214 protein-coding genes, 1 other RNA gene and 3 pseudogenes (2 of these 218 only partly in view) are annotated in these 225766 nt (G+C 63.1%); 126 read left to right on the forward strand and 92 right to left on the reverse strand.

What is annotated here, in order from left to right; translation table 11 throughout:
* The 16 genes from mnmG to glmS all read left to right on the forward strand — a co-directional run.
* A protein-coding gene (gene mnmG, locus IFT76_RS16115) for a tRNA uridine-5-carboxymethylaminomethyl(34) synthesis enzyme MnmG (protein ID WP_192059279.1) crosses the window boundary here: on the forward strand, positions 1–1054 show its 3' portion. 845 nt of this gene lie to the left of the window's left edge; the window shows 1054 of its 1899 coding nt (coding positions 846–1899); its start codon lies off the left edge, out of view; its stop codon occupies positions 1052–1054.
* A 5-nt stretch (positions 1055–1059) separates the two neighbouring features.
* Positions 1060–1698, forward strand: coding sequence for a 16S rRNA (guanine(527)-N(7))-methyltransferase RsmG (gene rsmG / locus IFT76_RS16120; RefSeq protein ID WP_192059554.1), 639 nt, complete (start codon positions 1060–1062; stop codon positions 1696–1698).
* Between the two features lie 18 nt (positions 1699–1716).
* The gene (locus IFT76_RS16125) at positions 1717–2508 is read left to right on the forward strand and encodes a ParA family protein (protein WP_192059281.1); all 792 of its coding nucleotides are present in this window, start codon (positions 1717–1719) and stop codon (positions 2506–2508) included.
* Between the two features lie 8 nt (positions 2509–2516).
* Positions 2517–3389, forward strand: coding sequence for a ParB/RepB/Spo0J family partition protein (locus tag IFT76_RS16130; protein ID WP_122716089.1), 873 nt, complete (start codon positions 2517–2519; stop codon positions 3387–3389).
* 148 nt (positions 3390–3537) lie between these two features.
* Positions 3538–3945, forward strand: a complete 408-nt coding sequence (locus IFT76_RS16135; protein WP_192059283.1) for a F0F1 ATP synthase subunit I — start codon at positions 3538–3540, stop codon at positions 3943–3945.
* A 16-nt stretch (positions 3946–3961) separates the two neighbouring features.
* Positions 3962–4831, forward strand: a complete 870-nt coding sequence (gene atpB, locus IFT76_RS16140) for a F0F1 ATP synthase subunit A (protein WP_122480034.1) — start codon at positions 3962–3964, stop codon at positions 4829–4831.
* A gap of 134 nt (positions 4832–4965) precedes the next feature.
* Positions 4966–5223 carry a F0F1 ATP synthase subunit C gene (atpE, locus tag IFT76_RS16145; protein ID WP_002555987.1) on the forward strand — a complete coding sequence of 86 codons (258 nt, stop codon included), beginning with the start codon at positions 4966–4968 and terminating at the stop codon, positions 5221–5223.
* Positions 5224–5280: 57 nt separating this feature from the next.
* Entirely contained in the window at positions 5281–5751 is a 471-nt protein-coding gene (locus IFT76_RS16150; RefSeq protein ID WP_122480033.1) for a F0F1 ATP synthase subunit B, read from the forward strand.
* A 12-nt stretch (positions 5752–5763) separates the two neighbouring features.
* The gene (locus IFT76_RS16155) at positions 5764–6300 is read left to right on the forward strand and encodes a F0F1 ATP synthase subunit delta (RefSeq protein ID WP_043192047.1); all 537 of its coding nucleotides are present in this window, start codon (positions 5764–5766) and stop codon (positions 6298–6300) included.
* 21 nt (positions 6301–6321) lie between these two features.
* Positions 6322–7866 (forward strand): F0F1 ATP synthase subunit alpha, encoded by a 1545-nt coding sequence (atpA, locus tag IFT76_RS16160; RefSeq protein WP_122480032.1) that lies wholly within the window; start codon positions 6322–6324, stop codon positions 7864–7866.
* A gap of 50 nt (positions 7867–7916) precedes the next feature.
* Positions 7917–8777 (forward strand): F0F1 ATP synthase subunit gamma, encoded by an 861-nt coding sequence (gene atpG, locus IFT76_RS16165; RefSeq protein ID WP_043192052.1) that lies wholly within the window; start codon positions 7917–7919, stop codon positions 8775–8777.
* Between the two features lie 27 nt (positions 8778–8804).
* The gene (atpD, locus tag IFT76_RS16170) at positions 8805–10181 is read left to right on the forward strand and encodes a F0F1 ATP synthase subunit beta (RefSeq protein ID WP_122480031.1); all 1377 of its coding nucleotides are present in this window, start codon (positions 8805–8807) and stop codon (positions 10179–10181) included.
* Positions 10182–10223: 42 nt separating this feature from the next.
* The gene (locus IFT76_RS16175) at positions 10224–10649 is read left to right on the forward strand and encodes a F0F1 ATP synthase subunit epsilon (RefSeq protein WP_043192055.1); all 426 of its coding nucleotides are present in this window, start codon (positions 10224–10226) and stop codon (positions 10647–10649) included.
* A gap of 113 nt (positions 10650–10762) precedes the next feature.
* Entirely contained in the window at positions 10763–12130 is a 1368-nt protein-coding gene (gene glmU, locus IFT76_RS16180) for a bifunctional UDP-N-acetylglucosamine diphosphorylase/glucosamine-1-phosphate N-acetyltransferase GlmU (protein ID WP_192059285.1), read from the forward strand.
* A gap of 190 nt (positions 12131–12320) precedes the next feature.
* Positions 12321–13088 (forward strand): DeoR/GlpR family DNA-binding transcription regulator, encoded by a 768-nt coding sequence (locus IFT76_RS16185; protein WP_122480029.1) that lies wholly within the window; start codon positions 12321–12323, stop codon positions 13086–13088.
* A gap of 11 nt (positions 13089–13099) precedes the next feature.
* Positions 13100–14935 (forward strand): glutamine--fructose-6-phosphate transaminase (isomerizing), encoded by a 1836-nt coding sequence (gene glmS, locus IFT76_RS16190; protein ID WP_122480028.1) that lies wholly within the window; start codon positions 13100–13102, stop codon positions 14933–14935.
* 72 nt (positions 14936–15007) lie between these two features.
* Here the strand turns inward: glmS and IFT76_RS16195 are convergent, their stop codons facing one another.
* A complete protein-coding gene (locus IFT76_RS16195; RefSeq protein ID WP_192059287.1) occupies positions 15008–15538 on the reverse strand; it encodes a DUF1003 domain-containing protein in 531 nt (176 codons plus the stop codon).
* 206 nt (positions 15539–15744) lie between these two features.
* On the opposite strand from IFT76_RS16195, the gene IFT76_RS16200 reads away from it, so the two are divergent.
* From IFT76_RS16200 to IFT76_RS16230, 7 genes are all read left to right on the forward strand, one after another.
* Positions 15745–16482, forward strand: a complete 738-nt coding sequence (locus tag IFT76_RS16200; protein ID WP_192059289.1) for an IclR family transcriptional regulator — start codon at positions 15745–15747, stop codon at positions 16480–16482.
* Between the two features lie 60 nt (positions 16483–16542).
* The gene (locus IFT76_RS16205) at positions 16543–17298 is read left to right on the forward strand and encodes a transporter substrate-binding domain-containing protein (RefSeq protein WP_185794634.1); all 756 of its coding nucleotides are present in this window, start codon (positions 16543–16545) and stop codon (positions 17296–17298) included.
* Between the two features lie 81 nt (positions 17299–17379).
* Positions 17380–18045, forward strand: coding sequence for an amino acid ABC transporter permease (locus IFT76_RS16210; RefSeq protein WP_122796681.1), 666 nt, complete (start codon positions 17380–17382; stop codon positions 18043–18045).
* A gap of 11 nt (positions 18046–18056) precedes the next feature.
* Entirely contained in the window at positions 18057–18818 is a 762-nt protein-coding gene (locus IFT76_RS16215) for an amino acid ABC transporter ATP-binding protein (RefSeq protein WP_446730999.1), read from the forward strand.
* 34 nt (positions 18819–18852) lie between these two features.
* Positions 18853–20277 carry a formimidoylglutamate deiminase gene (locus IFT76_RS16220; RefSeq protein WP_342214345.1) on the forward strand — a complete coding sequence of 475 codons (1425 nt, stop codon included), beginning with the start codon at positions 18853–18855 and terminating at the stop codon, positions 20275–20277.
* Complete coding sequence (gene hutG / locus IFT76_RS16225; RefSeq protein WP_192059293.1) at positions 20274–21077, forward strand: N-formylglutamate deformylase; 804 nt, start codon at positions 20274–20276, stop codon at positions 21075–21077. The genes IFT76_RS16220 and hutG overlap by 4 nt, the downstream gene beginning before the upstream one ends.
* A 24-nt stretch (positions 21078–21101) precedes the next feature.
* Positions 21102–21701 carry a HutD/Ves family protein gene (locus IFT76_RS16230; protein ID WP_274603821.1) on the forward strand — a complete coding sequence of 200 codons (600 nt, stop codon included), beginning with the start codon at positions 21102–21104 and terminating at the stop codon, positions 21699–21701.
* Positions 21702–21862: 161 nt separating this feature from the next.
* Here IFT76_RS16230 and IFT76_RS16235 read toward each other — a convergent pair whose 3' ends face one another.
* Together IFT76_RS16235 and cls are read right to left on the reverse strand one after the other, a co-directional pair.
* A complete protein-coding gene (locus IFT76_RS16235; protein WP_192059296.1) occupies positions 21863–23149 on the reverse strand; it encodes an acyltransferase family protein in 1287 nt (428 codons plus the stop codon).
* Positions 23150–23274: 125 nt separating this feature from the next.
* Positions 23275–24714, reverse strand: coding sequence for a cardiolipin synthase (gene cls, locus IFT76_RS16240; RefSeq protein ID WP_122480019.1), 1440 nt, complete (start codon positions 24712–24714; stop codon positions 23275–23277).
* A gap of 165 nt (positions 24715–24879) precedes the next feature.
* Here cls and IFT76_RS16245 point away from each other — a divergent pair, with 165 nt between their 5' ends.
* Both IFT76_RS16245 and zigA read left to right on the forward strand, forming a co-directional pair.
* The gene (locus IFT76_RS16245) at positions 24880–25389 is read left to right on the forward strand and encodes a DUF3617 domain-containing protein (RefSeq protein WP_446730997.1); all 510 of its coding nucleotides are present in this window, start codon (positions 24880–24882) and stop codon (positions 25387–25389) included.
* A gap of 155 nt (positions 25390–25544) precedes the next feature.
* Positions 25545–26756 carry a zinc metallochaperone GTPase ZigA gene (gene zigA / locus IFT76_RS16250; RefSeq protein WP_192059298.1) on the forward strand — a complete coding sequence of 404 codons (1212 nt, stop codon included), beginning with the start codon at positions 25545–25547 and terminating at the stop codon, positions 26754–26756.
* A 10-nt stretch (positions 26757–26766) separates the two neighbouring features.
* On the opposite strand, the gene IFT76_RS16255 is transcribed toward zigA, so the two are convergent.
* The gene (locus IFT76_RS16255; RefSeq protein ID WP_192059300.1) at positions 26767–27117 is read right to left on the reverse strand and encodes an NADH:ubiquinone oxidoreductase; all 351 of its coding nucleotides are present in this window, start codon (positions 27115–27117) and stop codon (positions 26767–26769) included.
* Between the two features lie 26 nt (positions 27118–27143).
* Here IFT76_RS16255 and IFT76_RS16260 point away from each other — a divergent pair, with 26 nt between their 5' ends.
* Positions 27144–28109: a CobW family GTP-binding protein gene (locus IFT76_RS16260; RefSeq protein WP_192059302.1), complete on the forward strand. Its 966-nt coding sequence runs from the start codon at positions 27144–27146 to the stop codon at positions 28107–28109.
* A gap of 6 nt (positions 28110–28115) precedes the next feature.
* Here IFT76_RS16260 and IFT76_RS16265 read toward each other — a convergent pair whose 3' ends face one another.
* Positions 28116–28505 carry a DUF3301 domain-containing protein gene (locus IFT76_RS16265; protein ID WP_122716071.1) on the reverse strand — a complete coding sequence of 130 codons (390 nt, stop codon included), beginning with the start codon at positions 28503–28505 and terminating at the stop codon, positions 28116–28118.
* A 117-nt stretch (positions 28506–28622) separates the two neighbouring features.
* On the opposite strand from IFT76_RS16265, the gene pdxY reads away from it, so the two are divergent.
* A complete protein-coding gene (pdxY, locus tag IFT76_RS16270) occupies positions 28623–29489 on the forward strand; it encodes a pyridoxal kinase PdxY (protein WP_122480013.1) in 867 nt (288 codons plus the stop codon).
* Here pdxY and IFT76_RS16275 read toward each other — a convergent pair.
* The gene (locus IFT76_RS16275) at positions 29486–29971 is read right to left on the reverse strand and encodes an acyl-CoA thioesterase (protein ID WP_122480012.1); all 486 of its coding nucleotides are present in this window, start codon (positions 29969–29971) and stop codon (positions 29486–29488) included. The genes pdxY and IFT76_RS16275 overlap by 4 nt on opposite strands.
* 251 nt (positions 29972–30222) lie before the next feature.
* Here IFT76_RS16275 and IFT76_RS16280 point away from each other — a divergent pair, with 251 nt between their 5' ends.
* Positions 30223–31977, forward strand: coding sequence for a cation:proton antiporter domain-containing protein (locus tag IFT76_RS16280; protein ID WP_122716149.1), 1755 nt, complete (start codon positions 30223–30225; stop codon positions 31975–31977).
* A gap of 101 nt (positions 31978–32078) precedes the next feature.
* On the opposite strand, the gene IFT76_RS16285 is transcribed toward IFT76_RS16280, so the two are convergent.
* From IFT76_RS16285 to uvrD, 3 genes are all read right to left on the reverse strand, one after another.
* Positions 32079–32486, reverse strand: a complete 408-nt coding sequence (locus IFT76_RS16285) for an SMI1/KNR4 family protein (RefSeq protein WP_122480011.1) — start codon at positions 32484–32486, stop codon at positions 32079–32081.
* 117 nt (positions 32487–32603) lie between these two features.
* A complete protein-coding gene (locus tag IFT76_RS16290; protein ID WP_122480010.1) occupies positions 32604–33458 on the reverse strand; it encodes a Tim44 domain-containing protein in 855 nt (284 codons plus the stop codon).
* Between the two features lie 191 nt (positions 33459–33649).
* The gene (uvrD, locus tag IFT76_RS16295; protein WP_122480009.1) at positions 33650–35833 is read right to left on the reverse strand and encodes a DNA helicase II; all 2184 of its coding nucleotides are present in this window, start codon (positions 35831–35833) and stop codon (positions 33650–33652) included.
* 154 nt (positions 35834–35987) lie between these two features.
* Here uvrD and IFT76_RS16300 point away from each other — a divergent pair.
* From IFT76_RS16300 to IFT76_RS16310, 3 genes and pseudogenes are all read left to right on the forward strand, one after another.
* Positions 35988–37535 (forward strand): annotated as a pseudogene (locus IFT76_RS16300) (PAS domain-containing protein); the annotation flags it as partial.
* A 195-nt stretch (positions 37536–37730) separates the two neighbouring features.
* Positions 37731–38606, forward strand: coding sequence for a transcriptional regulator HexR (gene hexR / locus IFT76_RS16305; RefSeq protein WP_192059306.1), 876 nt, complete (start codon positions 37731–37733; stop codon positions 38604–38606).
* Between the two features lie 99 nt (positions 38607–38705).
* The gene (locus IFT76_RS16310) at positions 38706–38921 is read left to right on the forward strand and encodes a PA3496 family putative envelope integrity protein (protein WP_192059308.1); all 216 of its coding nucleotides are present in this window, start codon (positions 38706–38708) and stop codon (positions 38919–38921) included.
* On the opposite strand, the gene IFT76_RS16315 is transcribed toward IFT76_RS16310, so the two are convergent.
* Positions 38863–39825: a LysR family transcriptional regulator gene (locus IFT76_RS16315; protein WP_192059310.1), complete on the reverse strand. Its 963-nt coding sequence runs from the start codon at positions 39823–39825 to the stop codon at positions 38863–38865. The two genes, IFT76_RS16310 and IFT76_RS16315, sit on opposite strands and share 59 nt — an antisense overlap.
* A gap of 188 nt (positions 39826–40013) precedes the next feature.
* On the opposite strand from IFT76_RS16315, the gene IFT76_RS16320 reads away from it, so the two are divergent.
* A complete protein-coding gene (locus IFT76_RS16320) occupies positions 40014–41429 on the forward strand; it encodes an acetyl-CoA carboxylase biotin carboxylase subunit (protein ID WP_122480004.1) in 1416 nt (471 codons plus the stop codon).
* Between the two features lie 11 nt (positions 41430–41440).
* A complete protein-coding gene (gene oadA, locus IFT76_RS16325; RefSeq protein WP_185794645.1) occupies positions 41441–43264 on the forward strand; it encodes a sodium-extruding oxaloacetate decarboxylase subunit alpha in 1824 nt (607 codons plus the stop codon).
* A gap of 75 nt (positions 43265–43339) precedes the next feature.
* Here the strand turns inward: oadA and IFT76_RS16330 are convergent, their stop codons facing one another.
* The 3 genes from IFT76_RS16330 to IFT76_RS16340 form a co-directional block, all read right to left on the reverse strand.
* Positions 43340–46300: an autotransporter family protein gene (locus IFT76_RS16330; RefSeq protein ID WP_192059312.1), complete on the reverse strand. Its 2961-nt coding sequence runs from the start codon at positions 46298–46300 to the stop codon at positions 43340–43342.
* A gap of 61 nt (positions 46301–46361) precedes the next feature.
* On the reverse strand, positions 46362–47045 hold the full coding sequence (locus IFT76_RS16335) for a GNAT family N-acetyltransferase (protein ID WP_122480001.1): 684 nt from the start codon (positions 47043–47045) through the stop codon (positions 46362–46364).
* Positions 47046–47053: 8 nt separating this feature from the next.
* Positions 47054–47500: a GNAT family N-acetyltransferase gene (locus IFT76_RS16340; protein WP_192055147.1), complete on the reverse strand. Its 447-nt coding sequence runs from the start codon at positions 47498–47500 to the stop codon at positions 47054–47056.
* Between the two features lie 366 nt (positions 47501–47866).
* On the opposite strand from IFT76_RS16340, the gene IFT76_RS16345 reads away from it, so the two are divergent.
* Complete coding sequence (locus tag IFT76_RS16345; protein WP_192059314.1) at positions 47867–49078, forward strand: YeeE/YedE family protein; 1212 nt, start codon at positions 47867–47869, stop codon at positions 49076–49078.
* Between the two features lie 410 nt (positions 49079–49488).
* Here the strand turns inward: IFT76_RS16345 and IFT76_RS16350 are convergent, their stop codons facing one another.
* From IFT76_RS16350 to IFT76_RS16360, 3 genes are all read right to left on the reverse strand, one after another.
* Complete coding sequence (locus IFT76_RS16350) at positions 49489–50487, reverse strand: asparaginase (RefSeq protein ID WP_192059316.1); 999 nt, start codon at positions 50485–50487, stop codon at positions 49489–49491.
* Positions 50488–50499: 12 nt separating this feature from the next.
* Entirely contained in the window at positions 50500–51942 is a 1443-nt protein-coding gene (locus IFT76_RS16355; protein WP_192059318.1) for an alanine/glycine:cation symporter family protein, read from the reverse strand.
* Positions 51943–52155: 213 nt separating this feature from the next.
* A complete protein-coding gene (locus IFT76_RS16360; protein ID WP_122479996.1) occupies positions 52156–53580 on the reverse strand; it encodes an aspartate ammonia-lyase in 1425 nt (474 codons plus the stop codon).
* Positions 53581–53852: 272 nt separating this feature from the next.
* Here IFT76_RS16360 and IFT76_RS16365 point away from each other — a divergent pair, with 272 nt between their 5' ends.
* From IFT76_RS16365 to IFT76_RS16385, 5 genes are all read left to right on the forward strand, one after another.
* Positions 53853–54761, forward strand: a complete 909-nt coding sequence (locus tag IFT76_RS16365) for a LysR substrate-binding domain-containing protein (RefSeq protein ID WP_185794651.1) — start codon at positions 53853–53855, stop codon at positions 54759–54761.
* 338 nt (positions 54762–55099) lie between these two features.
* On the forward strand, positions 55100–55591 hold the full coding sequence (gene purE, locus IFT76_RS16370; protein WP_122479994.1) for a 5-(carboxyamino)imidazole ribonucleotide mutase: 492 nt from the start codon (positions 55100–55102) through the stop codon (positions 55589–55591).
* 11 nt (positions 55592–55602) lie between these two features.
* Complete coding sequence (locus tag IFT76_RS16375) at positions 55603–56685, forward strand: 5-(carboxyamino)imidazole ribonucleotide synthase (protein WP_192059319.1); 1083 nt, start codon at positions 55603–55605, stop codon at positions 56683–56685.
* Positions 56686–56778: 93 nt separating this feature from the next.
* The gene (locus tag IFT76_RS16380) at positions 56779–57027 is read left to right on the forward strand and encodes a GlsB/YeaQ/YmgE family stress response membrane protein (RefSeq protein ID WP_122479992.1); all 249 of its coding nucleotides are present in this window, start codon (positions 56779–56781) and stop codon (positions 57025–57027) included.
* 140 nt (positions 57028–57167) lie between these two features.
* Complete coding sequence (locus IFT76_RS16385; protein WP_192059321.1) at positions 57168–57701, forward strand: DUF3299 domain-containing protein; 534 nt, start codon at positions 57168–57170, stop codon at positions 57699–57701.
* A gap of 64 nt (positions 57702–57765) precedes the next feature.
* Here the strand turns inward: IFT76_RS16385 and IFT76_RS16390 are convergent, their stop codons facing one another.
* The gene (locus tag IFT76_RS16390; RefSeq protein ID WP_122479990.1) at positions 57766–58668 is read right to left on the reverse strand and encodes a D-hexose-6-phosphate mutarotase; all 903 of its coding nucleotides are present in this window, start codon (positions 58666–58668) and stop codon (positions 57766–57768) included.
* Positions 58669–58719: 51 nt separating this feature from the next.
* Positions 58720–59121: an acyl-CoA thioesterase gene (locus IFT76_RS16395; RefSeq protein ID WP_043192132.1), complete on the reverse strand. Its 402-nt coding sequence runs from the start codon at positions 59119–59121 to the stop codon at positions 58720–58722.
* 324 nt (positions 59122–59445) lie between these two features.
* On the opposite strand from IFT76_RS16395, the gene IFT76_RS16400 reads away from it, so the two are divergent.
* The 8 genes from IFT76_RS16400 to IFT76_RS16435 form a co-directional block, all read left to right on the forward strand.
* The coding region (locus IFT76_RS16400; RefSeq protein ID WP_192059559.1) for an MFS transporter at positions 59446–60728 on the forward strand (1283 nt) is incomplete at its 3' end.
* A 118-nt stretch (positions 60729–60846) separates the two neighbouring features.
* Complete coding sequence (locus IFT76_RS16405; RefSeq protein ID WP_192059323.1) at positions 60847–61845, forward strand: phosphate ABC transporter substrate-binding protein PstS; 999 nt, start codon at positions 60847–60849, stop codon at positions 61843–61845.
* Positions 61846–62050: 205 nt separating this feature from the next.
* The gene (locus IFT76_RS16410) at positions 62051–64336 is read left to right on the forward strand and encodes an ABC transporter permease subunit (protein ID WP_192059325.1); all 2286 of its coding nucleotides are present in this window, start codon (positions 62051–62053) and stop codon (positions 64334–64336) included.
* 16 nt (positions 64337–64352) lie between these two features.
* A complete protein-coding gene (gene pstA, locus IFT76_RS16415; RefSeq protein ID WP_192059326.1) occupies positions 64353–66023 on the forward strand; it encodes a phosphate ABC transporter permease PstA in 1671 nt (556 codons plus the stop codon).
* Between the two features lie 117 nt (positions 66024–66140).
* Positions 66141–66974, forward strand: a complete 834-nt coding sequence (gene pstB / locus IFT76_RS16420) for a phosphate ABC transporter ATP-binding protein PstB (protein WP_122479985.1) — start codon at positions 66141–66143, stop codon at positions 66972–66974.
* A gap of 55 nt (positions 66975–67029) precedes the next feature.
* The gene (phoU, locus tag IFT76_RS16425) at positions 67030–67788 is read left to right on the forward strand and encodes a phosphate signaling complex protein PhoU (RefSeq protein WP_043192144.1); all 759 of its coding nucleotides are present in this window, start codon (positions 67030–67032) and stop codon (positions 67786–67788) included.
* Positions 67789–67928: 140 nt separating this feature from the next.
* Positions 67929–68834 (forward strand): response regulator, encoded by a 906-nt coding sequence (locus IFT76_RS16430; protein ID WP_122479984.1) that lies wholly within the window; start codon positions 67929–67931, stop codon positions 68832–68834.
* A 70-nt stretch (positions 68835–68904) separates the two neighbouring features.
* Entirely contained in the window at positions 68905–69801 is an 897-nt protein-coding gene (locus IFT76_RS16435; protein ID WP_192059327.1) for a peptidoglycan DD-metalloendopeptidase family protein, read from the forward strand.
* A 9-nt stretch (positions 69802–69810) separates the two neighbouring features.
* Here IFT76_RS16435 and IFT76_RS16440 read toward each other — a convergent pair whose 3' ends face one another.
* The 3 genes from IFT76_RS16440 to phoB all read right to left on the reverse strand — a co-directional run bounded on the left by IFT76_RS16440 (position 69811) and on the right by phoB (position 73489).
* Positions 69811–71151, reverse strand: a complete 1341-nt coding sequence (locus IFT76_RS16440; RefSeq protein ID WP_043192150.1) for a hemolysin family protein — start codon at positions 71149–71151, stop codon at positions 69811–69813.
* 311 nt (positions 71152–71462) lie between these two features.
* Positions 71463–72728 (reverse strand): phosphate regulon sensor histidine kinase PhoR, encoded by a 1266-nt coding sequence (gene phoR / locus IFT76_RS16445; protein ID WP_197976972.1) that lies wholly within the window; start codon positions 72726–72728, stop codon positions 71463–71465.
* Positions 72729–72799: 71 nt separating this feature from the next.
* Complete coding sequence (phoB, locus tag IFT76_RS16450) at positions 72800–73489, reverse strand: phosphate regulon transcriptional regulator PhoB (RefSeq protein WP_122479981.1); 690 nt, start codon at positions 73487–73489, stop codon at positions 72800–72802.
* Positions 73490–73633: 144 nt separating this feature from the next.
* Between phoB and IFT76_RS16455 the strand changes: the two genes are divergently transcribed.
* Positions 73634–74029, forward strand: coding sequence for a COG4315 family predicted lipoprotein (locus IFT76_RS16455; protein WP_192059330.1), 396 nt, complete (start codon positions 73634–73636; stop codon positions 74027–74029).
* Positions 74030–74083: 54 nt separating this feature from the next.
* Here IFT76_RS16455 and ubiA read toward each other — a convergent pair whose 3' ends face one another.
* Both ubiA and IFT76_RS16465 read right to left on the reverse strand, forming a co-directional pair.
* Complete coding sequence (gene ubiA, locus IFT76_RS16460) at positions 74084–74974, reverse strand: 4-hydroxybenzoate octaprenyltransferase (RefSeq protein WP_122479979.1); 891 nt, start codon at positions 74972–74974, stop codon at positions 74084–74086.
* Positions 74974–75519, reverse strand: a complete 546-nt coding sequence (locus IFT76_RS16465) for a chorismate--pyruvate lyase family protein (protein ID WP_446731069.1) — start codon at positions 75517–75519, stop codon at positions 74974–74976. Before IFT76_RS16465 ends, ubiA begins: the two co-directional genes overlap by 1 nt.
* 180 nt (positions 75520–75699) lie before the next feature.
* Here IFT76_RS16465 and IFT76_RS16470 point away from each other — a divergent pair, with 180 nt between their 5' ends.
* The 3 genes from IFT76_RS16470 to IFT76_RS16480 all read left to right on the forward strand — a co-directional run bounded on the left by IFT76_RS16470 (position 75700) and on the right by IFT76_RS16480 (position 76922).
* Positions 75700–75867, forward strand: a complete 168-nt coding sequence (locus tag IFT76_RS16470) for a rubredoxin (protein ID WP_122479977.1) — start codon at positions 75700–75702, stop codon at positions 75865–75867.
* Between the two features lie 218 nt (positions 75868–76085).
* On the forward strand, positions 76086–76367 hold the full coding sequence (locus tag IFT76_RS16475) for an HU family DNA-binding protein (protein ID WP_122479976.1): 282 nt from the start codon (positions 76086–76088) through the stop codon (positions 76365–76367).
* 183 nt (positions 76368–76550) lie between these two features.
* Positions 76551–76922: a helicase gene (locus tag IFT76_RS16480; RefSeq protein WP_122479975.1), complete on the forward strand. Its 372-nt coding sequence runs from the start codon at positions 76551–76553 to the stop codon at positions 76920–76922.
* A gap of 16 nt (positions 76923–76938) precedes the next feature.
* Here the strand turns inward: IFT76_RS16480 and IFT76_RS16485 are convergent, their stop codons facing one another.
* The 6 genes from IFT76_RS16485 to exbB all read right to left on the reverse strand — a co-directional run bounded on the left by IFT76_RS16485 (position 76939) and on the right by exbB (position 83660).
* Positions 76939–78336: an aminoacyl-tRNA deacylase and HDOD domain-containing protein gene (locus IFT76_RS16485; protein ID WP_185794661.1), complete on the reverse strand. Its 1398-nt coding sequence runs from the start codon at positions 78334–78336 to the stop codon at positions 76939–76941.
* A gap of 88 nt (positions 78337–78424) precedes the next feature.
* Entirely contained in the window at positions 78425–80500 is a 2076-nt protein-coding gene (gene recG, locus IFT76_RS16490; protein WP_192059334.1) for an ATP-dependent DNA helicase RecG, read from the reverse strand.
* Positions 80497–81423 (reverse strand): hydrogen peroxide-inducible genes activator, encoded by a 927-nt coding sequence (locus IFT76_RS16495; protein WP_122479974.1) that lies wholly within the window; start codon positions 81421–81423, stop codon positions 80497–80499. The genes recG and IFT76_RS16495 overlap by 4 nt, the downstream gene beginning before the upstream one ends.
* A 93-nt stretch (positions 81424–81516) precedes the next feature.
* Complete coding sequence (locus tag IFT76_RS16500) at positions 81517–82260, reverse strand: energy transducer TonB (RefSeq protein WP_122479973.1); 744 nt, start codon at positions 82258–82260, stop codon at positions 81517–81519.
* Positions 82257–82682 (reverse strand): TonB system transport protein ExbD, encoded by a 426-nt coding sequence (exbD, locus tag IFT76_RS16505; RefSeq protein WP_122479972.1) that lies wholly within the window; start codon positions 82680–82682, stop codon positions 82257–82259. The genes IFT76_RS16500 and exbD overlap by 4 nt, the downstream gene beginning before the upstream one ends.
* Before the next feature lie 3 nt (positions 82683–82685).
* Entirely contained in the window at positions 82686–83660 is a 975-nt protein-coding gene (gene exbB, locus IFT76_RS16510) for a tonB-system energizer ExbB (RefSeq protein ID WP_192059336.1), read from the reverse strand.
* A 194-nt stretch (positions 83661–83854) separates the two neighbouring features.
* Here exbB and IFT76_RS16515 point away from each other — a divergent pair, with 194 nt between their 5' ends.
* A complete protein-coding gene (locus IFT76_RS16515; protein ID WP_192059338.1) occupies positions 83855–84706 on the forward strand; it encodes an SDR family oxidoreductase in 852 nt (283 codons plus the stop codon).
* Between the two features lie 18 nt (positions 84707–84724).
* Here IFT76_RS16515 and IFT76_RS16520 read toward each other — a convergent pair whose 3' ends face one another.
* The 6 genes from IFT76_RS16520 to IFT76_RS16545 form a co-directional block, all read right to left on the reverse strand.
* Positions 84725–85459, reverse strand: a complete 735-nt coding sequence (locus tag IFT76_RS16520) for a hypothetical protein (RefSeq protein ID WP_192059340.1) — start codon at positions 85457–85459, stop codon at positions 84725–84727.
* 59 nt (positions 85460–85518) lie between these two features.
* The gene (locus IFT76_RS16525; RefSeq protein WP_122716145.1) at positions 85519–85899 is read right to left on the reverse strand and encodes a RidA family protein; all 381 of its coding nucleotides are present in this window, start codon (positions 85897–85899) and stop codon (positions 85519–85521) included.
* Between the two features lie 31 nt (positions 85900–85930).
* On the reverse strand, positions 85931–88042 hold the full coding sequence (spoT, locus tag IFT76_RS16530) for a bifunctional GTP diphosphokinase/guanosine-3',5'-bis pyrophosphate 3'-pyrophosphohydrolase (RefSeq protein ID WP_122479968.1): 2112 nt from the start codon (positions 88040–88042) through the stop codon (positions 85931–85933).
* Positions 88043–88105: 63 nt separating this feature from the next.
* Entirely contained in the window at positions 88106–88369 is a 264-nt protein-coding gene (gene rpoZ, locus IFT76_RS16535; protein ID WP_043192179.1) for a DNA-directed RNA polymerase subunit omega, read from the reverse strand.
* A gap of 97 nt (positions 88370–88466) precedes the next feature.
* Complete coding sequence (gene gmk / locus IFT76_RS16540; RefSeq protein ID WP_122479967.1) at positions 88467–89087, reverse strand: guanylate kinase; 621 nt, start codon at positions 89085–89087, stop codon at positions 88467–88469.
* 12 nt (positions 89088–89099) lie between these two features.
* Entirely contained in the window at positions 89100–89963 is an 864-nt protein-coding gene (locus tag IFT76_RS16545) for a YicC/YloC family endoribonuclease (RefSeq protein WP_122479966.1), read from the reverse strand.
* 249 nt (positions 89964–90212) lie between these two features.
* Here IFT76_RS16545 and rph point away from each other — a divergent pair, with 249 nt between their 5' ends.
* Positions 90213–90935 carry a ribonuclease PH gene (gene rph, locus IFT76_RS16550; protein WP_122479965.1) on the forward strand — a complete coding sequence of 241 codons (723 nt, stop codon included), beginning with the start codon at positions 90213–90215 and terminating at the stop codon, positions 90933–90935.
* Between the two features lie 221 nt (positions 90936–91156).
* Here rph and IFT76_RS16555 read toward each other — a convergent pair whose 3' ends face one another.
* Positions 91157–91936 carry an exodeoxyribonuclease III gene (locus IFT76_RS16555; protein ID WP_043192186.1) on the reverse strand — a complete coding sequence of 260 codons (780 nt, stop codon included), beginning with the start codon at positions 91934–91936 and terminating at the stop codon, positions 91157–91159.
* 82 nt (positions 91937–92018) lie between these two features.
* Between IFT76_RS16555 and pyrE the strand changes: the two genes are divergently transcribed.
* Positions 92019–92660, forward strand: coding sequence for an orotate phosphoribosyltransferase (gene pyrE, locus IFT76_RS16560; protein ID WP_192059342.1), 642 nt, complete (start codon positions 92019–92021; stop codon positions 92658–92660).
* Between the two features lie 10 nt (positions 92661–92670).
* On the forward strand, positions 92671–93264 hold the full coding sequence (locus tag IFT76_RS16565) for a DUF4124 domain-containing protein (RefSeq protein WP_122480130.1): 594 nt from the start codon (positions 92671–92673) through the stop codon (positions 93262–93264).
* Positions 93265–93321: 57 nt separating this feature from the next.
* Here IFT76_RS16565 and argB read toward each other — a convergent pair whose 3' ends face one another.
* From argB to coaBC, 4 genes are all read right to left on the reverse strand, one after another.
* Positions 93322–94227 (reverse strand): acetylglutamate kinase, encoded by a 906-nt coding sequence (argB, locus tag IFT76_RS16570; RefSeq protein WP_043192190.1) that lies wholly within the window; start codon positions 94225–94227, stop codon positions 93322–93324.
* Positions 94228–94251: 24 nt separating this feature from the next.
* The gene (locus IFT76_RS20860; protein ID WP_244647059.1) at positions 94252–95676 is read right to left on the reverse strand and encodes a phosphomannomutase/phosphoglucomutase; all 1425 of its coding nucleotides are present in this window, start codon (positions 95674–95676) and stop codon (positions 94252–94254) included.
* A 1158-nt stretch (positions 95677–96834) separates the two neighbouring features.
* On the reverse strand, positions 96835–97290 hold the full coding sequence (gene dut / locus IFT76_RS16580; protein ID WP_192059346.1) for a dUTP diphosphatase: 456 nt from the start codon (positions 97288–97290) through the stop codon (positions 96835–96837).
* 8 nt (positions 97291–97298) lie between these two features.
* Positions 97299–98507, reverse strand: coding sequence for a bifunctional phosphopantothenoylcysteine decarboxylase/phosphopantothenate--cysteine ligase CoaBC (gene coaBC / locus IFT76_RS16585; protein ID WP_122479961.1), 1209 nt, complete (start codon positions 98505–98507; stop codon positions 97299–97301).
* A 134-nt stretch (positions 98508–98641) separates the two neighbouring features.
* Between coaBC and radC the strand changes: the two genes are divergently transcribed.
* Positions 98642–99316: a RadC family protein gene (gene radC, locus IFT76_RS16590; RefSeq protein WP_192059349.1), complete on the forward strand. Its 675-nt coding sequence runs from the start codon at positions 98642–98644 to the stop codon at positions 99314–99316.
* A gap of 16 nt (positions 99317–99332) precedes the next feature.
* On the opposite strand, the gene IFT76_RS16595 is transcribed toward radC, so the two are convergent.
* The gene (locus tag IFT76_RS16595) at positions 99333–100922 is read right to left on the reverse strand and encodes an ABC transporter substrate-binding protein (RefSeq protein WP_192059351.1); all 1590 of its coding nucleotides are present in this window, start codon (positions 100920–100922) and stop codon (positions 99333–99335) included.
* A gap of 372 nt (positions 100923–101294) precedes the next feature.
* On the opposite strand from IFT76_RS16595, the gene rpmB reads away from it, so the two are divergent.
* Together rpmB and rpmG are read left to right on the forward strand one after the other, a co-directional pair.
* Entirely contained in the window at positions 101295–101531 is a 237-nt protein-coding gene (gene rpmB, locus IFT76_RS16600) for a 50S ribosomal protein L28 (protein WP_122479958.1), read from the forward strand.
* Between the two features lie 12 nt (positions 101532–101543).
* The gene (gene rpmG / locus IFT76_RS16605; protein WP_022960960.1) at positions 101544–101699 is read left to right on the forward strand and encodes a 50S ribosomal protein L33; all 156 of its coding nucleotides are present in this window, start codon (positions 101544–101546) and stop codon (positions 101697–101699) included.
* Positions 101700–101843: 144 nt separating this feature from the next.
* Here rpmG and IFT76_RS16610 read toward each other — a convergent pair whose 3' ends face one another.
* Positions 101844–102206 (reverse strand): cupin domain-containing protein, encoded by a 363-nt coding sequence (locus tag IFT76_RS16610; RefSeq protein WP_122479957.1) that lies wholly within the window; start codon positions 102204–102206, stop codon positions 101844–101846.
* Between the two features lie 163 nt (positions 102207–102369).
* On the opposite strand from IFT76_RS16610, the gene IFT76_RS16615 reads away from it, so the two are divergent.
* On the forward strand, positions 102370–103863 hold the full coding sequence (locus IFT76_RS16615; protein WP_122479956.1) for an aldehyde dehydrogenase: 1494 nt from the start codon (positions 102370–102372) through the stop codon (positions 103861–103863).
* A 24-nt stretch (positions 103864–103887) separates the two neighbouring features.
* Here IFT76_RS16615 and IFT76_RS16620 read toward each other — a convergent pair whose 3' ends face one another.
* Both IFT76_RS16620 and IFT76_RS16625 read right to left on the reverse strand, forming a co-directional pair.
* On the reverse strand, positions 103888–105450 hold the full coding sequence (locus tag IFT76_RS16620) for a phospholipase D family protein (protein ID WP_122479955.1): 1563 nt from the start codon (positions 105448–105450) through the stop codon (positions 103888–103890).
* A gap of 43 nt (positions 105451–105493) precedes the next feature.
* Positions 105494–106933: an aminotransferase-like domain-containing protein gene (locus tag IFT76_RS16625; protein ID WP_192059353.1), complete on the reverse strand. Its 1440-nt coding sequence runs from the start codon at positions 106931–106933 to the stop codon at positions 105494–105496.
* A 165-nt stretch (positions 106934–107098) separates the two neighbouring features.
* On the opposite strand from IFT76_RS16625, the gene IFT76_RS16630 reads away from it, so the two are divergent.
* Complete coding sequence (locus IFT76_RS16630) at positions 107099–107335, forward strand: DUF1127 domain-containing protein (protein WP_192059355.1); 237 nt, start codon at positions 107099–107101, stop codon at positions 107333–107335.
* A 37-nt stretch (positions 107336–107372) separates the two neighbouring features.
* Here the strand turns inward: IFT76_RS16630 and IFT76_RS16635 are convergent, their stop codons facing one another.
* Positions 107373–108665, reverse strand: a complete 1293-nt coding sequence (locus IFT76_RS16635; protein WP_122479952.1) for an NAD(P)/FAD-dependent oxidoreductase — start codon at positions 108663–108665, stop codon at positions 107373–107375.
* Between the two features lie 110 nt (positions 108666–108775).
* Between IFT76_RS16635 and IFT76_RS16640 the strand changes: the two genes are divergently transcribed.
* Entirely contained in the window at positions 108776–109129 is a 354-nt protein-coding gene (locus tag IFT76_RS16640) for a YkgJ family cysteine cluster protein (RefSeq protein WP_122479951.1), read from the forward strand.
* A 12-nt stretch (positions 109130–109141) separates the two neighbouring features.
* Here IFT76_RS16640 and IFT76_RS16645 read toward each other — a convergent pair whose 3' ends face one another.
* On the reverse strand, positions 109142–109630 hold the full coding sequence (locus IFT76_RS16645; RefSeq protein ID WP_043192202.1) for an Lrp/AsnC ligand binding domain-containing protein: 489 nt from the start codon (positions 109628–109630) through the stop codon (positions 109142–109144).
* A 156-nt stretch (positions 109631–109786) separates the two neighbouring features.
* Here IFT76_RS16645 and dadA point away from each other — a divergent pair, with 156 nt between their 5' ends.
* From dadA to IFT76_RS16665, 4 genes are all read left to right on the forward strand, one after another.
* Entirely contained in the window at positions 109787–111088 is a 1302-nt protein-coding gene (gene dadA / locus IFT76_RS16650) for a D-amino acid dehydrogenase (RefSeq protein WP_192055116.1), read from the forward strand.
* Positions 111089–111162: 74 nt separating this feature from the next.
* Positions 111163–112230: an alanine racemase gene (gene alr / locus IFT76_RS16655; protein ID WP_192059357.1), complete on the forward strand. Its 1068-nt coding sequence runs from the start codon at positions 111163–111165 to the stop codon at positions 112228–112230.
* A gap of 138 nt (positions 112231–112368) precedes the next feature.
* Entirely contained in the window at positions 112369–112917 is a 549-nt protein-coding gene (locus tag IFT76_RS16660) for a cupin domain-containing protein (RefSeq protein WP_122479948.1), read from the forward strand.
* A gap of 11 nt (positions 112918–112928) precedes the next feature.
* Complete coding sequence (locus IFT76_RS16665; RefSeq protein ID WP_192059359.1) at positions 112929–114860, forward strand: acetyl-CoA hydrolase/transferase family protein; 1932 nt, start codon at positions 112929–112931, stop codon at positions 114858–114860.
* A gap of 155 nt (positions 114861–115015) precedes the next feature.
* Here the strand turns inward: IFT76_RS16665 and IFT76_RS16670 are convergent, their stop codons facing one another.
* Together IFT76_RS16670 and rep are read right to left on the reverse strand one after the other, a co-directional pair.
* On the reverse strand, positions 115016–115588 hold the full coding sequence (locus tag IFT76_RS16670) for a xanthine phosphoribosyltransferase (RefSeq protein ID WP_122716026.1): 573 nt from the start codon (positions 115586–115588) through the stop codon (positions 115016–115018).
* A gap of 58 nt (positions 115589–115646) precedes the next feature.
* Complete coding sequence (gene rep / locus IFT76_RS16675) at positions 115647–117656, reverse strand: DNA helicase Rep (RefSeq protein WP_122479945.1); 2010 nt, start codon at positions 117654–117656, stop codon at positions 115647–115649.
* A 214-nt stretch (positions 117657–117870) separates the two neighbouring features.
* Between rep and IFT76_RS16680 the strand changes: the two genes are divergently transcribed.
* Entirely contained in the window at positions 117871–119541 is a 1671-nt protein-coding gene (locus tag IFT76_RS16680; protein ID WP_122479944.1) for a putative bifunctional diguanylate cyclase/phosphodiesterase, read from the forward strand.
* On the opposite strand, the gene IFT76_RS16685 is transcribed toward IFT76_RS16680, so the two are convergent.
* Positions 119522–120901 (reverse strand): NorM family multidrug efflux MATE transporter, encoded by a 1380-nt coding sequence (locus IFT76_RS16685; RefSeq protein ID WP_192055108.1) that lies wholly within the window; start codon positions 120899–120901, stop codon positions 119522–119524. The genes IFT76_RS16680 and IFT76_RS16685 overlap by 20 nt on opposite strands.
* A 224-nt stretch (positions 120902–121125) precedes the next feature.
* Here IFT76_RS16685 and IFT76_RS16690 point away from each other — a divergent pair, with 224 nt between their 5' ends.
* Positions 121126–123117: a methyl-accepting chemotaxis protein gene (locus IFT76_RS16690; protein WP_192059360.1), complete on the forward strand. Its 1992-nt coding sequence runs from the start codon at positions 121126–121128 to the stop codon at positions 123115–123117.
* A 24-nt stretch (positions 123118–123141) separates the two neighbouring features.
* Here IFT76_RS16690 and hglS read toward each other — a convergent pair whose 3' ends face one another.
* Together hglS and IFT76_RS16700 are read right to left on the reverse strand one after the other, a co-directional pair.
* Positions 123142–124515: a 2-oxoadipate dioxygenase/decarboxylase HglS gene (gene hglS / locus IFT76_RS16695; RefSeq protein ID WP_192059362.1), complete on the reverse strand. Its 1374-nt coding sequence runs from the start codon at positions 124513–124515 to the stop codon at positions 123142–123144.
* Positions 124516–124636: 121 nt separating this feature from the next.
* A complete protein-coding gene (locus IFT76_RS16700) occupies positions 124637–125524 on the reverse strand; it encodes a LysR substrate-binding domain-containing protein (RefSeq protein ID WP_122479940.1) in 888 nt (295 codons plus the stop codon).
* 131 nt (positions 125525–125655) lie between these two features.
* On the opposite strand from IFT76_RS16700, the gene amaB reads away from it, so the two are divergent.
* Positions 125656–127146, forward strand: a complete 1491-nt coding sequence (amaB, locus tag IFT76_RS16705) for an L-piperidine-6-carboxylate dehydrogenase (protein ID WP_192059364.1) — start codon at positions 125656–125658, stop codon at positions 127144–127146.
* A 154-nt stretch (positions 127147–127300) separates the two neighbouring features.
* Positions 127301–128587 (forward strand): L-pipecolate oxidase, encoded by a 1287-nt coding sequence (amaA, locus tag IFT76_RS16710; RefSeq protein ID WP_192059366.1) that lies wholly within the window; start codon positions 127301–127303, stop codon positions 128585–128587.
* Between the two features lie 398 nt (positions 128588–128985).
* Here the strand turns inward: amaA and IFT76_RS16715 are convergent, their stop codons facing one another.
* The 3 genes from IFT76_RS16715 to IFT76_RS16725 form a co-directional block, all read right to left on the reverse strand.
* Positions 128986–130479 (reverse strand): YifB family Mg chelatase-like AAA ATPase, encoded by a 1494-nt coding sequence (locus IFT76_RS16715; RefSeq protein WP_192059368.1) that lies wholly within the window; start codon positions 130477–130479, stop codon positions 128986–128988.
* 203 nt (positions 130480–130682) lie between these two features.
* The gene (locus tag IFT76_RS16720) at positions 130683–131600 is read right to left on the reverse strand and encodes a LysR family transcriptional regulator (protein WP_192059370.1); all 918 of its coding nucleotides are present in this window, start codon (positions 131598–131600) and stop codon (positions 130683–130685) included.
* Between the two features lie 86 nt (positions 131601–131686).
* Positions 131687–131947, reverse strand: a complete 261-nt coding sequence (locus IFT76_RS16725) for an accessory factor UbiK family protein (RefSeq protein ID WP_122479935.1) — start codon at positions 131945–131947, stop codon at positions 131687–131689.
* A 413-nt stretch (positions 131948–132360) separates the two neighbouring features.
* Between IFT76_RS16725 and glnK the strand changes: the two genes are divergently transcribed.
* The 4 genes from glnK to sutA all read left to right on the forward strand — a co-directional run bounded on the left by glnK (position 132361) and on the right by sutA (position 135124).
* Complete coding sequence (gene glnK / locus IFT76_RS16730; RefSeq protein ID WP_002555808.1) at positions 132361–132699, forward strand: P-II family nitrogen regulator; 339 nt, start codon at positions 132361–132363, stop codon at positions 132697–132699.
* A 40-nt stretch (positions 132700–132739) separates the two neighbouring features.
* Positions 132740–134074: an ammonium transporter gene (locus IFT76_RS16735; protein ID WP_192059372.1), complete on the forward strand. Its 1335-nt coding sequence runs from the start codon at positions 132740–132742 to the stop codon at positions 134072–134074.
* 201 nt (positions 134075–134275) lie between these two features.
* Positions 134276–134701 (forward strand): secondary thiamine-phosphate synthase enzyme YjbQ, encoded by a 426-nt coding sequence (locus IFT76_RS16740; RefSeq protein ID WP_192059374.1) that lies wholly within the window; start codon positions 134276–134278, stop codon positions 134699–134701.
* A gap of 99 nt (positions 134702–134800) precedes the next feature.
* Positions 134801–135124 carry a transcriptional regulator SutA gene (gene sutA / locus IFT76_RS16745; protein WP_122479932.1) on the forward strand — a complete coding sequence of 108 codons (324 nt, stop codon included), beginning with the start codon at positions 134801–134803 and terminating at the stop codon, positions 135122–135124.
* Between the two features lie 115 nt (positions 135125–135239).
* Here sutA and IFT76_RS16750 read toward each other — a convergent pair whose 3' ends face one another.
* The 6 genes from IFT76_RS16750 to lptM are packed head-to-tail and all read right to left on the reverse strand — an operon-like array spanning position 135240 to position 139792.
* Positions 135240–135935, reverse strand: coding sequence for an HAD family hydrolase (locus IFT76_RS16750; RefSeq protein WP_192059376.1), 696 nt, complete (start codon positions 135933–135935; stop codon positions 135240–135242).
* Positions 135932–136828 carry a tyrosine recombinase XerC gene (gene xerC, locus IFT76_RS16755; RefSeq protein ID WP_122479930.1) on the reverse strand — a complete coding sequence of 299 codons (897 nt, stop codon included), beginning with the start codon at positions 136826–136828 and terminating at the stop codon, positions 135932–135934. Before xerC ends, IFT76_RS16750 begins: the two co-directional genes overlap by 4 nt.
* Before the next feature lies 1 nt (position 136829).
* Positions 136830–137537, reverse strand: coding sequence for a DUF484 family protein (locus IFT76_RS16760; RefSeq protein ID WP_185794683.1), 708 nt, complete (start codon positions 137535–137537; stop codon positions 136830–136832).
* Positions 137538–137550: 13 nt separating this feature from the next.
* Positions 137551–138381, reverse strand: a complete 831-nt coding sequence (gene dapF, locus IFT76_RS16765; protein WP_192059377.1) for a diaminopimelate epimerase — start codon at positions 138379–138381, stop codon at positions 137551–137553.
* 4 nt (positions 138382–138385) lie between these two features.
* Positions 138386–139633 (reverse strand): diaminopimelate decarboxylase, encoded by a 1248-nt coding sequence (lysA, locus tag IFT76_RS16770; protein ID WP_185794684.1) that lies wholly within the window; start codon positions 139631–139633, stop codon positions 138386–138388.
* Between the two features lie 9 nt (positions 139634–139642).
* The gene (gene lptM / locus IFT76_RS16775) at positions 139643–139792 is read right to left on the reverse strand and encodes an LPS translocon maturation chaperone LptM (protein ID WP_043192229.1); all 150 of its coding nucleotides are present in this window, start codon (positions 139790–139792) and stop codon (positions 139643–139645) included.
* A gap of 184 nt (positions 139793–139976) precedes the next feature.
* Between lptM and cyaY the strand changes: the two genes are divergently transcribed.
* Both cyaY and IFT76_RS16785 read left to right on the forward strand, forming a co-directional pair.
* Positions 139977–140303: an iron donor protein CyaY gene (gene cyaY, locus IFT76_RS16780; protein ID WP_122479926.1), complete on the forward strand. Its 327-nt coding sequence runs from the start codon at positions 139977–139979 to the stop codon at positions 140301–140303.
* Positions 140303–140539 (forward strand): DUF1289 domain-containing protein, encoded by a 237-nt coding sequence (locus tag IFT76_RS16785; protein WP_192055088.1) that lies wholly within the window; start codon positions 140303–140305, stop codon positions 140537–140539. Before cyaY ends, IFT76_RS16785 begins: the two co-directional genes overlap by 1 nt.
* Positions 140540–140568: 29 nt before the next feature.
* Here IFT76_RS16785 and IFT76_RS16790 read toward each other — a convergent pair whose 3' ends face one another.
* The 3 genes from IFT76_RS16790 to argH all read right to left on the reverse strand — a co-directional run bounded on the left by IFT76_RS16790 (position 140569) and on the right by argH (position 142745).
* Complete coding sequence (locus IFT76_RS16790) at positions 140569–140817, reverse strand: TIGR02647 family protein (protein ID WP_122479924.1); 249 nt, start codon at positions 140815–140817, stop codon at positions 140569–140571.
* A gap of 125 nt (positions 140818–140942) precedes the next feature.
* Positions 140943–141221, reverse strand: coding sequence for a hypothetical protein (locus tag IFT76_RS16795; protein ID WP_192059379.1), 279 nt, complete (start codon positions 141219–141221; stop codon positions 140943–140945).
* Between the two features lie 129 nt (positions 141222–141350).
* Complete coding sequence (gene argH, locus IFT76_RS16800; RefSeq protein ID WP_192059381.1) at positions 141351–142745, reverse strand: argininosuccinate lyase; 1395 nt, start codon at positions 142743–142745, stop codon at positions 141351–141353.
* A gap of 226 nt (positions 142746–142971) precedes the next feature.
* Here argH and IFT76_RS16805 point away from each other — a divergent pair, with 226 nt between their 5' ends.
* The 7 genes from IFT76_RS16805 to rsd all read left to right on the forward strand — a co-directional run bounded on the left by IFT76_RS16805 (position 142972) and on the right by rsd (position 149767).
* Positions 142972–144039, forward strand: coding sequence for a sensor histidine kinase (locus IFT76_RS16805; protein ID WP_192059383.1), 1068 nt, complete (start codon positions 142972–142974; stop codon positions 144037–144039).
* The gene (locus IFT76_RS16810; protein ID WP_122479920.1) at positions 144036–144782 is read left to right on the forward strand and encodes a LytR/AlgR family response regulator transcription factor; all 747 of its coding nucleotides are present in this window, start codon (positions 144036–144038) and stop codon (positions 144780–144782) included. The genes IFT76_RS16805 and IFT76_RS16810 overlap by 4 nt, the downstream gene beginning before the upstream one ends.
* 90 nt (positions 144783–144872) lie before the next feature.
* On the forward strand, positions 144873–145814 hold the full coding sequence (gene hemC / locus IFT76_RS16815; RefSeq protein ID WP_122479919.1) for a hydroxymethylbilane synthase: 942 nt from the start codon (positions 144873–144875) through the stop codon (positions 145812–145814).
* Entirely contained in the window at positions 145811–146569 is a 759-nt protein-coding gene (locus IFT76_RS16820; RefSeq protein ID WP_185794687.1) for a uroporphyrinogen-III synthase, read from the forward strand. Before hemC ends, IFT76_RS16820 begins: the two co-directional genes overlap by 4 nt.
* A gap of 49 nt (positions 146570–146618) precedes the next feature.
* Complete coding sequence (locus IFT76_RS16825; RefSeq protein ID WP_192059385.1) at positions 146619–147755, forward strand: uroporphyrinogen-III C-methyltransferase; 1137 nt, start codon at positions 146619–146621, stop codon at positions 147753–147755.
* Positions 147752–149008: a heme biosynthesis HemY N-terminal domain-containing protein gene (locus IFT76_RS16830; protein WP_192059388.1), complete on the forward strand. Its 1257-nt coding sequence runs from the start codon at positions 147752–147754 to the stop codon at positions 149006–149008. Before IFT76_RS16825 ends, IFT76_RS16830 begins: the two co-directional genes overlap by 4 nt.
* A 285-nt stretch (positions 149009–149293) precedes the next feature.
* Positions 149294–149767: a sigma D regulator gene (gene rsd, locus IFT76_RS16835; RefSeq protein ID WP_122479915.1), complete on the forward strand. Its 474-nt coding sequence runs from the start codon at positions 149294–149296 to the stop codon at positions 149765–149767.
* A gap of 18 nt (positions 149768–149785) precedes the next feature.
* Here the strand turns inward: rsd and IFT76_RS16840 are convergent, their stop codons facing one another.
* On the reverse strand, positions 149786–150469 hold the full coding sequence (locus IFT76_RS16840; protein WP_192055081.1) for an FKBP-type peptidyl-prolyl cis-trans isomerase: 684 nt from the start codon (positions 150467–150469) through the stop codon (positions 149786–149788).
* Positions 150470–150617: 148 nt separating this feature from the next.
* Between IFT76_RS16840 and IFT76_RS16845 the strand changes: the two are divergent.
* Positions 150618–151358 (forward strand): annotated as a pseudogene (locus IFT76_RS16845) (AlgP family protein); the annotation flags it as partial.
* A gap of 14 nt (positions 151359–151372) precedes the next feature.
* Here the strand turns inward: IFT76_RS16845 and IFT76_RS16850 are convergent.
* Entirely contained in the window at positions 151373–151873 is a 501-nt protein-coding gene (locus IFT76_RS16850) for a TIGR02444 family protein (RefSeq protein WP_192059391.1), read from the reverse strand.
* Positions 151874–151923: 50 nt separating this feature from the next.
* Between IFT76_RS16850 and IFT76_RS16855 the strand changes: the two genes are divergently transcribed.
* Entirely contained in the window at positions 151924–153834 is a 1911-nt protein-coding gene (locus tag IFT76_RS16855; protein WP_122796174.1) for an ATP-binding cassette domain-containing protein, read from the forward strand.
* A gap of 97 nt (positions 153835–153931) precedes the next feature.
* Positions 153932–154564, forward strand: a complete 633-nt coding sequence (locus tag IFT76_RS16860; protein ID WP_185794693.1) for a LysE family transporter — start codon at positions 153932–153934, stop codon at positions 154562–154564.
* 9 nt (positions 154565–154573) lie between these two features.
* Here IFT76_RS16860 and elbB read toward each other — a convergent pair whose 3' ends face one another.
* Complete coding sequence (gene elbB, locus IFT76_RS16865; RefSeq protein ID WP_192059393.1) at positions 154574–155233, reverse strand: isoprenoid biosynthesis glyoxalase ElbB; 660 nt, start codon at positions 155231–155233, stop codon at positions 154574–154576.
* 90 nt (positions 155234–155323) lie between these two features.
* Positions 155324–155938, reverse strand: a complete 615-nt coding sequence (locus IFT76_RS16870; protein ID WP_122479910.1) for a DedA family protein — start codon at positions 155936–155938, stop codon at positions 155324–155326.
* A gap of 270 nt (positions 155939–156208) precedes the next feature.
* On the opposite strand from IFT76_RS16870, the gene ppk1 reads away from it, so the two are divergent.
* Positions 156209–158434, forward strand: a complete 2226-nt coding sequence (gene ppk1 / locus IFT76_RS16875; RefSeq protein ID WP_122479909.1) for a polyphosphate kinase 1 — start codon at positions 156209–156211, stop codon at positions 158432–158434.
* Between the two features lie 338 nt (positions 158435–158772).
* Here the strand turns inward: ppk1 and ppx are convergent, their stop codons facing one another.
* From ppx to IFT76_RS16900, 5 genes are all read right to left on the reverse strand, one after another.
* Positions 158773–160275 carry an exopolyphosphatase gene (ppx, locus tag IFT76_RS16880; protein ID WP_192059396.1) on the reverse strand — a complete coding sequence of 501 codons (1503 nt, stop codon included), beginning with the start codon at positions 160273–160275 and terminating at the stop codon, positions 158773–158775.
* Between the two features lie 114 nt (positions 160276–160389).
* On the reverse strand, positions 160390–161121 hold the full coding sequence (locus IFT76_RS16885) for an amino acid ABC transporter ATP-binding protein (RefSeq protein WP_122479908.1): 732 nt from the start codon (positions 161119–161121) through the stop codon (positions 160390–160392).
* Positions 161108–161758, reverse strand: coding sequence for an amino acid ABC transporter permease (locus IFT76_RS16890; RefSeq protein WP_185794800.1), 651 nt, complete (start codon positions 161756–161758; stop codon positions 161108–161110). The genes IFT76_RS16885 and IFT76_RS16890 overlap by 14 nt, the downstream gene beginning before the upstream one ends.
* The gene (locus IFT76_RS16895; RefSeq protein ID WP_056844749.1) at positions 161755–162420 is read right to left on the reverse strand and encodes an amino acid ABC transporter permease; all 666 of its coding nucleotides are present in this window, start codon (positions 162418–162420) and stop codon (positions 161755–161757) included. The genes IFT76_RS16890 and IFT76_RS16895 overlap by 4 nt, the downstream gene beginning before the upstream one ends.
* A gap of 16 nt (positions 162421–162436) precedes the next feature.
* The gene (locus IFT76_RS16900) at positions 162437–163219 is read right to left on the reverse strand and encodes a transporter substrate-binding domain-containing protein (RefSeq protein ID WP_192059398.1); all 783 of its coding nucleotides are present in this window, start codon (positions 163217–163219) and stop codon (positions 162437–162439) included.
* Between the two features lie 318 nt (positions 163220–163537).
* Between IFT76_RS16900 and trxA the strand changes: the two genes are divergently transcribed.
* The 6 genes from trxA (at position 163538) to IFT76_RS16930 (ending at position 170868) form a co-directional block, all read left to right on the forward strand.
* Entirely contained in the window at positions 163538–163867 is a 330-nt protein-coding gene (trxA, locus tag IFT76_RS16905; RefSeq protein WP_043192254.1) for a thioredoxin TrxA, read from the forward strand.
* A gap of 232 nt (positions 163868–164099) precedes the next feature.
* Complete coding sequence (gene rho, locus IFT76_RS16910; protein WP_043192255.1) at positions 164100–165359, forward strand: transcription termination factor Rho; 1260 nt, start codon at positions 164100–164102, stop codon at positions 165357–165359.
* Positions 165360–165458: 99 nt separating this feature from the next.
* A complete protein-coding gene (locus IFT76_RS16915) occupies positions 165459–167423 on the forward strand; it encodes an acyltransferase family protein (RefSeq protein WP_192059400.1) in 1965 nt (654 codons plus the stop codon).
* A 72-nt stretch (positions 167424–167495) separates the two neighbouring features.
* Positions 167496–168962, forward strand: coding sequence for a 4-hydroxy-3-polyprenylbenzoate decarboxylase (gene ubiD, locus IFT76_RS16920; protein ID WP_122479904.1), 1467 nt, complete (start codon positions 167496–167498; stop codon positions 168960–168962).
* Entirely contained in the window at positions 168962–169933 is a 972-nt protein-coding gene (locus IFT76_RS16925; protein ID WP_192059402.1) for a CDP-6-deoxy-delta-3,4-glucoseen reductase, read from the forward strand. The genes ubiD and IFT76_RS16925 overlap by 1 nt, the downstream gene beginning before the upstream one ends.
* A 260-nt stretch (positions 169934–170193) precedes the next feature.
* Positions 170194–170868 carry a gamma-glutamylcyclotransferase gene (locus IFT76_RS16930; RefSeq protein WP_192059404.1) on the forward strand — a complete coding sequence of 225 codons (675 nt, stop codon included), beginning with the start codon at positions 170194–170196 and terminating at the stop codon, positions 170866–170868.
* A gap of 19 nt (positions 170869–170887) precedes the next feature.
* Here the strand turns inward: IFT76_RS16930 and glpT are convergent, their stop codons facing one another.
* Positions 170888–172234, reverse strand: coding sequence for a glycerol-3-phosphate transporter (glpT, locus tag IFT76_RS16935; RefSeq protein WP_122479901.1), 1347 nt, complete (start codon positions 172232–172234; stop codon positions 170888–170890).
* Between the two features lie 248 nt (positions 172235–172482).
* On the opposite strand from glpT, the gene IFT76_RS16940 reads away from it, so the two are divergent.
* A complete protein-coding gene (locus IFT76_RS16940; RefSeq protein WP_192059406.1) occupies positions 172483–172899 on the forward strand; it encodes a flagellar basal body-associated protein FliL in 417 nt (138 codons plus the stop codon).
* A gap of 80 nt (positions 172900–172979) precedes the next feature.
* Positions 172980–174320 carry a Fic family protein gene (locus IFT76_RS16945; protein ID WP_192059407.1) on the forward strand — a complete coding sequence of 447 codons (1341 nt, stop codon included), beginning with the start codon at positions 172980–172982 and terminating at the stop codon, positions 174318–174320.
* 117 nt (positions 174321–174437) lie between these two features.
* Here IFT76_RS16945 and IFT76_RS16950 read toward each other — a convergent pair whose 3' ends face one another.
* Positions 174438–174887, reverse strand: coding sequence for an EVE domain-containing protein (locus IFT76_RS16950; RefSeq protein WP_192059409.1), 450 nt, complete (start codon positions 174885–174887; stop codon positions 174438–174440).
* 196 nt (positions 174888–175083) lie between these two features.
* On the opposite strand from IFT76_RS16950, the gene IFT76_RS16955 reads away from it, so the two are divergent.
* Positions 175084–175266: a hypothetical protein gene (locus tag IFT76_RS16955; RefSeq protein ID WP_122479897.1), complete on the forward strand. Its 183-nt coding sequence runs from the start codon at positions 175084–175086 to the stop codon at positions 175264–175266.
* A 59-nt stretch (positions 175267–175325) separates the two neighbouring features.
* Here IFT76_RS16955 and IFT76_RS16960 read toward each other — a convergent pair whose 3' ends face one another.
* From IFT76_RS16960 to IFT76_RS16975, 4 genes are all read right to left on the reverse strand, one after another.
* Entirely contained in the window at positions 175326–175943 is a 618-nt protein-coding gene (locus tag IFT76_RS16960; RefSeq protein ID WP_122479896.1) for a 5-formyltetrahydrofolate cyclo-ligase, read from the reverse strand.
* Between the two features lie 101 nt (positions 175944–176044).
* Positions 176045–176222: non-coding RNA, 6S RNA (gene ssrS / locus IFT76_RS16965), on the reverse strand.
* 30 nt (positions 176223–176252) lie between these two features.
* Positions 176253–176570: a cell division protein ZapA gene (locus IFT76_RS16970; protein ID WP_122479895.1), complete on the reverse strand. Its 318-nt coding sequence runs from the start codon at positions 176568–176570 to the stop codon at positions 176253–176255.
* Entirely contained in the window at positions 176567–176776 is a 210-nt protein-coding gene (locus IFT76_RS16975) for a TIGR02449 family protein (RefSeq protein ID WP_122479894.1), read from the reverse strand. Before IFT76_RS16975 ends, IFT76_RS16970 begins: the two co-directional genes overlap by 4 nt.
* A gap of 163 nt (positions 176777–176939) precedes the next feature.
* Here IFT76_RS16975 and IFT76_RS16980 point away from each other — a divergent pair, with 163 nt between their 5' ends.
* The 8 genes from IFT76_RS16980 (at position 176940) to gcvH (ending at position 185899) form a co-directional block, all read left to right on the forward strand.
* Positions 176940–177497: a YecA/YgfB family protein gene (locus IFT76_RS16980; RefSeq protein WP_122479893.1), complete on the forward strand. Its 558-nt coding sequence runs from the start codon at positions 176940–176942 to the stop codon at positions 177495–177497.
* 19 nt (positions 177498–177516) lie between these two features.
* The gene (gene pepP, locus IFT76_RS16985; protein ID WP_185794702.1) at positions 177517–178848 is read left to right on the forward strand and encodes a Xaa-Pro aminopeptidase; all 1332 of its coding nucleotides are present in this window, start codon (positions 177517–177519) and stop codon (positions 178846–178848) included.
* Positions 178845–180041 carry a 2-octaprenyl-6-methoxyphenyl hydroxylase gene (ubiH, locus tag IFT76_RS16990; protein ID WP_122479891.1) on the forward strand — a complete coding sequence of 399 codons (1197 nt, stop codon included), beginning with the start codon at positions 178845–178847 and terminating at the stop codon, positions 180039–180041. The genes pepP and ubiH overlap by 4 nt, the downstream gene beginning before the upstream one ends.
* Positions 180042–180064: 23 nt before the next feature.
* The gene (locus IFT76_RS16995; RefSeq protein ID WP_192059560.1) at positions 180065–181282 is read left to right on the forward strand and encodes a 2-octaprenyl-3-methyl-6-methoxy-1,4-benzoquinol hydroxylase; all 1218 of its coding nucleotides are present in this window, start codon (positions 180065–180067) and stop codon (positions 181280–181282) included.
* A gap of 118 nt (positions 181283–181400) precedes the next feature.
* Positions 181401–182402 carry an extracellular solute-binding protein gene (locus tag IFT76_RS17000; RefSeq protein ID WP_185794704.1) on the forward strand — a complete coding sequence of 334 codons (1002 nt, stop codon included), beginning with the start codon at positions 181401–181403 and terminating at the stop codon, positions 182400–182402.
* A 206-nt stretch (positions 182403–182608) separates the two neighbouring features.
* Complete coding sequence (locus IFT76_RS17005; RefSeq protein WP_192059412.1) at positions 182609–184234, forward strand: ABC transporter permease; 1626 nt, start codon at positions 182609–182611, stop codon at positions 184232–184234.
* A 154-nt stretch (positions 184235–184388) separates the two neighbouring features.
* On the forward strand, positions 184389–185471 hold the full coding sequence (gene gcvT / locus IFT76_RS17010) for a glycine cleavage system aminomethyltransferase GcvT (RefSeq protein ID WP_192059414.1): 1083 nt from the start codon (positions 184389–184391) through the stop codon (positions 185469–185471).
* Between the two features lie 44 nt (positions 185472–185515).
* On the forward strand, positions 185516–185899 hold the full coding sequence (gcvH, locus tag IFT76_RS17015; RefSeq protein ID WP_122479886.1) for a glycine cleavage system protein GcvH: 384 nt from the start codon (positions 185516–185518) through the stop codon (positions 185897–185899).
* A gap of 37 nt (positions 185900–185936) precedes the next feature.
* On the opposite strand, the gene tauD is transcribed toward gcvH, so the two are convergent.
* From tauD to tauA, 4 genes and pseudogenes are all read right to left on the reverse strand, one after another.
* Positions 185937–186770 (reverse strand): taurine dioxygenase, encoded by an 834-nt coding sequence (tauD, locus tag IFT76_RS17020; protein ID WP_192059416.1) that lies wholly within the window; start codon positions 186768–186770, stop codon positions 185937–185939.
* Between the two features lie 31 nt (positions 186771–186801).
* Positions 186802–187569, reverse strand: a pseudogene (gene tauC / locus IFT76_RS17025) (taurine ABC transporter permease TauC); the annotation flags it as partial.
* A 59-nt stretch (positions 187570–187628) separates the two neighbouring features.
* Positions 187629–188435, reverse strand: coding sequence for a taurine ABC transporter ATP-binding subunit (tauB, locus tag IFT76_RS17030; protein WP_192059420.1), 807 nt, complete (start codon positions 188433–188435; stop codon positions 187629–187631).
* A gap of 28 nt (positions 188436–188463) precedes the next feature.
* On the reverse strand, positions 188464–189444 hold the full coding sequence (gene tauA, locus IFT76_RS17035) for a taurine ABC transporter substrate-binding protein (protein WP_192059422.1): 981 nt from the start codon (positions 189442–189444) through the stop codon (positions 188464–188466).
* A 416-nt stretch (positions 189445–189860) separates the two neighbouring features.
* Here tauA and IFT76_RS17040 point away from each other — a divergent pair, with 416 nt between their 5' ends.
* From IFT76_RS17040 to ssuB, 7 genes are all read left to right on the forward strand, one after another.
* Entirely contained in the window at positions 189861–191201 is a 1341-nt protein-coding gene (locus tag IFT76_RS17040; protein ID WP_122479881.1) for an OprD family porin, read from the forward strand.
* 152 nt (positions 191202–191353) lie between these two features.
* A complete protein-coding gene (locus tag IFT76_RS17045) occupies positions 191354–191992 on the forward strand; it encodes a peroxiredoxin (protein ID WP_122479880.1) in 639 nt (212 codons plus the stop codon).
* Positions 191993–192287: 295 nt separating this feature from the next.
* A complete protein-coding gene (gene ssuE, locus IFT76_RS17050; protein WP_122479879.1) occupies positions 192288–192881 on the forward strand; it encodes an NADPH-dependent FMN reductase in 594 nt (197 codons plus the stop codon).
* A gap of 106 nt (positions 192882–192987) precedes the next feature.
* The gene (locus tag IFT76_RS17055) at positions 192988–193953 is read left to right on the forward strand and encodes a sulfonate ABC transporter substrate-binding protein (protein WP_192059424.1); all 966 of its coding nucleotides are present in this window, start codon (positions 192988–192990) and stop codon (positions 193951–193953) included.
* 76 nt (positions 193954–194029) lie between these two features.
* The gene (ssuD, locus tag IFT76_RS17060) at positions 194030–195175 is read left to right on the forward strand and encodes an FMNH2-dependent alkanesulfonate monooxygenase (protein ID WP_185794713.1); all 1146 of its coding nucleotides are present in this window, start codon (positions 194030–194032) and stop codon (positions 195173–195175) included.
* 9 nt (positions 195176–195184) lie between these two features.
* Positions 195185–195973, forward strand: a complete 789-nt coding sequence (gene ssuC, locus IFT76_RS17065; RefSeq protein ID WP_192059426.1) for an aliphatic sulfonate ABC transporter permease SsuC — start codon at positions 195185–195187, stop codon at positions 195971–195973.
* Positions 195970–196782 carry an aliphatic sulfonates ABC transporter ATP-binding protein gene (ssuB, locus tag IFT76_RS17070; RefSeq protein ID WP_122479875.1) on the forward strand — a complete coding sequence of 271 codons (813 nt, stop codon included), beginning with the start codon at positions 195970–195972 and terminating at the stop codon, positions 196780–196782. The genes ssuC and ssuB overlap by 4 nt, the downstream gene beginning before the upstream one ends.
* Positions 196783–197069: 287 nt before the next feature.
* Here ssuB and IFT76_RS17075 read toward each other — a convergent pair whose 3' ends face one another.
* Positions 197070–198446 (reverse strand): glutamine synthetase family protein, encoded by a 1377-nt coding sequence (locus IFT76_RS17075; protein ID WP_122479874.1) that lies wholly within the window; start codon positions 198444–198446, stop codon positions 197070–197072.
* Positions 198447–199001: 555 nt separating this feature from the next.
* Between IFT76_RS17075 and IFT76_RS17080 the strand changes: the two genes are divergently transcribed.
* The 8 genes from IFT76_RS17080 (at position 199002) to IFT76_RS17115 (ending at position 208325) form a co-directional block, all read left to right on the forward strand.
* A complete protein-coding gene (locus tag IFT76_RS17080; RefSeq protein WP_043192284.1) occupies positions 199002–200360 on the forward strand; it encodes a glutamine synthetase family protein in 1359 nt (452 codons plus the stop codon).
* Between the two features lie 16 nt (positions 200361–200376).
* Positions 200377–201741, forward strand: coding sequence for an aspartate aminotransferase family protein (locus tag IFT76_RS17085; protein WP_192055043.1), 1365 nt, complete (start codon positions 200377–200379; stop codon positions 201739–201741).
* Positions 201742–201953: 212 nt separating this feature from the next.
* Complete coding sequence (locus tag IFT76_RS17090) at positions 201954–203051, forward strand: polyamine ABC transporter substrate-binding protein (protein ID WP_122479871.1); 1098 nt, start codon at positions 201954–201956, stop codon at positions 203049–203051.
* Positions 203052–203244: 193 nt separating this feature from the next.
* Positions 203245–204339, forward strand: coding sequence for a polyamine ABC transporter substrate-binding protein (locus IFT76_RS17095; protein WP_122479870.1), 1095 nt, complete (start codon positions 203245–203247; stop codon positions 204337–204339).
* Between the two features lie 56 nt (positions 204340–204395).
* Complete coding sequence (gene potA / locus IFT76_RS17100; protein WP_122479869.1) at positions 204396–205538, forward strand: polyamine ABC transporter ATP-binding protein; 1143 nt, start codon at positions 204396–204398, stop codon at positions 205536–205538.
* Positions 205539–205573: 35 nt separating this feature from the next.
* Complete coding sequence (locus tag IFT76_RS17105; RefSeq protein WP_163007645.1) at positions 205574–206455, forward strand: ABC transporter permease subunit; 882 nt, start codon at positions 205574–205576, stop codon at positions 206453–206455.
* Positions 206452–207336 (forward strand): ABC transporter permease subunit, encoded by an 885-nt coding sequence (locus tag IFT76_RS17110; protein WP_122479867.1) that lies wholly within the window; start codon positions 206452–206454, stop codon positions 207334–207336. Before IFT76_RS17105 ends, IFT76_RS17110 begins: the two co-directional genes overlap by 4 nt.
* Before the next feature lie 65 nt (positions 207337–207401).
* Positions 207402–208325 carry an alpha/beta hydrolase gene (locus tag IFT76_RS17115; RefSeq protein WP_192059428.1) on the forward strand — a complete coding sequence of 308 codons (924 nt, stop codon included), beginning with the start codon at positions 207402–207404 and terminating at the stop codon, positions 208323–208325.
* Positions 208326–208411: 86 nt separating this feature from the next.
* Here the strand turns inward: IFT76_RS17115 and IFT76_RS17120 are convergent, their stop codons facing one another.
* The gene (locus IFT76_RS17120) at positions 208412–209164 is read right to left on the reverse strand and encodes a hypothetical protein (RefSeq protein WP_192059430.1); all 753 of its coding nucleotides are present in this window, start codon (positions 209162–209164) and stop codon (positions 208412–208414) included.
* Between the two features lie 141 nt (positions 209165–209305).
* Between IFT76_RS17120 and IFT76_RS17125 the strand changes: the two genes are divergently transcribed.
* The gene (locus IFT76_RS17125) at positions 209306–209941 is read left to right on the forward strand and encodes a 2OG-Fe(II) oxygenase (RefSeq protein WP_192059432.1); all 636 of its coding nucleotides are present in this window, start codon (positions 209306–209308) and stop codon (positions 209939–209941) included.
* Between the two features lie 126 nt (positions 209942–210067).
* Here the strand turns inward: IFT76_RS17125 and serA are convergent, their stop codons facing one another.
* On the reverse strand, positions 210068–211297 hold the full coding sequence (gene serA, locus IFT76_RS17130; RefSeq protein ID WP_122479863.1) for a phosphoglycerate dehydrogenase: 1230 nt from the start codon (positions 211295–211297) through the stop codon (positions 210068–210070).
* A 214-nt stretch (positions 211298–211511) separates the two neighbouring features.
* Between serA and IFT76_RS17135 the strand changes: the two genes are divergently transcribed.
* From IFT76_RS17135 to IFT76_RS17150, 4 genes are all read left to right on the forward strand, one after another.
* Positions 211512–212906 carry an FAD-binding oxidoreductase gene (locus IFT76_RS17135; RefSeq protein ID WP_192059435.1) on the forward strand — a complete coding sequence of 465 codons (1395 nt, stop codon included), beginning with the start codon at positions 211512–211514 and terminating at the stop codon, positions 212904–212906.
* 28 nt (positions 212907–212934) lie between these two features.
* Positions 212935–213600, forward strand: a complete 666-nt coding sequence (locus IFT76_RS17140) for a fumarylacetoacetate hydrolase family protein (RefSeq protein ID WP_192059437.1) — start codon at positions 212935–212937, stop codon at positions 213598–213600.
* 110 nt (positions 213601–213710) lie between these two features.
* The gene (locus IFT76_RS17145; protein ID WP_192059439.1) at positions 213711–214622 is read left to right on the forward strand and encodes an SdiA-regulated domain-containing protein; all 912 of its coding nucleotides are present in this window, start codon (positions 213711–213713) and stop codon (positions 214620–214622) included.
* Between the two features lie 128 nt (positions 214623–214750).
* Positions 214751–215659 carry an SdiA-regulated domain-containing protein gene (locus IFT76_RS17150; protein WP_192059442.1) on the forward strand — a complete coding sequence of 303 codons (909 nt, stop codon included), beginning with the start codon at positions 214751–214753 and terminating at the stop codon, positions 215657–215659.
* A gap of 6 nt (positions 215660–215665) precedes the next feature.
* Here IFT76_RS17150 and tcyN read toward each other — a convergent pair whose 3' ends face one another.
* The 3 genes from tcyN to tcyJ are packed head-to-tail and all read right to left on the reverse strand — an operon-like array spanning position 215666 to position 217876.
* Positions 215666–216415 (reverse strand): L-cystine ABC transporter ATP-binding protein TcyN, encoded by a 750-nt coding sequence (gene tcyN, locus IFT76_RS17155; protein ID WP_192059444.1) that lies wholly within the window; start codon positions 216413–216415, stop codon positions 215666–215668.
* A gap of 4 nt (positions 216416–216419) precedes the next feature.
* A complete protein-coding gene (gene tcyL / locus IFT76_RS17160; RefSeq protein ID WP_122480127.1) occupies positions 216420–217085 on the reverse strand; it encodes a cystine ABC transporter permease in 666 nt (221 codons plus the stop codon).
* Positions 217085–217876 carry a cystine ABC transporter substrate-binding protein gene (tcyJ, locus tag IFT76_RS17165; RefSeq protein WP_122479857.1) on the reverse strand — a complete coding sequence of 264 codons (792 nt, stop codon included), beginning with the start codon at positions 217874–217876 and terminating at the stop codon, positions 217085–217087. The genes tcyL and tcyJ overlap by 1 nt, the downstream gene beginning before the upstream one ends.
* Before the next feature lie 274 nt (positions 217877–218150).
* On the opposite strand from tcyJ, the gene epsC reads away from it, so the two are divergent.
* Together epsC and betT are read left to right on the forward strand one after the other, a co-directional pair.
* Positions 218151–219089 (forward strand): serine O-acetyltransferase EpsC, encoded by a 939-nt coding sequence (gene epsC / locus IFT76_RS17170; RefSeq protein ID WP_185794723.1) that lies wholly within the window; start codon positions 218151–218153, stop codon positions 219087–219089.
* 234 nt (positions 219090–219323) lie between these two features.
* Positions 219324–221285: a choline transporter BetT gene (gene betT / locus IFT76_RS17175; RefSeq protein ID WP_185794803.1), complete on the forward strand. Its 1962-nt coding sequence runs from the start codon at positions 219324–219326 to the stop codon at positions 221283–221285.
* Between the two features lie 103 nt (positions 221286–221388).
* On the opposite strand, the gene IFT76_RS17180 is transcribed toward betT, so the two are convergent.
* From IFT76_RS17180 to IFT76_RS17190, 3 genes are all read right to left on the reverse strand, one after another.
* Positions 221389–221706, reverse strand: a complete 318-nt coding sequence (locus IFT76_RS17180; protein ID WP_122479854.1) for a DUF2388 domain-containing protein — start codon at positions 221704–221706, stop codon at positions 221389–221391.
* A gap of 122 nt (positions 221707–221828) precedes the next feature.
* Positions 221829–223619: a GspE/PulE family protein gene (locus IFT76_RS17185; RefSeq protein WP_122479853.1), complete on the reverse strand. Its 1791-nt coding sequence runs from the start codon at positions 223617–223619 to the stop codon at positions 221829–221831.
* A 101-nt stretch (positions 223620–223720) separates the two neighbouring features.
* Complete coding sequence (locus IFT76_RS17190) at positions 223721–224047, reverse strand: hypothetical protein (protein ID WP_244657671.1); 327 nt, start codon at positions 224045–224047, stop codon at positions 223721–223723.
* 127 nt (positions 224048–224174) lie between these two features.
* Here IFT76_RS17190 and IFT76_RS17195 point away from each other — a divergent pair, with 127 nt between their 5' ends.
* Positions 224175–224645, forward strand: coding sequence for an Lrp/AsnC family transcriptional regulator (locus IFT76_RS17195; RefSeq protein ID WP_122796211.1), 471 nt, complete (start codon positions 224175–224177; stop codon positions 224643–224645).
* 87 nt (positions 224646–224732) lie between these two features.
* Here the strand turns inward: IFT76_RS17195 and IFT76_RS17200 are convergent, their stop codons facing one another.
* Positions 224733–225766, reverse strand: partial view of a CYTH domain-containing protein gene (locus tag IFT76_RS17200; protein WP_185794726.1) — the 3' portion only. It continues 334 nt past the right edge of the window; only the last 1034 of its 1368 coding nucleotides appear in the window; its start codon lies off the right edge, out of view; the stop codon is at positions 224733–224735.

Genomic DNA, 225766 nt, shown 5'->3' on the forward strand with positions numbered 1-225766 from the left:
CGAAGACAAGATTCACCGCTTCGCCGACAAGCAGAGCCATCAGGTGTTCATCGAGCCGGAGGGGCTGACCACCCACGAGCTGTATCCCAACGGTATTTCCACGTCCCTGCCGTTCGATGTGCAGTTGCAGATCGTCCGTTCGATCCGTGGCATGGAAAACGCACACATCATGCGTCCCGGCTACGCCATCGAATACGACTACTTCGATCCGCGCGATCTCAAGTACAGCCTCGAAACCAAGGTGATCGCCGGTCTGTTCTTCGCCGGGCAGATCAACGGCACCACCGGCTACGAAGAGGCCGGCGCGCAGGGGTTGCTGGCCGGCGCCAACGCGGCGTTGCGTGCACAGGGCAAAGACGCCTGGTGCCCGCGCCGGGACGAAGCCTACATCGGCGTGCTGGTCGATGACCTGATCACCCTGGGCACCCAGGAACCGTACCGGATGTTCACCTCGCGGGCCGAGTATCGCCTGATCCTGCGCGAGGACAATGCAGACCTGCGCCTGACCGAAAAGGGTCGCGAGCTGGGCCTGGTCGACGACGCCCGTTGGGCAGCGTTCAGTGCCAAGCGCGAAGCCATCGAAATCGAGGAACAGCGGCTCAAGAGCAGCTGGGTCCGACCGAACACTGCCGTGGGCGATGCGCTTGCCGAGAAATTCGGTACGCCGTTGACCCATGAATACAACCTGCTTAACCTGCTCAGCCGTCCGGAAATCGACTATGTCGGTCTGGTCGAAGTCACCGGTGGCGGCGCGCAGGATCCACAGGTGGCCGAACAGGTCGAGATCAAGACCAAGTACGCCGGGTACATCGATCGTCAACAGGACGAGATCGCCCGGCTGCGTGCCAGCGAAGACACTCGTCTGCCTGCGGATATCGACTACGTCGGCATCTCCGGGTTGTCCAAGGAAATCCAGGGCAAGCTGGGTGCTACTCGTCCCGAGACCCTGGGTCAGGCATCGCGTATACCGGGTGTGACGCCCGCTGCCATTTCGCTGTTGATGATTCATCTGAAAAAACGCGGCGCAGGCCGTGAGTTGGAGCAAAGCGCTTGAGTTCCATGGTCACCGAACAGCACCGCGAAGAGTTGTCCACAGGCGCCCTGCAATTGGGCGTCGAACTGTCCGAAGGCCAGCGCGACCAGCTGTTGGCCTACCTGGCCCTGTTGATCAAATGGAACAAGGCGTACAACCTGACGGCGGTGCGCAATCCCGACGAGATGGTTTCCCGGCACCTGCTCGACAGCCTGAGCATCCTGCCGCACCTGGCAGCGGCCGACAGCTGGCTGGATGTCGGCAGCGGCGGCGGCATGCCAGGCATTCCGCTGGCGATCATGTTTCCTGAAAAACGGATCGCCACGCTCGACAGCAATGGCAAGAAAACCCGCTTCCAGACCCAAGTGAAACTGGAGCTGGGATTGGCCAACCTGCAAGTTATCCACAGCCGCGCCGAAACCTTCGTCCCCGAGCAACCTTTCGCCGGTATCGTTTCCCGCGCGTTCAGCAGCCTGCACGATTTTGCCCACTGGACACGTCACCTGGGCAACGTCGACACACGCTGGTTGGCGATGAAAGGGCTGCATCCAGCTGACGAACTGGTAGCATTGCCAGCGGACTTCCACCTCGATAGCGAACACGCCTTGGCCGTCCCCGGTTGCCAAGGCCAACGCCATCTGCTGATACTGCGCCGCACGGCATGATTGGGAACACGAGCAATAATGGCTAAGGTATTCGCGATAGCGAACCAGAAAGGTGGTGTGGGCAAGACCACCACCTGCATCAACCTCGCAGCATCGCTGGTCGCGACCAAGCGCCGCGTGCTGCTGATCGACCTCGATCCGCAGGGCAACGCCACCATGGGTAGCGGAGTGGACAAGCACGCACTTGAAAACTCCATCTACGACGTGCTGATCGGCGAGTGCGACCTGGCCCAGGCCATGCACTTTTCCGAGCACGGCGGGTATCAGTTGCTGCCGGCCAACCGCGACCTGACGGCGGCCGAGGTGGTCCTGCTGGAAATGCAGATGAAAGAGAGCCGGCTGCGCAGTGCGCTGGCGCCGGTGCGCAACAACTACGACTACATTCTGATCGACTGCCCGCCCTCGCTGTCGATGCTGACCCTCAATGCGCTGGTGGCGTCCGATGGCGTGATCATTCCGATGCAGTGCGAGTATTTCGCCCTGGAAGGGCTGAGCGACCTTGTGGACAACGTCAAGCGAATCGCCGAACTGCTGAATCCGGACCTCAAGGTCGAGGGTTTGCTGCGGACCATGTACGACCCTCGCCTGAGCCTGATGAACGATGTGTCGGCGCAGCTCAAGGAGCACTTCGGCGACCAGCTCTACGATACCGTCATCCCGCGCAACATTCGTCTGGCCGAAGCTCCCAGCTATGGGATGCCGGCGCTCACGTACGACAAATCCTCACGCGGCGCCCTGGCCTACCTGGCACTGGCTGGCGAGATGGTTCGTCGGCAGCGTCGCCAATCTCGCACCGCTGCAGTCATTTAAGGAATCCAATGGCCGTCAAGAAACGTGGTCTCGGGCGTGGGCTGGATGCGCTGCTCAGCGGTTCGACCGTCAGTGCGCTCGAAGAGCAGGCCGTCACGGTCGACCAGAACGAGTTGCAGCATTTGCCCCTGGACGTCATCCAGCGCGGTAAATACCAGCCACGTCGGGACATGGACCCGCAGGCGCTCGAAGAGTTGGCGCACTCGATCAAGACCCAGGGCGTGATGCAACCGATCGTGGTACGGCCGGTGGCCAACTCGCGGTTCGAGATCATCGCCGGGGAACGCCGCTGGCGCGCGGCGCAACAGGCCGGCCTGGAGACAATTCCGGCCATGGTTCGCGATGTGCCCGACGAAGCCGCGATCGCCATGGCATTGATCGAAAACATCCAACGCGAAGACCTCAACCCGGTGGAAGAGGCCATTGCCCTGCAACGCCTGCAGCACGAGTTCCAGTTGACCCAGCAGCAGGTGGCCGACGCAGTGGGCAAGTCGCGGGTCACCGTGGCCAACCTGCTGCGCCTGATTGCCCTGCCTGAAGTGATCAAGACCATGCTGTCCCACGGCGATCTGGAAATGGGGCATGCGCGCGCGTTGCTCGGTCTGCCGGACGAACAGCAGGTAGAAGGGGCGCGACACGTTGTCGCACGCGGTCTGACCGTGCGCCAGACCGAAGCCCTGGTCAGGCAGTGGCTCAGTGGCAAACCCGAGCCCGTGGAGCCGGCCAAGGCCGACCCGGACATCACCCGGCTGGAACAGCGCCTGGCCGAGCGCCTGGGCTCTGCGGTGCAGATTCGCCACGGACAGAAGGGCAAGGGCCAGTTGGTGATCCGCTATAACTCGCTGGACGAGTTGCAGGGTGTGCTCGCACACATTCGCTGAAACAATTCCCTATGTAGCGCGCAGTCGGAAATCACTACCCGGCAGTTGAATAGGGGCGGAAGCGCCCCTATACTCTGCGCGCATTTTGTCGGCACAATTTATGCCAAGTTAAGGCTTATGGCACGTCGACCATTGAGGAGTCGCCACGATGGAAACCCGCACGCCAAACCGCCTGCCGTTCCATGAATGGGTCGTTTTCCCGATGTTGTTGGCGCAAGGTGTCGTCGCGTTGCTGGCAGCTCTGGTGCTGTGGCAATGGCTCGGGGCGGTCAGCGGTTATTCGGGTCTCTGCGGAGGCCTGATTGCCTGGTTGCCCAATCTGTATTTCGCCTGGAAGGCATTCCGGTTCACCGGAGCCCGGGCCGCACAAGCCATCGTCCGGTCGTTCTACGCCGGCGAGGCTGGCAAGCTGATTTTGACGGCAGTGCTGTTCGCACTGACGTTCGCAGGAGTGAAACCACTGGCGCCGCTGGCTGTATTCGGCGTCTTCGGGTTGACCCAACTGGTCAGCTGGTTCGCACCCCTGCTCATGAAAACAAGACTTTCGAGACCTTAGGGCGTTTGAGGCAACCATGGCAGAAACAACCGCTTCGGGCTATATCCAGCACCACTTGCAGAACTTGACCTTCGGTCAGCTACCAGAAGGCGGCTGGGGCTTTGCCCACACCGCTGCAGAAGCCAAGGAAATGGGGTTTTGGGCGTTCCACGTCGATACCCTTGGCTGGTCGGTTGCCCTGGGCCTGATCTTCATCCTGATCTTCCGCATGGCGGCGAAGAAGGCAACGTCCGGTCAGCCGGGCGCCCTGCAGAACTTCGTCGAGGTGCTGGTCGAGTTCGTCGATGGCAGCGTGCGTGACAGCTTCCATGGCCGCAGTGCGGTGATCGCGCCGCTGGCGCTGACGATCTTCGTCTGGGTGTTCCTGATGAACGCCATCGACCTGGTTCCGGTCGACTGGATCCCGATGGCTGCGGCCTGGATCTCCGGCGACTCGCACATTCCGTTCCGCGCCGTGCCGACCACCGATCCGAACGCGACCCTGGGCATGGCCCTGTCGGTATTCGCGCTGATCATCTTCTACAGCATCAAGGTCAAGGGCCTGGGCGGCTTCATCGGCGAGCTGACCCTGCATCCGTTCGGCAGCAAGAACATCTTCGCCAAGATCCTGCTGATCCCGGTGAACTTCCTGCTCGAATTCGTCACCCTGATCGCCAAGCCGATCTCGCTGGCACTGCGACTGTTCGGCAACATGTACGCCGGCGAGCTGGTGTTCATCCTGATCGCCGTGATGTTCGGCAGCGGCCTGTTGTGGCTCAGCGGCCTGGGCGTCGTGCTGCAGTGGGCGTGGGCCGTGTTCCACATCCTGATCATCACGCTGCAGGCATTCATCTTCATGATGCTGACCATCGTCTACCTTTCGATGGCACACGAAGAAAATCATTGAGACCCGCCTGGCGAGTCTGATGCCCCTCGCGCCCTGGCGCGAGGGAGGCCCCTCCGGGCCGAAACACCGGTTTGTAACACCGCTTTAAAACCTAAAAACCAAGCAAAAGACGACGTAAAAAGTCGGGAGGAAAGATGGAAACTGTAGTTGGTCTAACCGCTATCGCTGTTGCTCTGCTGATCGGCCTGGGCGCACTGGGTACCGCTATCGGCTTCGGCCTGCTGGGCGGCAAGTTCCTGGAAGGCGCTGCTCGCCAGCCAGAAATGGTTCCGATGCTGCAAGTCAAAATGTTCATCGTCGCCGGTCTGCTCGACGCCGTGACCATGATCGGTGTTGGTATCGCTCTGTTCTTCACCTTCGCGAACCCCTTCGTTGGTCAACTCGCTGGCTGATCTCTCGAACCTTCGAGTGGATTGGTGTGATGGACAAAGAACGAGCGAGGTGTTGGCGTGAACATTAATGCAACCCTGATTGGCCAGACCGTTGCGTTCTTCATTTTTGTGCTGTTCTGCATGAAGTTCGTGTGGCCTCCGGTCATCGCGGCTTTGCACGAACGTCAGAAGAAGATCGCTGATGGTTTGGACGCTGCCAGCCGAGCAGCTCGCGACCTGGAGTTGGCCCAAGAGAAAGTGGGTCATCAACTGCGCGAAGCGAAAGCTCAGGCAGCCGAAATCATTGAGCAGGCAAAGAAACGCGGCAACCAGATCGTCGAAGAGGCCGTTGAAAAGGCCCGTATCGACGCTGACCGTGTGAAAGTGCAGGCTCAAGCCGAGATCGAGCAGGAACTGAACGGCGTCAAAGACGCGCTGCGTGCCCAACTGGGTATGCTGGCCGTGGGCGGTGCCGAGAAGATTCTGGGCGCCACAATCGATCAAAACGCGCACGCGGAGCTGGTTAACAAACTGGCTGCTGAAATCTAAGCGAGGGCGATCATGGCAGAACTGACCACGTTGGCCCGACCTTACGCTAAGGCGGCCTTCGAGCACGCTCAGGCCCACCAGCAGCTGGCCAATTGGTCAGCCATGCTCGGCCTGGCTGCAGCGGTGGCGCAAGACGCCACCATGCAGAGCCTGCTCAAGGCCCCGCGACTGACGAGCGCAGACAAGGCCGCCACGTTCATTGACGTGTGCGGCGACAAGTTCGATGCCAAGGCACAGAATTTCATTCACGTCGTTGCCGAAAACGACCGTCTCCTGCTGTTGCCGGAGATCGCCGAGCTGTTCGACCTGTACAAGGCCGAGCAGGAAAAATCGGTCGACGTGGAAGTCACCAGTGCCTTCGCATTGAACCAAGAACAGCAAGACAAACTCGCCAAGGTTCTCAGTGCACGACTCGACCGGGAAGTGCGCCTGCAAGTTGCGGAGGATGCCAGCCTGATAGGTGGCGTCGTCATCCGCGCCGGCGACCTGGTTATCGATGGCTCGATTCGCGGCAAACTCGCGAAACTGGCCGAAGCATTGAAATCTTGAGTTTGAAGGGGCAGCAGAGCAATGCAGCAACTCAATCCTTCCGAAATAAGTGAAATCATCAAGGGTCGCATCGACAAGCTCGATGTGACTTCCCAAGCCCGTAACGAAGGCACCGTCGTCAGCGTTTCCGACGGTATCGTACGGATCCACGGTCTGGCCGACGTCATGTACGGCGAAATGATCGAGTTTCCAGGCGGCGTCTTCGGCATGGCACTCAACCTGGAGCAGGACTCCGTAGGCGCCGTGGTACTGGGCGCGTACACCAGTCTGGCCGAAGGCATGAGCGCCAAGTGCACCGGCCGCATCCTGGAAGTTCCGGTTGGCAAGGAACTGCTGGGTCGCGTCGTCGACGCACTGGGCAACCCTGTCGATGGCAAGGGTCCGCTGGGCAACACCGAGACCGACGCGGTCGAAAAGGTTGCACCGGGCGTTATCTGGCGTAAGTCGGTAGACCAGCCTGTGCAGACTGGCTACAAGGCCGTCGACGCCATGATCCCTGTCGGCCGTGGCCAGCGCGAGCTGATCATCGGCGACCGTCAGATCGGCAAGACCGCTCTGGCGATCGACGCGATCATCAACCAGAAGAACTCCGGTATCTTCTGCGTCTACGTCGCCATCGGTCAGAAGCAGTCGACCATCGCCAACGTAGTACGCAAGCTGGAAGAAAACGGCGCCCTGGCCAACACCATCGTGGTGGCTGCCAGTGCCTCGGAATCTCCTGCGCTGCAGTTCCTCGCGCCGTACTCCGGCTGCACCATGGGCGAGTTCTTCCGTGACCGCGGTGAAGACGCACTGATCGTCTACGACGATCTGTCCAAGCAAGCAGTGGCCTACCGCCAGATTTCCCTGCTGCTGCGCCGTCCACCAGGTCGTGAAGCCTACCCAGGCGACGTGTTCTATCTCCACTCCCGCTTGCTGGAGCGTGCTTCGCGCGTTTCCGAAGAGTACGTCGAGAAGTTCACCAACGGCGCAGTGACCGGCAAGACCGGTTCCCTGACCGCGTTGCCGATCATCGAAACCCAGGCTGGCGACGTTTCCGCGTTCGTTCCGACCAACGTGATTTCCATCACCGACGGTCAGATCTTCCTGGAATCGGCCATGTTCAACTCGGGCATCCGCCCTGCAGTGAACGCCGGTGTTTCGGTATCCCGCGTAGGTGGTGCCGCTCAGACCAAGATCATCAAGAAGCTGTCCGGTGGTATCCGTACCGCTCTGGCTCAGTACCGTGAACTGGCGGCATTCGCCCAGTTCGCGTCTGACCTGGACGAAGCCACCCGCAAGCAGCTCGAACACGGCCAGCGCGTGACCGAGCTGATGAAGCAGAAGCAGTACTCGCCAATGTCGATCGCCGACATGGCGCTGTCGCTGTATGCCGCCGAGCGTGGTTTCCTGACTGACGTCGAGATCGCCAAGGTAGGTAGCTTCGAGCAGGCCCTGATTGCTTACTTCAACCGCGATCACGCCGACCTGTTGGCGAAGATCAACGTGAAGGGTGACTTCAATGACGAAATCGACGCGGGCCTCAAGGCCGGTATCGAGAAGTTCAAGGCCACCCAAACCTGGTAAGCCGCAGCAGGGGCCGCAAGGCCCCTGCTTGCTAACCTGATAGGTGTTACATGGCAGGCGCAAAAGAGATTCGCAGTAAGATTGCGAGCATCAAAAGCACGCAAAAAATTACCAGCGCCATGGAAAAAGTGGCGGTCAGCAAAATGCGCAAGGCACAAATGCGCATGGCAGCCAGCCGTCCCTACGCGGAACGTATCCGCCAGGTGATTGGACATCTGGCCAACGCCAACCCGGAATACCGCCACCCGTTCATGATCGAACGCGCCGTCAAGCGCGTCGGCTATATCGTGGTGAGCAGTGACCGTGGTCTGTGCGGCGGCTTGAACACCAACCTGTTCAAGGCCCTGGTCAAGGACATGGCGGCCAATCGCGAACGCGGCGTCGAAATCGACCTGTGCGTGATCGGCAGCAAGGGTGCAGCGTTCTTTCGCAACTTCGGCGGCAACGTCGTGGCAGCGATCAGCCATCTGGGCGAAGAGCCGTCGATCAATGATCTGATCGGCAGCGTCAAGGTGATGCTGGACGCGTACCTGGAAGGCCGTATCGATCGCCTGTCCGTGGTGTCCAACAAGTTCATCAATACCATGACGCAACAACCGACGGTGGAGCAGTTGATCCCGTTGGAGGCAACCCCGGATCAAGAACTCAAGCACCACTGGGATTACCTGTACGAACCCGACGCCAAAGAGCTGCTGGAAGGCCTGATGGTGCGTTACGTGGAGTCGCAGGTGTACCAGGCGGTGGTCGAGAACAACGCTGCTGAACAAGCGGCGCGGATGATCGCGATGAAGAATGCAACCGACAACGCCGGCGACCTGATCAGCGATTTGCAGCTGATCTACAACAAGGCGCGTCAGGCTGCGATCACCCAAGAGATCTCGGAAATCGTCGGCGGCGCTGCCGCGGTTTAACGGTTCAAATATTCAGAGGATCCAGCTATGAGTAGCGGACGTATCGTTCAAATCATCGGCGCCGTTATCGACGTGGAATTTCCACGCGACAGCGTACCGAGCATCTACAACGCGCTGAAGGTACAAGGCGCTGAAACCACCCTCGAAGTCCAGCAGCAGCTGGGCGACGGCGTGGTTCGTACCATTGCCATGGGTTCCACCGAAGGCCTCAAACGCGGCCTGAACGTACTCGACAGCGGCGCAGCCATTTCCGTACCCGTTGGCAAGGCCACCCTGGGCCGGATCATGGACGTACTGGGCAACCCGATCGACGAAGCGGGCCCGATCGATACCGAAGAGCGCTGGGGCATTCACCGTCCGGCACCTTCCTTCGCGGACCAGGCAGGCGGCAACGACCTGTTGGAAACCGGCATCAAGGTCATCGACCTGGTCTGCCCGTTCGCCAAGGGCGGTAAAGTCGGTCTGTTCGGTGGTGCCGGTGTCGGCAAGACCGTGAACATGATGGAGCTGATCCGTAACATCGCCATCGAGCACAGCGGTTATTCCGTGTTCGCCGGTGTGGGCGAGCGTACCCGTGAGGGTAACGACTTCTACCACGAGATGAAGGACTCCAACGTTCTGGACAAGGTAGCCCTTGTCTACGGACAGATGAACGAGCCGCCGGGCAACCGTCTGCGCGTCGCCCTGACCGGTCTGACCATGGCCGAGAAATTCCGTGACGAAGGTAACGACGTTCTGCTGTTCGTCGACAACATCTATCGTTACACCCTGGCCGGTACCGAAGTGTCCGCACTGCTGGGCCGTATGCCATCGGCAGTAGGCTACCAGCCGACCCTGGCCGAAGAGATGGGCGTTCTGCAGGAACGCATCACTTCGACCAAGGAAGGTTCGATCACCTCGATCCAGGCGGTATACGTACCTGCGGATGACTTGACCGACCCGTCGCCTGCGACCACCTTCGCCCACTTGGACGCCACCGTCGTACTGTCCCGTGACATCGCCTCCCTGGGTATCTACCCAGCGGTCGATCCACTGGACTCGACTTCGCGCCAGCTGGACCCGAACGTGATCGGCCAGGAGCACTACGACACCGCTCGCGGCGTTCAGTATGTGCTGCAGCGCTACAAAGAGCTGAAGGACATCATTGCGATCCTGGGTATGGACGAGCTGTCGGAAACCGACAAGCAGTTGGTATCCCGCGCTCGTAAGATCCAGCGCTTCCTGTCGCAGCCGTTCTTCGTGGCTGAAGTCTTCACCGGTGCCTCGGGTAAATACGTTTCCCTGAAAGACACCATCGCAGGCTTCAAAGGCATCCTCAACGGCGACTACGACCACCTGCCGGAACAAGCGTTCTACATGGTCGGCGGCATCGAAGAAGCGATCGAGAAAGCCAAGAAACTGTAATCCTGGCGCCCGGCGACGGGCGCTAATCAGGTTGAGGCAAGTATGGCTATGACAGTCCATTGCGATATTGTCAGCGCGGAAGGAGAAATCTTTTCCGGTCTGGTCGAGATGGTGATTGCGCACGGTAACCTGGGTGATATCGGTATCGCTCCAGGCCACGCCCCGCTGATCACCGATCTCAAGCCAGGTCCGATCCGCCTGATCAAGCAGGGTGGCGAAGCCGAGGTGTTCTACATCTCTGGTGGTTTCCTCGAGGTTCAGCCGAACATGGTCAAGGTTCTTGCCGACACCGTGCAGCGTGCTGCCGACCTGGATGAAGCTTCCGCTCAGGAAGCCGTCAAGGCTGCCGAGAAGGCCCTGAACGAAAAAGGCGCAGACTTCGACTACGGATCTGCCGCCGCACGCCTGGCCGAGGCTGCAGCTCAGCTGCGCACCGTCCAGCAGATCCGCAAGAAATTCGGCGGCTGATGCGTCGACTCACTTGCGATTGAGTAAAAGGGTAGCCTCGGCTACCCTTTTTCTTTTTCAGCACTTTCTCCCCCGGTCAGCCTGCTGGCCATTCTCCGGACTGGTAGCCGTTCATGTCTCTCGATATCGTCATTCTCGCCGCCGGCCAAGGCACGCGCATGCGCTCGGCCTTGCCCAAGGTGTTGCACCCGGTCGCCGGCAATTCAATGCTCGGCCATGTTATCCACAGCGCCCGCCAGCTCAAGCCGCAGAACATCCACGTGGTGATTGGCCATGGTGCGGATGCGGTACGTGAACGCCTGGCCGCTGACGACCTGAATTTCGTGCTGCAGGACAGGCAGCTGGGCACCGGCCATGCGGTCGCCCAGGCTGTGCCAGGCCTGACAGCCGACAATGTATTGATACTTTACGGCGACGTTCCGCTGATCGAAGTGGCGACGTTGCAGCGCCTGCTGCAGAAAGTCAGTGCCGACCAGCTAGGCCTGCTCACCGTCGAGCTTGCCGATCCCACGGGCTACGGCCGCATCGTGCGCGATGCGGATGGCAAGGTGCAGGCTATCGTCGAGCACAAGGACGCCAGCGATGCACAGAAAGCCATTCGAGAAGGCAACACCGGCATTCTCGCAGTGCCTGGCAAGCATCTGGCCGAGTGGCTGGCGCGCCTGTCCAACAATAACGCTCAAGGTGAGTATTACCTGACCGATGTGATCGCCATGGCTGTCAGCGATGGCTTGGTGGTGGCCACTGAAACCGCCCAGGATCCGATGGAGGTGCAGGGCGCCAATGACCGCCGTCAACTTGCGGAACTGGAGCGTCACTACCAGTTGCGCGAAGGGCGTCGGTTGATGGCCCAGGGCGTGACCTTGCGCGACCCGGCGCGCTTCGATGTGCGCGGTGAAGTCAGCGTGGGTCGGGACGTGTTGATCGATGTCAATGTGGTGCTCGAAGGGCGGGTGGTGATCGAAGACGATGTGGTCATCGGGCCCAACTGCTACATCAAGGACAGTACGCTAGGCAGAGGCGTGGTGGTCAAGGCCAACAGCCATCTCGACGGTGCAGTGCTGCACGAAGGCAGCGATGCTGGCCCGTTTGCGCGCCTGCGACCCGGCACGGTGCTGGAAGCCCGGGCGCATGTGGGTAACTTCGTTGAGCTGAAGAATGCCCGTATGGGCGAGGGCGCCAAGGCCGGTCACTTGAGTTATCTGGGCGATGCGGACATCGGTGCCAACAGCAACATCGGCGCCGGTACCATCACTTGCAACTACGACGGCGCGAACAAATGGAAAACCACCATTGGTGAGGACGTTTTCATCGGTTCCAACAATGCGCTGGTCGCACCTGTGGATATCTTGGCGGGATCGACGACTGCTGCAGGTTCGACCATCACCCAACAGGTGCCTGCAGGGCAATTGGGCGTGGCACGTGCGCGGCAGCGTAACATCGAAGGGTGGAAGCGGCCGGTGAAGGTCAAGAAGCCTTAGTTATCCACAGGTGTAGCTATTGTATAAGGCCATTCGCGGGCAGAGCCCGCTCCTACAAAATTTCAGGTAGGACCCTGTTGGAGCGGGCTCTGCCCGCGAAGAGGCCATGATAAATACGATGACACCATTGACGAACCTTTCAGTTTAGGTTTCTATTGCCTTCGTTATCTTTCGAATCGAAACTTAGGCCATGTCGAAGCGCAATACGCCCCAACGTCGTCACAGCATCCTTGCCCTGCTCAATGAACAGGGCGAAGTGACTGTGGATAACTTGGCGAGGCATTTCGCAACGTCCGAAGTCACCATCCGCAAGGACCTTGCCGCCCTGGAAAGCCACGGCCTGCTGCTGCGTCGCTATGGCGGCGCGGTGACCATGCCGCAGGAGCTGATCGGCGAACCGAGCCAGCGCGTCTCGGCCATCAAGCAATCCATCGCCCGAGCCGCCGTCATGCGCATCAAGGAGCACGCGCGCATCATCATCGACAGTGGCAGCACCACCGCTGCGATGATTCCCGAGCTGGGCAAACAGCCGGGCCTGGTGGTCATGACCAACTCGCTACACGTCGCCAATGCCCTGAGTGCATTGGAGCATGAGCCCGTCTTGCTGATGACCGGCGGCACTTGGGATCCGCACTCCGAATCGTTCCAGGGCCAGGTGGCCGAGCAAGTGCTGCGCTCCTATGACTTCGACCAGTTGTTCATCGGTGCCGACGGCATCGATCTGGAGCGCGGCACCACGACCTTCAATGAGTTGCTGGGCCTGAGCCGGGTGATGGCCGAAGTCGCTCGCGAAGTGATCGTCATGGTCGAGTCCGACAAGGTCGGACGCAGGATCCCCAATCTGGAGCTGCCCTGGGGCCGCATCAGCACCCTCATTACCGATGATCGCCTGCCCCTCGAAGCACGCGATCAGATTCAGGCGCGCGGGATAGATCTCGTGCTCGCCGCTACCAGCTAGGAGAAGCGAACATGTGTGGAATCGTCGGCGCCATCGCGGAGCGCAACATCACTGCCATTCTGGTCGAGGGCCTCAAGCGCCTGGAATATCGCGGTTACGACAGCGCAGGCGTAGCCGTGTTGAGCGAGGATGGCAGCGTGCAGCGCCGGCGTCGTGTCGGCAAGGTAGCCGAACTGCAGGCCGCGCTGGCGGATGAGCCTCTGCTCGGCAAGCTGGGCATCGCCCATACCCGTTGGGCCACCCATGGTGCGCCGACCGAACAGAACGCCCATCCGCACTTTTCCACTGCTGAAGTGGCAGTGGTGCATAACGGTATCATCGAGAATCACGAAGTCCTGCGCACCCAGCTCAAGGAGCTGGGCTACGTATTCACGTCGCAGACCGATACCGAAGTCATCGCGCATCTGTTGCATCACACCCTCAAGGCATTGCCCGACCTGGCCGACGCGCTCAAGGCGACGGTCAAGCAACTGCACGGCGCCTACGGCCTGGCGGCCATCAGCGTGCACCAACCCGACCGTCTGGTGGCCGCCCGCAGCGGCAGTCCACTGGTCATCGGCCTGGGCATGGGCGAGAACTTCCTCGCCTCAGACCAGTTGGCGCTGCGGCAGGTGACCGACCGTTTCATGTACCTGGAGGAAGGTGACATTGCCGAGATCCGCCGTGAAAGCGTGCAGATCTGGGATGCCGCCGGCATGCCTGTGCAACGTGAAAGCGTGCAGTATCACGAAGGCGCCGAGGCGGCCGACAAGGGCGAGTATCGCCACTTCATGATGAAAGAGATCCACGAGCAGCCCACCGTGGTACAGCGCACCCTGGAAGGTCGCCTGGGCCAGAACCAGGTGCTGGTGCAGGCCTTCGGTCCGCAGGCCGCCGAGCTGTTCGCCAAGGTGCGCAATGTGCAGATCGTGGCGTGCGGCACCAGCTATCACGCCGGTATGGTTGCGCGCTATTGGCTCGAGGGCCTGGCCGGCATCCCTTGCCAGGTCGAAGTGGCCAGCGAGTTCCGCTATCGCAAGGTCGTGGTGCAGCCCGACACGCTGTTCGTTTCCATTTCACAGTCCGGTGAAACGGCCGACACCCTGGCCGCGCTGCGCAATGGCAAGCAATTGGGGTTTCTCGGCAGCCTGGCGATCTGCAACGTCGGCATCAGCTCTTTGGTGCGCGAGTCCGACCTGACCTTGCTGACCCAGGCAGGTCCGGAAATCGGTGTCGCTTCGACCAAGGCCTTCACCACTCAACTGGTTGCGTTGATGCTGCTGACGCTGTCGCTTGGTCAAGTTCACGGGACGCTGGAAGAGGGCGTGGAAGCCGAGCTGGTGGCCGAACTGCGCCGCCTGCCGACACGCCTGGGCGAAGCCCTGGCCATGGACACCACCATCGAGCGCATCGCCGAGCTGTTCGCCGAGAAACATCACACGCTGTTCCTGGGCCGCGGTGCGCAATTCCCGGTGGCGATGGAAGGCGCGCTGAAGCTCAAGGAAATCTCCTACATTCATGCCGAAGCCTATCCGGCCGGTGAGCTGAAGCACGGGCCGCTGGCGCTGGTGGACAAGGACATGCCCGTGGTAACCGTGGCGCCGAACAACGAGCTGCTGGAAAAGCTCAAGTCCAACCTGCAGGAAGTCCGTGCCCGCGGCGGTGAGCTGGTGGTCTTCGCCGATGAGCAGGCGCAACTTAGCAATGGTCCCGGCACCCATGTGGTGGCCATGCCGCACATCATCGATGCACTGGCGCCGATCCTCTATACCATTCCTTTGCAGCTGCTTTCGTACTATGTGGCGGTGCTCAAGGGTACGGACGTGGATCAGCCGCGTAATTTGGCGAAGTCGGTGACGGTGGAGTGAGGGGGGTGTGAGGCGGTAAGTGCCGTCATCGCAGAAATCAGCCGATCCTACCCAGAACGCCCAAGCGCACCTTCACACGCTGCTCTTGGGCTCCACACTCGCCAGGATCCGATCCAGCCGCTCGACGATCTCCTTGTCGATCTTTTCATGCAGCCGCATGATTTCCAGCTCCGCGCGCAGGTTCACCTCGAAGTCCAGGCTCGCGGCCAGGCGGTCTTTGGCCGACTGGCGGTTCTGGCTCATCATGATCACCGGCGCCTGGATGGCCGCGACGGTAGAGAGCATCAGGTTGAGAAAGATGTACGGGTAGGGGTCGAAGGCCAGGCCGAAATGATCGAGCACATCGGTGTTTAGCAGCATCCAGCCCAGCAGAATGATGGTGAAGGCGATGATGAATGCCCATGAACCGCCGATGGCCGCCACCCGGTCGGACAGGCGTTCACCGAACGTTGCGACTTCATCCGAGGCGTCACTGGCATCGCGGCTGACCGGCAGCCGGTTTTTCATCTGCTCGAGAACGTGGAGCTCTTCCGGTTCGAGCTGATGCGGGTGTTTGCCGAGGAAGCGTCGAGCCAGCGGTTCAAGTGGGTGCTTGGTGGCCATGGGGCAGGGTCTTCAGATGGGGAGGAAGACGGACACTATCCCATGGAATTCGGCAGCGCTGAATGCTCGGATGTGCCTGTGGCACCGCGCGTTCGGTGGAATTTCACCAGTGGCCCATGCAGTGCCATGTCAGCGACATGGAGGTTTTTTTCCCACCCAATGAGAATCCCCCTTCAGAATCGAGAATTTGTTCTTATAGTGCAGTCATGAACGACCCACGAACCACCAGCATTGTCGACCGTGTGCTGCAGGTGCTGACCTGCGTGGCCAAGGCTGGGCAACCGATTGCGGCCAAGCGCATTGCCGCGCAGGTGCAGATGCCGTTGAGCACGGTCTATCGGCACCTGGCGTCGTTGAAGAAGTGGGGTCTGCTGCAAGAACACATGACCACGGGGCTGTACGAGCCAGGCGCGACCGGCGTGCAGTTGGCGTGGGGTTTCGATCAGACCTCCAACCTGATCAGCCAGAGCCGCGACGAGATCAGCGCCTTGGCTGAACGCACGGGCGAAAGCGTCGGCTTGTTGGTGTACAGCAACGGCCAGATGGTGTGCATCGCCATGGAGGAGAGCAGCAGCTCGCTGCGTTGCTCGTTCACCAAGGGCCGCGCCCACTCCATGATGCAGGGCGCCTCGGCCAAGAGCCTGTTGGCGTTTCTGCCCGAATCGGTGCAGCGCCAACTGCTGAAAACGCAATCGCAGGAGGGCGCCATGGACATCGCGGCGCTGGAAAAGGAGATCGCCCGAATTCGCAAGAATGGCTACGCCACCAGTGACAGTGAGGTCGATCTGGGTGTTTGGGGCGTGAGTGTCCCGCTGATTTCGGCGGACGGTGCCCTGGAAGGCACCATTACGTTGATGGCGCCGTCACTGCGCGTTGGCCCACGGGAGGCTGAATTGATCAGTCTCACCAGAAAAGCAGCCAGCCGCATCTGCAATCGCTTCTAACTGCCGCCCAATCCATGTTTCAGGTCCTGACCGGACCTACCCTTGCCGAAGGAATTCGTGATGAAAGCGTTGAAGTTATTCACCCCCCTGGCTGCCGCGCTGACGCTGATGGCTTCGCTGTGCACCTCGGCCCAGGCAGCCGATGAAGTGATGCGTGTCGGCACCGATGCGACCTTTCCACCCATGGAGTTCGTGCAGGATGGCAAGCGCACCGGCTTCGATATCGAATTGATCGAAGCCATCGGCAAGCAACTGAACAAGAAGGTCGAGTGGATCGACATCGGCTTCAAGGGGCTGATCCCTGGCTTGATTTCCAACCGCTTCGACGTGGCGGCGTCGGCCATCTACATGACCGAAGAACGGCAGAAGGTGGTCAACTTCACTGATTCCTACTATCGCGGCGGCCTCGCTGTGCTGGTCCTGAAGGATGACACCAGCATCGATAAACCCGGCGATCTGGTCGCGGGCAAGAAGGTTTCAGCCCAGGTAGGTACCAAGTCGATCGACTTTCTGAAAACCAACTACCCCGCAGTGAGCGTGGTGGAAGTGGAAAAGAACCAGGCCATGTTCGACCTGTTGGCCATTGGCCGGGTGAACGCTGCAGTGACCGGGCGCCCGGCGGCGGTGGAATATGCCAAGCGTCAGCCCAAGGTCCGCGTGCTGGACGAAGGCCTGACCACCGAACTGTACGGTTTTGCCGTTCGCAAGAATGACACCGCGCTGCAACAGCAGATGAACCAGGCGCTGAAAACCCTGCGCAGCAATGGCGAATACGCCGCACTGACCCAGAAGTGGTTCGGCACCACCAAAGAATAAGTCGCCGTTGCAGGTTCGGCCGATGCTGCGACGAGCCTGCACACTTTACGCCTTCAACCGTAAGCCTCTGCGGAGTACCTCATGGATCTCGACTTTTCCCCGGTCTGGGACGGCTGGCGCGCGCTCGCCTCCGGTACCCTGACCACCATCGAAATCACCGCTGCCGCGTTGGTGCTGGGCTGTGTCCTGGGCCTGTTGATCGGGCTGGGGCGGCTGAATCCCAAGCGCACGCTGATCTACGGGCTGTGTACCACTTACTTGACGCTGGTCCGCGGCACGCCGCTGCTGGTGCAGCTGTTCATTCTGTTCTTTGGCCTGCCGCACTTCGGCATTCAGTTACCCGCTTATGTGTGCGGAATTTTCGGCCTGGGCATCTACAGTGCGGCCTATGTCTCGGAGATTGTCAGGGGTTCGATCCAGTCGGTGGAAAAGGGCCAGATGGAAGCCGCCCGCTCGCTGGGCCTGCCGCACAAACTGGCGATGCGCAAGGTCATCCTGCCCCAAGCCTTCGTGCGCATGATCCCCGCCCTGGGCAACGAATTCATCGCCTTGATCAAGAACTCGGCGCTGGTGTCACTGCTCACCATTGCCGACGTGATGCACGAAGGCGAGAAGATCATCAGCGTGTCCTACCGTTCGCTCGAAGTGTACCTGGCCATTGCCGTCATCTACCTGATGCTGACCAGCATCACCACCTTGATCCTGCGCCGCACCGAGAAGGTGCTGCGCGCCGACGGGAGAGTGTGATGAGCACCGCCATTATCGATATTCAAAACCTGAGCAAATCGTTCGGCACTCATCAGGTGCTGCACAACATCGACTTCAGCGTACAGGCCAGCCAGGTCGTGGTGGTGATCGGTCCCAGCGGGTCGGGCAAGAGCACCTTCCTGCGTTGCATGAACGGCCTGGAAACCGCCGAAGGCGGAACGCTGCGCGCGTGTGGCCATACCGTGGTGGAGCAGGGCAGGATGATGTCGGAAAGCAAACTGGACGCCCTGCGCAGCGAAGTCGGCATGGTGTTCCAGTCGTTCAACCTGTTCCCGCACCTCAGCGTGCTGGACAACATCACCCTGGCGCCCATGGCCCTGCGCGGCAGATCGCGCCAAGCGGCCGAAGAGCAGGGGCTGCGCCTGTTGAACAAGGTTGGCCTGGAGCACAAGGCGCAGGTTTACCCCGGCACTTTGTCCGGTGGGCAGAAGCAGCGCGTTGCGATTGCCCGCGCGTTGGCCATGGAGCCCAAGGTCATGCTGTTCGACGAGCCTACCTCGGCGCTGGATCCGGAGCTGGTGGGCGAGGTATTGCAGGTCATGAAGACCCTGGCGAGCGAAGGCATGACCATGATCATCGTTACCCACGAAATGGGATTTGCCCGGGAAGTGGCTGACGTGGTGGTGGTCATGGATCAAGGCGCGATTGTCGAGGCCGCGCCACCGGCGCAGCTGTTCACCGCACCGCGTGAAGCGCGGACCCGCAGTTTCCTGCACAGCGTGCTGTCGCGAGACGCAGCGCCCGTTCTTTGATGGCTTGCGCTTGCGCCACTGCCCAGAGGTTTTTGTGGATATACCAATCGATTCAGTTGCCAGCCAAGCCCAGGGCAGTCTGTTTGCCCACAGCGCCTTGCTGCCTGGTGGCTGGCAGCGCAATGTACTGCTGAGCTGGAACGCCGCTGGCGATCTGACCACCGTGGCCTGCGATGCCGTGCCCTTGGCCGGCACGCCGGTGGCGCGTGGCCCGGTGATCAGTGGCATGCCCAACTTGCACTCCCACACGTTCCAGCGCGCCATGGCCGGCTTGACCGAAACCCTGGGCGACCCCGCCGATTCCTTCTGGAGCTGGCGTACCCTGATGTATCGATTTGCCCAGCGCTTGCAGCCTCGGCACTTGCAGGCCATCGGTCGGCACCTGTACATCGAAATGCTCAAGGCCGGGTACACCTCGGTGTGCGAGTTTCATTACGTGCACCACGGCGCTGACGGCCAGCCCTACGCGAACCCCGCCGAATTGTCCCTGCGCGTGGTGCGGGCGGCCGAAGAAGTAGGCATCGGCATGACCCTGCTTCCCGTGCTTTACCAATACGGTGGGCTAGGCCAGGCAGAACCCTTGCCGCACCAACGTCGTTTCATCAATTCACCGGAGTGGATTCTGGAGCTGCGTCAGCACCTGCAAAAAGCCATGCCGCAGAACGGCAATCGGCGTTATGGCGTGGCGCCGCATTCGTTACGTGCCGTGAGCGAAGCGTCCCTGTCGAGACTGATGGATGGCCTGGATGCCGACGATCCGCGCGCGCCCGTGCATATCCATATTGCCGAGCAGACCCGCGAGGTTGAGGAATGCGAGGCAATCCTCGGCCAGCGACCGGTGCAGTGGCTGTTGGACCGCCAACCCTTGGACCCGCGTTGGTGCCTGGTGCACGCCACCCACATGGACGACGCTGAATACGCAGCGTTGGCGCGCAGTGGTGCCACCGTAGGGCTATGCCCGAGCACCGAAGCCAATCTTGGCGATGGATTGTTCGACGCTCAGCGGTTTCTGGCAGACAAGGGCCGTTGGGGTATCGGTTCGGACAGCAACGTAGCCGTCAACCCCTGGGCCGAGCTACGCCTGCTGGAATACGGCCAGCGCCTGTTGCACCGTCGGCGCAATGTGCTGGCCAGCCCCGACGCGCCGGTGGTGGCGGATCGCCTGTTCGATCAGGCGGTCAAGGGCGGGGCCCAGGCGACCGGCCGCTCGGTAGCCGGGCTGATGGTGGGGCAGCGTGCCGACCTGGTCGTCATCGATTCCGACGCCGTCAATATCGCCCCGGCCCATCCAGCCCAGCTGTTGTCCTCGCTGGTGTTCTGCGAGCACGGCAACAATCTGGTACGCGACGTCTTCGTCGGCGGCAGGCAGGTCATCGATGACGGCCAGCACGCCCTGCAAGTGCAGGCTCTGCAAGGCTACCGCGCCACCCTGGCCGATTTACTGGAGCATACGCTATGAATCGGGAACCTACCTTCGAGCTGCATCAGGGCGTCGGCCCTCTGCTGATATCGATGCCTCACGTCGGCACCTTGCTGCCGGACGAGCTGAAAGCGCATTACAGCCTGGTCGGCCAGGCGGTGGATGACACCGACTGGCATATTCATGAGTTGTACGACTTCGCCGTCGCTCTGGGCGCGTCGACGTTGCGTCCACGTTTTTCGCGCTACGTGATCGACCTGAACCGGCCTGCCGATGGCGCCAGCCTGTATCCGGGCCAGAACACCACCGGGCTATGCCCGCTGACGACATTCGACGACGTGCCGCTGTACCAGCCGGGGCACGAACCAGACGATGCACAAATCGCACAGCGTTTGGAGCATTACTGGCAGCCGTACCATCGAGCGTTGCAGCAGCAATTGGAACGAATCAAGGCGATCCATGGCTACGCCCTGCTGTGGGACGCGCACTCGATCCGTTCGGTCATCCCGCACCTGTTCGAAGGCCAGTTACCAGTGTTCAACTTCGGCACCGCCAACGGCAGCGCCTGCGCACCCGGCATCGGGGAGCAGCTGCTCGCCGTGGCCGAGCGGTTGGCTCCGCAGTTGCCGGCGGTACTCAATGGCCGCTTCAAAGGCGGCTACATCACTCGCCAGTACGGCCACCCGGCCCAAGGGGTTCACGCCGTACAGCTGGAGCTGGCACAGCGAGCCTACATGCAGGAAACCGCCCCCTACGGGTTGCAAGCAGACAAGGTCGAGACTCTCCAGCCGGTACTGCGTGCACTGATCGAGCGATTCATGGCGTTCAAGCCTGCCTGACATTCCTTTGGTAGCCAGATTCCGATGACCGATGCGCACGTATACCGCCCCGAAGATTACGCGTCCATGCCGTGGAAGAACGGCGGCGGCAGTACCCTGGAAATTGTCCGGCAGCGCTCCGTCGATGACAGCGGGTATGACTGGCGCCTGTCGATTGCCCAGATCAGCGCCGACGGACCCTTCTCCGTGTTCGCCGGTTATAGCCGGATCATCACCGTGCTGCACGGCGATGGCATGGTGTTGGAAGTGAACGGGGTGGAGAGCAGGGCGCTGGGTCCCATCCAGCCTATGAGTTTCGACGGTGGGGCGAAGGTACGGTGTCGGTTGCTGGGTTCACCCATCGAGGACTTCAATCTGATCTACCGCCACGATCGGATCCAGGCATCGTTGCGCTGGGTGGATTGCCATCCGGTGGTGGTGTTGAGCTCGGTGGCGGCCGAGGTGATTTTCTTCAACGCCTCTTCAGATGCTGTCCAGGTGACCGACGCGAGTGATGGACGCAGACACGAGTTAATCTCGCGGGCAACGTTGCGCTGCACCAACGCAAGCGGCCGGCGCCAGCGTTACAGCCTGGAGGGTACGGCCGCGCAGGTGTGCGTGGTTGAGCTGGACAGGGTGGGCTGAACCGCAGCGGCTGAATGTCCACCTTGTCGGGCGAACCGTCCCGCGCCTGCAACATCAGCCTTTGCAGCTTGCCCTTTGGAAGTCTGTACAGGGCTAGGAACGGCGCGTGGGTCCCTTGCAGCTCAGGCAGCGCCTGAACTGCAAGGACAGTCACCCGATGTTCAGGCTGCGCGCAGGGCGTTGGTGTTGCCCGACGTCTCACGCTTGCTCTTCACCACCCAGCGACTCAACGGACCCTGCAACAGCCACTGCCGCGTGCGGTTGCCAATCTGCTCCTGAAAGATCACGCACAGAATGATGCACGCCAGCAGCAGCAGCGGGTAGTAAGTCAGCGACAATGGATGCCCCTTGGCCTCTGCCACGCACGCCGCCGCATTGGTGAAGCACAGGTTCACGTCGATGTTCGCCAGCATTTCCAAGCGACGGAAGACGATGAAGATCGGCGTGTGCAGGGCGAACATCGGCAGTGACGCGGCGCCCAGCCGGCGAGCCCATTTGATATGCCGCTCGCTTTGCGCACTCGAGGCCATGGCGCACAGGATGATGACGCTGAGCACCATCGGCAGCAGCAAGCCATTGTGCAGCAGCACATACCAATGGCTCTCGCCTCGCCAGTTGACCTCGGCGGCGATCGCCACACCGAAGCCCAGGGCAATCACCGCCATCAATTTGCGAGGCCCGCGCAGGCCGGTACCCATCAGCCGATAATCGCGAAACAGCAGGTAGGCGACGATGCCTGCTAAAAAGACCGGCAGCCGCAGCAACGGGAAGTGGTGCAGGAAGCCAATCCAGATCGAGCTGTAGTCTTCATTGAGGACCACCAGCAATGGAGGGATCAGGCAGGCGGCCCAGATGATCAGCAGCAACCCTACCTTATGTTTGGCGGCTGCCAGGCGTGGCGCAAACCAGGGGAATGTCAGGTAGAAGAAGAACAGCGCCGAGATCGACCACAGCGGGCCGTTGTAGGCCAGGTAAACCGGGTTCCAGGCCTGCAGCAGGGTAACCTGCAGCACAGCATTCACGGCTATCTGGAAATCGCTGAGTTTGTATTTGAGCAGCTCGGGCGCGGTACGCTTGAGCAGGTCATCGGAACGATACGCCACACTCAGGTCAGTGTTGCTGTCGAACAGGCCTGTCAGCGATATCAGAACCACGCAGCTGGCGAGGCCGAATATGTGGATCGGATAGAGGTTGGCAAATCGTTTGGTCATGAAGGAGACCGGCGGCTCCCGCAGTTTGTTACCGTCGAGGTAGACGTGCGCGAGGAGAAAACCGGACAACGCAAAAAAGCTGCTTGTGGCAAAGAAACCCAATTCGGTGAATTCCACCAACCCACTCAGCTGTGTGTATTCCTCGTAGAACGGCAGCGTGTGGAACATCACCAGATACACGCCCAGGAAAAACCGCAGCCATTCCAAACCGATGAATCTCTCTTTCTCTGCGTTCATGCAGGTCCACTTCCCTTTAGTAATATCGAAGCCCGCTCATGGTACACGAAGCGTTTCCAATGTTTCCTTATATGTCTAAAGGCAGGCTTCGTTGCCGATCAGCTGACAAATTCGCCTACTGCGCGCTACAGGATAGGCGAAATCAAGCGCGCCACTCGCATACCGAGCTTTTCCAAACGATGTGTCTCTTTGCTATCACGGACATCTATTTCTCGTGACTGGGCGAAATCATCGAGCAACATCTGTTCCACTTCGCTGGTGAATGCCTTATCGACGGTCAGCAACATGATTTCGAAGTTCAAACGAAACGAGCGGTTGTCCATATTGGCACTGCCGATTGCCGTAATTTCATCGTCGACCAGCACCACTTTCTGATGCAGAAAGCCTGGGCCATAGCGATACATTTTCACCCCGGCGCGCACTGCTTCGAACGCGAACAGGCTGGATGCGGCATACACCACTTTGTGATCCGGACGCGAGGGCAGCAGGATACGGACGTCCACCCCGCGCAGTACCGCCAACCGCAGTGCGGCAAAAACCGCTTCGTCCGGTATGAAATAAGGAGTGGTTATCCACACTCTGTCATTCGCAGCGTGGATCGATTCAACGAAAAACAGCGAGCAGGTTTCATAGGGGTCGGCCGGGCCACTGGCCAGCACTTGGCACAACACGCCGTCTTCCTCATACGCTTCGGGGAGGATCAAGGGTGGCAATTCCCGTGCTGCCCAGAACCAGTCTTCGGCAAACGACTCTTGCAGGCAGGCGATCACCGGCCCGCTGATGCTCACATGGGTATCGCGCCAAGGCGAGAGCTTGGGGTTGCCGCCCAGATATTCGTCGCCCACGTTATGGCCACCGATGAAGCCTTTTACTCCGTCCACCACGACGATCTTGCGATGGTTGCGGAAATTGACCTGGAACCTGTTCAACCAGCCGCTCTGGGTAGCGAATGCTTTCACATTGACGCCACCCTCGCGCAGCCGCTCGACGTATTCGCGGGGCAGGGCGTGGCTCCCCACTCGGTCGTAAAGCACGTAGACCTCGACCCCCTCGGAGGCCTTTTGCAGCAGCAAGCCTTGCAGCTGCCGGCCGATATGATCGTCGTGGATGATGAAGAACTGCACCAGTACCGCTCGCCGGGCTTCGCGGATGGCTGCAAAGATGGCATCGAAGGTGGCGTGTCCATTGATCAGCAGACCGACCCGGTTATTGGCCAGGCATGGCATCCGGCCAAGTTTGGGCATGGCCCTGAGTGACGCGTAAGACGTGGATTTGCGTGCGGCAAGTGCTTCCTCTATCCAGGGGCGCCAATCCATGTCGGCGATGGCGGTGTGCATCTCCTTGTTGGCATGCCGGCGGGCCTTGATGTATGCGTCGAACGTGCTGCGGCCAAACACCAGGTAGGGGATCAACGTGAGGTAGGGAATGAACAACAGCGATAAGGCCCAAGCAATCGAACCTTGCGCGGTGCGTACGGTAAGAACTGCATGAACGGCGGCAGCGATGCCCAACACGTGCAGCAGGCCAAATAGATACCCAAAAAAAATCGGACTGTGATAATCCATTGCACGGCGGCTCCTTGATGCGCTGTGCTAAACAGACCACGTTCAGTGGCGGTTGTCGCGTTTTTATTACCGCGCAACTCGGCACCCGTTTCGACGTCAAAGACCCATGCCCGCACTTTTCCCAACGTTCTTGAGGAGTGGAATCAGATGAGATTTAAATGGCCGATGGCTGCATTGGTAGTGGGCCTTTCGGCAACCGGGGCACAGGCGCAGATGCTCCAGCCGGGCCTATGGGAAATGACCACCAGTAACATGCAAGTCGATGGCAAGCCGCTGCCTGACATGCAGGTGATGCTGGGCCAGCTGAAGATGCTTCCACCCGAGCAAAGGGCAATGATGGAAGGCGTGCTTGCCAACCAGGGCATTACGGTGGGCGGCAATGGCATTCGCTCGTGCCTGACGCCTGAACAGGTGAAGACCAACGACATTCCGTTGCAAGATGCAAAGTCCGGCTGTACGCAGAAGATCACTGAGCGCAATGGCAATGTCTGGAAATTTCAGTTCAGTTGCCCCAAGGCTCAGGGTACCGGGCAAGCCCAGTTTCTCAGCGATAGAGAGTTTCTTACCACGGTTAACGGCACGTTCAATGCCTCCGGCGTCGCGCAGAAGGGCAGCATGAACACTCGCGCCGTTTGGTTGGGAAACAACTGTGGGTCAGTGAAGCCTCGCACCTGATGGCTGCAATGCGTGTTCCACGTGGAACACGCGTTTCTCGGCCATGCAATTGTTGCCTAAAGCACAATGAATCAAGTCAGTGAGGACTTATATGTTATGTTATAACAATATAAGCGATGCAGCGTTCGTTGCACCTGTCACCGATGAGGTCCGTCATGCCCAACCGTTTACCCGTCACCGTGCTGTCCGGCTTCCTGGGGGCCGGCAAGAGCACGTTGCTCAATCACATCCTGCGCAACCGGGAAGATCTGCGCGTTGCCGTGATCGTCAACGACATGAGTGAGATCAACATCGACGGCAGTGAAGTGCAGCGTAACGTCAGCCTCAACCGGGCCGAAGAAAGACTGGTCGAAATGAGCAATGGCTGCATCTGCTGCACGTTGCGCGAAGACCTGCTCGAAGAAGTGGCCAAGCTGGCTGCCGAGGGGCGTTTCGATTACCTGCTGATCGAATCGACGGGCATCTCCGAGCCGCTGCCGGTGGCCGAGACTTTTACCTTCCGCGACGAGCACGGCCAGAGCCTGGCCGATCTGGCCCGGCTCGACACCATGGTCACGGTGGTCGACGGGGTCAATTTCCTGCTCGACTATCAGGCAGCGGAAAGCCTGGCGACGCGCGGCGAAACCCTGGGAGAGGACGACGAGCGAGCCATCACTGATCTGTTGGTGGAGCAGGTGGAGTTTGCCGACGTCATCCTCATCAGCAAGATCGACCTGATCAGTCAGGCTGAACGCACCGAGCTGATGGCAGTACTGCACACACTCAACCCCGGCGCGCAGGTCATGCCCATGGTCATGGGCCAGGTGCCGCTGGCACGCATTCTGGACACCGGGCTGTTCGATTTCGAGCGCGCAGCGCAGGCGCCAGGCTGGCTGAAGGTGCTCAGGGGTGAGCATGTTGCGGAAACCGCAGAATACGGCATTGCATCCACGGCCTACCGCGCCCGGCGTCCGTTCCACCCGCAGCGCTTCCACGACTTCATCGACAAACCCTGGACCAATGGCCGCCTGCTGCGCTCCAAAGGCTTTTTCTGGCTCGCCAGCAAACCCCAGGAAGCAGGAAGCTGGTCCCAGGCGGGTGGGTTGATGCGTTATGGCTTCGCTGGCCTCTGGTGGCGTTTCGTGCCGCAAACGCAATGGCCGCAGGATGTCGAGAGCGTGGCTGCCATCCAGCAGACCTGGCAGGCCGACACCGGAGACTGCCGCCAAGAGCTGGTATTCATTGGGCAGAAAATGGATTTCGCAGCGTTGGGCCACGCCCTGGACCAGTGTCTGCTCGATGATGAGGAACTGGCCCAGGGTGCACAGGCCTGGGTGCACTGGCCGGATCCGTTCGGCGAGTGGCACGATCAAGGCCAGCAGGCGTGATCCGGATTATTCAGGGCAAGATCCATTGTCCCTGACTGTTTTGCTCGCAGAACGGCTTGAGGTAGGCGGCGTCGCTCGCCACACCGTAGTAGTGGATGTCCTGTTCATAGGGCATGCGCTCGACCCGAGCGCCGCGGCAGATGCCGTAGGCGCCTTTCGGGCACTGCGCCATGAATTGCACTTCGACCTGCTGCCCCGGCAGGTTGGGTCGACAAAAACCTTCCTTGAACAGCTTCGGCGGTATAGTGCGATTCTGCTGGCACACTTCGACGCTTACCCGTTCTGCCTGGCTATGCACCACGCAGGCCTCGGCCCACACCTGGGTACTGGCCAGCAGCCCCAGCAAACCCCACACACGCATCGCTCAACCTCCATAGATATCCGACCATGCTGCAGAACATCCCCACCCATGTCATCGCAGGCCCCTTGGGCGCCGGCAAGACCAGCCTGATTCGTCGTCTGCTGGCGTGCAAGCCGACAAACCAGCGTTGGGCCGTGCTGATCAACGAATTCGGCCTGGTGGGCATCGACGCCGCGCTGCTTGCCACCACCGATGATGGTATCGCAATCGGCGAAATCGCCGGAGGATGTCTGTGCTGCGTGAACGGTGCGCCGTTTCAGATCGGCTTGGGCCGTCTGCTGCGCAAAGCCCGGCCGGATCGCCTGTTCATTGAACCCTCGGGCCTGGGGCATCCGTTGCAGATCCTTTCGCAACTGAGCGAAGCGCCCTGGCGCGGCGTTCTGGCGGTGCAACCGCTGGTGATGGTGCTCGACGCGCTGACCCTTGCGAAAGGCGTCGCGCTGCCAGCTGCACAGCGCGAAGCGGCTGAAGTGGCAGGCTTGGTGATCATGAACAAGGCAACGGCGCCGCAGAGCTTGTGTATAACCTCAGGGTTACCCACAGAGCGAATGCTGTGGCTCGATATCGATCAGGTGCGGTTCGAGCAGTTACCCCTTGTGGATAATTCAGCGCCACTGGTTGTGGACAGGCTGAGGGAGCCCCCGCAAGCCATGGGTGAAATCTGGGTGGATAAGTCCCAGCCGCAATGCCAGGTGCAGGATCACCGCGATGGTTGGAGCATCGGCTGGCGATGGCAAGCCCGAACGCAGTTCGATTTGCCAGCAGTGGAGCGCGCATTGGCCCCTTGGTCTTGGCGACGGGCCAAGCTGGTTATCCACAGCCCGAATGGATGGTTTTCGAGCAACCTGCTGGCGGGGCAGTCGGTGCAGTGGAAAACCAGTGAATGGCGTCGTGATTCACGTTTGGAGCTGATATTCGATACGCCGCAGGACGCAGCCGCTCTTCAGGATAACTTGCAGCAGGCACGCGTGGACGACCCATCGCAGCGCTGACGTCGCTCAGGGACGCCAGCGCTTGTGTTCCTGACGCCACTGACTCATCTCGATGACTTCGGCACTGGTCGCGGTTTTCACTTCGAACGGGTAGGGCGCCAGCTCGATCTGCACCGCGTGTGGCCCGAATTGGGTGGCGATGCCTGCATGGCGCTGCTCGCCGGTCACCGTGAATTCGAAGTTGTACACACGCGCCAGACGCTTGCGGCCGTTGGCATCGGCCAGCCAGGCAAAACGCTTGAAGGCCACGTTGTCGTCGAGCAGTTCCAGATCGAGCTTGCTGCAATGCTGCTTGACCCGCGCCAGGGCCTTTTCACGCAGGCCATGGTTGTGCCACAGCCAAGCCGCACCTGCGGCCATCAACATCAGGATGAACATATTGCCAAGGGTCAACATCGAAGTGCGCTCCAACCGGTTGCTCGCAGCTTAACTGTGTCTCCGGTCTGTCGTACAGGCTGCATTTCGCGCGATACTGCGCGCCATGAAGTCCTGTCACCGGTCCGGAATCCTTGCATGAAACGTACACCACACCTGCTCGCCATCCAGTCCCATGTCGTGTTCGGCCACGCCGGCAACAGCGCGGCGGTTTTTCCGATGCAGCGGGTGGGGGTCAAGGTCTGGCCACTGAATACGGTGCAGTTTTCCAATCACACTCAGTATGGCCAGTGGACGGGAGAAGTGTTGGCGCCGCAACACATTCCCGCACTGGTCGAAGGGATTGCGACGATTGGCGAGTTGGGCAACTGCGATGCCGTGCTCAGTGGCTATCTGGGCAGCGCCGCGCAGGGGCGAGCGATCCTGGGCGTGGTACGTCGGGTCAAGGCGGCCAATCCCAAGGCCCTGTATCTGTGCGACCCGGTGATGGGGCATGCGGAAAAAGGCTGCGTGGTGCCGGCCGAGGTCAGCGACTTTCTGCTCGATGAAGCCGTTGCCGCTGCCGACGTGCTGTGTCCCAACCAGCTGGAGCTCGACAGCTTCAGCGGGCGCAAGGCCCAATCCCTGCCGGACTGCGTGGCCATGGCGCGGGCGTTGCTGGCGCGCGGGCCCAAGGCGGTGCTGGTCAAGCACCTGGCCTATCCGGGCAAATCGGCCGAAGACTTCGAAATGCTTCTGGTCACTGCCGCGGGCAGCTGGCACCTGCGTCGTCCGCTGCTGGCGTTTCCGCGCCAACCGGTCGGTGTGGGTGATTTGACCAGCGGCCTGTTCCTCGCCCGGCTGCTGCTGGGCGATGACTGGCTGGCGGCTTTCGAATTCACCGCGGCGGCGGTGCACGAAGTGCTGCTGGAAACCCAGGCCTGCGCCAGCTACGAGCTGGAGCTGGTGCGTGCCCAGGACCGCATCGTCCATCCGCGCCTGCGGTTCGAAGCCGTGGCGCTTTAAATCGGCTCGTCCTTGAGATCGCGGTAGCGCTTTTCCAGCTCCTGGCGAATCTGCCGACGTTGCTGCGCCTGGATGAAGCGCCGCGTGCCTTCGGCATCCTGCGGCTGCAGGGGCGGTACGCTGGCCGGCTTGCGCTGGTCATCCACTGCCACCATGGTGAAGAAACAGCTGTTGGTGTGGCGCACGGAGCGTTCGCGGATGTTCTCGGTGACCACCTTGATGCCCACTTCCATCGAAGTATTGCCGGTGTAATTGACCGAAGCCAGGAACGTCACCAGTTCGCCGACATGCACCGGCTCGCGGAAGATCACCTGATCCACCGACAAGGTCACCACATACCGGCCGGCATAGCGGCTGGCGCAGGCGTAAGCCACTTCGTCGAGGTATTTGAGCAGGGTTCCTCCGTGCACATTGCCGGAAAAATTGGCCATGTCGGGGGTCATCAGCACCGTCATCGACAGCTGGGCGTTTCCAGGTTCCATAGTGAACTCACGGTTGGTTGGCAGAAGTGCAGGGGCGTCGCCTATATTGGCGTTTGCCGCTTTCAAAGGCTTGCATCCAGAAGCGGACGCCGAACGGACGGGCGCCGTCACGTCTATCGTGCCATTACGCAGGGCATAGCGGCGATCTGTTTCCGCATATTGCACCGACGTTCGCCTGCAATGGCCGGTGTTAATCTGCCTTTCTGAAACAATTGGTACAGCAATTCTGAATAGCAATGGAGGCTATCACCGTGCATGCCATCAGTTTTATCCAGGACCTGGCGGTGATCATGCTGGTAGCCGGCGTGGTGACGATTCTGTTTCACCGGCTACGGCAACCCGTGGTGCTGGGCTACATCGTTGCCGGCTTCATCATCGGCCCCCATACGCCGCCGTTCGGCTTGATCCACGACGAAGACACCATCAAGACCCTGGCCGAACTGGGCGTGATCTTTCTGATGTTCAGCCTGGGCCTGGAATTCAGCCTGCGCAAACTGTTCAAGGTCGGTGCCACGGCCTTTATCGCTGCGTTCCTGGAAATCGTGCTGATGATCTGGATCGGCTACGAAATCGGCCGCTGGTTCGATTGGGGCACCATGGACTCGCTGTTCCTCGGGGCTATCCTGGCAATCTCCTCGACCACCATCATCGTCAAGGCGCTCAACGACCTGAAGATGAAGAACGAGCGCTTCGCCCAGTTGATCTTCGGCGTGCTGATCGTCGAGGATATTCTAGGTATCGGTATCATCGCCCTGCTGTCGGGGATCGCCGTCAGCGGCGCGGTCAGTTCGGGCGAGGTGTTCTCGACGGTCGGCAAGCTCTCGCTGTTCATGGTCATTGCCCTGGTCGTGGGCATCCTGGTGGTGCCCCGACTGCTGGCCTATGTGGCCACCTTCGAAAGCAACGAGATGCTGCTGGTGACCGTGCTGGGCCTGTGCTTCGGCTTTTGCCTGCTGGTGGTCAAGCTTGAATACAGCATGGTGCTCGGGGCTTTCCTGATCGGGGCGATCATGGCCGAGTCGCGGCAATTGCTGAAGATCGAGCGTCTGATCGAACCCATCCGCGACATGTTCAGCGCGATCTTCTTCGTCGCCATCGGCCTCATGCTCGACCCCGCCATCCTGCTCGACTATGCCTGGCCGATTGCAGTCATCACCGTGGCCGTGGTGCTCGGCAAGATCGTCTCTTGCGGGCTGGGTGCGTTCATTGCCGGCAACGATGGCAAGACATCGCTGCGGGTGGGCATGGGCTTGTCGCAGATCGGCGAGTTCTCGTTCATCATCGCCGCGCTGGGCATGACCCTGCAGGTCACCAGCGATTTTCTCTATCCCGTTGCCGTGGCCGTGTCGGTGCTGACGACGCTGTCCACGCCGTACCTGATCCGGGCAGCCGATCCCTTGTCGCATCGCCTCGGCGCTATCGTGCCGCAACGTGTCGCACGCGTGCTGGGCATGTACGGGGAATGGCTGCGCAGCATCCAGCCGCGCGGGCAGGGCGCCATGCTGGCATCGATGATCCGCAAGATCCTCCTGCAGGTGGGGGTCAACCTGGCGCTGGTGATCGGCATCTTTCTGGCCGGCGCCTATTTTGCCGAACGTATCGGCGGTTACCTGACCACCTGGGTGGCCGAGCCGGGCGGGCAGAAGGCGCTGATCTGGGGCGCAGCCTTGCTGCTGTCGCTGCCGTTTTTGATCGCCGCCTATCGCAAGCTCAAGGCACTGTCGATGCTGCTGGCGGAAATGGGGGTGAAGCCTGAAATGGCTGGCAGGCATACCCAGCGGGTGCGGCGCGTCATCGCCGAAGTCATTCCGCTGCTGTCGCTGCTGGTGATTTTCGTGCTGCTGGCGGCACTGTCGGCGAGCATATTGCCGACCATGGAATTACTGCTGTTGATTGCGGTGGTTGCAGCTGCAGTGGTGGCCGTGTTGTGGCGCTGGTTCATTCGCGTGCATACGCGGATGCAGGTGGCTTTGCTGGAAACCCTGGATAACAACGTCGAGCATTGAATTTGGGTAGGCAGGTTTGGCCTTTTCGCGGGTAGAACCCGCTCCCACAGGGTTGGCGGCGCGCCGTCGAGCTGTGAAAAGGTCACACCTGCCTCTACCGATCAGCTTTCCAGCCAGACGTCTCGTACCCAGTGCCAGACCGACTCCCAGCTTTCCTCGGTCACCAGCTCTTCCTCGCCCGACCACAGCACCACGGTGCCGTCTTCTTCGACACAGTAGTAGTCCTCGCCGTCCTGACAGATCGGGATCAGCTCGCGTGGCACGCCGATGTCCCAGGCGCTGGCGGCGACCTCTGGCAGATACGTATGCGATTGCGGGTCGGTCACGGTGACCGGTTCCAGGCTGCCATACACGACGTCGCTGACGGTGAGCAGATACTCCTTGAAGACGAACGGAATATTGATGAACAACTGCTCTTCGATCTCGACCAGCAGGTCTTCGTCTGGCAGTTCCAGGGGAACCGGTACCGGTTCATTGGCTTCTCGGAGCTGCTCGATCACTTCTTCCACGATGTTTTCCTCTGACCAGAATACGCGCTGCGGTTTATACCTTAGCTGGAAATGGATGCAACGTTCAAAATGCAAAAACCCCGACCAGGGCCGGGGCTTTGCAAAGCGTGACGTGTATCAGTTCTGGCGGATACCCGCGACCAGCCAAGGCTGATTTTCGCCCTGGGCGCGTTCCATGTTCCAGCTTTCGCTGAAGGGTTCGCCCTTGTCGAAGCGCGAGGTCTTCGATACGCCGACGAATGTCAGGGTAGCGATGGTTTTCTCGGCGCGGTCATCGACACCTTCCAGCTGCACTTGCAGATCGTCGATGTAGGTGGACTGGAAGCCATCACCCAGCTCGGCACGTTCCTGCTTCAACGATTGCAGCATCTGCGGGGTAACGAACTCGGCGATCTTGTCCATCTCGTTGGCGTCCCAGTGCTGCTGCAGCGACTGGAAGTGGCTGCGGGCTGCGTTCAGGAAGCTTTCTTCGTTGAACCAGGCCGGCGCGTTGATCACCGGACGGGCTGCGGAAGCACCACTGGCGCCACCGAAGATCGACGGTTGGGCAGGTGCCTGGTCGATCGCTTCACGCTGGTACGGAGCACCGGCGCCGGCCATTTGCGGGCCCTGCTGCTGCTTGCGACGGCGAGCGGCGATGAAGCGGAAGATCAGGAAGGCAATGACCGCCATGATCAGGAAGTCGAAGATCTGCATGCCCTGGAAGCCATCGCCCATGAACATGGACGCCAGCAGGCCACCGGCGGCGAGGCCGGCCAGAGGGCCCAACCAGCGTGAGGCACCGCTGGCGGCTGGGGCTGCACGGCCTGGGACGGCTGCTGCGGCACCTGGGGTGGTGGGCGCGGCCTGGCGAGTCTGGTGAGTCGGGGCTGCGCCCATGCTCTTGCCGCCGCCGAAGCGTTTGGCACTGGCATCGAGGCTCATGGTCAGGCCGATGCACAGGGCCAGGGCCATGCTGAGAAAACGTTGCATAGGTTCATTCCGTTAGGTGGATTGCACGCGAGTCATGTTGCACAGGTGTGCTGTACATAGCTAGTGACAACATGTTTCGAGCTTTTGCGTAAATGCGAAGCGCGGCGTAGGAAAATTCGTTGCTCCTTGGAAAGGCCGTGTCGGCTTTTTCGCGGCCGCCGGGCACCGCGACAAAACCCTGCAGCCAGTGGCTACACTGGCTCGAGCTTCGCGTACCCCAGCATCAACCACTTGCTGCCCTCGGCGAAGTTGACCTGCACTCGCGCCTGCGCGCCGGAGCCTTCGAAGTTGAGGATCACGCCTTCGCCAAACACAGAGTGCTGCACGCGCTGGCCCAGGTTGAACTGGGTTTCCGGAATGTTGGCCGCACCGAACAGGCTGCTCGAGTTCTGCGCCTGGCCACCGCCGAAAGGACGACTCACGCTGTTGGACAAGCGCACTTCCTGGATCAGCCCGGCGGGCACCTCGCGCACGAAGCGCGACACCTTGTTGTAGGTCTCGCTGCCGTAGAGGCGGCGCGTTTCGGCGTAGGTCATGACCAGCTGCTGCATGGCCCGGGTGATGCCGACATAGGCCAGGCGACGCTCTTCCTCGAGACGGCCAGGCTCTTCCAGGCTCATCTTGTGCGGGAACAGGCCTTCTTCCATGCCCACCAGGAACACGTAGGGAAACTCCAGGCCCTTGGCGCTGTGCAGGGTCATCAGCTGCACGCTGTCCTCGTGCTCCTCGGCCTGGGTGTCGCCGGCCTCGAGCGAGGCATGGCCCAGGAACGCCGCCAGCGGCGTCAGGTCGGCTTCTGCCTCGCCGTTTTCGAAGTTGCGCGCAGCGCTGACCAGTTCCTCGAGGTTTTCCACCCGTGCCTGGCCTTTTTCGCCCTTTTCTTCCTGGTGGTAGATGATCAGGCCGGACTGCTCGATGACCGTCTGGGTCATCAGGTGCAACGGCATCTGCATGACCTTGGCGGCGAGGTTCTCGATCAGCTCGATGAACGCGCCCAGGGCATTGGCGGCACGCCCGGTCAGGCCCTTGTTGGCCACCAGTTGGCGGCCGGCTTCCCACATCGACACTTCGGCATGACGGGCATGCTGACGGATGGCTTCGACGGTCTTCTCGCCCAGGCCGCGTGGCGGGACGTTGATCACCCGCTCCAGGGCGGCATCGTTGCCGCGCCCTTCGAGCAGGCGCAGGTACGCCATGGCGTTCTTGATTTCGGCGCGTTCGAAGAAGCGCTGCCCGCCATAGATGCGATAAGGGATACGCTCGCGCAACAGCGCCTCTTCCAGCACCCGCGACTGGGCGTTGGAACGGTAGAGAATGGCGATGTCGCTGCGCGCCAGGCCGGTCTTGAGCGCGCTCTCGATGGTTTCGACCACATAGCGCGCCTCGTCGTGTTCGTTGAACGCGGCGTACAGGCTGATCGGCTCGCCGTCGCCGCCATCGGTCCACAGCTCCTTGCCCAGACGCCCGCTGTTGTTGGCGATCAGGGCGTTGGCGGCCTTGAGGATGCCGGCGGTGGAGCGGTAGTTCTGTTCCAGACGAATCAGCTGCGAATCAGGGAAATCGGCGGAATACTGGTGAATGTTTTCGATCTTGGCGCCGCGCCAGCCGTAGATCGACTGGTCGTCGTCGCCTACCACCATCAGGCTGTCGCCACCTTGTGCCAGCAACCGCAGCCAGGCGTACTGCACGGCGTTGGTGTCCTGGAATTCGTCGACCAGCACATGGCGGAAACGGCGCTGATAGTGCGCCAGCAGGCCAGGGTTGTCGCGCCACAGGTCGAGGGCGCGCAGCAGCAGTTCGGAGAAGTCGATCACCCCCGCCCGCGCGCAGGCCGCCTCGTACGCTTCGTAGATCGAGCGCATGGTCGCCAGGAACAGGTCGCCACCGGGCTGGATGTGCTGCGGGCGCAGACCTTCGTCCTTCTGCCCGTTGATGAACCACTGCGCCTGGCGCACCGGCCACTTCTGCTCGTCCAGGCCCAGCTCGCGCATGACCCGCTTGACCAGGCGCTGCTGGTCGTCGCTGTCGAGGATCTGGAAGTTCTGGTTCAGGCCAGCTTCCTGCCAGTGCGCGCGCAGCAGGCGATGGGCCAGGCCGTGGAAGGTGCCGACCCACATGCCGGCCGGATTGATGCCCATCAGCTGCTCGATGCGCTGGCGCATCTCGGCGGCCGCCTTGTTGGTGAACGTCACCGACAGCAGCGAGTGCGGCGAGGCGTTTTCGACCTGGATCAGCCAGGCGATACGGTGCACCAGCACTCGGGTTTTACCGGAACCAGCACCGGCCAGGACCAACTGACGGCCGACGGAGGCCGCTACGGCCTGGCGTTGGGCATCGTTGAGGGAGTTCAGCAGAAGGGAGAGGTCATCGCGCATCCGGGCATTTTAGGGTGCGCGATGGAGTTGGGGCAAACAAGAGTTGCGCGTCTTTGGATAAATACCTGCAGAGTCGGACATAAGGTGCAAGTGCGCCGCCTGTGCTTGTGTATTCTGGCTCGACGGATGGCACCTCACGACAAGCACATTGCCCATGACGCCGAACCTCAACCCGCTGGACTCGCCCCTGGAGCAGCAGGCCCTGCAGGAGCGCTACGCCGCGCAACTGGCCGCCGAGCGCACGCGCCTGCTGTACCAGGGCTCATTGCTGCCGACCTTGCTGATGCTGCTCAACGGCGGCCTGTGTGCCTGGCTGCTATGGACTCCGCAGCATTACCTGGGGGTCAGCATCGGGTTGCTGTGGCTGTTGCTGCTGGTGGCCGGACGAGTCATCCAGGTGGCGGCGTTCGATGCGGCCATGCCGGACCGGCAGGCCCAGGCCCACTGGCGGCGCATGTTCATCCTCGGCTCGGCCGTCAGCGGCGCGACCCTGGCGGCGGCGGCCATCATGCTGGTGTCCGAAGACAACCTCATCCAACAGGCCTGGGTGTTCGGCCTGCTCGGCGCGGCGACGCTGTCGGCCAGCGTGGCCTACGCGGTCAGCCTGCCGGCCTTTCTTGCCTATACCTTGCCGTGCCTGCTGCCGCCCACCGCCTACCTGTTCGTATGGAACGACGGCGCCCAGCGCGGCTGGGGCTGGTTCGGGCTGATTTTCCTGGGGGCATTGCTGGTGGTCGCCTGGCAGGTCAATCGCCTGACCAACCGCAGCCTGTTGCGGCGCTTTCGCAACCAGGAGCTGATCGAGACCCTGCAGTTGGCGCAAAGCCGCAGCGAGCGCCTGAACCAGGCCCTGACCACCGAAGTTGGCCAGCGCCGCGAGGCCCAGCAGCAATTGGCTCAGGCCCATGCGGAGCTGGAAAATCGCGTGCAGCAGCGCAGTCGTGAACTGGATCAGGCCAACCAGGCGCTGGGCAAGAGCGAGCAGCGTCTGGCCCTGGCGTTGGAGGCGAGCGGTTTGGGCCTGTGGGACTGGAACCTGAGCACAGACGAGGTCTACCACACCCAACTCAAGGAGCTGTTCGGCCTGGAGCCGGAATTCATGCAGGCAATGCTCAAGCAACTGCGCCCGCGCATGCACCCGGAAGACGTGCCGCGGGTGAAGCGTGCCATGATCGACCACCTCAAGGGTCGCAGCGACGACTACCTGGTGCAGTACCGGATCCGCCACCATGAAGGCCACTGGTTGTGGATCGAAGACCACGGTCGGGCCGTGGAGCGTGCGGCGGATGGCAGTGTTCTGCGCATGGTCGGCACCCGCCGCGACGCCAGCCGCGACATCGTCCTGAGCGGCCAGTTGGAGCTGGCGGGGTTGGTGTTCGACCATTCCAGCGAGGGCATCCTGGTGCTCGATGCTCATTGCAAAGTACTGACGTCGAATCCGGCATTCAGCCGTATTACCGGGCTGGCTGCGGATCAGCTCTGCGGGCGATCCTGGTGGCAGCTGCCTTGCAGTCGCGATGTGCGCAGGTGCGAGGCGTCGATTCGGCATGCCATGGACGTCGAGGGTTCATGGCAGGGAGCGCTGACCGAGACGCGACTGAATGGGGAGCAGTATGGTCAATGGCTACAACTGATCGGCGTGCGAAATGCCCGAGGTGAAGTTCACCAGACCATCGTTCTGGTCACCGACGTGTCGGCGCGTACCGGTGACCACCGCTAGCCTGGGCCGGGGTACGCGCAGGTGAGACTCATGGGTACCGATGACATTCGCAAAGGGCCGGATTTGGCGGCCGATCATCCTTGCTGAGACGTTTAACTGGGCGATCACAGAGGCCTGTAGTATAACTGCAGACTAGCTACATCCCGGCCCTTCGACCCCTTTAGCGGAAGCTGTCCCTTGAACCTGCTGCAACACATCGACCAGTCTCGCCACCTGCTGCGCAAATCCGAACTCAAGGTTGCCGAGCATGTGCTGCTGGACCCTGCGGCGGTGATGCACAGCTCCATGGCCGACCTGGCGCACAGCGTGGGCATCAGCGAGCCGACCATCGTGCGTTTCTGCCGGGCGATCGGCTGCACCGGTTTCCAGGACCTCAAACTCAAGCTGGCGCAAAGCCTGGCGGCGGGGGCGAGTTTCGGTCAGTTCGCCATCCACGAAGACGACTCGGTGGCCGACTACAGCCTGAAGATCTTCGACACCACCCTGCATACCCTGATGGAGGTGCGCGAGAAGCTCGACCCCGAAGCCCTGCAGCGGGCGATCCGCGCCATGGTCACCGCACAGCGTGTCGAGTTCTATGGTTTCGGCGCATCCGGCGCAGTGGCCGCCGATGCACAGCACAAGTTCTTCCGTCTGCTGCTGACGGCGGCGGCGTACTCGGACCCGCACATGCAGGCCATGTCGGCAGTGACACTGAAGCCGACCGACGTGGCCGTGTGCATCTCCCAATCCGGGCGCTCGAAGGACCTGCTGATCACCGCCAACCTGGTGCGTGAAACCGGCGCCACCCTGATTTCGCTGTGCCCGGGGCAGACGCCGCTGGCGGAACTGGCGACGGTCAACCTGGCGGTCGACGTGCATGAAGACACCGAGATCTACACCCCGCTGGCCTCCCGCATCGCCCACCTGGTGGTGATCGACGTACTGGCCATGGGCGTGGCAATGGCCCGCGGCCCGGACCTGGTCAATCACCTGAAGAGCGTCAAGCGCAGTCTGCGCAGCCTGCGCCTGTCGCCCAAGTCGTTGAAGGCCCACGAGGCTCACGAGGACTGAGCGACCGCTGCGGTTTAACCCGATGTTCACCGCCTCGTCGCCAAACCTTCACATAGCCACGCCACCCTGTACTCCCGAACTCGAACTGGGAGACACGCAATGGCTCGTTACTTCGATGGCTCGCAACCGCAGGGCAACAGCGCGACCCGTACCAAACGTCAGCAGGAAGATCAGCGCCGCATGGAGTTTCGCCGCGCGATCGAGAGCTATTCCGAGCAGCGTCGTTTGCTCCAGGAAATCGGCGACGATGCCGAGCTCAATTACTGGCAGGCGGCATCGACGGGTTCCCGGCAAAGCGCTCGACCAGCGCCGTGATCTGTACACGTTCGGCGCGGATGAATGCGGTAAAGGCCAACGCCACCGGCGACTGACGCCGTGCCTTGGCCTGCACCACGCACCAACTGCGCTGCAACGGCAGCTCTTCCACACGCAATTCGCACAAGGTACCTGTGGATAACTCCCTGGCGACGGCGTGGCGTGTCAGCAGTGCCAGCCCCAGCCCCGCGATCACGCATTCGCGCTGAGCCTCGGCGGAAGACACTTCCAGCGTCTGCGCAAAATGCACGCGCTTCTCTTTGAAATATTCCTCGCACGCTCGTCGTGTGCCCGAACCCTGTTCGCGTACCAGCAAGGTATAGGCTTGCAGGTCCTGCAGGTTCACCCGTTCCTGCTGGCACAGCGGGTGCTCGGGCGGAGCCACCGCCACGATCGGGTTGTTGAGGAAGGGCATAAAGTCCAGCCCCATGTCCTGCGGCACCATCGACATGATGGTCACGTCGTCGCGGTTGTCACTCAAACGGCGAATGACCTGCGCACGGTTGACCACCGTGAGCTGCAGATTGACTTCCGGATGCAGCGTGCGGAAGGCGGCGAACAGGTGTGGCGTGAAATATTTGGCACTGGATTCGACCGCCAGCTTGAGTTGCCCCTGCAGCGAGCCCTGCAGGTCGGACAGCTGCATGTCGAGGTTTTCCAGACGGCCGAAGATATCCCGGCTGGCGGCCTGCAGCGCTTGCGCTGCCTCGGTCAGGTAGAGCTTCTTGCCCACATAGTCGAATAAGGGCTGGCCCACCAGCTCTTCCAGCTGACGAATCTGCAAGCTGACTGCCGGTTGAGTCAGCGACATTTCTTCTGCCGCGCGGCTGTAGGAGCGCAGGTCGCACACTTCGTTGAACACTTGCAGCTGACGCAACGTCAAGCGCATCAATGACTTACGCATTTATTAATCCGATGTGCGGTGGGTAGTTCCTCAAATATAAGCTTTTACTAATATGTAACCCAACAAAGATTTATTTTTATTAATCCTCATGCCGCGCTAGCTTGCAGGGGCGACCAGGAAACAACTGGTTACCCAAAGGGTCGGCCACGCACCGACCCGAATGGATTCATCGGTCGAGGAAATTCCAAGTGATAAAAAAGATCCTGATCGCCAACCGAGGTGAGATTGCCGTACGTATCGTACGAGCCTGCGCCGAAATGGGCATTCGTTCGGTCGCGATCTACTCCGAAGCCGATCGCCACGCGCTGCACGTCAAGCGCGCCGACGAAGCCCACAGCATCGGTGCCGAGCCCCTGGCCGGTTACCTGAACCCACGCAAGCTGGTGAACCTGGCGGTTGAGACCGGCTGTGATGCCCTGCATCCAGGCTATGGCTTCCTTTCCGAGAACGCCGAGCTGGCGGATATCTGCGCCGAGCGAGGGGTGAAGTTCATCGGCCCGTCTGCCGAGGTCATCCGCCGCATGGGTGACAAGACCGAAGCCCGGCGCAGCATGATCAAGGCGGGCGTGCCGGTCACGCCCGGCACCGAGGGCAACGTGGCCGACATCCGCGAAGCGCTGGAGGAGGGCGAACGCATCGGCTATCCGGTCATGCTCAAGGCCACTTCCGGTGGCGGCGGGCGCGGCATTCGTCGCTGCAACAGCCGCGAGGAGCTGGAGCAGGCGTTCCCGCGGGTGATTTCCGAAGCGACCAAGGCTTTCGGTTCGGCCGAAGTGTTCCTGGAAAAATGCATCGTCAATCCCAAGCACATCGAGGCACAGATTCTGGGTGACAGCTTCGGCAATGTGGTGCACCTGTTCGAGCGCGACTGCTCGATTCAGCGGCGCAACCAGAAGCTCATCGAGATCGCGCCCAGCCCGCAGCTGACCCCCGAGCAGCGCGCCTACATCGGCGACCTGTCGGTGCGAGCGGCCAAGGCGGTGGGTTACGAGAACGCCGGCACCGTGGAATTCCTGCTCGCCGAGGGCGAGGTGTATTTCATGGAGATGAACACCCGGGTGCAGGTCGAACACACCATCACCGAGGAAATCACCGGCATCGACATCGTCCGTGAGCAGATCCGCATCGCCTCGGGGCTGGCCCTTTCGGTAAAGCAGGAAGACATCGTGCACCGCGGCTTTGCCCTGCAGTTCCGCATCAATGCCGAGGATCCGAAGAACAATTTCCTGCCCAGCTTCGGCAAGATCACCCGCTACTACGCGCCTGGTGGGCCGGGCGTACGCACCGACACGGCGATCTATACCGGCTACACCATTCCGCCGTTCTACGATTCCATGTGCCTGAAGCTGGTGGTCTGGGCGCTGACCTGGGAGGAGGCCATGGACCGCGGCCTGCGTGCGCTGGATGACATGCGCCTGCAAGGCATCAAGACCACTGCGGCGTACTACCAGGAAATCCTGCGCAACCCCGAGTTTCGCAGTGGCCAGTTCAACACCAGTTTCGTCGACAGCCACCCCGAGCTGACCCAGTACTCGATCAAGCGCAAACCCGAAGAGCTGGCCCTGGCCATCGCCGCCGCCATCGCCGCCCACGCCGGCCTGTGAGGAACACAACAATGTCCAATACGCCTGTTTCCAAGCGAATATTCGTTACCGACACCATCCTGCGCGACGCCCACCAGTCCTTGCTGGCAACGCGCATGCGCACCGAGGACATGCTGCCTATCTGCGACAAGCTCGACCGGGTGGGCTACTGGTCGCTGGAAGTATGGGGCGGCGCCACCTTCGACGCCTGCGTGCGCTTTCTCAAGGAAGACCCGTGGGAACGCCTGCGCAAGCTGCGCGAGGCGCTGCCGAACACGCGTCTGCAGATGCTCCTGCGCGGGCAGAACCTGCTCGGCTACCGGCATTACAGCGATGACGTGGTGCGGGCCTTCGTGGCCAAGGCGGCCGACAACGGTATCGACGTGTTTCGCATCTTCGATGCCATGAACGACGTGCGGAACCTGCGCGTGGCCATCGAGGCCGTGAAGGCAGCCGGCAAACACGCCCAGGGCACCATCGCCTATACCACCAGCCCGGTGCATACCGTGGCCGCGTTCGTGGCCCAGGCCAAACAGATGGAAGCCATGGGCTGCGACTCGGTGGCGATCAAGGACATGGCCGGCTTGTTGACGCCTTATGCGACCGGCGAACTGGTCAGGGCGTTGAAGGCCGAGCAGTCGCTGCCGGTGTTCATCCACAGCCACGACACGGCAGGCCTGGCCGCGATGTGCCAGCTCAAGGCCGTGGAAAATGGCGCCGATCACATCGACACCGCCATCTCGAGCTTCGCCTGGGGCACCAGCCATCCGGGCACCGAGTCGATGGTCGCGGCGCTCAAGGGCAGCGAATTCGATACCGGCCTGAGCCTGGAACTGCTGCAGGAAATCGGCCTGTATTTCTACGCCGTGCGCAAGAAGTACCACCAGTTCGAAAGCGAATTCACCGCGGTCGATACCCGTGTGCAGGTCAACCAGGTGCCGGGCGGGATGATTTCCAATTTGGCCAACCAGCTCAAGGAGCAGGGCGCGCTGAACCGTATGAACGAGGTGCTGGCCGAGATCCCCAAGGTGCGCGAAGACCTCGGCTTCCCGCCACTGGTCACGCCCACCTCGCAGATCGTCGGTACCCAGGCATTCTTCAACGTGTTGGCCGGCGAGCGCTACAAGACCATCACCAACGAAGTGAAGTTGTACCTGCAAGGCGGCTATGGCCAGGCGCCGGGTAAGGTCAACGAACAACTGCGGCGCCAGGCGATCGGCAGCGAGGAGGTCATCGACGTACGTCCCGCCGACCTGCTCAAGCCGGAGATGGACAAGCTGCGCAAGGACATCGGCGAGCTGGCCCAGTCGGAGGAGGATGTACTGACGTTTGCGATGTTCCCCGACATCGGGCGCAAGTTCCTCGAAGAGCGTGCCGCCGGCACGCTGGTGCCCGAGGTGTTGCTGCCGATCCCCGAGGCCGGAGCGCAGGTTGCGCGCAGCGGTGAAGGGGTACCGACCGAATTCGTCATCGATGTGCACGGCGAGAGCTATCGAGTCGACATCACCGGTGTCGGGGTCAAGGCCGAAGGCAAGCGGCACTTCTACCTGTCCATCGACGGCATGCCTGAAGAGGTGGTGTTCGAGCCGTTGAACGAGTTCGTCGGCAGCGGTATCGGCAAACGCAAGCAGGCCAGCGAACCCGGCCATGTCAGCACCGCCATGCCCGGCAATATCGTCGATGTGCTGGTCAAGCTGGGTGACTCGGTCAAGGCCGGCCAGGCGCTGTTGATCACCGAGGCGATGAAGATGGAAACCGAGGTCCAGGCCGGTGTGGCAGGCAAGGTCACGGCGATCCACGTGGCCAAGGGCGACCGCGTGAACCCCGGCGAGATACTGATCGAGATCGAGGGCTGATCTCAGGTTTCAAGGTTTTCCTCTGGGGGCCGGGTGGCCCCCTTTTTTTTGTCCACCCGGCAGCCGCGAGACTGATCAGAAGCGCATCTGCCACTGGCCGACCACAGCATGGTTGCGACTGTTGCTACCCAGCTCGCCGGTGTAACCAATGCCGACGCTCTGCCGCGCACTGACACCCAGGTCCAGGCCGGCTTCGACCATCAGGCTGTCGCGGTCCAGGGCGCTGCCTTCGACACTGAACGCATTGCCACCACTGGCAAACGCCTGCCGGGTGCTGTTGTCGACGTCTCCATAGGCATGACGCCAGCCCAGGCTGCCACGCGGGGTCAGGCTCATGCCGTTGTCCAATTGGCTCAAGTGAGCCAGGCGCACGCCGAAGGTGCTGGTGAAGTTGTCCTGTGTCTGGGCGTCCACGGCAAGGGCGGCGGCTCCGCCTTTTTCGCGGTAGCCGTCGCGGCTGTAGCGCTGGTAGCCCAGGTTGGCGAAGGGTTCGGCGCTGAGCCGGCCGCTGCCCAGGTCGTATCCCAGTTCGGCGAAGGCTTGCTGGCTGTCGGCGTCGTAGTCGCCGCGCAAACGGTCACTGAAGCCGGCGAAGTCGACACTGCGCTTGCTGTTGCCATCATGCTGGCTGTAGGCCGCACCCAGGCGCAGGGCCAGCGGGCCGCTCTGGCGCAGGGCATAGATGCCTGCGTGCCAGCTGTCGATTTTGCCGTCCACGCCGGATGCGTCCAGGTCGGTACGTGAATAACCACCCAGCAGACCCACGCGCCAGTCCGGGGCCAGTGCCCAGTCGATGCCCAGCACGGCGCCCGAAGTCCGTTGTTCGAGGCCATCGCTGCCGTGTTCGCCATCGAGCTTGCCGTAGCTGCCCAGTGCCTGGACCCAGACACGGCCCTGTGCGTTGGGGTCGTTGAGGTTGCGGGCCTGGTCGGGTATGCCGCTGGCGGCCAGCACCGGCGTGTCTTGTGCGCCCAGACCCACCAGCAGGCCGCTGCCGCTGCCCATCTGGCGCATGGCCGAGAGCATGCTGCTGCCGACCTGGGTGGTACCGGCCAGGGTTGCGGCAGCCAGGTTGGCGTTGCTGCTGCCAGCCAGTTGCTCGATGGCCGCCCCTGCGCTGGCGGTACTGGTGCCGAGCAGGGCGTTGTACAAGGTGCCGCTGCTTGCGGCAGCCAGGCTGCGGGCCGCATTGCCGCCATCGGTGGTGCTGGCGAAGTCGGCGAAGGCGATGTCGTTGCGGGTGTAGTCGAGGTCGACCGCGGTCGCGCCGTAGCTCAGGGTCGGGGTCAGAAAGGCGTAGTCGCTCGTCACCGTACCGAAGCGACCGTTCACGCTGCCCGCCTGCAGCACGGTGTAGCGGCTTTGCCAGGGGTATTCGCCACTGCTCGGGACAACGGCCAGGGTGGCGCCGTCGAGATTGGCCGCGCCTGCGACCTGCAGCGGCGCACTGCTGCCATCGGCGTTCACCCCATACGCCAGGGTTGCGCCGCGTGCCAGTGTCAGGTCGCCGTTGACCAAGGCAGTGCCCAGCTGGCTGTTGCTCGACAAGGTGCCGTTGACGAGCAGGTTGCCCACTGCGCCACCGCCGGCGTAGACGCCGCCCGGATCAACGCTGAGGTTGCCGGCAATACTGCCCTGGTTGATCAGCGTGGCGCCGTTGGCAATGCGACTGTCGGCGCTGAAGTCGCCGATGCTGGTGAGGGTCCAGGTGCCGCTCTGCACTTCCAGGGTTTCGAAGTGGCGGCTGTTGCCGAAACTGCCGCCGGCATTGCCCTCCAGGATCACACGATCGCGGCCGCTGCCGCCGTCGACCACACCGTTGAAGCGACCACCGCTAAGTACGGTCAAACGGTCATCGCCTGCGCCCATTTGCAGGGCCTGTCCATTGCTGCCGCCAATGGAGCCGGCGTTTATGACGGTGTCGGCGAAGGCGCCATTGAGCTGCACGCCGAAGCCGTTGAGCCCGCTGATGCTGCCATGGTTCTCCAGATAGGTGGCGCCATGGGCCGAGCCATTGCTGCCATCGTCGATCAGGATGGCATTGTCGGCGCCGTTGATGGTGGCGCCTGCCGCATTGAAAATATAACCGCCGCCCATGGCGATGCCTTCGCTGGCATTGAGGGGATCGCCTGGCTTGGCACCGGATGCACCGGTGCCGCGAATGGTGCCGTAGTTCTCGATATGGCCGATGTAGTCGATGTCCACACCGTCGCCATCACCCACGGCCTGCAGGCCGGACACATCGCCGGAGATCAGGCCATGGTTGATGACCGTGCCATTGCCGTCCGAACCGTAGCCCGAGCCATTGCGGCCTATCAGCGTGCCTTCGTTGTACAGCAGCGCACCTTCGTCCGTGGTCAGGCCGTGGCGGCCGCCGCTGATCAAGCCATGGTTGTACACGGACACGCCAGTGGCCGCCGCCACGTCGATACCGTCGTACTTGTCGTCGAGGCTGACGGTGTCGCCTGTGGATATCTCGCCGTGGTTGATGATCGTGGCATTGATGCCGGTTTTCATCGCGTCGTTCTTTTCGCTGCGGATCAACCCGCCGGCGCGGTTGTCGAGGGTGGTGGCGATGCCAGCGCTTTCCAGGGCTTCCAGATCGATAGCGCGCTTGTTCAGCGAGCGCAGCGTGCCACTGTTGTCGATGGCGATGGCGCCACGGCTGAAATCGTCCTTGATGCGAAAGGCATCGGACGAGCCTTGAATCAGCGCACCCGCGCGATTGATCAGGGTGTAGTTGCGCATTGCGCCGCTACTGGAGCTGTCGATGGCTCGATCGGCAGTGGAGATCAGCCGGCCCGAGTTATCCACAACCACGCCAGTACCCGCTGCCGAACCCTTGAGCTTGATCGCCTCGGCACTGGCCGTGATGCTCCCAGCCTTGCTCACCGTCAGGCGATCGGTATCGCTCAGGCTTTGCGTCGCCTGGATGGCGGTATCGATCTGCAGGTCTTTGGCGAAGGCCGCCGACATCGGCGTGCCCGGGGCGAGCAGAGCGATGGCAAGGGCGAGGCGGTGCGGAGAGTACGGCATGAGCGGACGACCTGATTGCAGTGAGGTCGTCCTGTATAGCCCCTGGTCTTTACAGAATTATTTAAACGCCGACGCGAAACTGTTCCAAGGGTTTGCGCTGGCCGGAAGAAGGCTGGTTGTCTACCGCCAGCCAGCCCTCGAACGCTGCCTCGATTGCCGGCCACTCGCTGTGGGTGATGGAAAAGTACGCCGTGTCACGGTTGCGACCCTTGACTACCATGTGCTGGCGGAACACGCCTTCGAGGCTGAAACCGACGCGTTCGGCGGCGCGGCGCGAACGTTTGTTGGCGTTGTCGCACTTCCATTCGACCCGGCGATAGCCCTGACCGAATGCCAGCTTGAGCGCCAGGTAGATCGCCTCCGTGCCCTTGGGCGTGCGCTGCATGGAGGCGGCAAAGGCCACGTGGCCCACTTCCAGGCGTCCGTGCGCCGGCACGATGGACATCAGGCTGAGGATGCCTTCGGCTTTGCCGGTGTGCTGGTCGACCACGCAGAAGCCCAGCGGATCGTTGCTGATGGCATAGCCGTCGAGCCAGATGTAGAACAGCTCCAGGTCGTTGAAGGGACCGTAGGGCAGGTAGTCCCACAGCTGCGCGTCGGACTGCGGCCCCTGCAGGGCTTCCCAGAGGTCTTCACCATGGCGCTTGGGATCGAGTTTCTCCAGGCGGATGAAGCGACCGTTCATGGTGGTCGCCACGGGTGCCTTTACGGGCTTCCAGTCGGATGCGGAGGCGGATGTGGGCATGGCAGCTCCTAGAGTGGCTTGCGAAATTGGATGAAACCGGGCTGCTCGGCGATATTCCGGTACAGCCCGATGGCGGTGCTGTTGGTTTCATGGGTGAGCCAGTGGACCTTGGCGCAACCGGCGGTCTTGGCGGTTGCGTAGACGAACTCGATCAACTGGCGACCCACGCCCCCACCGCGTACCGAAGCATCCACCAGCAGATCCTGCAGGTAGCAGGAGTTTTCAATGGTCCAGCACGAGCGGTGATAGATGTAGTGAACCATGCCGATGGCCACGCCGTCGCGCCAGGCAAGCGCCGCGTGCATGGGTTCGGCGTCGTCGAGCATGCGCTGCCAGGTGACCTGGGTCACGGCGTCGGGAATCTCGGTCTGGTAGAAAAGCTGGTAGGCCCGCCAGAGGTTCAGCCAGGCAAGATGGTCGGCTGCGGTAACAGGACGAATGGCGAGGTCGGACATGGTCGTGCTCCGGTGGGTCGTGACGGTCATCTTGGCATCTTGTGCGAGCGAGTGCATCCAACAGCACTCGGAAGATTATCCACACAGGTATCCACAGGGTTATACCCCCGGTTATGCACAGGTTTATCCACAGATCGCCCTAAGCGTCTGGTATTACATACAGTGAAATGGCTTGCTCAGCCGCGGTTGGACAGTTTCTGACCGGCGCGTCGAGGGAACGTTGCAAGAAGGTTGTTCACAAAATCCTGCGGGTGCCTGGCACCGATCACCTGCGGCCTGAAGTCGCTCTGGTCGCAGAGACGCATCAACACCTGGCTTTAGGTTTTATACTGCTGCGCTGTCTTGTCTCTCTATTCGGATGCTGCCATGAGTTCGACCTTTTCTGTTGCCCCACGGCGTGCACTGGGTGCGCCGCTGGTGGCGATCTCTCTGCTGGTGCTCGGCGGGGTGTTTCTCGCCGCTGCGGTGGGTTCGCGCCAGGTGCTGTTGTGGGCGGTCGGTGCGGCCCTGGGTCTGACGCTTTATCACGCAGCCTTCGGCTTCACGTCTGCCTGGCGGGTGTTCATCCGTGATCGCCGAGGCGCAGGGCTGCGGGCGCAGATGGTCATGCTGACGCTGGCGGTGCTGCTGTTCTTTCCGGTTCTGGGTGCAGGCAGCCTGTTCGGCCAGCCGGTGGTGGGGCTGGTCGCGCCCGCCGGTTTGTCGGTGGTGTTCGGTGCCTTCATTTTCGGCATCGGCATGCAGTTGGGTGGCGGTTGCGCGTCGGGGACGCTGTTCACCGTCGGTGGTGGCAACGCACGCATGCTGGTGACCCTGCTGTTCTTCATCTGTGGCTCACTGATCGCGACCCACCATGTGGACTGGTGGTTTGCCTTGCCATCGTTGCCGGCGATCTCGATCGTCAAGAGCCTGGGCGTGGTGCCGGCGCTGTTGCTGAGCCTGGGCGTGTTCGCGCTGATCGCGTGGGTGACCGTGGGCCTGGAACGGCGTCGGCATGGTGCGCTGGAAACACCCGACGTGCGGGCGACGCCTGGTTCGAACAGGTTCCTGCGCGGGCCGTGGCCCCTGGTGTGGGGAGCAGTCGCGCTGGCGCTGCTGAACTTCGCCACGCTGGCGCTGGCCGGTCGGCCTTGGGGCATCACGTCGGCGTTCGCCCTGTGGGGGGCGAAAGTGGCCAGTGGGTTGGGCGTGGACGTGGGCAGTTGGGCGTTCTGGCAAACCGCATCCAACGCCAAGGCGCTGGCTGCGCCGGTGTGGGAGGACATCACCAGCGTCATGGACATCGGTATCGTGCTGGGTGCACTGCTGGCGGCGGGGTTGGCCGGGCATTTCGCGCCCAGCTTGAAGATCCCGCGCCGGTCACTGATCGCGGCCGTGATTGGCGGGTTGTTACTGGGCTATGGGTCGCGCCTGGCTTATGGCTGCAACATCGGTGCGTATTTCAGCGGCATTGCCTCTGGCAGCCTGCATGGCTGGCTGTGGCTGGTTGCCGCCTTCATCGGCAACAGCGTTGGCGTTCGCTTGCGTCCGTTGTTCTTTCCCAACGAAGCGCGCGTGGAACGCCTGACCGGCTGCTGAGTGACAGTGACACCGCGGCGCCTGCTTCGCGGCCGCTGACCGCTTCTACGGGATCATGCAAGCTTCGTAGGAGCGGTCCGTGGCCGCGAAGGGCGCGCCGCAGTCTGTCTGATGCACCGCAGCGCCTGTTTCGCGGCCGATGACCGCTCCTACGGGATCGTGCAAGCTTCGCAGGAGCGGCCCGTGGCCGCGAAGGGCGCGCCGCAGTCTGTCTGATGCACCGCAGCGCCTGTTTCGCGGCCGCTGACCGCTCCTACGGGATCATGCAAGCTTCGTAGGAGCGGTCCGTGGCCGCGAAGGGCGCGCCGCAGTCTGTCTGATGCACCGCAGCGCCTGTTTCGCGGCCGATGACCGCTCCTACGGATGTGCGCAACCCTTGGAGCAGCGCGAAGGGCGCGCCGCGGTTTCGATCAGGCCAGTTCGCCGCACAGGTCGAGTTCTACCAGGCGGCGGACTTCTTCCACCGGCAAGCCTGCACCCAGCAATGCGTGCAGCTTGCCCAGTGCCGTCTCGCGGGTCATGCCGCCGCCGGAGAGCACGCCTGCATCGCGCAGGCGGCTACCGGCTTCATACACATCCAGTTCGACGCCGCCTTCCTGGCATTGCGTCAGCGCTACGACCACGATGCCCCGCGCCTGAGCTGCCCGCAGCGCGTCGAGGAACGGCGCGTTGTCGGACGGCCCGGTGCCGCTGCCGTAGCATTCGAGCAGCAAGGCCTGCACCCCGCTGTCCACGACCGCCTGCAACAGCGGCACGCCGAGGCCGGGGTACAGCGGCAATACACCGATGCTGGCAGGCTGACGTGGCTGGCGATAATCCAGCGCCGCCGGCATCGGTGCGACCCTGGCGGCGCCACCTGTGCGCCGCAATGCGGCAAACGGATTGCGCCCCGAGCTGCGCACCTTGGCGCAGCGGGTCGGCGGCAGCAGCGCACCGTGGAAATGCAGGTGTACACCCGGCTCCAGGCCCCGGGCGAGATCTGCCAGGGCGCCGTTGACGTTTTCCCAGGCATCGCTGCCGGGCACCCCGGCAGGCAGCATGGAACCGGTGAACAGCACCGGTGCCTGGAGCCCCAGCAACTGGAAGCTCATGGCCGCCGCGCTGTACGCCAGCGTGTCGGTGCCATGCAGGATCAGTACGGCATCGCAACCCTGCTCATCCACCGCTCGAACCACGGCTTCGCGCAGACGCTGCCAGTAGGCCGGCGTCATGTTGGCGCTGTCGATCAGCGGCAGCAGCTCCTCGAAGCTGAATTGCGGCACCACCAGCTCAGGCTGGGCATCGAGTTGTTCGCGCATGCGCGCCTCGAAGCCCGAAGCCGGAGCCAGGCCATTGGCACTGGCCTGCATGCCGATGGTGCCGCCGGTGTACAGCACCCGCACATGACGGGCAGGGGATGCGATGCTCATGCAGAAGGCTCCTTAACGCTGGACGGGCAGGGATGCCTGGGCCTTTTCATCGGCTGCCGACGGATTTGGTACCGGCCAGGCCTTCAGATCCAGGTCGAGGTCGGCGAACTGCCGCGAATCGAACACCGGTACCTTGATCCCGGCACTGCGCTGCGCATCATAGTCGCGCAGCAGGCGCAGGCCGGTCTTGAACAGCATGGCCAAAGCGATCAGGTTGACGAAGGCCAGCAGGGTCATGGTGATGTCGGCGAAGGCAAACACCGTTTCCAGGTTTTCGATGGCGCCCCAGAAGATCAGCAACAGCACGATCGCGCGGTACACCAGCACCGCCTTGCGGTTGTCGCCAATGAGGAAGCGCAGGCTGTTCTCGCCCAGATAATAGTTGTAGAGGATCGAGGTGAACACGAACAGCGACAAGGCGACACTGATGAACACCCGGCCCCATTCACCCACCACGTTGGCCAGCGAGTTCTGCGTCAGGGCAATGCCATCGCCCTCGAAGCCCGGCGTGTAGAAGCCCGACAGCAGGATCACCAGTGCGGTACAGGTACAGATCACGAAGGTGTCGAGGAAGACGCTGAACGCCTGCACCACGCCCTGTGCAACCGGGTGTTCGACCTGCGCCACGGCGGCCACGTTGGGCGCACTGCCCAGGCCCGCTTCGTTGGCGAACACACCACGTTTCACGCCCATGACGATGGCGCTGCCGAGCAGACCGCCGAATACCGGGTCCAGGCCGAACGCGCTGCGCACGATGGTCGCCAGCATTTCCGGAACCTGATCGAACTGCAGCACGATCACATAGAGGCTGACGGCGATGTAGGCCAGGGTCTTGACCGGCACCAGCAGGTCGGCGACCGCCGCGATTCGCTTGATACCACCGAAGAACACCAGGCCCAGCAACGCGGCCAGGCCTACGCCGGTCCAGGTGGTGGACAGGCCGAAGGCATCGTTCAGCGAACTGGTGACCGCATGCGATTGCAGGCCGTTGAAGGCAAAGCCGAAGGTCAGCAGCAACAGCACCGCCATGACCATGCCCAGCCAGCGCTTGCCCAGGCCGTGCTGAATGTAGAACGAAGGACCGCCGCGGTATTGGCCGTCGGGGTCGCAGCGCTTGTAGGCCTGCGCCAGGGTACATTCGAAGAAGCTGCTGGCCATGCCCACCAGGGCGGTGACCCACATCCAGAACACCGCGCCCGGGCCACCCAGGGTCACGGCAATGCCGACGCCTGCGATGTTACCGGCGCCGACTCGCCCGGCCAGGCTGAGCATCAGTGCCTGAAACGAGCTGAGCTGGTCTGAACTGTTGCGCAGGCTGTCGCGGAACACACTGAACATGTGCAGGAAGTGGCGCAGTTGGACGAAGCGCGAGCGCACGGTGAAATAGCCACCGAGGCCGACGATAAGCACGATCAGGACTTTTCCCGAGAGGAAGTCGTTGATGACTTCAAGCATGGGGGTTACCTCGTCAAGTTCAAAAGGGCGGCACTATACCCATAGGTGTAAGGCCGCGCAGCTTTTTGGTGCATAGGACTGGGCATATTCATCTTGTGGGATGTTTGACCCAGGGCGTTACAGCGGCACAAAAAAAGGGCTCCGAAATTGCTCTCGGAGCCCTCAAAAGGTGAGAGGTGTCTAGTCCCTCGACCTGGTGAGCGTACGGCCGGCTCAGGCCTTGAGGGGCACGAGGCGCGGCGCGATCATGTTTTCCGGGCGCAGGATGTCGGCCAGCATGGCGTCGTCGAGCAGGCCTTCCTCACGTACCAGCTCCAGCACGCCGCGACCTGTCTGCAGGGCGATGCGAGCGATACGGGTGGCGTTTTCATAGCCAATGTAGGGGTTCAGCGCGGTGACCAGGCCGATGGAGTGCTCCACCAGCTCGCGGCAGCGCTGTTCGTTGGCGGTGATGCCGACGATGCAGTGTTCACGCAGCATGTCCATGGCGCGCTGCAGCAGGCGGATGGAGTCGAAGATCTTGTAGGCGATCAGCGGTTCCATGACGTTGAGCTGCAACTGCCCGCCCTCGGCGGCGATGGTCAGGGCCAGGTCGTTGCCCATGATCTCGAAGGCGCACATGTTGACCGCTTCGGGAATCACCGGATTGACCTTGCCCGGCATGATCGAGCTGCCCGGCTGGCGCGCCGGCAGGTTGATTTCGTTGATGCCGGTACGCGGGCCGCTGGACAGCAGGCGCAGGTCGTTGCAGATCTTCGACAGCTTGACCGCAGTGCGCTTGAGCATGCCGGAGAACAGCACGAATGCACCCATGTCGGAGGTTGCTTCGATCAGGTCGGCGGCGGGCACCAGCGGCTGGCCGCTGATGGTGGCCAGGCGCGACACGGCCAGCGCTTGATAGCCCGGGTCGGCGTTGATGCCGGTGCCGATGGCGGTGCCACCCAGGTTGACTTCGGTCAGCAGTTCCGGAGCCAGGCTGCGCAGGCGGTTGAGGTCTTCGGTCAACGTGGTGGCGAAGGCCTTGAATTCCTGGCCCAGAGTCATCGGCACGGCGTCCTGCAGCTGGGTCCGACCCATCTTCAACACGTGGGCGAATTCCACGCCCTTGGCGGCGAATGCCTGGATGAGGCTGTCGAGGCTGGCCAGCAGGGCGTCGTGGCCCAGCAGCAGACCCAGGCGAATGGCCGTCGGGTAGGCGTCGTTGGTCGACTGCGCCATGTTCACGTCGTTGTTGGGGTGCAGGTACTGGTATTCGCCTTTCTGATGGCCCATGACTTCCAGGGCGATGTTGGCGATCACCTCGTTGGCATTCATGTTGGTGGACGTACCGGCGCCACCCTGAATCATGTCGACCACGAACTGATCGTGGAAATCGCCGCGCACCAGGCGGGCACACGCTTCACTGATTGCCGCATGCTTGGCTGTGTTCAGATGCCCCAACTGGTGGTTGGCATCGGCGGCGGCCTGCTTGACCATGGCCAGGGCCACGACCAGCTTGGGGTAGTGCGACAACGGCACGCCGGAGAGGCGGAAGTTGTGCACGGCGCGCAGGGTTTGAATGCCGTAGTAGGCTTCAGCCGGGACTTCGAGAACGCCGAGCAGGTCTTTTTCAGTGCGCAGTGATGCAGCGGAGGACATGATAGAGATAATCTCTGTAGAGGCCCGGCAAGTGCCGGAATGCTTGCAATGCTAGGCCTGTAGCAGATTTGCGGCTAATGCTGATGCTTGCTGGGGTATGCATAATCGGCATAATGGCGCATGTGACGCGCAAGGGTGATCCGGCGTATTCCAATGACGTCGGTGTTGTCCGCCGACGCGGCTTGCGCCGCTGCTACAAGGGATCCCTGTAGCAGCAGCGCGAGCCGCGTCCGGCTTTACACGCTGCCCGAATCAACGTACCGAGAACCGACATGAACCTGGAAAGCAAATGGCTGGAAGATTTCAGCGCACTGGCGGCCACCCGCAGCTTTTCACAAGCGGCTGAACGCCGCTTCGTCACCCAGCCTGCGTTCAGCCGGCGTATCCGCAGCCTGGAAGCTGCGCTGGGCCTGACGTTGGTGAATCGATCGCGCACGCCGGTCGAGTTGACCGAGGCCGGTCAGTTGTTCCTGGTCACGGCGCGCACGGTGGTCGACCAACTGGGCGAGGTCTTGCGTCATCTGCATCACTTGGAAGGCGGGCAGGGTGAAGTCATGCAGGTGGCTGCAGCGCACTCGCTGGCATTGGGGTTCTTTCCGGGCTGGATCGCGAAACTGCGCAACGACGGCCTGCCCATCGCCACGCGTCTTGTGGCCACCAACGTCGGCGATGCAGTGCATGCGTTGCGCGAGGGCGGCTGCGACCTGATGCTGGCGTTCTACGACCCCGATTCGGCGATGCAGATGGACCCGGAAATATTTCCGTCGCTGCACCTGGGCACCACCGAGATGCTGCCCATCTGCGCCAGCGACGCCCAGGGCCAGCCGTTGTTCGACCTGGAAGGCGAGGGCAGCATTCCACTGCTGGCTTACACCGCAGGCGCATTTCTCGGGCGCTCGGTGAACCTGCTGCTGCGTCAGCGCAGCCTGCGCTATACCACGGTGTACGAAACCGCCATGGCCGACAGCCTGAAAAGCATGGCGCTCGAAGGCCTGGGGATCGCCTGGGTGCCGCGCCTGAGCGTACGCGCCGAGCTGGCTCGCGGCGAGCTGGTGGTGTGTGGCGGGCAGCAGTGGCACGTGCCGTTGGAGATTCGCGTGTATCGCTGTGCGTTGGTGCGCAAGGCCAATGTGCGGCTGTTGTGGAAGCGGTTGGAGGGTGCGGCGGCGGGCAGCGCCTGACTGGATTCGGCGGTGCTGCCTTCGCGGCCACTGGCCGCTCCTACGCAGAGCCATCGGGATCCCCATAGGCGCGGCCATCGCGATCTCTGTAGGAGCGGCCAGTGGCCGCGAAGGATCCAGCACCTGTTTCACTGACCTGAAAGTCAACAAACCCGTGCTTCGCAGCCATTTGACGGCCGGTCGAGATGGCTGCAATAAATCTTCATTCTTACGGTATACTGCGCGGCCTTCGGCCGGTCTGTTCCGGCCATTATTCGCATAACGAGCCACGCCGGTCTTCCTGCGTGGCTCGTTGTTTTTTGACGCGCCTGCGGGCGCCCAAGAGAAGAGGCTCGACGATGAGTGCATTGGTTGGCGTGATCATGGGCTCCAAGTCCGATTGGTCCACCCTTAGCCACACCGCCGATATGCTGGAAAAGCTCGGTATTCCCTTCGAGGTCAAGGTGGTTTCCGCCCACCGCACCCCGGACCTGCTGTTCCAGTATGCCGACGAGGCCGAAAGCCGCGGCATCGAGGTGATCATCGCCGGTGCCGGCGGCGCGGCGCATCTGCCAGGCATGTGCGCGGCCAAGACGCACCTGCCGGTGCTGGGCGTGCCGGTGCAGTCGTCCATGCTGTCGGGCGTCGACTCGCTGCTGTCCATCGTGCAGATGCCGGCGGGCATTCCGGTCGCCACACTGGCCATCGGCAAGGCCGGCGCGATCAACGCCGCGCTGCTGTCGGCCAGCATCCTGGGCGCCAAGCACCCGCAGTTCCACACTGCGCTGAAAACGTTCCGCGCCGAGCAGACAGACAACGTTCTGGACAATCCCGACCCGCGCCAGGCCTGAGGTTCTTTGACATGAAGATCGGTGTAATCGGTGGCGGCCAACTGGGCCGCATGCTGGCCTTGGCCGGTACCCCCCTGGGGATGAACTTCGCTTTCCTGGACCCGGCGCCCGATGCCTGTGCCGCCCCCCTGGGCGAGCACCTGCGGGCCGACTATGGCGACCAGGATCACCTGCGCCAGTTGGCCGACGAAGTCGACCTGGTCACTTTCGAGTTCGAAAGCGTTCCGGCCGAGACCGTGGCGTTCCTGTCGCAATTCGTACCGGTGTATCCCAGTGCCGACGCGCTGCGCATCGCCCGTGACCGCTGGTTCGAAAAAAGCATGTTCAAGGACCTGGACGTGCCGACGCCGACGTTCGCCGACATCCAGTCCCAGGCCGATCTCGACGCCGCGGTGGCCAGCATCGGCCTGCCCGCCGTGCTGAAAACCCGTACCCTGGGCTATGACGGCAAAGGCCAGAAGGTCCTGCGCAGCGCCGTTGATGTGGCCGGGACCTTCGCCGAACTGGGCAGCGTGCCGTGCCTGCTCGAAGGCTTCGTGCCCTTTGCCGGCGAAGTGTCGCTGATCGCCGTGCGCGCACGCGATGGCGAGACCCGCTTCTACCCGCTGGTGCACAACACCCACGAGGCCGGCATCCTGCGCCTGTCGGTGGCAAGCACCGCGCATCCACTGCAGGGGCTGGCCGAAGACTACGCTGGTCGTGTGCTGGAAAAGCTCGACTACGTTGGCGTACTGGCGTTCGAGTTCTTTGAAGTGGACGGTGGCTTGAAGGCCAATGAAATCGCGCCCCGCGTGCACAATTCGGGGCATTGGACCATCGAAGGCGCCGAGTGCAGCCAGTTCGAAAACCACCTGCGCGCCGTGGCCGGGCTGCCATTGGGTTCGACCGCCAAGGTCGGCGAAAGCGCCATGCTCAACTTCATCGGCGAAGTGCCGGCAGTGGCGCAGGTCGCGGCCATCGACGACTGCCATCTGCACCACTACGGCAAGGCGTTCAAGGTCGGCCGCAAGGTCGGTCATGCCACCGTGCGGTGCGCCGATCGCGCCACGTTGCAACGCCAGATCGCCGAAGTGCAGGCCCTTATCCAGGGTTGAGGAACCATTGCCGACCATCAACCCTCTGATGGCTGTACGCCAAGGCTGCTATCGCAGCTTGGCATCAAGCCTGTTCATATCAGAGGGAATATCATGGGAATCATCGGGACTATCTTCATCGGCTTGATCGTTGGTCTGCTGGCGCGTTTTCTGAAGCCTGGCGATGACAGCATGGGTTGGATCATGACCATTCTGCTGGGTATCGCCGGCTCCCTGGCTGCGACCTACGGTGGTCAGGCGCTGGGTATCTACCGGGCTGGCGAAGGTGCCGGTTTCCTCGGCGCGCTGGTCGGCGCGATCATCCTGCTGGTTATCTACGGCATGGTCAGCAAGAAGCGTTGATTCAACGCGCCTGATACCTGCGTCAATCCTGCAGGTACCTGACTGGTTGCACCGCAGCCCCCATCGAGCTTGCCTCGATGGGGGCTGCGTCACGTCTGGGCTGTGGTTAGAATGGCCGACTTTCCACTCTGGGCCCTGCCATGCGCCGACTTCTACTGCTCTGCTTCATGTTCGCCGCAGCCACTGCGCATGCTGAACTGCCGGAAACCGACTGGCTGCAGCTGATGCCCAAGGCCGACCAGCAGGCTTTGGAGCAGATGCCCGAAATCGACCACGACTCACCCGAGGCGCAGGGCACGTTCACCGAAAAGGGCGGCATGAAGCAAGCCAAGGGTCTGCCGGCGGTGATGTATTCCACCAAGACCGTGGCGGCCATGAACGGCAAGGACATTCGCATCGGTGGCTACCCCGTTCCGCTGGAAAGCGATGCCAAGGGCAACAGTACGCTGTTCTTCCTGGTGCCATACCCAGGCGCGTGCATTCACGTTCCGCCGCCGCCGCCGAACCAGTTGATCCTGGTGCGCTACCCCAAGGGGCTGAAGCTGGCCGATATCTACACGCCGTTGTGGGTCACGGGCAAGGTCAAGGTGGAGAAGATCAGCAACGACCTGGCCGATGCGGCTTATGCGCTGGATGCACAGAAAGTGCGGGTGGTGGAGGAGTCGGATTTGTGAGTTTGCAGGCCTTGCCTCTTCGCTAGCCTTCTACCCGCGAAGAGGCCAGACCTGCCTGCAAATATCAAAGCTCCGAAGCTGTAAACCTCACACCCATGGCACACGCCGCACCGGGTGCCAGCGTCACCACGTCATCCCAGACGTTCGCCGTCTCGATGCACAGCATGCCCTGCCATCCATCGTCGGCCATGTCCGGCAAGGCCGTGGCGCGCTCGACCCACGGGTTCCACACCACTGCGCTGCGCGAGCCGGTGGAGGCGAGGGTCACCCGACGTTGCCAGCCTGGGTCGACGAAACTCAGCTGCGCTGGAGTATTCAGGTAGATCCGGTCGGTTTCGCCGGCAAACCCGAGCACGCCAGCCTGCTGGCGGGGCTGCCAGCCGTCCAGGGTTTCGATGTAGGTCAGGCCGCCCAGGCACTCGACGGTGGCCTGACGCACGTCGCTCACCGCAAAGTAACTGTGCAGTGCCTGGCTCAGGCTTACGGTATGGTCGTCCAGGTTGCGACTGTGCAAGGTGATCTCCAGCGCCTCGCCAAGCACCACGCACAGCCTGACCTCGACCTTGTGCGGCCACCCTGGCAATTCGCCGCGAGCTGCCTGCGGCACGCTCAATTCGACCTTGATGCCCGATTCGAGCTGGTCGATACCCAGCAACTCCCAGTCCAGCGTCCGCACCAGGCCGTGGGCAGGGGCCTCGTCGCTGGCGGTGCGCATGGCCTGCACCGCCTCGGGATTGCGCCCCAGGTTGCCGAACCATGGCCAACACACCGGCACGCCGGTGCGAACGGCCTTGCCCGGCTTGTAGAGGGCGGCCGGGTTGGGCCAGATCAGCGGCTGCTGACCGTGACGCTGATAGCTGATTACCTGGGCGCCTTGTTGCGCGATCAGCAGCTCAGCCTGATCGGTGCTGATGCGCCAGCAATTGAGTTCATCGAGCTTGACCGATTCGACCTGCGGCTCAGACATGAAGAGTTCTCGCTATGGGTTCAAAAAGTCGGCTGATGCGCCGGTGGTGTATCAGCGCCGCGGTGGTACCGCGCGTGTGCGGCCGCTGCCGTCGATGGCGACGAACACGAAGACGGCCTCGGTGACCTTGCGCCATTCGCTCGACAGTGGATCGTCGCTCCATACCTCGACCATCATCTGGATCGAGCTGCGGCCGATCTCCAGGGTCTGGGTATAGAAGGACAATTGCGCGCCGACGGCAACCGGGACCAGGAACGCCATGCGATCGATGGCTACCGTCGCCACCCGTCCACCGGCGACCTTGCTGGCCATGGCCGTTCCGGCCAGATCCATCTGGGCGACCAGCCAGCCGCCGAAAATATCGCCAAAGCCGTTGGTTTCGCGCGGCAGCGCGGTGATCTGCAAGGCCAGGTCGCCTTGGGGAATGGGATCTTCTTGTTCGAGTTCAATCATGCCGGGGGGCCTCTGACCCGTGACGCTTTATTGGAGTGGCGCATTGATCGGCGCCAATGACAAAAGCCTACACGGCTTTTCTTACAACTGGCGCACACAGGGTACCTCTGCGAAATCGGCTACAACGCTAGCTGCGTTTTCGCACAAGACCCTTTAATTAAGGCCAGTATATAGGCGCAGAACCGCCATAACGACCGTTCGCTGTCCAATTACTGCGATTGCCAATACAGGCCATGTGCTTTTTCTAGCAATTTGCTATCGTGCCTGCACTGCCAAACCCAAAACAGCAACAAAGCTGTGGATTTGTATATAAGAGAACATCACATGACCGCCGCGCCTTCGAGTATCGCTCCGCCTTCGCGTCCGCTGACCCGCAGTGATTACAAGACACTTTCGTTGTCCGCCCTGGGCGGTGCACTTGAGTTCTACGACTTCATCATCTTCGTGTTCTTTGCGGCGGTGGTGGGCAAGTTGTTCTTTCCTGCCGACATGCCCGAGTGGCTGCGGCTGATGCAAACCTTCGGCATCTTCGCCGCTGGCTATCTGGCGCGGCCGCTGGGCGGCATCATCATGGCGCACTTCGGTGACCTGTTGGGGCGCAAGAAGATGTTCACGTTGAGCATCTTCATGATGGCCGTGCCCACCCTGATCATGGGCCTGCTGCCCACTTACGCACAGATCGGCATCTTTGCGCCCATCCTGTTGCTGTTGATGCGGGTGATCCAGGGCGCGGCCATCGGCGGCGAAGTACCCGGGGCCTGGGTGTTCGTCTCAGAGCACGTGCCGGGGCGCAACGTCGGCTATGCCTGCGGCACGCTGACCTGCGGCTTGACCACCGGGATCCTGCTGGGCTCGCTGATGGCCACTGCCATCAACAGCATCTACACCCCGGCCGAGGTTTCGGACTACGCCTGGCGTATTCCTTTCCTGATTGGCGGTGTGTTCGGCCTGGCGTCGGTGTACCTGCGTCGCTGGCTGCATGAAACCCCGGTCTTCGCCGAACTGCAGCAGCGCAAGGCGCTGGCCGCCGAAGTACCGCTGCGCACGGTGCTGCGCGACCATCGCGGTGCGGTGGCCATTTCCATGCTGCTCACCTGGTTGCTCTCGGCGGGGATCATCGTGGTCATCCTGATGACCCCGACCATTCTGCAGACCCTCTACGGCTTCACCCCCAAGCAGTCGCTGCAGGCCAACAGCCTGGCCATTGTGTTCCTGAGCCTGGGCTGCATCGGTTCGGGCGCGCTGGCCGACCGCTTCGGCGCCGGCAAGGTGTTCGTGGTCGGCAGCCTGGCGCTACTGGCCACTTCCTGGACCCTGTTCCACAGCCTGCACGCGCATCCCGATTGGCTGTTTCCGCTGTATGCGGTGACTGGCCTGTGCGTGGGCGTGATCGGCGCGGTGCCCTACGTGATGGTCAAGGCGTTCCCGGCGGTGGTGCGTTTCTCCGGCCTGTCGTTTTCGTACAACGTGGCCTATGCCATCTTCGGCGGCCTGACGCCGATGGCAGTGACCCTGCTGATGAAGTCCAATCCCATGGGGCCGGCCTATTATGTGGCGGCGATCTGTGTGATCGGCTTCCTGTGCGGGTTGTACCTGATGGCCAAGAANCACGGAGGATGATGGCCATTCATCCTACTGTCACAATCCTTTCATAGAGTGTCCCCACGGCCCGCCAATACCGAGCGCCGAGTCAACACCCTTTTCTGGATTTGCTAGGAGCAAGGCATGAAACTCACGCGTTTGATGGCCGCCATGACCTTCGTCGCCGCAGGCGTTGCCACTGGCAATGCGGTAGCCGCCGTCGACCCTTCCATCCCTGCCTACGTCAAGACCACTGGCGTGTCGGGCAACTTGTCCAGTGTGGGCTCCGATACCCTGGCCAACCTGATGACCTTGTGGGCCGAGAACTACAAGAAGGAATACCCGAACGTCAATATCCAGATCCAGGCAGCAGGTTCGGCCACGGCGCCCACGGCGCTGATCGAAGGCACCGCCAACCTGGGGCCCATGAGCCGCAAGATGAAGGACACCGAGATGGCGGCCTTCGAGCAGAAATACGGCTACAAGCCCACGGCCATTCCGGTAGCCGTCGACGCCCTGGCCGTGTTCGTGCACAAGGACAACCCGATCCAGCACCTGACCATGGAACAGGTCGACGCGGTGTTCTCGTCCACTCGCCTGTGTGGCGCCAAGGCCGATGTGAAGACCTGGGGCGACCTGGGCGTGACCGGCGACCTGGCCAACAAACCGGTGCAGCTGTTCGGGCGCAACTCGGTGTCCGGTACCTATGGCTATTTCAAGGAAGAGGCCCTGTGCAAGGGTGACTACAAGGCCAACGTCAACGAGCAGCCAGGCTCGGCCTCGGTGGTACAGTCGATCAGCAGCTCGCTCAATGGCATTGGCTACTCGGGTATCGGTTACAAGACCGCCAGTGTGAAGACCGTCCCGCTGGCCAAGAAAGGCACCAGCGAGTTCATCGAAGACACCGAGGAAAACGCCCTGAACGGCAAGTATCCGTTGTCGCGCTTCCTCTATGTGTACGTCAACAAGGCGCCGAACAAGCCGCTGGCGCCGCTGGAGGCCGAGTTCGTCAAGCTGATGCTGTCCAAGCAGGGTCAGGAAGTCGTGGTCAAGGATGGCTACATTCCCCTGCCGGCCAAAGTCGCCGCCAAGGCCCTGGCCGACCTGGGTCTGAAGGAAGGCGCAGACGTCGCCAAGCAATAAACATCGCCACCCCGTAGGAGCGGCCGGTGGCCGCGAAACGAGCGCCGCGGTACACCTGATGCACCGCAGTGACAGGTTCGCGCCTACAGACCGCTCCTACGGGATTAACCTACATCCATTCGCCGACGGCCTTGAGCCGGCCGGCGTTTTTGTCGCGTCACCTCATTGTCATGTTTCTGTCATACAGGATCGCTAGGGTGTGCGCATGAACGATCTGGCCAATTCCCCGATGACCCCGACTTCTCCACCCAAGCGCATCGATTTCAACACGCCCGAGATGCAGCGCAAGCGGCGTATTCGCGCGCTCAAGGATCGCTTCACGCGCTGGTATGTGTTGGTCGGTGGCCTGGCCGTGCTGGCCGCGATCACCTTGATCTTCTTCTTTCTCGCCTACGTGGTGGTACCGCTGTTCAAAGGCGCAGACCTGACGGTCGAGCCGCCGCTGCATCCCGCTTGGCTGCAGGATGCCGGCAAGCCTCTGGTGTATGCGCTCGAAGAGCAGAACGAGGCGGGCATGCGCGTCTCGGAGCAGGGCACGGCACTGTTCTTCAATGCTCATACCGGGGAAGAGCTGTCGCGCACGGCGTTGCCGATTCCCGCCGGCGTGACCGTGACCGCCAGCGCCAAGGACCAGCCAGGTGCGCCACTGGTGGTACTGGGCCTGTCCAACGGCCAGGCTCTGGTGTTTCGCCACACCTACCGGGTGACTTACCCGGGTGGCAACAAGACGGTGACCCCGGCGATCGAATACCCCTACGGCAACGCCCCCATCGAACTTGATCCTCAAGGCCGCGCGCTGGAGCGGGTGAGCATCAATGCCAGCGACTCCAGCCTGATCCTGGCCGGTTCCACCGGTGACCAGCTCCACGTGCTGCAGCTCACCCGCGAAGAAAACATGATGACCGGCGAGGTCGCCAACGAGCAGAAGCGCATCGAGCTGCCGCAGATGAACCAGGCGGTAAAGGCGATCTTCATCGACCCGCGCCAGCAGTGGCTTTATGTGATCAACGGCCGTGCCCAGGTCGATGTTTTCAGCCTGCGCGACCGCAGCATGAACGGCCGCTACAAGCTCAGCGAAAACGCCGACACCCAGATCACCGCCAGCGCCCAGTTGGTCGGCGGCATCTCGCTGATCATCGGCGACTCCAGGGGCGGCCTGGCGCAATGGTTCATGGCCCGCGACGAAGACGGCGAACCACGCCTCAAGCAGATCCGTACCTTCCAGATGGGGCACGCGCCGATCATCCAGATCAGCTCCGAACAGCGGCGCAAGGGCTTCACCGCGCTGGATGCATCCGGCCAGCTGGGGGTTTTCCACAGCACTGCGCACCGCACCCTGCTGGTCGAGCCCGTGGTCGACGGCGCGGGTATCTACGCCATGGCGCCGCGGGCCAACAAGCTCATGGTCGAAGCCAACGGCGCGTTGCAGCCACTGACCCTGCACAACCCGCATCCGGAAGTGTCCTGGAGCTCGATGTGGAGCAAGGTCTGGTACGAGAACTACGACAAGCCGGCCTATGTCTGGCAATCGACCGCAGCCAACACCGATTTCGAGCCCAAGATGAGCCTGGCGCCGCTGACGTTCGGCACCCTAAAGGCCGCGTTCTACGCAATGCTGCTGGCCGCACCGCTGGCCATTGCCGCGGCGATCTACACCGCCTACTTCATGGCCCCCGGCATGCGCCGCAAGGTCAAGCCGGTCATCGAGCTGATGGAGGCCATGCCTACGGTGATCCTCGGCTTCTTCGCCGGCCTGTTCCTGGCACCTTATGTCGAAGGTCACCTGCCCGGTATCTTCAGCCTGCTCCTGCTTACCCCGCTGGGCATCCTGAGCGCAGGTTTCGTGGTCAGTCGCCTGCCGGAGTCGATCCGCCTGCGCATTCCGGACGGTTGGGAAAGCGCGATCCTGATCCCGGTGATCCTGCTGGTGGGCTGGTTTGCGGTGTACATGAGCCCGTTCCTGGAAACCTGGTGGTTCGGCGGCGACATGCGCCTGTGGATCAGCAACGACCTGGGCATCACCTACGATCAGCGCAACGCGTTGGTGGTGGGCCTGGCCATGGGCTTCGCGGTCATTCCGAACATCTATTCGATTGCCGAGGACGCCGTGTTCAGCGTGCCGCGCGGCCTGACCCTGGGTTCGCTGGCGCTGGGCGCCACACCCTGGCAGACCCTGACCCGGGTGGTGATCCTGACCGCCAGCCCAGGCATCTTCTCGGCGCTGATGATCGGCATGGGCCGGGCCGTGGGCGAAACCATGATCGTGCTGATGGCCACCGGCAACACACCGGTCATGGAAATGAACCTGTTCGAAGGCCTGCGCACCCTGGCGGCCAACGTCGCGGTGGAAATGCCCGAGTCGGAAGTGGGCGGCAGTCACTACCGCGTGCTGTTCCTCTCGGCCCTGGTGCTGCTGTTGTTCACCTTCGTCATGAACACCGCGGCCGAGCTGATTCGTCAGCGCCTGCGCAAAAAGTATTCGTCGCTTTGAGAAAAGGTAGCCAGCTGTGAAGCAGAACTCCCTGAAAGGCTGGTTCAAGAGCGGCTCGCCCGGCGTATGGCTGAGCGGCGGGGCCGTGTCCATCGCGGTGATCATGACCCTGGGGCTGCTGGCGGTGATCGCCGTGCGTGGCCTGGCACATTTCTGGCCGGCCGACCTGATACACGCCAGCTACAACGTGCCGGGAATGGCCAACCACCTGGTCATCGGCGAAATCGTGCAGAAGGAAGAGGTGCCGCGCGAACGTCTGAAAAGTGCCGGCCTGCCGGTGCCGGACAGCGGCCCCGAATTCATGACCCGCGAGCTGGTCAAGGTCGGCAACCGCGACATCAACGGTGTCGATTTCACCTGGATCGTCGGCGACTGGTTGGCCGAGCAGAGCACCCCGCCCGAGCTCATGGCGCTGGAGCGGCGCGAGTGGGGCAATTTCTATGGCTACCTGGTCAATATCAAGGAACAAGGCAAGGTTGTCGCCGAGGGCGAAACTGCCTGGCCGGAACTGCAAAGCCGCATCACCCGGGTCAGCGACCTGGCGGAGGCACTGAGGCGGCTGGAGAAGTCCGATATCGGCAAGGTCAACGCCGGCCTGGAAAGGCTGCGCCTGCAGGCCCGCCGACTGGAGCTCGAAGGCCAACTCACGCCTGTGGCGCAGGCCGACATGGACGCCGAGCGCGCCGAGCTCGACGCGAGTTACAAAGACATCGAAACCCGCCTGGGCGCGCTGCATGCCCAGGTCAATCGCGACAGCCTCACGGTGCGTGACGCCAACGGCAAGGAAATCGAGGTTCAGCTGGGCCAGATCGTCCACGCCTATCAGCCCAATGCCATGAATACGCTGACCAAGCTGGGTTTCTATTTCAGCAAGATGTGGGAATTCCTCAGCGATGACCCGCGCGAAGCCAACACCGAGGGCGGGATCTTTCCAGCCATCTTCGGCACGGTGATGATGACCCTGATCATGGCCGTCATCGTCACGCCGTTCGGCGTACTGGCGGCGGTCTACCTGCGTGAGTACGCCAAGCAGAATACCTTCACGCGTCTGATCCGCATTGCGGTGAACAACCTGGCGGGTGTACCGGCCATCGTCTATGGCGTGTTCGGCCTGGGGTTCTTCGTCTATGTGCTCGGTGGCTCGCTCGATCGGCTGTTCTTTCCCGAGGCCCTGCCGGCGCCGACCTTCGGCACGCCGGGGCTGTTGTGGGCGTCGCTGACCCTGGCCCTGCTGGCGGTGCCGGTGGTGATCGTGGCCACCGAGGAGGGCCTGGCACGAATTCCGCGGACCGTGCGCGAGGGCTCGCTCGCCCTCGGCGCGACCAAGGCGGAAACCCTGTGGAAGATCGTCCTGCCCATGGCCAGCCCGGCAATGATGACCGGCATGATCCTGGCCGTGGCCCGCGCTGCTGGCGAGGTGGCGCCGCTGATGCTGGTGGGTGTGGTCAAGCTGGCGCCGTCGCTGCCGCTGGACGGCAACTACCCGTACCTGCACCTGGACCAGAAGATCATGCACCTGGGCTTTCATATCTATGACGTCGGTTTCCAGAGCCCCAACGTGGAGGCCGCGCGACCGCTGGTGTATGCCACCGCATTGCTGCTGGTGCTGGTGATCGCTACGCTGAACCTGTCGGCAGTGTGGATCCGCAACCACTTGCGCGAGAAGTACAAGGCGCTGGACAGTTGAGGGGTGTGTCAGTGATGACCCCTTCGCGGGCAGAGCCCGCTCCGCCTGCGAACAGGTCATCACAGCCCTTGGAATATTCCGACGTTGAACCGAATTTGACAGCCTCTGGAGTCTGCCATGCAGCATGAAAACCCATCCCATGGCATCAACCTGTCGGCCTTGGGGCGCGACAAGCAGAGCCTGAACCTGGCGAAAGAGACCGTGGCCATCGAAGTGCCCGGCCTGAGCCTGTTCTACGGCGACAAGCAAGCGCTGTTCGACATCGGCATGAACATTCCCAAGCAGCGCGTGACCGCCTTCATCGGCCCGTCGGGCTGCGGCAAGTCGACCCTGCTGCGCACCTTCAACCGCATGAACGACCTGGTCGATGGCTGCCGCGTACAGGGTGCCATCAACCTCTATGGCCACGACATCTATAGCAAGGGCGAGGACGTCGCCGAGCTGCGTCGCCGTGTCGGCATGGTGTTCCAGAAGCCCAACCCGTTCCCCAAGACCATCTACGAGAACGTGGTCTACGGCCTGCGCATCCAGGGCATCAACAAGAAGCGCATCCTCGATGAAGCGGTCGAGTGGGCGCTCAGGGGCGCAGCCTTGTGGGACGAGGTCAAGGACCGCCTGCACGAGTCGGCGCTGGGCCTGTCCGGCGGCCAGCAGCAGCGTCTGGTGATCGCCCGCACCATCGCCGTCGAGCCCGAGGTACTGTTGCTCGACGAACCGTGCTCGGCGCTCGACCCGATTTCCACGCTCAAGGTCGAAGAGTTGATCTACGAGCTCAAGTCCAAGTACACCATCGTCATCGTGACCCACAACATGCAGCAGGCCGCGCGGGTGTCGGACTACACGGCGTTCATGTACATGGGCAAGCTGGTGGAGTTCGGCGATACCGACACGCTGTTCACCAATCCCGCCAAGAAGCAGACCGAAGACTACATTACCGGTCGCTACGGCTAGGGCTTCGCAGCGGTTGCTGGCATCATCCCGAGTGGACGCACCAAGGATTCGACCCATGATCAGTAAAGAAGGCCTCACCCATCACATCTCGCAGCAGTTCAACGCCGAACTCGAGGAGGTGCGCAGCCACCTGCTGGCCATGGGCGGGCTGGTCGAGAAGCAGGTCAACGACGCGGTCACCGCGCTGATCGAGGCCGACTCCGGCCTGGCCCAGCAGGTGCGCGAGGTCGACGAGCAGATCAACCAGATGGAGCGCAACATCGACGAGGAATGCCTGCGCATCCTCGCACGTCGACAGCCCGCGGCCTCCGACCTGCGGCTGATCATCAGCATTTCCAAGTCGGTGATCGACCTGGAGCGCATCGGCGACGAATCGACCAAGATCGCCCGTCGCGCCATCCAGCTGTGCGAGGAGGGCGAGTCGCCGCGTGGCTACGTCGAGGTGCGGCACATCGGCGACCAGGTACGCATCATGGTGCGCGACGCACTCGACGCCTTCGCCCGCTTCGACGCCGACCTGGCCCTGTCGGTGGCGCAGTACGACAAGACCATCGACCGCGAGTACAAGACGGCGCTGCGCGAGCTGGTGACCTACATGATGGAAGACCCGCGCTCCATCTCCCGAGTGCTCAACGTTATCTGGGTGCTGCGCTCGCTGGAGCGCATCGGCGACCATGCGCGCAACATCTCCGAACTGGTGATCTACCTGGTGCGCGGTACCGATGTGCGGCACATGGGCCTCAAGCGCATGAAGCAGGAAGTCGAAGGCACCCTCGACAGCGCTAATGTTCTGGACCAACCTGACGATAAGTAAGGTGGCCCGACACGAACGCCCGGCCTTTGCCGGGCGTTTTTCATTGTGGGTCGAAGCGAGGCAGCCGTGTGGCCAGCCACGCCACGTGGCACGTGGCCCTTGGCGAGCGGTAATGCCTGCGCGGTTTTCAGGAGCGGTCGATGAGCAAGATCAGTGTACTGGTAGTGGATGACGCGCCGTTCATCCGCGATCTGGTGAAGAAATGCCTGCGCAATGCCTTTCCCGGCATCGTCGTCGAAGATGCAGTCAACGGACGCAAGGCGCAGTCCTTGATGATGCACAACAGTTACGACATGGTGCTGTGCGACTGGGAAATGCCGGAAATGTCAGGCCTTGAACTGCTGACCTGGACCCGCGAGCAGGAAAACAGCAAGACCTTGCCCTTCATCATGGTGACCAGTCGAGGCGACAAGGAAAACGTCGTGCAAGCGATCCAGGCCGGCGTTTCCGATTACATCGGCAAGCCGTTCACCAACGAACAGCTGATGACCAAGGTCAAGAAGGCCCTGGCCAAGGTCGGCAAGCTGCAGGCATTGGCCGCCGGGGCGCCGACTCGCCAGCAGGCCGCTTCGGCCTTTGCCAACGATTCACTCAGTGCGTTGACCTCGGGCCGTGCCGAGCCTGCACGGGCTGCAGCACCGGCGTCTCGTCCTGCCAGCCCACTATTGGCAGGTGCAGCGCCGCCGCCCCCGCGAGCTTCAGCGCCCATGGGCCGCGGGCAGGGCCAACTGCGCTTGCCGGGTGGCAGCCAGCAGTGCGTGATCAAGGCCCTGAGCCTCAAGGAAGCGTTGCTGGTGGTACGCCGCGCAGCCGTGTTGCCCCAGGTGCTGGAGTTGGCTGTGCTGGACCTTGAGCAGGGCGAGAATGCCGAGGTGGCTCGCCTCAACGGCTACCTGCACGCCGTCGCCGCCTTCGAGCCCAAGCCCGACAGCGACTGGCTGCAGCTGACGTTCCGTTTTCTCGATCAGGATGCGCAGAAGCTCGACTACGTTTCGCGCTTGATCGCCCGTGGATCGGTGCAGAAACATTTCGTGCCAGGCGCCTGACAGATGGCACATTGCCGCTGCGCCGATACCTGCTAATCTTGGCGCTCGTTCCCCTTCAGACATCGCCCCCATGGTCTATCGCCTCCTGCTGATCTGCGGCCTGCTCGCGGCCGCCCCCATGGCTCAGGCGGCGACCGTCTACAAGTTCACCAATGCCGATGGCGTCACCTCCTATACCGACCGGCCCGTGCCCGGCGCGCGGGTCTTCGTGCTGCGCGAGCGCATCGTCGAGCGCATCGACCGGCAGGTTCGTCTGGAGGTGAAGAAAGGCAAGGGCAGCGCCAATTTCATGGTGCGCAACGATCTGTACGCGCCCGTCGAGGTCGAGCTGAAGCTGAGCAAGTTGCGCAACGTGCAAGGCCTGCCGCCCAGCAGCATCCGCCGGGTGGTGCCCGCGCGCAGCAGCGTCAGCCTGGTGGTGCTCACGGCCCAGCAGGCCGGCAAGCCGTTGGGCTATGCGCAGACGCTGGTGTCCTCGATCGGTGACCCGCAGGGCGAGGCGCATGGTTATCGCTATCCGTTCCCATGGCGCGGCGGACCTTTCCGCCTTACCCAGGGCCCCAATGGCAAATACAGCCATTTCGGCGCCAAGGGGCGCTATGCCATGGACATTGCCATGCCCGAAGGCACGCCGATCATAGCGGCGCGCGGCGGCATGGTGATCAAGGTGGAAAACGAGCAGGACAATCGCGGTGACAACCCGTCGGGCAACTTCGTGCGCATCCTCCACGAGGACGGCACCATGGGCGTCTATCTGCACCTGATGCGCGGTTCGGTCAGCGTCAGGGAGGGGCAGCAGGTCAGTGTCGGTTCGGCGCTGGCGCGCTCGGGCAACACCGGCAACAGCACCGGCCCGCACCTGCATTTCGTGGTGCAGCGCAACGTCGGCCTGGCGCTGGAATCGATCCCCTACCAGTTCGACCGGCCACTGGGCGTGCTCCCCAACTTCGCCGTCGGCGGCCAGTAGGGTTTCACATCACTCGATCTTGAGCACCTTGGCCAGGATGATCTTGGGCCCCTTCATCTTCTTGATGATGATGCGCAGCCCTTCGACTTCCAGCAGCTCTTCTTCCTCGGGCACCCGCTTGAGGGTCTCGTAGATCAAGCCTGCCAGGGTTTCCGCCTCGATGTGATCCAGGTCCACGCCCAACAGCCGCTCGACCTTGAACAGCGGCGTGTCGCCACGCACCAGCAGCTTGCCGGGCTGATAGGCGAGGATGCCGCGCTCGGCCTTGCGGTGTTCGTCCTGAATATCGCCGACCAACACTTCCAACACGTCTTCCATGGTCAGATAACCGATGATCTTGCCGTCGGCTTCCTCCACCAGGGCGAAGTGTGCGCCGCCCTTGCGGAACTGCTCCAGCAGGCGCGACAACGGCATGTGCCGCGATACGCGCTCCAACGGGCGGGTCAGCTCGGCCAGGTTGAACGACTCCGGCAGGTGGTCGAGTGCGGCCAGCTCCAGCAGCAGGTCCTTGATGTGCAACAGGCCGACGAATTCTTCGCGTTCGGTGTCGTACACCGGATAGCGGCTGAATTTATGCCGGCGAAACATCGCCAGGATTTCCTTGAGCGGCGCGTTGAATTCCAGGCTCACCAGGTCCTCGCGGGAGTTGGCCCAGTCGACCACTTCCAGCTCGCCCATCTCCACCGCCGACGCCAGCACGCGCATGCCTTGGTCACTGGGGTCCTGGCCACGGCTCGAATGCAGGATCAGCTTGAGCTCGTCGCGGCTGTAGTGATGTTCGTGGTGCGGGCCGGGCTCGCCCTGGCCGGCGATGCGCAGAATGCCGTTGGCGCTGGCGTTGAGCAGGTAGATGGCCGGGTACATCGCCCAGTAGAACAGATACAGCGGCACGGCCGTCCACATCGACAGCAGCTCGGGCTTGCGGATCGCCCATGACTTGGGCGCCAGCTCGCCGACCACGATGTGCAGGTAGGAGATGACGAAGAAGGCACTGAAGAACGACACGCCCTTGATCACTTCCGGCGACTGCACGCCGACTGCGCCCAGCAGGGGTTCGAGTATGTGCGCGAAGGCCGGCTCACCGACCCAGCCCAGGCCCAGCGAGGCCAGGGTGATACCCAACTGGCAGGCGGACAGGTAGGCGTCCAGCTGGCTGTGCACGGTACGCAGGATGCTGCCGCGCCATCCATGCTTCTTGGCGATGGCTTCCACGCGGGTCGAGCGCAGTTTGACCATGGCGAACTCGGCGGCAACGAAGAAGCCGTTGAGCAATACCAGGAACAGAGCGAAAAGAATCATGCCGAAGTCGGCGAACAATGACGAAAGGGAGATGCCTGTGGAAGGGTCCATGGTGGCGTTTTACGGTGTCCGTGTGCTGGAAGGGAAGTGAGGCGATACCCGGCGCGGGTAATGTGTTTGGCAATGTAACGGCTGGGCGGGCACTTGCCTAGTGGGGTGCGCCGATAAGGCTGCCATATGCAGCGTTCTCCCAACAGACTGCAGCGCCTGCTTCGCGGCCAATGGCCGCTCCTACAGGAACACCACGATTCCCGTAGGAGCGGTCCGTGGCCGCGAAGGGCGCGCCGCGCTCCCCCCTGCACACCGTAGCGCCTGCTTCGCGGCCAATGGCCGCGCCTGCGACAGGATCGCGCCCTGCGCGGTTACCGGATCACTACCTGCACCGCCGAGAAGTGGCAGGTGAAGAGGCTGCCACGGCCCGGCACGCTGCTGATCTCCAGCGTGGCCCGATGGCGCAGCAGCACGTGCTTGACGATGGCCAAGCCCAGCCCGGTACCGCCGGTGTTGGAAGCCCGGCTCGAGTCCACTCGGTAGAAGCGTTCGGTGAGGCGCGGCAGGTGCTTGGCGTCGATGCCGATTCCCGAGTCCTGGACCCGCAGGTGGGCGCCCTGGGCATCGGCCCAGCAGCGCACACGGATGGTCCCCTGTTCCAGCGTGTATTTCACCGCGTTGAACACCAGATTGGAGAACGCACTGCGCAACTCGGCCTCGCTGCCTTTGAGCAGTACATCGTTTTCGATGTCCAGGCTGATCGTCTGGTTACGCGGCCCGGACAAGGCCCGCGCGTCGCTGACGATGCTCTGCAGCAGAGGCGTGACCGCCACCGGCAGGTTGTCCGAGGGGTAGTCGGTAGCTTCCAGCTTGGCCAGCAACAGCAGATCGTTGAGCAGGGTCTGCATGCGCACGCCTTGCTGCTCCATCTGCTGCAGGGCCCGGGTCCAGCGTGGATTGACGTTTTCGACGTTGTCCAGGAGGGTTTCCAGGTAGCCGGTGATCACCGTCAGCGGCGTGCGCAGCTCGTGGGACACGTTGGCCACGAAATCCTTGCGCATCTGCTCCAGCTGATGAATGCGGGTCACATCGCGCACCAGCATCAGGTGTTCGTTGTTGCCGTAGCGGGTGATCAGAAACTGCACGCGCAGGCGGTCATTGACCGGCGAGGGGATTTCCAGAGGCTCGGCGTACTGCTCGTGCGCAAAGTATTCCTTGAAGCGTGGATGGCGTATCAGGTTGGTCACCGGTTGGCCGCTGTCCTGCGGGGTCTTGAGCCCCAGCAGGGTTTCGGCGGCGCGGTTCCACCATTCCAGGTTGCCGTCGGCGTCGAGCATGATCACCGCATCGCGCAGCGCCGCAGTGGACTCCTGCACGCGGTCGATCACGGCCTGCAGCCGCCCGCGCGCGCGCTGATCACGGCGCTGCATGTGATAGATGCTGTCGAACACTTCACCCCACAGGCCATAACCGTCGGGCGGCGGCTGGTCGGGCTGGTGCTCGCGCAGCCAGCGGTGCAGGCGCAACAGTTGCTTGAGGGTCCAGGCCAGGTACACCGCCAGCCCCGCTGCCAGGCACCAGCCGTAGTGGCCAGTGAGCATCCCGACCAACAGGCACCCCGCCACCAGCAGCAGCATGTGACGCACCAGGGTGGCATACCAGTCTTGTTTCACGTATCGCGCATCCTTTGCTGTGAAAGCCTGCCGGTTCAGCTCTTGGTGGAGAAGCGGTAACCGGTGCCGCGCACGGTTTGTACCAGATTTTCGTAGGCGTCACCCAGGGCTTTGCGCAGGCGCCGGATATGCACGTCCACGGTGCGCTCTTCGACATAGACGTTGCCACCCCAGACCTGGTCGAGCAACTGCCCGCGGGTGTAGGCACGCTCCTGATGGGTCATGAAGAACTGCAGCAGGCGGTATTCGGTGGGGCCCATTTCGGCAGGCTTGCCGTCGATGGTGACGCGATGGCTGATCGGGTCGAGCAGCAGGCCGCCGACTTCGATCGGCGATTCGCCATCGCTGGGGCCGGCGCGGCGCAGCACGGCCTTGAGCCGGGCCACCAGTTCGCGCGGCGAGAACGGCTTGGTGATGTAGTCGTCGGCACCGACTTCCAGGCCCTGGATCTTGTTGTCTTCCTCGCCCTTGGCGGTGAGCATGATGATCGGGATATCGCCGGTCAGCTCGTCGCGCTTGAGGCGCCGGGCCAATTCGATGCCCGAGGTGCCGGGCAGCATCCAGTCGAGCAGGATGAGATCGGGTTTGCGGTCGACGATGATCGCGTGGGCCTGCTGCGCGTTCTCCGCCTCGAGGCTGTCGTAGCCTGCCATTTCCAGGGCCACGGCGATCATTTCGCGGATCGGTGCCTCATCGTCGACGATGAGAATGCTCCTGCCAGCCATTGTGCGAACCTCTTGTCATTACCCTGTCATGCGCCGCATTAGATAACGCAATTATTGCAGTCGTGTGACAGGTGTTCGAGCGTATCAAATTAGTCAGACTGTACTAAGCTGTAAATCCCTGTTCATTGAAGACGAGAAGCACTCATGAAGACTCGCACGACTTCGGCCTGGACGGCCCTGTGTGGCGCCCTGGCGCTGACGCTGTCCGGCATGGCGATGGCCGCCGATCATCCGCGCCTGGAACCGGGCAAGGCATTCGTCGATGGTCGCGGCATGACGCTCTATACCTACGGCGAGGACGAAGACGGCAAATCGACGTGCAACGCCGACTGCGCCAAGAACTGGCCGCCGCTGATGGCCGACAAGGGCGCCAGCGACGATGGCGACTGGACCGTGCTCAGCCGCGACGACGGCAGCCTGCAGTGGGCCTACATGGGCAGCCCGCTGTACACCTACAAGGGCGACAAGAAGCCTGGCGAAACCAGTGGCGATGGCAAGAAGGAGAATGCCTGGCAGGTGGCGCGCCCTGTAGAAGACTGATCCGCTTCGCGCGCTACGCTGCAGCTGCCAGGGACGGCATCGACGCAACGCCCCTCAACGCAACGCATAGTCGAGCACGATACCGACGAAAATCGCCAGGCCCACCCAGTGGTTGTGCAGAAACGCCCTGAAGCAGGCCATCCGCTCGCGCTCGCGGCTGTGCCACCACTGCCAGCCGAAGCACACGGCGGCTACCGCCAGGCCTGCATGAAACCAGCCGCCGAGGCCGAACCGCGCGCCGGCCAGCAGCAGGCAGGCCAGCGCCAGCCCCTGTAGAATGACGATGATCAACCGATCGGCAGCGCCGAACAGGATGGCGGTCGACTTCACCCCGATGCGCAGGTCGTCGTCGCGGTCGGTCATGGCGTAATAGGTATCGTAGGCCACCGTCCACAGCAGGTTGGCGATCCACAGCAGCCAGGCGGCGGCTGGCAGCTCGCCGGTTTCGGCGGTGAACGCCATCGGCATGCCCCACGAGAACGCCATGCCCAGCACCACCTGTGGGTAGTAGGTGTAGCGCTTCATGAACGGGTAGCTCGCCGCCAATACCAGGCCACCGACCGACAGGCCGATGGTCTGCGCGTTGGTGCACAGCACCAGAATGAAACTGATGCTGACCAGCACGGCAAAGAACACCAGTGCTTCCTTGCTGCTGATCTTGCCGCTGACCAGTGGCCGCGCTTCGGTACGCTTGACGTGTCCGTCGACCTTGCGGTCGGCGAAATCGTTGATCACGCAGCCGGCCGCACGCATCAACACCACGCCGGCAACGAAAATCGCCAGGTTGGCCAGCGAAGGCCGACCTTCGCCGGCGATCCACAAGGCCCACAGCGTCGGCCAGAGCAGCAGGTAGACGCCGATGGGCTTGTCCATGCGCGTGAGCTGGACGAAATCCCAGGCGCGCGGGTTCAGCCGGTTCAGCGACTTGAGCAGGCTCTGGTACATCAACGGCTCTCCACTTGGGTACGAACGGCTTGCCACAGCGGCGGCAGGAAGACTTCGGCAACCAGCACCGCCAACGGGCCGCGGTCGAAACGCGAGCGCCGCGCCCACAGGCCCTCGCCAGCCTGCTGCGCGGGCAGCCAGCGGGCCGGGTAGCGGCAGGTCTGGATGGGACCGCGGACGAACGCCGGGTCGCAGAACAACAGCTCGCCCAGCGAGCGGTTGCCCAGCGCCTGCAGATCCAGGTCGCTGGCCTGCAGCCCGCTGCGCGCCGCCACGCTGCGGGCGAACACCCATGGCTGGCCGTGACCGAGCAGGCAGACCTCGCGCACCCAGCCCTGGCTGGCCGGCGGCACCCCCAGCGCCAGGCATTCTTCATCGCGCAGCGGCTGCCAGTCCTGCAGCAGCACGGTGACGCCGAAATGATCATCGCTGAGCTGGATCAAGCGGCGGGTCAGGGAGCCTGGGTCGAACAGCCAGTCGTGTACCAGCGGTTCGGCATCGGCCAGGCATTGCCAGTCGGGGGAGGGGTATCCTGAGTGGGGCACGGTAGTGGATCGGGTCGGCCGGAAAGACGCCGAGCTTATCATGTTTGCCAACGCCGATTGGCTGCCCGCGCCTGATGAAGCTTGCATCGCACGGCGTTGATCAGTACAAACCGCGAGAGCCGGGCGACAACGTCACACCATCGAGCGCCCGCCAGACCGCCTGAATACCAAGGGGAAATGATGAAGAAGTGGCAATGTATCGTCTGTGGCCTGATCTACAACGAAGCCGATGGCTGGCCCGAGGACGGGATCATCCCCGGAACCCGCTGGGAAGACGTGCCCGAAGACTGGCTTTGCCCCGATTGTGGCGTGGGCAAGATGGATTTCGAAATGATCGAGATCGGCTGATTGCTACCCACAGGCAGGCCCGGCGTGCGGATCGGCGCCGTTCTGTCGGAATAACCGGCATCTGGCCGCAACAAACCCGTGGCAGACACTGGCGCGCCCTCGTGCAGCGTGCCATTCTCACTCCGTCTGCCGCAGCGTAGAGCCTGCGGCGAGTTGGGCGTCGCCGTCCTCCAGGCAGCCGCCAATAAAAACAAAAACCGTCAATGAGAGGCTTCACCATGCGTAAACCAGAGCTCGTAGATGCCATTGCTGAAAAAGCGGACCTGACCAAGGAACAGGCCAACCGCGTCTTGAATGCCGTACTCGAAGAAATCACCGGCGCACTGCATCGCAAGGACAGTGTCACCCTGGTGGGCTTCGGCACCTTCATCCAGCGTCACCGCGGCGCCCGCACCGGCAAGAATCCGCAGACCGGCGAGCCGGTGAAGATCAAGGCCAGCAATACCGTTGCCTTCAAGCCTGGGAAATCTCTCAAGGACAGCGTGAACACCACCAAGTGAGGTGTCTGCTGCCGCGCCGCTGAGCGCAGTCCCATGGCACCCGGTTCGCCGGGTGCCTGCGACGTACGCGCCGCCGCCACTGCCGGCATACCTGCCAAACATCGTGCCCAGGCGTAGCCGGGCTGCCTTGGCCAAGGCATTGCCGGTACACTCGCCGGCACTTTCCCGTGCCGAGACTTCGCCATGAAATTCCGCCTTCTGCTCTGGGCCATGGGCCTGATGATGGCCCGCGCCAGCCGCAACAATCCGGCATTCGCCCAGCAACTCAAGGACAAGGACCTGGTGTTCCAGCTGCAGACACAGGACGGCAAGATCGCCCGGCACTTCACCGTGCGTGATCAACGCGTGACCAGCCGCAGCGGCAGCGTGGCGCAGCCGGCCTTCGCGATTGCGTTCAGGGATGCCGGATACGGCTACGACACCTTGCAGGCCAGCAACAAACAGCTGGCCTTCATGCAAGGCATCCAGGACAAGCACATTCAGATCAAGGGCAATCCGGCACTGGTCGTGTGGTTCCAGGGCGCGATGAAGTACCTCAGGCCGAAAAAGCGCTGAGGCACCCGCGCACCGGTCAGTCGAACTGGTGGGCCAGCTCGCGCAACAGCGCTTCGGCTTCCAGCACCTTGCTCACGACATCTTCGGCCTTGTCTCGGCTCAGCTCCAGGCGTTCGAGCAGGGCGTCCGGAATGTGTTGCTCGCCACTGCCGATACCGCGGCTGCGCAGCAAGCGGATGGCCAGGCAGACCAGGTTGGCGTAGGCGGCGTGCTCGCCGGTGTAGCCAGGGTCATGCTGAAAGCGCAGCGCCGTGCTCAGCTCTTCCGGCATTTCCCAATAGCGCATCAGCCAGGCACCCATCTGCTCGCGGGTGACACCCAGCAGGTGCTGCTCGACGAAGTCATGTTGCAGATGCGGATTGACCTCCAGGTGGCGACAGATCAAGGAAAAATGCGGCGGAAAGACGTGGGCGAGCAGCAGGTAGCCAAAGTTGTGCAGCAAACCGGCCAGATAAGTGAGGCCTGCCTCCGGACGACTGGCCCGAGGCATGGCACGCGTCAGGCCTTCGATCACCGCCGCGACGTAGATGGACTGGTGCCAGTAGGGCGTGGCGTGCTGAGGATGATCCTTGGGCAGGCTCATGGTCTTGCCCAGGGCGAGGCCCAGCGCCAGGTTGATGACCAGGTCGAAACCCAGCACGCGGACGATGGCATCTTCCACCGAACGGATCTTGCCCGGTGACGCGTAGTAGGGTGAAGCGGCCCAGCTGACCACTTGCGCGGCCAGCGCCGGGTCGGTTTCGACCACGCCGGTGATGTCGTCGATGGTCGCGTTGGGGTCGACACGCAGCTTGATGATTTTCTGCGCAGTGGCCGCCAGCGGTGGAATCTCGATGGTCGACTCCAGGCGCTGCTGGATTCGCCGTGCAGTGAAATTCTGCACGGCGCGATCGATTTCCTGGCTGTCGTCGTCGGGGCGATCGAGGTTGGGGCGAACATTGGCCAGTGGTTCGCCAAACACGCCTGAGCTGGCCTTGGTGAGCATCTTGCGGAAATCGTCGCCGCTGATCTCCAGCCATGTACCCGGTTCCCCGGAACTGATCAGCAGCGTGGGTTCGAGCATCAGGCGCTCATCGTACAGGCACGGCGAACTGGTGAGGATCGGCAGGGCCGGGAGCACGGTCAGTTGGTGCTTGCCCAGCATCTTCATCAGGCGCTCTTCGGGCACCGCGGTGAGCTTGCGCCCAGTCAATTCGGCCAGGCGGCTGAGGTCCAGCAGCTTGCTCTGTGGAAACAGCACCATGAGCGCGCCGATCGCATCGGCCAGCAGCACGGCCTGGATCGTACGACTGGCATCGGCAGCGGTCACGTGCTGTGCGTCCACCTGGCTCCAGGCGATGCCGAAATCGTCGAGCATCTTCTGGATCACCGAGGCGGCGTGCGGAGTGACGGCTTCCAGCGCATATTCATTCATGGTCTGCATCCATTGTCCTACATTCGCCTCAGTATACTCAGCTTGTCTGGGAAACCGAGACCTCTATCGCGCAAGTTTCCGGCGCGCGTCAGACTTGACCGTATTGCTGCCCGTGGCGCAGCCAGCGTTCCAGCAGCGGCGTGACGTGCCCGGGCCAGCGTTCGATCAGCACTTGAGCAGCGTCGCGCACGGCCGGCAGCAGGTCGGCGTCGCGCATCAGGTCGGCGACCTTGAACTGCAGCAGTCCGGTCTGCCGGGTGCCGAGCATCTCGCCAGGGCCCCGCAGCTGCAGGTCCTTTTCGGCGATCACGAAGCCGTCATTGGTCTCGCGCATGATGCCCAGCCGTTCCCGGCCGATCTGCGACAGTGGGGGGTGGTAGAGCAGCACGCAGTGGCTGGCGGCACTGCCGCGACCAACCCGACCGCGCAACTGGTGAAGCTGGGCAAGCCCGAGGCGTTCCGGGTTCTCGATGATCATCAGGCTGGAGTTGGGTACATCGACCCCGACTTCGATCACCGTGGTAGCGATCAGCAGCTGCAGTTCGCCGGCCTTGAACAGCGCCATCACCGCGGCCTTCTCGACCGGCTTCATGCGCCCGTGGATCAGCCCGACGCGCAGCTCGCCAAGGGCCAGGGTCAGCTCTTCGAAGGTACTCTGCGCGGCCTGACAGGTCAGCTCTTCGGATTCCTCGATCAGGGTGCAGACCCAATAGGCCTGGCGGCCCTCGGCACAGGCGGCGCGCACCCGCTCCAACACTTCCGGGCGACGGCTGTCGGCCACCAGCACCGTGTTGACCGGCGTGCGCCCGGGTGGCAGCTCGTCGAGCACCGAGGTGTCGAGGTCGGCGTAGGCGCTCATGGCCAGGGTCCGCGGGATGGGCGTGGCGGTCATGATCAACTGGTGCGGGCACAGGGTGCCGCCCACGCCTTTCTGCCGCAGCGCCAGACGCTGCTGCACGCCGAAACGATGCTGCTCATCGATGATCACCAGGGCCAGGCGGGCGAACTGCACCTCGGCTTGAAACAGCGCGTGGGTACCCACCACCATGGGCGCGCCGCCGACGATACGCTCCAGTGCACTGACCCGCGCCTTGCCCTTGAGCTTGCCGGCCAGCCACGCGACTTCGATGCCCAGCGGTTCGAGCCAGCGCTGGAAGGTGATGAAATGCTGTTCGGCGAGAATCTCGGTCGGCGCCATCAGGGCAACCTGATAGCCCGCCTCCAGCGCCTGCAGCGCAGCCAGCGCAGCTACCACCGTCTTGCCGGCGCCGACGTCGCCCTGCACCAGGCGCAGCATCGGCTCCGGTTGACTCAGGTCGTAGGCTATTTCCGCGCCGACCCGACGCTGCGCCCCGGTCGGTGCAAAACCCAGGTTGTGCAGGTAGCGCCCCGGCAGTTCTTTGGCCAGGGGCAGGGCGGGTGCGCGCTGGGCACGCAGGCTTTCGCGCAGGCGTTGCTGCGAAAGCTGATGGGTCAGCAGCTCTTCGAAGGCCAGGCGGTGCTGAGCCCAGTGATGACCGACCGCAAGCTCCTCGAGATCGGCGTCCGGTGGTGGACGATGCAGGTAGCGGATCGCTTCGTCCAGCGGCGCCAGTCGATGCTCGCGCGCCAACTCCAGGGGCAACCAGTCGGGCAGGCTGCGCGGCCCCAGCAGGTCGAGGGCCTGCTGGGACAACTGACGCAGACGCTGCTGGGTCAGGCCTTCGGTGGTCGGGTAGATCGGCGTCAGGTTCTGTTCGACCGGAATGTCTTCTTCACCGGTCAGGACGCGGTATTCGGGGTGGTAGATCTCCAGCCCCGAAGCGCCGGGCCGCGCTTCGCCGTAGCAACGCAGGTGCGTGCCGCGCTTGAGCGCTTCCTTCTGGGCATTGCTGAAGTGATAGAAGCGCAGGCTCAACGAACCGCTGCCATCGCCCAGGCGTACCAGCAGGCTGCGTCGCTTGCCCATGGACACGTCGGCGCCACTGACCACCCCCTCGATGACCGCATCCTGGCCGGGATGCAGGGCGCCGATCGGCACCACGCGGGTACGGTCCTGATAGCGCAGGGGCAAGTGGAACAACACGTCCTGCAGGTTTTCAAGACCGACCTTGGCGAGTTTTTCCGCCATGGCCTCGCCCACGCCCTTGAGCGCGGTGACCGCTACCTGAGCCAGCTCGGTCATGGCGCGTCGCGGCCCACCGGTTTGGCCACCGAACACAGACGGATCGAGTCGGCGAGGATCTCGATCGCCTTGGGCCGCGGGAAGCTCGCGCGCCAGGCGATGGCCACGGTGCGGAACGGCGTCGGCGGGGTCAGTGGGCGGACTTCGATGATGCCGGGGGCGTAGTGATGACTGTCGACTGCCGACAGCGGCAGGATCGAAACACCCAGGCCCGACGCGACCATGTGCCGAATGGTTTCCAGCGAACTGGACTCGACGGTGGTGTGCTTGGCACCCTCCGAACCCTTGGTCAGGGTGGGGCAGGCTTCCAGCACCTGGTCGCGGAAGCAGTGGCCTTCACCCAGCAGCAGCAGGCTCTTGTCGTTGAGCAGGCCCGAGTCGATGGTTTCCTTGCGCGTCCACGGGTGGTCGGCAGGCATCAGCACGTAAAACGGCTCGTCATAGAGCGGCAGGGTCAGTACATCGGCTTCATTGAACGGCAGCGCGATGATCACCGCGTCCAGCTCACCGTTGCGCAGCTTGTCGCGCAGGATGTGAGTGAAGTTTTCCTCGATGTACAGCGGCATCTGTGGCGCAACGCGGTGCAGTTGCGGAATCAGGTGCGGGAACAGGTACGGGCCGACGGTGTAGATGGCGCCGACCTTGAGCGGGGCCGTCAGCTGGTTCTTGCCAGCCTGGGCCAGTTCGCGAATGCCTTGGGCCTGCTCGAGCACCTTCTGTGCCTGGGCGACGATGCCTTCACCCACCGGGGTCAGGCGCACGGCGCTCTTGCTGCGTTCGAAGATCAGCACGCCGAGCTCGTCCTCGAGCTTCTTGACGCCTACCGACAGGGTAGGCTGGCTGACGTGGCAGCGTTCGGCAGCGTGGCCGAAGTGTTGTTCCTGGGCCAAGGTAACGATGTAGCGCAATTCTGTGAGGGTCATAACGTGCGTCCATGAAGTTGCGAGCCCAGCATAGCGGCTGCAACCGATAGACGCACGTTATCAACCGTGCTGAAACGCATCAATATCCGCGATTCAGCGCTTGTCCAGCGAGTAGACGAAAGGTGCGACCACTTCCAGGCTGCCGTTGACCAGAATCTCGGCCGGCGGCTTGGGCAAGGGTTGCGCTCGACGGATCATCTCCATGGTCGCGCGATCCAGTGCGGCACTGCCTGAACCGCCGGCCAGGGAGTAAGACAACACCTTGCCGTCGGCGTCCACCACGAAGCGCAAGCGGTTGACCCCGGTCATGCCGCGACGACGTGCGTCTTCGGGGTACTTCTTGTACTTGGCCAGATGACGCAGCAGGTCGCTCTGCCAGCTGGGCAGCGCGTTGCTGTTGGATGGCACACTTGGCGCGGGCGCTGCCGGCTTGGCCGGTTGCGGGGGAGCAGGGCGGCTGTCGACGGTCTGTTCGGCCGGCGGTTGCTCCTTGGGCGGTTCGGGTTTCTTCTCGACCTTGGGCGGCTGCGGTTTGGGCTTGGGCTTGGGCGGCGTCGGCTTGGGCACGGAGATGGTCGGCTTGGGCGCTTCGGCCAGCTTCGGCAACGGATCCTCGACCACCGGTTCAGGCGGCGGAGGGGGTGTGACGACCTGGGGTGGCGGCGGTGGCGCAGGCTCGGGCAGCGGCGCCATCTCCACCATCATGGCCTGCGGCGGCAGCTCGATAGGCTGCGGCGCGGGCCAGTTCAAGGCAATCACCACGGCCACTGCATGCACGCCGAGGACTACCGCCAGGCTGGCACCATAACGCGTCGTTTTCTGGCGCGTCGTGATCATTGCTTGGCTGCCGTCTCGAGTCCGACCAGGCCTACCTTCAGGTAGCCCGCGCCGCGCAGGGTGTTCATCACTTCCATCAGGTCGCCGTAATCCACGCCCTTGTCGGCCCGGAAGAAGATGGTCGTGTCCTTGTTACCGTGGGTCTTGGCGTCGAGGATCTGGCCCAGTTGCGCACGCTCGATCCGGTCATCGCCCACGTACAGGTTCTGATCGGCCTTGACGCTCAGGAATACTGGTTTTTCGGGCCGCGGCGCGGGCTTGGCGGTGGACGCGGGCAGGTCGACCTTGATGTCCACGGTCGCCAGGGGGGCAGCGACCATGAAGATGATCAGCAGCACCAGCATGACGTCGATGAACGGCGTCACGTTGATTTCATGGTTCTCGGCGAGATCATCGCCGCCTTCGTTCAGGTGCAGGCCCATAGGTCAGCCCACCTTGACCATCTGCGGCTGAGCTGCACGCTCGCCTGGCTGGTGGTCCAGGTCGCGGCTGACCAGCAGCAGCACCTGCGCCGAAGCGTCCGATACCTGCGCCTTGTAGCCGGCGATGGAGCGGGCGAAAACGTTGTAGATGACCACCGCGGGAATGGCCGCCACCAGGCCCAGTGCCGTGGCCAGCAGGGCCTCGGCGATGCCGGGTGCGACCACCGCCAGGTTGGTGGTCTGGGTCTTGGCGATGCCGATGAAGCTGTTCATGATGCCCCACACGGTGCCGAACAGGCCGACGAAGGGTGCGGTGGAACCGATGGTGGCCAGCACGCCGGTGCCCATGCTCATGTTGCGGCCGCAGGCAGCTACCAGGCGCTCGAGACGGAAGCTGACGCGCTCCTTTATGCCTTCACGCTCGCGCGCATTCGCCGACAGGTGCATTTCTTCGAGCGCGTCGTGTACCAGCAGGTTGGCCAGCGTGCCCTTGCGGGTGGCAGTCTCGCTTGCCTGCTTCAGGTTGGCGGCCTTCTTCAGCGCGGCAATTTCACCCTTGAGGCGACGCTTGGCGCCCAACAGCTCGAAGCCCTTGGCGATCCAGATGGTCCAGGTGATGATCGAGGCGATGGCCAGGCCGATCATAACGGCCTTCACCACGATGTCGGCGTTCTGGTACATGCCCCAGGGCGACAGGTCGTGGCCCATGCCCAGCGTGGTGTCCTCTACCAGCGCCTGCTCGGCCGGCGCCGGAGCCAGTGGCTCGGATCCCTGTGCAGGAGCTGCGGCAGGCACTGCATTGGCCGGTGCGGCCGGTACCGGTGCTGCGGTGCTGGCGGGCGCCGTGTTGGGTGCTGTGTTCGGAGCGGTGGCGTCGGCGAATGACAGCGGGGCGATGGCCAGGCCCAGCAGCAACGCTGCAATGGCGCGCCATGCGCGTGGCTGGTTTGGCGAAGCGGAAGGGTGTTTGCGAATCATGCTGGCCGGACCTGAGAAGAGAGAAAAGGGGTCAACGTTCTGCAAGGCCTCGCGAAAGACCGAGAACAGATTGGGGAAGTATTATTGCAAGTAATTCTTGTTAGCAAAAGTAATAATGTAACTTATTTAATTCCGCTGGCGGCCAAAGCCCCGGCGCAGGTAGGCTCGACGCCTGACTTTCAGGAGCCTTGCGCATGACCTCACCCACTGTATTGATAGCCGGTTGCGGCGATATCGGCAGTCGCGTCGCCCGCCGTCTGTTGGCGCTGGACTGGCGCGTGTACGGCCTGCGGCGACAGGTCGAGCAGCTGCCCACCGGTGTGCTCGGCGTCGCTGCCGACCTGCATCAGGCACGATGCCCCGACGCCTGGCCACGGGAGCCCCTGGATTACCTGCTGTATTGCGTGGCCGCCACCCAGCATGACGAGGCGGGTTATCAGGCGGCCTATGTCGACGGTCTGGGCCATGTGCTGGCCTGGTTGGCAGAGAACCGGCAGACACCCAGTCGAATAGTCTTCGTGTCCAGCAGCAGCGTGTACGGACAGAGCGAAGGGGAGTGGGTCGATGAGACCTCGCCGGTAGCGCCAGGCGGATTTTCCGGGCAGCTGATGCGCAAGGCCGAGCAACTGGCGCTGAACGCCCCGGTGCCGGCGACCGTTGTGCGCTTGACCGGCATCTATGGTCCTGGCCGTGAGCGGTTGGCGGCTCAGGTGCGCGAGGGGTATCAGGTCGCGTCGCAGCCACCGCTGTATGGCAACCGCATTCACGCGGACGATGCCGCCGGCCTGCTGGCGTTCGTGCTGCAAGCGGATGCTCGGGGTGAGGTGCTGGACGATTGCTATATAGGTGTCGACGACGCCCCGGCAGCACTGCACGAGGTCGTGGACTGGCTGCGGGCGTACCTTGGCGTCACCCATCGGTCGCAGACCCAGAGCATTCGCCGCACCGGTTCCAAGCGCTGCAGCAATGCGCGCGCCAAGGCGCTCGGCTGGCTGCCGCAGTACCCCACCTACCGTGAGGGCTACGCAGCCTTGCTGGAACGATAATCGTGCATTCGCCTGGTGTTACTTGCTGAGCAACCAGCGCCGGGTGCCGGGCACCAGGTTGGGCATTTCGTCATCCTGGGCCTGGTTGAGCGCCTGCAGGATTTCCAGTTGGTTGCCGTTGCGACGAAAGATGAACGCATTGCCGCGCTGTTGCTGTTCCAGCCACATGCTGTCGAACTCGCCACTCATGGCGGCGCAGTCGCCCGCCAGGCACAGCGCATAGCGATCCAGGCCGGCCAGCCCGTCGATGCGGCCGTCGGGAAGGAAATGCGCCACGCCGCCCTTGCCCGGGCCCTCGACCACTTTCCAGTCGCCACCCATGTAGGCGGTGTACAGTGCCTGCTCGAAGGTGCTGCCCGCTGGCGTGTCCGCACGCACGGGCGTCGCCGACTTGCTGAACGTCTGCACCGGGGTGTTATCGCTCGCTGCCTGCTGCAGGGTATCGCCGTCGACCTTCAGGGTGTCTTCGCCGTTACCGTAGAAGTCCACCTTGAGCTGGCCGTCGGCCTGGGGCAGCAGCTTGCCTTCGCCCTCTTCGAAGCCATTGCTGAACCGGGCCTGGCCGGCCACGGTGTCGATCGACCACTCCAGGGTCGGGCCGTTGGCCAGCAGCGCCTGGCGCAGGCTTGCGCCCTTGGCCGCGGCATCGATGGCTTTCTGATTGATCCAGACGCCGTTGGGGTCCACGTTATCGTGGCTGGCGCAGCCGCCCAGGAACAGGGCGGCCAGAGATAGGGCGAGCGCGTGACGCATGAAGGAAGTCCTTGCTGGCGGACGGCGCTGCAGCCAGTGGCCGCAGCGCGCGAAGCGGCTTATTCGATGACCAGGATAGCGTCCATTTCAACCTGCGCGCCTTTGGGCAGGGCGGCAACGCCAATGGCGGCACGGGCCGGATAGGGCTGCTGGAAATAGCGGCTCATCACTTCGTTGACCGTGGCGAAATGGCCCAGGTCGGTCAGGAAGATGTTGAGCTTGACGATGTCCTTGAACGAACCACCGGCCGCCTCGGCCACCGACTTGAGGTTCTCGAAGACCTGCACGGTCTGGGCTTCGAACCCTTCGACCAGCTCCATGGTAGTGGGATCCAGTGGGATCTGGCCGGACATGTAGACGGTATTGCCAGCCTTGATGGCTTGGGAATAGGGGCCGATGGCGGCCGGGGCCTTGTCGCTGGTGATTACGGTCTTGGTCATGAACAGCTCCTTGAAATGAAGGTTCTGCGCCTCACGCACGCACACGCGTGAGACGGGTGACGCCTGCCAGGGCGCGCAGTTTCTTGATCACGCGGGCCAGGTGCACGCGGTCGTGCACGCTGACCACCAGCTGGACCACGCTGATGCGGCCATCGCGTTCGTCCATGCTGATTTTCTCGATGTTGCCATCGGCCGCGTTGACGCTGCTGGCCAGCAGCGCGATCAGGCCGCGCTGGTGTTCGAGCTCCACGCGCAGTTCGACATTGAACTCGCCCGTGACGTCCTTGGCCCAGCCCAGCTGGATGCACTTCTCTGGATTGTGGCGGATTTCGCTGATGTTGCGGCAGTTTTCCAGGTGGACCACCATGCCCTTGCCCGCCGACAGGTGACCGACGATCGGGTCGCCGGGAATCGGCGTGCAGCACTTGGCATAGCTGAGCACCAGGCCTTCGGTGCCGCGGATGGCCAGCGGCCCCTCGGGGCTGGGCAGCTGCTCGCCGCCATCGGTCGCCAGCAGGCGTCGAGCCACCACATAGGCCATGCGGTTGCCCAGGCCGATGTCTTCGAGCAGGTCTTCGATGAGTTCCAGGCGGTACTCGGCCAGCATCGCCTGAATGCGCTCGGCGGGGATCGTGTCCAGAGCGCTGTCGAAACCATTGAGCACCTTGTTGAGCAGGCGTTCGCCAAGGTTCACCGACTCGGAGCGGCGCTGCAGCTTCAGGGCGTGGCGAATGTGCGTGCGGGCCTTGCCGGTGACCACGAAGTTGAGCCAGGCCGGGTTGGGCCTGGCGCCGGGCGCGCTGACGATTTCCACCGTCGAGCCGCTCTGCAGCGGCTCGGAGAGCGGAGCCAGGCGTCGGTTGATGCGGCAGGCAATGCAGCTGTTGCCCACGTCGGTGTGCACCGCATAGGCGAAGTCCACCGCGGTGGAGCCTTTGGGCAGCTCCATGATGCGACCCTTGGGGGTGAACACGTAGACCTCGTCCGGAAACAGGTCGATCTTCACGCTCTCGATGAATTCCAGCGAGTTGCCGGCACGTTGCTGCATTTCCAGCACGCCCTTGACCCACTGGCGGGCACGGGCATGGGTGCCCTTGGGCTGTTCGTCGTCGCTGGACTTGTACAGCCAATGGGCAGCGATGCCGTTGTTGGCCATCTCTTCCATTTCACGGGTGCGGATCTGGATCTCGATGGGCACGCCGTGCATGCCGAACAGGGTGGTGTGCAGCGACTGGTAGCCATTGGCCTTGGGGATCGCGATGTAGTCCTTGAAGCGACCCGGCAGCGGCTTGTACAGGTTATGCACGGCGCCCAGCACGCGGTAGCAGGTGTCGACCTTGTCGACCACGATGCGGAACGCATACACATCCATGATCTCGTTGAAGGCACGACGCTTGCCGCGCATCTTCTTGTAGATGCCATAGATGTGTTTCTGCCGCCCGCTGACATCGCCCTCGATGCCATCCACCGACAGGCAATGGGCCAGGGACTGCTCGATCTTGTTGACCAGCTCCTTGCGATTGCCCCGGGCGCGCTTGACGGCCTGGTAGATACGCGCCGAGCGCATCGGGTACATGGCCTTGAAGCCCAGGTCCTCGAATTCGACGCGCACGTTGTGCATGCCCAGGCGGTTGGCGATGGGCGCGTAGATCTCCAGGGTTTCCTTGGCGATGCGCCGGCGCTTTTCACCGGACAGCACCTCGAGGGTGCGCATGTTGTGCAGGCGGTCGGCCAACTTGACCAGAATGACGCGGATATCCCGGGCCATGGCCATGGCCATTTTCTGGAAGTTTTCCGCTTGGGCCTCGGCCTTGGTCTCGAAGTTCATCTGGGTCAGCTTGCTGACCCCGTCGACCAGATCGGCCACGGTTTCGCCGAACTGGGCACTGAGTGCTTCCTTGGCGATACCGGTATCTTCGATCACATCGTGCAGCATGGCCGCCATCAGGCTCTGATGGTCCATGTGCATGTCGGCGAGAATGCCTGCCACCGCCAGCGGATGCGTGACGTAGGCTTCACCGCTGCGACGGCGTTGGCCGTCGTGGGCTTGTTCGGCGTAGAAGTACGCTCGGCGGACCAGGTTGACCTGTTCCTTGCCGAGGTAGGTCGACAGGCGATCGGCGAGGGCGTCTATGCTCGGCAAGGGAAAACCTCCTGCCGATGTGGGATAGAACCTCGCGCCGTACAGCGTCGACCGGGCATGGACTCAGACGGCCTCGTTGGCCTCGTCTTCGAACGCTGCGAAGAGGGGCTCGTCTTCAACGATTTCAGCTTCAGCGATAGCAGCATAGTCGATCAGGCCTTCGGCGATTTCACGCAGGGCTACCACGGTAGGCTTGTCATTTTCCCACGCCACTTTCGGCTCTTTGCCGCCGGTCGCCAGTTGGCGAGCGCGTTTGGTGGAGAGCATGACCAGCTCGAAACGGTTATCCACGTGTTCTAGGCAGTCTTCAACGGTTACGCGGGCCATGGTCTTCCTCGTAGCAAATGCGATTATGCGCGCAGCCCGGATGGGCGAGCGGACTAGACAGTTTAAAAAATCACCAGCGTTTAGGGAAGCTTTGTTTTCAGGCAAGCAGCTCGGCCAGCAAATTGCCGTGCCTTTGCTGCTGCGCCTGCTGCTGGAGGCGGTTGGCGCGAAACACCGCTTTCAGGTCTTCCAGGGCCGAGGCGAAGTCGTCGTTGATGATCAGGTAATCGTATTCCACATAGTGGCTCATCTCGCTGACCGCTTCGCGCATGCGCGTCTCGATGATCTCGTCGCTGTCGGTGCCGCGGTTGGTCAGGCGCTGGCGCAGCGCCAGTTGCGAAGGCGGCAGAATGAAGATCGAGCGCGCCCCTGGCATCAGCCGACGCACCTGCTCGGCGCCTTGCCAGTCGATTTCCAGGATCAGGTCGTGGCCTTCGTCGAGCGTCTGCTGCAGGTGGCTCTGGGACGTACCGTAGAGGTTGCCGAACACTTCGGCCTGCTCCAGGAAATCGCCATGGCCGATCATGTCTATGAAGGTTTCGCGGTCGACGAAGTGGTAGTTCACGCCGCAGGCTTCGCCTGGCCGCATGGCGCGGGTGGTGTGCGAGACCGAGACGCGAATGGACGGCTGGGCGTCGATCAGGGCCTTGACCAGGCTGGTCTTGCCAGCGCCCGAAGGGGCCGAAACGATGTACAGGGTGCCGGTGCTGTGGTTCATGACGGGTTGGCCTTACTCAATGTTCTGCACTTGTTCACGCATCTGCTCGATCAACACCTTGAGGTTGACGGCAGCCTGCGTACTACGTGGGTCGAAGGCTTTGGAGCCCAGGGTGTTGGCTTCGCGGTTGAGTTCCTGCATGAGGAAATCCAGGCGTCGGCCGGCGGCGCCGCCGGCCTTGAGCACGCGACGCACTTCGGTAACGTGGGTGGCGAGGCGATCGAGCTCTTCGGCCACGTCGCTTTTCTGCGCCAACAGGACCATTTCCTGCTCCAGACGCTGCGGATCGAGTTCGACCTGCAGGTCGGCGCAGCGATCGAGGATCTTCTGCCGTTGCGTGCTGAGCATCTGCGGTACCAGGCTGCGCAGGGTGGCGACCTCGCTGCTCATGGCATCGAGCCGGTCGTTGATCAGTCGGGCCAGTTCGGCGCCTTCGCGCACGCGGCCATGCTTCAGCTCGGCCAGCGCCTGAGCGAACAATTCGTTGGCCGCCGTGCTCAAGGCCTGCGGATCGCTGGCATCGGCCACCAGCACGCCAGGCCAGGCCAGCACTTCCAACGGGTTGAGTGGCGCAGGCTGCTTGATCAAGCCGGCGATGGTCTCGGCGGCGGCTATCAGTTGGGTGGCGCGTTCACGATCGACCTGCAGGGGCTGGCCGCCGGTTTCCTCGGTGTAGCGCAGGGTGCATTCGACCTTGCCGCGCGAGAGTCCCTGGCGCAGTGCTTCGCGCACCGAGCCTTCGAGGTCGCGCAGGGCCTCGGGCAGGCGCAGGTGCGGTTCCAGGTAGCGGTGATTGACCGAGCGCAGCTCCCAGCTCAGGGTGCCCTGGGCCGCGGCGCGTTCGCAGCGGGCGAAGGCGGTCATGCTGTGCACCATGGGGGGGAAACCTCGCAGGCGGTGGAGGATGAATCGAGGCGCAGGATTGTAGCGCAACCTGGCGCTGGCTCCCAATGCTGCCTTGTCCATCCCCGCATGGCATTGCACACACTGTGGCAGCGGGGCGGGCGGTGAGCCCTGTGCCGGCGCAGAGGCCATCTGCAATGTCCCGCTCAGACCCCGCGCGGGCAATTCGTGGTCGGACGCCCTATAATGCCCGCCAGATTTGAGTCCAGTACAGGTATCCCGATGAAACGTCCAAGTGGTCGCGCCGCCGATCAGCTCCGCTCGATCCGCATCACTCGCAACTACACCAAGCACGCCGAAGGGTCGGTGCTGGTAGAGTTCGGCGACACCAAGGTGATCTGCACCGTCAGCGTCGAAAACGGCGTTCCGCGCTTCCTCAAAGGCCAGGGCCAGGGTTGGCTGACGGCCGAATACGGCATGCTGCCACGCGCCACCGGCGACCGTAACCAGCGTGAGGCGAGCCGTGGCAAGCAAGGCGGTCGCACCCTGGAAATCCAGCGCCTGATCGGCCGTTCGCTGCGCGCAGCGCTCGACATGAGCAAGCTGGGCGACATCACCCTCTACGTCGATTGCGATGTGATCCAGGCTGATGGCGGTACCCGTACCGCGTCCATTACCGGTGCCATGGTGGCGTTGGTCGATGCCTTGAAAATGGTCAAGAAGCGCGGCGGCCTGAAAGGCGGCGATCCGCTCAAGCAGATGATCGCTGCAGTATCGGTGGGCATGTATCAGGGCGAGCCGGTCCTGGACCTGGACTACCTGGAAGACTCCGCCGCCGAGACCGACCTCAACGTGGTGATGACCAGCACCGGTGGTTTCATCGAAGTGCAGGGCACCGCCGAAGGCGCGCCGTTCCAGCCCGCCGAGCTGAACGCCATGCTGGCGCTGGCTCAGCACGGCATGGAAGAAATCTTCGCCTTGCAGAAAGTCGCCCTGGGCGAGTGATGCAAACCTCTGTGGGGGGGCAGGCTCTCTCCAGGGGCGAGCTTACTGTGGGAGCGGGCTCTGCCCGCGAATGCAGACGCTGCGGTGCATCAGACTGACCGCGGGGTCTGTATTCGCGGGCAGAGGGCTCGCCGCCCGCCCCGCTCCCACAGTGTTTCAAGCTCTGCAAGAAGCAAACAAAAAAGCCGACCTCGAAGGGTCGGCTTTTTTGTGCCTGGCGATCAGATCGTCAGGGTCCAGTCGTAGTCCACGATCAGTGGCGCATGCTGGGAAAAACGCGGCTGGCGCGGCAGGCGCGCGCTGCGCACGAAACGGCGCAGGCCAGGTGTGAGCAGCTGGTAGTCGAAGCGCCAGCCCAGGTTGAGCATCTCGGCCTGTTCGTTGTCGGGCCACCAGCTGTACTGGTCGCCTTCGCGGCTGACTTCGCGCAGTGCGTCGACGTAACCCATGTTGCCGACGATTTCGTCCATCCAGGCGCGCTCGGGTGCCAGGAAACCCGGCGACTGCTGGCTGTCGCGCCAGTTCTTGATGTCGAGTTTCTGTTGCGCGACATACAGCGAGCCACAGTAGATGTATTCGCGACGCTTGCGCCGTTGCTTGTCCAGGTACTTGCCGAAGTCGTCCATGAGCTTGAACTTCTGGTTCAAGTCTTCATCGCCGTTCATGCCCGAGGGCAACAGCAGGGTGGCAATACTGAGCTTGTCGAAATCTGCCTGCAGATAACGCCCGTAGCGGTCGGCTGTCTCGAAACCCAGCCCACTGATGACCGCCTTGGGTTGCAACCGCGAGTACAGCGCCACGCCGCCTTGGGCGGGCACTTCGGCATCGCATGCATAAAGGAAGTAGCCGTCCAGTTGGAAGGCGGCGTCGTCCAGTTCAAAGGCGGAAGCACGGGTGTCCTGCAAGCAGATGACGTCGGCATTCTGGGCCTGCAGCCAACTGAGCAACCCGCGCTCGACTGCCGCCTGAATACCATTGACGTTCACACTGATGATCCGCATACATGGCCCCAAAAATCTTGTGCGTGTATGATACCCGAGCTCTACCTAATTAGCTAAATCCGTGGTATCCGGGACTTTTTCGATGCAGGCCTATCAGCGCGACTTCATTCGTTTTGCCATTGATCGAGGCGTTCTGCGTTTCGGCGAATTCACCCTGAAATCAGGGCGTACCAGCCCTTATTTCTTCAATGCCGGCCTGTTCAATACCGGCGCCGCACTGGCCGAACTGGCGCGCTATTATGCCGCAGCCATCGTTGACAGCGGCATTGCCTTCGACGTGTTGTTCGGCCCTGCCTACAAGGGTATTCCCCTGGCGGCCGCCACTTCCGTGCAACTGGCCGAAAGGCACCAGCTGGACGTGCCCTGGTGCTTCAATCGCAAGGAAGCCAAGGCGCACGGCGAAGGTGGCAGCCTGGTCGGCTCGCCGTTGGCGGGCAACGTGCTGATCATCGACGACGTGATCACCGCCGGTACGGCCATCCGTGAAGTGATGCAGATCATCCAGCAGCAGGGTGCGACCGCCGCCGGGGTCGTGATCGCCTTGAATCGCCAGGAGCGTGGCAACGGCGAGCTGTCGGCCATCCAGGAGGTGGAGCGTGACTTCGCCGTGCCGGTGGTCAGTATCGTTTCGCTGAACCAGGTGCTGGAATTTCTCGCCGATGATGCGCAGCTCAAGCAGCATCTGCCGGCGGTCGAAGCCTACCGTGCGCAATACGGTATCTGAGCACGTGCGTCTGCGCCTGGCGGTGGCGGCGATCAGCCTGCTGCCGGTGCTGGCGGCAACGGCGGCCGAGGCGCCGGGCATGCTGCTCTATCGCTACGTCGATAGCCGCGGCGTGACCGTACTGGATCGCCAGGGCGTGCCCCCGGAGTACGTGGGCAAGGGTTACCAGGTGCTCAACCAGACCGGTCGGGTGGTGCAGACAGTGCCGCCTGCACCCACGGCCGAGGAACTGCGTCTCAAGCAGCAGGCCGATGTGCAGGCGCAGGCCGATGCGCAGCTGCTCGAGCGCTATCCATCGCTGGAAGAGCTGGACAAGGCCAGTGCCCGTCGTCGGGCGGAAATCGATGCGCTGATTGCCGTGGCCACGGCGAACGTGAAGACCTTGCAGGGTCAGCAGGCGACATTGCAGGGGCAGGCTGCCGCCCAGGAACGCGCAGGTCAGGAGGTGTCGACGTCGATGCTCGACCAGCTGCGTGATGTGCACGCTCAAGTCGCCGAGCTGCAAACCCGCATCGCCAGGCTGCAGCAATCGCGCAGCGAAGCCGACGCCGGCTTTGCGCAGCAGCGAACCCAACTGGTCAAACTCCTCGAAAACCCTCTGTAGCAGCGGCGCAAGCCGCGTCGGCGATCGCTGCGGTGCGTTTGGCGCACCGCTGTCGGATCAACCGATTTTCTTGTTGCTGATCAGGGTACCGACACCGCTGTCGGTGAAGATTTCCAGCAACACGGCGTTGGGAACGCGGCCGTCGATGATGTGCGAGGTGGTCACGCCGCCCTGGACCGCTTCCAGTGCGCAGCGGATCTTGGGCAGCATGCCGCCATAAATGGTGCCGTCAGCGATCAGACCGGCGACCTGCTCGGTGGTCAGGCCGGTCAGTACATTGCCTTCCTTGTCCATCAAGCCGGCGATGTTGGTCAGCAGCATCAGCTTCTCGGCCTTGAGCGCCTCGGCCACCTTGCCCGCTACCAGATCGGCGTTGATGTTGTAGGACTCACCGTCCGGGCCGACACCGATGGGCGCGATCACCGGAATGAAATCGCCGTTGACCAGCATGTTCAGCAGATCGGTGTTGACCCCGGTGACTTCCCCGACGTGGCCGATGTCGATGATTTCCGGCTTGGTCATTTCAGGCGTCTGGCGAGTCACCGTGAGCTTGCGCGCGCGGATCAGCTCGGCGTCCTTGCCGGTCAGGCCGATGGCGCTGCCGCCGTGGCGGTTGATCAGGTTGACGATGTCCTTGTTGACCTGGCCACCCAGCACCATCTCCACCACGTCCATGGTCTGCGCATCGGTAACCCGCATGCCGTCGACGAAATGGCTCTCGATGGACAGGCGCTTGAGCAGGTCGCCGATCTGCGGCCCGCCACCGTGCACCACCACCGGGTTGATGCCGACAGCCTTCATCAGCACGATGTCACGGGCGAAACCGGTCTTGAGCTCTTCGCTCTCCATCGCGTTGCCGCCGTACTTGATCACCAGGGTCTTGCCGACGAAGCGGCGGATATAGGGCAGCGCTTCGGACAATACCTTGGCGACGTTGGTGGCGGCATCACGTTCGAGGGTCATGCGGGGCTCCAGTGAAACAAGTGGTCAGAACGGTAGGTGCAGGTCAGGTGCGACTTTCAACAGCTGGGTACGGAAGACGCCCTGGATTCGTTCGAGTTCCTCGGCGTCTTCGGCTTCGAAGCGTGTCACCAGCACCGGCGTGGTGTTGGAGGCACGGACCAGGCCCCAGCCTCTAGGGTAGTCCACGCGCACGCCATCGATGGTGGTGAGCTGCGCGTCGCCCCACTGGGCGCTTTGGTGCAAGGCGTCGATGAGGCTGAATTTGCTGTCTTCGGTCACCGGGATATTCAGTTCGGGCGTGGACACGTCGTCGGCGAATGCAGCGAACACCTCTTCGGCGCTGAGGTTTTCCCGGCTGAGGATTTCCAGCAGTCGCGCGGCGCTGTAGATGCCGTCGTCGAAGCCGAACCAGCGCTCCTTGAAGAAGATGTGCCCGCTCATTTCCCCGGCTACCAGCGCGCCAGTGCGCTTCATCTCTTTCTTGATCAGGGAATGCCCCGTCTTCCACATCACCGGACGCCCGCCGTGCTCCTTGATCAGAGGGCCCAGGCGGCGCGTGCACTTGACGTCGTAAATCACGTCGGCACCGGGATTACGCGACAGCACATCGCGCGCGAACAGCATCAGCAGGCGATCGGGATGGATGATGCGACCGGTGTTGGTGACAACGCCCACACGGTCGGCGTCGCCATCGAAGGCCAGGCCCAGGTCGGCGCCGCTTTCGTCCACCTTGGCGATCAACGCCTGCAGGTTGGCGGCCTTGCTCGGGTCCGGGTGGTGGTTGGGGAAATGCCCGTCGACCTCGCAGAACAGCGGGATGACCTCGCACCCCAGGGCCTGGATCAGTTCCGGGGCTACCACCGCGCCGGCGCCGTTGCCGCAGTCGACCACCACCTTGAGTCGACGGGTGAGCACGATGTCATCGCGGATCTGCGCGACATAGCGCGGCAGGATGTCCACCTGTTCGACACTGCCCTGGCCCTGGCTGAGGTCGTTGTGCAGCAGGCGCTGATGCAATGCCAGGATCTGTTCGTTGGCCAGCGTGTCGCCGGCGATCACCACCTTGAAGCCGTTGTAGTCAGGCGGGTTGTGGCTGCCGGTGAGCATCACCCCGGAACGTCCGGTCAGCACGTGGTTGGCATAGTACAACGCCGGTGTCGGCACCAGGCCCACGTCGCTGACGTGGCAGCCGGCGTCGACCAGCCCCTGGATCAGCGGCTGCACCAGCTCCGGCCCGGACAGGCGTCCGTCCCGGCCGACATTGACGTTGGCCTCGCCCATGGCCAGGCTTTGCGCACCGACGGCGCGGCCGACCCAGTAGGCCGTGTCGGCATTCAGGGTACTGCCGACGATGCCGCGGATGTCATAGGCGCGAAAGATCCCGTGGGGCAGCGCCGGTGGCAGGGTGCCTGGGTCAGGGTCAGGCTCCGCCGCGTCGACTTCGAGCATGTCGGTGTCCTGAAAGATCGGATTGGTCCAATTGTCCGCAGCAGGCGCTGGCACAGTGGCAGTGCCGTCGGTGGGTTGCGCGCTGCCTTCACGCAGCGACAGCCGCGCCAGGCCCTGTGCCAGGCCGTTGAGTGGCGCCAGGCTGAGGCCGAACGCCTTGACCGCCTTGCCGCCGGACAACTCGTCGAGCAACTGCTCGAGTTGCCGCGCATCGGCCTCGATGCGCGCATACAGCTGGCGCTGGGCGAGACGCACCGCCAGCGCCGCGCAGCCAATGGCAATTGCCGCCGCCAGCATCATCAGGCCCAGCGAACTCCAGGCGAAGGGCGGTTGGAACAACGGCCCCGGGCTGAATTCCAGGCGCCAGTTGGGGTTGGAGGTCGCATACGGATAGCGGGTGGCAGACGCGTTGCTGCCTTGCTCGACCAGCAGTTGCGGTGGGCTGCCCAGTACGCTTTGTTGCAGGCGCAACTGGCCGAACTCGGCGTCGGGCAATGCCAGCGCCTTGACCAGTGGCTGCATGTCGAACCCCAGCAGCAGCGTGCCCAGCACGGGTGACTGTGGGCCTTGCTGGACGGCCGCGACGGTGTAGATCCACCAGCGTCCGTTGACCTTGTAGGCTTCAGGCGGGGTGGCAACACCGCGTTCGGCGCGGCTGAGCATGTCCAGTACGGCAAAATTGATCGGGGCCGCGCCCTGCTGGTCGACCTTGGCCTGTCCCGGCAGGTTCAGGCGCACGCCTTGCAGACCGTCGATCAACGGCACTGCATTGGCGGCCTGGGCGACACCTGCGGGGTCCTGGCTGGCCAGCGCGGCCATGAGTGCAGGTGAATGGGCCAGGGCGGCGGCCTGGCCGGCCTGACGCGCGATCGCAGCGTCCAGGCCCGCGATGAAAGGCGCGGCGGCGCTCGCCTCGGCGTTCTGGAAGGCGCGGCCGGCCAGCGGTGCAACCACCAGAAACCAGATCAGCAGCAGGGCGGCAAGCACCCCGGCAATGGCGAGCAGCAACGCCTGGTTGCCGGCGTTGGGCCGTGCGTTCGCAGCCTGGCCGTGCTCGGCCGTCTTGGCATTGCGAGGAAATCCTTTCACCTGTCATCTCCGCATTGAACGCTCTGGAACGGCATGGTATCGCCACCGCCGCCTGATCTGCATGGCCGTCTACTGGGTGCCGGAGTGACCGAAACCGCCGGTCCCGCGCTGGCTTTCGTCGAAGCTGTCGACCAGCTCGAAATGGGCTTGCACCACCGGTACCAATACCAGTTGGGCGATGCGCTCGCCCACTGTCAGGGTGAACTCGATGTGGCCACGGTTCCAGCACGAAACCATCAGTTCGCCCTGGTAATCGGAGTCGATCAGGCCGACCAGATTACCCAGCACGATGCCATGCTTGTGGCCCAGGCCCGAGCGCGGCAGGATCAGCGCCGCCAGGGCCGGATCACCGATGTAGATCGACAGGCCGGTAGGAATCAGCAAGGTCTGCCCAGGTGCCAGCAGTGTGTCTTGCTGCAACATGGCGCGCAGGTCCAGGCCGGCGGAGCCGGGTGTGGCGTAGTGCGGCAGCGGGAAGTCCCGGCCCAGGCGTGGGTCGAGGATTTTGGCTTGAAGGGCGTGCATGAATGTCGTTAAACCTGATCGAGGCGCTTGGCGATGAAGGAAACCAGCTGGCGGGCGATCTTGCCCTTGCTGGTCTGGGCGAAAGCAGTGGTCTGCAGCTGGCGATCGATCACGCTGCAGGCGTTTTCTTCGCTGTTGAAACCGATGCTGGGGTTGGCGACGTCGTTGGCCACGATCAAGTCCAGGTTCTTGTCCTGGAGCTTGCGCGCGGCATAGTCGAGCAGGTGTTCGGTTTCGGCGGCGAAGCCGACGCTGAAAGGGCGATCGGCGCGGCCGGCGATGGTCGCCAGGATGTCCGGGTTGCGTACCATCTGCAGCAGCAGGCCGTCACCGCTGGCCGGGTCTTTCTTGAGCTTCTGCGCGGCCACCACTTCGGGGCGGTAGTCGGCCACGGCGGCGGATGCGATGAAAACGTCGCAGGGCATGCCGGCTTCGCAGGCAGCGAGCATATCGCGTGCGCTGACCACATCGATGCGCGTCACGCGGTCGGGCGTGGGCAGGTGCACCGGGCCACAGATCAAGGTGACGCGGGCGCCGGCCTCGACGGCCGCTTCGGCCAGGGCAAAGCCCATCTTGCCGGAGCTGTGGTTGGTGATGTAGCGCACCGGATCGATGTTTTCCTGGGTCGGGCCGGCGGTGATCAGCACGTGCTTGCCGGTCAAGGCCAGGTGCTCGAAGCAGTCGGCCGCGCACAGCGCAAGCTCGGTGGCTTCGAGCATGCGGCCCAGGCCGATGTCGCCACAGGCCTGGCTGCCCGCAGCCGGGCCGAAGACTTTCAGGCCACGGCTGCGCAGCAGGTGCAGGTTGTCCTGGGTGGCCGGATCGCGCCACATGGCCTGGTTCATGGCCGGCGCGATGGCCACGGTGGCATCGGTGGCCAGTACCAGCGTGGTCAGCAGGTCGTTGGCCATGCCCTGCGCCAGGCGCGCCATCAGGTCGGCAGTGGCGGGGGCGATGAGCACCAGGTCGGCCCATTTGGCCAGCTCGATATGGCCCATGGCGGCTTCGGCCGCGGGGTCGAGCAGGTCCATGTGTACCGGGTGGCCGGAAAGCGCCTGCAGCGTCAGCGGCGTGATGAACTCGCTGCCGCCCTTGGTCATTACCACGCGTACTTCGGCACCCTGCTCCAGAAGCCTACGTACCAGCTCGGCGCTCTTGTAGGCGGCAATGCCGCCGCCGACGCCCAGAATGATGCGTTTTCGATACAGCCGCTGCATAGGCCTGCCTTTATCATCTGGTAATAACACCACGGTGAAACCGCCTCCCGGGGCCGGGTCGCCGTGCAAAAAGTTGCGCTAAGATAGCACAGCGCTCGCTATGGAACAGCGAGGCTCACAGACAGGGAGTGGGGATGAGTATTCGCGATTGGCCCGAGGCCGAGCGGCCACGTGAGCGCCTGCTGGCGCATGGTCCGGGCAGTCTTTCCGATGGCGAGCTGCTGGCGATATTCCTGCGTACCGGCGTGGCCGGGCACAGCGCCGTGGACGTGGCGCGCAACCTGCTGATCCGCTTCGGCGGCCTGCGGGCCCTGCTCGAGGCCGACCAGAAAACCTTCAGTCAGCACTTCGGCATGGGGCCTGCCAAATACGCCCAGCTGCAGGCCTCCATCGAGATGAACCGCCGCTACATGGCCGAGCGGCTGAAACGCGGACCGGCCATGGAAGATCCCGAGTCGGTGCGCCGCTACCTCAAGGCCAAGCTGCGCCATGAGCGCCAGGAAGTGTTCGGTTGCCTGTTCCTGGACACCAAGCACCAGCCGTTGGGTTTCGAGGTTTTGTTTCGCGGCACCATCGACAGTGCGGCGGTGTATCCGCGCGAAGTGGTCAAGCGGGCCATAGCCATGAACGCCGCAGCGCTGATCCTGACGCACAATCACCCTTCCGGAAACCCGACCCCGAGCCAGGCCGACCGCGCGCTGACCCAGCGCCTCAAGGAATCACTGGCACTGGTCGACGTGCGCGTGCTCGATCACATCATCATCGGCGAAGGCGAGCCGCTGTCGATGGTCGAGCATGGCTGGATGTGAGTGGCCTCGCTGCGTCCTATTTACCTACAGACACCTTGGAAAAGTCCTGCCGGCCGAACGGGCTGACGCTGTACCCCTCGACGCCCTTGCGGGCCAGCACGGCCGCCGTCGGGTGTGCCAGTGGCAGCCACAGCGCCTGCTGCTGGATCTGCATCTGGGCCTGGTGGTACAGCTTGCTGCGTTGGGCCTGGTCGGTCACCGCCTTGCCATCACTGATCAGCTTGTCCAGGGTCTTGTCGCAATAGCGCGCGAAGTTGGTCCCGGACTGTACCGCCGCGCAGGAAAACTGCGGCGTCAGGAAGTTGTCCGGATCACCGTTGTCGCCAGCCCAGCCCATGAACAACAGGTCATGCTCACCGGCCTTGGCACGGCGGATCAGCTCGCCCCATTCGATCACGCGGATCTCGGCCTTGATGCCGACCTTGGCCAGGTCCGCCTGCAGCAGCTGCGCCCCCAGGCTGGGGTTGGGGTTGAGCAGGCTGCCCGATGGGCGGGTCCAGATGGTAGTGTTGAAGCCGTCCTTCAGGCCGGCCTTGGCCAGCAATTCACGCGCCTTGGCGGTGTCCTGCCGGTAACCCGGCAGGTCCCGCGCATAGCTCCAGGTATTGGGCGGGTAGGGCCCATTGGCCGCCTCCGCAGTGCCCTCGAACACGGCCTTGAGGTAGCTGTCCTTGTCGAACGCCAGGTTGATCGCCTGGCGCACTTCAGGCTTGTCCAGCGGCGGGTGCTGGCTGTTGATGGCCAGGAACGCGGTCATGAAGGCTTCGGTCTTGATCACCTGAAGGCTCTTGTCGTCGGCGGCTGCGGCAATGTCCAGCGGCTTGGGCGAGAGGGTCAGTTGGCACTCGTTGCGCCGCAGCTTCTGCAGGCGCACGTTGGCGTCCGGGGTGATGGCGAACAGCAGCGGGTCGACCGCAGGTTTGCCGGCGAAGTAATCCGGGTTGGCCTTGTAGCGCACCACGGCGTCCTTCTCGAAGCGTACGAAGATGAACGGGCCGCTGCCGATCGGCTGGCTGTTGAGTTTTTCCGGAGTACCGGCCTGCATCAGTTGCTCGGCGTATTGCGCCGAATAGATCGAGGCGAAGCCCATGCTCAAGGTCGCCAGGAACGTCGCATCGGGATGATCCAGGGTAAACCGGACGGTCAGCGGATCAGGCGCCTCGATCTTCTTGATCAGCCCCGGCAGCTGCATCGACTGGGCGTGCGGAAAGCCACTCTGCGCGACCTTGTGCCAGGGGTTGGCCGGGTCGAGCATGCGCTGGAAGCTGAACAGCACGTCCTGCGCATTGAGCTCGCGGTCGGGCTTGAAGTACGAGGTGCCGTGGAACTTGACGCCGGGGTGCAGCTTGAACGTGTAGGTCAGGCCATCGGCCGATACGGCCCAGCTGTCCGCCAGGCTGGGAACGACCTTGCCGGCTTTGGCATCGAACTCCACCAGGCGGTTCATCAGCACGTCGGCCGACGCGTTGGTGGTGGTCAGTGAATTGTACTGGACCACGTCGAAGCCTTCGGGGCTGGCCTCGGTACAGACTGTCAGCGGCGCGGCATGAGCCAGCGCAGAGGCAAACAGGGGAGCAAGCAAGAACGGCAAAGTCGCAAGACGCATGGTGTGTTCCTTGGCGTGTCGAGGGCCCATCTGCCTATGCAGTCTGGAGAAAAGTCCTACCCTAGAGATGTCCGGCAGCGTTGACTATCCCTAAATCGTTTTTTTGCGCGACGAGTGGTCGTGCCGCAGCACGCCCGCCACTGCTGCGCGTGAGCCAGTAGCTGTGTTGCGCGACACATTGATTGTGCATCTGCAGTTGTTGCGCCAAAGGCTTTCTGGTATAAAGCAGCGCTCTTTTCTAGGGCCCTGTTCCTCTGCCTTTACGGTGAGGTGGGTAAGACCCTGAAGAAACGCGGCGCCGTGCGCCAAATGACTGAAAGATAAGCGGCCAACCCATGCCGGGTTGGGCATGTGGTTTTAGAGGGCTGAGGCATGTCGAGAGTCTGTCAAGTTACCGGTAAGGGTCCGGTGACTGGGAATAACATTTCCCACGCAAACAACAAAACCCGTCGTCGTTTCCTGCCGAACCTGCAGCATCACCGCTTCTGGGTTGAAGAAGAGAAACGTTTTGTGCGTCTGCGCGTATCCGCCAAGGGCATGCGTATCATCGACAAGCGTGGCATCACTGTCGTGCTGGCCGAAATCCGTCGCGATGGCGGCAAGGTTTAAGGGAGCTTTATCATGCGTGAATTGATTCGTTTGATCTCGAGCGCCGGTACTGGTCACTTCTACACTACCGACAAGAACAAGCGTACTACTCCGGACAAGATCGAGATCAAGAAATTTGATCCGGTTGTTCGCAAGCACGTGATGTACAAGGAAGGCAAAATCAAGTAATTGATTTTGGCGACCAGAAAAAGGCCCGTATCGAAAGATGCGGGCCTTTTTTTTGGTGTGAATTCTGGATCGCGGGGGTGCTTTCGCGGGTAGAACCCGCTCCCACAGGTGCACTCGCTCTTACAGGGGGTGTGTGGAGCAGCCTCAATCCTTGGCTTCGAACACCACGTAGATCTTGCGGCAGGCTTCCAGTACTTCCCAAGTGCCACTGAAACCGGCGGGGATCACGAAGCGGTCGCCGGCGCGCAGCGTCTTGCCGTTGCCCTGGCTGTCGCGCAACACGGAGACGCCCTGCACGATTTCGCAGTATTCATGCTCGGTATAGTTGACTGTCCATTGCCCTACCTGGCCTTCCCATACTCCCGCGTTCATCTGCCCGCAGGGGCTCTGGTAGTGGTTGAACAGTGTCTGTTCGGGGTCGCCGCCAAGGATCTTCTCGGGCGCAGGCCGGTAGCGTTCCGGGGCGACGCTGTGTTGAGCAAAATCGACGATGCTGGTGATGTTCATGCAGGAAACCCCTCGCTTGTTGGATAAAACGCACATCCGTGGGCCTCTGTGCGCCAAGTGTCAAATATATTGAAAAGCGTCACACCGGTGGTTTAGGGTGGTTCGATGTCATCCCGTCCAGCCTTGCACGGCCGGGCTTTGCATTCAATCACAGGAGATCCGTATGACCACTCTGACTCGCGCTGACTGGGAACAACGTGCCCAGCAGCTGAAGATCGAAGGGCGCGCGTTCATCGACGGCGAATACACCGACGCCGTGTCGGGCCAGACCTTCGAATGCGTAAGCCCCGTCGATGGCCGGCTGTTGGCCCAGGTGGCCAGCTGCGACGCTGCCGATGCCCAGCGAGCGGTCGAGAATGCCCGCGCCACGTTCGACTCCGGCGTCTGGGCCAAGGCGGCACCGGCCAAGCGCAAGGCCACCCTGATTCGTTTCGCCAGCCTGCTGCGGGAAAATGCCGAAGAGCTCGCGCTTCTGGAAACATTGGACATGGGCAAGCCGATCAGCGATTCGCTGAACATCGACGTGCCTGGTTCAGCCAATGCCCTGGCCTGGAGCGGCGAGGCCATCGACAAGGTCTACGACGAAGTCGCCCCGACCCCGCACGATCAGCTCGGCCTGGTCACCCGCGAAGCCGTGGGCGTGGTCGCCGCAGTGGTGCCGTGGAACTTCCCGCTGATGATGGCCTGCTGGAAACTGGGGCCGGCCCTGGCCACGGGCAACTCGGTGATTCTCAAGCCTTCGGAAAAATCTCCGCTGACGGCCATTCGCATTGCCCAGCTGGCGATCGAGGCGGGCATTCCCAAAGGCGTGCTCAACGTGCTGCCCGGCCATGGCCACACGGTCGGCAAGGCGCTGGCCCTGCATATGGACGTGGACACCGTGGTGTTCACAGGTTCCACGAGGATCGCCAAGCAATTGATGATCTACGCTGGCGAGTCGAACATGAAGCGCGTCTGGCTGGAAGCGGGTGGCAAGAGCCCCAACATCGTCTTCGCCGATGCGCCGGACCTGCAGGCCGCGGCCGATTCGGCGGCCAGTGCCATTGCCTTCAACCAGGGCGAAGTCTGTACGGCCGGTTCGCGCCTGTTGGTGGAACGTTCGGTCAAGGAGCGCTTCCTGCCGATGGTGGTCGAGGCGCTCAAGGGGTGGAAACCCGGCAATCCGCTGGACCCGGCGACCAACGTCGGTGCCCTGGTGGATACCCAGCAGATGAACACCGTGCTGTCGTACATTGCGGCGGGTCAGGAAGGCGGCGCAACGCTGCTGGTGGGCGGCAAGCGCATCCTCGAGGAAACCGGCGGCACTTACGTCGAACCGACCATTTTCGATGGCGTGACCAATGCCATGAAGATCGCCCAGGAAGAGATTTTCGGGCCGGTACTGTCGGTGCTCACCTTCGACACCGCCGAGGAGGCCGTGCGCATCGCCAACGACAGCGCCTATGGCCTGGCCGCCGCGGTATGGACGGCGGACATCTCCAAGGCGCATCTGACGGCCAAGGCGTTGCGTGCCGGCAGCGTGTGGGTCAATCAGTACGACGGTGGCGACATGACCGCGCCGTTCGGTGGCTTCAAGCAGTCGGGCAACGGCCGTGACAAGTCGCTGCACGCTTTCGACAAATACACCGAACTGAAGGCCACCTGGATCAAGCTCTGATCCATCCACAGTGGGGCAGGGGAATCAAAGCATCTTCTCCAGCCCCACTGCCTCGCTGAACCATGCGTTCAGCCTTCGCCACCAGTCACCCGGCTCGCGGTAGAGGGTATGCATCTGCTGGTGGTCCTCGGTGTCCCATACCACCTGGCCATTTTCCAGGCGCACCTGATAGCTGCGCGCAGGCGACATGCCCTCATGGGCCAGGTGGCGCATCTGCGCTGCCAGTTCCGGGCTGTCGACCAGCACCCCGACCTCGGTATTCCACAGCACCGAACGCGGATCGAAATTGAACGAGCCGATGAAGGATTTGCGCGCATCGAAGATCATCGCCTTGCTGTGCAGGCTGGAATCGGAACTGCCGGTGAAACTCAGGGACACGTCGCCATCGTCACCTGGCTGGCGACGCAGTTCGAACAGCTTCACGCCATGTTCGAGCAGCGCCTTGCGGTAGGGCACGTACCCGCCGTGCACTGCGGGCACATCGGTGGCTTCCAGTGAATTGGTCAGCAGGCTGACGTCGACCCCGGCGTCGGCGCGCCCGGTGAGGTAGTCGCGGCCAGCCTCGCCCGGTACGAAATAGGCAGAGATCAACATCAGTTCATGCTTGACCCGGGTCAGCTCAGGCGCGAGCTGGGTGGTCAGCAGCAGGTGCGGATCGGGCTCGCCGCGGGCCAGCACCTTGGTTGGTGCATCCCACAGCGCCTGGCCCCAGGCCCAGATCAGTTGCTGCCGCCAGATGTCCATCTGCGGCGCGCTCTGATAGGTCATCAGGCGTTCGTAGAGGACATGGTGCTGGCGTCTGGATTCAAGCAGCGACTGCTCCAGGCGCACGCGCGTGGATGCCAGGTGCCTGGCCGTGGGAACGGTGAACAGAAAGTTGGCGATCGGCTGGCTCAGCGCACTGTTCCAGTACTGATCGAAGCTGTACCCCAGTTGCTGGGCCACCGGCCCGAAGCCGAGCAGGTCGATGTCGGTGAAGTTCATGTCCGGCTCGGCGTCGAAGTATTCGTCGCCCAGGTTGCGCCCGCCGACGATGGCCACGCTGTTGTCGGCCAGCCACAGTTTGTTGTGCATGCGCCGGTGTTGCCGGGACAGTTGCAGCAGGCGGCCCACTGCACGCGTGGCGCCGGTGGATCGGCCCAGGTGCGTCGGGTTGAAAAGGCGGATCTGGATGTTCTGATGCGCGGCCAGGGTGGCGATGGTCTTGTCCAGGCCATCGCTGGTGGTGTCGTCCAGCAGGATGCGCACGCGCACGCCGCGGTCGGCGGCCTTGAGCAGCTCGTCGACCAGCGCCCGGGTACTGAAACCGTCGTGGACGATGTAGTACTGCAGGTCGAGGCTGCCCTGGGCGTTGCGGATCAATTCGGCGCGTGCGCGAAACGCCTCATCGCTGCTCGACAACAGGCGGAACCCCGATTGTCCGTGGTGGGCCTGTACCTGAGCCTGCACCGACCTGCCGAAGGCCGATTGTTCGGCCGGTAACATTTCGCTGTAGTCCCGCGGCGCGTTTACGCTGGCGCAGCCTTGCAGGGCCAGGATCAAGGTCAACAGCAGCGGTAACAGCCTGGGGCAGGGCAAAGCGATCATCCTTGGCAGAGGGGGAGGCGTGCAGTTCGACCCTGGCGGGCCGTCAAAGGTCGGCATCGGGGTGTGGATTTTCCACCAGCAGTTGCCGTGCGCAGTTGCCCACCGCGCGCACCGCGGCCTCTATCTGCGGCGTGGGCTTGCTGGCGAAGTTCATGCGCAGGCAATTACGGTATTTGCCCGACGCCGAAAAAATGCTGCCCACCGCGATCTGCACCCCCTGGTCGAGCAGCAGGCGGTTGAGCTTGAGGGTATCGAAGCCGTCGGGCAATTCGACCCACAGCATGAACCCGCCTTGCGGGCGGCTGCAGCGGGTGCCGGCGGGAAAGTAACGAGTGACCCAGTCAATCATCAGGTCGCGGCTGCGCTGATACTGGGTGCGCATGCGCCGCAGATGCGGTTCGTAGTGGCCGCCCTTGATGAACTCGGCGATGGCCAGCTGCGGCTGTGTCGATGTCGACCCGGTGCCGATGTACTTCATGTGCAGCACCCGTTCCAGGTAGCGGCCCGGGGCGACGAAACCGATCCGCAGACCCGGCGCCAGGGTCTTGGAGAACGAACTGCACAACAGCACCCGGCCGTCTTCGTCGAACGACTTGATCGTGCGCGGACGTGGGTAGCTGAAGGCCAGGTCGCCATACACATCGTCCTCGATGATCGCCACGTCGAAGCGCTGGGCGAGCGTCAGCAGCGCGCGCTTGCGGGCTTCGGGCATGACGTAGCCCAATGGGTTGTTGCAGTTGGGCGTCAGCTGTATGGCCTTGATCGGCCACTGCTCCAATGCCAGTTCAAGCGCCTGCAGGCTGATGCCGGTCAGCGGGTCGGTGGGGATTTCCAGAGCCTTCATGCCCAGGCCCTTGAGCGTCTGCATGGCGCCGAAGAAGCTCGGCGAGTCCACGGCGACGATATCGCCGGGTTCGCAGATGGCGCGCACGCTGGCCGACAGCGCCTCGTGGCAGCCGGTGGTGACCACCAGTTCGCCAATGCTCAACTGGCAACCGGCGTCCACCAGCAACCGGGCGATCTGCTCGCGCAGGGCCTGGGTGCCATACAGCGAATCGTAGTACAGGCCTGGCATGGCCTGGTGTCGGCTCAGGCGGGCCAGCTCGCGCAGCAGGGGACGCAGGGTCGGGCTGCTGACATCGGGCATGCCGCGGCCCAGCTGCACCACGTCATCACGCGGCGCGGCGCGCATCAGTTCGACCACCTGGTCCCACTGCGAGATTTCCACCGGACGCTGCATGGGCCGGCCTACCGCTGGCAGCGCCGGCAGCTCACGGACGGTGGGCACGAAATAGCCGGATTTGGGCCGCGGTGCCGCCAAGCCGTGGTCTTCGAGCTGGCGATAGGCTTGCTGCACGGTGCTCAGGCTGACGCCGTGCTCGATGCTCAGGGCGCGCACCGAGGGCAGTCGATCGCCGGGGCGATAGAGGCCCTGTTCGATGCGCTGAGTGAGCAGCTGGGCGAGGTTCATGTACAGGGTCATAGGTTCGCTCGCGCGGGTAACCATACAGATGCGCCTAAAATACAGCATTCAGACCGGTAGGTCAGCTGACTGTATGGAAAACATAAGCCCTTTTTGAATCTGTATGAGATGCCCTCGGCTGCGGCACCATGGCCTTGCTGTCCAAACACTTCAAGGAGAACGGCCATGAATGGCTTGACCGATGTACGTCTGCTGCTGCGCACCGAAGAATTGCTGGAAGAGCCGAGGCTGCGCCCCTGCGCCGAGCGCGCACCGGCAGACCTGGGACGTTGGGCGCTGATGCTGCATCGCCTGCGCACACGGCCAGCCTTGCTGGAACTGGACAAGGACCAATTGCGCGATATCGGCCTGGATGCGCAGCAGGCGCGTAGCGAAGGCTTGAAGCCGTTCTGGCGCGTGTAGTGGTGCCGGGTCCTGGGCAGCTGGAGCGTTCGCAGCTTTAGCCCAGTTCCTTGAACCGGTGCCAGAGCATGCCCAGCGCCAGCAGCGGCGAGCGCAGGTGACGACCACCAGGAAAGGTCATGTGCGGGACCTTGGCGAACAGGTCGAAGCCGCGGCTGGCCTGGCCACTGATGGCCTCGCCAAGCAGCTTGCCGGCCAGATGGGTAACGTTCAGGCCGTGCCCGGAGTATGCCTGGGCATAGAACACGTTGGGCTGTTCCTTGAGCCGGCCGATCTGCGGCAAACGGTTGGCGCCGATGCCGATCATGCCGCCCCACTGATAGTCGATGCGCACATCCGCCAGTTGCGGGAACACCTCGAGCATCTTGGGCCGCATGTACTGGGCGATATCCTTCGGGTCACGCCCTGAATAGTGACAGGCACCGCCGAACAGCAAGCGCCGATCGGCAGACAATCGGTAGTAGTCGACCGTCACGCGCTGGTCGCACACCGCCGTGTTGCGCGGCAGCAACTGCCGCGCCTGCTCGGCATCCAGCGGCTCGGTGGCGATGATATAGCTGCCTGCAGGCAGCACCTTGCCGCTCAGCTGTGGGTTGAGATCGTTCAGGTAGGCATTGCAGCCCAGCACCAGGTAGCGTGCCCGTACCTGGCCCTGAGCGCTGTGCACGCGCACCTGCGGGCCATACTCGATGCGTGTCACCCGCGAGTGCTCGAAAAGCTGCACACCCAGCTGCCGCGCCACCTCGGCTTCGCCCAAGGCCAGGTTCAGCGGATGCAGGTGGCCGGAGCCCATGTCGACCAGGCCGCCGTGGTAGCGATCCGAACCGACCACGCTGCGCATGTCCTGCGCTTCGACGATCTGCAACTCGTGGGCGTAGCCGAGGCTGCGCAACGCTTCGGCTTCTTCCATGAAGCCCTGCAACTGGGCTGGTTTGTTGGCCAGGTCACAGTAGCCCCAGGTCAGGTCGCACTCGATACGATGCTGGTCGATGCGCCGGCGCACGATTTCGACCGCTTCCAGCCCCATCAGGGTCAGGTCGCGCACACCGTCGTCGCCGATGACCTTGCGGAACTGCTCCAGGCCGTGGCCGACCCCACGAATCAATTGCCCGCCGTTGCGCCCACTGGCGCCCCAGCCGATCTGGTGGGCTTCGAGCAGCGCGACGCTGAGCCCGCGCTGAGCCAGCTCGATCGCGGTATTGAGCCCGGAGAAACCGCCGCCCACCACGCAGACGTCGACGCTGACCTCACCCAGCAGGGGCGGGTATACCGGCTGCCGGTGCAGGCTGGCGGCGTAGTACGAAGCGGCGTGCTCGGCGTGAGCATTCATGGATAGGGTCCTGATGGCAGTGTGTGGAAAACCTGACGCAGCATAAGCCGGGGTTTCCCATGGCGGCAACCGCGCGGCACAATGGCGCCTTGCCCACCAGGTGACCCGTCATGAGCTGCAACAGCCACAAGCTCCGCTTTCTTCGCGAGCAGATTCCCTCGTTCGAATGCGTGCCGGGCTGCCACGACTGCTGCGGTCCGGTGACCACATCGTCCGAGGAAATGGCCCGGCTGCCGCGCAAGACGGCCGCCGAGCAGGAGGCCGCGATGGCCCGCCTCGACTGTGTGCACCTGGGGCCGCAGGGATGCACGGTGTACGAGGAGCGCCCGCTGATCTGCCGGCTGTTCGGGACCACGCCGACATTGCCGTGCCCCAACGGACGGCGCCCCACCGAGCTGATCGACCCTGCCGTGGAACATCAGGTGCACAAGCTGATCGCCAGTACGCGTCAGGTGCTGGTCTGAAGCGTCTGTGGATCAGTCCGGCACCGGCAGGTTCAGGCTCTCCTTCACTTCTTCCATGACGATGTAGCTCTTGGATTCGCGCACGTGGGGCAGTTTCAGCAGGATATCGCCCAGTAGCTTGCGGTAGGACGCCATCTCCGAGATACGTGCCTTGACCAGGTAGTCGAAGTCACCCGACACCAGATGGCATTCCAGTACATGGGGCAGCTTGAGCACGGCGCGGCGAAATTCTTCGAAGGTGTCGCCCGACTTGTAGTCCAGGCTGATCTCGACGAACACCAGCAGGCTGCCGCGCAGATGCTGCGGATTGAGCCGGGCGTAATAGCCCATGATGATGCCTTCGCGCTCCAGGCGGCGGACTCGCTCGGTGCACGGTGTGGTCGACAGGCCGACCTTCTCGCCCAGTTCGGTGAACGACATGCGCCCGTCGGCCTGCAGGATGCGCAGGATGTTGCGGTCGATCTTGTCGAGTTCGCGTTTGCTCTGGTGCTGGGTACGCACAGGCGATGCCCCTCCGTTAAAGCGCTGATGGCCGAGAATTGTCGCCAAATATAGCCTTGCATACAGTGAAAAGCACTGGCTGGACCTTTTTATACTGCCCACATCTTCGGACCTAACATCTTACGTCAGCGGATTTCCGCGATGAGGGCGACACACATGCGCGTTCTGGTACTCGGTAGTGGTGTGATCGGCACCGTCAGTGCCTATTATCTGGCTCGGCAGGGCATGGATGTGACCGTGGTCGATCGCCAGCCGGCCGTCGCCATGGAAACCAGCTTCGCCAATGCCGGGCAGGTATCGCCGGGCTATGCCTCGCCCTGGGCGGCGCCGGGTGTGCCGCTCAAGGCGATCAAATGGCTGCTGGAACGCCATTCACCGCTGGCGATCAAGTTGACCGGCGATGTCGACCAGTACCTGTGGATGGCGCAGATGCTGCGCAACTGCACCGCCAGCCGCTATGCGGTGAACAAGGAGCGCATGGTGCGCCTGTCCGAGTACAGCCGCGACTGCCTCGACGAGCTGCGCGCGGAAACCGGCATCGCCTACGAAGGCCGCACCCTGGGCACCACTCAGCTGTTCCGTACCCAGGCGCAACTGGACAACGCGGCCAAGGACATCGCCGTTCTGGAGCAGTCCGGCGTGCCCTACGAATTGCTCGACCGCGAGGGCATTGCCCGCGTCGAGCCGGCCCTGGCATCGGTGACCGGCATTCTGGCTGGCGCCCTGCGCCTGCCCAACGACCAGACCGGCGATTGCCAGATGTTCACCACCCGCCTGGCGCAGATGGCCAAGGATCTGGGTGTGCAGTTCCGCTTCGGCCAGGCCATCGAGCGCCTGGATTTCGCCGGCGACCGCATCAACGGTGTCTGGATCGACGGCAAGCTGGAAACCGCCGACCGCTACGTGCTGGCACTGGGCAGCTATTCGCCGCAGTTGCTCAAGCCATTGGGCATCAAGGCGCCGGTCTACCCGCTCAAGGGCTATTCGCTGACCGTGCCGATCATCAACCCGGCGATGGCGCCGACCTCGACCATTCTCGACGAGAGCTACAAGGTCGCGATCACCCGTTTCGACAACCGTATCCGCGTGGGCGGGATGGCCGAAATCGCCGGTTTCGACCTGAGCCTGAACCCGCGTCGCCGCGAGACCCTGGAAATGATCGTCAATGACCTGTACCCGCAGGGCGGCGATCTGGCCCAGGCCAGTTTCTGGACCGGGCTGCGGCCTACCACCCCCGACGGTACGCCGATCGTCGGTGCCACGCCGTTCAAGAACCTGTTTCTCAACACCGGTCACGGCACCCTGGGCTGGACCATGGCGTGCGGCTCGGGGCGCTTGCTTGCCGACCTGATCGCGCGTAAAACGCCGCAGATCAGCGCTGCCGGTCTCGACATATCGCGCTACGGCCAGCCGCACGACACGGTTCGCCGAGGCCAGTCAGCGCCGGCGCACTCGTAAGTTTCACACCTGCTCCTCGCCCGGTTCGGTATACAACCGGGCGACTTCGTCAACTTTTGCACAAGAAGCCCGCCATGCGTCCAGCTCGCGCCTCGATCGACCTTTCGGCCCTGCGCCACAACTATCGCCTGGCGCGTGAAATGAGCGGGGCCAAGGCGCTGGCAGTGGTCAAGGCCGACGCCTACGGTCACGGTGCAGTGCGCTGCGCGCAGGCGTTGGAGGGCGAAGCGGACGGGTTCGCCGTGGCCTGCATCGAGGAAGCCCTGCAACTGCGCGCGGCTGGCATCGAGGCACCGGTGTTGCTGCTCGAAGGTTTTTTCGAAGCCAGCGAATTGCCCCTCATCACCGAGCATGGGCTGTGGTGCGTGGTGCACTCGCTGTGGCAGCTCGAAGCCATCGAGCAGGCGCGGTTGAGCCAGCCGCTGCAGGTCTGGCTCAAGCTCGACTCGGGCATGCACCGCGTGGGCCTGCACCCCAAGGATTACCAGAGCGCCTATCAGCGCCTGCTGGCCAGCGGCAAGGTGGCCAAGATCGTGCTGATGAGCCATTTCGCCCGCGCCGATGAACTGGACTGCCCCAGCAGTACCGAGCAATTGGCGGTATTCGACACGGCGCGCCAAGGCCTGTCAGCCGAAATCAGCCTGCGCAATTCCCCGGCCGTGCTTGGCTGGCCGCAGATCCCCAGCGACTGGGTGCGTCCGGGCATCATGCTTTACGGTGCCACACCGTTCGAAACCGCCACGCCTGCCAGTGCCGCTCTGCAGCCGGTGATGACCCTGCAATCCAAGGTCATCAGCGTGCGTGAACTGCCTGCCGGGGAGACCGTGGGCTACGGTGCGCGCTTCGTCACCCAGCGGCCGAGCCGAATCGGCGTGGTGGCCATGGGTTATGCCGATGGCTACCCGCGCCTGGCACCCAACGGGACGCCGGTGCTGGTCGACGGCGTACGCACCGGGTTGGCAGGGCGGGTGTCGATGGACATGCTCAATGTCGACCTGACCGATGTGCCCCATGCCGGCGTCGGCAGCACGGTCGAACTGTGGGGCAAGCAGGTGCTGGCCAGCGACGTGGCCCATGCTGCCGGGACCATCGCCTACCAGATCTTCTGCAACCTGCGCCGAGTGCCTCTGCAGTACCTCTAGCGCAATCTCTGGCGCCACGGCCGAGGCGCGTTGCGCCCATGTGCCGCGGCGGCGCCTGCCAATGTGTTGTAAATCCCGAACGCTGTTGCCATGATACCGGCCATCATGAACTGCACAGCATTCCAGGAGGCTTACGCATTGGACGTCGGCGAACGACTGCAAGCCATTCGCAAACTCAAGGGTTTGTCCCAGCGTGAACTCGCCAAACGGGCGGGCGTCACCAACAGCACCATTTCCATGATCGAGAAGAACAGCGTGAGCCCCTCGATCAGCTCGCTGCGCAAGGTGCTGGGCGGGATCCCGATGTCCATGGTCGAGTTCTTTTCCGAAGAGCTGCAAGCCGAACGGCCAACCCAGGTGGTCTACAAGGCCAGTGAGCTGATCGATATCTCCGACGGCGCGGTCACCATGAAGCTGGTGGGCAAGGCCCATCCAAGCCGGGCCATTGCCTTTCTCAGCGAGGTCTATCCACCCGGCGCCGACACGGGCATGGAAATGCTCATGCATGAGGGCGAGGAGACCGGCATCCTGGTGGAGGGGCGCCTGGAACTGGTGGTCGGCCAGGACACCTACGTGCTGGAAGAGGGCGACAGCTACTACTTCGAAAGCAGCAAGCCGCATCGCTTCCGCAATCCGTTCGATACGCCGGCACGCCTTATCAGCGCCGCCACACCGGCCAATTTCTAGGGAGCCTGGGCATGGTCCAGCGATGTTCCATCGAGGCAGCCGTGGACCAGGTGCTCGAACGACTGCCTGCCCACATTCACATGGGCATGCCGTTGGGCCTGGGCAAACCCAACCGCTTCGTCAACGCGCTGTATGCCCGGATCAAGAGCCTTCCCCAGCGACGCCTGACGATCTACACCGCACTGGTGCTGGGCCGGCCACCCTTGGGCGACGGTTTGCAGAAGCGCTTGCTCGAACCCTTCGTGGAGCGCGTTTTCGGTGATTATCCCGAGTTCGAGTTTCTCGCCGACCTGCGCCGTGACGAGCTGCCCGCAAACGTCAGCGTGCAGCAATTCTTCATGCAGCCGGGCAGTTTGTTGAGCAGCACGACGGCGCAGCAGAGCTATATCAGCAGCAACTACAGCCACGCCGCTCGCGACATCAATGCCAAGGGGCTGAACCTGGTAGCGCAACTGGTCAGCCAGCACCCCGAGCAGGCCGGTCGCCTGAGCCTGAGCTGCAATCCGGACATCACTCTGGACCTGCTGCCGATGATCGAAAAGCGTCGCGCTGCCGGCGAGACCATCCTGGTGCTGGGCCAGATCCACGAGGCATTGCCGTTCATGCCGGGCAGTGCCGAAATCGACAGCGCGGCCTTTGACCTGCTGGTCGATACCGCAGAGCGCTCGACGCTGTTCTCGACGCCGAACATGCCGGTCGGCCTGCAGGATCACTTCATCGGTCTGCACGCCAGCACCCTGGTGCGCGACGGCGGCACCCTGCAGATCGGCATCGGTGCAATGGGCGATGCGCTGAGCGCTGCCTTGCTCGCGCGCCAGGCGGACAACGGCGGCTACCGGGCGCTGCTCGCTGAGCTCGATCTGTCGCCCTGGCAGGCGCTGATCCAGGCCGAAGGTGGGGTGGAGCCTTTCGCTACCGGCCTGTACGGTTGCAGCGAGATGTTCGTCAACGGCCTGCTGGCCCTGGCCGAAGCAGGCGTGATACGCCGCAAGGTGTATCCCGACGTGGCTCGCCAGGCGGCGGCCAACGCCGGTGTGCTGCACGCCGACGAGGACCGGGACGGGGTGGTGGTGCACGGCGGTTTCTTCCTCGGGCCGAACAGTTTCTATGAGCGCTTGCGCGAGCTGCCCCCGGCCAGCCTTGCGCAGTTCGATATGACCGCGATCAGCTACATCAACGAGTTGTACGGCGACGAGCAGCTCAAGCGTCTGCAACGGCGCGATGCGCGCTTCATCAACACCGTGTTCACGGCCACGGTCATGGGTGCGGCGGTGTCGGACCAGCTCGAAGACGGTCGGGTCATCAGTGGGGTCGGCGGGCAATACAACTTCGTCGTGCAGGGGCATGCCCTGGAAGGCGCGCGTTCGGTGCTGATCCTGCGCAGTTGGCGCGAGTCGGCGGGGGTGATCAGTTCCAATGTGCTGTGGGACTACGGCCATTGCACGATTCCACGGCACCTGCGCGACATCGTCGTGACCGAGTACGGCATCGCCGACTTGCGTGGGCGTACCGATGCCGAGGTGATCGAGGCGATGATCAACATCAGCGATTCGCGCTTTCAGCCCAGCCTGATCGACGAGGCCCAGCGTGCCGGCAAGTTGAGTCGGGATTTCGTGCTCGATCCGCGCTTCGCGAACAACACCAGCGAGCGTCTGCAGGCGATTCGCGAGCGGCATGCTCCGCTGTTTCCGGAGTATCCGCTGGGGTGTGACTTCACCGATGAGGAAAAGGACCTGCTGCGGGCGCTGAACTGGCTCAAGAGCAAGTTCAAGCTCAGCGAAATGCTCGAGCTGGGCAAGGCGGCGCTCGAAGCGCCCCCGGCCAACCGCTACCCGCTGCACCTGCAGCGCATGGCGCTGGACCAGCCGCAGGGTTTGCGCGAAGAGCTTTACCAGCGTTTGGTACTGGCCGCCCTGCAGGAGACCGAAACCCCGGTGTTCTAGGCGCTACACCGCGTGGCTCCCTTCGCGGCCGATGACCGCTCCTACGCAGGCCAATGATGCTCGCCGTAGCGGTCATGGGTCGCGTCTACGCAGGCCGATGATGCTCGCCGTAGGAGCGGTCATCGGCCGCGAAGGGCTGGATGCGGTGTATCAGGTCACTCCAGGAAGGTCACGACGCCGTTGGCCAGCGACTGCACGCGCGCCAGGGACTCTACGCGATAGCCCTGTGCATCGAGCTCGGCGCGGCCGCCCTGGAAAGATTTTTCGATGACGATACCCAGCCCGGCCAGCTTGGCACCGGCCTGGTTGATGATCGAAATCAATGCCTGCGACGCCTTGCCGTTGGCCAGGAAATCATCGATCACCAGCACGGTATCGCTGCTGTTCAAGTGACGCGGCGAAATGGCCACGGTGCTTTCGGTCTGCTTGGTGAACGAATACACCGAAGCCACCAGCAGGTTTTCCGTCAACGTCAGCGACTGATGCTTGCGCGCGAAGATCACCGGCACGCCCAGGCGCAGCCCGGCCATCACCGCCGGCGCGATACCCGAGGCCTCGATGGTGACGATCTTGGTGATCCCGGCATCGGCAAAGCGGCGAGCGAACTCGTCGCCGATCTGCTGCATCAAGAGCGGATCGATCTGGTGATTGAGAAAGGCATCGACCTTCAATACCTGATCGGAAAGCACGATGCCTTCTTCGCGAATCTTTTTGTGCAGAGCTTCCACGGTGGTTCCTCGATGTACCAATGTGCGCGGGCCGGCTGTGGCCCGGGCAGGGTTGAATTCAGCGTTTGAGCATGGCGCGGATATCGGCCAATGCAGTATTGCCGCGCACGGCTTTGACTTCCGTGGGCGTATCGTCGTTGCCTTCCCAGGCCAGGTCGTCGGGCGGCAGCTCGTCGAGGAAGCGGCTGGGCGCGCAATCGATGATCTCACCGTACTGCTTGCGCTTGGCGGCAAAGGTGAACGCCAGGGTCTGTCGCGCGCGGGTGATGCCCACGTACGCCAGGCGGCGTTCTTCCTCGATGGTGTCGGCCTCGATACTGGAACGGTGCGGCAGGATTTCCTCTTCCATGCCCATGATGAACACGTAGGGAAACTCCAGCCCCTTGGAGGCGTGCAGAGTCATCATCTGCACGCCCTCGGCGCCGTCCTCTTCTTCCTGCTGACGTTCGAGCATGTCGCGCAGCACCAGCTTGCCGATCGCCTCCTCGACCGTCATGGCGCCGTCTTCGTCTTTCTCCAGGGTGTTCTTCAAGGCCTCGACCAGAAACCACACGTTGCTCATGCGGTAGTCGGCGGCCTTCTCGCTGGAGCTGTTGGTGCGCAGCCACTGCTCGTAGTCGATGTCCATGATCATGCTGCGCAGCGTGCCGATCGGGTCTTCACCGGCGCACTGCTCGCGGACCTTGTCCATGTAGCGCTTGAAGCGGCCCAGGCGATCGGTGAAGCGGGCGTCCAGATGTTCGCCCAGGCCGATCTCGTCGGTGGCCGCGTACATCGAGATCTTGCGCTCGGTGGCATAGTTGCCGAGTTTCTCCAGGGTCGTCGAGCCGATTTCCCGGCGCGGCACGTTGATTACGCGAAGAAAGGCATTGTCGTCGTCCGGGTTCACGATGAGGCGGAAGTAGGCCATCAGATCCTTCACTTCCTGACGCCCGAAGAAGCTGTTGCCGCCGCTCAGGCGATACGGAATCTGGTGGTGCTGCAACTTCAGCTCGATGAGCTTGGCCTGGTAGTTGCCCCGGTAGAGGATGGCGAAGTCACTGTAGGGCCGGTCGGTGCGCAGGTGCAGGCTGAGAATCTCGACGGCCACCCGCTCGGCCTCGGCATCTTCGTTGCGGCAGCGGATCACGCGGATTTCATCGCCGTGACCCATTTCGCTCCACAACTGTTTCTCGAACGCGTGGGGGTTGTTCGAGATGAGCACGTTGGCGCAGCGCAGGATACGGCTGGTGGAGCGATAGTTCTGCTCCAGCATGACCACCTTCAGCGACGGGTAGTCGTCCTTGAGCAGCATCAGGTTTTCCGGACGCGCGCCACGCCAGGCGTAGATCGACTGATCGTCGTCGCCGACCACGGTGAACTGGTTGCGCGTGCCGATCAACAGCTTCACCAGCAGGTACTGGCTGGCGTTGGTGTCCTGATATTCGTCCACCAGCAGGTAGCGGACCTTGTTCTGCCATTTTTCGAGAACGTCGGGGTGGTCCTGGAACAGCTTGACCGGCAGCAGGATCAGGTCGTCGAAGTCCACCGCGTTGAACGCGCGCAGCGTACGCTGGTAGTGGCTGTAGACGATGGCGGCGGTCTGCTCCTTGGGGTTGCGTGCCTGCTCCAGCGCCTGGGGCGGCAGGACCAGGTCGTTCTTCCAGGCGCCGATCATGTTCTTGATCTCGTCGACGCCGTCTTCGCCCGAGTACTCCTTCTGCATTATGTCGGTCATCAGCGCTTTCACGTCGGCTTCGTCGAAGATCGAGAAGCCTGGCTTGAAGCCCAGCCGCGCGTGTTCCTTGCGGATGACGTTGAGGCCCAGGTTGTGAAAGGTCGAAACGGTCAGGCCGCGGCCCTCGCCGCCGCGCAGCAGGCTGCCGACGCGCTCTTTCATCTCGCGCGCCGCCTTGTTGGTGAAGGTCATGGCGACGATGTACTGGGCACGAATACCGCAGTTCTGGATCAGATGGGCGATCTTGCGGGTGATCACGCTGGTCTTGCCGGAGCCTGCACCGGCGAGCACCAAAAGAGGGCCGCCGACGTAGTTCACGGCTTCTTGCTGCCGGGGGTTGAGTCGGGACATGACGGGAGTCACTGACGAAATGGCCGCGCATTTTAGCACCGCTGGTTCAACTGTGCCGCGACCGCAGATCCATTAAAATTTGCCGGTTTGCCGACTTTGCAGCAGGATGTGGTTACACGTTGACACGTACTGTGGATTGGGTCTGCCCCGAGCTGCTGGCGAGGCCGTTTTTAAGCGCTATCGAATGACTGTGAAACTGTCCCAAGGAGCTCGTTTGTCTACGCCTGTCGAACCCGCGCGGCTGTTGCTGCTGGCCCAGGATCGCACCTGGGCCACGTCGCTGCGTGAGTGTCTGGCGACCCTTGGCAATGTGGCCACATTGATCGAGGCGTCCGCCTGGGATCCTGTGGCTGCGCACTTCGACAACCAGCCCGGCACCTTGCTGCTGACCACCACCGCCCTGCTGCCGGCGCCCGGCCGTTGCGCGCTGCCGATCGTGCTGCTGCTGACCCAGGAGCCGGACGAGCCGCCGCCGGGCGCCAGCGACTGGCTGGTGCTGGGCGAACTCACCAGCGACACGCTGCGCCGCTGCCTGCGCCATGTGCGCGAGCGTGGCGTGCTGCAGGACACCCTGCAGCGCCTGGCCGAGCAGGACCCGCTGACCGGCATCGCCAACCGCCCCGGTTTCCAGACACTGCTGGCCGCGCGCCTGGCCGAGCAGGAGGGCCGTGGCGTAGCCCTGGGCCACCTGGACATGGACAACTTCCGCCATGCCAACGATGCGCTCGGGCACCAGGCCGGCGACCGGCTGATCCTGCAGGTGGTGGCGCGCCTGAAGAAGCAGCTCGAGGCGGGCGATCAGGTTGCCCGCCTGGGCAGCGACGAGTTCGCCCTGTTGCTCGACACCCGGCGTGACCCGTCACGGGCCGAGCGCCTGGCCGCCAACATCATCGAGGCCATGGCCGAGCCGTATTACGTGGACGGCGAGAGCCTGCTGATCGGCTGCAGCCTGGGCATCGCCCATGCCCGCGCCGGTGCGGGCGCCGATCCGCTGATGTGGCATGCGCACATCGCCATGCAGCAGGCCAAGAGCACCCAGGGCTGCAGCTATCATCTGTTCAACGAACGCATCAACCGTCACGCGCGCAGCCTGGCGGACCTGGAAAGCGAGCTGCGCCGCGCCCTGCGGCGTGACGAGCTGGAGCTGCACTACCAGCCGCGGCTGGACCTGAGCGGCAATACCATCGTCGGTCTCGAGGCCCTGGTGCGCTGGCGCCACCGCGAGCGTGGCGTGCTTGCCCCCGGCGAATTCGTGCCCCTGGCCGAGCAGAGTGGGCTGATCGTACCGATGGGTTACTGGGTGATCGCCCGCGCCCTGCGCGACATGCAGACCTTGCGCGATGGTGGCTTCGAACCATTGCACATGGCAATCAACCTGTCGTTCCGGCAGTTCCAGGATAGCCAGCTGCTCAGCACTCTGGGGCGCTTGATCGCCGAGCGCGGCATCGACGCCGGCTGGCTGGAATTCGAACTCACCGAAACCGCCGTGATGCGCCGCAACGACCTGGTGAAGCGGACCATGGACGCCTTGGGCTGCCTGGGCGTGCGTTTCTCCCTCGACGATTTCGGCACCGGCTTCTCCTCGTTCGTCCACCTGAGCAGCCTGCCGATCGCCTTGCTCAAGATCGACAAGAGCTTCGTCAGTGGCATGGAGCAGCGTCCGGAAAACAGCAAGTTGGTTCACGCCATGATCAACCTGGCGCACAACCTTGACCTGAAGGTCGTTGCCGAGGGCGTCGAAACCCCCGAGCAGCTGGCGTTGCTGCGTGATTTCGGCTGCGATCAGGTGCAGGGTTACCTGATCAGCCGGCCCCTGCCATTGGAGCAGCTGCAGGCATTCCTGCGATTCGGCCAGGCCCAGGCCATCAGGTCGCCAGCGCCGTAGGCCCAGCCAAGCGGCGCAGTCGGCGCATGCGCCACTCGAACGCCCAGGTCAAGGTACAGGCCGAGCACAGCAGGCCCAGCGCCAACCCCCACCACACGCCCACCGCACCCAGCTGGAAGTGGAACGCCAGGCTCCAGGCCGCTGGCGCACCGATGGCCCAATAGCAGAAAAGTCCCACCAGGAACGTGGTCTTGGCATCCTTGAGGCCGCGAATGGCGCCCATGGCGATGGTCTGGATGCCGTCGAACATCTCGAACCAGGCCGCCACCGCCAACAGGCTGATGGCCAGCTCGATGACACCGTGGAAGGCCGGATCGGCGCGGTCCAGAAAGACGCCCACCAAAGGGCCCGGTGCGAGCCAGAACAGCAGGGCGAAGCCGAGCATCACCACCGCACCGAAGCCGATGCCGACCCGTCCGGCCAGGCGCGCAGCCAGCAAGTGCCCGGCGCCGTAGTGCTGGCCGATCCGCATGGTCACCGCGTAAGACATGCCGGCAGGCACCATGAAAGCCACCGAGATGATCTGCAGGGCAATCTGGTGCGCCGCCAGCGGCGTGCTGCCCATGGTGCCGATGCACAGCGCGGCGAAGGCGAACAGGCCGACTTCCACGGCGTAGGTGCCACCGATCGGCAGCCCCAATCGCCACAACTCGCGCAAGGCCGGCAGGTTCGGCCGGGCCAGACCCTTGAGCAGCGGGTAGGGCGTGTAGGCACGGTGATAGCGGATGTACAGCGCCAGCGCGATGGCCATCAGGTTGCTGACGATCGCGGTGACCATGCCGATGCCCACCAGGCCCAATTTGGGCAAGCCGAACAGGCCCTCGATGAACGCATGGTTGAGCAGGTAGTTGGCTACCGTGGCAATGATGCTGATGACCATCACCGGCGTCGCCCGACCCAGCGCGGCGGTGAAGCCGCGCAGCGCCATGAAGCTCAGGAAGCCTGGCAGCGCGAACGGCAGCAGCAAGAGGAACTGGGTGGCGAAAGCGACGTTGGCCGGAGTCTGCCCGAGCATGGCCAGGACCGGCCCCAGGTTCCACAGCAGTACCGCCGCCACCGCCGCCATGCCCCAAGCCAGCCACAACCCGGCCTGGGTCAGGCGCGCCACGCCTTGCTGGTCGTTGGCACCCTTGCGGATCGACACCAGGGTGCCGACTGCAGCGATCACGCCGATGCAGAAAATCGAGACGAAGGAATAGCTGGCCGCCCCCAGGCCGCCGCCAGCCAGCGCCTCGGGGCTCAGGCGGGCCATCATCAGGGTGTCGGTCAGGACCATCAGCATGTGTGCCAGCTGCGAGGCGATCAGCGGCCCCGCCAGCCGAAGCAGGGCCTGAAGTTCGATACGTACGGTGGGCTGCATGATGAATCCGGCTCGGTCGGCTCAGGGGTGGGACGCAGGATTCTCAGCCTTGTGGCAGCGCAACGCAAATGTGATGTGTAACGTTCATGTCGCAGTGCGGCGCTCAAGTATTCGTTTGGATCGCCGATGTAGCAGTACCAATAAAATCAAGGATGGCAGGTGCAAGAAAGGTCTGGACCATCCCTGGCACTGCCTGCCACGTACACGTTTCCCAGGAGCTTCACATGTCTCAACCTCGCGCTCGTATCGCCACGCAGCTGGGCATTGCCCTGGCCGTGATCCTCGCGATCGTCATCACCGGCAGCACCGCCTTCGCCCTGCGTTCGCTGGACATCGCCAACCTGGCCATCCGCGAACAGCACATGGCCAGCGAGGCGCGGCTGCTGGCCGACCAGCTCAGCACCTTCCACAGCACCCTGCGCGACAGCACCCAGCGTTTGAGCGGGCTGTTCGAGAAGCGCTTCGCCGGCGGCCTGAGCGTGGACGCCAGCAGCCCGGTCACAGTGGCCAACCAGCAGACACCGAGCCTGCGCCTGGGCAGCCAGACCCTGAACAACGACTTCAAGGAAGTCGACGATTTCAAGCAGCTGACAGCGGGTGTCGCTACGGTGTTCGTGCGCAGCGGCGCCGAGTTCGTGCGTATCAGTACTTCCCTGACCAAGCAGGATGGCAGCCGCGCGATCGGTACCGCGCTCGACCATGCCCATCCCGCCTACCAGCGTTTGCTCGACGGCCAGAATTACATCGGCCGTGCGGTGTTGTTCGAACGTTCCTACATGACCCAGTACACACCGGTGCGCGACGGCTCAGGCCAAGTGATTGCGGTATTGTTCGTCGGCTTCGACTACACCGACGCGCAGAACACCCAGTTCGCCAACCTGCAGCGCTTCCGCATCGGCCAGACCGGCTCGCTGGCCTTGCTCGACGAGCAGAATCGCTGGCTGGTAGCGCCAGCCAACGTCAACGACCCGGACGCCGCCGCCAAGGCATTGGCCGACCTGGCACTGCTGGATGGCAAGGGCCGGTTGTGGAACGACGGCAAGCAGGACATCTTTTCCGAAGCGGTGACATTCCCGGGCGGGCCCTGGAGCGTCGTGGCGAGCATGCCCAAGGCAGAAATCAATGCCGTGACCTGGAGCGTGGGGACGCAACTGGCGATCGGCAGCCTGCTGGCCATGCTGATCGCCGTGGGCGCAGCCATCTGGCTGCTGCGCAGCAAGCTGCGGCCTCTGGGCGAACTGGTGCGCCAGGCCGAAGCCCTGGGCGCGGGTGACCTCGATGCACGGCTGAAGGTGTCCAGCCATGACGAAATAGGCCAGCTGGCCAGCAGCTTCAACCACATGGGCGAAGCCTTGTCGAACATGGTCGTGCACATCCGCAATGCCGCCCATGAAGTCAGTGGCCGCGCGCAAACGTTGTCGAGCCTGTCGGCGGGCGCCTACGAGGGCATGGAACACCAGTCCGGCGAGATTTCCAGCATGGCCGGCGCAGTCGAGGAATTCAGTGCGACGTCCCTGGATATCGCCGACAACATGGGCCACACCCAGCGGATGGCCCAGGACAACGCCCAGCAGACCCGCATCGGTCGAACCTCCATGGACGAGGCGTCCAATTCTCTCGAGCAGATCGCCGGCGCGCTGAACAGCACCGCAGGGGTGATCAACACGTTGGGCCAGCGCTCGCAGGAAATCGGCGGCATCGTCGGCGTGATCACCTCGATTGCCGAGCAGACCAACCTGCTGGCCCTCAACGCCGCCATCGAAGCGGCCCGTGCCGGCGAGCAGGGCCGGGGCTTTGCCGTGGTCGCCGACGAAGTGCGCAGCCTGGCCTCACGCACCCGTCAGGCCACCGATGAAATCTCCGGCATGATCAGCAGCATCCAGAAGGAAACCGCCAACGCCATCAGCACCATGGACCAAGGCAACGTGTTGATGCGCGAAGGCCTGACGCGCAACGCCAAGGTCGCCCAGGCGTTGGCGCAGATCGACGAGCAGAGCCGTTCGGCCGGGAATCAGTTCGATGCCATCAGCACCGCCACCCAGGAGCAGAGCAGCACGGCCACCATGCTCAGCAGCAACCTGCAGAGCATTGCCATGACCAACGGCGAGCAGCGCGAGGTGGTGTCCAACCTGGCCCAGACCGCCCGCGAGCTGGAAGGCCTGGCCGCGGAGCTGCGCCAGGAAGTGAACCGTTTCCGTGTAGGCGGTGCCCGCTAGCGGCAGGCTTCGGCGCGACCGGCCTCAGTTCAGCGCGGCAAGGCCCAGTGCGCGGGCGCAGTCGTCCAGCGAGCGCTGCTGGGTCTGGGCGTACAGCGCGAGCTCGTCGAGTACCGTTCGGCCCAGGGCCTGATGGAAAGCCTCCTGGCTCGACCCCAAACCATAGTCGGCCTGGGCATCGTCGCCCAGGTTGGACTGGAAGATGCCTGCGGCGCTGACCGGCAGGAAATCTTCGTAGACCAAGGGCTCGCAGCGAATCGCGCCATTGTCCAGCAGACCTTTCAGCGTCGTCTGGCCCGCACTGGGCTGGCCGCTGGCGAAATAGCGGAAGAACGCCAGGTCCTGCTCGCGCATCTGCGCCAGATCATCCGGAAACTCACTGAACTGCTCGCCCAGCAGACGCATGTACTCGTCGGCATTGGTCTCGCTGGGGAACCCGGCAAGCGCGCTGCGCGAGGCGTTCAGCAAGCGATCGTACAGCGCACGCCCCTTGGGCGTCAGCGCCGCGCCGCGTTGCTCGATCTCGCCGAAGCGCGCGGTGTGGCTGCCTTCGGCGACAGCGGCCTGATCGGTGAAGGCGACCTTTTCCTGCAGCGCCTTGAAGCTGGTCTGCCGCAACAGGATGGCATGGCGACGCGTCGGCGGCCCTTCGATGACGGCCTTGGGTGTGATCCCGCGCGCGGGCATCAGCGCCTGCACCTTGTCGATGTCCAGCGTGCGCGGGGTCAGGTGATTGATGTGCGGCCCCTTGAACGCCACCACATCGGCGATCAGTCGATGGGCGTCGTGCAGGCGTTGATACTGGTCCGCTGTCACCGTGGCATCGTGGTGCCAGCGGAAGGTTTCCAGGGCCTGCTCGACGAACGCATCGGCGTCGGCTTGGTCGAGGCCGCCGTCGCGCTCGAATCGCTCGATCAGGGCCAGGCACGGCGAGGTGAATATCTGCCGCTGCGCCAGTAGTTGCGTGGCCTGTTCGCGCAATGCGGCATCCTCGATCAATTCCAGACGCAGCAGGGACGTGAACACGCGAAACGGGCTCACCTGCAAAGACTGTTCGTGCACCGCGCGAAATGCCGTGGAGTGCACCGGCACACCTGCCGAGGTGAGATCGTAGTAGCCCACCGGTTGCATGCCCATCACCGCGAACAGCCGAGCGATGGTCGCCAGCTCTGCGGCGGTGCCGACCCGAATCGCGCCATGGCGCTCGGCATCCAGACGCTCGATCTCGCCGGTGCGCGCCAGGGACGCGGCCAAATCCGGCTGTTGTTCCAGCCTCTGGCGATTGACTTCGCCGACCAGGCTCATCAAGTCGCCATACAACGGCACTTCGTTCTTGTACATCTCGGACATGGCGCGGGAAAACGCGGCACGGGTCTGGTCGGGGCTGACGAAAGGCATGGCGAACTCCTGGCGCAAAGGGCTGGGAGTATGAAAGCGGGGAATGACCTGCGCGATCAAGCGAAAAAAAGTGAGGGGGTCATTCCTGCAGGTCGGCTTCGCTGTCGTTCATTCTGCGCCGCTAGTGGGCGATCTGCCCCAGAATCCAGTCGACCAGCGCGCGCACCTTCGGCACTTCCGCGGCGTGTTCGGCAAAGGCGACGAAATGCGCGCCCTGGCTGCTCATGGTGTGCGGCCAGGGCATGACCAGATTGCCGTTGGCCAGGTGGTTCTCTGCCAGGTAGCGCGGCACCAGGGCCACGCCACAGCCGGACAGGGCAGCGCTGAGGCACATGTAGAAGGTATCGAAGCGCGGGCCGTGGTAGCTGTTCTGGGCGCTCAGGCCTTGCTCCAGAAACCACTCGTGCCACGCCTCGGGGCGCGACGTGCATTGCATCAATACCAGCTCGGCCAACTGTTCGGCGTGGGTCAGCGGCTGATCGAGCAGGTCGGGCGCACACACCGGCACCACCTGATCGTCGAACAGCTCGATGCAGGTCGCTCCGGGCCAGGTGCCCTGGCCGAAGAAAAACCCCACGTCGGCCTTGGCCTGCAGCAAGGCGAACGGCTCGAGTTCGTTGCGGATGTCCAGATGGATATTGGGGTGCGCCTTGCCGAAACCCTTGAGCTTGGGGATCAGCCAGCCCACGCCGAAGCTGGGCTGGGTGGCGACGGTGAGCACTTCGGTTTCGTCGCCGTAGGACAGGATGTAGCGGCTGGAAATGTCCACCTGGGTGAGGATCTTGTTCACCTCGGCCAGGTACAGCGAGCCGGCCGGTGTCAGTTGCAGGCGCCGACGAATGCGCAGGAACAGGTGGTGACGCAGCATGTCTTCGAGCTGCGCAACCTGCTTGCTGACCGCGCTCTGGGTCAGGTGCAGTTCTTCCGCTGCGCGGGTGAAGCTCAGGTGGCGGGCGGCCGCTTCGAAGCACTGCAAGGCCGTCATCGAAGGAACAAGGCGTTTTGACATGGAGGCATCGCCGCAAGGTCATGAGGTGAGGGAATGATATATGGAATATTGCTCCGTTGTGGTGGTCTGGCCTGCGGATTAATACTGATCTCAATTCGTTCTTATCGTTAAAGCCTTGTGAGGAGAAAACAATGGTCGATGGCCTGCTCGAAAGCCTGGGTGTTGCGGCGAGTGCACTCAAGGATGGCAACCATCCTGTTCACACCCCAATCGACGGCAGCCAGATCGCCTCGGTGAGCCTGGAATCCAAGGCGCAGGTCGTGGCCAAGATCGAGCTGGGGCATAGCGCCTTCCTGGCCTGGCGTACCGTGCCGGCACCCCGTCGTGGCGAGCTGGTGCGCCTGTTCGGCGAAGTCCTGCGCGCACACAAGGCCCAGCTCGGCGAGCTGGTCTCGGTCGAAGCCGGCAAGATCACCCAGGAAGGGCTGGGTGAAGTGCAGGAAATGATCGACATCTGCGATTTCGCCGTCGGCCTGTCTCGCCAGCTGTACGGCTTGACCATCGCTTCCGAGCGCCCTGGCCACCACATGCGTGAAACCTGGCAGCCGCTGGGCGTGGTCGGTGTGATCAGCGCCTTCAACTTTCCGGTGGCAGTGTGGGCATGGAACACCGCCCTCGCACTGGTCGCCGGCGATTCGGTGATCTGGAAACCATCGGAAAAGACCCCGCTGACCGCGCTGGCCTGCCAGGCGCTGTTCGACAAGGCCCTGCAGCAGTTCGGCGATGCGCCCGAAGGCCTGGCGCAATTGATCATCGGTGATCGCGAAGCGGGCGAGGCGCTGGTCGATGACCCACGCGTCGCCCTGGTCAGCGCCACCGGCAGCACCCGCATGGGTCGCGAAGTGGGTCCACGGGTCGCTGCGCGCTTCGGCCGCACCATCCTCGAACTGGGCGGCAACAACGCCATGATCCTGGCCCCCAGCGCCGACCTCGACCTGGCCGTGCGCGGCATTCTCTTCAGTGCCGTGGGTACCGCTGGCCAGCGCTGCACCACCTTGCGCCGGGTGATCGTGCACAGCTCGATCAAGGACGAAGTGGTTGCTCGGGTCAAGGCGGCTTATGCCAAGGTACGTATCGGCGATCCACGCAAGGACAATCTGGTCGGCCCGCTGATCGACAAGCAATCCTTCGATGCCATGCAGGGTGCCCTGGCCAAGGCGCGTGACGAGGGGGGCGAAGTGTTCGGCGGTGAGCGTCAGTTGGCCGATCAATACCCGAACGCCTATTACGTCGCACCCGCCATCGTTGAGATGCCTGGTCAATCGGATGTCGTGCGCCATGAAACCTTCGCGCCGATCCTGTATGTATTGAGCTACGAAGACTTCGACGAGGCCCTGCGCCTGAACAACGAAGTGCCACAGGGCCTGTCCTCGTGCATCTTCACCACCGACCTGCGTGAAGCCGAGCGATTCCAGAGTGCAGCGGGCAGCGACTGCGGCATCGCCAACGTCAACATCGGCACCAGCGGCGCGGAAATCGGCGGTGCCTTCGGCGGCGAAAAGGAAACCGGTGGCGGACGCGAATCCGGCTCCGATGCCTGGAAAGCCTACATGCGCCGCCAGACCAACACCGTCAACTACTCGCGCGAACTGCCGCTGGCCCAAGGCATCGTGTTTGATTGATGGTTGAGTGATGTGGTGGCGGGGCTGGCGCTATTGCGGGTAGAACCCGCTCCCACAGGGATCTTTGCTGCAATGGATATCCCTGTGGGAGCGGGCTCTGCCCGCGATGACGACGGCGCGGTCCGAACCCGATTTCCCTGGCTTGGAATGAGTCATGAGCGCACTACGGCAACAATGTCTTTGGGAACACATCACCGCCAGGCCCCCTCACACGGCGGCCCTGGCCAGTGCGGTAAAGGCGGACGTCTGCGTGATCGGCGGCGGCATCACCGGGTTGTGCGCTGCCATCGAGTTGCTGGAGCAGGGCAAGCGTGTGGTGCTGCTCGATGCCAGTGAAATCGGCACCGGCGGCTCGGGCCGCAACGTCGGGCTGGTCAACGCTGGCACCTGGATTCCGCCCGACGAAGTCGAGCAGACCTTGGGCAGTGCGGTGGGCGGTCGCCTCAACAGCGTGCTCGGCGGCGCGCCGGCTGAAGTGTTCGCGCTGATCAAGCGCTATGGCATCGACTGCCAGGCGCACAACGACGGCACCCTGCACATGGCCCACAACGCCAATGGCGTGGCCGACCTGAAATCGCGCTGCGAGCAATGGCAGCGGCGCGGCGCCGACGTCGAGCTGCTCACCGGGGCGCAATGCGTCGACTACTGCGGCACCGAAAAGATCGAAGCGGCCTTGCTCGACCGGCGCGCTGGTACCATCAACCCCATGGCCTATACCCGTGGCCTCGGCGCGGCCGTCGAGCGCCTGGGCGGGCAGGTGTTCCAGTACTCGCCGGTGTTGGGCCTGGAACAGCAGGGTGGTGGCTGGCTGGTCAAGACTGCCAAAGGCGAAGTCAACGCCGACAAGGTACTGATCTCTACCGGCGCCTACACCGAAGGCGACTGGTGCAATCTGCAAGGCCAGTTCTTCCGTGGTTACTACTACCAGGTGGCTTCCAAACCTCTGCACTCGGCCGCGGCAGACGCTGTGCTCAAACACGGCCAGGGTTCCTGGGACACCCGCCTGGTACTGAGCAGCATTCGCCGTGACGATGATGGCCGTTTGTTGCTCGGCAGCATGGGCCGCGTGGACAACAAGCCGGCCTGGTTCATCCGCCGCTGGGCCGACCGCATCCAGACCCATTACTTTCCCCAACTGGGCAAGGTCGAATGGGAAATGCACTGGACCGGCTGCATCGACTTCACCCCCGACCACCTCATGCGCCTGTTCGAACCCGCCCCGGGGCTGGTCTCGGTCACTGGCTACAACGGCCGCGGCAACACCACCGGCACCGTCGTGGGCAAGGCCTTGGCGCAGTTTCTGCTGCATGGCCAGGCCGACAAGCTGCCCCTGCCGTTCTGCACGGACAAACCGGTGTCGGCCCCAAGCCTGCGCACCGGTGTCTATGAAACCGGCTTCTCGCTCTACCACGCCGGCCAAGTCCTGCGCGTGGTTTTGTAGCCTCAACCCCTGTGGCAGCGGCGCAAGCCGCGTTGGCCCCGATCGCGTCCCGACAGATACACCGCACCCACCGCCGACGCGGCTCGCGCCGCTGCTACAGAGGTATCGCAATCCCCCGCCGGCGTGGTGAGCCCCGAACACCGCATTCACGACCGACGCGGTGATGCACGGCCACCGCATTCACGACCGACGTGGTGATGCCCGACCACCGCATTCACGACCGACGTGGTGATGCCCGAACACCGCATTCATGACCGACGTGGTGCTGCACGACCACCGCATCCATGGCCGACGCGGTCATGTATGAATACCCAATCCCCTGTAGCAGCGGCGCAAGCCGCGTCGGCGGTATCCCCGATTGGCCTGCTGAAACGCAATGACGCCTGGCGTCTTACCGATCACTGCGCCGACGGCCGATACTGCAACGCCTCCGCCACATGCGTCCGCTCGATGTCTTTCGCCTGCTCAAGATCCGCCAGCGTACGGGCCACCTTCAACAACCGGTGCGCCGCCCGCAGCGACAGCGTCAGCCGTTCACAGGCGGTTTCCAGCCAGCGCTCATCTTCGACCGACAACCTGCAATGCTCGCGCAACCCCGGCAGATCGAGAAAGGCATTGGCACACCCCTGACGCCGACTCTGCAACTCGCGCGCCTCGGCCACCTTGCTGGCAGCGCTGGCCGTATTCTCACCCGCCTGTGGCACATGGCTCAGCGCCGTCGCCTCGCGCGCCACCGTCAGATGCAGATCGATCCGGTCGAGCAACGGCCCGGACAGCTTGTTGCGGTACCGCTGAATCTGGTCGCTGCCGCATTGGCATTTGCCACTGGGGTCACCCAGATACCCACACGGGCACGGGTTCATCGCCGCCACCAACTGGAACCGCGCCGGAAAACGGATCTTGTCCCGCGCCCGCGCAATCACGATCTCTCCGCTTTCCAAGGGTTCGCGCAAGACTTCCAGTACCTTCCTGTCGAACTCCGGCAATTCATCGAGAAACAGCACGCCATGATGCGCCAGGGTGATTTCTCCTGGCTGCGGCCGACTGCCACCGCCTACCAAGGCAGCGCCCGAGGCCGAATGATGAGGATGCCGAAAGGGCCGCTGCGGCCAATTCTTCAGCGGCACATGGCTGGCCACCGACTGAATGGCCGCCACTTCCAGCGCTTCGCGCTCGTCCAGCGGCGGCAACAGGCCGGGCAAGCGGCTGGCGAGCAAGGTCTTGCCGGTGCCCGGTGGGCCGCTGAACAACAAATTGTGCGCGCCAGCGGCGGCCACCAGCAGCGCACGCTTGGCCGCAACCTGGCCCTGCACTTCGCTCAGGTCCGGGTAGGGCTTGCTCAACAGCAACAGGCCATTGGCATTGAAAGGACTGATCGGGTTGCGCCCATTGAAGTGACTGACCAGCTGCATCAGATCATCCGCGGCAATCACCGTCAGGTTCGAGGCCAGCGCTGCCTCTTCGGCGTTATCCCTGGGCACGATCAGCGTTCGCCCTGCATCGCGAGCGGCGAGGGCCGCGGGCAAGACACCCTGCACCGGCCGCACGGCCCCTGACAACGCCAGCTCGCCCAGGCATTCCACGTCATCCAGGGTAATGGCCGGGATCTGCCCGCTGCCCGCCAGGATACCCAGTGCAATGGCCAGGTCGAACCGCCCGCCGTCCTTCGGCAGATCCGCCGGCGCCAGGTTCAGAGTGATCCGCCGCGCCGGAAACTCCAGCCCCGAATTGAGAATCGCGCTGCGCACGCGATCCTTGCTCTCCTTGACCGAGGCCTCCGGCAGCCCCACCAAAGTCAGCGCCGGCAGCCCATTGGCCAGATGCGCCTCGACCGTGACCGCAGGCGCACCCACGCCCACCTGGGCTCGGCTGTGAACGATAGCGAGAGACATGCGTGCTCCATGCGTTGAAAGAGGAACCGCTTCCTGCGGTGTGGTGCGAGGGTAGTAGATGGGGAAGGGAGCGCCAGTGCGGAAATGATTCACGGTGCTACGGGTGGCAGCAGCAGGCAGGTCATGGTTTCCAGAGATTGCTTTTCAGCAACCAACCCGCCACCAAGGTGAGTTCGTGAGATGGGTGACACTTTGTTGCGACCCTACACCACCCCCCCTCGATCTCCCATGAACGCCTCCAGCCGCGACCGCAACCACCGCTCCGCCGGATCCGTATCGGTGATGCTCAACCACACCATCGACAAATCCAGCGTCGGCGCATCGAACGGCAGCGGTTCGTCGAACAGGTTTCCATGGGCGGCCATCGCGGTGGCGGCGTAGTCGGGCAGGCCGGCGAGCATGTCGGTGCCGGCGAGCAGGGCGGGCAGCGAGCTGAATTGGGGCACCGACAGCACCACTTGGCGGGTGCGGCCAATTTCCTGCAGCCACTCGTCCGCAATGCCGCTGGTGTGCGCAGTCGGCGACACCAGTACGTGGGGGCGGGCGCAGTATTCGTCCAGGGTCAGTGGGGTAGCCGACTTGTCGGCGCGCAGCACGCGCGGGCGCATGCGGCGCAGTAGTTTACGCTTGGCGTTGGCCGGCAGGCCGCGGGTCTGGCTGATGCCCACGGTGATGTCGCCGGAGGCGAGCAGGTCGGGAATGCGCCAGTAATCCACGTGCTGCACCACGATCACCACTTTCGGCGCCTCGGTGCGCAGTGCGCGCAGCACTTGCGGCAGCAGGCCGAACTCGACGTCGTCGGACAGGCCGATGCGGAAGGTCATGGTACTTACGGCCGGATCGAAATCATGGGTCAGGCTCAGCGCCACCGACATCGCGTCCAGCGCGGGGGAGAGGTGCCGAATGATTTCCTCGGCGCGCGCGGTGGGTTCCATGCGATGGCCGATGCGGATGAACAGCGGGTCGTTGAACAGGGCGCGCAGTCGGTTCAGCGCTGAACTGACCGTGGGCTGGCCGAGGAACAGCTTTTCCGCGACGCGGGTGACGTTGCGCTCGAGCATGAGGGCTTCGAACACCACCATCAGGTTGATATCAGCCTTGCGCAGCTCGTTGCGGTTCATCGAAGCACGTCCCTGCTGTTCAATGGCAATGCCGAGCGTGGCACAAAGCGGTGCAGCCGATCGGCAACCGAGCTGCGTCTCAGATATTACTCGGCCTTGGGTGCTGCCTTGGCTTCCATCTCGGCGACTTTGGCTTCCAGGCTCTCCAAGCGCGCGCGGGTACGCGCCAGCACGACCATCTGGCTGTCGAATTCCTCCCGGCTGACCAGGTCGAGCTTGCTGAAGCCGGACTGCAGCAATGCCTTGAACTGACCTTCGAGCTCCGCGCGCGGCTGTGCGGTGTCACCGCTGAACAAGCGCGAGGCGTGGTCGCTCAGGGTGTCGAGGAACGCTTTGGGCGGGAGCATGGGAAATTTCCTGAGACAAAGTGATGCGCAGTGTATCACGCAGCCATGCGCTGAAAAGCCGAGCCGCGGCGCACGGTTTTCGCGCACAGGTGTGCCCAGCGCTGCACCCTTGTTGTGCGCTTGCCCGCGCTGCCTGCTCAAACCGCTGCACAAAAGCCGCGCAGGGTGGCCAAATCTCGCGGTTTGCACGACATGGCAAGCTTTCTGCTTAGAGCCAAGAGACCCAGGCACTGATGGACTCGTCGTGACGAGAACGGTGCGCAGCTTCAAGGGAAGTGTTTCGTCAGCAGTTGTTTATCGGTTGTCGGTCCGGGCTGCGGGGTCGACGACGCGTTACAAAGCCAGGCACTGCGCTTAGACTTGATCCGGGTTTGTTTTCCTGGGGCAAGTCCACCAATTCGGGAGAGAGTTTCATGAAGCTAGTCACTGCCATCATCAAGCCATTCAAGCTGGACGACGTGCGCGAGTCGTTGTCGGAAATCGGCGTGCAAGGCATCACCGTTACCGAAGTCAAGGGTTTCGGTCGGCAGAAAGGCCATACCGAGCTGTATCGCGGCGCGGAGTACGTGGTCGACTTCCTGCCCAAGGTCAAGATCGACGTCGCCATCGATGACAAGGATCTGGATCGCGTCATCGAAGCCATCACCAAGGCCGCCAACACTGGCAAGATCGGCGACGGCAAGATTTTCGTGGTCAATCTGGAACAGGCGATTCGCATTCGTACCGGCGAAACCGATACCGACGCAATCTAAAAAAAAGCCGACACAACCCAACGCCCCAGGAGTAAACAATATGACTCTGCGTCAATTCGCAGGGCTAGGAGCCCTGTTGTCCCTCGCAATGCCAGGCCTTGCCCTGGCGGACGAGGCGGCAGCCCCCGTTCTCAACTCCGGCGATACCGCCTGGATGCTGACCGCGACCGCCCTCGTGCTGTTCATGACCATTCCTGGCCTGGCGTTGTTCTACGGCGGCATGGTGCGCTCCAAGAACGTGCTCTCGGTGATGATGCAGTGTTTCGCCATTACTGGCCTGATCAGCATCCTGTGGATGGTCTACGGCTATAGCCTGGCCTTCGACACCACTGGCATGGAGCAGGGCGTCGTCAACTTCAATTCGTTCGTCGGCGGGCTGTCCAAGGCTTTCCTCAGCGGCGTGACGCCAAGCAGCATCACTGGCCCGGCGGCACTGTTCCCTGAGGCAGTGTTCATCACCTTCCAGATGACCTTCGCCATCATCACCCCGGCGCTGATCGTCGGCGCCTTCGCCGAGCGCATGAAGTTCTCCGCGATGCTGATCTTCATGGCCATCTGGTTCACCCTGGTCTATGCACCCATCGCGCACATGGTCTGGTCCGGCAACGGCGGCCTGATGTGGGACTGGGGCGTGCTGGACTTCGCGGGCGGCACCGTGGTGCATATCAACGCCGGTGTTGCCGGTCTGGTTGCGTGCATCGTGCTGGGCAAGCGCAAGGGCTACCCGACCACCCCGATGGCGCCGCACAACCTGGGCTACACCCTGATCGGCGCGGCCATGCTGTGGATCGGCTGGTTCGGCTTCAACGCCGGTTCGGCTGCAGCGGCGAACGGCACTGCCGGCATGGCAATGCTGGTCACCCAGATCGCCACCGCCGCTGCGGCGCTGGGCTGGATGTTCGCCGAGTGGCTGACCCACGGTAAGCCAAGCGCACTGGGCATCGCTTCGGGCGTGGTTGCTGGCCTGGTGGCCATCACCCCGGCGGCCGGTACTGTCGGTCCGATGGGTGCACTGGCAATCGGCCTGGTGGCCGGTGTTATCTGCTTCCTCTGCGCTACTACGCTCAAGCGCAAGATGGGCTACGACGACTCACTGGACGCCTTTGGCGTACACGGCATCGGCGGCATCGTCGGCGCGATTCTGACCGGCGTGTTCGCAGCGCCCGCGCTGGGTGGTTTCGGCACCGTCGAAGACATCGGCGCGCAGGTCTGGATCCAGCTCAAGGGCGTCGGCTTCACCGTGGTCTACACCGGTATCGTGACCTACGTCATCCTCAAGGTGCTGGATGCGGTGATGGGTCTGCGAGTCAACGAGGAAGAAGAGGCCGTGGGCCTTGACCTCGCGCAGCACAACGAGCGCGGCTACAACTTGTAACCGTTCGGAAAAAAATGCCCGGCTTGCCGGGCATTTTTTTGCCTGCGATTTGTCATCTGCTTCAGGTCCGGCGGGTTTGCCGCCGGGGCTGTCGGCTGCCGTAGCGATCGCGCGCGGCGGCTCAGTGCAAAACAGTCGCGAACAGGCTCTTTGCTTTTTCCCAGAGCGCGCTAGAATGCGCCCCGAACGGACGAGAACGGTATGTGGCAGCAAACCCTCATCACCTTGCGAGCCAGGCCTCGCGGGTTTCACCTGGTGACTGACGAGTTGCTCGCACAACTGCCGCGCCTGCGCGAATGCCGCGTGGGCCTGCTGCATTTGTGGCTGCAACACACTTCGGCGTCGTTGACCGTCAACGAAAACGCCGATCCGGCCGTTCGAAGGGACTTCGAGCGTTTCTTCAACCGCCTCGTGCCACAGGGTGCAGACGGTTTCGAACACAACAACGAAGGGCCCGACGACCTGCCAGCGCACTTCAAGGCCAGCTTGCTGGGCTGCCAGGTGACCGTTCCGGTGACCTCGGGAAGGCTGGCGACAGGTACCTGGCAAGGTATTTATTTGGGCGAGCATCGCGATCATGGCGGCGCGCGTCGGGTCCTTGCCACGCTGTATGGCGAGGACGCTTGACCGCTGGTTACCAGTGGATGTGAATTTTTTCCGGCAACCGTCGACATAAGGTAAAGCTGGGCTATAAATAATCTGCTTTCGCAAGTCATGAGGTAGAACATGAGCGACGATGATCTGGAAAACGACGACCTCGAAGTAGGCGAAGAAGACGAGGCCGAAGAAACCCTCGAGGCGGCTGCCGAAGACGTTGCGGAGGACGACGGTGGCGACACACCCGTGCCCGCTGCCAAGGGCAAGGCCAAGGCGGCGGTGTCGGTGGATGAACTGCCGAGTATCGAAGCCAAGAACAAAGAGCGCGATGCGCTGGCTCGGGCGATGGAAGAGTTCCTGTCGCGCGGCGGCAAGGTGCAGGAAGTCGAGCCCAACGTGGTGGCCGATCCACCCAAGAAGCCCGACAACAAGTACGGCAGCCGCCCTATCTGAAGGCTCGTCGCTCGAAGCAACATTGAAAAAGCCCGCGGTCGCTGCGGGCTTTTTTGTGGGTGCGGGGCAGGCACTGACGGCCTCTTCGCGGGCAGAGGGCTCGCCGCTCGCCCAGCTAGCCCAGTTGCAGCAGCAGTGCAGGCAACTGTGCCAGGCTGGCGATCTCGGCGTCGGGTTTGCCTTCGGCGGCCCATGGCTTGCCTTGCGGGTTGTACCAGATGGCCTTCATGCCCGCCTTCTGCGCGCCGGCGATGTCATCGCTGGGGTGATCGCCAATGTGCACCGATTCGTGGGCGCCCGCATCGCCCAGGCGCATGGCTTCCAGAAAGGGCCGCGAATCCGGCTTGCCCACGCCCAGGTCTTCGGCACACAGCGCAAAGGTGAAGAAATCGGCGATGCCCAGTCGACGCACATCGGCGTTGCCGTTGGTAACCACGCCCAGGGTATAACGCTGGCAAAGGATCTCCAGGGCTGGCTGGGCCTCGGGAAAGATGTCCACCTGATGCCGAGCGTGCAGGAATACCTCGAAGGCCTTGTCGGCCAGCGAGGCCGCTTCATCCTCGGCATAGCCAGCGTCTTGCATGGCGTGCCGCAGCACACGACGGCGCAGCGCGCTGATGCGGTGCTTGAGCGAAGGGTCGGCGTCGACCAGGCGCTGGCGGATCTGGAACAGGTGCTCGACCGGCACTGGGCCCAGTCTCGGCGCCTGGTCGGCCAGCCAGTCGCGCAGGATGGCTTCGGCGCTGACAATGACCGGGGCGGTGTCCCACAGGGTGTCGTCGAGGTCGAAAGTGATCAGCTTGATGCTCATGAGTCGCCGCCTTTGCGTTTTGCCCGTGGGTGGGCACTGTCGTAGACACTGGCCAGGTGCTGGAAGTCCAGATGGGTATAGATCTGCGTGGTAGCGATGTCGGCGTGGCCAAGCATCTCCTGCACGGCGCGCAGGTCGTGGGACGACTCGAGCAGGTGGCTGGCAAACGAATGACGCAGCATGTGCGGATGCAGGTTCTGCCCCAGCTCACGCTCGCCGGCGGCCTTGACCCGTACCTGGATGGCACGCGGCCCTAGCCGGCGGCCCTGCTGGCTGACGAACACGGCATCGTCGATGGGGTTGCTCATCGAGCGCAGCGCCAGCCACTGCTCCAGCGCCGCGCGCGCCTTGCGACCCACGGGCAGTACACGGGTCTTGCTGCCCTTGCCATGCACCTGCACCAGGCCGTCGGCGAGGTCGAGCTGCCCGAGGTCGAGGCTGGTCAGCTCCGACAAGCGCAGACCCGAAGAATAGAACAGCTCGAGAATGGCCTGGTCGCGATGGGCCAGGAAGTCGTCTTCCACCGCACCTTCGAGCAGCTGCAGGGCGCGATCGGTGTCCAGCGTCTTGGGCAGGCGACGCTCGCCCTTGGGCGGCGCCAGGCCATTGGCCGGGTCGTGGCTGCAGAGGCCTTCGCGATTGAGGTAGCGATACAGGCCACGCACGGCCGAAAGCAGGCGCGCCAGACTGCGCGACGACTGCCCTTGCTGATGCTGGCGAGCGATCAGACGCCGCAGCAGCTGGATGTCCAGTGCCTGCCAGGTCGCCAGGCCTTCCTTCTCGCAGAATTCGACGACCTTGGTCAGGTCGCGCCGGTAGGCATCCAGGGTATGCACCGACACCTGGCGCTCACTGCGCAGGTGCGTGCAGTAGGCATCCAGTTGTTCGCGCACCTCAACGTACCGAGCGCAGCGCGCCGGTGTAGCGTGGCAATACCCGGCTGAGCACTTCGCCGATATGGCTGAGGAACAGCGTGCCCACCGAACTCTTGTAGTGCGCAGGGTCGCGGCTGCCGATGGCCAGTACGCCGTGCAGGCCTTGATGCAGCAATGGCACCAGCGCGGTCGAGCCGACCTGCGGGGCCTGGTCGCTGCCGAACAGGAACGCCAGTTCGTGTTCGCGCAAGGCACCACTGAGCGACTTGCCCTCCGACAACAGCCCACCGATGGCCTGCTGCGCTTCACCACTGGTCACGCTGCGGCCTACCGGGGCGGGAATGTCGTTGAACAGGATCAGGCTGACGAAGGGCACCTGGAAGTCTTCGCGCAGGCTGTCTTCGACGCTGATCACCAGCTCGTCCAGGGACGCGGCATCGAGCATGGCCAGAATCAGGCGGCGAGTCTTCTCGAACAGGCGATCGTTGTCGCGCGCGACCTCCATCAGGTGCGAGAGGCGCTGGCGCATCTCGCCGTTGCGGTCGCGCAGCAGCGTCATCTGCCGTTCCACCAGCGACACCGTGTCGCCGCGCTGGTGGGGCAGGCGCAGCTGAGTCAGCAATTCCTCATGCTGCTCGAAGAACGCCGGGTTGGCGGCAAGAAAGTCGGCCACGGCCGAAGCCTCCAGGACCTCCGCAGGCGCGGGTACTTGAGGCTGATCGGTCATTGGCTGTACTCGCTCATACACGCACTTGTCCTTCGAAGACCCGAACCGCAGGGCCGGTCATGATCACCGAATGGCCTGGCCCGGCCCATTCGATGGACAGGCGGCCTCCCGGCAGATCGAGCAGCAGCGGCGAGTCCATCCAGCCCTGGCTAATGGCCGCGACCGCAGCGGCGCAGGCGCCGGTGCCACAAGCCTGGGTTTCACCAGCGCCACGCTCCCAGACACGCAACTGCGCGCGGGTGCGATCGACTATGTGCAGAAAGCCCACGTTCACCCGTGCCGGAAAGCGCGGATGGTGTTCGATCTTCGGCCCCAGTGCGTGCACCGGCGCATTGTTGATGTCGTCGACACGCAGCACTGCGTGGGGGTTGCCCATGGACAGGGCGGCGATCTCGACGCTCTGGCCATCGACGGACAGCTCGTAGCTGCGCGCCTGGGAGTCGGCCTGGAACGGGATGTCGGCCGGCACCAGGCGCGGCGGGCCCATGTCGACGCTGATCTGACCATCGCTGCGGACGTCCAGAGTAATGATGCCGCCCTTGGTTTCCACGCGAATGGTCTTCTTGGCCGTAAGACGCTTGTCCAGCACGAAGCGGGCGAAGCAGCGCGCGCCGTTGCCGCATTGCTCCACCTCCGAACCGTCGGAATTGAAGATGCGATAGCGGAAGTCGACATCGGGATTGTTCGGCGCTTCGACCAGCAGCAATTGATCGAAGCCGATGCCGGTGTGGCGATCGCCCCACTGCTTGGCATGCTTGGGCAGGATATGGGCATGTTGGCTGACCAGGTCCAGCACCATGAAGTCGTTGCCCAGGCCATGCATCTTGGTAAAACGCAGTAGCATGGGATTACTCCGGCAACAGGCTTTCGCCGGCGAAAAGCTCGGCCACGGTTTCGCGGCGGCGTACTTCGAATGCCTGGTCACCATCGACCAGCACCTCGGCACAGCGGCCGCGCGTGTTGTAGTTCGAGCTCATGACGAAACCGTAGGCGCCGGCCGAATGCACGGCCAGCAAGTCGCCTTCGGCCAGCACCAGTTCACGCTCCTTGGCCAGGAAGTCACCGGTTTCGCAGATCGGCCCGACGATGTCGTAGGCACGTGCCTGACCTTCCCGCGGCTTGACCGGGCTGACATTCATCCATGCCTGGTACAGGGCCGGGCGGATCAGGTCGTTCATCGCCGCGTCGACGATGGCGAAATCCTTGTGCTCGGTATGCTTGAGGTATTCCACCTGAGTCAGCAAGACCCCGGCATTGGCCACGATGAACCGCCCCGGCTCGAACACCAGGGTCAGCTCGCGACCGTCCAGGCGCTCGCGCACGGCCTGGATGTAGTCGGCAGCCAATGGCGGCTGCTCTTCGCTGTAGCGCACGCCCAGGCCACCGCCCAGGTCGATGTGGCGCAGGTAGATGCCGCAGTCGCCAAGGCGATCGACCAGGTCGAGCAAGCGATCCAGGGCGTCGAGGAACGGTGCCAGCGTGGTCAGTTGCGAGCCGATGTGGCAATCCACGCCGATCACGTCGAGGTTGGGCAACTGCGCGGCACGTACATAGACGTCTTCGGCTGCAGCGATGTCGATGCCGAACTTGTTCTCTTTCAAGCCCGTGGAAATGTACGGGTGGGTGCCCGCGTCGACGTCCGGATTGACCCGTAGCGACACAGGCGCGCGCACGCCCAGCTCGGCGGCGACTTCCTGCAGGCGTTCCAGCTCGTCGGTGGATTCGACGTTGAAGCAGTGCACGCCTACTTCGAGGGCGCGGCGCATGTCGGCGCGGGTCTTGCCGACGCCGGAAAACACCACGCGCTCGGCGCGCCCGCCCGCAGCCAGCACGCGCTCCAGTTCTCCGCCCGAGACGATGTCGAAACCGGCGCCCAAACGCGCCAGGACATTGAGCACGGCCAGGTTGGAGTTGGCCTTCACGGCAAAGCAGACCAGCGACGGGGTGCCCTGCAGGGCATCGGCGTAGGCGTTGTACTGCGCCTCGATGTGGGCGCGCGAGTAGACGTACGTCGGCGTGCCGAAGCGCTGGGCCACGGCCGACAGGGCTACGCCTTCGGCAAACAGTTCACCGTCGCGGCGTTGAAAAGCGTCCATGGTGTTCCCTTAGTAGTGCTTGTGCGGTTGCGACGACTTGGCTTGGTCCTCGGGAGATTTGCTGTCATCGGGCAGGTAAAGCGGGCCCTTTTGACCACAGGCGGACACCAGGCAGGCAACGGCGACGAGCGCGGCCAGGGAAGAGATCAGGCGCTTCATGGCGAAATCCTTTGTATAAGCAGTAATTGCGCCCGAGTATACCCAGCGCCCGGCATGGTGGCTATGCAGGTGGGCCGCCAGCGGTGCCACCGATCCAGACGGGTGCATTATGCTTTGCATAAACCGCTGGCTGCTCGTATCTTGCCGCCCGTAGCGCGAACAGACACTTTCCGAGGTTCCTGCAATGAGTTTGACCGAAGCCCGTTTCCACGACCTGGTCGATGCCACCCAGCAGGCGCTGGAGGAGTTGCTCGAAGACCACGCCGACGACATCGAAATTTCCGCCGGCATGATGACCATCAAGTTCGACAACGGCAGCCAGCTGATCATCAGCCGCCAGGAGCCGTTGCGCCAGCTGTGGCTGGCCGCGCGCTCCGGTGGCTATCACTTCGATTACGACGAAGAGTCGGGCAAGTGGCGCTGCGAGAAATCCGAGGAATTGCTGGGCGAGGTACTGGCCCGGGCGACCGAGGAACAGGCCGGCGTCGAGCTGGATTTCGAAGAGATCTGATGGTGAGCCAGCCCGCACGCGCGCCCAAGCCGCTCTACAGCAACGTCAGCCCGTCGGTACAGTCACCTTGCGTGAGCCTGTGCCGGCTGGACGAAGAACGCGTTTGCCAAGGGTGTTTCCGCCATGTCGAGGATATCCGCGCCTGGCGCTCGGCCGATGACGATACGCGGCGCCAGATCATCGCTGTGGCCGAGCAGCGCCGGTTGCAGGCGCTGTCGGCGCCTGCTGGCGACTGACAGCACCTGCTTTCATCAAGCCCCGATGCTCAGGCAGGCTCGGCCACCGTCAGGATGGTGAGCAATGACTGCGCGTGCCCGGCAGCCTCATGGCCCAGGCTGGTCAGGTAGCCGCCATCGGGCTTGGTGATCAATTCCTTTTCATGCAGGCGAGTCGCGGCGGCAATGGCCGCAGGTGATGCAGTGTGGTGGATTTTCAGACCTTCCATGGTGTTGCCGAGGTTGAACAGGGCAAGGATTTCCAGCTCGGCAACCAGTTCCGGGGTGTAGGACGACATAGGCGCTCCCGACTTTCTTATGGAATGAACGACAGCACCGAGGGGCGCTGAACGCTGTACCCCGACACCGTGGCAGCGGGGTTTTTCCAGTGTAGTCAGCCGCAGGCGAACGCGCCTGTTCAGCGTCAGACTTTTTCCGCGGGCAGCTCGGGCAAGGCACGCAGAGCGGCTTCGTACCAGGCCGTGTCGAACGCGCGATCCTGCTCCAGAATGGCATCGATCTCGATCGCCAGTACATGGGCCATCATGTTGAGGATGTCCTCGCGCTCATAGCCCACCAGCGTCAGCTTGTTGAACGTGGCCTTGGCTGCGGGCGGGTTGTCGCTTTCGATCTGATTCTCGATGGCCTGGGTGAGGGTGGCTTCGGCAAATGCTTCGTCGTCGTCTGGCAGGTTGTCGCTCATGGGGATGTTCTCGATCGGGGTCAATGTCGGGTTCTGGGGGGAGCCCTTCGCGGGCAGAGACCCGCTCCCACAGGATATCTAACATCTACTGTGGGAGAAGGGCGCGAAGAGGCCGGGCCTGCCAAGCGCCTAGCGAGCCGCCAGCAAATCGCGGCCGCGAGCGACTGCCGCACGTACCTGAGCAGGCGCCGTGCCGCCGATGTGGTCGCGGGCATTGACCGAGCCTTCCAGGGTCAATACCTCGAACACGTCCGCATCGATCTGGTCGCTGAACCGGCGCAGCTCTTCCAGGCTCATTTCCGCCAGGTCATTGCCGGTGTCCACGCCATGCTTGACCGCATGCCCGACGATCTCGTGGCAATCGCGGAACGGCAGGCCACGGCGCACCAGGTAATCGGCGAGGTCGGTGGCGGTGGAGAAACCACGCAGCGCGGCTTCGCGCATCATGGCGTGCCTGGGCTTGATGGCCGGGATCATGTCGGCAAAGGCCCGCAGCGAGTCGCGCAGCGTGTCGGCGGCGTCGAACAGCGGTTCCTTGTCTTCCTGGTTGTCCTTGTTGTAGGCCAGCGGCTGGCCCTTCATCAGGGTCAGCAGGCCCATCAGCGCACCGAATACCCGGCCGCTCTTGCCGCGCACCAGTTCCGGTACGTCGGGGTTCTTCTTCTGCGGCATGATCGAGCTGCCGGTGCAGAAGCGGTCGGGCAGGTCGATGAACTGGAATTGCGCGCTGGTCCACAGCACCAGCTCCTCGGAGAAGCGCGACAGGTGCATCATCGCGATGCTGGCCGCAGCGCAGAATTCGATGGCGAAGTCACGGTCCGAAACGCCATCCAGCGAGTTGCCGCCGACGGCTTCGAAGCCCAGCAGCGTGCAGGTCAGCTCGCGGTCGATGGGGTAGGTGGTGCCGGCCAGCGCGGCGCTGCCCAGCGGCATGCGGTTGGTGCGCTTGCGGCAATCGACCAGGCGTTCATGGTCGCGGCTGAGCATTTCGAACCACGCCAGCAGGTGATGCCCGAAGGTCACCGGCTGCGCGGTCTGCAGGTGGGTGAAGCCCGGCATGATGGTGTCGGCCTCGCGCTCGGCCTGTTCCAGCAAGCCCTGCTGCAGGCGGGTGATTTCGCTGAGGATGAGGTCGATCTCGTCACGCAGCCACAGGCGAATGTCGGTGGCCACCTGATCGTTGCGGCTGCGTCCGGTGTGCAGCTTCTTGCCGGTGACACCGATGCGATCGGTCAGGCGCGCTTCGATGTTCATGTGCACGTCTTCCAGATCCGTGCGCCAGTCGAACTGGCCCGCCTGGATTTCCTGCTCGATGGTGCGCAGACCGTCGACGATGGTGTCGCGCTCCGCATCGGTGAGCACACCGACCTTGGCCAGCATGGTGGCGTGGGCGATCGAGCCCATGATGTCATGGCGGTACAGGCGCTGGTCGAAATCGACCGAGGCGGTGAAGCGTGCGACGAAGGCGTCGACGGGTTCACTGAAGCGGCCGCCCCAGGACTGGTTGGTCTTGTCAGTGCTCATGAATTGGCTCGTGCAAGGCGTGAACGGGAAATTGCCGCAATAATAACAAATGCGGCCCGGGTCTGTTGGCGGCATAGTGCAGGTGTCTATTGTCTGCATTCACTCCTTCGCGGGCAGAGGGCTCGCCGCCCGCCCCCGCTCTCACAAGTGATCACGTTGACCTGTGGGAGCGGGTCTCTGCCCGCGAAGAGGCCTGCGACACACTACAGCAGCCAGGAAGCCGTACATGTTCAGCAAGCCGTCGAACCCTCCCGAGCCGGACTTTTTCCTGCCCGAGCTATGCCTGCCCCAGGCACTGTTGATGCTGATCGTGCTGGCGCAGTTGCTGGTGTTCGTACTGGTGCTGGCCGAACCCATGAACCCAGGCTTCAACTGGGTACGCCTGGCCCTGACTTCGCTGTTCGTGCAATGGATCGTGCTGCTCTCGGCGGCCTTGCTCTGTGCCCTGCGCCCCTGGCTGGCGCGCCTGCGCCCCGGTATGGCGGGAGGGTTGTGCTGCGCCCTGGTGGTGGGCCTGACCCTCGCGGGCACGGCGGTGATCGACTACTTCCAGTTGGGCGGGCTCGACACGCCGACCGTGGAGGTCAATCGGTACCTGCGCCACGCCCTGATCGGGCTGATCATGTCGGCCCTGCTGCTGCGCTACTTCTACCTGCAGAGCCAGTGGCGGCGCCAGCAACAGGCCGAATTGCAGTCGCGTATCCAGGCCCTGCAGGCGCGCATTCGCCCGCACTTCCTGTTCAACAGCTTGAACAGCATCGCCAGCCTGGTGGTCAGCGATCCGGTCAAGGCCGAGCAGGCGGTGCTCAATCTGTCCGACCTGTTTCGTGCCAGCCTGGCCCAGCCCAACAGCCTGGTGATGTGGCGTGATGAGGTGGAGTTGGCCAAACGTTATTTATCGATTGAGCAATATCGTCTCGGCGAGCGTCTACAGTTGCACTGGAGGATCGAAACAATCCCGGATGATCTGCCGATCCCCCAACTTACTTTGCAACCGTTGTTGGAGAATGCGCTGGTACATGGCATCGCCCCTTTGATTTCGGGCGGGGTGGTCAGCGTGGAGGCCGACTACAAAGGGGGAGAGTTCATATTGACCATCAGCAATCCCTACCAAGAGGCCGCCACAGCGCAGGCGTCGGGCGGAACCCAGCAGGCGCTGACAAACATTGGCGCTCGACTTGCGGCACTTTTCGGTCCGCGCGCAAGTCTTAGCGTGAATCGCCGTGACGGTCGTCACTTCACTTGTCTACGTTATCCATGTGCGAGACTCACGCAGGAATCCAGCGCTCTATGAATGTCCTGATCGTTGATGACGAACCCCTTGCCCGCGAACGTTTGAGCCGACTGGTTGGCGAGCTCGAGGGCTACCATGTGCTCGAACCCGGCGCCAGCAACGGCGAAGAAGCCTTGAGCATGATCGAGGCACAGAAGCCGGACGTAGTCCTGCTCGACATTCGCATGCCCGGCCTGGATGGCCTGCAGGTCGCCGCCAGGCTGTGCGAGCGCGACACACCGCCGGCGGTGGTGTTCTGCACCGCCCATGACGAGTTTGCCCTGGATGCCTTTCAGGTCAGTGCCGTGGGCTACCTGGTCAAGCCAGTGCGCTCCGAACACCTGCTCGAAGCGTTGAAGAAGGCGGAAAAACCCAACCGCGTGCAACTGGCCGCCCTGACACGTCCGGCGGCCGAGGCGGGGACCGGTCCGCGCAGCCATATAAGCGCAAGAACCCGCAAGGGCATCGAGTTGATTCCGTTGGATCAGGTGATCTACTTCATTGCCGATCACAAGTACGTCACCCTGCGCCACGAAGGCGGCGAGGTCTTGCTCGATGAACCGCTCAAGGCGTTGGAAGACGAGTTTGGCGATCGCTTCGTGCGTATCCATCGCAACGCCCTGGTGGCCCGCGAACGCATCGAGCGCTTGCAGCGCACGCCCCTGGGTCACTTTCAGCTCTATCTGAAGGGGCTCAACGGCGACGCGCTGATCGTCAGCCGACGCCATGTGGCCGGCGTGCGCAAGATGATGCAGCACCTCTAGCCCTCAGCAGGCCTGCCCAGTCCGCCGGGCTGGGCGCGGCCTGGCGCACAGCTGGTATCATCGTCCGCTAATCTTCATACGGATCGATTCATGCCCATTCGCGAAATCCGCATCGCCACCCGTAAAAGCGCGCTTGCTCTGTGGCAGGCCGAATACGTCAAGGCCCGCCTGGAGCAGGCGCATCCCGATCTGCAGGTCACCCTGGTGCCGATGGTCAGTCGCGGCGACAAGCTGCTCGACTCACCCTTGTCGAAGATCGGCGGCAAGGGGCTGTTCGTCAAGGAGCTGGAAACCGCCCTGCTCGAAGGCACGGCGGACATCGCCGTGCACTCGATGAAAGACGTGCCGATGGACTTCCCCGACGGGCTGGGGCTGTACTGCATCTGCGAGCGCGAAGACCCTCGCGACGCCTTCGTTTCCAACGCCTGGGACAGCCTGGAGGCGCTGCCGCCCGGCAGCATCGTCGGCACCTCCAGCCTGCGTCGCCAGACCCAGCTGCTGGCGCGACGTCCCGACCTGCAGATCCGCTTTCTGCGCGGCAACGTCAACACCCGCCTGGCCAAGCTCGATGCCGGTGAATACGACGCGATCATTCTGGCTGCGGCCGGCCTGATCCGCCTGGGCTTCGAAGAGCGCATCACCACCAGCATCAGCGTCGAAGACAGCCTGCCTGCGGGCGGCCAGGGCGCGGTCGGCATCGAGTGCCGGACGGCCGACAGCGAGATCCACGCGCTGCTGGGGTCATTGCATCACCGCGATACCGAATTTCGCGTGAGCGCCGAGCGCGCCCTGAACAAACACCTCAACGGTGGCTGCCAAGTGCCCATTGCCTGTTACGCCGTGCTCGAAGGGGAGCAGATCTGGCTGCGCGGCCTGGTGGGCGACCCGGCTGGGCAGCGTCTGCTGCATGCTCAGGCACGCGCGCCGCTGGCCGATGCGCAACAGTTGGGCGTACAGGTGGCCGAAGCCCTGCTGGAGCAGGGCGCCGACGACATTCTGCGCGCGGTGTACGGCGAGGCCGGTCATCCTTGAACCCCTGGCGAGTGTTGCTGACCCGACCCTGCGACGAGTGCGCGCTGCAAGCCCAGGCGCTGCTGGAACAGGGCGTGTTCGCGGCGAGCCTGCCATTGCTGGCGATCGAGCCGCTAGCGGACAGCGACACTCAGCGGCAGGTGTTGGCCGAACTGAATCGATACAATGCCGTGATCGTGGTCAGCAAGCCCGCCGCGCGCCTGGCCCTGGACCGCGCGCCTGCCAACCTCGGGCAGACCTCGTGGTTCAGCGTCGGTGCCGGCACGGCGGCCATTCTCGAAGAGCGTGGGCTGACCGTGACGTATCCTGAAACAGGAGACGATAGCGAAGCCTTGCTGAATCTGGCCCAATTGCGCGTCGCATTGGCGAGCCCCCATCCACGGGTGCTGATCATCCGTGGCGAAGGCGGACGCGAGGCTCTGGCCGAGCACTTGCGTGAGCAGGGCGCGACGGTAGAGTATCTGCAACTGTACCGACGCAGCATTCCGGTCTACCCACCGGGTGCGCTGGCGTCCCGTATCGCATCGGAACGCTTGAACGCCTTGGTGGTCAGCAGTGGGCAGGGTTTTCAACACTTGCACCAATTGGCAGGCGAGCAGTGGTCGGTGATCCGTACCCTGCCGCTGTTCGTGCCCAGCCCGCGGGTAGCTGCGCTGGCGCGTGAAGCCGGTGCGGTGAATGTTGTGGATTGCCGAGGTGCCAGTACCTCGGCGTTGCTGGCGGCGCTGCGCACGCAGGCCGCACCCAGATCGTAAGGCGCGACCGCCAGCGAGGCGACCGCGCCCCTATGCAAAGGATGGACACGTGAGCGAAACAGCCTTGCCCAAAGACGAACCCAAGAGCGCCCCACAGGTGCCCTTCGAACAGCCAGCCGCCTTGCCCCCGCAGCGCTCGGCCAATGGCAACGGCTTGGCGATCATTGCGCTGCTGCTTGCCGCTGCCGGTCTGGCCGCAGCAGGCTGGGGCGTGTGGCAGGTGCGCACGCTGACCGCCGGCCACCAGCAGCAGTCGCGGGTGATCGAAGGGCTCGCCACGCAAACGCTGACGCTGGAACACAACGAACGGCAACTCAGTGCCGATCTCGCGCAGTTGCCCGACTCCAACGAACTCGAAGACCGCCACCGCCTGCTCGCCCAGTTGCAGGGCGATCAGCAGCGCTTGAGCCAGCGCCTGGAAACCGTGCTGGGCGCCAGCCGCAAGGACTGGCGTCTGGCCGAAGCGGAGCACCTGCTGCGCCTGGCCAGCCTGCGCCTGTCTGCTCTGCAGGACGTCACCAGCGCCAAGGCGCTGGTGCAGGGCGCCGACGAAATCCTGCGCGAGCAGGACGACCCGCAGGCCTTCGCCGCACGCGAGCAACTGACCCGCAGCCTGGCGTCGCTGCAAGGCACCACCCAGCCGGATCGCACCGGGCTGTTCCTGCAGCTGAGCGCCTTGCGCGAGCAGGCCACGCAGCTGACGGCGCTGGCGCCCGAATTCCAGGCGGCCGCGGCAGCTGCGCAGGGCAACTCACCAGAAGGCGAAACCCGCTGGCGCCAGTGGTGGAACAAGATTTCCGGTTTCTTCCGGGTCGACTTCAGCCCCGACGACAGCATCCGGCCGTTGCTCGCCGGGCAGAGCCTGAGTCAGGTTCGCCTGGCCTTGAGCCTGGCGCTGGAGCAGGCCCAGTGGGCTGCGCTCAATGGTCAGGGCAAGGTGTATACGCAAGCGCTGGACGACGCCCGCAGTATTCTGGTGGCGGGCTTCAATCGCGAGAATGGCCCGACCCAGGCCATGATCGAACAGTTGACTGCCCTGAAGAATCAGCCGGTTTCGGTCACCACACCTGATCTGGATGCAAGCCTCAACGCCATCCAGGCCTACCTGCAACATCGTCACACACCGGTCGAAGGCCTGCAGAAGTCGACCGAAGCAGCGCCGGCCGCTGTGGAGAGCCAACCATGAAACGGTTCTACGTGATCCTGTTTCTGGTGATTGCCGCCATGGTCGGCCTCGGCCTGGCCGTGGCCAAACACCCCGGCTACGTACTGATCGACTACCCCCATGTGATGCGCTACGAGTCGGGCCTGTGGAGCACGCTGCTGGCGTTGCTGGTGCTGGTCTTGGTGGCGTTCGTCGTCTACCTGCTGATCAGCGTGCTGGTCAGCTCCGGCCGCGTGGTCAATCCATGGTCGGGCCGCAATCGCAACCGCCGCGTGCAGACATCCATCGAGAAGGGCCAGCTGGACCTCGCCGAAGGGCGCTGGGCCAGTGCCCAGAAGCACTTGCAGCACGCAGCCGAAAATGAACGCCAGCCATTGCTCTATTACCTCGGCGCAGCACGCGCCGCCAATGAACAGGGCCGCTACGAAGACAGTGACAGCCTGCTCGAACGGGCCCTGGCACGTCAGCCACAAGCGGAATTGGCAATTGCCTTGAGCCATGCTCAGTTGCAGAGCGATCGCGGCGACAGTGACGGCTCCCTGCAGACCCTGCAGGCCATGCACGAGCGTCATCCGCGTAACGTACAGGTGCTGCGGCAGCTGCAGCGTGTGCATCAGCAGCGTGGTGACTGGCCAGCAGTGGTCAAGCTGCTGCCACAACTGCGCAAGGACAAGGCCCTGCCGGCGGCCGAACTCGCCGAGCTCGAGCGACGTGCCTGGGGCGAGAACCTGAGCGTGGCGGCGCACGCGCCCGTGCAGGAACAAGGGCAGGGAGAGGCCGGCCTGGCTGCACTGGAGCACGCCTGGCAGGCACTCAGCTCAGCACAGCGCCAGGAACCCGCATTGGTGCTCGCCTATGCCGAGCAACTGCGTCAGGTGGGTGCCCAAGCCCAGGCTGAAGACGTGCTACGGACTGCGCAGAAGCGTCAGTACGACACGCACCTGGCTCGCCTCTATGGCCTGGTGATCGGCACTGACCCTGCGCGCCAACTGCAGACTGCCGAAGGCTGGCTCAAACAGCACCCCCACGATGCCGGGTTGTTGCTGACCCTGGGTCGCCTGTGCCTGCAGAACCGCTTGTGGGGCAAGGCCCGCGACTACCTGGAAAGCAGCCTGCGCCTGCAGCGCAGCCCGGAAACCTGCGCAGAACTTGCACGCCTGCTCGCCCAGTTGGGCGATACCGAACGCAGCAACCAGTTGTTCCAGGAAGGCCTCGGGCTGCTTGACGAACGGTTGCTGGCTGCACCCCTGCCCACTTCGGTGCGCACGCTCTGAATTGCTTTCGCGTGTAGAACGAGGCCGCGCCACTGCTCTGCCCCCGTGCGCACCCGGAGGCAGGGGCAGGCGCCAGTAAAACCGGCATTTGGCGCAATGTCCCCCTGATTAAACGCTTGTATGAACTTTATCCGATGCGTACCTTGATGCCATTGGCGCACGGGCATAATCTCCCCCTGCATGTACATCGACATTCGCCGTCACAGACCGCGAATCGGTCCGAGCCCTGCTTCCTGTCGTACAGGAGCGCGAAGCCGGGCATGACCCACAAGGGAAGCACTCATCATGTTGGAAAGTTGCCAGAATGCCCAGGAACGTTGGGGCGGAGTTCACCTGCTGATCGATCGCTGGCTGCAGGAGCGCAATGAGCTGATCAAGGCGTTCGATGCATTGGGCGACACGCCTCAGGCCCTGGTCGAAGATCGCAAGAGGCTGCAGGATTTCTGCGGCTTGCTGGTCGACTACACATCGGCCGGCCATTTTGAAATCTACGAACAGTTGACCGACGAAGCCAAGGCGTTCAATGACAAGCGTGGTCTGGAACTGGCCGACACGATCTGGCCACGCATCGACGAAATCACCCAGAAAGCGCTCGACTTCAACGATTACTGCGACAAGGGCGACTGCTCCGATGCCGCCGTCATTCTGGACAAGCTCAAGGAGCTGGGTCGGTTGTTGCACGAGCGCTTCGAGCTCGAGGACTGCCTGATCGAGGTCTTGCACAACGCTCACAAGGAAGAGTCCGTCGCCCAGGCGTGACTCTCTTTCGACGCGGCCCTAAGGGGCCGTGGCCAGCAGATGAATGTCGAACGTCAGCGGTGTATTGGGTGGTATCAAGGCACCGGCGCCGTCTGTTCCATAGGCGTGGGCCGATGCAATGACCACACGCCACTTCGCGCCGACCGGCATCTGCGGCAACACCGTACGCCAGCCCTCGATGACGCTGTTCAAGCGAAACCACTGCGCCTGGGTGCTTTGGTCGAACACGCTGCCGTCGGGCAGCTTCCCCACGTATTGAACCTGCATACGCCCATCGGCGGTGGCAGGTGCCCCTGCGCCAGGTTCCAGTACGGTTACCAGAATGCCCTCAGCGATCTCCCGCACCCCGGCCTTGGCTCGTTCGGCGGCCATGAAGCGGCGCTCGGCGGCCAGCGCCTGTTCCGTATCGGCTGCTTCGTCAGGCTTGTCCGTCTTGTCCGCCTGTGCCTGATACTGAGCCAGCAATTGGCCGATGCGCTCGTCGCTCAATGCCAGCGGCTCTTGTCGATACGCCTCCTGCAAGCCCTTGAGCAGGGCGTCGAGTTGAAGCCCGGGGGCGTCCTGGCGCAGGCGTTCCCCCAGGCTGGCGCCCACACTGTAGGCCAGGTCGCGGGCACCGTCCGGCGCAGCTTGCGCGTGCGCTTGTGGCAGGGCCAGGGACAATGGCACCAGGGACAACGACAACAGCAGGCGAGGCAACATCACATTCTCCAGGACAAGACACGGCGAGCATGGACCGATTATGCCACCGACCGGGAAACGGGGCCTCGCGGACACAGTCAACATGTTCTGGCGGCTCTACAGCCACAGGTCTAGTATGAGCCTCTACCCATCGGCCAGGAGGTAACCCATGTCGGCTAACAAGAAGCCCGTAAACACCCCGTTGCATTTGCTTCAACAGCTTTCCGGCAGTTTGCTCGAGCACCTCGAAAGTGCATGTTCCCAGGCCTTGGCCGATGCTGAAAAACTGCTCGCCAAGCTCGAGAAGCAGCGCGGCAAGGCCCAGGAAAAACTGCACAAGTCGCGCACCAAGGTGCAGGACGCTGCTACCGCCGGCAAGAAAAAGAAGCAAGCCAAGGCGCACGACTCGGTGAGCGAACTCGAACAACTGCTCGACGAGCTCAAGGACCGCCAGGCCGAAACCCGCGCCTACATCGTCGAGCTCAAGCGCGACGCCCAGGAAAGCCTGAAACTGGCGGCCGGGGTAGGGCGCGTCCAGGAAGCGGCGAGCAAGGCAATCGAAACCCGTTCGGCCAAGCCCAAGGCAACCCCTGCGGCCGCGGCCAAGTCGGCCAGCCCGGCAGCCAAGCCTGCCGCTCGCACGCCTGCCAAGAGCACCCCAGCCGGGTCGACTGCACGTGCGGCCGCGAAGCCTGCAGCCAGCAAAACCACCCGTGTAGCTGCCGCCGCCACTGCGAGCAAGCCGGCGGTTTCCCGCAGCACTACGCGCAAGGCCCTGGCGGCCCCGGGCGCGGCGGTCAAGCCTGACGCCAAGGCACCCGCCAAGCCGGCTGCGCGGCCGGCCAGAAAGCCTGCGGCCGCCAAGTCGCTTGCCGCAGCCGTGCATTCGAGTGCGACCGAGTCCGGTGCTCCCGCCACTGGCGCTCAGGACGACAAGGGCGACGCATCTTCGAGCCAAGCCTGAGTCTCCCTGGCTGCCACGCCCAGCACGTGTAACGCCGCGCTCGAGTGCGCGGCCGCTGCGGGTAGCAAAGCAGGCAGCCAGGTCATGCTCAAGCCCTGCGTAGCGAGGGGCCAAGGTGCGGCCTGATCGTGCAGGCGCTGCAGCAACTGGCGTTCGGCGTTCAGTTCCAGTGCCTTGACCGATTCGCGCAGGTGCATCAGCTCAGGGTCTTGCACGGCCTGGGCTCGCCACTGCTGGCGCAATTCGCGCAAGGGTCGCACCACGTCCTCATGCCAAGGCGTGGCGATCGCCTCCAGCAGCGTCACCCGTTCGCATGTGCAGGCCACGCCCCTGGCATCCAGCCAGGCACCGCACAGCAGCAGGCACACGTTGGCGCCATCTGCCTGCAGCTGCAGGCAGGTGGTTTCGATGCCTGGTCGGGCATAGAGGTCCAGGGCAAACTTCCACAACTCATCATGCATCGTGCTACTCGCGCCAGTGGGCAAGGAAGCTGGTAGACTTCGCCGCCATTATGATCCGACTTCAGAACCTCACTTTACAGCGTGGCCCGCAGCGTCTGCTAGAAGACGCCGAGCTGACCCTGCACGCCGGTCAGAAAGCCGGCCTCATCGGCGCCAACGGTGCTGGCAAATCCAGCCTGTTCGCCTTGCTGCGTGGCGAGCTTGTGCCCGACTCCGGCAATTGCTACCTGCCCGCCGATTGGCGTATCGCTCACATGCGCCAGGAAGTCGATACCCTCGAACGCATTGCGGTCGACTACGTACTCGATGGCGATGTGCGTCTGCGCGAAGTCCAGCAGGCACTGGCGGACGCCGAGGCCACGCAGGACGGTGCGGCCCAGGCGCGCCTGCATGCCGAGCTCGACAGTGCCGACGGCTATACCGCGGACGCACGTGCACGCAAGCTGCTCGCAGGGCTTGGTTTCAGCAACGAGCAGATGGACCGTCAGGTCGGTGATTTTTCCGGGGGCTGGCGGATGCGCCTGAGCCTGGCTCAGGCCTTGATGTGCCCTTCCGACCTGCTGCTGCTCGACGAACCGACCAACCACCTGGATCTCGACGCCATTCTGTGGCTCGAGGACTGGCTCAAGGGCTATCCCGGCACCCTGCTGTTGATCTCCCACGACCGCGACTTCCTCGACGAAGTCGTCGATCACGTGGCCCACGTCGAACAGCAGAAGCTGACCCTGTACCGTGGTGGCTACAGCGCCTTCGAACGCGCCCGTGCCGAACGCCTGGCGCAGCAGCAGCAAGCGTACGAGAAGCAGCAGGTGCAGCGCGCGCACATGGAGAAGTACATTGCGCGCTTCAAGGCCCAGGCCACCAAGGCGCGTCAGGCACAGAGCCGGATCAAGGCCCTGGAGCGCATGGAAGAGCTGTCGGCGGCACACGTCGACTCGCCCTTCGACTTCGTGTTCCGCGAATCGGTGAAGATTTCCAGCCCCTTGCTCGACCTGTCCGAAGGTCGGCTGGGCTACGGCGAAACGGCCGTGCTGGAGAAGGTCAAGCTGCAGCTTGCCCCCGGTGCGCGGATTGGCCTGTTGGGCCCCAATGGCGCGGGCAAGTCGACCCTGATCAAGAACCTCGCTGGCGAGCTCACGCCCATCGGCGGACGCCTGGTACGTGGCGAGAACCTGGTGGTGGGCTATTTCGCCCAGCACCAGCTGGACTCCCTGGACAGCAAGGCCAGCCCGTTGCTGCATCTGCAGCGGCTGGCGCCGGGCGAGCGTGAGCAGGTACTGCGCGACTTCCTCGGTGGCTTCGATTTCCGTGGTGCGCGCATCGATGAACCGGTGCTGAATTTCTCCGGTGGCGAAAAGGCCCGCCTGGCGCTGGCGTTGATTGCCTGGGAACGGCCCAACCTGTTGCTGCTCGACGAACCGACCAACCACCTCGACCTGGAGATGCGCCTGGCCCTGACCATGGCCCTGCAGGAGTTCAGTGGTGCGGTGCTGGTGGTGTCCCACGACCGGCATCTGCTCAAGAGCACCACCGACGATTTCCTGTTGGTGGCCGATGGCAAGGTCGAGCCGTTCGATGGCGATCTGGACGACTACGCGCGCTGGCTGGTGGATTATCGCCAGCGTCATGCCCCGGTCAGCAATACCCCGGTCAACCTCGACAAGACCGACAAGAAAGCCCAGCGGCAGGCCGCGGCCGCGCTGCGTCAGCAACTGGCACCGCACAAGCGCCAGGCCGACAAGCTGGAGCGCGATCTGGGTGAAGTGCACGAGAAACTGGCGAAGATAGAAGCCGCCTTGTCCGACAGCGCCCTCTACGAGGCCGCGCGCAAGGATGAACTACGCGACCAACTTGCCCAACAGGCCAAGCTCAAGGTGCGCGAGGGTGAGCTGGAAGAGCAGTGGATGGAAGCGCTGGAACTGCTCGAAGACATGCAGGCGCAGCTCGAGGCATTGGCCTGATACTGGGGCTTGATGCCGAGCTGCCTGCACGGGCCCATAGCCAAATTCGCTGCGCCGTTTTACCTTAGGCTGTCCCTATTCGAGCGTCGAGGTTCGTATGCTGCTGGAAACCTGGTTGGCCTTTTTGGTGGCGTGCTGGATCATCAGTCTTTCGCCTGGGGCCGGAGCTATCGCGTCCATGTCCAGTGGCCTGCAGCACGGTTTCCTGCGCGGCTATTGGAATGCGATCGGCCTGCAGTTGGGGCTGCTTCTGCAAATTGCGATCATTGCGGCTGGCGTCGGGGCCGTGCTCGCGGCGTCGGCCACGGCGTTCCAGGCGATCAAGTGGTTTGGCGTGCTCTATCTGCTCTATCTTGCGTTCAAGCAATGGCGTGCACTGCCTGCCGACCTCGGTGAGGAAGCGGGGCAAAAGCCGGCTGGCAAGGCCTCGAGCCTGGTGCTGCGTGGTTTTCTGGTAAACGTCGGCAACCCCAAGGCGCTGGTATTCATGCTGGCGGTATTGCCGCAATTCATCAATCCGCACGCGCCACTGCTGGTTCAATACCTGACCATTGCAGCCACCATGGTGACCGTGGACCTGATCGTCATGGCCGGCTATACCGGGTTGGCGGCGAAGGTGCTGCGGCTGCTGCGCACGCCGCGTCAGCAGCGACGCATGAACCGCACCTTCGCCGGCTTGTTCGTGGCGGCGGCGACCCTGCTCGCTACGCTGCGGCGGGTGCCTGCCTGAATTCGGCGGTCAGGCCTGGGTGAGTTCGATCACCCGGTCCACCAGCTTGTTGATGCCGGCGGCGGCTTCGCTGATGGTCTTGGCGCTCATGTAGGCGGGGGTGCTGACCAGCTTGCGGGCGGGGTCCTCGACGATCTCGGTCACTTCGCATTCCTGGTGGGTGCCACCCATCTTCTCGATGGCCTGCGCGGTTTCGGCATCGGTACCGATGGTGCAGGTCACGCCGGGGCCGTAGATTTTTGCCGCCAGCGCCGGTGAGATGCAGATCAAGCCAACCGGCTTGCGCGCTTCGGCGAAGGCCTCGGCCAGTGCCTGCACTTGCAGGTTGACCGAGCAGGCGGCGCCGTCGCTGGCGAAAGAGGACAGATTCTTCGCCGCGCCGAATCCGCCTGGAACGATCAAGGCATCGAAGTCGTCGGCGTTGGCCAGGGCGATGTCCTTGACCTCGCCACGGGCGATCCGCGCCGATTCCACCAGCACGTTGCGCGACTCGGGCATTTCCTCGCCGTTCAAGTGGTTGATCACATGCTTCTGGGCGACGTCGGGCGCGAAGCACTGCACTTCGCAGCCGCGCTGGTCCAGGCGCAGCAAGGTGATCACGCTTTCCTGAATTTCGCTGCCGTCATAGACGCCACAGCCGGAAAGGATCACCGCGATTTTCTTGGTCATGTCGAACTCCGATTGTGGCCACTGCTTCATTGGCATGTGTTCAGTAGCATGGATCACGCTCGGCGGCGTGTGTTCAGTTCGAGCGGGCCCTCAGGGCTGCTCGTCACCGGGCGCAGGCGTCGCCGCAGGGGCTTCCAGGCGCGCCTGGCGGGCGATGCGTGCGGCCTTGATGCGGCGCCGTACCCACAGCAGGACGCCGATCAGCACCAGCGCGCCAAGGACCCACAGCTCGTATTTCTTGACGTTGCCCAGCATGTGTTCGAGGAACGAGCCGAAATGGTAGGCCGCCAGGCCCAGTGCCGTGGCCCATACTGCGGCGCCGATGCCGTTGAGCAGCAGGTAACGCCGTGGTGGATAGCCGGACAAGCCGATTGCCACTGGCATGACAGTGCGCAGGCCATAGACGAAACGAAAGCTCAGCACCCAGATGTCCGGATGCCGGCGGATGTGCTCCAACGCACGGTCGCCCAACAGCTGCCAACGAGGTTTGCGCGCCAGTAGCTTGCGTCCATGCTTGCGGCCCATGAAATACCATAGCTGGTCGCCTGCGTAGCTGCCGAAGAAGGCCACCACCACAACCATGTTGATATCCATGTAGCCACGGAACGCCAGAAACCCGGCCAGGACCAGAATGGTCTCGCCTTCGAAGAACGTGCCGAGGAACAGGGCGAAATAGCCAAAATCGTTCAGGAATTGTTGGAGCATTTTATCGATGCTGGCGAAGTGAATGCGCAGCCTAACCCGTCATGGACATACATGAAAGTGTCCAAATGTGTCTTGTCGTGAACAATGCTTGTCAACCTGAGAACGCAGACACCTTGTGGATGCGGCCGGTCATGTCATGCAACCGTCATAATCCATGCTTATAACTGTCGCGCCCCCCTTCCAAGCGTGCAGGCGTCAATGGCATCCTGACGCATTACGCGATCCGTGCCGCTCAATTGCAAAGGGCAGTTACGCCCTCGGGAACGCCAGATGAACAACGAAGCCCAGACTCAAGTCGCTCTCACCCAAGATCAGCCGGTGGTCGAAACCCCGGTAGAAGCGCCGTTGGTCATAGAAGCCATCGTCGAACCCGCGCACCCGAGCGAGGCCCTCGCGCCGGCGCCGCACATCGTCGTGCCGGGGCTGGACGACAGCAGCCTGTACATCCATCGCGAGCTGTCGCAGTTGCAGTTCAACATCCGCGTGCTGGAGCAGGCGTTGGATGAATCCTATCCGCTGCTCGAGCGGCTCAAGTTCCTGCTGATCTTTTCCAGCAACCTCGACGAATTCTTCGAGATCCGCGTCGCAGGGCTCAAGAAGCAGATCACCTTTGCCCGCGAACAGGCCGGCGCCGACGGTCTGCAGCCGCATCAGGCGCTGGCGCGGATCAGCGAGCTGGTGCATGGCCATGTCGATCGCCAGTACGCCATCCTCAACGACATCCTGTTGCCGGAGCTGGAGAAACACCAGGTTCGCTTCATTCGTCGTCGGCATTGGACAACCAAGCTCAAGACCTGGGTGCGTCGCTATTTCCGCGACGAAATCGCGCCGATCATCACGCCCATCGGCCTGGACCCTACGCACCCGTTCCCGCTGCTGGTGAACAAGAGCCTGAACTTCATCGTCGAGCTCGAAGGCGTCGATGCCTTCGGTCGCGACTCTGGCCTGGCGATCATTCCGGCACCGCGGTTGCTGCCGCGGGTGATCAAGGTGCCCGAGGACGTAGGCGGGCCGGGCGACAATTTCGTGTTCCTGTCCTCGATGATCCATGCCCATGCCGATGACCTGTTCCAAGGCATGAAAGTGAAGGGCTGCTATCAATTTCGCCTGACCCGCAACGCCGACCTGTCGGTCGATACCGAGGACGTCGAAGACCTGGCGCGTGCGCTGCGCGGCGAGCTGTTCTCGCGTCGCTACGGCGATGCGGTACGTCTGGAAGTGGCCGACACCTGTCCCAAGCTTCTGTCCGACTATCTGCTCAAGCAGTTCAACCTGTCGGACACCGAGCTGTATCAGGTCAACGGCCCGGTCAACCTGACGCGTTTGTTCAGCATCACCGGTCTGGACAGCCATCCCGAGCTGCAGTACCTGCCGTTCACGCCACAGATTCCGAAGCTGTTGCAGAACAGCGAGAACATTTTCAGCGTGGTCAGCAAGCAGGACATCCTGCTGCTGCACCCCTTCGAATCGTTCACGCCCGTGGTCGATCTGTTGCGCCAGGCGGCCAAGGACCCTCATGTGCTGGCCGTGCGGCAGACGCTGTACCGCAGCGGTGCCAATTCCGAGATCGTCGATGCGTTGGTGGATGCCGCCCGCAATGGCAAGGAAGTCACCGTCGTCATCGAGCTGCGCGCGCGCTTCGACGAGGAATCCAACCTGCAGCTGGCCAGCCGTCTGCAAGCCGCGGGCGCGGTGGTGATCTACGGCGTGGTGGGCTTCAAGACCCACGCCAAGATGATGCTCATTCTGCGCCGCGAGGCGGGCGAGATCGTACGCTATGCACACCTTGGCACCGGTAACTACCACGCCGGCAATGCCAAGCTGTACACCGACTACAGTCTGCTGACCTCGGACGATGCACTGTGCGAAGACGTCGGCAAGTTGTTCAGCCAGTTGATCGGCATGGGCAAGACCTTGCGCATGAAGAAGCTGTTGCATGCACCCTTCACGTTGAAGAAGGGCATGCTCGACATGATCGCTCGCGAGACCCAGTACGCCATCGAAGGCAAGCCGGCGCACATCATTGCCAAGTTCAACTCGCTGACCGACCCGAAGGTCATTCGCGCGCTGTACAAGGCCAGCCAGTCAGGCGTGCGCATCGATCTGGTGGTGCGCGGCATGTGCTGCCTGCGTCCGGGCATTCCCGGGGTGTCACACAACATCCATGTGCGCTCGATCATCGGGCGGTTCCTGGAGCACACGCGGGTGTTCTACTTCCTCAACGGAGGCGAGGAGCAGATGTTCCTGTCCAGTGCCGACTGGATGGAGCGCAACCTCGACAAGCGCGTCGAAACCTGTTTCCCGGTGGAAGGCAAGAAGCTGATCGTGCGGGTCAAGAAGGAGCTGGAAAGCTACCTGACCGACAATACCCATTCCTGGATCCTGCAGGCCGACGGGCGCTACGTGCGCAACACCCCGACCGGCAACCAGAACGCCCGCAGCGCGCAGGACACGCTGCTCGAACGGCTGAGCAACCCGATCCTGCCGGTGCGCTAGCAGTCAGCAAGATCGGAGGTGCGGCTTTCGCGGCCACTGGCCGCTCCTACGGGAATCGCGTTGCACCGTAGGAGCGGTCATCGGCCGCGAAACACCCGATGCGGTTTATCAGGCAGGTGGCGGTGCGGCTTTCGCGGCCACTGGGCGCTCCTACGGGAATCGCGTTGCACTGTAGGAGCGGTCATCGGCCGCGAAACACCCGATGCGGTTTATCAGGCAGGTGGCGGTGCGGCTTTCGCGGCCACTGGGCGCTCCTACGGGAATCGCGTTGCACTGTAGGAGCGGTCATCGGCCGCGAAACATGCGCTGCGGTTTATCGGGCAGATGGCGGTGCGATCTCAGCGCACGGTGAGGGTGAAGCCTACGCGGGTTAGCCATTCGGCTTCCTGGGCGAAGTCGGCCTGGGTCAGCTGGTTGTTCTCCAGCCAGCCATCGGGGAACACCACATCCAGGCTCTTGGCCTTGGCATGCAGGGACACCGCCGGCATCTCCTGGGTACCACGGATGTGGTGGAACAGGATGGCGAAGCGCAGCAGCACGCACAGACGGATCAACTGCACACCGTCATCGCCGAACTCGGCGAATTTGTCCTTGGGAATGTTGCGGCGGTGGCCGCGCACCAGCAGCGCCAGCATCTGCTGGTCTTCGCGCGAGAACCCGGCCAGGTCGGAGTGTTCGATCAGGTAGGCGCCGTGCTTGTGGTAATGGTAATGGGCAATGTCCAGGCCTATCTCGTGAACCTTCGCCGCCCAGCCCAGCAGCTCGCGCCAGACCCCGTCTTCCAGCTCCCAGTCCGCCGCCACCTGGTCGAAGGCATGCAGCGCCTTGCGCTCGACGCGCTCGGCCTGCTCGACATCGACGTGGTAGCGGGTCATCAACGAACCCAAAGTACGTTCGCGCACATCTTCGTGGTGATGACGGCCCAACAGGTCGTACAGCACGCCTTCGCGCAGGGCGCCATCGCAATGGTCCATGCGCTGCAGGGTGAGGGCATCGAAGATCGCTTCGAGAATCGCCAGCCCGGCGGGAAAGATGGTCCGGCGGTCCGGCTTGATGCCGTCGAAATCGATCTTGTCGACATCGCCCAGCTTGAACAGCTTGCGCTTGAGCCAGGCCAGCCCCTCGGCATTGACCTCGCCGCTGCCCTGGCCGCCGGCCTTGAGGGCCAGGCCGATGGCGCGGATGGTGCCGGAGGAGCCGATGGCCTCGTCCCAGCTGAGCCGGTGCAGGGCATTCTCGATGCTCATGATCTCCAGGCGCGCCGCCGTATACGCCTGGGCGTAGCGGGCCGGGGTGATCTTGCCATCGCGGAAGTAGCGCTGGGTGTAGCTCACGCAGCCCATCTGCAGGCTCTCGCGCAGCAGGGGTTCGAAGCGCTGGCCGATGATGAACTCGGTGCTGCCGCCGCCGATGTCGGCGACCAGGCGCTTGCCCGGCGTGTCGGCCAGGGTGTGGGAGACGCCCAGATAGATGAGGCGGGCCTCTTCGCGGCCCGAGATGACCTCTACCGGATGGCCGAGGATCTGCTCGGCGCGGACGATGAATTCGTTGCGGTTGCGGGCTTCGCGCAGGGCGTTGGTGCCCACGATGCGCACCGCGCCCAGGGGCAGGCCGTTGATCAGTTGGGCGAAGCGCTTGAGGCAGTCCAGACCGCGCTGCATCGACTCTTCGCTGAGCTTGCGCTCTTCGTCGATGCCGGCGGCCAGCTGGACCTTTTCGCCCAGGCGTTCGAGGATGCGGATTTCATTGACGTGGGCCTTGGCCACCACCATATGAAAGCTGTTCGAGCCCAGGTCGATGGCGGCGATCAGGGACAGGTTCTTGGCTTTGGTCTGCGGCATGGTCAAAGGATCTCGGTCGTTAACCCCCGCATCGTGCCACGATCAGGCGACGGCGCCAACGCGCCATCCTGATCTTTGCCCCAAGGTCCGAGCTCTGGCGAGCCCGAACGGCATTCATGCCGGCTGCATGCCGATGAACTGCGCCAGCTCGGGCGTGCGCGGATTGACGAACAATTCCTTGGGATCGCCCACCTCGTGCACCTTGCCATGGTGCATGAACACCAGCTTGTCGCCGACCTCGCGGGCGAAGCGCATTTCGTGGGTGACCATGATCAGGGTCATGCCGTCTTCGGCCAGCTTGCGCACCACGCTGAGCACCTCGTTGACCAGCTCCGGGTCCAGCGCCGAGGTGATCTCGTCGCACAGCAGCACCTTGGGCGACATGGCCAGTGCGCGGGCGATCGCCACGCGCTGTTGCTGGCCGCCGGACAGACGTTCGGGGAACGCATCGAACTTCTCGCCCAGGCCGACCCGTTCGAGCATCTCGCGAGCCAGTTCGCGGGCGCGAGCCTTGGGCACTTTCTGCACCACCTGAGGGGCCAGCATCACGTTTTCGCCCACGCTCAGGTGCGGGAACAGGTTGAACTGCTGGAACACCATGCCGACCTTCTGGCGCAGGCTGCGCAAGTCGGCGCGCGCCGCATCCAGGTATTCACCGTCGACTTCGATGACGCCGTCGTTGATCGATTCCAGGCCGTTCAGGGTACGCAGCAAGGTGCTCTTGCCCGAGCCGCTGCGACCGATGATCGCGACCACCTGACCTTCGTCCACACTCAGGTCGATGCCCTTGAGCACATGATGATCGCCGTAGTACTTGTGCAGGGCGGAAATCCTAAGCAGCGGCATGCAGCCTCCTTTCCAGATAGCGGGCACTGAGCGACAGCGGGTAGCACAGGGCGAAGTAGCCCAGGGCGACGAAGCCGTAGACCATGAAGGGTTCGAAGGTGGCGTTGGCCAGCATGCTGCCGGTCTTGGTCAGCTCGGTGAAGCCGATGATCGAGGTCACCGCGGTGCCCTTGACCACTTGCACCGAGAAGCCCACGGTCGGCGCCACGGCAATGCGCAAGGCCTGGGGCAGGATCACGTGGCGCAGCTGCTCGTTGCGGGTAAGCGCCAGGCTGGCGGAGGCTTCCCACTGGCCGTTGCCGATGGACTCCACGCAGCCGCGCCAGATCTCGGCCAGATAGGCGCTGGTGAACAGCGTCAGGGCCAGGGCGGCGGCCACCCAGGGCGAGATGTCCACGCCCATCAGCGCCACGCCGAAGAACACCAGAAACAGCTGCATCAACAGAGGCGTGCCCTGGAACACTTCGATATAGCAGCGTGCCAGCGTGCGCAGCGGATGCGTGGGCGAGATGCGCAGGGTCATCACCAGCAAGCCGATCAAACCACCGCCAATGAACGCCACCAGGCTCAAGGCCAGGGTCCATTGCAGGCCGATGAGCAGGTTGCGCACGATGTCCCACAGGGTGAAATCCATCAGCTGTTCCTCATGATGAAACGCCGACCCAGCCAGTTCAACAGCATGCGGATCAGGATCGACATGACCAGGTACACCAGCGTGGTCAGCAGATACGTCTCGAAGGCGCGAAAATTGCGAGACTGGATGAAATTGGCGTAGAAGCTCAGCTCCTGCGTGGCGATCTGCGAGCACACCGCCGAACCCAGCATGACGATGATGATCTGGCTGCTCAGCGCCGGCCAGACCTTGGCCAGGGCCGGCTGGAGAACCACGTAGCGAAACGCCTCGAAGCGGCTCATGGCCAGGGCCGCAGAGGCTTCGAGCTGCCCCTTTGGCACGGCCTGGATGCCGGCGCGGATGATCTCGGTGGAATACGCCCCCAGGTTGACCACCATGGCAAGCACCGCGGCTTGCCACTCGCTGATCTGCACGCCCAGGCTGGGCAGGCCGAAGAAAATGAAGAACAGCTGGACCAGGAAGGGCGTGTTGCGGATGAGCTCCACGTAGACCCCGAAGAGGCCGGCGAACGGCTTGATCTGCCAGGCCCGCACGGCGCCGCCGACGATGCCCACGGCTACCCCGAGCAGCGCGCCGATGGCGGTGAGCTCAAGGGTGAACAGCGCACCCTTGAGCAGCAGGTCGGCCTGTGCGAGTACCGGGGCGAAAGCGAACTGATAGGCCATTGGGTGCGCTCGACAATCAGAGGTCGGCGGGCAGCGGCTGCTTCAGCCAGGTCTGCGCATTCTTTTCCAGGCTGCCGTCACTCTTGCCCACAGCGATGATCTGATTGACCTTGGCCAGCAGCTCGGGCTGTTGCTTGTTGATGCCCACGTACACCGGCGAGTCCTTGAGCTTGATCTTCAAGGCTGGAATGCGTTTAGGGTTTTTTTCCGAGATGGCCACCATCACCACGTTGCCGCTGGCGATCAGGTCGGTCTGGCCGGCGAGGTAGGCGGCGATGGTCGAGTTGTTGTCTTCGAAGCGCTTGATGGTGAGGCCTTCGGGCGCGACCTTGCTCAGCTCGATGTCTTCGATGGCGCCACGGGTCACGCTGATGGTCTTGCCCTTGAGGTCGTCCAGCGTGGCGATCGGCGCTTCCGGCGGGCCGAACACGGCCAGGTAGAACGGCGCGTAGGCACTGGAGAAATCGATGACCTGTTCACGCTCGGCATTCTTGCCCAGGCTGGAGATCACCAGGTCGACCTTGCCGGTGGTGAGGTAGGGAATGCGGTTGGTGGAGTTCACCGGAGTGAGCTGCAGCTTCACTTTGAGTTGGTCGGCGATCAGCTTGGCCGTGTCGATGTCCAGTCCGCGCGGTTGCATGTCGGGGCCGACCGAGCCGAACGGCGGGAAATCCTGCGGCACGGCAACGCGCAAGGTGCCGCGCTCGGTGATGTCGCTCAAGCCATCGGCATGGGCTGCCTGGCCCAGCATGAAACTGGCGACCAGGGCGGTGAACAGCAGGCTGCAGCGCGAAATCATGGCGATACTCCGATTGCGATCGAGTCGAGGTTGCCAGGGAGGTAGCACAGCGCGTGCCAGAATGGGGCAGGGGGCGTGCGCCGCGGCGTGGGATCGGGGTTCGAGCTGCCACGAGTGCTCTGTGCCGGACTGGCCGCGCACCGTTGCGGAGCGCACTGGCCAGTGCCTGCGGTCATTCCTGGTGCGCCGAGCGGGGTTCCATTGCCTGTATCACCGATGTTCATAGTGATGATCAATGATCATCGGCTTCCTGTAGCAGCGCTGTGCCGCTATGATGGGCCACGTTTTTCTTTCCGAATATGACCACGGAGACACTCCATGAGCAGCGACCTTATTAAGCACGTCAGCGACGCCAGCTTCGAAGCAGATGTACTCAAGGCTGACGGTGCTGTACTCGTCGACTACTGGGCCGAATGGTGTGGCCCGTGCAAGATGATCGCCCCGGTGCTCGACGAAATCGCCGAAACGTACAAGGGCAAGCTGACCGTCGCCAAGCTCAACATCGACGAGAATCAGGAAACCCCGGCCAAGCATGGCGTGCGCGGTATCCCGACGCTGATGCTGTTCAAGAACGGCAACGTCGAGGCGACCAAGGTCGGCGCGCTGTCCAAGTCGCAGTTGGCAGCCTTCCTGGACGCCAATATCTGATACCTGAAAGGCCCCGCATTCGTCGGGGCTTTTTTCTGGGCGCGATACTGGACGCCTACAAATCGAGGTGTTACATTCGGCCTCGCATTGGTTTCTCCTCTGCCCCCTGCAAGCCGTCGCCGACGCACTCCTACTCGAATCAGTACGCGATCCTGTCGCCTTCTCTGCGGCGCGGCCTCATTAAGCCCAAAGCTTAATTTCTCCCCTCCATACATGATTACGTCATTCCCTTATGAACCTGACTGAACTCAAGCAAAAGCCGATCACCGATCTGCTCGAAATGGCCGAACAGATGGGCATAGAAAATATGGCCCGTTCGCGCAAGCAGGATGTGATTTTCTCCCTGTTGAAGAAGCACGCCAAAAGCGGTGAGGAAATCTCCGGTGATGGCGTGCTGGAGATTCTCCAGGACGGCTTCGGCTTCCTGCGTTCGGCTGACGCCTCGTACCTGGCCGGCCCAGACGACATCTACGTCTCGCCCAGCCAGATCCGCCGCTTCAACCTGCGTACCGGCGACACCATCGTCGGCAAGATCCGTCCGCCCAAGGAAGGCGAGCGTTATTTCGCCCTGTTGAAAGTCGATACCATCAACTTCGACCGTCCGGAAAACGCGAAAAACAAGATTCTCTTCGAAAACCTCACGCCGCTGTTCCCTACGGTGCGCATGAAGATGGAAGCCGGCAACGGTTCCACCGAAGACCTCACCGGTCGTGTCATCGACCTGTGCGCACCGATCGGCAAGGGCCAGCGTGGCCTGATCGTCGCTCCGCCGAAAGCGGGCAAGACCATCATGCTGCAGAATATCGCGTCGAACATCACGCGCAACAACCCTGAATGCCACCTGATCGTCCTGCTGATCGACGAGCGTCCGGAAGAAGTCACCGAGATGCAGCGTACCGTGCGCGGCGAAGTGGTCGCCTCGACCTTCGACGAGCCGCCAACCCGCCACGTGCAAGTGGCCGAGATGGTGATCGAGAAGGCCAAGCGCCTGGTCGAGCACAAGAAGGATGTGGTCATCCTGCTCGACTCCATCACTCGCCTGGCGCGTGCCTACAACACCGTGATCCCGAGCTCCGGCAAGGTCCTGACCGGTGGTGTCGACGCCCATGCCCTGGAGAAGCCCAAGCGTTTCTTCGGTGCCGCGCGTAACATCGAGGAAGGCGGTTCGCTGACCATCATCGCCACCGCGCTGGTCGAAACCGGCTCGAAGATGGACGAAGTGATCTACGAAGAGTTCAAGGGTACCGGCAACATGGAACTGCCCCTGGACCGCAAGATCGCCGAGAAGCGCGTCTTCCCGGCCATCAACATCAACCGTTCCGGTACCCGTCGCGAAGAGCTGCTGACCGCCGACGACGAACTGCAGCGCATGTGGATCCTGCGCAAGCTGCTGCACCCGATGGACGAAGTGGCGGCCATCGAGTTCCTGATCGACAAGCTCAAGCAGACTAAGACCAACGACGAGTTCTTCCTGTCGATGAAACGCAAGTAAGCCCACCCGCTGCTTGATCCGAATGGCGCCCTTGCGGCGCCATTCGCATTTTCAACGTTGCATAACCATGCCAGACCCGTTCGGCCGACAAGGATTGTTATGACTCACCTAGCCTATCGACGTGACATCGACGGCTTGCGCGCCGTGGCGGTCATTGCCGTGGTGTTGTTCCACTTTGGTATTCCAGGTTTTGCCGGCGGGTTCGTCGGCGTTGACGTGTTCTTCGTCATCTCGGGTTATCTGATCACCTCGATCATCTGCCGCGAGCGTGCCTCCGGCCACTTCAGTTTTGTGGAGTTCTGGGTGCGCCGTGCGCGGCGGATCCTGCCCGCCCTGGTGGTGATGGTGGTGGCCTGTCTGATCGTTGGCTGGTTCCTGCTGGTGCCGCGTGACTATGAAGAGCTGGGGCGCTCGGCGCGCTACCAGGCCATGTTCATGTCCAATGTGCTGTTCGCCCGGCAGGACGGCTATTTCGATACCGATTCGGAGCTCAAGCCACTGCTGCACACCTGGTCGCTGGCGGTGGAAGAGCAGTTCTATATTCTCTTGCCGCTGTTGCTGGCCGTGCTCGGCCGGTCTGTGAAGGCATGGCGCAGAGGCTTGTTCGGCATTGCCCTGGCATCGTTTGCGGTGAGCGTCTGGCAGGTTCAGCAAGCCCCGGCGCAGGCATTCTTTCTATTGCCGGCGCGCGCGTGGGAACTGTTGGCCGGCAGCCTGCTGGCGGTGGCGCCGGTGTTCCAGCGCCCACTGACAGTGGCCGTGCGTCAGGGCGTGGCCACCGCCGGGATCGCTGCCGTGGGCGTGGCCATTGCCTGCTATGACTGGCGTACCGCGTTTCCCGGCATGGCGGCACTGCTGCCGGTGTTGGGCACGCTGGCGATCATCTGGTCCGGCGCCGGCCAGCCGACCTGGCTGTCACGGCTGCTGGGCACGCGGCCGATGGTGGCGGTGGGCTTGATCTCCTATTCCTGGTACCTGTGGCACTGGCCGGTGCACGTATTCGCCGACTATGCCGCCGTGGACGGTATCGCTGGGCACGAAAACCTTGCGCTGATCCTGGGCAGTCTGCTGCTTGGCTACCTGTCCTGGCGCTGGGTCGAAACGCCCCTGCGCGGTCGGCGCTGGCTGGCCCAGCCGCGTCAGGCGCTGTTGGCCGCATTGCTGGCCATGGTGGTGGTGGGCCTGGCGGGGCAATCCCTGCGCTGGAGCGATGGCGTACCGTCGCGGCTGTCGGCGCAGGCATTGGCCTACGCCGAGGCCGGCGAATGGCATGCCGGGCAGCGTGACTGCATGTTCGAGAAAACCACTGCGCCCGAACGCCTCATTTGTCACCTTGGACGCCAAAGCAAAGACGTGCTGCCACCGCTGATCTGGGGCGACAGCCATGCAGCCGCGCTGATGCCGGCACTGCGCGTGCACAGCGAGCGCACCGGGCAGGCACTCGATCTGGCCAGCTCGGCCGGCTGCGTGCCGGTCGCGGGGCTGGAGCGCAACGACCTGTGCCGGCAGTTCAATGCGCAGGTCCGGAGCGTGATCGCACAGGCGCCGCAGCGCGACGTGGTGCTGGTCGCGCGCTGGACGTTGTACCTGTATGGCGACGAGCATGGCGACCTGACCTATCGCTTGCCCGGTACCGATGCGCCGGTGCAGATGGCCGAGGCGCTCAAGCGCGAAGTCCGAGCCTTGCGCCAGGCGGGCAGCCGGGTCTGGCTGCTCGATGAAGTCCCTTTGCAGAACGCCAACGCACCTTACCGGCTGAGCCGCCTGGCCATGCTCCAGCGATCGACCGACGGCATCGGGCGCCCGCTGCTCGAACACCGACAGCGTCAGGCGTTCATGCAGGGGCTGTTCGCCGAGCTGGCGGCCAGTGATCCCCAGGTGCGCATCCTCGATACGACCCAGCTGTTCTGCGCCGATGGCATGACCTGCGTGGCCGAGTCTGACGGGCGTTCGCTGTACATGGACGACAACCACCTGGGTGACGACGCGGCCGGGTTCGTGGCGCCCTTGTTCGCCCCGCTGCTTGCGCCCGTAGACGCGCCAGCGCCTGGCAATTCCCATTAAAGCCCAGCCGGCGGCTGCCAGCGGCCGCCAGAGCAGGTAGGATGTACGCTTATTTTCTAACTGGCATGGTCGATGAAATTCAAGGATCTTCGGGATTTCGTGCAGCAGCTTGAGCAGCGCGGAGAGTTGAAACGCATTCAGGTGCCCATCTCGCCGGTGCTCGAAATGACCGAGGTGTGCGACCGCACGCTGCGTGCCAAGGGCCCGGCCCTGCTTTTCGAAAAGCCCACCGGCTTCGATATCCCGGTGCTCGGCAACCTGTTTGGCACGCCCGAGCGGGTGGCCATGGGCATGGGCGCCGAATCGGTGAGCGAGCTGCGCGAGATCGGCAAGCTGCTGGCGTTCCTCAAGGAGCCCGAGCCGCCCAAGGGCCTGCGCGATGCCTGGTCGAAACTGCCGATCTTCAAGAAGATCATCGCCATGGCCCCCAAGGTGGTGAAGGACGCGCCCTGCCAGGAAATCGTCCTGGAAGGCGACGACGTCGACCTTGGCATGCTGCCCGTGCAGCACTGCTGGCCGGGCGACGTGGCACCCCTGATCACCTGGGGCCTGACCGTCACCAAGGGGCCGAACAAGGAACGCCAGAACCTGGGTATCTACCGCCAGCAGGTGATCGGCCGCAACAAGGTCATCATGCGCTGGCTGAGCCATCGCGGTGGCGCCCTGGATTACCGCGAGTGGTGCGACAAGCACCCTGGCCAGCCGTTTCCCGTGGCCGTGGCCCTGGGTGCCGACCCTGCGACCATTCTGGGCGCGGTGACGCCGGTACCCGACAGCCTTTCCGAATACGCCTTCGCCGGGCTGCTGCGCGGCAACCGCACCGAGCTGGTGAAATGCCGCGGCAACGACCTGCAGGTGCCGGCCACTGCCGAGATTATCCTCGAAGGGGTGATTCATCCGGGCGAGATGGCCGACGAAGGGCCGTATGGCGACCATACCGGCTACTACAACGAAGTCGACAAGTTTCCAGTGTTCACGGTGCAGCGCATCACTCACCGGATCAAGCCGATCTACCACAGCACCTACACCGGCCGGCCACCCGATGAGCCGGCGATCCTGGGCGTGGCGCTGAACGAAGTGTTCGTGCCCATCCTGCAGAAGCAGTTTCCGGAAATCACCGACTTCTACCTGCCGCCCGAAGGCTGCTCGTACCGCATGGCGGTGGTGACCATGAAGAAGCAGTACCCGGGGCACGCCAAGCGGGTGATGCTCGGGGTGTGGTCGTTCCTGCGCCAGTTCATGTACACCAAGTTCGTCATCGTCACCGACGACGACATCAATGCCCGCGACTGGAACGACGTGATCTGGGCCATCACCACGCGCATGGACCCCAAGCGCGATACCGTGCTGATCGACAACACGCCGATCGACTACCTGGATTTCGCCTCGCCGGTGTCCGGCCTGGGCTCCAAGATGGGCCTGGACGCCACGCACAAGTGGCCGGGCGAGACTACGCGCGAATGGGGTCGGGTCATCGTCAAGGACGAGGCCGTGACCCGCCGCATCGATGAACTCTGGAATCAGTTGGGAATAGATTGATGCGTGTGACCTTGCAACCTTCGGGCGTGGTGCTGCAAACCCTGCCCGGTGAGCAGATCCTGGCGGCCGCGCAGCGTCTGGGCTATGACTGCCCGCAGAGCTGCCGCAATGGCAACTGCCATGTGTGCAGCGCGGTGCTGGTGGAAGGCAGTGTTCGCGAGGAGGGCGCGGTGATCGACCGCGGCGAGTTTCATACCTGCATCGCCGAGCCGCTGGAAGACTGCGTGATCCTCTGGGACGGCGTACTGGCCAAGGGCGAGCTGCCGGTGCGCAGCCTGGCCTGCCAGCTGATCGACTGCGTCGATATCGGCGGCGATGTGTGGCGCGTGCGCCTGCGTGCGCCGGCCGGCAAGCCGCCGCGCTACCATGCCGGGCAATACCTGATGATCGAGCGCGACAACGGCGAAAAGTCGGCCTTCTCCCTGGCCTCTGCACCCCACAGCGGGCGCGACCTGGAGCTGCACGTACTGGTCCGCGAAGCCAGTGCGCAGAGCTTGATCGAGCAGTTGCAGCGCAATGGCATGGCCCGTGTGCACATGCCCTATGGCGATACCCACCTGGCCGAGTTGCCGGATGGGCCGCTGGTGCTGATTGCTGCAGGTACCGGCATGGCGCAGATGAACAGCCTCATCGAGCACTGCCGTCGCGCAGGGTTCAAGCATCCGGTGCATCTGTACTGGGGTGTACGTCGCCCCGAGGATTTCTATGCGCTGGAGCATTGGGAGCAATGGAAGCAGTTGCCCAACCTGTTCCTGAACAAGGTAGTGAGCGACCTGTGCGGCTGGGAAGGGCGCTGCGGCATGCTGCATGAAGCGGTCTGCGAGGACATAGCCGACCTGACCGCCGTGCATGTCTATGGCAGCGGTTCACCGGCGATGATCTACGCCACGCTCGATGCCCTGGTGAATGCCGGGATGGATGCGCACCAGATGCGTGCCGACGTCTTTGCCTACGCGCCGCGGCCCGCCTGATTGCCACTGCCCCTGCGTCATTTCGTTGCCTGCTTCTGCTGTCGTGATGCCTGCGTCGAACCTGACGCAGTGGCATTGCTGTGAAATCGTGCACGTCGATGTGTCCGTGAGCCTGTTTGGTGCTTATAACTTATTTATTTGAAGTTGATTATAAGCGCTTGTATTTATTGATCTATCTGCCATACGGTAGGAACGCGGCAGTTGCAATGCGTTAGAGTTGGGCTTCATTGCAATCTTACGGGGATAACAGGCGACTGCTTATGTCGGTACTCGAAACTGCGCACTTGAATGTGGTCTATCCGCCGTCGCTCGATCTCGGGCCGCAATTGACCCACGAGCAACTTCTTCATTCGTTGGACACCACGATGCGACGCCATCGTGGCGGGCCGGTCTGGCTGTTCGCCTACGGCTCGCTCATCTGGCGGCCCGAATGCAGCGCTGCGGAGCGGCGCCGAGCGCGTGTGCATGGCTATCACCGGGGCCTGTACCTGTGGTCCCACGAACACCGTGGCACACCCGAGCGACCCGGCCTGGTGTTCGGTCTGGACCGAGGCGGCTCATGCGCCGGGTTCGCCTATCGCTTGCCTCAGGAAGATCTGGAGAGTTCGCTGCTGGCGCTGTGGAAGCGCGAGATGCCCTATCCCTCGTACCGCCCGCATTGGCTCAACTGCCGTCTCGAAGACGGCACCAAGGTGCAGGCGTTGGGGTTCGTATTGGAGCGGCATTTGCCCAGCTATGCCGGCAACCTGCCGGATAACCTGCTGACGCAGATTCTCGACAGTGCCAGCGGGCGATTTGGCAGCACCCGCGATTACGTCGAGCAAACCATCAGTGCCCTGCGCAATCACGCAATGCCGGACAAGAACCTGGAAGCCAGGCTCAAGCGTTGCCACCAGGGCAGCTGCACTCAAGCCTCGCAGCAATTCCTGCCCTGACGGCGCTTCACGCCTTGCGTCAGGCGTTACGCTGGGTGCTGGCCACCTGTTTGTGCCAGAGCGTGGGGATCAGGAAGACGATCGCCAACAGGCAGGCGCCGATCAGCAGGACGAAACCACCGTCCCAGCCGAAGTGGTCCACGGTGTAACCCATCGCCGCGCTGGCGGCGACCGAGCCGCCCAGGTAGCCGAACAGACCAGTGAAGCCCGCGGCGGTGCCGGCCGCTTTCTTGGGCGCCAGTTCCAGGGCCTGCAGGCCGATCAGCATGACCGGGCCGTAGATCAGGAAGCCGATCGAGACCAGTGCGATCATGTCCACGGTCGGGTTGCCGGGCGGGTTGAGCCAGTACACCAGGGTTGCCACGGTCACCAGCGCCATGAACACCACGCCGGTCAGCCCACGGTTGCCACGGAAGATCTTGTCCGACATCCAGCCGCACAGCAACGTGCCGGGAATACCGGCCCACTCATAGAAGAAATAGGCCCACGAGGTGGTGTCGACGGTGAAGTGCTTGGCTTCCTTGAGGTAGGTCGGCGCCCAGTCCAGTACGCCATAGCGCAGCAGATAGACGAACACGTTGGCCAAGGCGATGTACCAGAGCATCTTGTTGCGCAGCACGTACTTGACGAAGATTTCCTTGGCGCTGAATTCTTCTTCGTGGCTTGAATCGTAGCCTTCCGGGTAATCGTTCTTGTATTGCTCGATGGGCGGCAGGCCGACCGATTGCGGTGTGTCGCGCATGGTCGCAAAGGCAAACAGGGCCACCAGCAGGGCAACTGCGGCCGGTACGTAGAACGCCGCGTGCCAGTCGTTGAACAAGCCCATGCCGAGCAGGAACAGCGGGCCGATCAAGCCACCGCCGACGTTGTGCGCAACGTTCCACACCGACACCACGCCGCCGCGTTCCTTCTGCGACCACCAGTGCACCATGGTCCGGCCACTCGGCGGCCAGCCCATGCCTTGCGCCCAGCCGTTGATGAACAGCAGGATGAACATCATGGTGACGCTTGACGTTGCCCACGGCGCAAAGCCGAAGACGAACATCACGCCGGCGGAAACCAGCAACCCGAACGGCAGGAAGTAGCGCGGGTTGGAGCGGTCGGACACGATCCCCATGAGGAATTTGGACAGGCCATAGGAGATGGCGATGGCCGACATCGCCAAGCCCAATTGGCCTCGGGTATAGCCCTGTTCTTCGATCAGGTAAGGCATGGCCAGCGAGAAGTTCTTGCGCAGCAGGTAGTAACCGGCGTAACCGATGAATATCCCGGCGAAGATCTGCCAGCGAAGGCGACGGTAGGTGCTGTCTATCTTTTCATCGGGCAGGGCTGCACGATGCGGGGCGGGGCGGAAGAAGGCGAACATTCACAAGCTCCATTTATTGTTATTTGCTGCGGATTCGAATGTTACAGTTTCGTTACCGAAAATAAAACGACTTACCGCCCAGCGGAGTTTGCGAAAATGTTGCAATGCGAACTTAAGCGGTTCAGTTCTGTTCACCAACTCGCTTGACGCTTCTGCATAATCGTTTCAGCTCGGTGGATTCGAACGAGCTACTGAATCGCCCGTGCTGGCCGATACAGTCAGCACACGATCTTGCGGAGACATATGTGATGAAAGCCTGGGTATTCATAGGGCTGGCGTTGGCCCTGCCGACCGCCGTGATGGCCAACGAGGCAGCCAAAGAGGGCGAGAACGCAGCGCCCAAGGTTGCCTATATCGGCATGACCCCACCGTTCGTGGGCAACTACGCCTTGGACGGTGGCCCCAAGCTGCACGTGTACAAGGCGGACATCGCTTTGAAGGTCACCGGCGCGGAAGCGGAAGCTGCCGTGAAGCGCCAGGACCCGCTGCTGCGCAATCAATTGGTAGCACTGTTCGCACAGCAGACCGCCGAATCGATGGGCAACGTCGAAGCCAAGGAGAAACTGCGTCAGGAAGCCCTCAAGCAATTGCAGCAGGTGATGAACGACGAAGAGGGCAAGCCTATCGTCGAAGACCTGCTGTTCAATAACCTGATCGTGCAGTGAACTGATTGTTTTGCAGCAAGGCGGACAGAAGATTGCCATTGGCGTAGGCTGTCTCAAAATTACCGAGTTTTGAGACAGCGATGTTCAAGATCCCTCCCGCCGTTATCCGCGATCCGCTTCAACGCATTGCTCGGGATTGTCCGGAGCGCATAGCTGAGTACCTGGCTCTCAACGCACCCTTGGATGGCAAGGGCCGGTATCAGCATTTCGACAAGCTTCGTTTCCGCATTCCTGAAGGACTGAACCATGAACTGGTGTGGTCGCTGGTGAAGTTGGCGCGTGAACGGCAACTGAGCGACGTCGTTGTACTGGGTCAGCCTGCACATCAATGCCAACTGCTACTGACGCCAGCGATCCATGCCGCGACCTCCGAGACTGACCGGCACACTACGGGTGCTGCATTGGAGTGGATGAGCAACAAGATCGGTGAGCAGAAACATGTGACATACCTGCTCAACGACCTCATAGAAGACGAGGCCATCAGCAGTAGCCAGTTGGAGGGTGCATCGACCACGACCCAAGTGGCCAAGGACTTGCTCAAGCGTCAGCGAGGTCCGCGCACTCCAGATGAAAAGATGATTCTGGGCAATTATCGGATGATGCAGTTCGTGTGGGAGCATCGCACACGACCGCTGAGTGCTGATTTGATCGCCGAGATCCACCAAGTGGGTGTGGAGAACATCGACGACGAGCATTATCACCCAGGTGTGTTCCGCGTTAACGATGAGGTAGTGGTCCAGGACGGCGATGGCAATGTGGTGTATACACCACCGCCAGCACGCGGTCTGGAGTCGCGGCTGGAAGCCTTGGCCGAATGGGCCAACAGCAACCATGGTGAGTTCAGGACCAATCGTTACCTGCATCCGCTGATCAAGGCGATCGTCCTGCACTTTGCCATTGGCTATGAGCACCCTTTTCACGACGGCAATGGCCGGGTGGCCCGGTCATTGTTCTACTGGTTCATGTTCAAGCATGACTTCGCTGCCTTTCGTTACATAGCTATCAGCAAATTGCTCAAGGCCGCCCCTGTGCAGTACGGCAAGAGTTATCTCTATACCGAAACCGACGATATGGACCTGACGTATTTCGTCGACTACCAAAGTCGCACGATCATTCGCGGCATCGCGGATTTCAAAGAAGCCTACGAAAAAACGCTGGCCGATATGAACTCATTCAATCGCTTCCTGTTCGACAGTGGTTTGTATGCACAGCTGAGCGACAAGCAGAAAACCGTACTGCAGGTGGCTAGCAACGAGAAGGGGATGAAGTTCACGGCTGTGAACCTGAAAGAGAGCTTGGGCTGCTCGTACAACACGGCAGCTTCGGTACTCAACGGTCTTGTGGATTTAGGTTTGTTTCAGAAACGCAAGGATGGACGTGAGTGGGTGTTTTCTTTGGCGCAGACGGGGCTGCATCGTTAGACGCTGAAAAGGTTAAGTCTTGTGCACACAACGCGCTATGCAGGTACGCATGGCGCACTGCGGCTATGTGGAGCGAGGGCCAGAAGCGTAACGTCATGGCCAGTTCGACATAGCCTTCTATCGCAATCCCAGGACAATTTCCCACTGCTGTGCCGTTACCGGCATCACCGAAAGCCGGCTGCCTTTTTGTACCAGCGCAAGTTCGGCAAGCCCGCTCTGCTGCTTCAACAAGGCCAAGCCGAGCACGGGGTCGAAGGTTTCGACGTGGGCTACATCCACCGAAGTCCAGGGGTTCTTTTCGGTGCTGGCCTTGGGATCGAAGTAATGACTGTCCGGGTCCAGGGCAGTGGGGTCGGGATAGTCGCTCGCGACGATGCGACCAATGCCGGCGATGCCTGGCTCGGGGCAGCTGGAATGATAGAAGAAGAACTGGTCGCCAACGGCCATGGTGCGCATGAAGTTGCGTGCCTGATAGTTGCGTACGCCGTCCCAGCGCGTCTGGCCAAGCGTGGCTAGGCCCTGGATGGACAATTCGTCAGGCTCGGATTTCATCAGCCAATAGGCCATGGCGAGTGTTCCTCAATAATGTGAAATGGCCAGCTTTTGTGGGATTCAAGCGCACCCGACAATTGGTCGTGAACAACGTTTGCTTGTCTACCAAGCTTGCCCCAGAATGCGCGCAAATTTAAGCCCGACGCTGCTGCTCGGCACGCCAGAAAATCGTTCTGTCGATTCTTTAATTGCCTGTAGGGGGGCAACGTCGATGCGCCGTAAGCCGGACTTGTTGTGGACATTGGTGATTTTGTTGGGCTTGGGTATCGTCACCACTGGATACGCGCAGAGTCTGTGGGCGAGCAAGGCGGATACCGCTGCAGAGCTGATCGTGGTGCAGGCTTCGATGGTGCAGACTTCGATGGTACAAGGTTCGATGGCAAGTCCGCGGTAACGATGGCGCCTGTTCGCGGCCACTGACCGCTCCCGCAGGTTGGCCCCGCGGCGCAAGGCTCACCTCAGATACCAACCCTTGTCCGTCACCGTTCCCTGCAGCGGTATATCCCAACTGGCCTGCGCCAGGCGCTCCACCTTCTGACACTCATGGGCCAGCCCCAGCAGCACCGGAGCTTGCCAGGCCGTGCGGCGATTGCGGTAGGCCAGGCTGCGGTCGTAGAAGCCGCCGCCCATGCCCAGGCGCCCACCTTCGTCGTCGAACCCCACCAGCGGCAGCAGGATCAGGTCCAGTGCCCAGATGGTGCGCTGGCGTGCGCGCTGGATACGGGGTTCTGGAATGCCAAAGCGGTTGGGACGAAGCTTTTCGCCTCGGCGTACCTGCTGAAACACCATCCTGGTGCGCGGCCAATCGCTGAGCACCGGCAGGTAGGTGCGCTTACCGCGCCGTTGAGCTTCACGCAACAGAGGCCGCGGGTCTATCTCGCCGTCGTTGGGCAGGTACAGGGCAATGTGTCGGGCACGGCGAAACAGCGGATGCTGGGCCAGTTGTCGGTAGAGATCGCGAGCGGCCAGGCGCTGCTGTGCAGGGGTAAGGGCGCGACGCGCCGCACGTAGCTGGCGGCGCAGGGATTGACGAGGCTGTGTTTGACGAGGCAGCGGCGCGGATACGGTCATGGGCGCGGTCGATCCTGATCAAGGGCGCCGTTGGACAGTGCTGCCCGGCGACGAATGAAAAAGCCCACGCCAAGTGTTGCCGGCATGGGCTGGAAATTCAGGTACTCCCCGACGAACCGCTGTCGGTGTAGCCCTTGAACCCGAAAGTTCAAGGTGGAGATCACAGGAGGTTTTAAGGCTTTCCGTCGAGCGGACATGCACACCAACCCCACGTGCAACCCCCGTGGTTGTGCGTATCGGCTCAGGGACATGACCGACTGGCAAGCACTCCAGGGAGTGATGCCAGTATACAGAAAAGCTTTGCGGATTTCAGCCCTTGGGCGTTTCCGGATCGGTGGCAAGCACCAGGTCCACGCGTTCGAGCAGGTCGCGAACCTGCTCGCGAGTGGTGCCGTTGACCGACAGCTCCGGTGTGTCCTGGCGATGCAGCAGATCGTGAGTGATGTTCAGTGCGGCCATGACGGCAATGCGGTCGGCACCGATCACTTTGCCGCTGCTGCGGATCTCGCGCATCTTGCCGTCCAGGTAGCGTGCGGCGTTGACCAGATTGCTGCGCTCCTGCGGCGGGCAGATGATCGAGTATTCCTTGTCCAGGATCTGAACGGTGACGCTATTGCTTGAACTCATGAGTCTTGCTCCAGGGCCTTGAGGCGCGAAATCATGGACTCGACCTTACGCCGGGCGATTTCATTCTTTTCGATGAGATTTGCGCGTTCCTCGCGCCAGGTTTTTTCCTGCGCTAATAGGAGTCCGTTTTGTCGTTTTAGTTGCTCGACTCGTCCGATCAATGATTCGAGTCGGCTCATCAGCGCTTGCAGGTCGTTGTGTTCCATGGAGTCCCGGTGGGTACGGTTGGGAAATGTTGCCCGCCGATGAACTGGCGGGCCCGGTGAAGATGAACACGTAGTTGTCCGCGTCGATAGTCTGGCGCGGTTGCCGGTGCTAGGATACAAGGCCTTCATTCTAGTCATTGCGCCGTCTGGCGCCTAGTTGCCCATGCCTATTCAGAATTCTCCCTATCACGCCTTCGCCGCCCTGCTCACCAGCAGCGGCCACACCGTTTCGCCCGCCGAACTGCACGGGCTGTTGCTGGGTCGCAGTTGCGCCGGTGCCGGCTTCGAGATCGAGCCATGGCTGCTGGATGCCGCCGATCTGCTGGGTACACCGGCCGCAGACAACGTTCGCCAGGCGCTCATCGGCCTGCAGGAAATGGTCAAGGGCGAACTCACCAGCGACGACATGACCGTGGTGCTGCTGGTCCCCAGCGACGAATCGCCGTTGCCCGAGCGCGCCGCCGCGCTGGGCGAGTGGTGCCAGGGCTTCCTCGCCGGTTTCGGCCTGACCGCGCGCGACACGGCGCTGAGCACCGAAGCCATGGAAGTGCTGCAGGACCTGGCCGCCATCGCCCAGGTGCAGGATGCGCTGGAGGAGTCCGAAGACGGCGAGGCCGACTACATGGAAGTCATGGAATACCTGCGGGTAGCACCGCTGCTGCTCTACACCGAATCGGCCAAGCAACCGACCGCAGCCAGCGCCAAGCCGTCGCTGCATTGACCGGAGCCTTTGCCTGCCCATGAGCCACATCCCGAAATCGGAATATGCCCGCCGCCGCAAGGCGCTGATGGCGCAGATGGTGCCCAACAGCATCGCCATCCTGCCTGCTGCCGCCGTGGCCATCCGCAATCGCGACGTGGAGCACGTCTACCGCCAGGACAGCGACTTCCAGTACCTGAGCGGCTTTGCCGAGCCCGAGGCGGTGATTGCCCTGATTCCGGGGCGCGAGCATGGCGAGTATGTGCTGTTCTGCCGCGAGCGCAATCCCGAGCGCGAGCTGTGGGACGGCCTGCGGGCCGGGCAGGAGGGGGCAATCCGCGATTTCGGTGCCGATGACGCTTTTCCCATCAGCGATATCGACGACATCCTGCCCGGCCTGATCGAGGGGCGCGACCGCGTCTATTCGTCGATCGGCAGCCACCCCGAGTTCGACCGGCACCTGATGGACTGGATCAACAGCATCCGTTCCAAGGCGCGTCTGGGCGCCCAGCCACCCAATGAATTCGAGGCGCTCGACCACCTGCTGCACGACATGCGCCTGTACAAGTCGGCCGCCGAGGTCAAGGTCATGCGCCGGGCCGCCGATATTTCCGCACGCGCCCATGTACGCGCCATGCAGGCCTGTCGTGCCGGGCTGCACGAGTACAGCCTGGAGGCCGAGCTGGACTACGAGTTCCGCAAGGGCGGGGCGAAGATGCCGGCCTATGGCTCGATCGTCGCGGCCGGTCGCAATGCCTGCATCCTGCATTACCAGCAGAACGATGCGGTGCTGCGCGACGGTGATCTGGTGTTGATCGACGCCGGCTGCGAAATCGACTGCTATGCCAGCGACATTACCCGGACCTTCCCCGTGAGCGGCCGCTTTTCACCCGAACAGAAAGCCATCTATGAGCTGGTGCTCGAGGCGCAGCAGGCGGCCTTCGCCGCCATCGGCCCCGACAAGCACTGGAACCAGGCCCATGAAGCGACGGTCCAGGTCATTACCCGGGGGCTGGTGCGGCTGGGCCTGCTCAAGGGTGAGGTCGACGAGCTGATCGCCCGCGATGCGCACCGCGCGTTCTACATGCACCGCGCCGGGCACTGGCTGGGGCTGGATGTGCACGATGTCGGCGAGTACAAGGTCGGCGGCGAGTGGCGGGTGCTCGAACCCGGCATGACCTTGACCGTTGAACCTGGCATCTACATAGCGCCCGACAACCTCAGCGTTGCGAAGAAGTGGCGCGGCATTGGCGTACGAATCGAGGACGATGTTGTGGTGACCAAGAAAGGCTGCGAGATTCTTACCGAGGCAGTGCCCAAGTCGGTCGCCGAGATCGAGGCGCTGATGGCCGCCGCACGGGCGGACGCATGAGCCGCTTCAACCTGGCCATCATTGGTGGCGGGCTGGTCGGCGCGAGCCTGGCCCTGGCGTTGCAGGCCGGGGCCAGGGCGCGCGGCTGGAAGATCGTGCTGATCGAGCGTTTCGCGCCGGGCGATGCCTATCAGCCCAGCTATGATGCGCGCTCCTCGGCGTTGTCCTTCGGCACCCGGCAGATCTACGAACGCCTGGGCTTGTGGCCGGCGATCAGCCAGCGCGCCGAAGCGATCCGCCAGATCCACGTGTCCGACCGCGGTCGCTTCGGCACCGCGCGGCTTCGTGCCGATGACGAGGGCGTGCCGGCCTTGGGCTATGTGGTGGAGAACGCCTGGCTGGGGCAGTGCCTGTGGCAGGCGCTGGACCAAGAGGTCGTGAGCTGGCGGTGCCCAGCGGAAGTGACTCGGATGCAGGCGCTGGCTGACGGCCATGAATTGACCCTGGACGACGGCACTCAGCTGCAGTGCGACCTGGCCGTGCTGGCCGACGGCGGTCGTTCCGAGTTGCGCGAGCAGTTGGGCATCGCCGTGCAACAGACGCGCTACGATCAGGACGCCCTGATTGCCAACGTCACCCCAGGCAATGCGCACCAGGGCCAGGCGTTCGAGCGCTTCACCGATGACGGGCCGATGGCCCTGTTGCCGTTGCCCGACAACCGCTGCGCACTCATCTGGACCCGTACGCCCGCCGACATTCGACGCTTGCAGGGCTTGCCCGACCAGGCATTTCTGCAAGAGCTGCAGGCGGTGTTCGGCTATCGCCTGGGCACGCTGCAGCGCGTCGGTGCTCGGCACGTCTACCCGCTGTCGCTGGTGCAGGCCGAAGAGCAGGTGCGCTCCAATCTGGTCGTGCTCGGCAACGCGGCGCATGCCTTGCACCCCATCGCCGGGCAGGGCTTCAACCTGTCGATGCGCGACGTGCAGGCGCTGGCCGAGGCCTTGCTCGCCAGCACCGGTCATTTGGGGCAGCTATCCCTGCTGCGTGGCTATGCGCAACGCCAGCGCCTGGACCAACGGCTGACCGTGGGCTTTTCGGACCAGTTGACGCGGCTGTTCGCAACGCCCGATCCCTGGCTTGCAGTAGGCCGTAACCTAGGCCTGCTGGGGCTCGATCTGCTACCGCCGGCCAAGCGCTGGTTCGCACGCCAGGCCATGGGCCTGGGCACTCGGTCGGAGATCGAAGGGCAATGAATACAGTGACCCATACGAATGAACTGCGCGCCGAACTGGTCATCGTCGGCGCGGGCATGGTTGGCAGCGCGCTGGCACTTGCCCTGCGTGACAGCGGCCTGGATATCCTGCTGATCGACGGCGGGCCGTTGACCGGCAAGCCTTTCGACGCACTGGCGCCGTTCGAGGCTAGGGTCAGTGCGCTGTCCGTGGCCAGCCAGCGCATTCTTCAGCGCCTGGGCGCCTGGGACGGTATCCAGGCGCGGCGTGCCAACCCCTACGGCCACATGTGCGTATGGGACGGCAGCGGTACCGGGCAGATCAATTTTTCCGCGGCCAGCGTGCATGCCGACACGCTGGGGCACATTGTCGAGAATCGCGTGGTTCAGGACGCGCTGCTCGAGCGGTTGCAGGACAGCGGAATCCGTCTGCTGGCCAATGCCCGGCTGGAGCAGTTGCGCTATTCGGGCGATGACCGACTGTTGACCCTGGCCGGTGGCCAGACCGTGCGTACCCCGCTGGTGATCGCCGCAGACGGCGCGCATTCGGCCGTCCGTGGTCTGGCGGGTTGCGAGACGCGCGAGTGGGATTACCTGCACCACGCCATCGTGACCAGCGTGCAGTGCAGCGAGGGGCATCGCGATACGGCCTGGCAACGTTTTACCGATGACGGCCCGCTGGCGTTTCTGCCTCTGCAGCGCGGAGATGGCAAGCATTGGTGCTCGATCGTCTGGTCGGCCACGCCGGAGCAGGCCGAGCGCTTGATGGCGCTGGATGACGCCGCGTTCTGCAAAGCCCTGGGGCAGGCCTTCGAGGGCCGTCTGGGCGAGGTGGTCGCTGCCGATGCCCGCCTGTGCGTACCATTGCGCCAGCGGCATGCCAAGCGCTACGTGGAGACCGGCCTGGCGCTGATCGGCGATGCCGCGCACACCATCCATCCGTTGGCCGGGCAGGGGGTCAACCTGGGTTTGCTCGACGCCGCCGTGCTGGCCGAAGAGCTGATACATGCCCGACAGCGAGGCGAACGGCTCGCCGGCCTGCCCGTGCTGAGCCGCTATGAGCGTCGGCGCATGCCGCACAACCTGGCCTTGATGGGGGCCATGGAAGGCTTCGAGCGCCTGTTCCAGGCCGATCAGCTGCCGCTGCGCTGGCTGCGCAACACGGGCTTGAAATGGGTGGAACGACTACCCGAAGCCAAGGCGCTGTTCGTCCGCCAGGCGCTTGGCCTCACGGGGGATCTGCCTGCGCTGGCACGCCTGTAGGCATGAGGTGTGATCAATGGCTGGTAACATTTGGTAACGGCTGGACCCCAAGTTCGGTTGAGAAGCTAAATGTGATTCACTACCATTTCGCCCTCACTCGAATGGCAAGGGTTCCCTCATGATGGCGCGCAAACGTCTTCTCGCTGCACTGGCGCTCTGTCTGTTGGGTGGCAACGCCCACGCTGCCGATGAAGTGGTCGTCTATTCTTCGCGCATCGACGAGCTGATCAAGCCGGTGTTCGACGCCTACACCGCGAAAACCGGGGTCAAGGTCAAGTTCATCACCGACAAGGAAGCGCCGTTGATGCAGCGCATCAAGGCCGAAGGGCAGAACGCCACGGCCGACCTGCTGCTCACCGTCGACGCCGGCAACCTGTGGCAGGCCGAGCAGATGGGTATCCTGCAACCCATCACGTCAGCCGTCATTGACGGCAACATTCCCGCGCAATACCGTGCCGCGTCCCATCAATGGACCGGCCTGAGCCTGCGCGCGCGGACCATCGCCTACGCCAGCGAACGGGTCAAGCCGCAGGAGCTGAGCACCTACGAGGCCTTGGCCGACAAGCAGTGGGAAGGGCGGTTGTGCCTGCGTACGGCGAAGAAGGTCTACAACCAGTCGCTGACCGCCACGTTGATCGAGACCCATGGCGCAGAGAAGACCGAGCAGATTCTCAAGGGCTGGGTGAACAACCTGTCCACCGACGTGTTCTCCGATGACATTGCGGTGCTGCAGGCCATCGACGCCGGGCAGTGCGACGTGGGTATCGTCAACAGCTACTACTATGGGCGCCTGCACAAGCAGCAGCCGAATCTGGGCGTGAAGCTGTTCTGGCCGAACCAGGGCGATCGCGGCGTTCATGTGAACCTGTCGGGCATTGGCCTGAACAAGTATGCACCGCATCCGCAGGCGGCCATTGCGCTGGTCGAGTGGATGACCGGGCCGCAGGCGCAGGCGATCTTTGCCGGGGTGAACCAGGAGTTTCCGGCCAACCCGACGGTGGCTCCATCTGCCGAAGTCGCCAGTTGGGGTGAGTTCAAGGCCGACACCCTGCCCGTGGAAGTGGCCGGCAAGCGTCAGGCCGAGGCGATCCGGTTGATGGACCGTGCGGGCTGGAACTGAGCTGATATCGGTGGGGCGGCCTTCGCGGGCAGAGACCCGCTCCCACAGAAGAACGGGTGCTATTGGTGCCTTTTTGCTTCCGCTGTGGGAGCGGGTCTCTGCCCGCGAACGGCGCGCCACCGTACATGCTGACACTGCGTAGTAAGCTCCACACGGCAGTGGACGGCGTCGAGAAGCCTGCAACCTGAAAACCACGAGTGAATCCATTGTCTTCTTCCGTCCAACGCCGTTGGTACCCGCTGGTCCTGGCCGTGGTCGGGCTGGTGCTGCTGCCGTTGAGCGTGCTTGTGCTTTCCTGGCAAAGCATCGACATGCAGATATGGTCCCACCTGTGGGATACGCAGATGCCGCGCCTGCTGGGCAATACGCTTACCCTGGTGCTGGGCGTAGGTACGGGCGTGACGGTGCTTGGCGTCAGCCTCGCCTGGCTTACCAGCCTGTGTGAATTCCCCGGCCGGCGCTGGCTCGACTGGGCCTTGATGTTGCCGTTTGCCATTCCGGCCTACGTACTGGCGTTCGTCTTCGTCGGCCTGCTGGATTTTGCCGGGCCGGTGCAGAGCCTGCTGCGCGAGTGGTTCGGCAGCGGCCTGCGCCTGCCGCGGGTGCGCTCCACGGGAGGGGTCATCATCGTTCTGGTGCTGGTGTTCTACCCGTACGTCTACCTGCTGGCGCGGACCGCGTTCCTGGCCCAGGGCAAGGGCTTGATGGAGGCGGCGCGCATGCTCGGCCAATCCCCCTGGCAAGCCTTCTGGCGAGTGGCCTTGCCGGTAGCCCGGCCGGCCATCGGTGCGGGCGTGGCACTGGCATTGATGGAAACCCTGGCGGATTTCGGCGCTGTGGCGGTGTTCAATTTCGACACCTTCACCACGGCCATCTACAAGACCTGGTACGGCTTCTTCAGCCTCTCCAGCGCGGCGCAGCTGGCCAGCCTGCTGTTGCTGGCCGTGATGCTGGTGCTTTACGGCGAGCGGCGTGCGCGCGGTCAGGATCATGCGGCCAACGAACGCCCGCGTGGGCAGGCGCTGTATCGGCTGCGCGGGCTCAAGGCATGGGTGGCCAGCGGCTGGTGTGCGCTGGTGTTCGCCTGCGCCTTCGTCGTGCCCATGCTGCAGTTGGTCGTGTGGTGCTGGCAGCGCGGGCGCTTCGACCTCGACGAACGTTACCGTGAGCTGATCGTGCATACCCTGTACCTGGGCGCCATGGCCGCGCTGATCACGGTCACGGTAGCGCTGCTGCTGGCGTTTGCGCGGCGGCAGGCGCCCACGCGAGGCATTCGCGCCGGTGTGGCGGTGGCGAACCTGGGCTATGCCTTGCCGGGGTCGGTGCTGGCGGTGTCGCTGATGCTGGCTTTCAGTTTTCTCGACCGCGAGCTGGTCGTGCCGTTGTCCGGCTGGCTGGGGGGTGCCGGGCGGCCATTGCTGCTGGGCAGCGTGGCGGCGCTGCTGGTGGCCTATCTGGTACGGTTCATCGCAGTGGCCTATGGGCCGCTGGAAAGCAGCCTGGCGCGGATTCGCCCCTCGCTGCCGGAGGCGTCACGAAGCCTGGGAGTGGGTGGTCCGCGGCTGTTCTTCAAGGTCTATCTGCCCCTGTTGCTGCCCGGCACGCTCAGCGCCGCGCTGCTGGTGTTCGTCGACACGCTCAAGGAGATGCCGGCGACCTTGCTGATGCGCCCGTTCGGCTGGGACACGCTGGCGGTGCGGGTATTCGAAATGACCAGTGAAGGCGAATGGGCGCGGGCGTCGCTGCCGGCCCTGACCCTGGTGCTGGTCGGCCTGCTGCCGGTCATCGGGTTGATTCGACGTTCGGCGCGCCAGGTCGGTCGAAACCACTGACCGGCTACGCGACCTTGTCGCTGCAGATATCACCACCGCGACCTTGTCGCTACAGATATCACGCCCGCGACCTTGTCGCTACAATGCGCCGCATCCGGCGCAGGCACCAAGGACAATTCGCCTGCGCTTTCGCCACGCCCGGAAGGAGAAACCCATGGGACAGCGTACGCCTCTGTATGACCTGCATCTTGCCCTAGGCGCAAAGCTGGTCGATTTTGGCGGTTGGGACATGCCCCTGCATTACGGCTCGCAAGTCGAAGAGCATCATCAGGTACGTCGCGATTGCGGCGTCTTCGACGTGTCGCATGTGACCGTGATCGACGTCCAAGGGCCGGACGCCCGGGCGTTCCTGCAATACCTGCTGGCCAATGATGTGGCCACCCTAACTGGCGCAGGTCAGGCCTTGTACAGCGCCATGCTCAACGCCGAGGGCGGGGTCGTGGACGATCTGATCGCCTACTGCACCGAGGAAGGCTATCGCCTGGTGGTCAATGCGGCGACCCGTGACAAGGACCTGGCCTGGCTGAGCGCCCAGGCAGGCACGTTCGATGTGCAATGGCGCGAGCGCCCCGAGCTGGCGTTGCTGGCCGTGCAGGGGCCGCAGGCACGGCGCAAGGTCGCCGACCTGCTGGGCAGCCAACGCCGCGAGCTGCTTTTGCAGCTGAACCCTTTCGAAGGCCGTCACCATCGCGACTGGTTCATCGCCCGCACCGGTTATACCGGCGAGGACGGTATCGAGATCGTCTTGCCTGCCGCGCAGGCGGTCGATTTCTTCAACGAATTGATCGGTGCGGGCATTTCGCCCATCGGCCTGGGCGCGCGCGATACGCTGCGTCTGGAAGCCGGGATGAATCTGTATGGCCAGGACATGGACGAGGCGCATTCGCCGCTGGCGTCCAACATGGCCGGCAGTGTGGCGTGGCAACCGAGCTCGCGCGCCTTCATCGGGCGCGAGGCGCTGGAACGTGAACGGGCCGCCGGGCCGGCGATGAAACTGGTCGGCCTGGTGCTCGAAGAACGCGGGGTGCTGCGCGCGCATCAGGTGGTCCGCATCGCCGGAGTTGGCGAAGGAGAGATCACCAGTGGTAGTTTCTCCCCTACGCTGAGCAAGTCGATTGCATTGGCGCGTGTACCGATGGCGACCGCGGACCGTGCGGAAGTCGAGATACGTGGCAAATGGTACCCGGTACGGGTGGTCAAGCCGACCTTCGTCCGGCATGGTAGAACCCTGATCTGAATCGTATGGCGGGCTGGCCGCTGACCCTTGTTGAGGACAATGTTATGAGCGATATCCCTGCTGAACTCCGTTTTGCCGAAAGCCACGAGTGGGCACGCCTGGAAGCAGATGGCACGGTGACCGTGGGCATCAGCGATCACGCCCAGGAAGCCTTGGGTGACGTGGTGTTCATCGAGCTGCCGGAAGTCGGCAAGGTCTTCGCCGCCGGTGATCAGGCGGGCGTGGTCGAGTCGGTCAAGGCCGCTTCGGACATCTACTCCCCAGTGGGGGGCGAGGTGATCGCGATCAACGAAGCGTTGGCCGATGGCCCGGAAAGCGTCAACGGCGAACCCTATGGCGCCTGGTTCTTCAAGCTCAAGCCAAGCGCTGCCAGTGAGCTGGACACGCTGCTCGACGCCGCCGGCTACAAGGCCGCCATCGGCGAATGACGGCCAGCGGGGGCGGCCATCGCCGCCCCCCGTGCGTTCAATACGGTCGATCCCCCATTATCGTCGCTCGATGCATCACGCGTCGCTGCGGGCGGTAGTCGTCTATCGCGTAATGCTGGGTCACGCGGTTGTCCCAGAAGGCCACGTCCCCTTGGCGCCATTGCCAGCGTACGCAGAACTCCGGACGCGTGCTGTGGGCGAACAGCAGGTCGAGCAGCGCCTGACTTTCAGCTGTCGAAAGTTCGTTGATGTGGGTGGTGAAACCATCGCTGACGAACAACGCCTTGCGCCCGCTGACCGGATGGGTCCGTACCACCGGGTGTGACAGCGGGGGATGTTGCCGGCGGGTCTGCTCCCAGCGCGCCAATGCCTGGGCATCGTTGCCAAAGCGTTCGAGCGGGAACGATTTGGCGAAATCATGGGTGGCGGTCAGACCGTCGAGCAGGGCCTGCATGGGCCTGGACAGCGCCTCGAATGCCGCGATTCCGCTGGCCCAGCAAGTGTCCCCGCCAAAGGGCGGTACCTGCTGGGCGGTCAGTATGGCGCCCATCGCCGGTTCCGCCAGAAAGGTCACGTCGGTGTGCCAGATGGCGTTGTCGCGTACGTCGGTCACGGCGGTGTCGAGCACCAGCACGTCGGGTTGCCCCGGCACACCGGGATAGATCGGATGAACGTGCAGGTCACCGAACTGCTGCGCCAGCCGTGCCTGCTGAAAAGGGGTCAGCGGCTGGTCGCGCCAGAACAGCACCTGATGGGCGAGCAGCGCGGCGTCGATCTCGCGCTGCTGGGCCGGGGTCAGTTCCCGACTGAGGTCGACGCCTTCGATGACCGCGCCGATAGTTGGGCTCAAGGGGGTGATGTGCAGAGTCATGTTGGTCAGCTCTGTTGGCAAAGTGGCTGGTTCAGTGGCTCTGGCCGTGCCAGGGCACCAGGCGCCGCTGCAGGGCGCGCAGGCCCATTTCCAGAGCGAAGGCGATCAGTGCGATTACCAGGATGCCCAGCACCACCACATCGGTGACCAGAAATTGCGCGGCCGACTGCACCATGAAGCCCAGGCCGCTGGTGGCTGCGATCAACTCAGCGGCCACCAGGGTCGACCAGCCGACGCCCAGGCCGATGCGGATACCGGTGAGGATGTCCGGCAGCGCACTGGGTATGATCACGTGGCGGATCAGTTGCGCCCGGGTGGCGCCCAGCGATTGCGCGGCGCGCAAACGGGCGGGATCGACATTGCGCACCCCGGTGGCCGTGGCGATGGCAATCGGCGCGAAGATGGCCAGGTAGATCAGCAACACCTTGGAGGTTTCGCCGATGCCGCACCAGATCACGATGAGCGGCAGGTAGGCCAGCGGTGGAATGGGTCGGTAGAACTCGATCAGCGGGTCGAGAATGCCTTGCGCTATGCGGTTGTGGCCAATGGCGATGCCCACCGGAATGGCGAACAGCACGGCGAATGCCAAGGCCAGGCCGATGCGCCCCAGGCTGGCACCCAAATGTTGCCACAACGTGGCGTCCATATAGCCCTGGGTTGCCAGCAGCCAGGCTTTGTCCAGCACCGCGCCGGGCGGGGGCAGGAACAGGGGCTCTATCAGCTCGGTGGCGGTTACCGCCCACCACAGTGCCAGCACGCCTGCCAGGGTCAGCGTGCTGATGGCGCGCGTACTCAAGCGCCAGGGCCGGCGCGCGGCAGGTGCGCGGGCGCTGTCGAGAGCGTGCGTCGGGTAGAGGCTCATGCCGGCTCCTTGCGCGCAATAGCGCCCTGTGTGACAACGCGCTGGGCGAAAACCTGGGCAAGGACGTGCTCGCGGGTTTCGATGAATCGGCGGTCGGACTTGATCGCCCGGGCGCTCTCGCCAGCGGCATAGCGCTGGCCGAAGTCCAGGCTCAGGCGCTCCTCGACATGGCCGGGGTTGGGCGCCAGCAGAATCAGGTCGGTGGCCAGGAATACCGCTTCTTCGATGTCGTGGGTAATCAGGAACACCGGCTTGGCGGTACGTTGCCAGACCTGCAACAGCAGTTCCTGCATCTGCTCCCGGGTGAACGCATCCAGCGCGCCGAACGGCTCGTCCATCAACAGCACCTGCGGGTCGGCCGCCAGCGCTCGAGCCAGGCCCACGCGTTGACGCTGGCCACCGGAGAGTTGCCATATCTGTCGCTCGCCGAAACCTGCCAGGTCGACCAGCGCAAGCATGTCCCGCGCCCGCGCCTCACGCTGCGCTCGGCCGGTGCCTGCCAGTTGCAAACCGAAGGCGACATTGGTCAGGACGTCCTGCCAGGGCAACAAGGCGTCATCCTGAAAGACCACGCCACGGTCGGCCCCCGGGCCTTTCACCGCGACGCCGTCCAGCGTGATACGGCCACTGCTGGGGGGCACGAAACCGGCGATCAGGTTGAGCAGCGAAGTCTTGCCGCTGCCCGATGGGCCCAGCGCGACGCACAGCTGCTGTGGCCCCAGGCTCAGCGAGATGTCCTGCAGCACCGGCTGCGCGGCGCCCGGGTAGTGGGCGCCGATACGGTCGAGAATCAATTGGGCCACGGTCGAACTCCGGTTGGCGTGCGCGCGATCACTGAACGAACCGGGCGCTGACGTACGGCGTGTAGTCAGGCAGCAGCGCTTCCAGCTTGCCCTGCTCCTTGAGGAACTCGGCCGTCTTGGCCACCGCCTGCGCGGTGCCGCCACCCAGCAGCGCGGCGGAGGCCTGGGCCTGGGCATCAGGGTAGGTGGAGCCGGCGAGCAGGTCGGGGACGTCGGTGGCGTTGGCCCCCGTCAATTTGGCGATCTTGCGCACCGGCTCGGAATCGGCGGTCCACTGCGCCTGGTTCTTCGCGTAGTCGGCGAACGAATCCAGCGTGACCTTGGCGAACCGGGCGATCACCTCGGGGTGCTTCTCGGCGTAATCCTTGCGCGCCACCCAGACCTCGAAAGTCGGTGCGCCCCACTGGCCGACCTGTGCGGCATCGGTCAGGGTCTTGCCGCTCTTGCGGATCTCGCCCAGGGCCGGCGACCAGACGAAGGCGCCATCGATGTCGCCACGTTTCCACGCAGCGGCAATTTCGGCCGGCTGCAGGTTGACGACCTTGACCTTGCCTTCCAGACCCCAATGCTTCAATGCGCCGAGCAGGCTGTAGTGGGAAGTGGACACGAAAGGCGTTGCAATGGTCTTGCCGACCAACTGCTGCGGATTGTCGATACCGCTGCCGTTGCGCACCACCAGGGCTTCGGCGGAATTGATCTGCGCCGAAACGATGAAGGCGACGATGGGCAGCTTGCGTGACGTGGCGGCTGCCAGCGGACTCGATCCCAGGTTGCCGATCTGTACATCGCCCGAGGCAATCGCCGTGACCACTTCCGGGCCACTGTTGAAGCGCCGCCAGTCGATCTTCTCGCCAATGGCCTTTTCATAGGTGCCATCGGCCTGGGCGACCTTGCTGGGGTCGATGCCGGTCTGGTAGCCGACGGTCAACGTGGCGGCCTGGATGCCCATGGCCAGGCTGGCCAGGGCCAGGGTGCTGACCAGTTTTCGTGCGAAATGCTGCTTGGCCATGGTGGCTGCCTTTTGCGAGAGTCGGGTGGCTGAGGACCTTCGAACCCGCGCTGCCAAAGCGCGAAACGGCAAGTGTCGGAAGGGCGAATGAGGGCGAATCTAAACGATATAAGAAACGGCTTTGAAATACCGTTTGGGAATTAGCTTATGTTTTGCAACTGGATTGAACTTTTTTGTTTGGACGCTCAAGGTTGTTATGCATTTAAATTCTAAAAAAACTTGAAACAATTCTTTTTGGTTTTGTGAAAATTTCGTTAACCTCGGCAACCAGAGTTTGGCTTAGACCAAGGTCTCGAATCGGCTTGTAAACATTGACTAACCGGTCACGCTTTGGCGCTAATCGCGCATCTGCGGACAAGGGGCGCCAGACCCCCGACCAAAGACACCACAAAAATTAGAAACCAGAGGAGCATCACATGTACAAGCAGTCGCTCGCCGCAGCCATCGCGCTCGCCAGCATCTCCACCAGTGTCTACGCCGCCGATCCGGCACCCTCGGGTTTCCTCGAAGCCAGCAAAGCAACGCTGAGCTCGCGGACCATGTATTTCCGCAACGATACCCGTGAAGGCACGGCGAACGACCAGGAAGAATCGGCTCAAGGCTTCCTCTTCAACTTCATTTCTGGCTACACCCCCGGCACCGTCGGCTTCGGTCTGGACGTGCAGGGCATGACCGGCATCCACCTGGACGGCGGCCGCGGTCACCACCCGAACAACAACAGCTTCTTCCCCAGCGACACCGACGGTTCGGCCGAGAAGTCGTGGTCGCGTGTAGGCGCCAACGGCAAGGTCAAGTTCGCCAAGACCGAACTCAAGGTGGGTAGCGCACTGCAGCCCAACCTGCCGATCCTGGTATCCAACGATGGTCGCTTGCTGCCTGCGGTTTACCAGGGCGGTATCCTGACCTCCAAGGACCTGGACAACTTCACCTTCACCGCCGGCCGCCTGAACAAGTCTGCGGGCCGTGCCACCAGCAACTACTCGGGCCTGGGCCTGAACGGCGGTACGCAGGACTCGAACAACTTCCAGTTCGCCGGTGTCGACTGGAAGGCCACCAAGGACCTGACCCTGCAGGTCTACCACGCGCAGCTGGAAGACTATTACAAGCAGACTTTCCTCGGCGCCGTGCACGTACTGCCATTGGGTGAAGACCAGTCGTTCAAGACCGACCTGCGCTACTTCGACAGCAGCTCCGACGGCAAGAACGGTGATGCTGGCTACCGCTTCAACAACAACAGCGGCTACGCCAAGAACCCAGGCGAAGTCGACAACAAGACCTGGAGTGCCATCTTCACCTACAGCATCGCTGGCCACGCATTCCTGGCCGGTTACCAGCAAGTGGGCGACGACGGCGGCATGCCGTTCATCAACAACGGCAGCGTTGTCGATGGCAACAACCGCAACGAAGGCAACGGCGGTTCCAGCGTCTATCTGTTCACCGACAGCATGGTCAACTCGTTCACCCGCGCTGGCGAAAACACCACGTTCGCCCAGTACTCCTATGACTTCAGCCGCATCGGCGTCCCTGGCCTGAAAGCCTCGGTTGCCTACCTGCATGGCGACGACATTCGCGCGGCCGGTACCGGTGACTCGAACAACTCCGAGTGGGAACGCGACATGCGCGTCGACTACGTGATCCAGAGCGGTCTGCTGAAGAACTTCGGCGCCACCCTGCGTAACGGTACCTACCGCAGCGACGTCGGCACCAACACCGATCAGACCCGTCTGATCTTCAACTACACGTACGCTTTCAAGTAATACGTGCCGTTGGAAAAAGCCCGCCTTGTGCGGGCTTTTTGTTTTCTGCCCTGGCGTTATTCCCGTTTCGCCTAGCCCCAGCACGATCCATTCTTTTTGTTTCCGGGCCGCTCAGTGCACAGTCATGCGCACAACAGCCCAGGAGCATCACCATGACCATTCGACTCGGCGACATCGCCCCCGATTTCCAGCAGGACTCGAGCCAGGGCACCATCAGCTTCCATCAGTGGCTGGGCGACCAATGGGGGGTGCTGTTCTCGCACCCCGCCGATTTCACGCCGGTGTGCACCACCGAACTGGGTTTTACCGCCAAGCTCGCCGACGAGTTTGCCAGGCGCAACGTCAAGGCCATCGCGCTGTCGGTGGATCCGGTCGAATCCCATCATCGCTGGATCGGCGACATCGACGAGACTCAGGGCACCACAGTGAATTTCCCGATCCTGGCCGATGCCGACCGCAAGGTGTCCCAGCTCTACGATCTGATTCACCCGAACGCCAGTGACACCCTTACGGTGCGTTCGCTGTTCGTCATCGACCCGAACAAGAAGGTGCGGCTGACCATCACGTACCCGGCCAGTACCGGGCGCAATTTCCACGAGATCCTGCGGGTGATCGATTCGCTGCAATTGACCGACAGCCACAAGGTTGCCACCCCGGCCAACTGGCAGGATGGCGATGACGTGGTGATCGTGCCTTCGCTCAAGGACGAAGAGGAAATCAGGCAGCGCTTCCCCAAGGGCTACACGGCAGTGAAACCCTACCTGCGCCTGACCCCGCAGCCCAACCGCTGATCTGAACCTGATACAACTTGCCCTCTGTAGCAGCGGCGCAAGCCGCGTCCGGGACGTCGCGGTGTATCGAATGCGCCGCATGGCCCGCTGACGCGGCTTGCGCCGCGGCTACAGGTATCGCGGTGATATCCATGCGGTGTGCGCAGCAGGGATAGGAAAATGCAGGTATATGTTTTTATCGAATAACCAAATGAATAAATATGATTTAAAGATATAAATCCTGCCTGCTACTGTTCCTTCCATTCCGGCGACTTCTCCAGAAGCGCTCCGATTTCGCTATTCAAGGATTTACCCCATGCTGGTCGTATCCCTGGGCGGCAGCCCCAGCCTGCGCTCGCGCTCTGGTGTACTGCTGGAGCGCAGCAAGCAGTGGCTGCAACGACAAGGCGTCGAAGTGGTGACGTTTCAGGTACGGGACTTCCCGGCCGAAGACCTGCTGCATGCCCGCTTCGACAGCCCGCACGTACTGCATTTCAACGAACTGGTCGGCAAGGCCGATGGCCTGGTGGTTGCCACGCCGGTATACAAGGCGTCGTTCTCCGGTGCGCTGAAGACGCTACTGGACCTGCTTCCCGAGCGTGCCCTGAGCAACAAGGTGGTGCTGCCCATTGCCACCGGTGGCAGCATCGCCCACATGCTGGCGGTGGACTACGCGCTGAAACCAGTGCTGGCTTCGCTCAAGGCCCAGGAAATGCTCCAGGGCATCTTCGCCGACGACAGCCAGATCGCCTATGGCGAAGGCAGTCATGCAGCCCAGTTGGCGCCGGCGCTCGAGCAGCGCCTGGAAAATGCGCTGCAGGAGTTTCATGCCTTCCTGCTGCGCAAACCACAGACCCATGACCCGGCCTTGCTCATGCAAAGCCTGCGCAGTGCCCGCTGGAGCATCTGATTCCAACCGCCGCTCGCGGCCGCGACACTTTTCGCTGTACCCACCTTACTGGCCCGCCAACGGGCAAGCAGGTGCAACCCAATTCCCCCTGCAGAAGGAGAGTGCCATGCGCACCCTGTTCTTGCGTCGTGGCGTGGTCGCACTGTTTGCTGCGGCTGTGTCGTTCGGCGCCATCACCCAGGCCCAGGCTGAAACCCTGCGCATCGGTTACCAGAAATACGGCACGCTGGTGCTGCTCAAGGCCAAGGGCACCCTGGAGAAACGCCTGGCGGCGCAGGGCGTGGACGTCAAATGGACCGAGTTTCCCGGCGGCCCGCAGTTGCTCGAAGGGCTGAACGTCGGTTCGATCGATTTCGGCGTGACCGGTGAAACCCCGCCGGTATTCGCCCAGGCCGCCGGGGCCGATCTGCTGTATGTGGCCTACGAGCCGCCGGCCCCGACCAGCGAAGCGATCCTGGTACCCAAGGATTCGACGATCCGCTCGGTCGCTGAACTCAAGGGCAAGAAGGTTGCGCTGAACAAGGGTTCCAACGTGCATTACCTGCTGGTGCGCGCGCTGGAAGAAGCCGGGCTCAAGTACTCCGACATCCAGACCGTCTACCTCCCGCCTTCCGCTGCCCGCGCGGCGTTCGAGCGCGGCAGCGTCGATGCGTGGGTGATCTGGGATCCCTACCAGGCAGCGGCCGAGCAGCAGTTGCAGGCGCGCACCCTGCGCAACGGCCAGGGCATCGTCGACAACCTGCAGTTCTACCTGGCCACCAAACCCTATGCCGAGCAGCACCCCGAGGTGATCACCGCGCTGGTCGAGGAGGTACGCGCCGTGGGCGAGTGGTCCAAGGCGCATCCCGAAGAAGTGACCGCCCAGGTCGCACCGTTGCTGGGCCTGCCAGCGGACATCACCCTGACTTCGGTGAAACGCCAAGGCTACGGCGCGCAATTTCTCAACCCGCAGACCGTTGCCGCGCAGCAGAAGATCGCCGACAGCTTTCACCAGCTCAAGCTGATCCCCAAGCCGCTGCGCATTCAGGATGTCATCTGGACACCGCCGGCCAACGTTGCCAAGGCACCGTGATCCGCTGCGCCCCCGCCACCGCACAACCGCACCGGTGCCCGCGCATCGGTTCCGAGCCACGTCAGGAGACAACTCCATGAGCCTCAATATTTTCTGGTTTCTTCCCACCCACGGCGACGGTCATTACCTGGGCACCTCCGAAGGTGCACGGGCGGTCGACCACGGTTACCTGCAACAGATCGCGCAGGCGGCCGATCGCCTCGGCTACGGCGGCGTACTGATCCCTACCGGGCGCTCCTGCGAAGACTCCTGGCTGGTGGCGGCCTCGTTGATTCCGGTCACCCAGCGCCTGAAATTCCTGGTTGCCCTGCGCCCTGGAATCATCTCGCCCACCGTGGCCGCGCGTCAGGCAGCGACCCTGGACCGCTTGTCCAACGGCCGCGCACTGTTCAACCTGGTCACTGGCGGCGACCCTGACGAGCTGTCCGGCGACGGTCTGTTCCTTACCCACGAGGAGCGCTACGAGGCGTCGGTGGAATTCACCCGTATCTGGCGCCGCGTGCTGGAAGGCGAAACGGTCGACTACGATGGCAAGCACCTCACCGTCAAAGGCGCCAAGCTGCTCTATCCGCCGGTGCAGCAGCCGCGTCCGCCGCTGTACTTCGGCGGGTCTTCCGATGCTGCTCAGGACCTTGCCGCCGAACAGGTGGAGATGTACCTGACCTGGGGCGAGCCACCGGCAGCGGTGGCCGAGAAGATCGCCCAGGTGCGCGAGAAGGCCGCCAAGCTCGGCCGGACCGTACGCTTCGGAATCCGCCTGCACGTGATCGTGCGTGAAACCAATGCAGAAGCCTGGCAGGCCGCCGAGCGGCTGATCGCCCATGTCGACGACGATACCATTGCCCGCGCCCAGGCTTCGCTGGCGCGCTTCGATTCGGTGGGTCAGCAGCGCATGGCCGCATTGCATGGCGGCAGCAAGGACAAGCTGGAGGTGAGCCCCAACCTGTGGGCCGGCGTCGGGCTGGTGCGTGGCGGAGCTGGCACTGCGCTGGTCGGTGACGGCCCGACGGTGGCCGAGCGGGTCAAGGAGTACGCCGCACTGGGCATCGACACGTTCATCTTCTCCGGCTACCCGCACCTGGAAGAGTCGTACCGCGTGGCCGAGCTGTTGTTCCCGCACCTGGACGTGCAGCGCCCGGAAGCGCCGACCGGCGCCAACTACGTCAGCCCGTTCGGTGAGATGGTGGCCAACGACATTTTGCCCAAGGCCGCCCAGCGCTGAGAAACTGCCATGAGTACAACGAGCAAAATCATCCACCGGCTGGCGCCCTGGGCGCTGCCGGTGGGTCTGCTGTTGATCTGGCAGCTGGCGGTCAGCGTCGGCTGGCTGTCGACGCGGATCCTGCCAGCGCCCAGCGCGGTGTTCGCGGCAGGCGTCGCGCTGTTCAAGTCCGGGGAGATCTGGACGCACCTGGCCATCAGCGGTTGGCGCGCGGGCATCGGCTTCGCCATCGGTGGCGGCATCGGTCTGCTACTGGGGCTGATCAGCGGCCTGTCGCGCTGGGGCGAGCGCCTGCTCGACACCTCGGTGCAGATGATCCGCAACGTCCCGCACCTGGCGCTGATTCCGCTGGTGATTCTGTGGTTCGGTATCGATGAGTCGGCGAAGATCTTTCTGGTCGCGCTGGGCACATTGTTCCCTATCTACCTGAACACCTACCACGGCATCAAGAACGCCGACCCCGCGTTGGTGGAAATGGCACGCAGCTATGGCCTGTCCGGATTTCGTTTGTTCTGGCAGGTGATTCTGCCCGGGGCGTTGCCTTCCATTCTGGTCGGCGTGCGTTTCGCCCTCGGCCTGATGTGGCTGACGCTGATCGTTGCGGAAACCATTTCCGCCAGCTCCGGCATCGGTTACCTGGCCATGAACGCGCGCGAATTCCTGCAGACCGACGTGGTGGTGCTGGCCATCGTGCTCTATGCGATTCTCGGCAAGCTGGCCGATTTGGCGGCGCGTGGGCTGGAGCGAGTGTGGCTGCGCTGGCACCCGGCCTACCAAACCAAGGGAGGTGCAGCATGACCGTTTTCAAGGAACAGCCGCAGAACCTGCGGCGCGGGATTCCACTGGCGGTTCGCCAGCTACGCAAGACCTTTGGCGAGCGCGAGGTACTGCGCGAGATCGACCTGAACATTCCGGCCGGGCAGTTCGTGGCCATCGTCGGCCGCAGCGGGTGCGGCAAGAGCACCTTGCTGCGCCTGCTGGCAGCACTCGACCAACCCACCAGCGGACAACTACTGGCAGGTTCCGGTCCGCTCAGCGATGCGCGCAACGACACCCGGCTGATGTTCCAGGAAGCCCGCCTGCTGCCATGGAAACGAGTGATCGACAACGTGGGCCTGGGGCTGTCCGGCAATTGGCGCGAGCAGGCCTTGCAGGCGCTCGAAGCGGTGGGCCTGGCCGAGCGCGCCGATGAGTGGCCGGCGGGGTTGTCCGGCGGGCAGAAGCAGCGCGTGGCGCTGGCGCGGGCCCTGATTCACAAGCCGCGGCTGTTGCTGCTGGACGAGCCCTTGGGGGCGCTGGATGCGCTCACGCGCATCGAGATGCAGCAGTTGATCGAGAGCCTGTGGCGCAAGCACGGTTTCACCGTGTTGCTGGTAACCCACGATGTGGCCGAGGCGGTGGCGATTGCCGACCGGGTGATTCTGATCGAGGAGGGGCGCATTGGTCTTGACCTGGCCGTCGAGTTGCCACGTCCGCGCGCTCGCGGTTCCCATCGCCTGGCGGCGCTGGAAAGCGAAGTGCTCAATCGAGTATTGGCGCTGCCGGGCAATCCACCGGAGCCCGAGCCGCCGTCGCCGTTGCCGACCCAGTTGCGCTGGGCACGCTGATCCGGACGCGGTACGTCAGGTATCCGCACGTACCGCCGACGCGGCTCGCGCCGCTGCTACAGGGACTGCATACCTAGACGAAACGGCGATCCCCCGTAGCAGCGACGCGAGCCGCGTCCGGGTGCGATGCGGTGTATCTGCCGCACGCAGTCCAGAAGACACGTGAAGCCCCCGTAGCAGCGGCGCGAGCCGCGTCCGGGGACGACGCGGTATACCTGCTGCACCGCCGCCCAGCAAATGCGTTCGTGAACACCGCGGCATGGCAGGCATACCGCGGCGCCCGGCCGTTACACGGTGTGCAGGTACCAGTTGTACTCGAGGTCCGAGATGGAGTGCTCGAATTCTTCCAACTCGCTTTCCTTGCAGGCCACGAAGATATCGATGTATTTCGGATCGATGTATTTGGCCAACACCTCGCTGTCGTCCAGCAGGCGCAGGGCATCGCGCAGGTTGGTCGGCAGGCTCTGCTCGTTCTGCTCGTAGGAGTTGCCCGTCACCGGCTCGTTGGGCTCGACCTGATTGGTCAGGCCGTGGTGCACGCCGGCCAATACTGCGGCCATCAACAGGTAAGGGTTGGCATCGGCGCCGGCAACGCGGTGTTCCAGGCGCACGGCATCCGGGGTTCCGGTAGGCACGCGCAGGGCAACGGTACGGTTGTCCAGGCCCCAGCAGGGCGAGTTGGGCACGTAGAACTGAGCACCGAAGCGGCGGTACGAATTGACGTTCGGGCACAGGAACGCCATCGACGCGGGCAGGGTCTCGAGCACACCGCCGATCGCGTGACGCAATGCGGCGTTCTGCTCGGGATCCTCACTGGTGAAGATGTTCTTGCCGTCCTTGTCCAGGATCGAGATGTGCACGTGCAGACCGTTGCCCGCCTGGCCCGGATACGGCTTGGCCATGAACGTGGTGTCCATCTCGTGGTCGTAGGCGATGTTCTTGATCAGGCGCTTGAGCAGCACTGCATAGTCGCAGGCCTTCATGGCATCCGGAACGTGATGCAGGTTAACCTCGAACTGCGCCGGCGCACTTTCCTTGACGATGGCGTCGGCCGGGATGCCCTGTTCCTTCGCCCCTTCGAGGATGTCCTGCAGGCAGTCCACGTACTCGTCCAGGTCGTCGATCAGATACACCTGGGTCGAATGCGGACGCTTGCCGGAGATCGGCGAGCGCGGCGGCTGCGGTCGACCGTTCACGTTTTCCTGGTCGATCAGGTAGAACTCCAGCTCGAAGGCGGCGCAGATGGTCAGGCCCATGGCGTCGAACTTCTCGACGACCTGGCGCAGCACTTCACGCGGGTCGGCGAAGAACGGCTCGCCTTCGAGTTCGTGCATGGTCATCAGCAACTGCGCGGTAGGGCGCTTCTGCCAAGGCTCGTTGCACAGGGTGTCGGGAATGGGGTAGCAGATACGATCGGCATCGCCGATGTCCAGGCCAAGACCGGTGCTTTCCACGGTAGAGCCGTTGATGTCCAGGGCAAACAGCGAGGCGGGCAGGTTGATGCCTTTCTCGTAAACCTTGTGGAGGCTGGTGCGCTCGATGCGCTTGCCACGCACCACACCATTCATATCTGCAATCAGAAGGTCGACGTACAGAACCTCAGGATGTTCCTTAAGGAATGCGTTCGCTTCGTTAAGCTGAACGGCACGCGGGGGTACCGACATGATGCAACACCTTTGTTGTTAAAAATATCAATCATTGGGTCGAACAGGTTTCAGTCAATCCGAAAGCCAACACTAAGTCAAGCGAGCCGGGTTTTGCCCTGAAAGAGCGCTGTTGAGCCTCTTTTGCTGCATATCGGGGCGCATGCGCCTGGCAATTACGGTGCTCTGCAACTGCCTGAAAAGTGTCTGCGGAAGTTTGCCGCCTGATAGTTGTGGAAAAAAATGAACAAGGCTAAGCTCGTTTTCAACCCGCCATTTCAATAATACCGAGGGTGAGTCATGGCACGCCTGCCATTATCTGATGGAGCTCGCTGCAGCCACCGGTTGCCGGCGACCAGAATAATTGACAGCCCACGGCGTTGCGTCTCTGTTTTTTTGTCCCTCCTGTACTGCCTGAGCCCCGAAACCGCTACCCTGAGCTTCACGTTCCGGCCGGGTATCGAGAGGCCGGGTGGGCAGTGTGCCGCCCTCGCTTGACCGCTTTCCCAACGACGCCCACGCGTCAACACGTGCCCGGCTCGCCGCGAGCCAGGTCAATGGCCTCCTGAGGTATTTATGAGTCCCAACCTCGACCAGCTCACCGATTGGTTGAAAGATCACAAGATCACCGAAGTCGAATGCCTGATCGCCGACCTCACCGGGATCACCCGCGGCAAGATTTCCCCGACCAACAAGTTCATCGCCGAAAAAGGCATGCGCTTGCCGGAAAGTGTTCTATTGCAAACCGTGACTGGCGACTATGTAGAAGACGACATCTACTACGAGTTGCTCGACCCTGCCGACATCGACATGATCTGCCGCCCCGACGAGAACGCGGTGTTTCTCGTTCCCTGGGCCATAGAGCCCACGGCGCAGGTCATCCACGACACGTACGACAAGCAGGGCAACCCCATCGAGCTGTCGCCGCGCAACGTGCTCAAGAAGGTCTTGAAACTGTACGCGGACAAGGGCTGGCAGCCGATCGTGGCACCGGAGATGGAGTTCTACCTGACCAAGCGCTGCGAAGACCCGGACTTTCCGCTGCAGCCGCCGATCGGCCGCTCCGGGCGTCCCGAAACCGGTCGACAGTCGTTTTCCATCGAGGCGGCGAACGAGTTCGATCCGTTGTTCGAAGACGTCTACGACTGGTGCGAAGCGCAGAACCTGGACCTCGACACGCTGATCCACGAAGACGGCACGGCGCAGATGGAAATCAATTTCCGGCACGGCAATGCCCTGCACCTGGCCGACCAGATCCTGGTGTTCAAACGCACCATGCGCGAGGCCGCGCTCAAGCACAACGTCGCCGCCACCTTCATGGCCAAGCCGATGACGGGCGAGCCGGGCAGTGCCATGCACTTGCACCAGAGCATCGTCGATTCGGCCACCGGCAAGAACATCTTCGCCAACGAAGACGGCTCGATGAGCCAGCTGTTCCTCCACCACGTCGGCGGCCTGCAGAAATTCATTCCCGAACTGCTGCCGCTGTTCGCACCCAACGTCAATTCCTTCCGCCGCTTCCTGCCCGACACCTCGGCGCCGGTCAACGTCGAGTGGGGCGAGGAAAACCGCACCGTGGGCCTGCGCGTGCCCGACGCCACGCCGCAGAACCGGCGGGTCGAGAACCGCTTGCCGGGCGCCGATGCCAACCCCTACCTGGCCATCGCCGCCAGCCTGTTGTGCGGCTACATCGGCATGGTCGAGGGCCTGAACCCTAGCGCGCCGGTGCAGGGCCGCGGTTACGAACGGCGCAACCTGCGGCTGCCGTTGACCATCGAGGATGCGCTGGAGCGTATGGAAAACTGCAAGACGGTGGAGAAGTACCTGGGCAAGAAATTCGTCGTTGGCTATGTTGCGGTCAAGCGCGCCGAACACGAAAACTTCAAACGCGTGATCAGCTCGTGGGAACGTGAGTTCCTGCTGTTCGCGGTGTGAGAAAAAGGAGCGACAGATGAGCAACAACAACCCCCAGACCCAGCATTGGCAAGACTTGAGCAGCGCCCACCACCTGGCGCCGTTCAGCGACTACACGCAGCTGGCGCAGAAGGGTCCGCGGATCATCACCAAGGCCGACGGCGTGTACCTGTGGGACAGCGAAGGGCACAAGATCCTCGACGGCATGGCCGGCCTGTGGTGCGTGGCGATCGGCTACGGTCGTGAGGAACTGGTGCAGGCCGCCAGCAAGCAGATGCGCGAGCTGCCGTACTACAACCTGTTTTTCCAGACCGCCCACCCGCCCGCACTCGAGCTGGCCAAGGCCATCGCCGACCTGGCGCCCGAGGGCATGAACCATGTGTTCTTCACCGGCTCCGGTTCCGAGGGCAACGACACCGTGCTGCGCCTGGTGCGCCATTACTGGGCGCTCAAGGGCAAGCCCGAGAAAAAGGTGATCATCAGCCGCATCAATGGCTACCACGGCTCCACCGTGGCCGGCGCCAGCCTGGGCGGCATGGCGGGCATGCACGAGCAGGGCGATCTGCCGATCCCGGGCATCGTGCACATTGCCCAGCCGTACTGGTTCGGCGAGGGTGGTGACATGACCCCGGACGAGTTCGGCATCTGGGCCGCCGAGCAGTTGGAAAAGAAGATCCTGGAAGTGGGCGAAGACAACGTCGCGGCGTTCATCGCCGAGCCGATCCAGGGCGCCGGCGGTGTGATCATTCCGCCCGAGACCTACTGGCCGAAGGTCAAGGAAGTGCTGGCGCGCTACGACATCCTGTTCGTGGCCGATGAAGTCATCTGCGGCTTCGGCCGTACCGGCCACTGGTTCGGCAGCGACTACTATGATCTGGCGCCCGACCTGATGACCATCGCCAAGGGCCTCACCAGCGGCTACATCCCCATGGGCGGCGTCATCGTGCGCGACGAGGTGGTGCAGGTGATCAACCAGGGTGGCGACTTCAACCACGGCTTCACCTATTCCGGGCATCCGGTCGCGGCGGCGGTGGCGCTGGAAAACCTGCGCATCCTGCGCGACGAGCACATCGTCGACACGGTCCGGACCGATGCGGCACCGTATTTGCAAAAGCGTCTGCGCGAACTGCAGGACCATCCGCTGGTGGGTGAGGTCCGTGGCCTGGGCATGCTCGGCGCAATCGAACTGGTCAAGGACAAGGCGACTCGCAGCCGTCACGAAGGGCGGGGCGCCGGTATGATCTGTCGGCAGTTCTGCTTCGACAACGGGCTGATCATGCGGGCCGTCGGTGACACCATGATCATTGCACCGCCGCTGGTCATCAGCCACGCCGAGATCGACGAGCTGGTGAGCAAGGCACGGCTTTGCCTGGACCTGACACTCGAAGCACTCGGGGGCTAGATGCTAGGCTTGCTCCCGTCGGGAGCATCGGTACGCAAAATGCGACGGCGTTCCGTAGGAGCGGTCACCGGCCGCGAAAGCTGCGACGCGGTCTCGACTGATACCGCAGTGGTTTCTTCGCGGCCAATGACCGCTCCTACGGATCATCAAAACACGGCACTCGATCAATATTGGCATCAGGTTAAGACCAAGAACATTTAGGAGCACAACGCATGAAGATATTTGGCAAGACCCTCCTCGCCGTGGCCCTGATGGGGGCGATGGCCAGTGCTGCGCAGGCAGACGACAAGGTTCTGCACGTGTACAACTGGTCGGACTACATCGCGCCGGACACGATCAAGCAATTCGAGGCGGAGTCGGGGATCAAGGTCGTCTACGACGTATTCGACAGCAACGAAACCCTGGAAGCCAAACTGCTGGCCGGCAAGTCCGGCTACGATATCGTCGTGCCTTCCAACAACTTCCTGGCCAAGCAGATCAAGGCCGGTGTGTACCAGGAACTGGACCGCTCGAAACTGCCGAACTGGAAAAACCTCAACGAATCGCTGCTCAAGGCGGTGTCGGTGAGCGACCCGGACAACAAGCATGCCTTCCCGTACATGTGGGGCTCGATCGGCATCGGCTTCAACGCCGACAAGGTCAAGGCTGCGCTGGGCGCCGATGCACCGACCAACAGCTGGGACCTGCTGTTCAAGCCGGAAAACGCGGCCAAGCTGAAGTCGTGCGGCATCAGCTTCCTCGATTCGCCCACCGAGATGCTGCCGATCGCCCTGCATTACCTGGGCTACCCGACGGACTCGCAGGACAAGAAGCAGCTTGCCGAGGCCGAGGCGCTGTTCCTCAAGGTGCGTCCATCGATCGGTTACTTCCATTCCTCCAAGTACATCTCCGACCTGGCCAACGGCAATATCTGCGTGGCCGTGGGGTATTCGGGTGACATCTACCAGGCCAAGTCGCGCGCCGAAGAAGCGGGTGGCAAGGTCAAGGTCAGCTACAACATTCCCAAGGAAGGCGCTGGCAGCTTCTTCGACATGGTTGCCATCCCCAAGGATGCCGAGAACGTCGAAGGCGCCTACAAGTTCATGACCTTCCTGATGAAACCGGAAGTCATGGCCGAGATCACCAACAGCGTGCAGTTCCCCAACGGTAACCAGGCTGCAACAGCATTGGTGGATAAAGCCATCAGCGGCGATCCGGGCATCTACCCGCCGGCCGATGTGCAGGCCAAGCTGTATGCCATTGCCGACCTGCCGGCGGCGACGCAGCGCATCATGACGCGCAGCTGGACCAAGATTAAGTCGGGCAAGTAAGCCGGGCTGGTATTGCGATGCGCCTTTCGCGGCCGATGACCGCTCCCACACATACCCCGTAGGAGCGGCCCGTGGCCGCGAATGGCGCACCGCGAGCTCGGGCCAGGTGAATCAGCAATTGCGGCGCGCGCGCATGGGCTGTAAGTTGCGCGCCGGTTTGTCTTATAGAACAAACGCTTGAGAGGACCTCCACTTGTCACACTCTTTGTTTCGCAAGGCCATGCTGATCGGTGCGGGTCTGACCCTGGCGCTCAATGCTCAAGCGGCAGGCACCGTACACATCTACAACTGGTCCGACTACATCGGCGAGAGCACCCTGGCGGATTTCGAAGCCGCCACCGGGATCAAGCCGATCTACGACGTCTTCGACTCCAATGAAACCCTGGAAGGCAAGTTGCTGGCCGGCCATACCGGCTACGACGTGGTGGTGCCGTCCAACCACTTCCTGGGCAAACAGATCAAAGCCGGGGCTTTCCAGAAACTGGACAAGGCCCAGCTGACCAACTATTCCAACCTTGATCCGGTGCTGCTCAAGCGCCTGGAAAAAAACGATCCGGGTAACCAGTACGCCGTTCCCTATCTGTGGGGTACCAACGGCATCGGTTACAACGTGGAAAAGATCAAGGCTGTGCTGGGCGTCGACAAGATCGACTCCTGGGCCATGGTGTTCGAGCCCGAAAACATCAAGAAACTGTCCAAGTGCGGCGTCGCCTTCCTCGACTCGCCCGACGAGATGTTTCCGGCCGTGCTCAACTACATGGGCCTGGACCCCAACACCACCGACGAGAAGCTCTACAAGCAAGCCGAGGCCAAGCTGCTCAAGGTCCGTCCGTACGTGACCTACTTCCATTCTTCCAAGTACATCAGCGACCTGGCCAATGGCAACATCTGTGTGGCCGTGGGTTATTCCGGCGACATATTCCAGGCCAAGGCACGGGCCGAGGAAGCCGGCAAGGGCATCAAGCTGGCCTACTCGATTCCCAAGGAAGGCGGCAACTTGTGGTTCGACATGCTGGCCATCCCCGCCGATGCGCCGGATGCCAAGCAGGGCCTGGCGTTCATCGACTACCTGTTGAAACCTGAAGTGATTGCCAAGGTCAGCGACTATGTCGGCTATGCCAACCCCAATCTCAAGTCCGGCGAGCTGATGGATCAGGATGTGCGCAACGACGAGGCGGTCTATCCGCCACAGGCCATCCAGGACAAGCTCTACGTCAACGTCGAGCTGCCGCCCAAGGTGCAGCGTTTGATGACCCGCAGCTGGACCAAGGTCAAGTCGGGCAAATAAATACTCGGGGCGGCCCGATCCAGAGCCGCCCCCACTCAAGTTTGGGAGTTTCGTGAATGGCTGTTGCCTCCAGCGCCTACAAAAAAGCCCTCGAAGGCAGCCAGCAACCGAAAAAGGTGCTGGTCCGGATCGAAAAGGTAACGAAGAAATTCGACGAAACGGTGGCCGTGGACGACGTGTCGCTGGAAATCAACCAGGGTGAGATCTTCGCCTTGCTGGGCGGGTCCGGTTCCGGCAAGTCCACCCTGCTGCGCATGCTGGCTGGCTTCGAACGGCCGACCGAGGGGCGTATTTTCCTCGACGGCGTGGACATCACCGATATGCCGCCCTACGAGCGGCCGATCAACATGATGTTCCAGTCCTACGCGTTGTTTCCGCACATGACCGTGGCGCAGAACATCGCCTTCGGCCTCAAGCAGGACAAACTGCCGGCGGCCGAAATCGACGCACGCGTGGCGGAAATGCTCAAGCTGGTGCAGATGACCCAGTACGGCAAGCGCAAGCCGCACCAGTTGTCCGGTGGCCAGCGTCAGCGCGTTGCGCTGGCACGCTCGCTGGCGAAAAAGCCCAAGCTGTTGCTGCTCGACGAGCCGATGGGCGCGCTGGACAAGAAACTGCGCTCGCAGATGCAACTGGAACTGGTGGAAATCATCGAGCGGGTCGGCGTGACCTGCGTGATGGTGACCCACGACCAGGAAGAGGCCATGACCATGGCCCAGCGCATCGCCATCATGCACCTGGGCTGGATCGCGCAGATCGGCAGCCCGATCGACATCTACGAAACCCCCACCAGCCGCCTGGTGTGCGAGTTCATCGGCAACGTCAACCTGTTCGAAGGCCAGGTGGTCGAGGACATGGAAGGCTACGCACTGATCAGCAGCCCGGAGCTGGAGCGCAGCATCTATGTCGGTCACGGTGTAAGTACCGCTGCCGAAGACAAGAACGTGACCTACGCCATTCGCCCGGAAAAGATGTTGGTGACCACCCAGCAGCCCGACAGCGAACACAACTGGTCGCGCGGCAAGGTCCATGACATCGCCTACCTGGGCGGCCATTCGGTGTTCCACGTGCAGTTGCCGTGCGGCAAGCTGGTGCAGTCGTTCGTGGCCAACGCCGAGCGCCGTGGCGCCCGGCCGACCTGGGACGACGAAGTGTTCGTCTGGTGGGAAGACGACAGCGGCGTGGTACTGCGCTCATGAAGCTGCGCAAGATCAAACGCAAGCTCAAGAGGATCATCCCCAACGGTCGCCAGATGGTCATCGGCGTACCGTTCCTGTGGCTGTTCCTGTTCTTCATGCTGCCGTTCTTCATCGTGCTCAAGATCAGCTTCGCCGAAGCCGACGTGGCGATCCCGCCGTACACCGAAATCTGGAGCTACGCCGAACAGAAGTTCGAGTTGATCCTCAATTTCGCCAACTACGCGCTTCTCACCGAAGACGATCTGTACATCTCGGCCTATCTGGGCTCGTTGAAGATGGCCTTCTTCAGCACCCTGATCTGCCTGCTGCTCGGCTATCCCATGGCCTATGCCATCAGCAAGGCACGCAAGGACCTGCAGACCGTGCTCCTGCTGCTGATCATGATGCCGACCTGGACGGCGATCCTGATCCGCGTGTATGCCTGGATGGGCATCCTGAGCAACAACGGCCTGCTCAATGCCTTCCTGATGTGGCTGGGGGTGATCGACCAGCCGCTGCAGATTCTCAACACCAACCTGGCGGTGTACATCGGGGTGGTCTATGCGTACCTGCCATTCATGATCCTGCCGCTGTTCGCCAATCTCGTGAAGCATGACAACAGCTTGCTGGAGGCTGCTTCCGACCTGGGCTCGAGCACCTTCAACAGTTTCTGGAAAATCACCGTGCCGTTGTCGAAGAACGGCATCATCGCCGGCTGCATGCTGGTATTCATTCCGGTGGTCGGCGAGTTCGTGATTCCCGAGCTGCTGGGTGGCCCGGAAACCCTGATGATCGGCCGCGTGTTGTGGCAGGAGTTCTTCAACAACCGCGACTGGCCCGTTGCCTCGGCATTGGCTGTGTTGATGCTGGCGATTCTGATCGTGCCTATCGTGCTGTTCAATCGCAGCCAGGCCAAAGAACTGGAGGGCAAGGCATGAAGCGTTTCGGGTTCTCCAAACTTATCTTAGTGCTGGGTCTGGTGTTCATCTATGCGCCGATGCTGATCCTGGTCATCTATTCCTTCAACGCCTCGCGCCTGGTGACGGTCTGGGGCGGCTGGTCGGTGCAGTGGTACGTCGGCCTGCTGGACAACTCCCAGCTGATGGGCGCGGTGATGCGCTCGCTGGAAATCGCCTGCTACACGGCAGTGACGGCCGTGGCCCTGGGGACCATGGCGGCGTTCGTGCTGACGCGCATCAGTCGCTTCAAGGGGCGCACCATGTTCGGCGGCCTGGTGACGGCGCCGCTGGTGATGCCCGAGGTGATTACCGGTCTGTCCTTGCTGCTGCTGTTCGTGGCCATGGCCCAGGTGATCGGCTGGCCGCAGGAGCGTGGCATCGCCACGATCTGGATCGCTCATACCACCTTCTGTGCCTCGTACGTGGCGGTGGTGGTGTCATCGCGGTTGCGCGAGCTGGACCTGTCGATCGAAGAGGCGGCCATGGACTTGGGTGCGCGGCCCTGGAAGGTGTTCTTTCTGATCACCATTCCCATGATCGCGCCATCGCTGGCGGCCGGCGGGATGATGTCCTTCGCGCTGTCGCTGGACGATCTGGTGCTGGCCAGCTTCGTTTCCGGGCCGGGTTCCACGACCCTGCCGATGGAAGTGTTTTCGGCGGTCCGCCTGGGCGTGAAGCCTGAGATCAATGCGGTGGCCAGCCTGATTCTGCTGGCCGTTTCGTTGGTGACGTTCCTGGTGTGGTATTTCGGGCGCCGGGCCGAAGAGCGTCGTCGCAAGGCGATCCAGCAAGCCATCGAGGAAAGCGCCGCCAACTCCTGGCAACAGCCGAAGACTCAGCGGCCGGCAGCGTCGGTGTGATGAGGGCAGGGCGCTGGGTCTTCAGCGCCCTTGCCAGCACACGTATTGCCTCGGAACAATCATCCATGCCCATTGCATTTCATCCCGACACCCTGCGAAATTCCCTGCCACCCTTGGGCGCCCGACAGCCGCTGTCCGCTGAGGCTCAGGCCTACCAGCGCTTCTATCAGCTAGACCTGCCCGTACAAAGCTGGCTGGGGCGCTTCAGTGCTGCCGGCTTCGACTTGGTGGCCCAAGTGTGGCTGCCGGAGCGGCCTGTCGCCACGCTCTTCGTCATGCACGGTTTCTACGATCACATGGGGTTGTACCGGCACGCCGTGCAGTGGGCCTTGGCGCGTGGCTTCGCGGTCATTTCCTGCGACCTGCCGGGCCATGGTCTGTCCAGCGGCGAGCGAGCCAGCATTCACAGCTTTGCCGATTACCAGGCCACGCTCGATGGCCTGTTCGCCGAAGCATGTACCCTGCAGCTGCCGCAGCCCTGGCACTTGCTGGGGCAGAGTACCGGTGGCGCGATCATCGTCGACCATCTGCTGCACCAGGGCGCGCAGTCCGCGGCGCAGGGGCAGGTGCTGCTGATGGCGCCGCTGGTGCGGCCCAGCGCATGGGGTTTGTCCAAACTCAGCTATCGCGTGCTCAAGCCGTTCGTCAACGGCATTGCCAGGCGTTTCAGCGCCAATACCAACGACCCGGATTTCATGCCGTTCCTGCAGGCGGACCCGCTGCAGCCCGTGCGCCTGCCGACAGCGTGGGTGGGGGCGTTGGTGCAGTGGGTGCAGCACATCGAGGCAGCGCCGCGCAGCCCGCGCACGGTGGTGGTCGTGCAGGGAGAGGATGACGACACCGTGGATTGGCGGCACAACCTCAAGGTGCTGCGCGCAAAGTTCGCCGAGGTGCGGGTGTTGCAGGTGGCGGGAGCCCGACACCATCTGGTCAATGAGCTGCCTGCGATTCGGGCGAAGTGTTTCGATTTCTTCGAACAGAATCTGTAACCGAGTCGTCTTCTTCGCGGCCGCTGACCGCTCCTACGGGGGTGGGCCATTGCTGCGGGTGGGTCAGCGGCCGCGAACGGCGCCCCTCAGTTTCCCGCCTTGCCCGGTGTCTGTCCAACCGCCAGCCCAGCCCGTACCGCCTCCAGGGCCGCCTGATAATAAGCCTGGCCAGCGGCAGACTCGGCGAAGCCGACGAACTCCTCCAGCTCCGGATCGGACAATTCGCGGTACACGTACAGCAGCGTATTGTTCAGGTCGATGGCGATCTGCTGTTGCAGCCGCTCGCGCTGGCCATCGAGCAGACCTGCAGCCTGGCCGCCCCCCAACAGACCTGGAATCATCGAGCTGAGGCTGTCGGCGGCCACCCCGGCGATCGCCAGGCTGACCTCTGCGCCAGCCTGGCGCGCCGGCAGTGCCTGCGCCAGATGGCCGATCAACAGCGCGCGGGTCGACTCGACCTGCAGTTTCGGCAGGCCCTGGGCGTTCTTGGCCAGTTGATCACTGCAGGTGGCCAGCAGCTCGGCGGCGACGATCTTGCGGCCCAGGGCAGACTCGAAGAAGGCGAGGGCCGGTTTGGGATCGGCCAGGCCCTGGCGCAGTCGCGCTTCGGCCCGCTGGTCCATGGCCTGCGCCGCGAAGCGTTGGTCGCTGTTGCTCACCAGTGCCTGGAAAACCGCCGGTGGCAAGCTGCTCTGGTAGCGCTGCTGGGCCGCCTTGAGGGCGTCGCTGAAATGCGCCCTTTGTTCAGGCCAGCCAGCGGCCTTGTACAGCAGGTCGTGGTCGTCGGCCCAGGCGGGCGTCGTACTGAACATCATCAAGAACACAAGGACGCGGCGCATAGGGACTCCTGTCGGCAAGGGGCCATTGTCCGTGGCATTGCCTGGCTTTGTCGAGAAGTGACATGCACGCTGCGCCTCGATGCATCGACTGCGCAGCGACCTCGTGCAAGCCTCTGTCGGTTTTGCAGGCGTATGGATACTATGCCGGGCATGCAAATACCTTCTGATCATCCACTGCTGCTGCGCATCGTCGACGACCTGGCCGAGCACGGCTGGTCGCAGCAGGAACTCTTCGTGCCCCAGGCTTTGACCCTGGCGCTGGCGGCCGAGTGCCGTACCCGCCATGCCCAAGGCGAACTGGCGCCGGCGGCCGTCGGGCGCGGTCCATCCCAGGAGATCCGCGAAGGCATTCGCGGTGACCGCATCCAGTGGATCGAACCGGGCGAAGCCGTGCCGTGCGACGTTTACATGCAGATCATGGACAGCCTGCGCGAAGCGCTCAATCGTGGTCTGTTTCTGGGCCTGGAAGACTTCGAATGCCATTTCGCCCTGTACCCACCGGGCAGCGTCTACCTGCGTCACCTGGATCGCTTTCGCGACGATGACCGGCGCATGGTGTCAGCGGTGCTGTACCTGAACGATGCCGACTGGGGCGAAGAGGACGGGGGTCAGCTGCGCATGTACCTGCGCGGGGACACGGCGTACGACGTGCAGCCGATCGGTGGCACGCTGGTGGTGTTTCTTTCCGGCGAGGTGCCGCACGAGGTGATGCCGGCGCAGCGCAATCGGCTGTCGCTGACCGGCTGGTTCCGCCGTCGGGGCAACGAGCCGTTCTGATACACCGCGTCGCCTGGTTCGCGGCTACTAGCCGCTCCTACAGGGGATCTGGGTTGATTGTAGGAGCGGCTGGCAGCCGCGAACCAGAGGACGCGGTGTGCCAGGCACACCGCAATCCGGCCGCTATCAGAACAATACGCGGCAGCGAATGGTTCCGGTGACCTGTTGCAGCTTTTCCTGCGCCAGGTCCGAGTAATCGGCGTCGACGTCGATCACTACATAGCCGACCTTTTCGTTGGTCTGCAGGAACTGGCCGGAGATGTTGATGGCGTTCTCGGCGAAGACCTTGTTGATCTCCATCATCACGCCCGGCACGTTCTCGTGGATGTGCAGCAGACGGTGCTTGCCAGGGTGCGCGGGCAAAGCCACTTCCGGGAAGTTGACCGACGACACCGAGGTACCGTTGTCGCTGTACTTGACCAGTTTCTCGGCCACTTCCAGGCCGATGTTGGCCTGCGCCTCGGCGGTGGAACCACCGATGTGCGGGGTCAGGATGACGTTGTCCAGGCCACGCAGCGGGCTTTCGAAGATGTCGTCGTTGGAGCGTGGCTCGACCGGGAACACGTCGATGGCAGCGCCGATCAGGTGCTTGTCCTTGATCGCCTCGGCCAGTGCGTCGAGCTCGACCACGGTGCCGCGCGCGGCGTTGATGAGGATACCGCCCTTCTTGATGGCACGGATTTCCTTCTCGCCGATCATCCACTGGGTGGCGGCGGTTTCGGGCACATGCAGGGTGACGATGTCGCTCATGCCCAGCAGCTCGGTCAGGCTGCCGACCTGGGTGGCGTTGCCCAGCGGCAGCTTGGTCACGGTGTCGTAGAAGTACACCTGCATGCCCAGGCCTTCGGCCAGGACCGACAGCTGGGTGCCGATCGAGCCATAGCCGACGATGCCCAGTTTCTTGCCGCGGATCTCGAAGGAGTTCGCCGCGCTCTTGATCCAGCCGCCACGGTGGCAGGAAGCGTTCTTCTCGGGGATGCCACGCAACAGCAGAATGGCTTCGGCCAGCACCAGTTCGGCCACGGAACGGGTGTTGGAATACGGTGCGTTGAACACCGCGATACCGCGTTCGCGAGCGGCTGACAGATCAACCTGGTTGGTGCCGATGCAGAAGCAGCCCACGGCGACCAGTTTCTTCGCACAGTCGAACAGCTCTTCGGTCAGCTGGGTGCGCGAGCGAATGCCGATGAAGTGCGCATCGGCGATCTTTTCCTTGAGTTCGGCTTCGGGCAGCGACTTGGTGTGGTACTCGATGCTGGTGTAGCCGGCAGCCTTGAGGACGTCCACGGCGGATTGGTGGACGCCTTCGAGAAGAAGGAACTTGATCTTGCTCTTGTCGAGGGAAGTCTTGCTCATCTGCGTAAACCTGTGTCCCGAAAAAAATGGCAGGAAGTGAAGCGGCGCACACCGGGCCAGGGCTCGATTGGCGGGGGGCGTATGCTAGCATAGCCTCCCTGTCGTACGCCCATCCTGGGTCATGAGCCGTTCTCAGGGTGACTATGAATGGTCCGAGGTTTCGCGGGCCGCGAATCGCCCGATTCGTGAATCCTTCACTTGCAGAGTCGCGTCCATGAACCGTCATGCCCTGATCGATGAACTCAAGACCCTGCTCGAGCCTGGCAAGGTCCTCACCGATGCCGCTTCGCTCGACACCTACGGCCGGGACTGGACCAAACAGTACGCCCCGGCACCCAGCGCCATCGCCTTTCCCAAGACCACCGAGCAGGTCCAGGCCATCGTGCGCTGGGCCAACGAGCGCAAGGTGGCGCTGGTCCCTTCGGGTGGGCGCACCGGTCTGTCGGCTGCGGCGGTAGCGGCCAACGGCGAGGTGGTGGTGTCGTTCGACTACATGAACAAGGTGCTCGACTTCAACGCCACCGACCGCACCGTGGTCTGCCAGCCAGGCGTCATCACCAAGCAGCTGCAGAACCTGGCCGAGGAAAACGGCCTGTACTACCCGGTGGACTTCGCCTCTTCGGGTTCCAGCCAGATCGGCGGCAACATCGGCACCAACGCCGGCGGCATCAAGGTCATCCGCTACGGCATGACGCGCAACTGGGTGGCGGGCCTCAAGGTGGTCACAGGCCAGGGCGATGTACTGGAGCTGAACAAGGACCTGGTCAAGAACGCCACCGGCTACGACCTGCGTCAGTTGTTCATCGGCGCCGAAGGCACCCTGGGGTTCATCGTCGAGGCCACCATGCGCCTGGACCGTGCGCCGAAGAACCTCACCGCGATGGTGCTCGGCACCGCCGACTTCGATGCGATCATGCCGGTGCTGCATGCGTTTCAGGGCAAGCTCGACCTCACGGCGTTCGAGTTCTTTTCCGACAAGGCGCTGGCCAAGGTGCTGGGCCGCGGCGACGTGCCGGCGCCGTTCGAAACGGCCTGCCCGTTCTATGCCCTGCTGGAGTTCGAAGCCACCACCGACGACATCGCCGACACCGCGCTGGCCACCTTCGAACACTGCGTGGAGCAGGGCTGGGTGCTCGATGGCGTCATGAGCCAGAGCGAGCAGCAGTTGCGCAACCTGTGGAAGCTGCGCGAGTACATCTCCGAAACCATTTCCCACTGGGTGCCGTACAAGAACGACATCTCGGTGACCATTTCCAAGGTGCCGGCTTTCCTGCGCGAGATCGACGCCATCGTCAGCGAGCGCTATCCGGCATTCGACGTGCTCTGGTACGGCCACATCGGCGACGGCAACCTGCACCTGAACATCCTCAAGCCCGAGCACATGGACAAGGACGCATTCTTTGCCGAATGTGCGCTGGTCAATACCGAGGTCTTCGAAACCGTGCGCAGGTACAACGGCTCCATCTCCGCCGAGCACGGCGTGGGCATGGTCAAGCGCGACTACCTGCAGTACAGCCGCTCGCCGGTCGAAATCCAGTACATGAAAGCCATGAAGGCAGTGTTCGACCCCAATGGGATCATGAACCCTGGCAAGATCTTTTCCATTTGATACGTTCATCTGAGCAGAGGTTCGAGCAATGAGCTACCAGCACCAGTACATCGACGGTACCCGCATCCACTTTCCGCTGGGCAAGGTGGTGTGCATCGGCCGCAACTACGCCGAGCATGCCAAGGAGCTGGACAACCCGATTCCGACCGAACCGCTGCTGTTCATCAAGCCAAGCAGCTGCGTGGTGCCGTTGCAGGAAACCTTCACCATTCCGACCGATCGCGGCGCGGTGCACTACGAGGCGGAAATCGCGGTGCTGCTGGGCAAGTCACTGAGCACCCGGCCCAGTGCCGAAGAAGTCATCGATGCCATCTCCGGCTTCGCCCCGGCGCTGGACCTGACCCTGCGCGACGTCCAGGCGCGCCTGCGCGAGAAGGGCCTGCCGTGGGAAATCGCCAAGTCGTTCGACGGCGCGGCAGTGATCGCACCGTTCGTATCGGCCGACAGCTTCCCCGACCTCACCGACATCCCGATACGCCTGACCATCGATGGCAACGTGCGCCAGGACGGCAACAGCAACCTGATGCTCAACGCCATCGTGCCGATGATCCAGTACATGGCCGGGTGCTTCTCGCTGCAGGCTGGCGACGTGATCCTCACCGGCACCCCAGCCGGGGTAGGCCCGCTCGAAATCGGCGCCGAAATCGTGCTGGAACTGCCCGGTGTCAGCCGCTTCACCAGCCGCGTCCAGTAGTCGCCCCACGCCTCACCTTTTTTTTACATTCGATCTGGATAATGCCCCCACCCAAGTGGGTGCATTGTTCGGATGTGCCCGTATGAATCCGTCTCCAGCAAGGGTACTTCATGGTCCGCGCCGCGCTGCATTCATCCCGCCCCCTGCACAAACGTTGGTACCTGTGGACCTTGCTGGTGCTGCTGATCGGCTACATCGTCGCGGTGGTCTTGCACTGGGACGACCGCGCCGAGCTGTGGGTGCAGGAGTGGACGCACAACAGCACCGAGCGCAAGGCCAGTGTCTGGCTGCCTGACTATGAAGCCGTAATCGACGCCAAGGCCCTGCCCGGAATGGAAGGCGACGAAGCTTCGGACATCACCTATCACCCCGGCACCCGTACCTTGTTCGCGGTGATGGGCAAGAACCCCTACCTGGTCGAGCTGAGCCTGCAGGGCGACGTGCTGCGCAAGATGCCGCTGACCGGCTGGAGCAATCCGGAGGCCGTCACCACACTCGCCGATGGGCGCCTGGCGATCATCGACGAGCGCCAGCACCAACTGACCGTGGTCAAGGTCGAGGCCGACACCCGCGAGCTGAACATCGCCGACTTCGCGCCGTTCGACCTCGGCCCTTCGGCGGACCAGAACAAGGCTTTCGAAGCCCTGGCCTGGGATCCGCGCAACCAGCGCCTGTTGCTCGGCGAAGAAAGACCACCGGCGCTGTTCTCGCTGAAGCTGGGCAGCGATGGCCTGCCCGCCGGCGAGAAGCAACGCCTCGATGCGCCCGACCTGGACATGCGCAACCTTTCGGCGCTGGCAGTGGATCCGCGCACCGGTCACCGCCTGCTGCTCTCGGCCGACTCGCACCTGCTCATGGAATACGACGAAACCGGCAAGCAGTGGAGCTTCATGGCCCTGCTGGGCGGCATGAACGGCCTCAAGGACACCATTCCCCGCGCCGAAGGCGTGACCATGGACGACGAAGGCACGATCTACCTGGTCAGCGAGCCGAATCTGTTCTACGTATTGCGCAAGCGTTGAGCCGGATAGCAGCGTCTTCTGGCGCTGCAATTGCTTCGACGTTTCCTACAAATCAATCCGTAGAAACTTAAGCCTGGCTTCATCATTTAATGGTTTGATGCGCACACTTCACTTCAGAGCCCGACGCGATGCGTTTCTTCGTTCGACCCATTCACCTGCTGCTGATCGCGGCACTGCTTGCACTGATCTGCGCCTTCGCCGCACTGCATCACTTTCGCTGGATCGAACGGGCCAGTTTCAACGTCGAGCGCTGGCTCGGAGGCCCGCTGCCAGGCGCAATCAACCTGGACAGCTATCAGGTGGATATCGAGGCGAAGGTGGTCGAAGGCCTGGACGACGACATCTCGGCACTGACCTTCGATCCATCGCGCAAGACCCTGTTCACCGTTACCAACCAGCGTTCGGAGCTGATCGAGCTGTCGCTGCAGGGCACCATCCTGCGACGTATCGCGCTGGTCGGGTTCGGCGACCCGGAGGCGGTCGAGTACATCAGCCCCGGTGTCTACGTGATCACCGACGAGCGCCAGCAGCGCCTGATCAAGGTCAACGTCACCGACGATACGCAGATCATCGACGCCCAGCAGGCCGAGCAGTTGAGCCTCAACTTCGGTGGCCGCAGCAACAAGGGTTTCGAGGGGTTGGCCTACGACTCGACCGGCAAGCGCCTGTTCGTGGCGCGCGAGCGCGATCCCATGCTGATCTACGAAGTGCAGGGCTTTCCGCGTGGGGTCAGCGACAAGCCGCTGGACGTGCAGGTGACCCAGGACCGCCGGCGCGATGCCGGCCTGTTCGTGCGCGACCTTTCCAGCCTGCAATACGACGAGCGCAGCGGCCACCTGCTGGCCCTGTCGGACGAATCGCTGCTGGTGCTGGAACTGGACGTGCAGGGCCGGCCCCTGAGCACCATGTCGCTGCGCAAGGGCCGCCAGGGCTTGAGCAAGAGCGTACCGCAACCCGAAGGCATCGCCATGGACGACGATGGCAACCTGTATATGGTCAGCGAACCCAACCTGTTCTACGTGTTCCGCAAGCGCTGAACGGCGCTAGCCCTCCGGGTGCAGGAACTTGTCGAGAAACTGCCGGGTACGTGCCTGCTGCGGGTTGGCGAACAACTCGCGGGCCGGACCCTGTTCCACGATCACCCCCTGGTCGAAGAACACCACGCGATTGGCCACGTCGCGGGCGAACTGCATCTCGTGGGTGACGATGACCATGGTGCGCTTTTCCTGCGCCAGGCCCCGAATCGTTGCCAGCACTTCGCCAACCAGCTCCGGGTCCAGCGCTGAAGTCGGCTCGTCGAAGAGGATGACCTGCGGCTGCATGGCCAGCGCCCGGGCAATCGCCACGCGCTGCTGCTGACCGCCCGAGAGCCGCCTGGGGTAGGCCTCTTCCTTGCCGGCCAGGCCAACCTTGGCCAACAGCTCGCGGCCCAGTTCGGTCGCTTCGGCCATGGCCATCTTCTTTACCACCAGCGGCCCTTCGATGACGTTCGCCAACGCCGTGCGATGGGGAAACAGGTTGAAGTTCTGGAAGACGAAACCCACCTGCTGGCGCAACTCGCGAATCAGGCCCTGCTGCTGCGCCACGCGGGCTCCGTCGATTTCGATGTCGCCCACACGGATCTGGCCACTGGTAGGTGTTTCCAGCAGGTTCAGGCAGCGCAGGAAGGTCGTCTTGCCCGAGCCGCTGGGGCCGATGATCGCCACCACCTCACCGGCGGCGATCTCCAGGTCGATGCCCTTGAGCACGCTGTGGCCATTGAACTGTTTGGTCAGGCCCTTTACCACGATCATTGCTTCATGCCTCTTGGTCGTGGCGGTTGACCCGCCGTTCCAGATGATTCTGCAGGTGCGCCAGAACGCTTGCCAACAGCCAGTAGATCAATGCGGCCGCCAGGTACATGGTGAAGATCTCGAACGTGCGGGCGGTGATCAACTGCGCCTGGCGGAACAGCTCCGGTACCTGAATGGTCGCTGCCAGTGCCGTGTCCTTGACCAGTGAAATGAAACTGTTGCCCAGTGGCGGCAGGGCGGTGCGCATGGCCTGCGGCAGGATGGCCCGGCGCAAGGTCTGCGCGCGGGTCATGCCGATGCTGGCAGCTGCCTCCCACTGACCGCGCTCGATGGACGCGATCGCCGCCCGCAGGATTTCACAGGCATAGGCGGCCATGTTCAGCGAAAAGCCGATGAGTGCAGCGGGCAACGGGTCCAGTTCGATACCGATCTGCGGCAGGCCGTAGTAGATGACGAACAGCTGGACCAGCAACGGCGTGCCGCGGAAGAACGACACGTAGACCCTGGCCGGCCAGCTCAGCAGGCGGCTTCGGGACAACCGCATCAACGCCAGGCCGAACCCCAGCAGCAGGCCGAAGAACATTCCGCCCAGGCTGAGGAAGACCGTGTAGTAGGCACCCTTGAGCAGAAAGGGTGCCGAATCGAGCATCAGCTGCAGGCTGCTCTCGATCATTGCGTGACGTCAGCGCTGAACCATTGCTTGGACAGCTTGGCCAGGGTGCCGTCGGCGCGCAGTTTGTCGAGAGCGTCGTCGAGTGCCTTGAGCAGTTCCGGCTCGCCCTTGCGCACGGCGATCCCGGCTTCCTGACGCGAGAACGCATCGCCTGCCAGGGCGAGGGTTTCGTTGGTCTTGTTGATCAGGTCGAATGCGGCCAGGCGGTCCACCAGAATCGCATCGATACGGCCGACGCGCAGGTCCTGGTACTTGGTCGGATCATCGTCGTAGGTTTTCACCACGGCGCTCGGCACGTTGTCCTTGAGCCACTGCTCGTAGTTGGTGCCCAGGCCCATGCCGACTTTCTTGCCGGCCAGGTCGGAGGCCTGCTTGATGCTGTCGGCATTCTTCTTCGCGACCACGGCCTGGATACCGGACACGGTGTAGGGCTTGGAGAAGTCGTACTTCTTCTTGCGCTCATCGGAGATGGTCACCTGATTGACCACGACGTCGAGCCGCTTGGACTCCAGCGCTGCGAGAATACCGGCCCATGGGGTGGGCTGCAGCTTGACCTTGACGCCCAGTTCCTTGGCCAAGGCCTCGGAGAGTTGCACTTCGAAGCCGGTCAGCTTGCCGTTTTCGTCCACGAAGCTGAACGGCGGGTAGGTACCCTCCAGGCCGATGTTGATGACACCGGCGTCCTTGATTTTCTGCAACTGTTCGCCAGCCATTGCCTGGCCCAGCAGCGAACTGCCCAGAACCAGGCCGGCGATCAGCAGGTGTTTGCGCAATGCGGGAAACTTCATGGCGGATCCTTGAAATGAGGGAGGGTTTCGCAGCGTCGGCGGCCACCTGTGCGGTTACCGGTCGTCGAGGCGAAGGCGCAATGGGAAAACAGGACTATAGGCACCGCCACGCTGGCCCACAAGCCCCCTCGGCGCCCACGGAACGTATGACCGCGGCTTATGTTCAGATGCTCCACGACACGTCCAAAGCGTTCTTTTTACCGCCTGGATTTTTCCCGTATGGTGGGCGCCAATCGGCGGCCATCGCTGTTTCCACACAAGGCAGGGTATAACCGTGAACGACATTCCTCAGGCACGCAGAGGCCATTGGCAGTTGCAGTCCATCGTCGGCCAGTTGCATGAGGCGCGCTCCGATTGGCGCCGGCAGAACGGACGCAGTTGCGGCATGCAGGGCGGCCGCGAGCTGCCGTCGCGCGAGGCCATGGCCAAAGTACTCGAGCAGTTGTGCGGCGCGTTGTTCCCGATGCGCCTGGGGCCGGTGGACCTGCGCGAAGAAAGCGAAGACTTCTATGTAGGCCATACCCTGGACGCCGCGCTCAACGAACTCTTGACCCAGGCCCGCCTGGAACTGCGCTACGCCGCGCGCAATGGCGACTGCGACTTGCCCGCCGTCGACGCCAGGGCCCTGGAACTGATCCAGGATTTCGCTGCGGCGCTGCCCGGCCTGCGGCGCCTGCTCGACACCGATGTGCTGGCCGCCTATCACGGCGATCCCGCGGCGCGCAGTGTCGATGAGGTATTGCTGTGCTATCCCGGCGTGCTCGCGGTGATCCATCATCGCCTCGCTCACCATCTGTATCTCGCCGGCCTGCCGTTGCTGGCGCGCATCAGCTCGGAACTGGCGCATTCGGCGACCGGTATCGATATCCACCCCGGCGCGCGGATCGGCCCAAGCTTCTTCATCGACCACGGCACGGGCGTGGTGATCGGCGAAACCGCCGTCATCGGCGAGCGGGTGCGTATCTACCAGCAGGTCACCCTGGGCGCCAAGCGCTTCCCCGCGGACGAGTCCGGGCAGCTGCAGAAGGGGCATCCGCGCCACCCGATCGTCGAGGACGATGTGGTCATCTACGCCGGCGCGACCATCCTGGGTCGCATCACCATCGGCCAGGGCTCGACCATTGGCGGCAACGTCTGGCTCACGCGCACCGTGCCGGCCGGCAGCAACCTCACCCAAGCCAACCTGGTGCACGACGACGGCAGTCAGAAATAGGGCTTGGCAGGACGCCGCGAACGGCCTGCCAGGCAGGACCGTTCGGCCCATCAATTGGCCATCTACCATCAGTCGTGTTTTAATTGAACGCTCGTTCAATAAAACCATGGATCGCGATTCGCGTTCAACAGGAGGCCATCCCTTGCTGAAAACGCCCAGTTTCTTCCATTTACGAACGTGTGGAGTGCACCGCGCATGAGTGCATCTTCATCAGCGCCAAGCGGCAACGTGCGCATGAACCCTCCGGTGTTCTACTTCGCCGCCAGTTTCATCCTGATTTTCGGCATCGTCGTCATCTCCTTTCCGCAGGCAGCTGGCCAGTGGCTGATGGCGGCGCAAAGCTGGGCCGCCAACACGGTCGGTTGGTACTACATGCTGGCCATGACCCTGTACCTGGTGTTCGTCGTGGTCACGGCGCTGTCGGGTTACGGCAAGATCAAGCTGGGGGCCGATCATGACGAGCCCGAGTTCAGCTACCTGTCCTGGGCCGGCATGTTGTTTGCCGCCGGCATCAGCATCACGCTGTTCTTCTTCTGCGTTTCCGAACCGCTGACCCATATGCTGCAACCGCCGCAGGGCGAGGCGGGCACCCAGGAGGCCGCGCGCCAGGCCATGCAGTTGCTGTTCCTGCACTGGGGCCTGCACGGTTGGGGCGTGTTCGCCTTCGTCGGCATGGCCCTGGCCTATTTCGCCTATCGCCACAACCTGCCGCTGGCGCTGCGTTCGGCGCTCTACCCCCTGATCGGCAAACGCATCAACGGGCCGATCGGCTACGCCGTGGACGGCTTCGGCATCATCGCCACCATCTTCGGCCTGGGGGCCGACATGGGGTTCGGCGTGCTGCACCTCAATTCCGGCCTGGATTACCTGTTCGGCGTTGCCCACACCCAGTGGGTGCAGGTGATCCTGATCACCCTGATGATGGGTGCAGCGATTCTGGTGGCGGTCTCCGGCGTCGACAAGGGCGTGCGGGTGATGTCCGACATCAACATGCTGCTGGCCTGTGCGCTGTTGCTCTTCGTGCTGTTCGCCGGGCCGACCCAGCACTTGCTCAGCACCCTGGTGCAGAACGTTGGCGATTATCTGGGTGCACTGCCCAGCAAGAGCTTCGACGTCTATGCCTACGACAAACCCAGCGACTGGCTGGGTAACTGGACGGTGTTCTACTGGGCCTGGTGGATTGCCTGGTCGCCTTTCGTGGGGCTGTTCATTGCGCGCATCTCGCGCGGACGCACCATTCGCGAGTTCGTCTTCGGCGTGTTGCTGATCCCACTGGGCTTCACCCTGGCCTGGATGTCGATCTTCGGCAACAGCGCCATCGACCAGGTGATCAACCACGGCATGGCTGCCATCGGCCAGTCAGCCATCGACGACCCGTCGATGACCCTCTACCTGCTGCTCGAAACCTACCCATGGGCGAGGACGGTGATTGCCGTTACGGTGTTCATCAGTTTCGTGTTCTTCGTCACCTCGGCCGACTCGGGCACCGTCGTGCTCTCCACCTTGTCGGCACGTGGCGGCAACCCCGACGAAGACGGGCCGAAATGGCTGCGGGTATTCTGGGGTGCGATGACCGCGCTGGTCACCAGCGGCCTGCTGTTCGCCGGCAGCATCGACTCGCTGAAATCGGCGGTGGTGCTGACCTCGCTGCCGTTCTCGATCATTCTGCTGGCGATGATGTGGGGACTGCACAAGGCGTTCCACATGGAAAGCCAGCGCAAGATCGCCCAGTTGTATTCGCTGGCCCCGGTTGCCAGCTCGCGCCCAGGGCGTGGCGGCTGGCGGCAGCGGTTGAGTCAGGCCGTGAGCTTCCCCTCGCGTGACGAGGTGTACCGGTTCATGGACACCCACGTACGGCCTGCCGTGGCCGAAGTGACCGCATCGTTCGCCGAGAAGGGCCTGGATGCCGTTGCGCAAGAGGACACGCCTCACGACAACGTGATCTTCGAGATCGGTCATGGTGAAGAGCGGCCGTTCATCTATCAGGTGCAGATGCGCGGTTACTTCACGCCATCCTTCGCCCGTGGCGGCATGGGCAATCAGGAACTGAAGAACCGGCGCTACTACCGTGCCGAGGTGCATCTGGCCGAAGGCAGCCAGGACTACGACCTGGTCGGCTACAGCAAGGAGCAGATCATCAACGACATCCTCGACCAGTACGAACGGCACATGCAGTTCCTGCATCTGGTGCGCTGACAGCGGCAAGGGGCCCACAGCCCCTTGCTCGCGCCCGTGCAAATAACCTGCACACAAAAAAACCCTCGCACCTGGGTGCGAGGGTTTTTTCATGGCTGCGCTGTCAGTTGTCGGCGACGGCGTTCCGGGCCAGGATGGCGTTGGCCAGATCCATGTCGGAAGCCTGCAGGCCAGGGTTCTCGGCGCGTACCTTGTGGATCGCGGCTTCCAGGTACGGGCCACGGATACCGCCTTCGCTGGCCACGAAGCTGCCGGCATCGTCCTGGGCGGCGATGATCAACTTGTGATCCTTGAAGGTCAGGTAGGAGGAGCCGGTCGTGGCGCCGGAAGAGAGCACGTTGCGCCAGAAGGGGTCGGCCATGGCCGAGCTTACGGGCAGGGACAGCAACGCGAGGGTAGCAACGGCGGTTTTGAGGCGCATGATCGAGACTCCACAGTGTGATCCGGTACGAATGTAATCCGGGGCAGTTGTCGTTCGCACGTTGGATACGGCCAACCACGTCCAAGTTCCCCAAGGCCAACGGCTTGCCTGCCGCGGTGGCGTTAAAGCGACTCGATGCGCGGGGTGACGCGCAGCACCTCCTCGAGCGTGGTCAGGCCGGCGGCGATCTGCCGTGCGCCACTCAGGCGCAGGCTGCGCATGCCCTCCCGGCAGGCCTGGCGCCGCAGCTCGGCGAGGTCGGTGTGGGCGTCGATGCAGGCCTTCACGCCGTCGCTTATCAGTAGCACTTCATAGACCCCGGCACGTCCGCAGTAACCGGTGTCGCGACAGCGCGGACAGCCGACGGCCCGCCGCGCACCCTCGGGCACGGCCATGCGCCAAGGCTCGATGAGCGCCTGCCAGCTCTTCGGGTCGATGCGCACCGGCGCCTTGCAGTCTTCGCACAGCGTACGTACCAAGCGCTGCGCCATGACGCCCAGCACTGTGGCTTTGATCAGGTAGTGCGCGACACCCAGTTCCAGCAGGCGAGTGATCGCGCCCACGGCATCGTTGGTGTGCAGGGTCGATACCACCAGATGGCCGGTGAGGGCCGCCTGGATCGCCATCTCGGCCGTCTCCAGGTCGCGGATCTCACCGATCATGATGATGTCCGGATCCTGCCGCATCAGTGCACGCAGGCCACTGGCAAAGTCCAGGTCGATGTTGTGCTGCACCTGCAGCTGGTTGAAGGCCGGTTCGACCATCTCGATCGGATCTTCGATGGTGCACAGGTTGATCTGCGGGGTCGCCAGCTGCTTGAGGGTGGTGTACAGCGTGGTGGTCTTGCCCGAACCCGTGGGTCCGGTGACCAGCACGATGCCGTGAGCCTGGGAGGTCATCTGCTGCCAGCGCCGCAGGTCTTCGGCCACCAGGCCCAGCTGGGCGAAATCCTTGAGCAACACCTGAGGGTCGAAGATGCGCATCACCAGCTTTTCGCCGAAGGCCGTGGGCAGGGTGGACAGGCGCAGCTCGATTTCCTGGCCCTGCGGCAGGCGGGTCTTGATCCGGCCATCCTGAGGCTTGCGCTTCTCCGCGACGTTCATGCGCCCCAGGCTTTTCAGGCGGCTGACGATAGCCAGAGTGACCTGCTCGGGGAACCGGTACACGCAATGCAGCAAGCCATCGATACGAAAGCGCAGCGCACCGAAGTCGCGCCGAGGCTCGATATGAATGTCACTGGCGCGCTGCTCGAACGCGTATTGGAACAGCCAGTCGACGATATTGATGACGTGCTGGTCGCTGGCAGCGGGCACCGTGGCCATGTCGCCCAGTTGCAGCAGCTGCTCCAGATTGCCCGCGGCGCCGGGCTGGCCCTGGACCCTGGCGCCGCTGACCGAGCGCGCCAGCTGAAAGAATTGTTCGGTGAAACGCTGGATGTCCGCGGGGTTGGCGACCACGCGCTTGATCGAGCGTTTGAGTGCGTGGGCCAGGTCGGCTTCCCACTGGCGCTGCCAGGGCTGCGCGCTGGCGATGGTAACGCTGTGTTCGTCCACGGCCACGGCGAGAATGTTGTGGCGCATGGCGAAGGCCTGGGGCATCAAGGCGACCACGGTGGCAACGTCGATGCACAGCGGGTCGATGCGCAGGTAGGGTTGCCCGGCGTGGTCCGCCAGCCACCGGCTCAAGACCTCGAGCGTCAGCAGGTGCCCGGGTTGACGCGGGTCAGGCAATCGGCAGTCGGCGAGCCGTTGCAGGGGGTGGGCTGGGTGCGCGCATTCCTGTTTCAAGTCGTCGCACAGTGCCTGGGCGACGTCCGCTGCGATGAGGCCTTCGACGAGCAGGGCGTCGATCAGATCATCGAGGTTCAGGCTGCCGTCGTGGCAATGTCGGCGGGGAGTGGCGACGAGCGTCATGCGGAGGCCTCCTTGGCGGTGCGCGATCTGTCGTGCTACCCAGCCTAGCGCCCGTGCCGGAAGTCGCCGTCATGGCAACCGTTGCCGCATTTGTCGGCCGCTCAAGCGTACGACTGTACCTGGGCCGGGTGCTGGGCATCGACCAGTTGCACATCGAACACGCTGATCAGGTTGCGCATCTTTTCCGCGATCACCTGTGCGCGGTGCCAGGTCAACTCGCCCACCTGCACCTGGATCTGCAGGCTGTCCGCTACCTGGGATGCAGCGAGCTGCCGGGGGATCAGGTACTGCATGGCAAACAGATTGAGCACCCGGCACAGCACGTCGGCCTCGATCTCGGCACTCAGGCTGAACTGCACGGTGGTGGTCAGGTTGCCTGCGGCCCAGACATCGGGGCGCGGCGAGGTCAGCAGTTCAAAGGCGGACATGGGCGATCTCCGTGGTCGATGGGAGAAAGTCTCCCACGCTGGAACGGGTATTTCTTGCCTGACTTGGCGAGTTATTGAGCTATCTTGAATTGTGCAATTCCATAAACAGCAAGGCAGAGGCATTTCTATGCAAAGTTCTTTGGATGCTTATGACCGGCGCATCCTCGCATTGCTGCAAGAGGACGCCACGCTCTCCAGCGCGCAGATCGCCGAGCAGGTGGGTTTGTCGCAGTCACCCTGCTGGCGGCGCATCCAGCGGCTCAAGGAAGAGGGGGTGATCAGGGCGCAGGTGACGCTGCTGGACCGCAAGAAGATCGGCCTCAACACGCAGATATTCGCCGAAGTGAAACTCAACGCCCACGGTCGCTCGAACTTCACCGAGTTCACCGAAGCGATACGCGGCTTTCCGGAAGTGCTGGAGTGCTATGTGTTGATGGGCAATGTCGATTTCCTGCTGCGCATCGTCACGCCGGACATCGAAGCATACGAGCGTTTTTTCTTCGAGAAACTGTCTATGGTGCCGGGCATTCAAGAGGTGAATTCGACGGTGGCGCTGTCCGAAATCAAGTCCACCACCAGTTTGCCGGTTAATCGGTGAGGCGCGATGCCAGCCGCTCCTACAGGTTCACAACACCCTGTAGGAGCGGCTGGCAGCCGCGAAGAGGTCGGAAAAACCCCGCAAAGCTTACTTGCGCAGCAGCAGTTTCCAGGCGCGGTTCTGGCTCACGGCAATGGCCTGCTGCATCCGCGCGTCCAGCACTTCATCGCTGATATCCAGGCTGGCCAATGCATGCAGCTTGTTCAGTTCGCCGAACAGGCGGTCCACTTCCGGCACGTCCAGCACACCGCGGGCCAGATGCAACCAGCTCTGGATGCGTTCGATGCGTGGCAACTGCTCGGCCAGGTCCTCGGGCTGCTGCTGGTAGCGCGGCAGTTGCAGCGCTGCGCCTTCTTCGGCCAGCAGGTGGCCCAGCCAGCTTTGCAGCTGGGCGGCGCCCTGGCGGTTGCCGCGGTTGTTGCGCTCGACCGTCCACAGGCGGCCCAGCAGCCAGCGCGAAGTGTTCAGCGAGAACTGGCCCCAGCGCACGTCCAGCAGCTCTTCGGCGAACTGCTCGGGCGCGGCCTTGCGCACGTCCTCGTCCTCCTGCCCGGCCTGCACCAGCGGGCGCCAGTCTTCGAGCAGCGCATCGAGGGAGGTGCGCAGCTCGTTGCTGCTGGTGCGTGGAGCGGCCTGGCCGAGACTGCCAACCAGTCCGCGCAGTTCGACGAGTTGTTGTACCCAGTCCTGCAGCAGGCGCCAGTGGCCGTTGAAACGGTACTGCTCGGCCAGGCGCTGGCTGTTCGCCAACAGGTGCCAGGCCAAGGCGGTGAAGGCGTCGTCGAGCGAGGTTTCAGCGTTCAGTTCCGGCGCCGGCAGGCTCAGGGCGTAGCTGTCCGGATCGCTGAGGCGATAGCCGCGCTCGGCCTTGCTGATGTCACAGGGCATCAGCGCCAGTTTCTCGGCCAGTTCGGCGGCCAGCTCGAGCAATGCCGATGGCTCACCTTCACGCAACTCCAGCTCCAGTTCGCAGATCTCTTCGGACTGCTTGCCGACGATGACCTTGCCCAGGTCCAGGGCGGCTTCGATCACCACCCGGGCCTTGCCGCGGCCCCAGGCGATCTCTGCCCGCTCGCGCACGAAATCGGTGGTGAACACCGGCTTGATGGTCTTCTTGTCGA

It is taken from the genome of Pseudomonas sp. CFBP 13727 (genome assembly GCF_014841915.1).
In the GTDB taxonomy this organism is placed as follows: Bacteria; Pseudomonadota; Gammaproteobacteria; order Pseudomonadales; family Pseudomonadaceae; genus Aquipseudomonas; species Aquipseudomonas baltica.

Coding starts and splice junctions, on each gene's coding strand:
- trxA (WP_043192254.1), top strand. CDS start 163,538: ATGAGCAGCGACCTTATTAAGCACGTCAGCGACGCCAGCTTCGAAGCA.
- IFT76_RS17120 (WP_192059430.1), bottom strand. CDS start 209,164: ATGCGCCGCGTCCTTGTGTTCTTGATGATGTTCAGTACGACGCCCGCC.
- IFT76_RS17045 (WP_122479880.1), top strand. CDS start 191,354: ATGACCATTCGACTCGGCGACATCGCCCCCGATTTCCAGCAGGACTCG.
- IFT76_RS16850 (WP_192059391.1), bottom strand. CDS start 151,873: ATGCATGATGAGTTGTGGAAGTTTGCCCTGGACCTCTATGCCCGACCA.
- IFT76_RS16950 (WP_192059409.1), bottom strand. CDS start 174,887: ATGGCCTATTGGCTGATGAAATCCGAGCCTGACGAATTGTCCATCCAG.
- IFT76_RS16980 (WP_122479893.1), top strand. CDS start 176,940: ATGCCTATTCAGAATTCTCCCTATCACGCCTTCGCCGCCCTGCTCACC.
- IFT76_RS16405 (WP_192059323.1), top strand. CDS start 60,847: ATGAAACTCACGCGTTTGATGGCCGCCATGACCTTCGTCGCCGCAGGC.
- radC (WP_192059349.1), top strand. CDS start 98,642: ATGAGTATTCGCGATTGGCCCGAGGCCGAGCGGCCACGTGAGCGCCTG.
- IFT76_RS16555 (WP_043192186.1), bottom strand. CDS start 91,936: ATGCGGATCATCAGTGTGAACGTCAATGGTATTCAGGCGGCAGTCGAG.
- IFT76_RS16185 (WP_122480029.1), top strand. CDS start 12,321: ATGTCGAAGCGCAATACGCCCCAACGTCGTCACAGCATCCTTGCCCTG.
- IFT76_RS16760 (WP_185794683.1), bottom strand. CDS start 137,537: ATGACCGATCAGCCTCAAGTACCCGCGCCTGCGGAGGTCCTGGAGGCT.
- dadA (WP_192055116.1), top strand. CDS start 109,787: ATGCGCGTTCTGGTACTCGGTAGTGGTGTGATCGGCACCGTCAGTGCC.
- IFT76_RS16260 (WP_192059302.1), top strand. CDS start 27,144: ATGCTGCAGAACATCCCCACCCATGTCATCGCAGGCCCCTTGGGCGCC.
- IFT76_RS17000 (WP_185794704.1), top strand. CDS start 181,401: ATGATGGCGCGCAAACGTCTTCTCGCTGCACTGGCGCTCTGTCTGTTG.
- hemC (WP_122479919.1), top strand. CDS start 144,873: ATGCCCATTCGCGAAATCCGCATCGCCACCCGTAAAAGCGCGCTTGCT.
- IFT76_RS17190 (WP_244657671.1), bottom strand. CDS start 224,047: ATGTCCGCCTTTGAACTGCTGACCTCGCCGCGCCCCGATGTCTGGGCC.
- IFT76_RS16895 (WP_056844749.1), bottom strand. CDS start 162,420: ATGGCCTATCAGTTCGCTTTCGCCCCGGTACTCGCACAGGCCGACCTG.
- atpG (WP_043192052.1), top strand. CDS start 7,917: ATGGCAGGCGCAAAAGAGATTCGCAGTAAGATTGCGAGCATCAAAAGC.
- lptM (WP_043192229.1), bottom strand. CDS start 139,792: ATGAAGCGCCTGATCTCTTCCCTGGCCGCGCTCGTCGCCGTTGCCTGC.
- IFT76_RS17180 (WP_122479854.1), bottom strand. CDS start 221,706: ATGCGCCTCAAAACCGCCGTTGCTACCCTCGCGTTGCTGTCCCTGCCC.
- IFT76_RS16855 (WP_122796174.1), top strand. CDS start 151,924: ATGATCCGACTTCAGAACCTCACTTTACAGCGTGGCCCGCAGCGTCTG.
- IFT76_RS16795 (WP_192059379.1), bottom strand. CDS start 141,221: ATGAGCGACAACCTGCCAGACGACGACGAAGCATTTGCCGAAGCCACC.
- ubiD (WP_122479904.1), top strand. CDS start 167,496: ATGAAATTCAAGGATCTTCGGGATTTCGTGCAGCAGCTTGAGCAGCGC.
- exbB (WP_192059336.1), bottom strand. CDS start 83,660: ATGATTCGCAAACACCCTTCCGCTTCGCCAAACCAGCCACGCGCATGG.
- IFT76_RS17150 (WP_192059442.1), top strand. CDS start 214,751: ATGCGTTTCTTCGTTCGACCCATTCACCTGCTGCTGATCGCGGCACTG.
- coaBC (WP_122479961.1), bottom strand. CDS start 98,507: ATGCAGCGGCTGTATCGAAAACGCATCATTCTGGGCGTCGGCGGCGGC.
- IFT76_RS16135 (WP_192059283.1), top strand. CDS start 3,538: ATGGAAACCCGCACGCCAAACCGCCTGCCGTTCCATGAATGGGTCGTT.
- IFT76_RS16205 (WP_185794634.1), top strand. CDS start 16,543: ATGAAAGCGTTGAAGTTATTCACCCCCCTGGCTGCCGCGCTGACGCTG.
- atpE (WP_002555987.1), top strand. CDS start 4,966: ATGGAAACTGTAGTTGGTCTAACCGCTATCGCTGTTGCTCTGCTGATC.
- glmS (WP_122480028.1), top strand. CDS start 13,100: ATGTGTGGAATCGTCGGCGCCATCGCGGAGCGCAACATCACTGCCATT.
- IFT76_RS16860 (WP_185794693.1), top strand. CDS start 153,932: ATGCTGCTGGAAACCTGGTTGGCCTTTTTGGTGGCGTGCTGGATCATC.
- IFT76_RS16700 (WP_122479940.1), bottom strand. CDS start 125,524: ATGTCAAAACGCCTTGTTCCTTCGATGACGGCCTTGCAGTGCTTCGAA.
- IFT76_RS16380 (WP_122479992.1), top strand. CDS start 56,779: ATGGGAATCATCGGGACTATCTTCATCGGCTTGATCGTTGGTCTGCTG.
- IFT76_RS16410 (WP_192059325.1), top strand. CDS start 62,051: ATGAACGATCTGGCCAATTCCCCGATGACCCCGACTTCTCCACCCAAG.
- IFT76_RS17075 (WP_122479874.1), bottom strand. CDS start 198,446: ATGTCGGTACCCCCGCGTGCCGTTCAGCTTAACGAAGCGAACGCATTC.
- IFT76_RS16125 (WP_192059281.1), top strand. CDS start 1,717: ATGGCTAAGGTATTCGCGATAGCGAACCAGAAAGGTGGTGTGGGCAAG.
- purE (WP_122479994.1), top strand. CDS start 55,100: ATGAGTGCATTGGTTGGCGTGATCATGGGCTCCAAGTCCGATTGGTCC.
- IFT76_RS16455 (WP_192059330.1), top strand. CDS start 73,634: ATGAAGACTCGCACGACTTCGGCCTGGACGGCCCTGTGTGGCGCCCTG.
- lysA (WP_185794684.1), bottom strand. CDS start 139,633: ATGGACGCTTTTCAACGCCGCGACGGTGAACTGTTTGCCGAAGGCGTA.
- glnK (WP_002555808.1), top strand. CDS start 132,361: ATGAAGCTAGTCACTGCCATCATCAAGCCATTCAAGCTGGACGACGTG.
- glpT (WP_122479901.1), bottom strand. CDS start 172,234: ATGTTCGCCTTCTTCCGCCCCGCCCCGCATCGTGCAGCCCTGCCCGAT.
- rsd (WP_122479915.1), top strand. CDS start 149,294: ATGTTGGAAAGTTGCCAGAATGCCCAGGAACGTTGGGGCGGAGTTCAC.
- IFT76_RS16665 (WP_192059359.1), top strand. CDS start 112,929: ATGGTCCAGCGATGTTCCATCGAGGCAGCCGTGGACCAGGTGCTCGAA.
- IFT76_RS16750 (WP_192059376.1), bottom strand. CDS start 135,935: ATGAGCATCAAGCTGATCACTTTCGACCTCGACGACACCCTGTGGGAC.
- IFT76_RS16210 (WP_122796681.1), top strand. CDS start 17,380: ATGGATCTCGACTTTTCCCCGGTCTGGGACGGCTGGCGCGCGCTCGCC.
- atpB (WP_122480034.1), top strand. CDS start 3,962: ATGGCAGAAACAACCGCTTCGGGCTATATCCAGCACCACTTGCAGAAC.
- IFT76_RS16430 (WP_122479984.1), top strand. CDS start 67,929: ATGAGCAAGATCAGTGTACTGGTAGTGGATGACGCGCCGTTCATCCGC.
- IFT76_RS16495 (WP_122479974.1), bottom strand. CDS start 81,423: ATGACCCTCACAGAATTGCGCTACATCGTTACCTTGGCCCAGGAACAA.
- amaA (WP_192059366.1), top strand. CDS start 127,301: ATGAGCGCACTACGGCAACAATGTCTTTGGGAACACATCACCGCCAGG.
- IFT76_RS17055 (WP_192059424.1), top strand. CDS start 192,988: ATGCGCACCCTGTTCTTGCGTCGTGGCGTGGTCGCACTGTTTGCTGCG.
- gcvT (WP_192059414.1), top strand. CDS start 184,389: ATGGGACAGCGTACGCCTCTGTATGACCTGCATCTTGCCCTAGGCGCA.
- IFT76_RS16275 (WP_122480012.1), bottom strand. CDS start 29,971: ATGGAACCTGGAAACGCCCAGCTGTCGATGACGGTGCTGATGACCCCC.
- IFT76_RS16525 (WP_122716145.1), bottom strand. CDS start 85,899: ATGACCAAGACCGTAATCACCAGCGACAAGGCCCCGGCCGCCATCGGC.
- pepP (WP_185794702.1), top strand. CDS start 177,517: ATGAGCCACATCCCGAAATCGGAATATGCCCGCCGCCGCAAGGCGCTG.
- IFT76_RS16155 (WP_043192047.1), top strand. CDS start 5,764: ATGGCAGAACTGACCACGTTGGCCCGACCTTACGCTAAGGCGGCCTTC.
- IFT76_RS16360 (WP_122479996.1), bottom strand. CDS start 53,580: ATGTCCTCCGCTGCATCACTGCGCACTGAAAAAGACCTGCTCGGCGTT.
- IFT76_RS16620 (WP_122479955.1), bottom strand. CDS start 105,450: ATGATCGCTTTGCCCTGCCCCAGGCTGTTACCGCTGCTGTTGACCTTG.
- IFT76_RS16545 (WP_122479966.1), bottom strand. CDS start 89,963: ATGGTGCACAGCATGACCGCCTTCGCCCGCTGCGAACGCGCCGCGGCC.
- IFT76_RS16970 (WP_122479895.1), bottom strand. CDS start 176,570: ATGAGTTCAAGCAATAGCGTCACCGTTCAGATCCTGGACAAGGAATAC.
- IFT76_RS16345 (WP_192059314.1), top strand. CDS start 47,867: ATGAGTTCGACCTTTTCTGTTGCCCCACGGCGTGCACTGGGTGCGCCG.
- IFT76_RS16725 (WP_122479935.1), bottom strand. CDS start 131,947: ATGCTCCCGCCCAAAGCGTTCCTCGACACCCTGAGCGACCACGCCTCG.
- rpmB (WP_122479958.1), top strand. CDS start 101,295: ATGTCGAGAGTCTGTCAAGTTACCGGTAAGGGTCCGGTGACTGGGAAT.
- dapF (WP_192059377.1), bottom strand. CDS start 138,381: ATGCTACTGCGTTTTACCAAGATGCATGGCCTGGGCAACGACTTCATG.
- IFT76_RS17090 (WP_122479871.1), top strand. CDS start 201,954: ATGAAGATATTTGGCAAGACCCTCCTCGCCGTGGCCCTGATGGGGGCG.
- IFT76_RS16315 (WP_192059310.1), bottom strand. CDS start 39,825: ATGCGTAAGTCATTGATGCGCTTGACGTTGCGTCAGCTGCAAGTGTTC.
- IFT76_RS16975 (WP_122479894.1), bottom strand. CDS start 176,776: ATGGAACACAACGACCTGCAAGCGCTGATGAGCCGACTCGAATCATTG.
- IFT76_RS16945 (WP_192059407.1), top strand. CDS start 172,980: ATGTTCAAGATCCCTCCCGCCGTTATCCGCGATCCGCTTCAACGCATT.
- IFT76_RS17125 (WP_192059432.1), top strand. CDS start 209,306: ATGCCGGGCATGCAAATACCTTCTGATCATCCACTGCTGCTGCGCATC.
- gmk (WP_122479967.1), bottom strand. CDS start 89,087: ATGAACCACAGCACCGGCACCCTGTACATCGTTTCGGCCCCTTCGGGC.
- IFT76_RS16350 (WP_192059316.1), bottom strand. CDS start 50,487: ATGAGCATCGCATCCCCTGCCCGTCATGTGCGGGTGCTGTACACCGGC.
- IFT76_RS16245 (WP_446730997.1), top strand. CDS start 24,880: ATGGCTGCATTGGTAGTGGGCCTTTCGGCAACCGGGGCACAGGCGCAG.
- IFT76_RS16720 (WP_192059370.1), bottom strand. CDS start 131,600: ATGAACCGCAACGAGCTGCGCAAGGCTGATATCAACCTGATGGTGGTG.
- IFT76_RS16175 (WP_043192055.1), top strand. CDS start 10,224: ATGGCTATGACAGTCCATTGCGATATTGTCAGCGCGGAAGGAGAAATC.
- ssuC (WP_192059426.1), top strand. CDS start 195,185: ATGAGTACAACGAGCAAAATCATCCACCGGCTGGCGCCCTGGGCGCTG.
- exbD (WP_122479972.1), bottom strand. CDS start 82,682: ATGGGCCTGCACCTGAACGAAGGCGGCGATGATCTCGCCGAGAACCAT.
- pdxY (WP_122480013.1), top strand. CDS start 28,623: ATGAAACGTACACCACACCTGCTCGCCATCCAGTCCCATGTCGTGTTC.
- IFT76_RS16480 (WP_122479975.1), top strand. CDS start 76,551: ATGAAATTCCGCCTTCTGCTCTGGGCCATGGGCCTGATGATGGCCCGC.
- IFT76_RS17195 (WP_122796211.1), top strand. CDS start 224,175: ATGCAAAGTTCTTTGGATGCTTATGACCGGCGCATCCTCGCATTGCTG.
- cls (WP_122480019.1), bottom strand. CDS start 24,714: ATGGATTATCACAGTCCGATTTTTTTTGGGTATCTATTTGGCCTGCTG.
- IFT76_RS16635 (WP_122479952.1), bottom strand. CDS start 108,665: ATGAATGCTCACGCCGAGCACGCCGCTTCGTACTACGCCGCCAGCCTG.
- IFT76_RS16330 (WP_192059312.1), bottom strand. CDS start 46,300: ATGCCGTACTCTCCGCACCGCCTCGCCCTTGCCATCGCTCTGCTCGCC.
- IFT76_RS16395 (WP_043192132.1), bottom strand. CDS start 59,121: ATGATTGAACTCGAACAAGAAGATCCCATTCCCCAAGGCGACCTGGCC.
- gcvH (WP_122479886.1), top strand. CDS start 185,516: ATGAGCGATATCCCTGCTGAACTCCGTTTTGCCGAAAGCCACGAGTGG.
- alr (WP_192059357.1), top strand. CDS start 111,163: ATGCGTCCAGCTCGCGCCTCGATCGACCTTTCGGCCCTGCGCCACAAC.
- amaB (WP_192059364.1), top strand. CDS start 125,656: ATGGTCGATGGCCTGCTCGAAAGCCTGGGTGTTGCGGCGAGTGCACTC.
- IFT76_RS17080 (WP_043192284.1), top strand. CDS start 199,002: ATGAGTCCCAACCTCGACCAGCTCACCGATTGGTTGAAAGATCACAAG.
- pstB (WP_122479985.1), top strand. CDS start 66,141: ATGCAGCATGAAAACCCATCCCATGGCATCAACCTGTCGGCCTTGGGG.
- IFT76_RS16335 (WP_122480001.1), bottom strand. CDS start 47,045: ATGCCCACATCCGCCTCCGCATCCGACTGGAAGCCCGTAAAGGCACCC.
- IFT76_RS16595 (WP_192059351.1), bottom strand. CDS start 100,922: ATGCGTCTTGCGACTTTGCCGTTCTTGCTTGCTCCCCTGTTTGCCTCT.
- atpD (WP_122480031.1), top strand. CDS start 8,805: ATGAGTAGCGGACGTATCGTTCAAATCATCGGCGCCGTTATCGACGTG.
- sutA (WP_122479932.1), top strand. CDS start 134,801: ATGAGCGACGATGATCTGGAAAACGACGACCTCGAAGTAGGCGAAGAA.
- IFT76_RS20860 (WP_244647059.1), bottom strand. CDS start 95,676: ATGCTCGAAGTCGACGCGGCGGAGCCTGACCCTGACCCAGGCACCCTG.
- zigA (WP_192059298.1), top strand. CDS start 25,545: ATGCCCAACCGTTTACCCGTCACCGTGCTGTCCGGCTTCCTGGGGGCC.
- IFT76_RS17115 (WP_192059428.1), top strand. CDS start 207,402: ATGCCCATTGCATTTCATCCCGACACCCTGCGAAATTCCCTGCCACCC.
- ppk1 (WP_122479909.1), top strand. CDS start 156,209: ATGAACAACGAAGCCCAGACTCAAGTCGCTCTCACCCAAGATCAGCCG.
- IFT76_RS16785 (WP_192055088.1), top strand. CDS start 140,303: ATGGTGAGCCAGCCCGCACGCGCGCCCAAGCCGCTCTACAGCAACGTC.
- IFT76_RS16485 (WP_185794661.1), bottom strand. CDS start 78,336: ATGAATGAATATGCGCTGGAAGCCGTCACTCCGCACGCCGCCTCGGTG.
- oadA (WP_185794645.1), top strand. CDS start 41,441: ATGTCCAATACGCCTGTTTCCAAGCGAATATTCGTTACCGACACCATC.
- IFT76_RS16390 (WP_122479990.1), bottom strand. CDS start 58,668: ATGTCTGAGCCGCAGGTCGAATCGGTCAAGCTCGATGAACTCAATTGC.
- IFT76_RS16500 (WP_122479973.1), bottom strand. CDS start 82,260: ATGATCACGACGCGCCAGAAAACGACGCGTTATGGTGCCAGCCTGGCG.
- dut (WP_192059346.1), bottom strand. CDS start 97,290: ATGCACGCCCTTCAAGCCAAAATCCTCGACCCACGCCTGGGCCGGGAC.
- IFT76_RS16340 (WP_192055147.1), bottom strand. CDS start 47,500: ATGTCCGACCTCGCCATTCGTCCTGTTACCGCAGCCGACCATCTTGCC.
- elbB (WP_192059393.1), bottom strand. CDS start 155,233: ATGACCAAGAAAATCGCGGTGATCCTTTCCGGCTGTGGCGTCTATGAC.
- IFT76_RS16810 (WP_122479920.1), top strand. CDS start 144,036: ATGAATGTCCTGATCGTTGATGACGAACCCCTTGCCCGCGAACGTTTG.
- phoR (WP_197976972.1), bottom strand. CDS start 72,728: ATGCTGCTGCTGGTGGCGGGGTGCCTGTTGGTCGGGATGCTCACTGGC.
- IFT76_RS16230 (WP_274603821.1), top strand. CDS start 21,102: ATGACCGATGCGCACGTATACCGCCCCGAAGATTACGCGTCCATGCCG.
- IFT76_RS16440 (WP_043192150.1), bottom strand. CDS start 71,151: ATGGACCCTTCCACAGGCATCTCCCTTTCGTCATTGTTCGCCGACTTC.
- recG (WP_192059334.1), bottom strand. CDS start 80,500: ATGACCGAGCTGGCTCAGGTAGCGGTCACCGCGCTCAAGGGCGTGGGC.
- IFT76_RS16840 (WP_192055081.1), bottom strand. CDS start 150,469: ATGTTGCCTCGCCTGCTGTTGTCGTTGTCCCTGGTGCCATTGTCCCTG.
- rph (WP_122479965.1), top strand. CDS start 90,213: ATGAAACGTCCAAGTGGTCGCGCCGCCGATCAGCTCCGCTCGATCCGC.
- IFT76_RS16520 (WP_192059340.1), bottom strand. CDS start 85,459: ATGCGTCACGCGCTCGCCCTATCTCTGGCCGCCCTGTTCCTGGGCGGC.
- ssuD (WP_185794713.1), top strand. CDS start 194,030: ATGAGCCTCAATATTTTCTGGTTTCTTCCCACCCACGGCGACGGTCAT.
- hutG (WP_192059293.1), top strand. CDS start 20,274: ATGAATCGGGAACCTACCTTCGAGCTGCATCAGGGCGTCGGCCCTCTG.
- IFT76_RS16610 (WP_122479957.1), bottom strand. CDS start 102,206: ATGAACATCACCAGCATCGTCGATTTTGCTCAACACAGCGTCGCCCCG.
- IFT76_RS16715 (WP_192059368.1), bottom strand. CDS start 130,479: ATGTCTCTCGCTATCGTTCACAGCCGAGCCCAGGTGGGCGTGGGTGCG.
- IFT76_RS16235 (WP_192059296.1), bottom strand. CDS start 23,149: ATGAACGCAGAGAAAGAGAGATTCATCGGTTTGGAATGGCTGCGGTTT.
- IFT76_RS16885 (WP_122479908.1), bottom strand. CDS start 161,121: ATGCCGCTGCTTAGGATTTCCGCCCTGCACAAGTACTACGGCGATCAT.
- rho (WP_043192255.1), top strand. CDS start 164,100: ATGAACCTGACTGAACTCAAGCAAAAGCCGATCACCGATCTGCTCGAA.
- IFT76_RS16200 (WP_192059289.1), top strand. CDS start 15,745: ATGAACGACCCACGAACCACCAGCATTGTCGACCGTGTGCTGCAGGTG.
- potA (WP_122479869.1), top strand. CDS start 204,396: ATGGCTGTTGCCTCCAGCGCCTACAAAAAAGCCCTCGAAGGCAGCCAG.
- IFT76_RS16640 (WP_122479951.1), top strand. CDS start 108,776: ATGAGCTGCAACAGCCACAAGCTCCGCTTTCTTCGCGAGCAGATTCCC.
- IFT76_RS17185 (WP_122479853.1), bottom strand. CDS start 223,619: ATGACGCTCGTCGCCACTCCCCGCCGACATTGCCACGACGGCAGCCTG.
- IFT76_RS17135 (WP_192059435.1), top strand. CDS start 211,512: ATGAACCGTCATGCCCTGATCGATGAACTCAAGACCCTGCTCGAGCCT.
- pyrE (WP_192059342.1), top strand. CDS start 92,019: ATGCAGGCCTATCAGCGCGACTTCATTCGTTTTGCCATTGATCGAGGC.
- IFT76_RS16830 (WP_192059388.1), top strand. CDS start 147,752: ATGAAACGGTTCTACGTGATCCTGTTTCTGGTGATTGCCGCCATGGTC.
- IFT76_RS16790 (WP_122479924.1), bottom strand. CDS start 140,817: ATGTCGTCCTACACCCCGGAACTGGTTGCCGAGCTGGAAATCCTTGCC.
- tauA (WP_192059422.1), bottom strand. CDS start 189,444: ATGGCCAAGCAGCATTTCGCACGAAAACTGGTCAGCACCCTGGCCCTG.
- IFT76_RS16900 (WP_192059398.1), bottom strand. CDS start 163,219: ATGATTTCGCGCTGCAGCCTGCTGTTCACCGCCCTGGTCGCCAGTTTC.
- IFT76_RS16870 (WP_122479910.1), bottom strand. CDS start 155,938: ATGCTCCAACAATTCCTGAACGATTTTGGCTATTTCGCCCTGTTCCTC.
- IFT76_RS16130 (WP_122716089.1), top strand. CDS start 2,517: ATGGCCGTCAAGAAACGTGGTCTCGGGCGTGGGCTGGATGCGCTGCTC.
- IFT76_RS16685 (WP_192055108.1), bottom strand. CDS start 120,901: ATGCAGCCCACCGTACGTATCGAACTTCAGGCCCTGCTTCGGCTGGCG.
- glmU (WP_192059285.1), top strand. CDS start 10,763: ATGTCTCTCGATATCGTCATTCTCGCCGCCGGCCAAGGCACGCGCATG.
- ppx (WP_192059396.1), bottom strand. CDS start 160,275: ATGCCGCAGACCAAAGCCAAGAACCTGTCCCTGATCGCCGCCATCGAC.
- IFT76_RS16255 (WP_192059300.1), bottom strand. CDS start 27,117: ATGCGTGTGTGGGGTTTGCTGGGGCTGCTGGCCAGTACCCAGGTGTGG.
- IFT76_RS16265 (WP_122716071.1), bottom strand. CDS start 28,505: ATGTTGACCCTTGGCAATATGTTCATCCTGATGTTGATGGCCGCAGGT.
- serA (WP_122479863.1), bottom strand. CDS start 211,297: ATGAGCAAGACTTCCCTCGACAAGAGCAAGATCAAGTTCCTTCTTCTC.
- tcyJ (WP_122479857.1), bottom strand. CDS start 217,876: ATGAAGTTTCCCGCATTGCGCAAACACCTGCTGATCGCCGGCCTGGTT.
- rpoZ (WP_043192179.1), bottom strand. CDS start 88,369: ATGGCCCGCGTAACCGTTGAAGACTGCCTAGAACACGTGGATAACCGT.
- tcyN (WP_192059444.1), bottom strand. CDS start 216,415: ATGATCGTGGTAAAGGGCCTGACCAAACAGTTCAATGGCCACAGCGTG.
- ssuE (WP_122479879.1), top strand. CDS start 192,288: ATGCTGGTCGTATCCCTGGGCGGCAGCCCCAGCCTGCGCTCGCGCTCT.
- IFT76_RS16385 (WP_192059321.1), top strand. CDS start 57,168: ATGCGCCGACTTCTACTGCTCTGCTTCATGTTCGCCGCAGCCACTGCG.
- IFT76_RS16960 (WP_122479896.1), bottom strand. CDS start 175,943: ATGACCGTATCCGCGCCGCTGCCTCGTCAAACACAGCCTCGTCAATCC.
- IFT76_RS16940 (WP_192059406.1), top strand. CDS start 172,483: ATGAAAGCCTGGGTATTCATAGGGCTGGCGTTGGCCCTGCCGACCGCC.
- atpA (WP_122480032.1), top strand. CDS start 6,322: ATGCAGCAACTCAATCCTTCCGAAATAAGTGAAATCATCAAGGGTCGC.
- IFT76_RS16195 (WP_192059287.1), bottom strand. CDS start 15,538: ATGGCCACCAAGCACCCACTTGAACCGCTGGCTCGACGCTTCCTCGGC.
- IFT76_RS16310 (WP_192059308.1), top strand. CDS start 38,706: ATGGCTCGTTACTTCGATGGCTCGCAACCGCAGGGCAACAGCGCGACC.
- IFT76_RS16365 (WP_185794651.1), top strand. CDS start 53,853: ATGAACCTGGAAAGCAAATGGCTGGAAGATTTCAGCGCACTGGCGGCC.
- betT (WP_185794803.1), top strand. CDS start 219,324: ATGAACCCTCCGGTGTTCTACTTCGCCGCCAGTTTCATCCTGATTTTC.
- IFT76_RS17145 (WP_192059439.1), top strand. CDS start 213,711: ATGGTCCGCGCCGCGCTGCATTCATCCCGCCCCCTGCACAAACGTTGG.
- rsmG (WP_192059554.1), top strand. CDS start 1,060: ATGGTCACCGAACAGCACCGCGAAGAGTTGTCCACAGGCGCCCTGCAA.
- IFT76_RS16915 (WP_192059400.1), top strand. CDS start 165,459: ATGACTCACCTAGCCTATCGACGTGACATCGACGGCTTGCGCGCCGTG.
- IFT76_RS16630 (WP_192059355.1), top strand. CDS start 107,099: ATGAATGGCTTGACCGATGTACGTCTGCTGCTGCGCACCGAAGAATTG.
- IFT76_RS16690 (WP_192059360.1), top strand. CDS start 121,126: ATGTCTCAACCTCGCGCTCGTATCGCCACGCAGCTGGGCATTGCCCTG.
- rep (WP_122479945.1), bottom strand. CDS start 117,656: ATGTCCCGACTCAACCCCCGGCAGCAAGAAGCCGTGAACTACGTCGGC.
- IFT76_RS16805 (WP_192059383.1), top strand. CDS start 142,972: ATGTTCAGCAAGCCGTCGAACCCTCCCGAGCCGGACTTTTTCCTGCCC.
- argH (WP_192059381.1), bottom strand. CDS start 142,745: ATGAGCACTGACAAGACCAACCAGTCCTGGGGCGGCCGCTTCAGTGAA.
- IFT76_RS16740 (WP_192059374.1), top strand. CDS start 134,276: ATGTGGCAGCAAACCCTCATCACCTTGCGAGCCAGGCCTCGCGGGTTT.
- IFT76_RS17140 (WP_192059437.1), top strand. CDS start 212,935: ATGAGCTACCAGCACCAGTACATCGACGGTACCCGCATCCACTTTCCG.
- IFT76_RS16435 (WP_192059327.1), top strand. CDS start 68,905: ATGGTCTATCGCCTCCTGCTGATCTGCGGCCTGCTCGCGGCCGCCCCC.
- IFT76_RS16290 (WP_122480010.1), bottom strand. CDS start 33,458: ATGCAACGTTTTCTCAGCATGGCCCTGGCCCTGTGCATCGGCCTGACC.
- phoB (WP_122479981.1), bottom strand. CDS start 73,489: ATGGCTGGCAGGAGCATTCTCATCGTCGACGATGAGGCACCGATCCGC.
- IFT76_RS16955 (WP_122479897.1), top strand. CDS start 175,084: ATGCGCCGTAAGCCGGACTTGTTGTGGACATTGGTGATTTTGTTGGGC.
- uvrD (WP_122480009.1), bottom strand. CDS start 35,833: ATGCGCGATGACCTCTCCCTTCTGCTGAACTCCCTCAACGATGCCCAA.
- phoU (WP_043192144.1), top strand. CDS start 67,030: ATGATCAGTAAAGAAGGCCTCACCCATCACATCTCGCAGCAGTTCAAC.
- IFT76_RS16515 (WP_192059338.1), top strand. CDS start 83,855: ATGACCTCACCCACTGTATTGATAGCCGGTTGCGGCGATATCGGCAGT.
- tauD (WP_192059416.1), bottom strand. CDS start 186,770: ATGACTCTGCACATCACCCCCTTGAGCCCAACTATCGGCGCGGTCATC.
- argB (WP_043192190.1), bottom strand. CDS start 94,227: ATGACCCTCGAACGTGATGCCGCCACCAACGTCGCCAAGGTATTGTCC.
- rpmG (WP_022960960.1), top strand. CDS start 101,544: ATGCGTGAATTGATTCGTTTGATCTCGAGCGCCGGTACTGGTCACTTC.
- IFT76_RS17085 (WP_192055043.1), top strand. CDS start 200,377: ATGAGCAACAACAACCCCCAGACCCAGCATTGGCAAGACTTGAGCAGC.
- ssuB (WP_122479875.1), top strand. CDS start 195,970: ATGACCGTTTTCAAGGAACAGCCGCAGAACCTGCGGCGCGGGATTCCA.
- IFT76_RS17040 (WP_122479881.1), top strand. CDS start 189,861: ATGTACAAGCAGTCGCTCGCCGCAGCCATCGCGCTCGCCAGCATCTCC.
- IFT76_RS16375 (WP_192059319.1), top strand. CDS start 55,603: ATGAAGATCGGTGTAATCGGTGGCGGCCAACTGGGCCGCATGCTGGCC.
- IFT76_RS16625 (WP_192059353.1), bottom strand. CDS start 106,933: ATGACCCTGTACATGAACCTCGCCCAGCTGCTCACTCAGCGCATCGAA.
- IFT76_RS17110 (WP_122479867.1), top strand. CDS start 206,452: ATGAAGCGTTTCGGGTTCTCCAAACTTATCTTAGTGCTGGGTCTGGTG.
- IFT76_RS16925 (WP_192059402.1), top strand. CDS start 168,962: ATGCGTGTGACCTTGCAACCTTCGGGCGTGGTGCTGCAAACCCTGCCC.
- IFT76_RS16735 (WP_192059372.1), top strand. CDS start 132,740: ATGACTCTGCGTCAATTCGCAGGGCTAGGAGCCCTGTTGTCCCTCGCA.
- cyaY (WP_122479926.1), top strand. CDS start 139,977: ATGAGTTTGACCGAAGCCCGTTTCCACGACCTGGTCGATGCCACCCAG.
- IFT76_RS16930 (WP_192059404.1), top strand. CDS start 170,194: ATGTCGGTACTCGAAACTGCGCACTTGAATGTGGTCTATCCGCCGTCG.
- IFT76_RS16475 (WP_122479976.1), top strand. CDS start 76,086: ATGCGTAAACCAGAGCTCGTAGATGCCATTGCTGAAAAAGCGGACCTG.
- IFT76_RS16615 (WP_122479956.1), top strand. CDS start 102,370: ATGACCACTCTGACTCGCGCTGACTGGGAACAACGTGCCCAGCAGCTG.
- IFT76_RS16470 (WP_122479977.1), top strand. CDS start 75,700: ATGAAGAAGTGGCAATGTATCGTCTGTGGCCTGATCTACAACGAAGCC.
- ubiH (WP_122479891.1), top strand. CDS start 178,845: ATGAGCCGCTTCAACCTGGCCATCATTGGTGGCGGGCTGGTCGGCGCG.
- hglS (WP_192059362.1), bottom strand. CDS start 124,515: ATGCCTTTCGTCAGCCCCGACCAGACCCGTGCCGCGTTTTCCCGCGCC.
- ubiA (WP_122479979.1), bottom strand. CDS start 74,974: ATGTACCAGAGCCTGCTCAAGTCGCTGAACCGGCTGAACCCGCGCGCC.
- IFT76_RS16355 (WP_192059318.1), bottom strand. CDS start 51,942: ATGCTTGAAGTCATCAACGACTTCCTCTCGGGAAAAGTCCTGATCGTG.